The sequence below is a fragment of the Ruegeria sp. H8 genome (assembly GCF_056532905.1).
In genome coordinates this window covers 57,084-287,769 of sequence record NZ_JBQFNY010000004.1, presented here as the reverse complement: position 1 = coordinate 287,769, position 230,686 = coordinate 57,084, and the positions used below count along the sequence as shown (strand labels likewise).

Genomic DNA, 230,686 nt, shown 5'->3' with positions numbered 1-230,686 from the left:
CGCTTTCCCGTCAAGATTGAGCTGCATTGCAGCGATTCGAAGGGCCGAGGAATCGGCCCTTTATTGTTTCGAATTCGTGGACCAACACGCTTGATTTCGGGTTTAAGCTTTCAATCAGCCCATATTCATTGTCTATATATTGCCTTATAGGCACCGCTAGGCACAACATAAGCCATCATGCGAAAAACGATCCATAGTGAAGCCATCAGGCGGCCCCAATAAAGTCAAATTTGAAACGTCTAACCGTTCTCAAGTGTCCTGCGGTTGTTTTTGGTTGTGAGTTCGTGGGCTGTCGGCCCGGTTTTTCTAAGCCGCAAAATGAATAGAACGGGCGGATTGAAATGAGCCACAACCAGGCTGTCGGCGCGACGCACGACGAACCGAAAATTGAAGGATTGCAGCCAGGCGCAAAGCTGTTGCGCGGGCAGTATGAAATCCTCCGCTATCTCAGCAACGGCGGATTTGGGATCACTTACCTGGCGCGCGACAGCCTGGAGCGCGACGTCGTGATCAAAGAGTGCTTCCCCGGAGCGCTGTGCCGCCGCAACGGTGATCTGGTCGAACCAAACGACCCGTCCTTCAAGGACGACCTGCGCTCGATCATTGACCTCTTTATTCAGGAGGCACGCAATCATGCGCGTCTGGTACATCCCAATATCGTAGATGTGCATCAGGTGTTCGAAGACAATGACACCGCATATATCGCAATGGACCTGATCCGTGGGTGCGACCTGCTGGATTACGTGGAAAACCCGGAGAATGACGGTGGCCCTGATTTCATCGTTCAGGTCACCGAAAAAATGCTGTCCGCGGTGTCTTTCATTCACCAGAGCGGCATGTTGCATCGGGACATTTCGCCGGACAACATTCTGATTGATGAGAACGGAGACCCCGTCCTGATCGATTTTGGCGCCGCACGCGAGCAAGCGGCGAACAAATCGGCAGCATTGCTAACCCTGCGCGTCATCAAGGATGGATACTCTCCGCACGAATTCTATGTGCGGGGCGCGGATCAAGGGCCCAGCAGCGACCTATATGTTCTGGCCGCCACGCTTTATCACGCAATCAGCGGTGAACGCCCCATCGACGGCCAGAGCCGCCTGAACGCGTTCAACAACGGGCAGGATGACCCCTACACGCCATTGACCGGTCGTTTCGAAGGATACCCAGACGGGTTCCTCGAGGCGATTGACAAGGCGATGGAAGTTCACGCCACGGATCGTCTTCAATCTGCATTGGATTGGTTGCGCATGTTCCGCGGCCCCGGCGTCATGTTCGACACATTCGCCTATCGGCCCGTGTCCGTGATTGTCGGAATGGATCGCAAAGATAAAGAGGAAGAAAAGGCCCGGATCAAGGCCGAAAGCGAGAACGCCGAAGCCGTAGTTACGGCCCTGCTGGCCGGAAACTCGGACATCGTTCTTGGCAACGAAGACAAAAAAGATGTCGATCTTACCAAAATCTCTAAGAAAGAGGAAACCCCGGTCGCTGTCGATACAGTGGTTCAGAGCGGGTCCGGCGGCAGCGGCAAGCTGATTGCGGGCGCGGCTGTTGTTGCAGTTGCGTTGGCCGCGGGTGGTTTCTTTGCGATGTCCGGCGACAAGACGGAAGACCAGGCAGAAACACCGGTCGCGCAGCCCGCGGCAGACATACAATCCGCCGAGACAGAGGCGCCCGTTACAGATCCTTCTGTCACAGAGGCCACCGATCCCGAACCCGAAGTGGCCATCGCACCCGAACCCAAGCCGGAAGAGCCTGTCGAGCAGGCACAACCAGTACCTGCGGAGCCAGCTGCCACAGAAACAGCCTCCGCAGACACTGAACGTTCCGAAGTTCCGGCACAGTCGGAAGAAGCGTCTGATGTTGCAGCAGTGTCTGAGATCGAGACACCTGCGACTGATGCAATTGCCAACGCCGGTGTTCCGGCGGAACAGCAGGTGGCTTTTGCGCATTGGGATGTCGATATCCCCTTCCAGACATCCCGCCGCCGTGGCTCGACCGGAGCCACGATCGCAGTTACGGGGGTGGACGCCAATCAGGACATGAGCGTGATCGGCGATTGGGTACAGCGTGGCGCTGTCATCTATACCCTGAATGGCAGCCCGGTTCGTCAGGATGTTCCTTTTGCGGCTCAGGTTCTGGATAACCTGAAGGTTGACGCCGATGGGTACACAAGGGTTGCTGCCCGCTATCGCCCGCTGGGTCAGACCCGGGCGCAAAATGGTCTGTTGGCCCTTCCCGCCATACGATCCGTTGGTTTGGAAAATGGTTACACCTTTACCGTTAGCGCCGAAGGTAATAGCGGATGGCAAACCACGGTGAACGCAGTTCCGGCCGACGCGGCAGGAAGCCTGCAAAAAGACGATGTCCTGCTGAATGAAAGCCATTCCGGCGTCACATTTGACGGCTCGGAAAGCCTTGATGAGATGCTGGCCGCACTCGTTTCAAGCGAGCAGCCCGAGGCAAATCTGACAGTGTTGCGCAATGGGGCCGAGACGGTCGCAATCATGCAGCTTGCACAGGAGTAATCTGACCGGTTCAAAAGTGATCTGCCAGTGTGTGTTTGCTGAGGGTGGTATCAAGGTTTGCCACCCTGGCGGGAACCGGCCCGCCGCAGAATGTACCAGTTCCCTTGGGTATCCATTGAGTGGCTCTGCGCTGACGTGCAGGGAACAGTAGCAGCTTACGACGCGGCTTATCTGCGTCACTAACTTGAAGGTGTCGACACCATGTTCAAATACAAAAGCCCTCTGAGCCGGCTTCTCGAAGGTGCCGGCAAATCCAAAGAAGAAGACGTTGCCGAGAAACCGGCCGCAGTAGACGGCGCCGTAAGCGAAGAAGAAAAGCAGGAACCCATTGCGGATTTCAACGCTTTGCGCGCCGCCCTGGCCGGTGGAAACATGACATCCGAATCCTATGAGGAAACGGATGAACTGATCCCCGAAGAAAAGATGCCCGAGTTCGACGAAGCCGAGCCGGAGGCAGTGACCGACCCCGAGGAGTCGATCTTCGCCGAAGACAGTTCGGAAGAAGAAGACAATTTGGAAGAGGACGACGCTCCGAAAAACGTTCTGGTGGAAGAGCATGTCGAAGAACTGGTTGAGGTCGAGCAGGTTGTCACCCTGCATGTGACGGAAACACCCGCCGAGACTTCGCCAGAGGAAGCAACGGCCGAGGTCGTGTCCGAACCTGCCGAACCGGAAGTCGGCGAGGTTGAGGTTGCCGAAGCTCCGGCCCCAGAAGCAAAGCGGGTCGAAGAGACCGCTGAGCCGGTGATTGAGCAGGTTGCACCAGCCCCCGCCCCGGTCGAGGATCGCCGTTCACGGGTCAAGACGACATTTCTGGGATTTGAGCGCGCCGATACGCATGTTCAGGACCTGATCGAATCCTCCGAACCCGTAGCGAAAGCAGAAGCGGCGCAAGAGACGTTCCCGGTGGGCTGGCTGGTCGTAACAGCCGGTCCGGGACGGGGGTCAAGCATTACGCTGACCGAAGGCCTGATGCAAATCGGGCGCAACGATGACCAGGCCATCCAATTGGATTTCGGCGATACCGGCATTTCGCGCTCGAACCATGCAGTCATCGCCTATGACCCCGAAGACCGGAAGTGTTACTTGGGCCATGGCGGCAAGGCCAATCTTGTACGTCTGAACGGCAAACCCGTTCTCAGCACCGTGGCCCTGTCCAGCGGAGACCTGATCCGCATCAGCGAAACCTCGATCCGGTTCATGGCCTTCTGTGACGACGGTTTTGATTGGCGGGATTCCTGATTAATGCTGGCAACTCCGGCATATGATGTTGCGCTGATCCTGAACCAGGGTCAGCGGGAAACGCAGGAAGACGCGATTGCGGCCCGCATGTTTGACGCGTCGGACGCGGGCTATGTTGTGATTGCGGACGGTATGGGTGGCCATGAGGCGGGTGAAATAGCTTCGGAAATGGTAGTGGCCGCTTGGCGCGACGCGCTGGACGCAGAACTTGAGGCAGAAACCCTGAACGAAGGATCCGCGATAGATGCGCTTCCTTTGGCCGCCATGCAAGCTAATGCCGCGATCGCCAACTACACCGAGGCCCGGGGCCAGGGGTTCAACATGGGATCGACCATGTTGGGTGTCCTTCTTCTGGGGCGGCGTGTGTTCTGGATTTCGATCGGCGACAGCCCTCTTTACCTGTTTCGAGATGGAGCGTTGACGCAGGTCAACGAAGACCACTCGATGGCACCCGTGATTGCGTCGAAAGTGGCTTCGGGAGAGATCACCGAAGCAGAGGCCCGGGAAATGGACCGCAATCAATTGACGTCCGTGGTTACGGGCGGGGCCATTCCCAAAGTGGATTGCCCGGAAGATCCGTTGATCGTGTCGCCCGCCGATGTCCTGATCCTTGGAAGTGATGGGTTGCAGTATATCAGCGACGCCGAAATTCAGGACATTCTGCGGGATCACCAACAGGGTCTGGCACAAGACATAGCCGAAGCATTGCTGACGGCCGTGCAGGCCAAGGGTGACCCGGATCAGGACAATATTTCTATCGCAGTGGCGAAACTTACAAGAACCTAAACAGGCAAAGCAACAGGACCCATGAAAAAGCACTTACTCATATCAAGCCTTGCCCTTGCTGCCGCCACGGGCGCGGCATCTGCGCAAGAGGCGTGTTCAAGTTATGAAATTCAACGCGGCGATAGCTTACGGGAATTGGCAATCGAAGTGTATGCGACCGAAGACTTTCGCATCATTTTCGACGCGAACCGGGATGTTATCGGTTCCAACCCCAATATTATCCGCGTCGGCGACGTTCTGGAACTGCCCTGTCTGGAAGATGTCGGGCGCGCTCCGGTGCTGGCTGATACCGAGGCAGAGCGGCTGGCTGCGGAAATGGCGGCTGAACTGGTAAAAGCCGCAGAAGAACGCGCTGAAAAAGCTGTGGCCGAAGCAGAAGCACGTGTTGCCGCAGCGGAAGCCGAGGCAAAGAAAGCGAGTGAAGACGCGGTCGTTGCAGCACGGGCTGCTGCCAAGGAAGAGATCGAAGCCGCCCGCGCCGAAGCTGCCGCTTTGATCCGGAATGCCGGAACGGGTGAACGGCCCGAGATTCGGGATCGTCAATTGCTGTTGATCACCGGTGGGAACTACGCTCCGTTTACCGATGAATCTCTGCCCAATCGGGGGCTTTATACCCATCTGGTTGAGACAGCGATGTTTCGTGCGGCTCCCGAACAGGCCTACAAGATTCAGTTCGTGAATGACTGGTCATCCCATCTGGACCTGTTGATGCCGACACTCGCATTTGATGCCACCTTCCCCTGGTCGCGCCCCAATTGCGAAGAGGCCGTCGCACTGTCGGAAGATGATCGCAACCGGTGCGAGACCTACAATTTCTCAAACCCGTTCTACGAGGTTGTGGATACGTTCTTCGCCCGGGAAGGTTCCGGCTATGAAGAGACATTGACCTATGCCGACTTTGCCGGTGCAACGATCTGCCGGCCGGAAGGTTGGTCCCTGTCTCACATGGACGCGGTAAGCCTGTACGAACCGGTCATCAAACTTCTGCGCCCAACGTCACCGGATGATTGCTTTCACGCTCTGATGGAAGGCACCGCAGATATCGTTGCCATCGAAGCACATCTGGCAGCCGAGGCAATAGATCGGCTTGGGTACAAGCACCGGATTATCGAAAACCCCAACCTTGCGGCCATCAAGTCGCTTAACGTCATGACCCACAAAGATAATCCTGATGGGGAAGCGATCCTTGAGACGCTGAATCAGGGTCTGGCAATCATGCAGCAATCGGGCGAATGGCGCGACATCGTGTCAACCGCCCTGCGTCATCAAATGGAAAATGGATAAGGCCCCGATCTGGCCTGACAAACTAAAGTCTGGAGGAAGTGGACATGTTTAACGAGAAGATAAAGAAGGTAGCGCTTTCAGCAACCGCAATCACCGCGCTGAGTGCGGGCGCCGCTGCGGCGCAGGAAGCTTGTACCAACTATACCGTCCAAGACGGCGACACCATGGCGACCATTGCAATCGCAGCCTACGGCACGTCGAACTATCAGCCGATCTTCAACGCGAACCGGAACGAAATCACCAACCCCAACGCTCTGGAGCCAGGTCTGGTTCTGGCCCTTCCCTGTGAAGACGGCAGCCTGCCCAATGGTCAGAGCGCGCAGGAAATCATCGCAGCTGAAGAACAACGTGCGGCCAGCGTCAAACGTTCGAGCGTCTACCAGCCGCCGATCAAGCTGGTGACCGGCAATGGCTGGGCACCTTTCGCAGATGAATCGCTGAACGGTGGCGGAGCAATCACCCGTCTGGGCACCACGGCTTTGCAGCGTGGCGGCAACGCGCGCGACTATTCCGTAAGCTTCGTGGATGACTGGAACTCGCACCTGGAAACTCTTCTGCCTCTTGGCGCCTTTGACGTGTCCATGGCGTGGAACATGCCGGATTGCACCAACCGCACTTACGAATGGTCCTGGGAAACCGAGGTGCGCTGCACACAGTTCGATTCATCTGTTCCGGTCTACGACATTGTCGTCGGGTTCTACACCATTCCGGAAAGCCAGTATGCGAATGCGACAACCTTTGAAGAACTGAAGGGCGCCACCATCTGCCGTATGGATGGCTGGTTCATCCATGATCTGGAACAGGAAGGTCTGCACAATGGTGAAACCATTACGCTGATGCAGCCGATCACCGCACGTGAATGCCTGGACGCGGTCCTTACCGGCACCGCAGATGTTGCAACTTTTGAAGTTCAGCTGTTCTCGGACACAATGGTTGAAATGGGACTGAACCAGAACGACCTGGTTGAGAACCCGTACGTGACCTCGCTTTCCTCGCTGCGCTTTATCAGCCACCGCAGCAATCCGTTCGGCAAGCAATACCTGGCGATGTTGAACAAAGGCCTGAACGAGATGCGCGAAACCGGGGAATGGTATGCGATCGTCTCCGACACGCTGCGCGAGCACAACGAAAAACTGATGGCAGCTTCGAACTGATCCCTCGGTTCAGCTGAAACTTTGGGGCCGGTTCTTCAATCGGCCCCTTTTTTGTCAGCGTCAAACACGAGGTTTTTCAGAATGACAAATTTTGGCCTCTTATCTGCTTCATAACAGCCTCAAATACGCAGCACCTTCTAACCCAAAGCACGATCATCATTCAATTGATGCCAATGAAAGAGCGTGATTTGCATATGATACAGGGCGCCTTCGATATTCAGAATAGCTCACCGTCGTCCACGACCAGATCGGATTTGGACGTTGCAGTGATCTTGCCCTGCTACAACGAGGCCGTCGCCATAGGTGAAACCGTTCGGCAATTCCGCGCGGCCCTGCCCGACGCGACGATATACGTATATGACAACAATTCCACCGACGACTCGGTCAGGGTCGCGCTTGAGGCAGGCGCGCGGGTGTATTCTGAAACATACCAGGGCAAAGGCAACGTGGTCCGTCGAATGTTTGCCGACGTTGATGCGGATGTCTACGTTATGGCGGACGGGGATGCGACCTATGACAGCGCGGCGGCGCCGGAATTGATCGACCTGCTCGTTTCGCAGAATCTGGATATGGTCAACGGCGCCCGGGTGAATGAAGAAACCGAAGCCTATCGGCGCGGCCACAAATTTGGCAACGCGTTGTTCAGTTGGCTTGTGAAATTCTTCTTCAACAGCAAAATCAACGACCTGCTTTCGGGTTACCGCGTTTTCAGCAGACGCTTTGTCAAAAGCTTCCCCGCGGTATCAAACGGGTTCGAGATTGAAACAGAGCTGACAGTTCATGCGATGCAGATGCGCATGCCAATCGGTGAGGTGCAAACAAGATATTCGTCACGCCTGCCGGATTCGAACTCCAAGCTGGCAACGTTTTCTGACGGGTGGCGGATTCTCAAAATGATCGGCTTGTTGATCAAGGATGAAAAGCCCGTTGCGTTTTTCCTGTCATTGGCCGTGTTGATGTTTTTGCCTTCGCTCTTTGTGTTTGTATCCGTATTCCGGGAATTTTTGGAAACAGGGCTTGTCGATAGAATTCCGTCTGTCGTCGTCGCCGTATCCGGTTTTGTTGCGACAATGCTGTCCATCGTCTGTGCTTTGATTTTGGAATCTCTGGCTCTTGCCCGGAGGGAAGCACGTCGTCTTTCATATTTGCAGCACAAAGGTGTCGCAGCGTCAGGCGTTGACCAAATCAAGCCATCGCTTGTCGAGCCTCAAACCCGTCGATTTGGCTGATTAAAATCAACCTCCAGTTCAATGCTAGGAAAATGAACGGCCTGTTCGCGCGTAAGCGTCTGAACACGCTGGTTTGTTCAAGGATTTGGTGAACCAGATACGCAAATGGCCAGCACCCCAAATGCTGGCCATTTTTCTGAGTGAGTGATATAGCCCTGAGGCCTCACCAGTGAAATTCTTTGTCCCCGAATACCTAACGCGGACTGAAATCCGGCGCTATTGGGGGAATCCCGTAAATCTTGGATTTTTTCCAAAAATCAGGATCTTTCGATCCTTGCTGACCGCGCTGTTCGCAGTTTCAGGAAAGCGATCGATATTTGCGGCTGGCGAACGGACGGCCAAGCGATGGAATCCGACGTGATGCGCAGATGTTTACCGGGCACACATTGCGCAAATCGTTCATAGAACCTGACAAGATTGGTTTTAACGGCGCAGCCACAGCAAGCTACAGATCGTCAGGCACAAGCTTCGGCGCGGGTCTTTTGGCAATCCCGCGTTCCATGAAAAGGACCGCGCAAAGGCGGTCCCTTCGTGTTTTGTTGTCGGACGAAACTCGCCCGCCTGTTCGACGGCGATCAGCCGATGATTGCGTTCAGCGTAGCGCTGGGGCGCATCACAGCGGCGGTTTTGACCGGGTCAGTGTGATAGTATCCGCCCAAATCCACCGACGGTCCTTGGACTGCGGCCAGCTCCGACAGGATCTGCTCTTCTTTGTCTGCCAGCTCTTTTGCAAGTGGTGCCATTTCAGCTGCCAGATCGGCATCGTCAGATTGAGCTGCCAAGGCTTCGGCCCAGTAGCGCGCGAACCAGTAGTGGCTGTCGCGGTTGTCCGGTTCGCCGACTTTTCGACTTGGCGACCGGTTGTTGTCCAAAATGCCCTGAGTTGCGGCCTCTGCCGCAGCGCCAAGAACACCTGCCTTCGCGTTTCCTTTGGCGTCGGCCAGGAAGTTCAGGGATTCCCCAAGCGCGCAGAATTCACCCATCGAATCCCAGCGCAGGTGATTTTCCTCGACCAGTTGCTGCACGTGTTTCGGTGCCGAGCCCCCTGCCCCGGTTTCGAACAGGCCGCCGCCATTCATAAGCTTCACGATCGACAGCATCTTGGCCGAGGTGCCCAGTTCGAGGATCGGGAACAGGTCGGTCAGATAGTCACGCAGTACGTTACCGGTGATGGCGATGCTGTCCTTTCCGGCGGTGATGGTTTCCAGCGTCTGGCGGGTTGCCTCGCGCGGAGCCATGATCTGGAACTTGTCAGCTACGCCCGCAGCCTCGAGCGCCGGTTCAACATATTTGATCAGCTCGGCGTCATGGGCGCGGTTCGCATCCAGCCAGAAGATCGACTCGGATCCGGTCAGGCGCTGACGGTCCATCGCCAGTTGGATCCAGTTCTCGATCGGCGCCTTCTTGACGGTGCAGGCCCGCCAGATGTCACCCTTTTCGACGTCGTGCGAATGCAGGGTCTCGCCATTGGCAAGAACGATGCGCATTGTGCCGTCGGCGGGTGCCTCGAAGGTGGTCGGGTGGCTGCCGTATTCCTCGGCTTTCTGCGCCATAAGACCAACGTTTGCGACCGCACCGGCACTGGCCGGATTCAATGCACCATTGGCTTTGAAGAATTTGATGCTTTCATCATAAACAGTTGCATAGCACCGGTCGGGGATGACGCAATTAGTATCACCCTTGGCGCCGGTCTCATCCCAACCCTTGCCGCCCGCGCGGATCACCGCTGGCATCGAAGCATCAATGATCACGTCGGAAGGAACATGCAGGTTGGTGATGCCCTTGTCGCTATCCACCATATACATGGATGGACGATCAGCCTTGATCGCGTTTATTGCGGCGACGATCTCGGCATTGTTTTGTACCCGCTCTAGCAAGTCGCCAAGACCCGAGTTCGGATTCACACCCAGCGCATCCAGTTCCGCACCGAATTTTTCGAAAACCGGCGCCAACCAGGCCTTGACCGCATAGCCAAAGATGATCGGGTCTGAGACCTTCATCATCGTGGCTTTCAGGTGCAACGAGAACATTGTGCCGTCTTTCTTGGTGTCCTCGATGGCCTCTGCAAGGAAGGATGACAGTGCTTTGACCGACATGAAGGTCGCATCAGCCACGGTGCCTTCTTCCAGCGGCCACGCGTCCTTCAGGACAGTCACACTGCCGTCTTTGCCGACAAACTCGATCCTTGCATCGCCCGCTTGGGCAGCGGTGATGGTGGCCGATTTCTCATTGGCGTAAAAATCGTTGCCCGACATGGACGAGACTTTGGTTTTGCTGTCCGAGGTCCATTCGCCCATGGAATGCGGGTTGTTGCGGGCATAGTTTTTGACAGCCCGCGCCGCGCGGCGGTCACTGTTACCTTCACGCAGAACCGGGTTCACGGCCGAGCCTTTGATGGCATCATAACGCGCACGGATCGCCTTTTCTTCGTCGGTCGAAGGTTCTTCGGGATAGGCCGGGATATCATAGCCTTGCGACTGCAACTCTTCGATGGCGGCAACCAGTTGCGGAACCGATGCCGAGATGTTCGGCAGCTTGATCACATTGGCGTCTGGGGTCTTTACCAGCTCACCCAATGCCGCCAGATCGTCCGAGACACGCTGCTCATCCGTCAGGTTCTCGGGGAAGGCTGCCAGAATGCGCCCGGCCAGTGAAATGTCCTTGGTGCCCACGCTGACGCCAGCAGCCGAAGCGAACTTGCGAATGATGGGCAGGAACGAGGCGCTGGCCAGTTCGGGCGCTTCGTCTACAATGGTATACAATATGTCGAAGTTCGATTTATCTGCCATATTCTTTTACCTTTTTAAGCCTTTCGGGGCGTGCGATCCAAGAGTTGAAGCCACTTCAGCGTGGCGCGGGAGGGGCGCGATCACGATACCGCCCCTGGGTGACTCTGTTTTGACAGGGCCTCCCTTAAATCACGTTGCGCTGGGAATCAATCATCTGTGCCCGCGCGTTTTGCCACGGGCGGGGCGTGGATGGCTTTTGATGTCATCAGCTCAACGTTTCACCCGCCTGTCTTTGACGTTTCCCTTCAGGTCACGCCAAGTGTTTTCCATGAAGCTGTACAGCTTGTCCCACGAAGTTTTTCGGGTTGCGGCCAAGGATTACCGAAATCTCTGTCCTGTCTCGGGATCAAATACCATGGCACGGTCAGGTTGAATGGATATGCCAATCCGGTCCCCGGTTTTGCTGCGCTGGTCATCCCTCTCTTCGACAATCAGTTTGTCACCATTTGGCGTCAGCAAATACGAGTAGGATACACCCCCGAGCGCTTCTGTCAGGTCCACGGTGCAGGTGTCCGCAGACCGGTCGATATGAATATGTTCAGGGCGCATCCCCAATGTCACCTTGTCCGTTCCGGCAGGAACAGCTGCCGAGACCGGCAATGGCTGGCCCAAAGCGGGATGGGTGACATGGCCGTCGGCATAATCGCAATCAAGAAAGTTCATCGCGGGCGAACCGATGAAACCTGCAACAAACCGGTTGTCAGGATCACGGTACAGATCCATCGGGGCGCCGACCTGTTCGATCCGGCCATCGCGCAGCACCACAATCTTGTCGGCCATCGTCATGGCTTCGACCTGATCATGGGTCACATAGATCATGGTTGCACCGATTTCCTGATGCAGACGCGCGATTTCGACGCGCATCTCGACACGCAATTCAGCGTCCAGGTTGGACAGGGGTTCGTCAAACAGAAAAACCTCGGGCCCGCGTACAATCGCCCGCCCGATCGCAACCCTTTGCCGTTGCCCCCCGGACAGGGCCTTGGGTTTGCGCTTGAGATAGGGATCAAGCTTCAGAATGCTCGATGCCTCCTGCACCTTCTGGTCGATCTCGGCTTTTGGGACACCGTTCATGCGCAGGCCAAATCCCATGTTTTCCGCCACTGACATGTGCGGGTAGAGCGCATAAGTCTGAAACACCATCGCCACGCCGCGCTTGGCCGGGTCCATATGTGTCACCTCGCGCGATCCGATGTGAATCTCACCTTCCGAGGTTTCTTCCAGCCCTGCAATCATCCGCAATAACGTGGATTTTCCGCACCCCGAAGGCCCTACAAAAACGCAGAACTCACCATCTTCGATTTGCAGGTCGATCCCATGAATGACCTGAGTCTGACCGTACCGCTTGATTGCCCGATTCAGAGTTACACCTGTCATGTCATCAACATCCTGTCGTTTTTGGAACTTTGGCCTGTTTCGGGAAACCGCCAGGCTTGTGCCTCGGCTCCAATTTGTTCGGCCACACGCCGCAGGCGCGGCACCCAGGCTTCGAGTTGAACGAAATCCATTCGTTCGGTGGACCCGGTTATCGAAATCGCGCCAAGCATCCGACCGTTTGACGTCAGAACTGGGCAGGCGATGCATATGATGCCAGGCTCGTGCTCTTCATCATCGATGGCAAATCCCCGGCTGCGAATTCTGTCAAGATCAGCCCGCAACATCTTTTCGGATGTCAGCGTTTTGTCGGTGAAGCGGTGATAGCTTTGCTGCGACACCGCCTTGTTCAACGCATCTTCGTCCAAGAATGCCAGCATCGCCTTGCCGACCCCCGTGCAGTAGGCCGGTCCAACTTTTCCAGCCTGAGAGTACATCTCGATTGGTTGTGCGGCGTTGCGTTTGTCGACGTAAAGAACCTGACTGGAATCAAGTTGCGCCAGATGCACCGTTTCACCGGTTTCTCGGCTGAGGGCATCCAGAAAAGGCCGCGCTATCGGAGCCAGTGAGCTTTGCGTCCATGCCGCATGGGCCAACCGAACCAACCGCATACCGGGCGCATAGGTCTGCCTGTCGCGGTCATAAGACAGCATTCCTTGGTTGGTCAGGGATTGCAGAAATCGATACAGGGTAGCCTTTGGAAAATCGCTGTTTTCCAAAAGTTCAGCAAATCGCACGGGGCGCTCGAACGATGCCACGTGATCCAGCACATCACATGCTTTGCCTATAGTTCCGTCACCTGACACGGGCCATCATTCTCCTCCGATTATCCCTCGCCATCCTCACGAGGGTCTTGACAACAGTAACCGAGTCGATGTGTAGTTTTCAATATATAAAACAAGGTTTCATTATTTGGAACTTTGTAGGAGAGCAACAGGGAGGAAACCATGTATTCAACTTTCAAGCGCACGACGGCTGCGCTGGCGCTTGGTGTCGCGATGGCGGCGCCAGTTGCTGCGGAACTCACCGGAGATCTGCGGATTTTTCTGGACACATCGAACCCGGCGCCACGCGCGACGATGGAGGCGATGATCGAACGGTTTGGGGCACTGCATCCGGGGTTGGAAATCGAAACAACCGTTATCGACCGCGAAGCCTATAAAACACAGATCCGGAACTTCCTGACGGCCGACACCCCGGATGTGGCTACGTGGTACGCGGCCAACCGTATGAAACCATATGTCGAGGCGGGTCTGTTCGAGGATGTTTCAGATTTATGGGCCGAGCCCGAGATCGCCGACAACCTCGCTTCGACCAAAGGCGCGTTGACAATCGACGGCAAGCAATGGGGCGTGCCCTATACCTACTATCAGTGGGGTGTCTACTATCGCAAAGACATCTTTGACGAGCTAGGCCTGAGCGAGCCGACCACTTGGGAAGAAGAACTGTCCAACTGCCAGAAAATCGTCGATTCCGGACGGGCCTGCTATACTATTGGCACCAAGTTCCTTTGGACCGCCGGTGGCTGGTTTGATTACCTGAACATGCGGACCAATGGTTTCGACTTCCACCAGCAACTCGCCAACGGCGAAGTAAGCTGGGAAGATGACCGGGTAAAACAGACTTTCGCCAACTGGAAACAGTTGATCGACATGGGCGCCTTCATCGACAATCACCAGACGTATAGCTGGCAGGAAGCCCTGCCCTTCATGGTCAATGGTGAGGCAGCAGCCTATCTGATGGGCAACTTCGCAGTGGCGCCGTTGCGCGATGCGGGCCTGACGGATGACCAGCTGGATTTCTACCAGTTCGTCGCGATCAATCCCGATGTTGAGCTGGCCGAAGACGCCCCGACCGACACGTTCCACATCCCGGCCAATGCTTCGAACAAGGAAGCTGCGCGCGAATTCCTGCGTTTCGTGGTCTCTGCTGATGAACAGACCGAAATCAACAACGGCGCGAATCTCGGCCAATTGCCGGTCAACGCGCAATCCGCTGTGGATGACGACAAGTTCCTGCAACAGGGCTTTGAAATGCTTTCGTCCAACAGCCCCGGTGGGGTAGCCCAGTTCTGGGACCGCGACGCGCCTGCGGAAATGGCCAAAGTGTCCATGGAAGGTTTCCAGGAATTCATGGTCAAACCCGACAACTTGGACCGGATACTGGCCAAACTCGAACGCGCGCGCGAGCGTATTTACGATAACTGACCAGTCCAGGGTCGGGCCAAAGCCCGGCCCACGCTCCTTAGAATCGTAGGGCGGGTTCCGACCCGCCTTGCTCCAACAGACCCGAGTTTCCCATGACAGTTGCAGCCGACGCCTCAGAACAGGAAAGCTGGTTCCATCGCAACCAACAACGCATCGCACCCTGGCTGTTTCTGGCCCCCGGGATGCTGTTCTTTTTGGTCTATGTGATTATCCCGGTATTCCAGTCCTTCAACCTGTCACTTTACGAGTGGGACGGCCTGGGCGCTGCGGAATACGTCGGCTTTCGTAACTACGAAGACCTCTATTGGGAATGGGTAGACCGGGATGCTTTCTACATCTCGATGAAAAACAACTTGATCTGGCTGATCCTTTACCTAGCTGCGATTCCGGCAGGTTTGTTCATCGCCCTGTTCCTGAATCAGACCGTTTGGGGCATCCGCCTGTATAAGTCCCTGTTTTTCTTTCCTTTCGTGATTTCTCAGGTCGTGGTGGGGCTGGTGTTCACCTGGTTCTACGATCCGACCTTCGGGTTGCTGAACGAATTCCTCGGCCTCTTCGGCCTTGGCCCGCTGAACGTGCTTGGCGATGAGCGTTTTGTGACCTACGGAATCATCTTCGCCGGCCTCTGGCCACAGACCGCCTATTGCATGATCCTGTACCTGACCGGCCTGAACGCTGTGGATCCGGAACAGATCGAAGCAGGACGCCTGGACGGGGCCAAGGGTTGGAAGATGCTTTGGCACATCATCATTCCACAATTGCGGCCCGCAACCTTTATCGCGTTTGTCGTGACCATCATCGGCGCATTACGGTCATTCGACCTGATCTCAATCATGACACAAGGCGGACCTTTCGGATCCTCCCGCGTGCTGGCCTATTACATGTTCGAGGTCGCGCTGTCCGAATATGGCTTCCGCATGGGTTATGGCGCGGCCATCGCCGTGATCCTTTTCCTGATCATGTTGTGCTTCATCGCCTACTTCCTGTGGTCGATGTACCGTGAAGAGAAGGGGCGCTGAGATGTTTCCCAAACCCATCGAAAAACAACCCCGCGCGGCGCAGATCACGTATCAAGCCATGCTTCCATTGGCCCTTCTGTTGTGGCTGGGTCCCCTGCTGGCGGTTGCTCTTTTCTCGGTAAAACCCGCTGCTGACTTCACCAACGCGAATTACTGGGGGATGCCGTCCAGCTTTGAGGGCGCGTTCAACTATGGGCAGGTGTTCTTCAATTCGGACATGCCCCGATACCTGCTGAATTCATTCATGATCACCGTCCCTACCGTGATCGGAGCGGTGGCGCTCAGTTGCATGACCGGCTTCGCGCTTGGCATCTACAAGTTCAAGTCGAACCTCTGGATCTTTTTCATGTTCGTGGCCGGGAATTTCGTGCCCTTCCAGATCCTGATGGTGCCGGTGCGCGACCTGACCCTGCAACTTGGGCTCTACAACACCAAGACCGGGCTGGTCCTGTTCCACATCGCGTTTCAGACCGGGTTCTGCACCCTGTTCATGCGCAACTTCATCCGCGCCCTGCCCTTTGAACTGATCGAGGCCGCACGGGTCGAAGGCATCAGCGAATGGCGTATCTTCTGGTACGTGGTCCTGCCGCTGATGAAGCCCGCGATCGCCGCACTCAGCGTGCTGATTTTCACCTTCATCTGGAACGACTATTTCTGGGCCGTCGTCCTGACGCAAGGCGCAGAAAGCCAGCCTGTAACTGCCGGAATCACCAGTTTCAACGCACAATTCCGCGCCGCTTATCAATTGATGAGCGCGGGCTCCATCGTGGCGGCTCTGCCACCGGTAGCCATGTTCTTCCTGATGCAGAAACACTTCATTGCGGGTTTGACCCTCGGAGCTGTGAAATGACCAAAATTACCTTTATCGGTGCCGGGTCCACAATTTTCATGCAGAACATCGTTGGAGATGCTCTGTTGACCCCTGCGCTGGCAGACAGTCACTTTGCGCTTATGGATATCGATCCCGAGCGCCTTGCGGAAAGCGAAGCAGTTGCGCGCTCCATGATCCGCTCGGTCGGGGCCGGGGCGACAGTCTCGACCCATACCGACCGCCGCGCGGCGCTGGACGGGGCCGATTTCGTCATCACCGCGTTTCAGGTGGGGGGATACAATCCCTGCACGATCACCGATTTCGAGATCCCCAAGCAGTATGGCTTGCGTCAAACCATCGCTGATACGCTGGGCGTCGGAGGGATCATGCGAGGCCTGCGCACGGTTCCGGTGCTTTGGGATGTCGCAGGGGACATGATGCAACTCTGTCCGAACGCGACATTGCTGCAATACGTAAATCCGATGGCCATCAACACCTGGGCACTGGCCGAACGCTTCCCGACCCTGAAACATGTGGGTCTTTGTCACTCGGTTCAAAATACTGTCGAGGAACTGGCCCACGATCTGGATCTGCCAAAGGATGAGTTCCGCTACAAAGTCGCTGGCGTCAATCACGTCGCATTCTTTCTGAAACTGGAACATCAAGGCCGCGACCTGTATCCGGCACTGCGCCAGGGCTATCACTCGGGGAAATTCCCGAAGGCGCCGCTGCTGATGCCGCGCTGCCCCAACAAGGTGCGCTACGAGGTGATGGATCACCTGGGCTATTTCTGCACAGAAAGCTCGGAACACCTGGCCGAATACGTGCCGTGGTTCATCAAGGACGGGCGACAGGACCTGATCGAGGAATTTTCCATCCCGCTGGACGAATACCCCACCCGCTGCGTCGAGCAGGTCGAGATGTGGAAGGAACAGGCCAAGACCCTGACCGACGGGCGCAATATCGATGTCACGCGCAGCCACGAATTCGCCGCCGACCTGATGAACGCGATCGTTACGAACACGCCTTACATGGCCTATGGCAACCTGCCCAATACCGGCCAGATCCCGCAACTTCCCATGGGCGCGGCGGTCGAAACCCCCTGCCTGGTCGACAGCAACGGCGTACAGCCTTCTGTCGTGACCGACATCCCGCCGCAGTTGATTGCCCTGATGCGCACCCAGATCAATGTACAGGAACTGACTGTTCGGGCCCTGACAGAACAGAACCCCGAATATATCTATCACGCCGCGATGATGGATCCGCACACCGCCGCCGAACTGGACCTGCGCCAGATCCGCAACCTTGTCAAGGATCTGCTGACGGCCCACAACGATTGGCTGCCCGACTGGTGCCGGCCGGCCCGCGCCGCCTGATCTTCATCTTTTCACAAATACTCAGATCCAACTTCCGCCAAGAAAAACAAAGCCAGAAATGACAAAACGCCGCTCACAGCATTGGTATGGAAAACTCGACAAGGATGGCTTCATCCACCGGTCGTGGATGAAAAACCAGGGCTTTCCCGACCACGCTTTTGACGGGCGACCCATAATTGGCATCTGCAACACCTGGTCGGAACTGACCCCCTGCAACTCGGGCCTGCGCGATCTGGCCGAGGGCGTAAAACGCGGCGTGTGGGAGGCGGGCGGCTTTCCAGTAGAATTCCCCGTCATGTCGCTGGGTGAAACCCAGATGAAACCCACCGCGATGCTGTTCCGCAACCTGCTGGCCATGGATGTCGAAGAATCGATCCGCGCCTATGGTATTGACGGGGTCGTTCTGTTGGGCGGCTGCGACAAGACCACGCCAGGTCAGTTGATGGGGGCCGCGTCTGTCGATCTGCCTTCGATCGTCGTCAGTTCAGGCCCGATGCTGAACGGTAAATACCGCGGACAGGATATCGGGTCCGGCACCGATGTCTGGAAATTTTCCGAAGCGGTTCGGGCTGGCGAAATGACCTTGCAGGATTTCATGAACGCCGAATCCGGCATGTCGCGCAGCGCTGGCGTCTGCATGACCATGGGCACCGCGTCCACCATGGCGTCGCTGGTCGAGGCGATGGGCATGAGCCTGCCCACCAATGCCGCGCTTCCGGCGGTCGACGCCCGCCGCATGGCGCTGGCGCACATGACCGGCAAGCGCATCGTCGAGATGGTCGACGAAGACCTCAAGCCCTCGGACATCCTGACCAAAGAGGCGTTTGAGAACGCCATCCTCGCCAACGCGGCCGTAGGAGGCTCGACCAATGCGGTGGTTCACCTGCTGGCGCTGGCGGGACGTGTCGGGGTTGACCTGACCCTGAAAGACTTTGAAATCGGATCCGAAATCCCGCTGCTGGTCAACTGCATGCCGTCGGGCAAATACCTGATGGAAGACTTCTGCTACGCAGGCGGCATGCCGGTTGTACTGAATGAACTCAAATCGTTCCTGCGCCCGGCAAAGACGGTTCTGAACAAAGATATCTCAGCACATTACGAAGGGGCCGAGTGTTTCAATACCGACGTCATCCGTCCCTTCGATGATCCTGTAAAGCCCGCTGCGGGCCTGCGAGTCCTACGCGGCAACCTTGCGCCGAATGGGGCAATCGTCAAGCCTTCGGCGGCCACTGACGCGCTTCTTGAAACCGAGGGCGAGGCTTTCGTGTTCGACAACATCGAAGACCTGAAGGCCAATATCGACCGAGAAGACCTGCCAGTCACGGCCAAGAGCATCCTAGTGCTCAAAGGGTGTGGCCCCAAGGGGTATCCGGGCATGCCCGAGGTTGGCAACATGCCAATTCCGGCGAAACTGGTGAAAGAGGGTGTACGAGACATGATCCGGATCTCGGATGCCCGCATGTCGGGAACAGCCTATGGCACCGTCATTTTGCATGTCAGCCCCGAAGCACAGGCGGGTGGCACGCTGGCGCTGGTCAAAACCGGAGACCGCATCCGTGTTTCAGCCAGCAGCGGCGAACTGGAACTGCTTGTAGACGAAAACGAACTGGACGCCCGCCGCGCCGCGTGGCAACCGGATGATCCGCACTACACTCGCGGTTATGCAAAACTTTACATCGACCACGTGCTGCAAGCGGATCAGGGGGCGGATCTGGATTTTCTTGTTGGCAAAGACACCCGCCTCGTGACCAGAGAGAGCCACTGATGACCCAACCAGCTACATTCCACGATCTCGACGGGGCCTCCGTCTATATCACCGGCGGCGGCTCGGGCGTTGGTGCGGCGCTGACAGATGGATTCATGGCACAGGGGGCCAATGTGGCCTTCATTGGTCGGTCGGATGCCAGCGGGTTTGTCGAAGAGATGCGCGACAAGCACGGCCGCGCGCCGCTGTTCCTGCAAGGCGACATGACGGATACCGAACTGCTGCACGCGACGATGGTCAAAGCTGCCCAGGCTCATGGCCCTTTGAACGTCTTGGTGAACAATGCAGCCAACGACCAACGTCATACGCTTGAGGAAACCACGACGGAATTCTGGGACTGGATGATCGAGGTGAACCTGAAAGCCTATTATTTCGCGTGTCAGGAAGCCGCCCGGCAAATGAAAGATGGCGGGGCAATCATCAATTTCAGCTCGATCAGTTACATGATGGGCAATGCTGGCTATCCGATCTATACGACCTCGAATGCCGGGATCACGGGGATGACACGGTCATTGGCACGAGAACTGGGGCCCAGGAAAATCCGCGTAAACGCTCTGGCCCCCGGCTGGGTTCTGACGCAAAAACAGTTGGATAAATGGGCCACACCCGAGGATCTGGCGGCCCATTTGGACCGGCAATGTCTGAAAGAGCACCTGAAGCCCGAGGATATGATAGCACCAACACTTTTTCTGGCGTCCAGGGCCAGCCATGCGATGACCGGGCAATGTATGGCTGTTGATGGCGGCGTCGTGGTTTCGGGATGATGTTATGAATACTGAATGGATCGCCGTCGACTGGGGAACATCTCATTTACGGGCCTGGGCCATGCAGGGTTCGACCGCGCTGGACCATGCGCAATCCGACAAGGGCATGGCGCATGTCGGACCTGACGGGTTTCAAGCCGCCCTGCTGGATTTGATCGAAAACTGGCTGCCCGGCGCGCCGGTGGATGTGGTCGCTTGCGGAATGGTCGGCGCACGACAGGGCTGGGTGGAAGCCCCTTATTCGACCGTGCCGTCGGACCCCTTGCCGGATGTCCCGATCCGCGTACCTGGATCAGACCCGCGCATTCGGGCCTTTGTCATACCCGGTCTGAAACAGACAACCCCACCGGATGTGATGCGGGGTGAGGAAACCCAGATTGCCGGATTTCTGGGCGCGCGCCAGAATTGGGACGGCGTCATCTGCCTGCCCGGAACCCACACCAAATGGGTTCAGGTAAGCGCTGGCGAGGTTGTAAGCTTTCGTACCTTCATGACGGGTGAGTTGTTCGACCTGCTGTGTGGTCAGTCCGTGCTGCGGCACTCTGTAGGCCCGGGCTGGGACGAAGACGCCTTCGCCGAGGCGGTTGCGGACACGTTGTCAAAGCCCGAACAATTGGCTGCGCGTCTTTTCAACCTGCGAGCGGCGGACTTGCTGGAAGGTCAGGCCAAAGTCACCGCACGCGCGCGCCTTTCCGGTATGTTGATCGGGGCCGAACTGGCCGCGACACGGCCCTATTGGCTGGGGCAGCAACTGGCCGTTATCGGAGCAGAGGGCGTGTCGCAGACATATGCAACAGCCTTGCAACGGCAGGGCGCATTCGTGGAAACCGCGAACGCCACCGAGGCAACTCTGGCCGGGCTTGCGCTGGCCCGAAACATGACAAGGCAAACCGCATGAGCCGTCCCATCATCGCCATATTGCGTGGCTTGCAACCGCACGAAGCCAAAGCCGTTGGCCGCGCCATAATCGATGCCGGCATCGACCGGATCGAAGTGCCGCTCAATTCTCCGGACCCGCTCGACAGTATCAGCACTTTGGTTGATGCGTTTGGAAATCAGGCCCTGATCGGCGCGGGCACGGTTTTGACAGTCGATCAGGTGGACGCTGTGTCGACCGCCGGAGGCAAGTTGATCGTATCACCCAACTATGACGCCGAGGTCATCAAGCGTTCCGTCGCGTTGGGCCTGCAAAGCTGGCCGGGGGTTTACACCCCAACCGAAGCTTTTGCGGCCCTCAAGGCCGGGGCCACCGGGTTGAAGCTGTTCCCGGGGGTGATGGCTGGTCCGGCGGGTTTGGCCGCCTTACGTCCGGTTTTGCCCATAGGCGCGCTTGTTTTTGCCGTTGGCGGTGCCGGACCCGACAATTTCGGGCAATGGATCAAAGCGGGCGCAGATGGCTTTGGGATAGGCTCTGCACTTTACAAACCCGGAATGGATGTCGCCGAAATCGCCGAGCGCGCCCGGCATATCGTAACGGCCTATGACGAGGCCGCCGGATGAGCGCCATCTTTGACGACCGCCCCTGCGAGTTGGGCGAAGGCCCGTTGTGGCATCCTGAAAGGCGTCAGCTTTTCTGGTTCGATATCATCGGCAAGCGCATGATGACCCGCGAGCAGGGCGCGCCCAAAAGCTGGAGCTTCGATGAACATGTCTCGGCCGCGGGCTGGGTGGATCGCGATACGCTTCTGATGGCGTCGGAAACGGGGCTGTGGCGTTTCGATTTGCAATCCGGAAAGCGGAACTTGATCACACCTCTGGAAGCCGACAACCCCGTGACCCGTTCAAACGATGGCCGCGCCGATCCGTGGGGTGGGTTTTGGATCGGCACAATGGGCAAGCAGGCGGAACCCGGCGTCGGATCAATCTATCGCTTCTGGAAAGGCGAGTTGAGACGATTGGTTCCGGATGTGACAATCTCAAACGCGATCTGTTTTGCCCCCGATCGTTCGGTGGCCTATTTCTGCGACACCGCAACGAAACAAGTCAGGCACTGGCGTCTGAACGCCGAAACCGGGTGGCCGGAAGGCGACAGCGCAGTTTTTCTGGATTTGCGCAAAGAAGGTCTGAACCCGGATGGTGCGGTCATCGATGCCCAGGGGAATATCTGGATTGCACAATGGGGTGCCAGCCGGGTTGCGGCATACACGGCCGACCGCATGTTTCTGAAGGCCGTTGCATTTGACGCATCCCATACGTCCTGTCCCGCTTTCGGGGGCGATGAACTGAATACGCTTTTCTGCACAACGGCCCGTCAGGGATTGAGCGCAGAAACAATAGACAGCCAACCGACCAACGGCATGACCTTTGCCGCGCGAAATGCCGGTCAGGGTCAGGCAGAACACAAGGTCATCTTATGAAGCCGGAACTTGGCGTTTGTTATTATCCTGAACATTGGCCAGAGGCGATGTGGGCCGACGATGCCGCGCAAATGGTCGAAACAGGCCTGACATGGGTGCGCATTGGCGAGTTCGCGTGGAGCCGGATCGAGCCGCAATCCGGCGTTTTTCAGTTCGAATGGCTGGATCGCGCGATTGAGACACTCGGAGCAGCCGGATTGAAGGTCGTGCTGGGCACGCCAACCGCAACGCCGCCGCGCTGGATGTTGGACAAACACCCGGACATGCTGGCCGCTGATGAAAACGGCGACCCGCGCAAGTTCGGATCCCGGCGGCATTACTGCTTTAGCCATCAAGGCTATGTTGACGAATCTACCCGCATCGCCCGGATATTGGGTGAACGGTACGGTAAGAACCCGCATGTGGTCGCGTGGCAGATTGACAATGAATATGGGTGTCACGACACCACTCTCAGTTACAGCGCTGCTGCCCAACAGGCGTTTCGCCATTGGCTGGCCGAACGGTACGGAACGATTGAAACGCTGAACCAGGCGTGGGGCAATGTGTTCTGGTCGATGGAATATCGCAACTTCAGCGAAATCGACCTGCCCAATCAAACCGTGACCGAGCCGAACCCGGCTCATGTACTGGCATTCCGGCGCTTCAGTTCGGATCAGGTCGCGGCCTTCAACAAAGCACAGGTGGATGCGCTGCGCCCGTTGACCGATGCGCCGCTTTTGCACAATTACATGGGCCGTATTCTGGACTTCGATCATTTCAAGGTTGGCGCGGATCTGGATATCGCCACCTGGGACAGTTATCCGATCGGTTTTCTGTCGGACCGGCTGGACGCCGACGACGCGCACAAGACCGCCTTTTTGCAACAGGGCGATCCGGACATGCAGGCGTTTCATCATGATCTCTACAGGGCGGTCGGGCGCGGCCGTTGGTGGGTGATGGAACAACAACCCGGCCCGGTGAATTGGGCACCGTATAATCCGGCGCCCCTGCCCGGAATGGTGCGTCTTTGGTCATTGGAGGCCGTTGCTCATGGCGCCGAGGTGGTGAGTTATTTCCGATGGCGGCAAGCCCCGTTTGCGCAAGAGCAAATGCATGCCGGCTTGCTGACGTCGAACAATCACCCTGCTGCTGCACTGGCAGAGGCCCGCCAGACCGCGGATGACCTGAACTCGTTGGGCGCGGTGCAACAGATACAGGCCAAAGTGGCCATTCTGTTTGATTACGCCTCGGACTGGGCGTGGTCCACACAACCACAAGGCGCGGGATTTGACTATTTCCGATTGGTTTTTTCGGCTTACCGCGCGCTGCGACGGGCCGGTCTGTCGGTAGACTTTGTTTCGGTGAAGGACATTGCTGCCGATTACTCGGTGATCTTTGCCCCCGGTTTGGCCACCATGGATCCTGATCTGGAACAACGTCTGGCAGAAAGATGCGATCTTGCCATTCTGGGACCGCGCAGCGGCGCGATCACCCGCGATTTTCAAATTCCTGAAAAGGGCAGACCCGGTCTGAGCAGGATCGATTGCGATGTTGATCTGGTCGAAACTCTGCCGCCCACGGTTGAACGCGCGATCAAGGGTGGCGGAACGGCGCGGCATTGGATCGACCGATTGTCAGGAACGGCCAAAGACCTGCTGAGTTTCGAAGACGGAACAGCTGCTCTCAAGGCAGGGGACGGAATCTGGTACTTGGCCGGCTTTCCCGATGCAGACCTTTGGGACCGCGTGATAGCCATGGCGGCGGAAGAAGCCGAATTGACATTGCGCCGGATGCCGCAAGGCCTGCGACTGCGCGAGATCGCCAATCATGACTTCCTGATCAACTACAACGCGGGGCCGGTGGATTGGAACGGGCTCACCGTAGAAGGTTGTGACGTCAAAATCCTGAAACGCAATCCGCCCGAACCGACCTGAGGTCAGTCCGGGCGGGTGCCGAGGTTACGAAGCTGCGCCGCTATTCGTCGCTTTGCAGGCTATTGGGGTTAAACACCCCGCCGAAACCACTGTTGTTGGACGGAGCGCTTTCGGAGTCAGACCCACCATCTGCGCCTTCGTTTTCGTCACCCCCTAAAGAGTTCGGTGCAAAAACATTGCCAAAGCCGCTGTTGTTCGACGGTTTCGGGGTGGTTTGAACACCGCCCTGTTCCGCTTCTTCAGCTTCGCGTTGCTTGCGGCGTTCTTCACGCTGTTTGCGCAACTCCTGAATACGCTGTTCCGCTTCCAGCTTCTTCTGCTCGCGGACATCGGCGATACACTGCGCCGGATTGTAGGTGGCCGCAGTGCCAACAACTGTGATCGTTGCGACGGCAAATACAACCAACAGAACCGCTGCCATGTTGCCGGAAAAGAAGCTGGGCAGTTTAATCTTGCCGGCCAGCTCTTCAACCGTCGCGTTCTTGCGCGCCGCTGCCACCAGTTCCTGACGTTTCAGCTTGGCTTCGTTCAGCAGAGCGAAGAACACTGTCAGCGCCACGATGATGAAGGCCAGCGCCGAGATCGCGGGTGTGATGCCATAACGGACCTTTTGGGCCAGTTCGATCGTCAACGTCGGGTATTCACCGAAGGTAAAGGTGGTGGTGTTGTAGTTTTCGAACGATGCGAGGAACGCCAACACCGCTGCCGATGCAATCGCCGGGCGCATGAACGGCAACAGGATCTTGCGGAAGGCCTGGGCGTGGCTGGCGCCAAGGTCCAGCGCAGCCTCGGTCAAGGCCACGTCGTATCGCTGCAAGCGTGCCACCAACACCAGCATGCAGTAGCTGGCGATAAAGGTTGATTGGCCGATCACCGTCAGAAAAATGCCATTTGACAGGAAGCTGTCCGCCCCCAGTCCCAGCATCCGGTTGATACGATCCCAGAACACCAGCGTCGAGATACCCAGAACAACACCCGGGATCAGGATCGGAGCGATAATGATCGTATAGTAAGTCGCCCGAAGTTTTGGCCAGATCTGGGTCAGCATCAGTGCACCCGCCAGACCCATGGCCACTGACAGGATGACCGTGCCGATCCCGATGATCAGTGAGTTCTTGATACCGTTCAGGATGCGCTGATCCTGAAACAGCTCGCCAAACCACTGGAAGGTCAGACATTCCCACGGGCTCATCCGTGGGAAGCCGGACGAGTTGAACGCGGTGATCGACATGATCACAAGCGGTCCCAGCAGATAAAGGAAGAAGATCGACAGATAGACCCAGATGCTTATGCGGAGAAAGGAATTGTTCATTTCCCGATATCCCCCATGTTCACTTTGAACAGGCGCATCATGGCCAGCACGAACAGGATACAGGTCACCAGCAGGACGATCGCGTAAGCAGCCCCTTGCGGCCAGTCGTTGTTATCGTTGAACTGCTGATAGATCAGCTGTGTGAACCACAGCGACGAAGGCCCGCCCAGGATCTGCGGTGCCGCCAGCGCGCCCGCAGACAGCATGAACACCATCGTACAGCCCGAACTGATCCCTGGCTTGGCATAGGGAATGACCACACGCCAATGTATCCGCCACCACGGCGCACCAAGGTCGCGCGCGGCTTCGATCTGATTTTTATCCAAACTTTCTATGACGTTATACATTGGGAAGATCATCAGCAGAATATAGGCATAGCCCAGCCCGGCATAGAGCGCGATATCGTTCCGAATGAAGTCGAACGGCGTATCCCAGACCCCCAACCCCACGAACAACGTGTTCAGAACACCTGTTTCACCGAAGATAATGCGCAACGCAAAGGCGCGCAGGATTTCGTTGATCCAGTAAGGGATGATCAGCATGATCGCGAAGATGCGGATGTGGCTGCCTTCGGACTGCCCCAGATAGTAGGCGATCGGATAGCAGATGATCAGGTTGAAAATCGTGACGCAAACGGCCGCCACGAGGGTGCGGAAGAACACCCGCAGGTCAACCGTGTTGTAATCCTGACTGCCGCCTTCAGGGCCGTATATCAGGTACTTGTAGTTCTCCAGCGTATAGACGTCCTTCGGCCCGCCAATCTCTGGAGGCGGGAGGTTTGGACGGAACGAGAAATCCAGCATCGACAGCTGCGGCAGGATGATAAGGCCGATGGTCCAGAACAGAACCAGACCCAGGATCGCCAAGCCCATACCGGTGCCGTTGCGATTGAAAAATTCTTTCAGAAATCGGGGCATGAGATCGTCCCCCTATTCCGCTGCCAGTTCACCGGCAGGAACGATGACCGCGTTATGCGTCTCGTATTCCAGCGTGATGTTCTGTCCGGTGTGGTCCTCGAAAGATTGCCCATGGTTGGGGATCGAGACCTTGATTTCTTTTCCGCCTTCACCTTCTGTGAAGATGTTAAAGACGTTGCCCTCGAACTCTTCATGATTGACCCGGGCGGTGACGAAGTGATCGCCCGTTGCGCCATCGGGGGCAATCGCAAAGGCCTCGGGACGGATGAACATCATCGCGTCATCACCTTCTTTCATCTTGCCCTGATTGGCCGTCGAAATCCTTGCCACCAGATCACCCGAACGGTTGGTCGCTATCAAAGCTTCCTTGCCCATCACTTGCTTGATTTTACCGCGGAACACATTGTTTTCGCCGACGAATGAAGCCGCGAAAGCCGTGTTGGGATCGTTGTAAATCGTCTTCCCGTCGGCGATTTGATCAATCACACCGGCACGCATGACGGCGATATTGTCCGACATGGTCAGCGCTTCGCCCTGGTCGTGTGTGATGTAGATGAAGGTAATGCCCACGCGCTGCTGAATTTCACGCAACTCGGTCCGCATGTGCTGGCGCAGCTTCAGGTCAAGTGCCGAAAGGGGCTCGTCCAGCAACAACACGTCTGGCTCAGCGCAGAGTGCCCGGGCAATAGCAACACGCTGACGTTGACCGCCTGACAATTCGCTTGGCAGCTTGTCCCCTTGCCCCGGTAACGCAATCATGTCCAGAAGCTCATCGGCGCGCCTGCGGCGTTCGGCAGCACTGGCCCCTTTGATTTCCATGGAAAACGTGATGTTTTCCCAGACCTTCATCAGCGGGAACAATGCGAGGTTCTGAAAGATCAGCGCCGTCGGGCGCTTGTTGGGCCCGATACCGCGCATATTGTTGCCACCAATCAGGACGTTGCCTTCGCTTGGTTCAAGAAAGCCGGACACTGCCCTCAGAATGGTTGTTTTTCCGCAGCCCGATGGCCCGAGGAACGAAAAGAAATCGCCCCCGTTGATGTTGACGTTTGCATCGCGCACGGCGACGAAGTCGCCGAAACGGATCCACAGGTTTTCCAGATCGACTCCGACCCCTGCACTCATTTTTGGTTTCTCCCTGAGGTGCGTGTTGTCACCACACAGTATTAGTGTCCGCCACGCCGGGACGGCGCGCAGATGGGTGCCCCCCGCAGGATGCGGAGGGCGAAGGTTCGGAACGCTTAAGCGCTCTTGAACTTGTTGACGAACTCGGTCCGGGTTTCAGCATACCACGGCGCTTCTGCCGGCCACGGATTGAGATTGGCCAGCGAGTCGCCCGGATAGGCCTCGGCAAAGTTCTTCTTGTAGGTGTCGCCGGAATACTGGTCGGCGCCCAATACCGGCGAGTTGTAGCCGTGACTGTCAATGGCAACACCGGCCGGCTTGGCCTGATAGGCAAAGTCGATGAAAGCGTAAACCTGATCGATATTCGCGGCACCAGTCGGCATGGACATACCATCCACCCAAGCCATCGCACCTTCGACAGGCGCCTGATAGTGCACCGGCTCGCCTGCGGATTTCAGTGCAAGGGGTGGGCCGTCCCAGGTTTGGCCAACAATAACGCCTTCGTTCAGAAGACCGTTCTTCTGTGTGTCGGCGTCGTTCCAGATCAGTTTGATGCGGTCCTTGCGTGCAACGCACCAATCGGTGATCTGGCCCCAAACCTTACGCATGGTGTCTTCATCACCATATGCCGCCCAGACCGAACCCGGCTCCATCTCGCCAGCGCGTTCCATATAAAGGCCGGCGCCTAGCATCATGGAATGCGCGCGGCCCATGGTTTTCCCAGCGTTCGCTTCCGACCACACGTCGCCATAGGACGGCGCATCACCATCCGGCAGCCACAGGTCAGTACGGTAAGCGATACCTTCTGTACCCCAGATATGCGGCAGCCAGTGCGCACCTGAATCGCCAAAGTTCCACGCATCAGTACCAATCTTGGCCATGGCAGGGTTCACCAGATCGATCGGAACCTTGTTCATGTCGAAAGGCTGGAGCAGCTCCAGCGGTTCCCACTGCAACGACCGGTTGTTGGTCGGTGAAACGATATCAAAACCCTGGCCCTTGGTGGCCTTCATCTTGTTGATGATCTCTTCGTTCGAGCCGATACCGGTATAGTTCACCTTGATTCCAGTAAGCGTCTCAAACTCTTCGATGAAGCTGGGCGGCAGGTAGTCCGACCACATCAGAATGTTGATTTCGCCCGACGAAGCCAGAGCGCTCTTGCTGTAAAGGGGTGCCGCAAGTGCCGCGGCACCTGCGCCTTTCAACACAGAGCGTCTCGAAAATAAAGAATGTTTAGCCATAGGTGATCTCCCATTGTTGGATGAGTTTGTTTTTGTATTTTTATTCATAGGACTTTCTGTGCCCGTTCGTCAGTCCAAAAGTGACAGTTTACGGAATTCTTATGTCCAGTTTTTGTTCTTGACACGTTTCGGTTGAATTTCAGAGCGTTAGTTTACCTGCCATACGGTAAAATCGCGCGCGCCAACCGGATCCGAGCCGATCAAAATTCGTCGTGATCCACCACTAGGCAGGGGTTTGGACATGTCACCAAAATTGAAAGCAAAATGCAACGTACCGAGTCGGGTTACGCGTAGGTCTGGATCGCAGTCCAGAGGCTTCAGCCCTGCCCATTCCAAGACATCGCGCATAATCTCGTGCACGAGCGCACCGCCGGGTACCATGGCCAGATATGTCGCACGATCCGACCGGACGACCGCTGGGCTGGCGTCGCAATAGGCACTTTTGAAGCGCGCCAGGACATTTGCCTCGGTCTCGACGATTTCGCGCCAACCAGCAAAGTCAAAAAGCTGACCGCTCTGCAACTGCACGGATTCCCTTGCAATATCCGGCAGCGATTCGACACGGGCGATACGGACGCCGGTCAGATCCGCCAACGCACCCGGCGCCAGATTCGAAGGGGTCTGCATTTGAGCTGTCGTGCTGCCGGATCGGGCACCAATCAAAAGCTTTGCCCCCGAAACCTCAAGTCTTGCGGCCAGATCCGGGGTCACGATCATGCTTTGCGGCAGCACGATCAGTGCGTAACCTTCCAAACCATCCTCGGGACCCACAAAATCAATGTCCACCCCCAGACAGCGCAAGGCGGTGTACCATTCGCGGAAGATATGGGAATTGGGGAAGTCATCATCATGCGGCAGAATATCGGCCGCCCAGATCGAAGCGTAATCCAGCATCATCGCCACCGAGGCTTTAACTCGCGTCGTTGACGGCAGGTTTTCGCGATCCTTCACAATCTGAGCCAGTTCGAGCGCGGCTTGATCCAGACTGTCATCCGAGCGCAGCAAGGCTGTATGGTATTGTTCCTGCGCGAACTTTGCCTGGCGCCATCGAAAAAACATCACAGCTTGCGCGCCGTGTGCATATGCGGCCCAGGTCCAAAGCCGAACCATCCCTTCGGCTGGGGAAGGGTTTTGTGCCGCCCAGTCCACCGGCCCCGGTTGCTGTTCCAACACCCATACCCGCCCCCGCCCCTGACTGCGATACAAGTCGCAATGAAACCCCTGATAATCAGGCGCGCCGGTTCGCAGATAACGGCGCTTTTCCTTCTCTGACAGGGTTGAGCCCATCAGATTACCCAGCGGGTAGCTGTCAAAGCCGACGATATCCAGATCGGAGGCCACTGCGTGGTGATCAAATTCGAAACTACCGGCCATGAAGTTGTGCGTGATATCTCGACCCGGCGCATGTTCGCGCAGCACGTCCACCTGTGTCTTGTTGAACAACCGCACCCGGTCCGAAGAATAGCGCCTGAAATCAAGGGCATGGGTGGGGTTGGGTGCAGCGACCAAACCGTTGGGCAGTTCAATCTGGTCAAAGCCGGAATAGCGGCTCCCCCAAAACACGGTCCCCCAGACCTCGTTCAGTGCGTCGATTGTGCCGTATCGTTGTGCCAGCCAGCGCCGAAAGCCAGACCGCGCGGCATCGGAATAGCTGAGAACGGTGTCGTGGTCGTTGTACTCATTGTCGATTTGCCAGGCATGGACATGCGGGTTCTGGCCATATCGGCTGGCATATTCCGTCGCGATCCTTTGCGCCTCGGCCAGGTACACGTCACTGGAGAAGCAATAATGTCTGCGGGACCCATAGCCCCGGACCCGGCCGTCCGGGCCAACCGGCAGAATTTCGGGGTGCTCATCAATCAGCCACTTGGGTGGCGCAGCCGTTGGAGTCGACATCATGATCCGCAGACCGGCCCGCCCCAGAATCTCGATGACATCATCCAACCAGTCCCAGTGAAACCGCCCGCGTTCCGGTTCAATCAGACCCCAGGTGAACTCGGCGATCCGAACCCAATCCAAACCCATCCCGGCCATCCGCGCGGCGTCACTGCGCCACTGGGACGGATCCCATTGTTCGGGGTAGTAGCAAACCCCAAGCTCCAGTTTGCTCATCGGTTGTCCTTTGCCGTGCGCCGTTCGATCCATTTCAGGAAGCTTGCGCAACAGAGAGTGAGTACCACGTACAGAATTGCTGCCGTATTGAACGGCGCAAAGGGCAGAAAGCTTGCTGCCTGAAACTCTCGCATCCTTTGGGTCATGTCGCGGACGGACAGAATGGACAGCAACGAGGTATCCTTGATCATCGCGATAAATTCGTTGCCCAATGGCGGGGTGACGATCCGCAGGGCTTGCGGCAGAACGATCAGCCGCGCCGTCTGCCAGCGCGACAAGCCCAGCGAACTGCCTGCTTCCAGCTGCCCTTTCGGGATGGCCTCGATCCCAGATCGGAATATTTCGGCCATATAGGCCGAATACCCGACCGAAATCGCGATGATCCCGCGTGTCATGTTGGTCATATCAATGCCGCCGCCCGTAGCATCCTTGACCGCGCCCGCCAAGGGCAGGCCGATGTAAAGAATGATAACCAACATCGGAATGCCGCGTATCGTGTCCACGAAAAATTCGGCCCCGACCGCCAAAGGATGCAGCTTGTGCTGTGCGCCGCCAATGGTCAGCGTCAGCAGCAGAAAGCCGAAAACAGCAAAAGCCAGAGCGGGATTCCGGTATTTGTCAGGCAGGAAACTGGTCTGCCACAGAACCGGATAGCCTTGTGAATGAGCATCCACGGGAACAAACGCTCCGGAAACGCTGTCGACGGTTTCAATCTGCTCGAGGGCGGCCGCCGCATCAGTGGCGCTGCGTATGCGGTATTGTTGGTCGCCGGCACCGTCGAACTCTCCAAACCGGATGATGTCAGCCTGCGCCTGTGGTGTGCCGCGCACAATGGCGATGCGCCCTTCGGTGCTTCCGACCAGAACGTAACTGACCTGCGGCTGCATGAAGAAAAAGGCTGATATCGCAAGCAATGCCAGGCTGATGGAACCATACAGAATCGTGGTGCGCGCCCGTGGTTTGAACGATTGCAGCCCCACCCAGATCAGGCCCAGAATGGCCGAGAAGACATAGGCGAAGATGGCTGCGCGAAACGTAATGGCAACGCCCGTCGCGAACTGCCAGTGGGCCATGAACATCAGATAGAACAAAACCGCACCTGTAAGGCATTCCAGCCCCAAAAGAACGCGCCTGCGCCAAAGGCGTTGCAACCCCGCGGACAGCAGGCTCAAGGCGACAACGGCCGTGTATGCGGCCAGAAGAACTTGCAGTCCTGTTTGAACATGGGTCACGACTTCGGGATACAACACCCACGTCTGACTGGACCGGTCTATCAGGCTTGATGTGTTCTCGCTGAGCGCATGAAAGAAAACGGATTCCGCGAAGGGCATCAAAAGCTGTGGAGATACAAAGCTTATGACCAAAAGCGCAATTGACGCGGGCAGCGCCGCAAGGGCCGAAACCCGCAACCAGCCGGGGGCATGATTGGTAAAACGTGCATGCCGGGCGCAGAGATATCCAAGGATTGCAACCGAGACGATCAGCAGAAAGCCGACGAAAATCGGCCCTGCATTGTTGCCGATCCCCAGAATTGCAATCAGAGATCGCAGATATTTCGAGGATGTGGCGAACAGATAGATGATGAAAGGGGCGGCTGCGAGCAATACAAGATTGCTCGGGCGGATCGTACTGAGACGCGACATGAAACTTCTCCGCTGAAACATGGCCCGGCAACGACTGCCGCCGGGCCCAGAAGGGCTTGAAGGATCAGTTTGTGCCCCAGTATTTGGCCTTCAGCGCGTCCAGCGTGCCGTCTTCCTGAATGGCGGCGAGACCGGCATTGATTGCATCCACCGTCGGGTCACCTTCCTGAAACACAATACCCAATGGATCCGATTGCAGGCCAGTGATGCCCACGGTCAGTTCTCCGGCAAACTCCTGCTCGTAGGCCGCGGCAGAGGTGCCATCAATGATCACCCCTTGCACGTCTGCGTTCTGAAGCGCCAGAATAGCCGCCGAGAAGTTGTCGTAGAGGCTGACATTCTCGCGCCCTACAAGCTCTTCCGCCAGTTGGGCGTTGGTCGTCGCGGTTTGTGCCGCCAGTTTCTGGCCACCCGCTTTGAAATCCTCAAGCGTCATATCCGCGTTGTCGACTTGCAGCAAAATGGCCTGACTGACAACGATGTACGGTTCGGAAAAGTCCATAGTTTCTTCACGTTCGGGCGTGATCGATACGCCCGAGATGACCAGGTCGAACTCACCCTGTTGAAGCGCCGCAAAGATGCCGTCCCAAGCGGTGTTTACGAAATTCGGAACGCAATTGATCTTTTCACAGATTGCATTCATCACATCGACATCAAAACCTACGATTTCACCGGTTGTTTCGTCGACGGTTTCCATCGGGGGATAGGTTGCATCCGTTCCGATCTTGAGAACGCGACCTTCCAGATCGGCGGCAAAAGCCGCCGGCGCTGTCAGCATTGCAAGCGTTGCAACGGCAAATAGGTTTTTGAACATATTCGGTTTCTCCTCTGTTGGCTCAGTTGGTCTGCGCCATGCCCGGCGCCGGGGTGTCAGGTTGCCGCTCGATCAATGTGGCCCTGATCTTTTTTTGCGTTTCCGACGGATCAACGCCGTCCAGTGCTTTAAGCATGAATTCCCCCAGCATGCGGCTGGTCTCGCCTATCGGCAAATAGTAGGTGCTGGGCGGGGGTATGAAATACTGGCTAAGCTTCAGATCGTCGTTTGAAATAACAACGACATCCCTGCCGACCTGAACGCCCATGTCGGCCGCAGCGGACAAGGCGCCAAGGGTCATCGCCTCGTTCGCGCAAATGATGGCGCTTGGCCGGTTGTGCATTCGCATGAGCGCCGCAAAGGCCCTTTGCCCGGTCTTCGCCGTGGTCGGGCCGGGATAAACAAGGACCGGGTCAAACTCCATGCTACCTGCTGTCAGAGCATCTGAATATCCCTGGCGACGTTGACGAGCATAGATCAGGTCATCCGGCGGGTTGATAAGCGCAATCCGCTTATGCCCCAATGCCAGCAGCCGAGCCGTTGCATCAAAAGCAGCAGCCTGACTGTCGAGATCCACGTAAGGATGTGGTTGGGCACTGTCACTCATCCCGTATGTGACAAACGGAAAACTCTCATCTTGCAGATAGGCGATACGCGGGTCATTCACCCGAGTTCCCGAAAAGATCACGCCGTCTGCCAACCCTTCCTGCACAATGGAATGTAGGGTCTGCAATGCGGCTTCAACATCTCGTACACTGAAGACACTCAACTCATAGCGTGACCCTTGAACCGCGTCGGATATTCCGGCCAGAATCCGGGTAAACTCCACACCCTCCCACTCTTCAGCGGCACTGCCCGAAACGCCGACCAATACCGCAATCCTGTAGGATTTATTGGTGCGCAGTTTCAGGCCGTCCAGATTGACCCGATACCCAAGCTCGGACGCCGCCTTTTGGATCTCCTCCCGCGTTTCCCGTTTTACCGAAGAAGCGCCGCGCAGTGCGTTTGAAACCGTGCCGACTGAATAGCCGGTCATACGGGCGATCGATTTGATCGTTGCCCGCGCCATCAGCCGATGCCCCCAAGCCGTTCAGTCAAAAACGACCGCCCCGTTTGCAAGGTATGCCTGTGATCGGCGGTTTCATCATGTTCGACGAAAAGGTCGGTGCACTTGGTGGTTGAAAGGGCTCGTATCGTGGCGTCCCAATCGACAACACCCTCACCCGGATTGCGCCAGCGCCTGTCGCCGGATCCGCCCTGCGGATCCACGTCCTTTGCATGAACAGACAGGATGCGATCCGCATGGCGCGCCAGCAGGTCAGCCGCGTCCTGACCGGCCGCGACGATCCAACCGATATCAGGCTGCCAATAGATGTTTTCTTGCGCCAGAATCTGTTCAAGAGGCGTTTTTCCCGGCGCCCCGAACAGATCAAAATCGTGGTTGTGATAGGCCAGGCTGATGCCGTGATCCCTCAGTCGGTCTGCCCAATCGGACAGCTGGCCCGACACTGCCTTCCATCCCTCGACAGTGCCGGGCCGCGCCTGTGGCGCCAGCCAAGGCATGACCGCCACCTGGCATTCCAAAAGGTGCAGTACTTCAACGATGTCGTCGAAACGCTCGTGGAACTCTTCCCAATCGAAATGTGCAGAACGAAGGTTAAGACCTGATTGATGGACGATGCGCGCCATCTCTTGCGGTGTCATGTCATGCAGGCCGGTGGTTTCGATATCCGAAAACCCACAAGCGGAAATCAACTTCAGTTGGTCCGAGAGGTCACCGCATTGCCGAACCGTGTAAAGCTGCGCCGATACCCGCATTTTTCACCATTGAAACGTTTCAATTATGGTGAAACACAAAACGCAATTCTGTCAAGAACTGCGTTTCGCTGCTATTTGCGCATGGACAATCCATTGTGGAACAGATGCACTTTGTCCGGTACGGCCGTGACCGAGACCGTCTGGCCACGCAGGTTTCGCTGAACGCCCGGCAGCTTTGCAATGACTGCATCCGCACCATCGGTTTTCTCAAAATACAGCAGCGTGACTTCGCCCAGGGCTTCGGTGAAATCCACCTTGCCGGACAGAATCGCGGAGTCTTCCGTCATGGCCAAGTCTTCGGGGCGCACCCCGATATTGACCTTTTTACCCAGCTCACTGTCTTCGGTTGGAACCGCGGATCTTGCAATCCCGCCTGATGACAGTTCAACGGTGGTCATTTCGCCGGTTCCGGTGATTGTACCGGACAGCAGGTTCATGGACGGCGAACCGATGAACTGCGCAACAAACTCGTTGTCAGGCGCCTCATACAGTTCAAGCGGTGTCCCGACCTGCGCGATGCCCTTGTTGGCCAATACCACGATCCGACTGGCCAGGGTCATCGCCTCGACCTGATCGTGGGTCACGTAGATCATGGTGCTGTCAGGCATGGCCTCTTTCAGACGCGCGATCTCGATCCGCGTGGCCACCCGAAGTGCCGCGTCGAGGTTCGAGAGGGGTTCGTCGAACAGATACACCTTTGGGTCACGTACGATCGCGCGCCCGATGGCAACCCGTTGACGCTGCCCCCCAGAAAGAGCTTTTGGCAGGCGGTCCAGGAATGGTTCCAGCTGAAGGATTCGAGCGGCACGGTCTACGGCAGCATCAATCTCGGCTGTGGGCATCTTCGCGATTTTCAGGGCAAAGGCCATGTTCTCGCGAACGGTCATGTGGGGATACAAAGCATAGCTTTGAAACACCATCGCGATGCCCCTCTGTGCAGGAGGAACATCGTTCATGACCTGCCCTTCGATTTCCAGCGTGCCACCTGTAATCTTCTCCAACCCGGCGATCATCCGCAGCAGGGTGGACTTGCCGCATCCGGAAGGACCGACAAAAACGATCAATTCGCCTTGTTCGATGTCGAGGTTGATGTTCTTCAAAACATCGACAGGGCCATAGGACTTGGCGACATCCGTTAGGTTGAGCTCAGACATGCTTTATCCCTTTTTCCTGTACATCAGGATGAACTGCGCCGCGTTCAGGACAACGTTGCCGCTTCCTTCGACACCGCCCAGGTCCTGACCCATGACCTGCCAACTGCCTTCGGGCAGATTGAACGCGGCAGAATCCGTGCCCAGATTGAACGCGCAGAATATCTGCTCATGAGAATCCTCACGCACAAAAGACAGAATCGAACCCGTTTCCGTCATGCCGGTCTGCGCCCCCGTTGCCAAAGCAGGATGCGCATGCCGCAAGGCAATGGCGCGACGGTAGTGGTTCAACATCGAGCTTGGATCCGCCTCCAATCGGTCCACCGCCTGCCCGGCCTGCTGTGCGCTTACCGGCAGCCAGGGCTCTGCGGTGCTGAAACCCGATTGTTCATCTTGTGCTGCCCAAACCATCGGTGTGCGGCAGCCGTCGCGGCCTTTGTATTCGGGCCAGAACTCGATGCCATAGGGGTCTTGCAGTTTCTCGAACGGCACATCCGCTTCGTGCAGGCCCAGCTCCTCGCCCTGATAGAGGCAGGCAGAGCCGCGCAGGCACATCATGAGAACCGCGTGCTGGCGGGTTGCGGCGTCATCCAAATTCCAGCGCGAGACGTGACGCTGCACGTCGTGGTTGGAAAATGCCCAACATGGCCACGCGTCACCTGCCTTCGCTTCCAGCTGGTCAAAAACGTGCTTGGTGTAAGTGGCGGTCAATGAACGTTTTTCCAGGAACTCGAAGGCATAGCACATGTGCATCCGCTTGTCCCCGGATGTGTATTCGCCCATAATCTCGAGCCCACGCTGCGCATCTCCGACCTCGCCCAGACAAGCCCGGCCTTCATATTCGTCCGTCAAGGCCCGCAGTCTTTCGAGGAAGGCGATGTTCTCGGGCTGGCTTTTTGAAAACAGGTGGTCCTGATGGTTGTAGGGGTTCACGGCCGGTGCGATCGTGGCGTTGCGTTGATCCATCGGCAGCGCGGGATTGTCGCGCAGCGCCTTGTCGTGGAAATAGAAATTGATGGTATCCAGCCGAAAGCCATCCACCCCCAAATCAAGCCAGAACCGCGCCACGTCCAGCAACGCATCCTGAACATCCGGAGAGTGGAAATTCAGATCCGGCTGCGATGTCAGGAAGTTGTGCAAATAATATTGCAGGCGTCGGGCATCCCATTGCCAGGCCGAGCCGCCGAAGATCGAAAGCCAGTTGTTCGGTGGCGTGCCATCCGGTTTGGGATCCGCCCAAACATACCAGTCGGATTTCGGGTTTTCACGACTGCTGCGGCTTTCGATGAACCAAGGGTGCTGATCGGATGTATGCGACAGAACCAGATCAATCATGATCCTCAGACCCTTGGCATGGGCCTGATCCAAAAGCTCTTTGAAATCCGCCAGCGACCCGAACATGGGGTCGACATCGCGGTAATCGCTGACGTCGTAACCAAAATCCTTCATCGGCGATTTGAAAAACGGCGAGATCCAGATTGCATCAACGCCCAGCGAGGCGATGTAGTCCAGTCGCGCAGTGATGCCCTTCAGATCACCGATTCCATCCCCGTTGCTGTCCTGAAAACTGCGTGGATAGATCTGATAGATCACACCACCGCGCCACCAATCCGAAGACAGTTTCGTTGCATTGCTGCGTACAAAGTTGTTCTGCACGTTCATCAGACGCCTCTATTTGACAGATCCGGCCAGCAGGCCCCGGACCAGGTATTTTTGCATTGCGAAGAAGACGACCAGCGGCACGAAGATCGAGACAAAGGCAGCGGTCGCAAGGATTTCCCAATTGCCGCCACGTGTACCCAGCAGCTCGACGATGCGGTTCGTCATCACGGTTGTCTGGCCGGTCGCGTCGATCAGGAAAACCTTGGCAACAAGAAGGTCATTCCATGTCCACAGGAACTGGAAGATCGCGAAAGACGCCAGCGCCGGGAAGCTGAGTGGCAGGATCAGTTTGGTAAAGATCTGAAACTCGGTGGCGCCATCGACGCGGGCGTTTTCGATCAGATCACGCGGCAATCCGGCCATGTAGTTGCGCAGCAGGTAAATCGCCAGTGGCATCCCAAACCCTGTATGCGCAAGCCAGACTCCCAGATAGCCTTTGCCGATCCCGATATTGAGGTGAAATTTCAGCAACGGGATCAAGGCCAATTGAAGCGGAACGACCAAAAGGCCAACAACGGCCGCGATCAGCAGGGCGCGCCCGGGAAACTCCATCCATGCCAGCGCATAAGCCGCGAAGGCAGCAACCAGGATCGGGATGATTGTTGCAGGGATGGTCACCGTCAGCGTGTTGAAGAACGCCTTGGCCATGCTGTCCGTACTGCTTTGATCCAGAAGAACCTTTCGGTAGTTTTCCAAAGTGAACTCGGGTGGAAGTTCCGCTGTTACGAAGATGCGCGCGCCACGTTTCCCTGTGAATTCCTCGGTGTTTTCCATCCGATAGTTGCCCGTCGCATCCACCGTGATCGTACCACCTCGGCGCAGTTCGGCTGTTTGGCCCGGTTCAAATGCATCAACCTCGCGCGAACTGATACCCCATCTGGAAATCGTTGCTTGCTCATCCTCGCCGAACAACGCCCCCTGAATGACATACACTCCGTTTTCCAGCACCTGCGTCTCGGGCGCGGCACTGCGAAGCGTCAGGTTTTGTTCAGAGGGAAACAGCGACCGCCACCAGCCGCTGGACGAAATCTGATCTGCCGTCCGAAAGGACGAAATCAGCAAGCCAAGTGTAGGAATGACCCAAAGAGCCACCAGGAAGATGACTGACAGATGCACCACCCATCTGAGCGCGGGTTTGGTTCCGGCGATATCGCTCATGGCTTACTCCATCTCCTTGCGCGCGTTACGCACGTTCCAGACGAGGATCGGTGTAACAAGCAACATGATCACCATGGCCGAGGCGGATCCGACGCCCCAGTCATTGGCGCGGAAAAGCTTGTCGTACATGTAGTTTGCCAGCACCTGTGTCTCCCACTGGCCGTTGGTCATGGCAAAGACGATGTCAAACACTTTGAGAACGGTGATCGTGATCGTCGTCCAAACAACAAGGATCGTGGTTTTGATCTGCGGTACCTTGATCTTGAAGAAGATCTGAAAGGGATTGGCCCCATCCAAAATAGCCGCCTCGATGGTTTCTTCGGGAATACCGCGCAAGGCCGCCGACAGGATGACCATCGCGAAACCCGTCTGTATCCAGATCAGGACAACCATCAGAAAGAAACTGTTCCAGAAAGGGATTGTTAACCACGTGTTGGGTTCGGTTCCGCCGAAGAAGATGTACAGCGCGTTCAGGATGCCTATCTGGTCCTGTTCCGCTGGTCGCGCATCATAAACCAATTTCCAGATCACCGATGCACCAACAAATGAAATGGCCATCGGCATGAAAATCAAGGATTTGGCAAAGTTGCCCCAGCGGATGCGATCAGTCAGTTGCGCCACGAGAAGACCAAAAGCCGTTGACATGGCTGGCACGACGATCAGCCAGAACATGTTGTTGCGCATGGCTTCCCAAAACTTCGGCTCGGCCGCCATTTGGGCATAATTGTCCAGGCCAACCCATCGGTATCCGCCACCGGGCACGCGCTCCGTCAGTGAAAGGCGCAAGGTTTCGACCACCGGATACGCCAGATAAAGCCCCAGCGCGGCAAGCGCCGGGAACAGGAACAACCATGGACGGATCAAGTTCGCGCGGTTGATGTTTCGGCCCGCATTCGGACCGCGCGGCGGAAACAGGATTTTGTCCAGAAACTGGTTGGAAAGATAGAAGTAGCCCACGCAACCCGACACGCCGATGGCGATCGTCAGCAGGCCTTGAAGTGCGGGTGTCATGGTGCGCCCATCCGTTTGGCAAGTGGGGCGGCCCCAGGACCGCCCCATAAGTTGTTCACTTGGCTGCGTCCCAGGATGCCTGGATTTCACTGGCCACGGTGGCTGCATCTTTTGCACCCGAAGAGTAGTCGACCATCCCGGTCCAGAAAGTACCTGCCCCAACCGCACCCGGCATCAGGTCGGACCCGTCAAAGCGGAAGGTCGTAGCGTTGGTCAGAATTTCGCCCTGTCCGCGCTGTGAATCATTCGAGTAGCTATCCGGGTTTGCACCAAGGTGGGGCGTCAGGAAACCATCCTGCGACATCATGATCTCATGAGCGAAAGGTGTCTTGAGGAACTCCAGAAAGGCTTCGGCCGCGGGATTTGGGTTGGTGATCGTGAACAATGTCCCGGCCCCAAGCACCGGTGTACCCAGGTCTTTTTCGGCGTAAGCCGGGAAATAGAAGAAGTCAGCATCCACCCCCAATTCCGTGCCCTCCGGAAAATAGGCGGGAATAAACGAAGCCTGACGATGCATCATGCAGGCCGGCGGGCTATCGAAAAGACCTTTGGGGCTGTCACGGAAATCAATTGCCGCCGTGTCGTCTGCATCACCCACCACATAGTCGTCATTGCGGGTAAAGCTGCCATATTCCTCAATCGCGGCTATGACGCGGGGATCATCGAACTTGATCTCGTTGGAAACCCATTGGTCATAGACTTCTGGCGGTTGCGTGCGCAGCATAAGATCCTCGACCCAATCCGTTGCGGGCCAACCCGTTGCGCCACCCGAGGCCAGACCAACGCACAAGGGCGTCTCACCGTCTTCGACCATCTGATCCATCAGAGCTTTGAACTCTTCCATGGTTTCGGGCACTTCATACCCAAAGTCTTCGAAGTTTTCGGGCACGTACCAAACCAGGGATTTGACGTTCACATTGAAGAAGAACCCGTAAAAATCGTCAGACCCTTCCGCGTTCTCAAACGTTCCCAGATCCACCCAGGACTGACCGGCAGCGAAGTTCTCCCTGATCCAGTCCGCAGTACCTTCGGCCAAAGGTGTCAGATACCCCTGCTTGGCGAGGTTTGCCGCCAGACCGGGCTGCGGGAAAACAGTCAGGTTCGGAGCGGAACCTGCGGCTGCATCAATAAGGATTTGCTGTTCCAGAGAGTCCGAGCCCACATAGCTGGAATTCGCACCTGTTGCTTCGTCGAAATAGGCCACGAGGTTCTCGAAAGACTTGCCCTCGCCGGCCAGCCAGGGGCCGAAAATGGTCAGGCTTTCGCCGGACAGATCATTTGCTTCGGCAAAGGCCTGAAACCCATCCCAGTCAAAACTGCCCTCGCCGACGGCATGGATCATCTCACCCTCTGCCTGAACTGATCCGGCCATCAGGGCGAGTGCCGCCGCACCTGCGTAAAGCCCGTGTTTCATCAAATCCTCCTCCCAAGCTTTCATGTATTCAAAGACTCGCTTTCAAAGCGCTTTGGATAGCCCGTGTTATCCGCTAACATTGACACCCTGTCAATGTTTTGCTTTCCAGAGCCAGAATTATTTATATTTTCTGCTTTCCACGCAAAACAAGTTGACGGATGCTGCATTTGCTCACAAAACAAGAAAGAGCCACTCAATTGAAGGCGCTTTGAATCGTAAAATGAACCTGAAGCAGCTCTCGGAAGTTCTGGGCCTTTCGCAAACTACGGTCAGCCGGGCGCTGAACGGGTACCCCGAAGTGAGCGAGGACACACGTGCGCGCGTTCAAGCCGCAGCGCGCAAACACGGGTACCGGCCGAACAGTCGCGCCAAAGGGCTTGCGACCGGACGATCGATGGTGATCGGCCACGTCATTCCCAGCTCTTCCCGGCATGAAATGGTCAACCCGATCTTCGGGGATTTCGTCGCCGGTGCCGCAAAGAAATACGCTGAACATGGCTATGACATGATGTTCACCAATGCCGACGACACTTCGATTGAAGAAGCGTATCGGAGTCTTTTTCAGCGCGGCGCGGTGGACGGAGTCGTGCTGCAAGGCCCCAAAGTGAATGAACCACGGATCGAAGTCCTGACCCGCATGGGCGTCCCATTCATCGTGCACGGACGCTCGACTGGCGTCGACGCTCACTATGACTGGATCGACGTGAACAACAAAAGTTCGTTCATGCGCGCCACCCGCTTTCTGATTGACCTTGGCCATCGCCGTATCGCTCTGATCAACGGTCTGGAAGATATGGATTTTGCCCAACGCCGCCGCGACGGATATCTTGAGGCGCTTGGTCAGGCCGGGCTTGCGCCCGATGCCGATCTGATGCGCAGCGCTGAAATGACAGAGGTTTACGGCCATCACGAAACGCAGAACATGTTGCGCCTGGAGTCCCCTCCGACCGCTATTTTGTGTTCATCGATGATCTCTGCCATCGGCGTACGGCGTGCGCTGTCCGAAAACGGGCTTGAGATGGGTGCGGATGTATCAGTGATCGCCCATGACGACGACCTGTCCTATTTGAAGAACGGGCAGGATGTTCCGATTTTCACGGCAACACGCTCATCCGTCCGTCAGGCGGGTGAAATGGCGGCTGACATGTTGATCCAGCGCATCAAATCCCCGAATGATCCCGTCAAAACCAGGCTGCTGGAGGCCGAGCTGGTCGTTGGCAGGTCAACCGGCCCTGCGACCAACAGGGTGCAACCATGAAACACGCACGCGCTGATTTTCCCAAAGATTTTCTCTTTGGTGTTGCCACTTCTGCGTACCAGATTGAAGGCCACGCACAGGGCGGGGCGGGGCGAACTCATTGGGATACCTTTGCAGCGTCGCCAGGCAACGTGGTGCGCGGGGAAAACGGAGACGTCGCCTGCGATCACCTGAACCGGTTCGAGCAGGATTTCGATCTGGTGCGCGAGGCCGGGTTTGACTGTTATCGTTTTTCGACCAGCTGGGCACGCGTACTGCCGGACGGGCGTGGTCAGATCAATCAGGCCGGGCTGGATTATTATGACCGATTGGCGGACGCCCTGCTGGAACGCGGTATCCGCCCCTGTGTGACGCTTTATCATTGGGAACTGCCGTCAGCGCTTGCGGATCAGGGGGGATGGTGCAATCGCGATATCGCCGATTGGTTCGCGGATTATACGCAGGTCATCATGGGTCGGATCGGCGACCGGATGTTCAGTGCCGCGCCGATCAACGAACCCTGGTGTGTCAGTTGGCTGAGCCATTTTGAAGGCCACCATGCGCCCGGTCTGCGCGATATCCGCGCCGCCGCCCGGGCGATGCATCACGTTTTGTTGGCCCACGGGCGGGCCATTCAGACCATGCGCAGTCTTGGGATGAGCAATCTGGGTGCCGTGTTCAACCTCGAATGGTCCGAGCCCGCGGATGACAGCGCGGAAGCGCGGCTTGCGGCAGATCGCTACGATGCGATCTACAACCGGTTCTTCCTTGGCGGTGTTTTCAACAAGGAATATCCCCAAACAGCCCTGGAGGGGTTGGAGCCGCACTTGCCCAAGGGCTGGCAGAACGACTTTGAAAACATCGGCACACAGGTCGATTGGTGCGGGTTGAACTACTATACCCGAAAATTGATTGCCCCGGCGGACGCCGCCTGGCCCAGCCTGCAAGAGGTTCCCGGACCGTTACCCAAAACGCAGATGGGATGGGAAATCGATCCCTCTGCCCTTACCCGCTTTCTTGTCAGAACAAGGAAAGACTATACGGGCGCGTTGCCAATCTATATCACCGAAAACGGTATGGCGAGTGAGGAGCGCGTGCAGGACGATGATCGTATCGATTATCTCGACAAGCACCTTGCGGCCGTGCTGGACGCTTTGGCACAAGGTGTTCCGGTGAATGGCTATTTTGTCTGGTCGCTGCTGGACAATTATGAATGGGCCTTCGGGTACGAGAAGAGGTTTGGACTGGTGGACGTGGATTTCGAAACACTTGCGAGAACGCCCAAAGCGTCTTTCATGGCGCTGAAATCCGCCCTGTCCGGTACTCAGAGCGTCTCTCAGCCGTTAGCGCAACCATTCGGTGCCGTGCATGAGCATTGGAACCTGGTTGCGGATATCGGCGGTACGAACACTCGTCTGGGCGTCGTCACGAACGGAGAATTGGCAGATCTTCGGAAACACCCGACGGGGACATTGGAAGACCTGCTCGAGGCGTTCCATGACCTCAGGGACGAGATCGGAACCAACCCACAGGCCGTCGTAGCAGCCGGAGCCGGGCCGGTCAGGGACGGAACAATTCAGTTGACCAACGCGAACCTGGATCTTTCGGAAACCGAGCTGACGAAAGCAACAGGAGCAGAGCGCACTTTTGTCATAAATGATTTCACCGCTGCGGCGTGGTCGGTGGCCGAGGTGACCAGGTCGGATGTTGCGGTCTTGCAGGGTCAGGAGGCGCCGCCCACAGGCACACGGCTGGTTGTAGGGCCCGGAACCGGGCTTGGCGTTGGTGCTTTGCTTTTTTCCGAAGGCAGGTATCACACGGTCTCCGGCGAAGGCGGGCACGTGGGCCTGTACCCGCGCCATCGCGACGAAGTTGATATCTTTGAGGCGGCACGTCGCATCGCACCGGGCTGTTTCTTTGGGGACAGCCTGGCGCTGGAAGCAGAAATGTTCCTGAGCGGAACCGGCCTGCCGATCCTTTATCAGGCGGTTGAATTGGCATCCGGTCAAGCGCGAACTCAGGCGCGCTCTGCAAAGGACATTCTGAACGATGCCCGCAACGGCACAGATCTGGTCGCCGAAAAGGCGGCGCAGATTTTTACCACCCACTTAGGTGCTTTGATGGGTGATCTGGCGGTCACCTTGATGCCGGAGGGGGGCGTTTTCCTTGTCGGCGGCGTTGCCGAGAAAAACCGCTGGCTATTCAGTGACAACTTCAAGGATGCGTTCAACGGCGGCGGCCGCTTCAGCGACTTGCGCCGCTCCCTGAACCTTTACGTGTCTGAACAGGCAGAGTTCGGGATCATCGGCGCAAACAACTTCTGCAAGAACGCGCTGAGACAGCAACCAGACTAACCGAAGTTTCTTACCTAGAAGGACCAAGACATGATCCTGTGCTGTGGTGAAGCGCTGATAGATATGATTTCAGAACCGACCGCATCGGGCGCAATTGGTTTTGTGCCACATACTGGTGGTGCAGTTCTGAACACAGCCGTCGCGATGGGACGTCTGGGTGTTCCGGTAGGGATGCTGACAGGTTTGTCATCGGACATGTTCGGCCAGCAATTGATTGATGCGCTGAAAGCGAGCCATGTGGACACGACACATGTGATCATCTCGGACCGTCCCACCACGCTTGCCTTTGTGCAGCTCTCGGATGGACACGCGACTTACAGCTTTGTCGATGAAAACACCGCGGGCCGGATGTTGCTGCCCGAAGACATGCCCGATCAGCTTCCTGCTGTCTCTGCCCTGTATCTCGGTGGAATCAGCCTTGCGTGTGAACCTTGCGCAGATGCCTATGCCGCCCTTCTGGACAGCCACGGTTCCGACCGGTCAGTGATGCTGGACCCGAATATCCGCCCGGATTTCATCAAGGATCAAACCCGGTTTCGGACGCGTTTGAACCGCATGATCTCGCGTGCGGATATCGTCAAGGTTTCAGACGAGGACCTGGACTGGATCATTCCGGGCGCTGAAGCCGAATCCGCAAAAGCGTCTGTGCTGTTGCAAGCGGGTCCTTCCGTTGTCATCGTCACGCGTGGCAGTGACGGGGCGCACGGTTACCTGGCGGATGGTTCCGAAGTCTCGGTTCCTGTGAAACCCGTTGAAGTGGTCGATACGATCGGCGCAGGTGACACGTTCAACGCCGGCGTTCTGACCGAGCTCAGCCGCGCAGGGCATCTGACCAAGTCAGGTCTGCGCGGATTGACGGTTGAAAGCCTGCAAGCAGCCATGGAACTGGGCGCTGACGTTGCGGCCGTGACCGTTTCCCGAGCCGGGGCGGAACCCCCTTGGGCGCACGAACTTTGATCTGCGGGATGGCATGATGAAACGATCCGAAATCAACCACATCAAGCCCTAGGCCCAGGCGTTCATTCAATCTTTCGGCGCCGCGTAGCCGCTCTTTGCGGATTGATCGCCCGAGAAAATGCGCATCTCTTTGGTCGAAACTGTCCGCAGCCGCAGGCTGGGATGGAACATTACCAATTACGCACAAGGCCATTTCGACGAACATTGCCTATTCCCGTTCACTCTACGCACTGGTTTAGACGAAGGATCTGAAATCCGGGCGTGGGATGCTCTGTGCAGAAAACTGTTGATCTTGAAAGACAATCAGCTTTCTCCGATGCACCGGCATATTATCAAGGCAGAAGACATCATCAACCGGGGCGGCGGCGATCTCGTTCTGGAAATTCATGCGTCGGATCCAAACGGTGGCGTCGACCGCGACAACCCGGTGACGGTCCCCAGCGATGCCTGCCCTGTAACCTTGCAACCCCAAGAGTACGTGCGGCTGAAGCCGAGGCAAAGCGTAACTCTGATGCCCGGCATCTGGCACGCTTTTTGGGCCGAGCGCGGCGATTGCCTTATTGGCGAGGTATCGACCGTGAATAACGACCGCACCGACATTGGGTTTGAAAAGCCAATTCCACGGTTTTCAAAGGTCGAGAAAGATTCCGAACCGGATTTCCTTCTTGTATCAGACTATTGACACCGTTCGGTCCGGGCTGGCGCAGCAGGACAGCTGGGTCAGCTGTCGCAATTCCATCTACCAACGCCTTCGTCTGCCGCTTGACAAGTCTGGCATTGCCAGACTAGCTGAGCGGGATGGTTCCATAAGGGATGAAAATGGGAACACGGTGCGGCACTGGAATGTGCCAAGTCCGTGACTGCCCCCGCAACTGTAAGCGGTGAGCGACGCCACTTCACCACTGACCCGCATGGGTTGGGAAGGTCGGCCAAGCAACGACCCGCAAGTCAGGAGACCTGCCATCGCACTATGAACCAACCCGAGGCGGGGCGTCTCGGAAGGAGGCTTGATGGCGCGTTTGCGTAATATCTGGGTATGTGCCCTCTGTCTGCGTCTGGCAAACGACGGAGATGGCTATGACCTGCTATTCTGATCACTACGTTCTGATCTGTTCAACATGTCAGGGGGCGATGTCTGCCGAGGCCGCGCAAGACGTGCTGAATGCCCGGTTGCCTGACGGTTTTGAAACCCGAATGGTGACGTGCATGGCAGGTTGTGAACGGGCCATGACCGTCGGATTTCAGGCCCCGGGAAAAGCGCAGTACCTGTTTGGCGATATCACGACATCACACGACCTGTCCGCCCTGGTCGAATTCGCGACCCAGTTCGGCGACAGTGACGATGGCTGGACCAGCGCCTCGGACCGCCCCCCTGCCCTTTTCGCAAAGACCTTGTCGCGAATACCCGCATTGCCGTCTGGTGGCGCTTCATGAGTTTTCTGGTTGCCGAGAATTTGAAGTACTATGCGCTCAATGGTGATATCCTGTTGCAGGATGTGTCCTTTCGTCTGGAAGAAGGATCAATTCTGGCAATCGCAGGGCCGAACGGCGCCGGCAAGACCACTCTGCTGAAACTGCTGTGCGGGATCGAACGGATTGCCTTGGGTGATGTTTGGATCGAAGGTCAAAGCCTTCGGACCCTGTCCGCCCGCCAACGTGCCCGCTCCATTGCTGTGGTCGGGCAGCAGGAAATGCCTGACGGGCGGATGCGCCTGCAAGACTATGTTGCGCTGGGGCAAATCCCGATTCAAGACGAACGTTCGATGGCTCAGCACAAGGCTGATCTGGAACGGGTTCTGACGACGACCGAGCTGTCGCATTTTGCCAACAAAACGATGGGTCAGCTGTCCGGCGGAGAACGTCAGCGCGCACATATCGCGCGCGCGTTGGCCCAGAACCCGTCCTTGCTGTTTCTGGACGAGCCAACCAACCATCTGGACCCCGATGCCAAGGGGCACATGCTGTCTCTGGTCGCTGATCTGGGGGTAACGGTCGTCATGATCGTCCATGATCTGGTCATGATCCCGGAATTCGCCACCCATGTGGCGTTGATGAAGGCTACGCGTCTGACAGGGTTCGGGCCTGTTGGCGAAGTTCTGACCCCAGACCGGGTACGCGAGACATTCGGCGTGGATTACCTGTGCTTTCAGCACGAAGGCCGCATGATCCCCGCACTGGATATCCGAAAACGGAAACTGTCATAATAACAGGAACTTAAATATGATGCAGAAACTTTGGCCGGTGGTTGTTTTCGCTGGCTTGGCAGGTGGCGCGGCAGCGGAAGCCATCACCGTGGACAATTGCGGTGAACCGCTGGTTTTTGACTCGGCGCCGGAACGTCTGGTCGTGCATGACATGAACATGGCGGATATGGCCTTTGCGCTCGGCCTTCAGGACAAGATCGTGGGTCTTACCGGAATTACGGGTTGGTATAAAACCAGCCCTGATTTTGATGCTCAGCGCGGCGACATCCCAGAGCTTGCCCCCAAATACCCGACGATTGAAAACCTTGTGGCCGTCGAACCCGATCTGTTTTTTGCCGGTTGGTACTATGGCATGAAACCCGGCGGAGATGTCACGCCCGACACGCTGGAACCCTTTGGTATCAAGACCATGATCCTGACCGAAAGCTGCGTGCATCTGGACAAGGATCGCCCCGAGGCCAGCATGAACCTGTTGTTTGATGACGTTCTGCGTCTGGGCAAGGTCATGCAGGTCGAAGACAAGGCCGAGGCGCTGGTTGCCAGCTGGAAAGACGAATTGTCCGCCATCGAAGCAAAAACAGCCGATCTGGCAAAGCCCCGCGTATTCCTGTTGGACGGACCGGCCGATGCTCCATTCACCGCCGGCAAGTTCGCCATTCCCGATGCGATGATCACAGCGGCGGGTGGCGCTAACGTGACGCATGATCTGGATACCAGCTGGGGCCGCACGTCGTGGGAGGCCGTGGCAGCGGCCAACCCGGAGTTTCTGGTGCTGCTCGATTATCAATCCGGCAACGGCGCAGAGGACACCTTTCAGTTCCTCAAGGATCACCCGGTGATGTCACAAATGGACGCGGTAAAGAACGAGCGCTGGATTGGCCTGCGTTACGAGGAACTGACGCCCGGCCCGGCAAATATCGAGGCGATCGAGAAGATGGCGAAGGCGATGCATCCGGAGACCAACTGATATGGTCCGATTGGGCCGTTTGATAGTGCTGGGGGCGGTTGTTCTGACCGCCCTTTTGCTGTTGTCGATCGTCTACGGGACCACCCCAATCCCCATACGCGAAGTTTTTTCGGCCATCGGTCTCGGAACCGGTCTGGTGGAAGGAGACATGTCGCCCTTGCACCGGATCGTCTTCGACCTTCGCCTGCCCCGTGCCTTGTTTGCCGCCGTGATTGGTGCGGGACTGGGCGTCGTTGGTGTCGTTTTGCAAACAACGACGCGAAACGACCTGGCAGATCCGTTTCTGTTCGGTCTGTCCTCGGGTGCTGCTGCCGGCGCCGTTCTGGTGATCACCGTCACGGGTGATGTCCTGGGAATCTGGACGTTGCCGCTGGCGGCATTTTGCGGTGGTCTGATCGCCTCCGGCATTGTTCTGGCGCTGGTTCAGGGCTTGCGTACGAGCGCACCCGAAAAACTGATCCTGGCTGGCCTGGCGGTGTCCTTTCTGTTTTCCGCAATCACCAACTACCTGATTTTCTCTGGCGATAATCGCGCGGCTCATTCGGTGATATTCTGGATGCTTGGCGGTCTGGGACTGGCAAGATGGGAAACGTTCCCGCTTGTCCTAATCGGACTGGGCCTGATCCTGAGCTATTCACTTTACCGCAGCCGGTGGCTTGACGCGCTGCTGACCGGGGATTTCACAGCTTCTTCACTGGGTATTCCCGTTCAAGGTCTGCGGTTCAGCATGTTTTTCGTTGCCGCGTTGGCGACGGCCAGTTTCGTTTCCGTTGCCGGTGTCATCGGCTTTGTCGGCCTGATGGTGCCTCATATTGCACGCGGCGTCGCCGGAACTCTGCACCGAAACCTGCTGATCGTCTCGGCGATCGTGGGCGCGATTCTGCTGACATTGTCCGATATCTTGTCACGCCTTCTTCTGGCTCCGCAGGAGTTGCCCGTCGGAATCGTCACGACGTCGATAGGATCACTTTTTGTTTTTTTGTATTTATTCAAATCTGATCGCGGGAGCTAGTTTTCCAAGGTTGCGCAACATTGTCATTTCTCGACATTGATGAGGTCAAGCAGTTCAGCATGCAATTCAGGGGTTGCGGCGGAAACGACCGCGCCATCTGAATCGAGGGTCAACGCAAGCCCCTGCCAATCGGTCATCACTCCGCCAGCAGCCGTGATCAGAGGTGAGAGCGCCAGATAGTCATAAGGTTGCAGATCGTAATCCACCACAGCATCGACCTGGCCCGAAGCAAGCAAGGCATGGGGATAACAATCATAGGCAAATCGGCGCGTCTGCCCTGCATTCATCAGCCGGCTGAACAGGTCAGGATGATCGCGAAAAATCTTGTCGCCTTCATTCACATACAAAACCGATTGATCCAGACGCGTGGTATGCGACACCTTTATCGGCCGCCCGTTCAGGCTGGCCCCGCGACCAACCACACCCAAATAGGTCTCATGCAAGGCCGGCACTCCGACCAGACCCAACCGGGGGCACCCATCCACAAGGTGCGCCAAAAGGAACCCGAACAAAGGATGGCCGGACAGAAACGAACGCGTTCCGTCAATGGGGTCAATCACCCACATATGACGCCCGTCGCCTGCTTCTTGCCCGTGTTCTTCGCCAAAGATGCCGTGCGTGGGGAAATGCTGTTTCAGGTAGGTGCGTACTTCCGCCTCAACTGCCTTGTCGGCCTGCGTCACCGGGCTTTCATCCTGTTTGAATTCAATGCCCAAAGACCCCCGAAAAAACCGCATCGCGGACTCCGAGGCAATATCAGCAATCTTCATCGCATGTTCAGTCAACGCATCTGGGGTTACCATTTCCGGTCCTTTCGGCTGAAGTCATCCAATCTCCGACGGATGAAAGGTTGTTCGCCCTGAAAGCTGAATGAGAAGTCTTGCAGTTCAGTTTTCAGATGGGCATGAGGTGTGACAATACTGAAACTTTATCAATGGCTTATGGATCGAAATCCGTCAGATTCGACGAACTTTCGCACATTCGGGACGGACTTGCCCTGTTTGCATGCTTTCCCCATGTGTTCCGATCGCCGTGTGTGTGTCGGTAGATCTGCTCTTGCACCCTCGGGTCAGATCTTCACCCGGCTCATCTGCGGGTCGTAAAGCGGTTGCAGCGTCACTTCGCAAGGAACCCTCTGAGTGGCGACATCCAATTCATATGTCCCCGATGTGACGTATTGTGCGTCGACACCGTTGGCGTTTCGGATGTAACCGTAGCCGATCGACTTTCCGACGGTGTAACCATAACCGCCCGAAGTCAGCCATCCGACCCTTTCGCCATTCCGATAGATCGTTTCACGCCCCAGAAGAACAACCTCGGGGTCAACGGTGAAACATGCCAGCATCTTCTTTACGCCGCCGATTTTTTGCGCCTCAGATGCGGCACGCCCTTTGAAATCAATATTCTTCCGAAGTTTCACGGCCCAGCCCAAGCCGCTTTCGAACGGCGTATGATCCGGCCCGATATCCGAGCCCCAGGCGCGATAGCCTTTTTCAAGGCGCAGCGATTCAATCGCCCTGTATCCCGCATTTATCAATCCATGCGGACGCCCTGCCTCCGTCAAGGCGTCGTACACCGTTTGGGCATATTCCACCGGCAAGTGCAATTCCCACCCCAATTCACCCACATAAGTCACGCGCAGCGCCTTGACCGGGCACCCGGCGATGCCGATGGTGCGGATCGTGCTAAACTTGAACCCGCTGTTCGAGACGTCATCGCGCGTCACCGCCGCCAGAATCTCACGCGATTTTGGCCCCATCAATGACAGAACCGCATTCGATGAGGTGATATCGAACAGCTGGCAATTCATGCCCTCGGGAATGCTGCGGTTGATCCAGTCGAAGTCATGGGTGGCATAGCCGGTGCCGGTGACGATGTAGAACTCATCATGGGCTACGCGCCCAACAGTCAGGTCACACTCGATCCCGCCCTTGTCGTTCAGCATTTGGGTATAGACAAGCGCACCAACCGGCTTGTCCACATCATTGGCACAGATCCAGTTCATCGCCGCCAAAGCATCCGGGCCCTTGAGGGCGAATTTGGCGAAAGAGGTCTGATCGAACAACACAGCCGCTTCGCGTGCCGCTTTATGTTCGCGCCCGACGGCATCGAACCAGTTCTGGCGGCCAAAGCTGTATTCATCCTTGGGCACCTCGCCCTTAGACACGTCCGCGTACCAGTTGGGGCGTTCCCAGCCCAGTTTCTCGCCAAAACATGCGCCCTGCTTTTTCAACGTGTCATAAAGCGGCGATTTTCGGCAGGGGCGGCCCGAGTCATGTTCCTCATGGGGCCAACCCATCGTGTAGTGTTTGCCATATGCCTCGACGGTACGGGTGCGAACCCAGTCGGTGTCGAAATGCGGGCGGCCAAAGCGGCGGATATCGGCAGACCACAAATCGAAGGGCGGCTCACCCTTGTGCACCCATTCCGCCAGCGCCATGCCAGCACCACCGCCAGCCGCGATGCCAAAGGCATTGAAGCCGGCACCGACGAAGAAATTCCTCAACTCGGGCGCTTCACCGATGATGAAATTGCCGTCGGGCGTGAAGCTTTCCGGCCCGTTGGTCAGCGTCTTGACGCCAGCGTTTTCCAGCGCGGGCACGCGACCCAGCGCAAGTTCCATAAGCTGTTCGAAATGATCGAAGTTGCTGTCAAGAAGGGTATAGTGGAAACCTTGCGGAATACCCTTGGTGGCCCAGGGGATCGGGTTCGGCTCATAGCCGCCCATGACCAGACCTCCGACTTCTTCCTTGTAGTAAGTCAGCCGGTCGGGATCGCGCAAAGTGGGCAGATTGCCGGGCACGTCGAAAGGTTCAGTCACCATGTACTGGTGCTCCATCGGAACCAGAGGAACGTTGACGCCAAAACGGCTGGCAAAGGTGCGGGACCATTGCCCGGCGCAGCAGATCACTTTTTCACACTCGATCCGACCTTGCTCGGTGATTACCGCACGAATTTTGCCATCTTCGATCTCGATATCGGTGACTTTAGTATCTTCGAATATCTTCGCTCCGGCCATGCGGGCGCCCTTGGCCAATGCCTGCGTGATATCTGACGGGTTCGCCTGACCGTCTGTCGGCAGGTAAGCCGCGCCGATCACGTCAGAGACATCCATCAAGGGCCACAGCTCCTGCGCCTCGGATGGGGTCAGAAGCTGCATGTCCAGACCAAAGGAATGCGCCGTAGTGGCCTGGCGTTTCACCTCGGTCCAGCGCTCTTCGTTGCAGGCCAGACGCAAGCCGCCGTTCATCTTCCAGCCAGTGCCAAGCCCTGTTTCCTCTTCGATCTTGTTGTACAGATCAACGGAATAACCCAGCAATTGCGTGATGTTGGCGTTCGAACGCAACTGTCCCACCAGACCCGCTGCGTGGAAGGTGGTGCCCGAGGTCAACTTCTTGCGCTCCAGCAGCACCGTATCCGTCCAGCCCAGCTTGGCCAGGTGATAGGCGGTCGAGCAGCCGATGATCCCGCCACCGATAATGACGGCTTTGGCTGTATTCGGAAGGTCGGTCATGTCTGTCCTCAGGTATTTTTGAAATCGGTAAGGGCTGCGCGGAACCGCGCCAGGTTTTCAGCTGTGTAGGCTGCGTAATCAAAGTCGATATCCGAGGTGATCTCGGACACCATGCTCCACATGGTTTCCCGCAGCAGCGAGGCACATTTCATCGCCGCATAGCGGTGGCGCAGATCGTCGGTGACCGTGGCTTCAAAATAGCTCTCCAACACCCAGTCTTCCTGTTCAGGCGACAGGCCGTTGTTCGACGCCAGCCCGCCCAGATCGAACAGCGGAGAATTGAATCCGGCATAGTCGAAATCGATCAGCCAAAGGCGGTTGCCGTCGTCCAGAAAATTGCCGCAGAGCAGATCGTTATGGCCGAACACGATGTCATACGGCCCTGCCTCATGTTCCAGCAGCGTGCCTGCGTCGATCAGATCGGGGATCAGCTTTGCATGGGCGCTGTCATTCTCGGTCAGCGTTGCGGCATAGTCCCGGATGACATGGAACACCCAGAACACCAGCGACGGCCCGCGCAGGTGTTTGGGCACCTCGATATGGCATCGCTTTACCAGATCCAGCACTCGGGGCAGCATGTCGGGGTGGCGCACGTCCTCTTCCGTCAGGGTGCGGCTTTCGATGAAATCCAGCACTGTCAGATCGCCCGAGGCATGGACCACCGCAGGGGAAAGACCTGCAGCATGGGCGGCTTTCGTCCCGGCCAATTCGTTAAAGCGCATCACCTGATGCAGGGGGATGTCGTCGCCCACACGAACCACATAAGACCCGCTGCCGTCCGTGACCTTGTAGTTCACATTGGTGATGCCACCGGTCAGCGGAGTGGCCTCGATCTCTCCCTGCCAGATCGGCAGAGCGCGGATGCGGGTCATCAGGTCGGGATGGCTCATATCAACTCTCCAGTCCAAAGCGGATGCGGGCCTGGCGGGCACTGGCATTGATCAACCGATCAGCGATGATGGCGATGAAGGCAATCGACAGGCCGGCCACCAGACCGCGGCCGGTATCGGCCTTGGTCAGGGCGATATAGACCTCCTGCCCCAGATCGCGAGTGCCGACGAGGGCGGTGATCACCAGCATCGACAGCGCCAGCATGATCGTCTGATTGACGCCCAGCAGGATTTCAGGCAACGCCATCGGCAGGCGGATATGGCGCAGCAGTTGTTTGCGGGTGCAGCCCGAAACCAGACCCGCCTCGATCAGTTCCTCACTGACCGAGCGCACGCCATGGGCGGCATAACGGACCGCCGGGGCCAGCGCATAGAGAACGATGGCAATCAGGGCGGTGAAATCGCCGACCCGGAACAGCATGACGACAGGGATCAGATAAACAAAGCTGGGCAGGGTTTGCAGTGTGTCGATCAGCAGGTTGATGGCCGTTCCAGCGCGTTTGTTCAGCGCCGCCAGAACACCCAGAGGCACCCCGATCAGCGTCGCCAGAATGACAGATGCGCCGCACAGATACACTGTCACCATCGCCTTTGACCACAGGCCCGAGACAAGTATCAGCGAGGCCATTCCGCCGCACAGCAACGCCAGCCGCCAACCGCCTGCGTGCCAGCCCAGCAGGGCCAGCATCGCGATGGCCCATGGCCACGGGATGCCCAGCAGAACCGTTTTGATCGGGATCATGAACCAGGTCAGGAAGAAAACCTTGATGGCCTCGAACGTGTCAAAATAATTGACGTTCAGGTATTCGACCGTGTTGTCCCAGAACGCGCCGGTGGTGATGGTCTGGCTTTCAGGATATTCCAGCAGCAGAGGCGAGAACTGTCCCAGTACCCAGGTCAGCAGCATCAGGACCACAACCAGAACCGTTCGGCGATGACGCGCGATCCACGAGCCGGGGACCTCATGATGCACCTGCCCCATCCGTTCGGCAAAGGCCTGGCTCAGACGGTCGACGGCGATGGCCAGTACCACGATGGCAATGCCGGCTTCGAACCCTGCCCCAATGTCCAGGCGGCGCAGCGCGGCGAGGACGTCAAAGCCTAGCCCCCCAGCCCCGATCATCGAGGCGATGATGACCATGTTCAGGGTCAGCATGATCACCTGATTGACGCCCACCATCAAGCTGTGGCTGGCCGAGGGCACCAGCACGCGCCACATCAACTGCCGCCGGGTCGTGCCCGCCATGCGTCCGAAATCCAGGATCTCAGGATCCACGCCTTTCAGCGCCAGCGTGGTGATCCGCACCATCGGCGGGGTCGCATAGATGATCGTTGCAACCAAGGCAGAGATCGGGCCAAAGCCAAACATGAACAGGATCGGCACCAGATAGGCAAAGATCGGGATCGTCTGCATCAGGTCCAGGATTGGTGAGATGATCTTTTCAAAAAGCGGATGGCGATAGGCGAGAATGCCCAACAGCAACCCTCCGCCCGCTCCAATCGGCACCGCGATCAGGACCGAGGCCAGCGTCACCATGGCACTGTCCCATTGTCCGAAAACTGCAAGATAGACGAAGCAAGCCCCGACCAGAGCGGCCAATCCCCAGTCACGGCAATATTGACCCAAGGCGACAACGGCGGTGATGACCACGATCCAGCTGATCGCAGGCAGGATGACCTGCGCGTCATTTCCCTGACCGCTGACAAAGCCGTCGGCCAGCAGAGCCAATACCAGATTGTAGGGCTGCTCGATCAACCACGCGATGGCGCGGGTGACATCGGTGAAAGACACCGGCCCGATGGCGGCATCCTCGATCAGCCATGTCATCGCCGAGGAAATGTAGGTTTTGAACGGGATCACCCAGGCCGAAGGGAACTTGGTCAACCAGCGCGCATCCAGCGCCTTGCTCAAATCACGACCGAAATAGCCAAGCACGATGGTGATCAGAACAAGCAGCAGAATTGCCATCTGGCTGCGGGTCAGGCGGATCATGCCGTGTCTCCGCCGCCGAACAGCACATGCGCAACGGCCTTGCGGTCAATCGCTCCGACGGGTTGGCCCTCTGCATCCACGACAGGGATCGGCGCATCTGCCGCGATAATCCGTTCCGCCACGTCCGAGATGCGGGTGGATTGAGAGATCGGATCGCCCTCGCCCACAGCGCCGTAGGTCATGACACCGCCGACGGTCAGGACCTTTGAACGGGGAATATGTTTCGTGAATTCAGCCACATAGTCTGTGGCCGGGTGCATCACCAGCTCTTCCGGCGTGGCGATCTGGTTCACCTCTCCGTCCTTCATGATGGCGATGCGGTCGGCCAGGCGAACGGCCTCTTCGAAATCATGGGTGATGAAAACGATGGTCTTGTGCAACCGCTCCTGCAACCTAAGGAATTCATCCTGCATCTCGCGCCGGATCAGCGGATCGAGGGCCGAGAACGGCTCGTCCAGAAACCATAGATCAGGCTCGGTCACCAAGGAACGGGCGATGCCGACGCGCTGTTGTTGGCCCCCGGACAGCTCACGCGGGTAATAATCCTCGCGCCCTTTCAAACCGACCAGTTCCACCACCTCGCGGGCCTTGGCGCCGGCTTCGGGTTTGGGTGTGGCCTGAATCGTCAACGGAAACATCACATTCTGCAAAACGGTCAAATGCGGCAGCAACGCGAAATGCTGGAACACCATGCCCATCTTGTGACGCCGGATTTCGATCAGCTCATTCTCGCTGGCACGCAAGAGGTCAGCATCGTCGAACAGAACTTCTCCGGCGGTTGGTTCGATCAACCGAGACAAACACCGAACCAGAGTGGATTTGCCGGACCCCGACAGGCCCATGATGACGAAAATCTCACCTTCCGAGATCTCGATATTGGCGTTGCGCACTGCGCCGATCACGCCTGCCTTGCGAATTTCTTCTGCCGTAGGTTCGGGGGTTGTCCGCAGCAACCGATCTGCGTTGGGGCCATAAAGCTTCCAGACGTTTCGGCACGACAGTTTGGTCTTGGGGGGCATCAGGGTGGTCCGGTTCATTCGCGAAAAAGGCCAGAGCGGTCCGAGAGAGCGACAGGCCCGCTCTGGCCAGTGGATTACTTCGAGATCCAGCCAGACCAGCGGTCTTTGTTGGTCTCCATCCACTCTGCAACAACGCTGTCGATTTCCACACCGTCCAGATCGGCCCTGCCAACCATGGCGCTCATTTCATCATTGTTGATATTGTAGGCTTCGATGATGTCATAAGCGCCCGGCCATTTTTCTTGCAGGCCAGACCAGGCTGCTTTCCAGATCGGGCCACGCGGTTTGCCGCAATCATAGGCCATGTTCGGGTTCACACCGACAGAAGGGTCGCTGTAACACTCTGGTGTAAATGGCGGGAACTCGACGAACTCGCCTTCGTATTTCGCCGGCGCCCAATGTGGGACGTAGACCCACAGAACAATTGGATCCTGCCTTTGATAAGCGGATTCCAATTCTGCAAACAGGGCCGCGTCGGTGCCCGCATGGACGACTTCGAAATCCAGTTCAAGCGCTTCGACACGCTCGTCATCGAAGCCACCCCAGGTCACCGGGCCGCCGACATAACGCCCGTTCGGAGCAGTTTCCGCCGTCGCGAATTCCTCGGCGCAGTCTTTCAGCGCCTCCCAATTCGGCAATCCCGGGCACCGTTCCTTCATGTAGCTGGGATACCACCATTCTTCGATCGCCATCAGGCCGGTTTCGCCGACATTGACGACCTTGCCGGTGCCGGTTGCCTCGTCCAGCGCTTCGCGTCCGGTGGTTTCCCAGATTTCCATTGCCAGATGCAGGTCACCCGTTTTCAGACCGGCGAACTGAGCAATGTAATCCGCCTGAACATATTCAACGTTGTACCCGGCTTCTTTCAGGATCGAACCCATGATCTTGGTATTGATCAACTGCCCCGACCAGTCGTGCAGCGTCAGTTTGATTGGGTCCGTGGACTCAACAGCCCATGCAGTTGTTGCGGCTCCGGCGGCCATGAGGGCCAGCGCGGAAATTCCCATTTTACAATTCATAACACCTTCTCCCTGTCGTGTTTTTTTCGATGAATCGGTGGTATTGAGTACAGACGACCACATCGTGGGGTTTTGTGTCAATAAAAACCACGTAAAGCCACACTTTTTCCTGATCAAGGCAAGTTTTTTAAGCCTTTCTCTCGTGCAGCGTTGCTTTATGTGGGTATTGTGGTATGGCTGAACGTCCCATATGACGATGCCATCAGAGCGCGAAACATGAACCTGCCGACCACAAACCAACGAGAAGAAGAAATCCTGCGCGCTCTTTTTCGCGCGGGCGGGTCGTGCCGGGTAAGCGTTCTTGCGAATGAACTTGGGGTCAGCCTGGAAACCATTCGGCGAAACGTCCGCAATCTGGAAGAACGCGGCATCGTGCGCAAGGTCCATGGCGGGGTTCATCTTCTCGAAGACATTCTGGAACCGTCGTTGCAAAGCCGCCTGGACAAGAAGGTTGACGCGAAAGAGAAGCTGGCGAAGGCGGTTGCCGAGGTCATCAGTGACGGCGACTCCGTTTTCCTCGATATCGGCTCTACTACCGCTTATGTGGCGCAGGCGCTTGGCAACCACAGCGATCTCTTTGTCGTGACGAACTCGGTTTTTGTGGCGCAGGCATTGGCTTCACGAAACAACAACCGGATCTTCATGGCTGGTGGCGAGCTGCGGTCGCACGATGGGGGCGCATTCGGCGTTGAAGCTCAGGACCTGATCAAACGTTTGAACGTCCGTTTCGCCATCCTTTCAGTCGGGGCGGTCAACGCGGACCCGGGCTTTATGCTGCACGACCTGCAAGAAGCAAACTTGGCCCGCGTCGCCATTCAAAACGCACAGGTCCGCATTGTCGTGGCCGATGGCGAAAAGCTGGGAAAGCGCGCGCCGGTCACATTGGAACCTGCCGACAAGATCAATCTGTTCTTTACCGATGTGAACCCGCCCGAGGACATCTGCCAGATGCTGTCGGCGAATGAAATCGACCTTGTCGTCGCCGAATAAGCGCCTAACGCTTTTCGGCAATGACCCACACCGGGTGGTAAGTCAGAGGAACCCTGCCGTCAGTTCCGAACTTCTGAACGTAGTCAGCTTCGAACCGGGCCAAGGTGGACCGGGTCCATGCACCCTGAGCCCGGCCATTTACCCCTGTACTCCGCAAATGTTTCAGCACATCTCTGGGCGTGCCAAAATAGGATGGCCGAACACTTTGGCCAACCGTCAGAATCTTGAACGGCCCATCTATGGCGGTTGCAAGGGTGTCAGGCAGGCACAGGCCCGGTGCACGGGCTGTCGATCCGATTTGCGCAAGCTCTTGATATTGCAATGGACCAAACCCGGAAATCGCCAGCCACCCTCCGGGTTCAAGCGCCTCGGCAACCTGTTGCAGCAAACCGGCGGGATCCTCCATCCATTGGATCATCGAGGCCGATGCGACCAATTCCAGCTTTGCGGGCCATTCGACCAGGCGGACGTCTCCGGCAATGAAGGCCGCTTTTTCCGCATCCGCCGTCGCCCGAGCCTGCGGCGCGATATCGTTCAAGTGAAGATCGGGTAGGTCAAAGCTCTGCCGCAGCAACCGGGTCAGATGGCCAGTGCCGCATCCCAGCTCGAACGCCACATCAAACCGGTTCGGCGCGCCAACCCGGCGCATCTCGGAAACCAGCTTGCGGGCAACCCAGGCCTGCTGGCTGGCTGTATCGTTGTAAGTCTGGAAGCTTCGGCTGAAGCTTCGCTGAACCTTGTCCGCCAATTGCGCCGTCATGACATCCACTCCGCCCAGCTTTGGCCCGGTTCAAATGGCAAGTGCGGAGCGGCAACGCCCTTGACCACATCAGGGGTTGCGGCCCAGGCCGTCCTCTGAGCATTGGTCGGAATGATCCGGTCCCGCTCTGATATCCAAACCCGATCAAAGCCGGGATCAGGCGCCGAGCCACGCTCGATGACCGCATGAAGTTCCTTTCTTGCCTGCTCGATGTCCAGTTCAGGTATGTCAGCAGACAGTCCGGCGCGTCGGCAAAATTTGACGAAACTTGCCGATGACAGCTGATCCGCCGTGGCCCGGACAATATCGGGCGCGATGCCCCGGTCTGCGCAGGCAGGATGCAACGTACCACTGACGGCAACCAGCCGGTCAGGGCGAAACCCTGTGCTGGCCAGCCAATGGGCCGCGGATGCGACACCGAAGGAAAACGCAAGCATTTCGACGCAGTCAAACCCGGCCAGATCGGGCAAGGGATCATCAAGCTGGTTATAGTCATCAACCAGCAGAACAGATCCGCCTCCGGTCAGCCCGCGGAACGGGGCAGCACCCAGCGCCCACCCCCCGAAGACCAGTGTCAGCTTGCTGTCATACGATTGCGCCAGCCACTGGTGTTTCATTGCTGCCCCCCGGCCAAAGCGACCATCGCGCTGGTGATCCGGCCGAGCTCTTCAGGAGAAACAATGTAAGGCGGCATGCAATAGATGTTGCGCGCAAAGGGGCGCAGCCACACTCCGGTTTCAGGGGCCAGCCGATGAGCAACCGAAGGATCAACCGTTTCCTTCATTTCGATAACGCCAATAGCGCCAAGAACCCTGACATCTGCAACGCCCGGCAAACTGCGCGCTGGCTCCAGCTCGGTCCGCATCTGGCCTTCGATATCAGCCACCTGGCGTTGCCAGTTCCCCTCGGCCAGCAGTCTGAGGCTGGCCGAACCAGCGGCACAGGCCAGAGGGTTGGCCATATAGGTCGGGCCGTGCATGAACACTCCGGCCTCACTGTTGCCAATGCCATACGCCACCTGCTTGCTGGTCACGGTAGCAGCAAACGAGATATGCCCCCCGGTCAATGCCTTGCCCAGACACATTATATCCGGGGTGATGCCCGCATGATCGGTGGCGAACAGCTTGCCGGTTCGGCCAAATCCGGTTGCGATCTCGTCGAAAATGATCAGCACGTCATAAGCATGGCACATGGCGCGTGCCGCGCGCAGCCATTGGGGATGATAGAAATACATGCCCCCGGCGCCTTGAACCACGGGTTCAAGGATCAGGGCCGCGAGGTGATCGCCCTTGTCGGCCAACAGTCGTTCCAGCGCCTCCAATCCGTTCAGCGCCGGGTCTTCGGGCCAGTCATCCCCCAACCGAACCTGGGGACGCGGCAGGAAGTGCTGGATCGACAAAGCCCCTCGGAACAGCCCGTGCATACCCGTCACAGGGTCACAGACGCTCATCGCTTTCCACGTGTCACCGTGATAGCCGCCCCGAATTGTGGCAAATTCGAATTTGCGGGTGCGGCCATGGGCCATTTGATACTGCACCGCCATCTTCATCGACACTTCGACCGAAACAGACCCACTGTCGCAATAGAAAATGCGATCCAGCCCCTCGGGCAACATGTCGACCATCCTGCGCCCCAGATCAATGGCCGGATGGTGTGTCAGCCCCCCGAACATCACATGAGGCATCTTTTCCAGCTGGGACTGCATGGCGGACGTAATTTCGGGATGCTTGTGGCCGTGGATGGCGCACCACCATGACGACATGGCGTCTATCATCTTTGCGCCGTCCTCCCGGTAAAGATACACGCCCTCGGCCCGGTCGATGAGATGCATCGCACCGGGATCGGCCACGTTGGTATAGGGATGCCAAAGGTGGTGGGCGTCAAACTCCAGCGGGGTCACAGAAACCTCCGTATGGTCGCCACGTCTATGGACGAGAAGGCATCTGACAAGCCCTGCTGCGTCAGGACGCCAAGATAAGGCAGACGTCCGAGGTGTCGCACCTTGCTCATTTCGACGATGGTTTGTTCCACGTCGGGCTCCGGATCTCCGACAAAGGCAACGCCGACCACCTCGGACCCAGCGCTTCGAAGCGCCATCAGGGACAACGTGGTGTGGTTGATCGTTCCCAACGCCGTGCGTGCGACCAGAACGACCGGGGCCTGCCATTGGGCAATCAGATCCAGATAGTAGGATTTGCGGTTCAGAGGCACCATCAGCCCCCCCGCCCCTTCCACAACCAGCGGCCCGTCAACTTGCGGCAGCGCGAGCCGGGACAGATCGATCTCTATGCCCATATCCTCGGCAGAAAGATGGGGTGAGGCAGGCATGTTCAGGCGATACGCCTCGGGCAACACGTCCACACCGGACAAGGTGCAGACGGTTTCCGTGTCCGTCGCATCCTCGAGCCCCGATTGAACCGGCTTCCAGTAAGTGGCGTTCAGGGCCGCTGTCAGGCCAGCCGAAAATACTGTTTTTCCGACGCCAGTGTCGGTTCCGACAATGACCAGAGCGCTCATGCGGCCTCCGACTGATGGCTGGAGATGGTTGCAAACAGGGCGGAAATATCCTCGGGACCGACATTCCCGGTGATCGAGACGCGCAGACGGGATGTGCCTTTTGGAACGGTTGGCGGGCGAATGCCGCGAATGTCGAACCCCTGATGTTGCAAAGCCTGTGCCATCGCCATCGTGCGGGCCTCGTCCCCAAGAACGACGGGAATGATCTGGCTGTTCAAGGCCGCGTCAGGCAACCCTGTTTCACGGGCCGCCTCATGTGCATGGCGCAGACGTTTGCGTGCAGCAGCGACCAAATCGTCATTCTCGGCCAGTTCACACAGGACAGCCCGTACCAGCGCAGCATTCAGAGGGGACGGCGCCGTTGCAAAGATAAAGGGCCGTGCGCGGTTGATTAGGGTATCGATCATTGCCCGCGGGCCACAGATCAGCCCGCCGGAAACTCCAAGCCCCTTGCCGCAGGTGTGCAGGGTCAGAAGGTCAGCGTTCAGATCATGCGCCAGACCTTTGCCATTTGCCCCGAAAACGCCGGTTGCGTGCGCCTCATCCACGATCAGAACTGCTTGGGCTTCACGCGCCAGACATGACAAATCTTCCAGCGGAGCCAGATCGCCCTCCATGGAATAGACGCTTTCAACAGCAACCCATACCTGACCCTGCCCACCAGCGGATCGCCATTCGGTCAAGACGTTGCGCGCATCCGCGACGTCGTTGTGACGAAAAGCGCGCAGATCCGCTCGGCTGGCGCGCATCCCCTCATGGGCGCTGGCGTGAACCAGTTCGTCATACAAAACCAGATCCCCGGCAGCCGGTAGGGTGGAAAAGATTGCCTGATTGGCCTGAAACCCTCCACCCATGAACAATGCGGCCTCGGCCCCAAAGAACGCAGCTGCTTCGTGTTCCAGCGCCTCATGCTCTGGGTGATTTCCCCGCAGCAGCCGCGAGCCGCCCGAGCCTACGGGCACGCCGCGGGCCAGCGCCGCCTGTGCGGCCTCTTGCAACAGGCTTGACCCGGCCAACCCCAAATAGTCGTTGGACGCAAAATCCAGCCCGCGCGCCGGGATCAAAACCCGGCGGCGGTGCCGGGCTTCCAGCGCACCCAGCATGGATTCCAGTCGTTCGACTGCTTTCATTCGGCGGCTTCCGTCCGCTTATGGTCTTCAGCCGTTTCGGCCTGAAGGCCAAGTTTTGCAAACAGGATCGAGTCGGTGTCTTCTTCGGGGTTTTCCGCCGTCAAAAGAGTTTCACCGACAAAGATGGAATTAGCTCCGGCGAAGAAGCACATCGCCTGCATCTCGTCGCTCATGTCGCTGCGCCCGGCGGACAACCGAACATAGGCTTTGGGCATCAGGATGCGAGCGGTTGCGATGATCCGCACAAAGTCGATTGGATCAACCGGTTCCGCATCAGCCAGCGGAGTATCCGCCTGTGGCATCAGCATGTTGATCGGCACCGAATCCGGCGGCGGGGTCATGTTTGCCAAAGTCAGCAACATATCGATACGGTCGCCAGTGTGTTCACCCATACCCAGAATACCACCCGAGCAGACCTTGATTCCGGCTTCCTGCACCCGGTTCATCGTGTCGATCCGGTCCGCGAAAGTACGGGTGGTGATCACTTCGGAATAATAGCGTTCGGACGTGTCGATATTGTGGTTGTAATAGTCCAACCCGGCATCGCGCAGTTGAACCACCTGGGTGTCATCCAGCATGCCCAGCGTCATGCAGGTTTCCATGCCCATCGCCTTGACGCCTTCCACCATGGCAACCAGGGCAGGCATATCGCGCGGCTTGGGCTCGCGCCAGGCGGCCCCCATGCAGAACCGGGTCGCGCCACCGTCGCGGGCCTTTTTGGCCTCGGCCAGTACACGCTGAACCTCGATCAGTTTCGATGCAGGCAGGGTGGATCCGTTGCGGGCCGATTGCGAGCAATAGGCGCAATCCTCGGCGCACCCGCCGGTTTTGATCGACAGCAGCTTAGAGGTCTGGATCTTGTTCGGATCAAAGTTCTCGCGGTGCACGGTCTGTGCCCGGAACAGAAGGTCCATTAACGGGAGGTCATGAACAGCTTGCGCAGACTTTCGGGTCCAGCCGGAATGAGGGATGATCATTTTATCTATAAAACTTCCTGCAGCTTGCGTTGCCGTGGATTTATTATCGATAAAATCTGAAGGCGCAACCGTGTTGGCGCAAACGATCCCAAATCAAGCGGAAATGCCGCGCTTTTCAGAAATTTTTCAGAAATCAAGACCCAGATCAACGGTTCGGGCGGAATGCGTCAGCGCCCCGGACGAGATGTAATCGACCCCGGTCGCCGCAATTGATGCAACCCGATCCAACGTCACATTACCGCTGGCTTCGGTCTTCATCCGCCCGTCCACCATGGCAACCGCTTCGCGCAGCATCTCGTCATCCATGTTGTCCAGCAAAACGACGGACGCGCCGCCAATTCTGAGGACTTCGGCCAGCTGGTCCAGTCGATCGACTTCGATCTCGACGGCCATCATGTGACTGGCTTGCGCTTTGGCGGCCTCAAGAACCTGACGCACACCCCCGGCGGCGGCAATGTGGTTGTCCTTGATCAGGATCGCGTCGGACAAAGAGTAGCGATGATTGAAACCGCCGCCATGCAGCACGGCCTGTTTTTCGACGATGCGAAGTCCGGGCGTGGTTTTGCGGGTACAGGTCATGCGGGCATTCGTGCCCTTTGTCTGCTGGACAAAGGCGGCAGTTTTTGTGGCAATACCGGTCAGACGACCGGCAAAATTCAGCGCGACCCGCTCACCCGACAAGATCGAGGCCGCGGAACCTTTGATGGTCATCAACGTGTCGCCGCGCCGACAAGGCTGGCCATCCTTGACAAGCACCTCAACCTCAAGCGTCGGGTCGACCAGCCGGAACGCAATCGTCGCCACCTGCATACCAGAAACGACGGCATCCTCACGCGCATTCAGCCGGGCCGTATAGGTCGCGTTCGGCGGGATTACGGCGCGGGTGGTCACGTCACCGTATGCTCCCAGATCCTCCATCAGCGCCGCGCGGATGACGGGTTCGAGGATCAGATCGGGCAGGGTCGCAAAACTCATAATATTTCCTTGCAGGCTTCGGCGCGAATGTGCAGCGCGTCGCTAAGATACATCCGGGATCGTTTGCCGGGGCCATCGGCAGTTTCCGGAAAGTCGGATCGCTCATGCGCGCCGCGGCTTTCTTCGCGCTGCAATGCCGCTGCGGCGATCAAGGTTGCTGTGGCACACATGTTTCTGAAGGACGGGCATGTGCCATACTGCTCTTCGAGCGTGGCAATCCTGCGCAATGCCCGGCATAACCCGGCGCGGTCCCGGACAACGCCAACATCGCGCGACATGGTCGTGCGCAACATACAGACCGCATCGGACGTATCAGGGATATCAGCTTGATCAAATCGAAGGGCCACAGGTTCCGACGCGGAAGTGTCCGGTATCGAACGCGCAATGTCCTGGGCACAGATGCGTGCAAACACCAACGCTTCGAGCAAACCGTTCGAGGCCAGTCGGTTGGCGCCGTGAAGGCCGGTCGAAGACGCCTCGCCGCACACCCACAACCGATCCAGCGTCGCACGGCCATCAGTGCCTGTGGCAATCCCGCCCATGTGGTAATGCGCTGCCGGAGCAACCGGGATCGCATCCCGGACCGGATCGATTCCGTTGCGCGCGCAATATGCGGCAACCGCCGGGAAAAGTTCATTGATTTGCGCCCCCAAAGCCTTGCGGGTGTCCAGCATCGGGCGGTTGCCGGCCTGTACCTCGGCAAAAATCGCGCGGGCCACGACATCGCGCGGGGCAAGCTCGGCATCAGGGTGAACGGCCTGCATGAAGCGCTCGCCGTGCTTGTTTATCAGTATTGCCCCTTCTCCGCGCAGGGCCTCGGTCGCCAGCGGGGCCGGGTCTTCACCCACGTCCATGGCCGTGGGGTGGAACTGCACGAATTCGGCATCGGCGATCAGCGCCCCCGCCCGTGCGGCCATTCCGATGACCTGCCCCCGGATGCGGGCCGGATTGGTCGTCAGGGCATAAAGCCCGCCAGAACCGCCACCCGCCAACAATACGGCGGGCGCACGAAGCGTCACAGGCGCAGATCCGCTTTCCGAGGCATCCTGCAAAACCACGCCCACCACGCGCCCATCCGTCACTTCCAGCGCAACGGCAAGGACCCCTTCCAACACCTGCACCGACGGAGTTTCGCGCACTCGTTCGATCAGGGCGGCCATGATTTCACTGCCGGCCTGATCGCCCTTTACCCGCACGACGCGGGCAAAACTGTGCGCGGCTTCTCGGGACAGGACATACCCGCCACCCTCGGTGCGATCAAATGATGTGCCCAAAGCGGTCAGGTCCAGAATATAATCCCGCGCCTCTCGCGTCACCAAATCCGCAACATCAGGCTCGACGGTGCCTGCCCCGGCATTGACGGTGTCAACGGCGTGGCTTTCCGGGCTGTCAGCCAGGTCCATCGCCGCCGCCACGCCACCCTGCGCCCATGCCGAACTTGCACCTTCGCCCAAAGGATCAGGCGAGATGATCACCACAGGGCGCGGCGCCAGTTTCAGCGCAGCATAAAGCGCGCCAATCCCGGCCCCGATAATAACGACGCGATCCGTGGTGATGTCGGTCATTGCCGATCAGATGCCGAGCTTGCGGGACAGATCAATCATCGCCTGAACAGATTTGCGGGCCTTCTCTGCCACGTCTTCGGCGACCTCGACCTGGCCGTCCATCGTGTGCAGCGCATAGAGGATCTTTTCCAGCGTGATCTTTTTCATGTACGGGCACATATTGCACGGCCCTACGAAATCGACCTCGGGCAGTTCATCCGCGATGTTCGACGCCATCGAACATTCGGTGATCAGCATCGCCTTTTCAGGTTTCTCATCATGCACATATTTGATGATCCCGCTGGTCGAACCGGAATAATCCGCCTCGGCCACCACATCCGGCGGGCATTCCGGGTGCGCAATCAGGCGCGTTCCGGGGTTCCATTCGCGGAAGTCGCGCAGGTCCTGTGCGGTGTATTGTTCATGCACGATGCAGGAACCGGGCCAGTACACCACGTTCTTGTGGCTTTCATTGGCCACGTTTTGAGCCAGATATTGATCCGGCGTCATGATGACCGTGTCGCTCTCTATGGCATTCACGATCTGCAAGGCGTTCGACGAGGTGCAACAGATATCCGAGGCCGCTTTGACCTCGGCAGTGGTGTTCACGTACGACACAACCGGCGCACCGGGGTATTTGGCCCGCATTTCGTCGATTCCTTCGGCAGTAATCGATTCTGCCAAAGAACAGCCCGCATCCATGTCGGGCATCAGAACAGTTTTCCCGGGGCTCAGAATTTTCGATGTCTCGGCCATGAAATGAACCCCGGCCTGAACAATCACATCCTCTTCCACCTCGCTGGCCTTAATCGCCAGTTGCAGGCTGTCACCCACGAAATCGGACACACCATGATAGATTTCCGGTGTCATGTAATTGTGCCCAAGGATCACGGCGTTACGCTCTTTCTTGAGCGCGTTGATCGCCCGCACATAGGGCGCATAGATCGCCCAATCCGGCGGGCTGATCACACGATCCATACGGGCAAACGTGTCTTTCATCTCATTGGCCAACGTGGCCGATGGGGCGAGGTCATAGACGTCCGAAAGAACAGTGCGGACTTGTGCAATATCGAGCAACGGGCGAGCCACCTTTGTCAGTTGTCGTTAGCCTAGCGGGCTGCTTAACGGCTTAGCCCTAGCGGAAACATCCCCGGTTCGAAACCGGAAAATGAGACGTTAGCGCTAAGCCATGCGGACAAATTCAAAGATGAATGGCAAATCAGCCCAGAATCCCCGGCAGACGCAGCCCGTGTTCACGTGCGCAGGCCTGGGCATCCTCATACCCCGCATCTGCGTGACGCCAGACGCCAGAAGCCGGATCGTTCCACAGAACCCGTTCGAGACGTCTGGCCGCTGCATCGGTTCCGTCGGCACAAATCACGACACCCGCATGTTGACTGAAACCCATGCCAACGCCGCCTCCGTGGTGCAGCGAGACCCATGTCGCGCCCGAGGCGGTATTGACCAGCGCGTTCAGCAGCGGCCAGTCCGACACCGCGTCCGAGCCGTCCTTCATCGCCTCGGTTTCGCGGTTAGGCGACGCGACCGAGCCGCTGTCGAGGTGGTCACGACCGATGACGACCGGCGCCTTCAGTTCTCCGGTTTTGACCATCTCGTTGAATGCCAGCCCAGCCTTGTGGCGGTCGCCCAGTCCGATCCAGCAGATGCGCGCGGGAAGGCCCTGAAAGGCGATGCGCTCCTGCGCCATGTCGAGCCAGTTGTGCAGATGGGTGTTTTCGGGGAACAGTTCCTTCATCTTTGCGTCGGTTTTGTAGATATCCTCGGGATCACCCGACAGCGCGCACCAGCGGAACGGGCCGATGCCGCGGCAGAACAACGGGCGGATATAGGCGGGCACGAAACCCGGGAAAGCAAAGGCGTTTTCCAAGCCTTCGTCCTGCGCCACCTGCCGGATGTTGTTGCCATAATCCAGGGTTGGCACGCCCGCGTTCCAGAAATCGACCATGGCGGCCACGTGCTGCTTCATCGACGCGCGCGCTGCCTTTTCCACGGCCTTGGGGTCGCTTTCCCTCTTGTCTTTCCACTGCGCCATGCTCCAGCCCAATGGTAGATAACCGTTGACCGGATCATGGGCGCTGGTCTGGTCGGTCACGATGTCAGGGCGCATCCCGCCCGCCTGCATCCGCCGGTAGATCTCGGGGAAAATCTCGGCCGCATTGCCCAGCAAACCGACCGATTTCGCCTCGCCCGCCCTGGTCCAGCGGTCGATCATTTCCAGCGCTTCGTCCAGCGTCTCGGCCTTTTCGTCGAGATACTTGGTGCGCAGGCGGAAATCGATGCTGTCTGGATTGCACTCGACGGCCAGGCAACACGCCCCCGCAAAGACAGCCGCCAGAGGTTGCGCGCCACCCATGCCGCCCAGACCGCCAGTCAGAATCCACTTGCCGGTCAGGTCCCCGTCATAGTGTTGGCGTCCCGCCTCGGCGAAGGTTTCGTAGGTGCCCTGAACGATGCCTTGCGTCCCGATATAGATCCACGAACCGGCCGTCATCTGGCCGTACATCATCAGGCCCTTCTTATCGAGCTCGTTGAAGTGGTCCCAGTTGGCCCAATGCGGTACGAGGTTCGAGTTCGCGATCAGCACCCGAGGTGCATCGGCATGCGTCCGAACGATGGCGACCGGCTTGCCGGATTGCACCACCAGCGTTTCATCTTCTTCCAGATCCTTGAGGCTGGCAACGATGGTATCAAAATCTTTCCATGTCCGCGCGGCACGGCCGATGCCGCCATAGACAACCAGCTCATGCGGGTTCTCGGCCACATCCGGGTGCAGATTGTTCATCAGCATCCGCATCGGGGCTTCGGTCATCCAGCTTTTGGCGTTCAGTTCGGGCCCTGTCGGGGGATAGATGTCACGGGTATTTTTGCGGGGATCGGTCATCGGGCAAGCTCCAATGCAGTGTCGTGGATAGCGTCAAGAATGTCTTTGAGCCACCGGCGCAGGCGGTTGGCTTTGTGGGTGTCAAAAGCCCAGGGCGGCGCTTCAGTATTCAGGTAGGTCGACTGAGCCAGCTCCATCTGGATCGCGTGAACCCCTTCCGAGGGGCGCCCATAATGGCGCGTTGTCCATCCGCCCTTGAACCGCCCATTCAGAACAGCCGTATGGGGCGAGGACGCCGCGAATTCATGCGTTATGGCTTCGATTTCCGGCGCGCAGGTCGCCCCATTGTTCGTGCCGATGCTCATATCGGGCAGAGTACCTTCGAACAGAAAAGGAATATGGCTGCGGATCGAGTGGCAATCATACAGCACCGCAACCCCATGGGCGGCCTTCACGCGCTCCAGCTCGGCCTTCAGGGCGGCATGGTACGGTGCATGAAAAGCTTCCCGTCGTTCGAGGATATCCTTTTCCGAAGGCGGGATGTCCCAGATGCCCTGGCCGTCAAAATCCGTCAGCGGCACAAGAGAGGTCGTGTTCTGGCCGGGATAAAGCGATACGCCCGTCGGGTCCCGGTTGGCGTCGATCACATATCGGTGGAAGGTCGCCCGAACCGTGGTCGCACCGGGCAGAAGCCCTTCATACAAGGTGTGAACATGCCAATCCGTATCCGCCAGAGCCTTGCCCCGCGCATTCAACTTGGCCTCGATCGTGGCCGGAACATGGGTGCCGGTATGCGGCAGACCCAGCACGATCGGACCGTCACCGCGCGAAACCTCGACCGGGCCGCTCATGCGCCAAGTTCCGGCATGGCGATGCCCGTGCCACGGGCAATCTCACCACTGGCAATCAGGGCCGAGGCTGCTTCGATCTCGGGTGCCATATAGCGATCGTCACCCAAGGCCGGCACCACGGCGCGCAGCCGTGCCATCACGGCCTGCAACGTTTCGCTCGTAGGCAGCGGCGCGCGGACCTCGACCCCTTGTGAGGCACACAGCAGTTCGACACCCAGAATGCGTTCCAGATTGGCAACCATCTGCCCCAATCGCCGCGCGCCATGGGCCGCCATCGAAACGTGATCTTCCTGATTGGCCGATGTGGGCGTCGAGTCCGTCACGCATGGATTGGCCAGATGCTTGTTTTCGCTCATCAGTGCGGCGGTCGTCACCTCAGCGATCATATAGCCCGAATTCAGACCCGGATTGGGCGTCAGAAAAGGCGGCAGATCAAAGCTGAGCGCCGGATCGACGATCAACGCAATGCGGCGTTGCGCAATTGCCCCGATCTCGGCCACGGCAAGGGCGATCATGTCTGCGGCAAACCCAACGGGTTCGGCGTGAAAATTCCCGCCCGAAACGATCAAGCCGGTTTCCGAAAGAACCAGAGGATTGTCCGTCGCCGCGTTGGCCTCGATTTCCAGCGTTGTTGCAGCCTGCCTCAGCACATCCATCGCGGCGCCAACCACCTGAGGCTGGCAGCGGATACAATACGGGTCCTGAACCCGGGTATCGCCATCCCGATGGCTTTCACGAATGACAGACCCGGCCAGCAGCGCCCGCATGGTCACGCCGGCCTCGATCTGCCCGCGATGCCCGCGCAACGTGTGGATTTCCGGTTGCAACGGGGCGGTCGAACCCATGATCGCATCCGTCGTCAGCGCCGAGGTAACCAGCGCGCTTTGCGCCGCCTGCCACGCGCCAAACAGGCCGGACAGCGCAAAGGCCGTCGAAAACTGGGTGCCATTGATCAGCGCCAGCCCTTCTTTGGGGCCCAGTTCGATCGGGTGCAGACCCGCTTTGGACAGCGCAGCGTCACCGGGCATCACATCGCCGCCAAACTCGGCCTCACCAGCGCCCATCATGACGGCAGCCATGTGGGACAAGGGCGCAAGATCACCCGAAGCCCCGACCGAACCCTGCGCCGGGATCACCGGGGTCACACCTTGTGACAACATCCCTTCCAGCAGGATGATCACTTCTGGCCGAACCCCCGAGGCCCCGCGCCCCAGGCTCAGCAATTTCAGAACCATCATCAATCTGGCAAGGGCGCGCGGGATCGCAGGGCCCACACCACAGCAATGGCTGAGGATCAGGTTGCGCTGCAAGGTCGCTGTGTCCTCGGCCGCGATTTTGACGCTTGCCAGTTTCCCGAACCCTGTGTTCACGCCATATACGGCGGCCTCTCCCGCCGCCGCATCGGCGATGCGCTTGTGCGCTTCTTCGACGGCCGGGCGGCAGGCGGGGTCCAACCGAACTGCGCACTCTTCGCGAAAGACCTGTTCCAATTGCGACAGGGTAACGGTGCCCGGGGTAAGGGTGAGGGTCGTCAAAATATACCTCCGAATATGCGGGTATGAAGAGGGTTGAAGCCGATGCGATAGGCCAATTCCGCAGGGTGTTCGACATTCCAAACCGCCAGATCAGCGCGCCGCCCGACTGAGATCTGACCGCAGTCAGCCAACCCGAGAGCACGGGCCGCGTGAACCGTCACGCCTTGCAGGGCCTCTTCTGGCGTCAGGCGAAACAGGGTGCACCCCATGTTCATCGCCAGCAACAGCGAGGTCATCGGCGCCGAACCGGGGTTGCAATCCGTGGCAAGCGCCATGGGCACAGCATGCCGGCGCAACAGGTCAATCGGTGGCGCCTGTGTTTCGCGCAAGGTGTAGAACGCCCCCGGCAGAATAACGCCGACGGTACCGGCCTGCGCCATGCCCAAAACACCTGCTTCATCAAGATATTCTATATGATCTGCCGAAAGCGCGCCGTATCCGGCAGCCAGTTTTGCGCCACCCAAATTCGACAATTGTTCGGCGTGGATCTTGATCGGCAAGCCAAGATCTGTCGCGACATCAAAAAGCGGGATCAACTCTTCCGGTTGAAAGGCGATGCCTTCGCAGAAGGCATCAACCGCATCGACCAATCCCTCGGCATGTGCGGCGCGAAGCGTGGGAATGCAGACCTGATGAATGTAGTCCGACGCCCTGCCCTCATAGTCCCGAGGCACCGCATGAGCCCCCAAAAAGCTGGTCAGAACGCGGACGGGACGATGATCCGGCACCGCCCGAGCCGCGCGCAACATGTTCAATTCGGTATCGTCATCCAATCCGTAACCGGACTTCACTTCGATGACCGACACCCCTTCGGCCAGCATCGCATCAACTCGCGGCAATGCCTGTGCGACCAACTCCTCCACTCCGGCTGCACGCGTGGCCTTTACCGTCGAGATGATCCCACCCCCGGCGCGGGCGACCTCTTCATAGCTCGCGCCGTTCAGGCGCATTTCGAACTCTGCGGCGCGATGGCCACCGTGAACCACATGAGTGTGGCAATCGATCAACGCAGGCGTAACCAGGCGTCCACCGAGTCGAGTCCGCGGCTGGTCGGCGAATCTTGAAGGAAGGTCAGCGACAGCTCCGATCCATGCGATTTGTCCGTCCTGCAACGCGATCGCGGCATCCGGGACCAAACCGTATGGCGCGCCGCCTTCGGTCATCGTTGCGGCATCAAGATCCGTCAAAACCTGCGTTTGCGTCTGCATGTGACTCGCACCCTCCATGCATTTCCTGCTTTTCTAGTACATTTCTATCATTTATATGTCTATGCATAAAATGAGGTAAAAAATGGCTATCTTCGCTAATCGCGCATTACTGAGCACCGGTTGGGCTACGAACCTGCGGGTAGAAATCAGGCAAGGGCTGATAGTGTCGCTGCAACAGGGCGCGACGGCGCAAGAGGGTGACACTTGCGTCGACACTTTGCTGCCCGCATTGGCCAATCTGCACAGCCACGCATTTCAGCGCGCGATGGCAGGCATGACCGAATACCGAAAGGCCGGTCGCGACAGTTTCTGGACGTGGCGGGAACTGATGTATCGTTTCACCCAGCACCTGACGCCTGATCAGGTGCAGGCGATTGCCGCTCTGGTCTATATGGAGATGCAGGAAGCCGGTTACGCCTCGGTTGGTGAATTCCATTATTTGCATCACCAACCAGACGGCACACCTTATGGCAATCTTGCAGAGCTGTCCCAGCGGATCATGGCTGCTGCGGCCGAGACGGGAATCGGGCTGACGCATCTGCCCGTACTTTATTCTTACGCAGGGGTCGGCGAGCAACCGTTGGAAGCGGGACAGCAACGATTTGGCAATGATGTGGACCGCTATCTGGCGTTGGTCGAACAGGCGCAGGCGGCACTGGGCGATCTGCCGGATGACTGTCAGATAGGCATAGCCCCACATTCCTTGCGCGCGACATCACCGCAAGATCTTGCCCGGGTTCTGAACGCAAAAAAGACGGGACCTGTCCATATTCACATTGCGGAACAACCCATGGAAGTTGAGCAGGTTCACGAGGGTTTGGGCGCCCGCCCGGTGGAATGGCTGCTGAACAATGCAACGGTAAACCATCGCTGGTGTCTCATCCACGCCACTCATATGACGGAAAAGGAAACTTGCGATATGGCCGCAACGGGCGCGGTCGCGGGGCTTTGCCCAATCACCGAGGCCAATTTGGGGGATGGCCCTTTCAATGGGGCCGTCTTTCTTGAAGCCGGTGGTCGTTTCGGGGTTGGGTCGGATTCAAACGTGTTGGTTTCGATGACAGAGGAACTGCGTACGCTGGAGTATTCCCAACGCCTGCGAGACCTGTCGCGCAATGTCCTCGTGGAAGGGGACGGTTCGGTAGGACAGACACTGTATTGCAATGCGGCTTTGGGCGGTGCGCAGGCCCTTGCGCGCGCGTCGGGCCAGATCGCAGAAGGGATGCTGGCGGACCTTGTTGCCATCGACAGCCAGGATCCGGCACTTTGTGCCCTGCGTCCTGAACAGTTGCTCGACGGGTTGGTCTTTGCCGCGAAGGACCACGTAGTGACCGATCTGTGGTCGGCTGGCCGCCATCAGGTACGCCGGAGCCGCCATATTGCTCGGTATCGGATCGTATCCGGCTATCGACAGGCCTTGGCTGATCTCATGCCGAGGCTTTGAGATTGCTGCGCCTTTACGGGCTGACAAAAATGGCCTCATAATAGCAATATGCTTGTACGTAATTGGATGAACACTACGTGATCGATCAAAAACCCCTCGGCTTTCAGGACATTCGGGACGAAGTCGTGAACCGCATTCAAACCCGTGTCTGGCCACAGGGCAGCCTGTTGCCCACCGAGATGGAACTGGCAGCCGAATTCGGCGTTGCACGGGCGACGGTCAATCGGGCGCTGCGGGAACTTGCCGAACAGGGAATTGTCACCCGCAAACGTAAGGGTGGCACGCGTGTCGTGACCACACCGGTAAAGCAGGCGAAATTGCCGATCACTGTCGTTCGGCAGACCATCGAAGAAATGAACGCCGAATACCGCTATGCTTTGGTCAGCCGAACACTGATCGATTGCCCCGCGTGGTTGCAGGCAAAGCTGAACATCCCGGAAGGCGCGCAGGTCGTCCATCTGCAATGTATGCACCACGCCGACAACCGTCCATTCCAGTTCGAGGAACGCTGGATCAACGTCAGCACCGTGCCTCAGGTTCTCGACGAAGATTTCCTGACCACCGGGCCGAATGAGTGGCTGCTATCCGAGGTGCCGTTTTCAAACGCTGAAATTGCCTTCTCTGCCGTCCCGGCAACAGGGCATTTGCAGGAGTTTCTGGCGGTACCGCCCGGAACACCGTTGTTTCAGCTGGAACGCACGACATGGTTTCGCAGCGATCCGGTAACTTTCGTGCGCATGACTTTCCATCAGGGATACCAGATGCGCACCACGTATTGAGGCCAGAGCACCGAACAGGTTTTGACATAGATGCAAAACCTTATCGCTTCGATCCCACCTTCCTGACTGTCGTGGCAGTCACCTTTGCCCGTTCAGCGTCCGAAGCAGCCGAGATTTGGTTCTCGTTGTTCAGCGGCCAAAGCAGAGACAATTGTACAATCGTCGGAATGGCAAATATGGCGGCAGGTCGTCTCGAACCTCAGCGCGGTCAGGTCGAAACGTCTGCTGATCCGGCTTGATCCATCTTGTTTGGGAAGCCTCCCCTCAAGTTCGTATCCGAAACAGTGTGGAAACCGGATGAAATCATATGGCGGAGCATCCTCTGGGATGATGGATGACAAGGTGCAAAGCGGGTGCCCTTTTCGAAGGGCCAGAAACAATGGTTCCGACCAGATTGAAGTGAAACTCAAGCTAGCGCTGCTGTTGATCTTCGCCGCAAGCGCCATGTACAGCAAGTGATCATCGACCATACGCAACATTTTTTCAGGCAGATCCTAGATCAGCGTGACCCCCATCCTTGGAAACAGCGAGCTGAAGGGTTCAGAGAAATACCCGGTCAGATAAGGGGCCTAAGTCGGAGTCCTTCCGACGGTTAAAGGAACTGCTTCGGGGTCGCGGAACTCGGTTGCGGTGTCACGGATTTTCTGCGCATCGTTCAGAAGGCGCCCAGCCCGTTCAACGACACGGGCACCGTACAGTGCCGGGCGCACCTCGTTGTTGAGGCGCAGGAACAGATCGGCGCGAATATCCCGGGCGGTGCCTGGTTTGTTGAAGAAGCTGTACAGGGCAATCTGTACTACAACATCCACACGGCTGAGTTCCCCGCCGGTGAAATCCGCGGGCCGCTGCTGATCGACACCGATATGACTGAAGGTGACATTCGCACCGTCACCCTGTGCGGCAGCCTGAACGCGGAGCAAGAGCCCGGACCGACCTCGGACAGCAAGGCCACCGGCGACACGACCGTAGTCATCACCCAGAATCTGGCGACCGAAGAAGTCTCGTATTCCAGCGAACTGAGCGTTGTCGGTCGGGCGGCTTTGAACTTGGTCCCCGGCCAGCCCGCAGACCTGTTCGTCAACACAAGCGAACGCGCGATGATTGCGTATCTGGCGCAGCCTGTCAGCGAGGGTCTGGCCAGAACTTTCATCGAGTAAAGGGTTTTACAAGACTTACAGCTTTAAACTGTTGTGTATCGAGTGTTTTGGTGAGTGAGCGATGGTCTGCGCCCCTGTTCCGGCCGCGGGCCAACACTTTTATCGATCAGACCCCGTAACGGGCAAGAAACATGTCAACAGCCTGAGCAGCGACCTGATCTATTTCTTCCTGAGTGAACGTGTTCTGAATACCAAAAGCCGCCCGGGTCCAGATCCGCACTTTGCACAGTTCGGAAAACTGCTCGGCAGCGATATGTACATCATCAATGGCCAATTCGCCCTTGGCCACGGCTTTTTCCAGATACTCGGCCATCTGTCGCTGGCCGTTTTGCGGCCCTGCCTCGTAAAACGCACGACCAAGCTCGGGAAACCGGTCGCGTTCGGCAACGCAGATCCTGAAAACCTGCTGCGCGAAATCTGAAACAAGGAATGCCGTCAATTGCGTCGCCGTGATCTGAAGCACTTCGCGGGCAGGCTTGGTTTCGTCGATCATCGAGATGACCCGCTCGGCCATCAGGCAGCATTCTGTCTGGGCCACTTCCATGAACAAAAGGCGCTTGTCCGGGAAATAGCTGTAAAGCGTTGCTTTTGACACGCCAGCCGCGCGGGCAATGTCATCCACACTTGCCCCTTCAAACCCATCCGCCATGAAAACCTCTCGAGCCCCGCGCAGAACCTGGTCGAATTTCCGGCCGGTGCGCAGAATGGTGGCGGTCTGGGTCATGTCTTCTCCTCGATCGATAGCCGCGCCAGTTTATAAACCGTTCGGTTTAGATACAACGATTCTCGAATATTTCAGCGAAGCGGAGGTTGCATTTGCTTTGATGCCGGGGACTTGCAGCGCGTTCAAACCGTGCTAGGACTGGGCCCATGGTCGAAATCTTTCTGCGCACCCTTCCGTTTTTCGCGATTATCGGCTTGGGCTTTTGGGCGGGGCGCACACGGTTCTTCTCGGCTGAAGCCACGGCATATCTGACCAAGTTCGTCTTTTTCTTTGCGCTGTCGGCGATGCTGTTTCGCTTTGCCGCCACCCTTCCCTTTGCCGAGATTTTCAATTCCCGGCTCATCCTTGGATATTTGCTGGGCACCATGACCGTTTACGTTCTGGCGTCGGCCATCGCCTGGCTGCGCGGGCTCGACATTCCGACCGCTGCGGTCGAGGCTCAGTGCGCGGCCATCGGCAATGTCGGGTTCCTCGGGCTGCCTATGCTTTCCCTTTTGTTTTCCGAGGCTGCGATCGGGCCCGTGATGCTGGTCCTGACCGTCGATCTGGTCGTGTTCTCTTCCCTGATCGTGATCCTGATCAACGGCGGCCGTGACGGCAGATTGACCCCGACCACCTTCAAGCTGATCGGACTGGGTTTGGTCCGCAATCCCATGATCGTATCCATCTCGGCCGGTCTCATCTGGTCCTCGCTGCAATTGCCTGTTCCTGAACCTCTTGGCGATTTTCTGATCATTCTCGGTGGGGCAGCAACTCCGGGTGCATTGTTCGCCATTGGCGCATCATTGGCGGACAAGTCGGCTGAACGTGTCCAGATCGCGGCCTGGTTGAGCTTCTGCAAACTGGTGATCCATCCGGCCTGCGTTGCGGTCGCTCTGTTATGGCTGATACCGATTGATACTTTTCCCGCAACTGTTGCTATCTCTGCCGCTGCTTTGCCTGTTGCGGGCAATGTTTACATGCTGGCCGCGCATTACGGCATTGCCCCGCATCGCGCGTCGGCGGCAATCCTTCTATCCACAATCGTCAGTATTCTCACCGTGCCGATGGTGATCGCCTGGGCCGGCACATTCTGACCTTCACCTTTTCGAAAAATACTCTCAACGAAGGCGCACAGACTTTACGCCGGGTCCGCGGATCGTTAGCCATGTTGCGACTCGAAAACAAGGACGGTGCCTGATGGAAACCCTTTCGGAAAATGCCTGTTTTGGCGGTGTGCAGGGCGTGTACCGCCACGCTTCCTCGTCGTGCAAGTGTGACATGACTTTTGGCCTGTTTCTTCCAGCCGAGGCCAAGGACGGCCCGGTCCCGGTTCTTTGGTATTTGTCGGGATTGACCTGCACCCATGAAAACGCGATGACCAAAGCCGGGGCTCAGGCGTGGGCCGCGGAACAAGGGATCGCCGTGGTGTTTCCAGATACGTCACCGCGTGGTGACGGCGTCGCAGATCACGAAGATTACGACCTGGGTCAGGGCGCGGGGTTCTATGTGAACGCAACACAGGAACCCTGGGCGCCGCATTTCCGGATGTGGGACTATGTCGCCGAAGAGCTGCCCGCCCTGCTATTCGAAAATTTCGCCATCGACAGCGAACGCCAGGCCATAACGGGCCATTCCATGGGGGGGCACGGCGCCCTGACGCTTGCCATGAACCTGCCCGGACGCTTCCGTTCGGTGTCAGCCTTTGCGCCGATCTCGAACCCGACCGGAGCGGATTGGGGACGCAAACAGCTGAGCGCCTATCTCGGTGACGACGAAACGCTTTGGGCAAAACACGATGCGTCCTTGTTGATGAAGAAAACCGGCTTTGACGGCCCGATCCTGATCGACACAGGTGCAAACGATCAGTTCATGGATCTTTTGCGCCCCGAAGCGTTGGCGCAAGCCATCGCCGAACGCCGCCAGCCAGCGACGTATCGCTTCCAGCCGGGTTACGATCATTCGTACTTCTTTGTGTCCACGTTTATGGAAGATCACGTCATCTTCCATGCCGAGGCCCTGTACGGAGACTGAGGGATGAGCAGCTACGATTATGACCTGATCATCATAGGGTCGGGGCCTTCTGGGCGTTCTGCGGCGATTCAGGCAGGCAAACTGAAACGGCGTGTGCTGGTCATCGACCGCAAAGACCGTTTTGGTGGCGTCTCTGTCCACACCGGTACGATTCCGTCCAAGACCCTGCGCGAAACCGTTCTGAACCTGTCGGGCTGGCGCGAGCGCAGCTTTTACGGGCGTTCATACCGGGTAAAAGATCAGATCCGGGCGGAAGACTTGAAAGCCCGCCTGCATATGACCCTCGACCATGAAGTCGACGTGTTGGAGCATCAGTTCAACAGGAACCACGTCGAAACCCTGGACGGTCTGGCCAGATTTGTCGGGCCGCACGAAGTAGAGGTCGCAACCGATGCCGGGGAAACAACGCGCGTGACGGCCGCGAAGTTCCTGATTGCGACAGGTACGAAAACCTATCGACCGGATTATGTCCCGTTCAACGGCAAAACGGTGGTGGACGGTGACGAATTTCTGGAAATGGCTGAGATTCCGCGCTCGTTGGTCGTTATCGGTGCCGGGGTTATCGGCGTGGAATATGCCACGATGTTTTCAGCCCTGGACGTGCGTGTGACGCTGATTGAACCCCGCGACACGTTTCTGGATTTCATCGACAGCCGGTTGATCCACGACTTTACCCATCAGATCCGGGAAAACGGTGTCGACCTGCGTTTGGGCTCGGCTGTCGAGAAGATTGAAGACGCCGGTGAACATGTGGAAGTGACCCTTGAAAACGGTCGCCACGTTCGCGCTGAAATGCTTCTGTTTGCGGCCGGACGCATGGGGGCGACGTCCAAACTCAATCTGGATGCCGTCGGGCTGGAGACGGACCACCGCAACCGGATCAAGGTAGACCGCAAGACATATCAAACGGCGGTACCGCATATCTATGCCACGGGCGATGTCATCGGACATCCGTCGCTGGCATCGACCTCTTTGCAGCAGGGGCGCGTGGCTGCCTGTCACGCGCTTGAAACGCCCACGCTGCCGGAAAGCCCGTGGTACCCCTATGGCATCTATTCAGTGCCCGAAATATCAACCTGCGGAATGTCGGAAGAAGAATTGCAGGAGCGCAACATCCCCTACGAGGTCGGCGTCGCGCGATTCCGCGAGACCTCTCGCGGGCATATCATGGGGCTGGAACACGGCATGTTGAAGATGCTGTTCTCGCTCAAGACCCGCAGGGTGCTGGGTGTCCAGATCGTTGGCGAAGGCGCGACGGAGTTGATCCATATCGCGCAGGCCGTGCTGAACCTGAAAGGTACGGTGGACTACTTCGTTCAGAACACGTTCAACTACCCGACCCTTGCCGAAGCGTATAAAATCGCGGGCCTAGATGCGTTCAACCGCATGCCTATACCCGAGGAATTCAAGGTCAAAAAGAAACCGGTGGAACCAGCAAAGAAAGAGGCAAAAAAGGCGTGACGACGCTGTATGTCGATGGCGATGCCTGTCCCGTAAAAACCGAGGCCGAACGGGTCGCTACGCGGCACAAAGTGCCGATGGCGTTGGTGTCCAATGGCGGGCTTCGTCCATCGGCCAACCCGCTGGTACAGGTCATTGTCGTTTCCGAAGGCGCGGATGAGGCCGACAAATGGATTGCCGAACGCTGTGGAGAAGGGGATGTCGTCATAACGTCTGACATCCCTTTGGCCGCAAAATGCGTCGAAGCGGGCGCACGCGTGCTGCGCCCGAATGGTGAAACCTTCACTGCGGCAAATATTGGCCAACAACTGGCAATGCGTGACTTGATGGCCGATCTGCGCGCGGCCAATCCGTTGGGAACCGGCGGCGGTGGGCGACCCTTCGGCAAAGCCGACCGCTCGCGGTTTCTGGACGCCTTGGAACGGGAAATACGTGCCGCCAGAAAGGGATGATCATTCCTTTTGCCAGATCAAATACTGACCCGAATTCAGAAACGCCCGTTTACAAGTACCTCATTAGAACGCACCCTGTGCTTGAACTCCGATCAGGCTTTTCGAACACGGAGACTGCGTTATGAAAGTACAAGGCACCCATTATCGGTCTATTTGGTGGGACAAACCGGCAGGCGTGGTTCGGATCATCGACCAAAGGTGGTTGCCGCATGATTTTCGGGTCGTAACCCTGAAAACGCTTGATGAATTTGCAGCTGCGATACGGGATATGTGGGTCAGGGGCGCACCCTTGATAGGCGCGACCGCTGCGTTTGGGATTGCCGAGCAGATGTCTCGGGACAGCTCCGAAGCCTCCTTTGATGCCGCGTATGACGTTTTGCATGCAACCCGACCCACGGCAATCAACCTGCGCTGGGCATTGGACAGATGCCGAGAAGCGCTGATGCCGCTTGCTCCGGGTGACCGTGTCGAGCGCGCCTGGTCGCTGGCGCAGGAGATTGCAGACGAAGATGTCGAGATCAACGCCGCAATCGGCCGGCACGGGTTGGAACTGATCAAGGATATCGCGGCCCGAAAACCCGCCGGTGAGCCGGTTCGGTTGCTGACGCATTGCAATGCGGGATGGCTGGCGACTGTGGATTGGGGCACGGCCACAAGCCCGATGTATCACGCACATGACGTTGGCATCCCCTTGTACGTCTGGGTGGATGAAACCAGACCGCGCAACCAGGGCGCGCTGACATCCTGGGAATTGGGCGAACATGGCATTCCACATCGTTACATCGTGGACAATGCCGGCGGTCATTTGATGCAGCACGGCCTGGTTGATTTGGTGATTACGGGCACGGACCGAACCACGGCCCAAGGTGATGTTTGCAACAAGATCGGGACCTATCTGAAAGCTTTGGCTGCGCGGGACAACGGTGTGCCATTTTACGTCGCCCTGCCCTCCCCTACGATTGACTGGACCGTTCGCGACGGTGTGGCCGAAATCCCGATCGAAGAACGTGATTCCAGGGAAGTCTCCCATGTCATGGGGGTTGATGGGCAGGGGAACATCTCGGATGTACGCGTGACGCCAGATGGCACGGAAGGTGGCAATCCTGCCTTTGATGTCACCCCAAACCGGCTGGTGACGGGGCTTATCACCGAGCGCGGCGTCAGCGAGGCGTCTGCTGACGGGCTTGCCCGGTTGTTTCCCGAACGGGCTGGTTAACACTTTGTTTATCACAGTCCTGAATTGTGCAATCGCCCCCGCGGATCATGCACCCGCTTAACTTGCTGAGAATGAATGATGATTGAAAACTGGTACAGGGCCGACGAGGCACGTAAATGGCGTGATCGGGCCGGAACAGACCCCGCAGATCAGGAACTGGGCGAACGTGTCTATACCTCGCGGCTGATCGGTCAGAACCCGGACCTCCTGATGCACGGAGGAGGCAACACGTCGGTCAAACTGGAACGCCCTGATCTGTTCGGTGATCTGCAGCGCGTTCTGCATGTCAAGGGATCTGGGTGGGATCTGGACAGCATCGAGGCACCGGGCCTGCCGGGCGTGTGGCTTGATCCTTTGATGAAACTGCGCGCATTGGACCATCTGTCAGATGCGCAGATGGTCAATGTTCAGCGCGCCAATCTGTTGGATTCGGGTTCTCCGAACCCCTCTGTGGAAACTCTGTTGCATGCATTTCTGCCGCACAAATATGTGGATCATACGCATGCGACACCCTTTCTGGTGCTCGCCAATCTGCCAAATGCCAAGGACGTCTGCCGCGAGATTTTTGGCGACCGACTGGGCATTGTGCCCTATATCATGCCTGGCTTCGGGTTGGCCAAAAAGGCGGCCGAGGTATTTGACGATAACCCGAATGTCGAAGGGCTTCTGCTGCTTCAGCACGGGCATTTCACGTTCGGCGCGACGGCGCAGGAAAGTTATGACCGGATCGTGGCGCATACCAACGAGGTTGCTGCCTATTTCGGAATGAAGGACCTGACGACAATTGGCCGTCGCGATCCGGCTGAGAATCTTGAGGTGTTGCCGATCCTGCGCGGGGTCATCGCCGAAGTGGCGGCCCAACGGGATGACCCGATGCCGGTTTTTGACCTCCGCAACGGGCCGGATGTCATGCAGTTTTTCGATCGTCCGGATATTGACTCATTGGCCCAGCGGGGCATGGCGTCGCCGGATCACGTGTTGCGGACAAAAGGCTGCCCGCTTGTATTGCGCGCGTCGGATTTGTCTGGGGGGCGGTCGCGGATCAAGGCAAAGGTCGAAGAGTTTGCCAAAGACTATCGGGCGTATTTTGAACGGCAGGCGCCGCAGGCCGACGAACCCAAGAAACTGCTGCCCCAAGACCCCAAACATGCCTGGATCGAGGGCGTGGGGGTCCTGGGAATGGGCCCGAACGCAAGGGCTGCCTCGGCAGCGGCGGATCTTGCGGAACAAAACCTGCGGGTTCGAACAGTGGGCGAAGACGCGGGCGGTTTTTTCCCCATCAATGAAAAAGACCGCTTTGATTGCGAATACTGGTCCTTGGAACAGGCGAAGCTGGGCAAAAGCTCACCACCTCCGCTTCAGGGCAGGATTGTGATGGTGACCGGTGGCGCAGGAGCGATAGGTCTGGCCACCGCCAAGGCCTTTGCTGATGCCGGTGCGAATGTCGTTCTGGTGGATCGGGATGAACGGGCGTTGGCAGATGCCAAATCGAACCTTGGCACGTGGCATTCGTCATATGCCTGCGACGTCACCGAGAAAGGCGCCGCAGATGCCGCGATTGCGGCGGCGATACACCGGTTTGGTGGGCTCGATGTAATGGTATCGAATGCCGGGGCCGCGACTTCGGGCGCGTTGCTGGATCTTGGTGACGACGAATTCCGTGCGGCTTTTGAACTGAATTTCTTCGCGCACAAGGCGTTTGCGACACAGGCTGCCCGAGTGATGCAAGCTCAGGGCCGCGGCGGTCAGATCCTGTTCAATATCTCCAAACAGGCGATCAACCCGGGCCGGAACATGGGGGCTTATGGCACGCCAAAAGCCGCCACCCTGTTCCTGTTGCGCCAGTTGACGCTTGAATTGGCCGAATATGGAATCCGTGTGAACGGGGTGAATGCAGACCGAATTCGCTCTGGCCTGCTGACGGATGGGTTCATTCAGGAACGCGCTGCTGCACGTGGCGTTTCCGAGGAGACCTATATGTCAGGCAACCTGCTGGGCCGCGAAGTCGAGGCGAAGCATGTCGCGAACGCTTTCGTTGCGCTGGCGCTGATGGAACGCACCACCGGTCATGTCGTGACGGTGGATGGCGGCAACACCGAGGCCGAACTTCGGTAACGCCTTTGCCCGATTGGTTCCCTGCCTGTGGCGTATCGATGTGCCTCAGGCAGGAACTGCTGTTCGGTTCTCGCGGATCGGCAGGTGGACTATGGCGCTGAAGGCACCGATCGCGACCCCGATCCACCAAACCATGTTATAGTCGCCATACTGGTCATACATGCGTCCGCCAAGCCAGACGCCCAGGAAGCTGCCGATCTGGTGGCTCAAGAAGATAAAGCCATAGAGCGTTCCCATATAACGCAGACCGTATAGATGCGCGACGAGCCCCGAAGTCAGAGGCACGGTGGCCAGCCAAAGCGATCCCATCACCAGCGAGAACACGATGACCGTAAGGGGTGTGATCGGGAGCACGATGAACAAAGCCGCGGCAATCGTCCGGCCCGTATAAACCGCGGCCAGAAGATATTTTTTCGGAAAGTGGTTGCCGGCCCAACCCGCCAGCAGCGTGCCGCCGATATTGGCCAGACCGATCAAGGAAATCGACACCGCACCAAGTGCGGATGTGGAGGTGATCCCGATGGAATGCAGTACGCTTCCGGGCTGGATTGGTCCACACATCTCGGTCACGAAAGCCGGGAAATGCGCGGTGATGAAACCCAGCTGGTATCCGCAGCTGAAAAAACCCAGAAATATCAGCGCATAGGAAGGGTCGCGGAACGCTTTGCCCAGTATCTCGCTCATGCTTTCTTGCATCTCTGCCTTCGAAACGGGCTGTGGTGCACGCATGAAGGGCAAGGTCAGCACAAGGGCAAGAATTGCCGCGGCGAACAGGACAAAAACCTGCTGCCAAGGCAGGAAAGTCAGCAGCCATTCGGCGGTCGGCGCCCCCAGAACCTGCCCAAAGCTGCCCGCAGCGGTAACGATGGCCAGCGACATGGACCGGTTTTCATCGGTGGACGCGCGTCCGACAACCGCCAGAACCACACCAAACCCGGTCCCGGCGATGCCGAAACCCACCAGCCACGCGTATATCTGATGCTCGAACGGCGTAACGGACCACGCCGTCAGCACCATGCCAGCCGCGTAAGTGAGAGCGCCGAGGATGATGGCTCGGCGGTCGCCCACCTTTTCGGCAATCGCAGCAAAGATCGGCTGCCCGATGCCCCAGGCCAGATTCTGAATTGCAATCGCCATCGAGAAATCGGTCCGCAGCCAGCCGAACTCATCGGCTATCGGAATCTGGAATACGCCGAACGACGCACGAACAGCGAAGCTGACCGTGATGATGATACATCCGACAATCAGAATCGGATTCAACAAGCGGGCGGATCGGGGCATGGGACCTCAGGCGTTACGTCCGAAGGACCGTATTACTTTTGGTGTCACCGTCAATTCAGCAGATTTGCGGTCACGGATAAACAAAATTGATGTGTCGCCAAAAATGGCTTCTTTTCAACGGCCGAGACGACGGGTAAGGCTCGGATTCATGACGGATCTTATTTCGCTTTACGAGGCCCGCATTGCGGACGGAACGCTGACACGCGACGACGCGCAAGAGGCCGTTCTGCCCCAATTCGAACGCATCCGGGCGGCACTGTCCAAGCCGGTAAAACGAGGGCTCTTTCGCAAGGCGCCTCCGCCACCTAAAGGACTGTACCTGTGGGGCGGTGTCGGGCGTGGGAAATCCATGCTGATGGACATGTTCGTCGATACGCTGGGCAATATCCCGGCACGGCGCGTGCATTTTCACGCTTTCATGCAGGAGATTCACGCTGGAATGCACAAGGCCCGGCAACAGAATGTCGAGGATGCCCTGGCACCGGTGGCGCAGGAGGTGGTCAATTCAGTTCGCTTGCTCGCGTTTGACGAAATGCAGATCACCGACATTACGGACGCAATGATTGTCGGGCGGCTGTTTGACTTGTTGCACGAGGGCGGCGTGGTCGTGGTTACTACGTCGAACAGGCATCCCGACGATCTGTACAAGGATGGGCTGAACCGGCAGCTGTTCCTGCCCTTCATTGCCCATATCAAAGAGCAGTTGCAGGTGTGGGAATTGGTGTCGCCCACGGACTATCGGCAGAACCGGTTGGAGGGTGCCCCGGTCTATTTCACTCCGATTGGTCCAGAAGCCCGGCAGAAGATCAGAGAAGTCTGGACAGATCTTGCCGGTGGACCCGCTGATCCGCTTGTGTTGCACGTCAAAGGCCGGGCCGTTGAATTGCCCGCCTTTCGCAACGGGGTGGCGCGGGCTTCATTCTATGATCTGTGTGGCCGCATGCTTGGGCCGGGTGACTATCTGGCGATCGCCGAAGAGGTGAAGGTGCTGGTGCTTGAAGACATCCCACGCCTGTCGCGCAACAATTTCAACGAGGCCAAGCGTTTTGTCACCCTGATTGATGCGCTTTACGAAGCCAGGGTGCGTTTGATCTGCTCGGCTGCGGCGGAACCCGAGATGCTGTATGTCGAAGGCGAAGGAACCTTCGAATTTGAACGCACGGCATCACGCCTGCGGGAAATGCAGGATCAGGATTGGGGGCGACAGGGGCACTGATCCGCCCGTATCGCCCGCGCCAAGACAGTGTGTCAGCCAGATCATGAGGCCGGAACGCACCTACGCGTTTTCTTGCAGAATTTTTCCAGCCAGATAGAGCGAGCCGCAGATCAGAACACGCGCCTGCGGGTCAGTGTCCGTGATCACTTTCAATGCGTCCGCCACGCTGTCAGCGGTGGATGCGGGAAGGTTCACCTTGGCCGCAGCCGCAGCGGTTTCTTCCGCGCTGAGCGTTGCGGTCTCACCCGGAATGGATACGGCTGTCAGACTTGTCGCTTTCTCGGCCAGAGGTGCCAGATACCCTGTCACATCCTTGGTGTTGAGCATGCCGCAGATCATGTGCGTGGGTTTTTGCGGCAGGTTCGTCAGCACGTCCGTCAACGCGATTCCGGCGGCGGCGTTGTGACCACCATCCAGCCAAATCTCGGCCTGCGGCGCCTGATCGACGAGCGGGCCGGATTTCAGACGCTGCATTCGCGCCGGCCATTCGGCCTTGGTCACGGCAGCTTCGTATGCGTCGTCGCCCATGTTCAGATGGCGCAGAACCGCCAACGCCGCGCCCGCATTCTGAATCTGATGTGCGCCCAGAAGGTTGGGCAGAGGCACATCCCGCAAGCCGGTTTCGTCCTGATAGATCAGACGCCCGTTTTCTTCCTGCACGTGCCAGTGCTGACCATGAACCAACAAAGGCGCACCCAATCGGGCGGCCGTGTATTCGATGACCTCAAGCGCTTCGTCCTGTTGCGGGCCGACAATGCACGGAACGCCGGGCTTGATGATGCCCGCTTTTTCCGCCGCGATCTTGCCCAAAGTATCACCCAGGAACTGTTCATGGTCGATGGATACGGGGGTAATAACAGTGACGGCCGGGTTTTCAATCACGTTTGTGGCGTCCAGACGCCCGCCCAGCCCAACCTCGAGCAATGTGAAATCTGCCTTGGCGCGGGCAAAGGCCAACAGGGCGGCGCATGTGGTGATCTCGAAATAAGTGATGTTTTCGCCGCCATTCGCAGCGTAGCATTCATCCAGAACCGCCGTCAGCTCTGGCTCCGAGATCAGCTCTCCGGCCAATCGAATACGTTCATGAAAACGGGCCAGATGCGGCGAGGTATAGGCATGTACCGAGCGCCCCACCCCTTCCAGCCCCGCTCTGATCATCGCCTGAGTCGAGCCCTTGCCGTTGGTTCCGGCAATATGGATGACCGGCGGCAATTTCAGCTGCGGATTGTCCAGTGCCGCCAGCAGACGCCAGACACGGTCCAAGGTCAGATCAATGATCTTGGGGTGCAGCGCCATCATCCGGTCGAGGATGGCGTCGGACGTCTTGGCCGTCATTTCTGATCTGTCTCTTCGGCGGGGGCCTCGATTGCGTCGGTTGGTTCCGGTGCCGGCAGATCGCCCTTGATCGCCGGCGGCAGATTCATCAGCATCCGCGTGATGGTAATCAGTTCATCGCGCATTTCGGTACGTCTGGTGACACGGTCCAGCATCCCGTGATCCAGCAGGTATTCGGCGCGTTGAAAGCCTTCGGGCAGTTTTTCGCGGATCGTCTGCTCGATCACGCGAGGCCCGGCAAAGCAGATCAGCGCATTGGGTTCCGAGATATGGACATCGCCCAGCATCGCATAAGACGCAGTAACGCCACCGGTTGTCGGATGAGTCAGCACCACGATATATGGCAGGTTGGCTTCTTTCAGCATCTCGACTGCCACAGTGGTGCGCGGCATCTGCATCAGGCTGAGGATACCTTCCTGCATACGGGCGCCACCGGCTGCCGAGAAAAGGATAAGCGGCCGTTTGAGTTTCACCGCCTCCTGCGCGGCGGCGATGATCGCGTTGCCGACATACATGCCCATCGATCCGCCCATGAACGAAAAATCCTGCGCGGCGGCCACAATGGGGGTGCGGCCAATTTCACCCAAGGCGACCAGCATGGCTTCCTTTTCGCCGGTCTTCTTCTGCGCTGCCTTCATGCGATCGGGGTATTTCTTCTGATCGCGGAATTGCAACGGATCGTCTTTTGGCGCGGGTACTTCAAGTTCGGTAAAGATGCCGCCGTCAAACAAGTGCTTGAACCGCTCTCGCGGTTTGATCGCCATGTGGTGGTCGCACTGTGTGCAGACATTCTGGTTTTCCGCCAACTCGCGATGGAACAGCATCGTTCCGCATTCGTCGCATTTGTGCCAGAGGTTTTCAGGCACTTCGCGGCGTGAGAAGATCGAGTTGATCCGGGGGCGGACGTAGTTTGTGATCCAGTTCATGTCGGAACCTTGGCTTGTGCGGTGTTGACGTCAAATAGGACGCCACGGAAGGAATTGCAATCAACGCCTGAGCGCAAGTCGCGCGGCCAGCCAGCAAACGAACATCACGGCAAGGTCCACCAGAAGCCAGGGGCGAAGCTGTTCGGCGTCGGATGCATCGAACGGAAGGGTGAACAGCGCCAGCCCGTTCAGATTGTCGGGCAACGAGATGAACAGCAACGCAATGATGTTGTTGAAAAAATGCAAGGCGATAGCTGGCCCCAATGTTCCCGCCCGTGCCGTTAGGTCCGATGTCAGCAGACCGAAAACGCAAGCCCACAGCGCAATCAGCAACGCGTTGTCGCCAGCCATGTCCGGTGTGTAATGTCCAACTGCAAACAGGATGGATGGTACCCCCATCCAGATGACAGGCGATTGGAATCTGGCTGCCAGGGTTTGCTGAATATAGCCTCTGAACAACAGCTCTTCGGCGCTGGTCTGCACCAGAACAACCAAGGCCGAAACCGGCAAAAGAAGAAGCCAGGTTGACAATGGCAGGTTCTGCGACAGAGATCCGCCAAAGCCATAAGGCGGCAGCAGGAACCCGACAGCGCCCAAAATAAGCAGTGCTTTCAACACTTTGAGGAATTGGCCCGCAGCCAATCGGTACCCGCCCACGATGGACACCAAAGACCTGTGCTGAACCTGCCGCGCGGCGACGGCCACGCCCAGAATGATGAATCCGAAACTGGCCAACAGCAACAGCAACGCGAGGGGTGAACCGCCCAACAGAAGCGTCTGCGCCCAGCTTTCCGGACCCATCCCGGCAACCACGGTAAAAAACACCATGTTCAGAACGCTGACCAGCACGGCAACCAGCAAGAGCCCCAGCAACAGGCGCCAGATTTCCGGTTTGCCGCGCGCGGTTTCGACCAGATGGTCATGAGCGGAATATGCTTTAGGCATTATAATCCGTGCTTTCCTGAATCGCCTGATCCGTAATCGTCGGGAGCAGCTCTTCGGGGTTCTGCGCCGCATTGATTCTTGTGGACAACGTAGTCAGATATCCCGCAACAGTCTGTAGCAATTGCGTAGCAACCGAAGCGTCGCTTTCGACCACGGCACGCAGTTCCTCGGCGCCGATACGCAGGAACCTGCAATCTTCGGTGGCGACCAGATCCAGTTGTCTGGGCTCTCCTGTTATGATCGAGAGATCACCGATCAGTCGCCCGGGCTCGATTATCGAGATCGGGCGTTTTTGTCCATCATCCGTGGGCCAGTCCAGCCTGGCCTGCCCTGAGACGCACAGATACGCCGCGTCGGGCGCCTGACCACGCGAGAAGATGACTTGCCCCGCTGCTGCTTCGTACCATTGCGCTGAGAAAGCCAGCAGCCGCTGGTTGCGGCCATCCACGCCGGAAAACAACTCGGTCGCCGAAATGATTTCGAGCTTGCGGCTCAGATCGTCCGACGTGCTGTCTTCTTGCGGGGATTTGGATCGTGACACACCATCGATACGGCCATCCTTGATTTCCACAAACAGATCATACGCTTCGGGATGTGCAAAGTGGTCTTCCATAAAGATCATAATGGAATCCGGCAACAATTCCCGCAGTTTCAGGCGGGTGCGCAACCGGCTTTCGGAATCGTGACTTGCCAGGGCCCTGTCCAGAATCAGGACGTCAGGCCGTTTGATACCTGCGCGAGAGAATGCGGCACGCTCCTGAAAGACGGTCGGCAGATTGTTCCCGCCCAGGCCTGCTGGCAGATCGTAGATGATGGCAGCTGCACGGCGTCGCAGGCCGGCTTCGTTCATGGCTTCGGCCACAACGTCTTCTATTTCGTCCGCATGTGCACCGGCCATCAACGACACCCGGCCGTAGATCGCATTTTCCATAACCGTCAGACGTGGCACATAGATGTCCGGCGCAACTGACATGAACATGCCACCCATCGCATCCCGCAGCCGCTTGGCCTGGCTTTTTCGGATGGCAAGTATCTTTTCCTTGTATTCTTCCGGGAAGTTTGGGCCGATCTGCTCGGCCGTCAACAGGAACGGCACCGTCAACAGCAATGCGCGCTCCTGGTCGCTCACGGCCATATCACCCTTGGCTTTGCGCCGTTCTTCGATATCCAGCAATTTGTGATACATGTCCTTGGACATGCCAAGCCTCAGGAAAAGCGGGTGATCCGCCCCGTCCCGCCCGAAGGTCTTGCTGAGCGTGTCCATGACGGCCTGAGAGATGCTGATCACGTCGTCCACCAGATCATGGGCGCTGAGCATCTGAACGAACCGTTCGTCACCCGCCAAAATATCCGGAGAAATGTCCCTGGATGGTGCCGCAAACAACAGGTTTCCACCCAGCGGAACTGCCGGGTTAAAGCGATCAGGGTCGAACCGGTACACATATCGATCAAGCCCCTTTTCTGCCAGGCGCTCGGCGATGGTCCCTCGTAAATTGACAACTTCCTGTGCCAGAACCGGGTGAATTTCCGGGTCGAACTGCGTACGCAAAGTGCGGCGGAACATGAACTCGTCGATACCCATCGCTTCCACCAGCTGGAACCACCAGTCACGTATGTCGTCGATATCATCAAGACCGGCGAGGCCCGGGTCAATCCATTCATCGTCCAGAGAATCCGGTGAATTGCCTGCACGAACAGCTTCGATTTGCCACCGCGTCGGGGCCTTGAGCGTATCTGCTTGATGTCGTGGATGCGTGCGCAAAGGCATCATGAGGTTGTCGCCCAATGTCCCGTCAAACAGGTAAGGGCGCGAATAGGCATAGCCGATCCGGGCCGCGATGACGGCCTGATGCAGACCCCGCAGATTATGCCCGGCTATGATCACCTCACCCTGAGCCGGCAACACCTCACGAGTCAGAAGCTGTCCCAACGCACTGCGTTCCGACGCCTGTCCAGACTGAATTGCGACGCGCGCGCCGCGCGGAATGGTCAGATCGAGATCTTCGAGAACGGTTTTACCATCGCTGTCGCGAACCGTCACATTTCGCAGCTCTATGTCGCCAGTCAGGCGCGGAATGGTTTCAGGCTCACCCTCGAAAAGCTCTTCCGGCATCATGTTGTCCGGCGCAAATCTCTCGGTGACGATTTCCCACCGCAAAGACATGTCCTGTACCTGATTGTAATAGGTCAGCAGATCCTTCCATGGGCCGCTCAGATCCTTGTAGGCGCCCAACGCGGCAACCAGCGCACCTACGGTCACCTCACCGGTAATCGCCAGATATCCACCCACTGAATAAAACAGGAAGGGTGTCATCTGAGTTATCAGGTTGTTGAGGAACTTCATGAAGAATTTTTTGTTGTAGATCTTGAAGCGGATCTCGAACAGCTTCCCCAGCCGATGGCTGAATTGCGCAAGGCGATAGCGCCACCCTCCGTTGGTCCGCAGATCGCTGATACCCGCCGCAGTTTCGCCGATCTCCGAGCTCAGACGTCGAACTTCCTGAATGCGGTCCTTGTTCAGAAGGTTGATTTGCCGCTGAAGCTTGGGGATCAGCCAGGCCTGAAGCGGGATCAGCGCGATACTGGCAAGTCCGAACCAAACGCTTTGCATGAACAGGAAGGTGACGATCGTCATCATCTGGCCGAACTGGAAAACCGGCTGCGCGATGGCATCCCCCATCAGGCCACCCATCGGTTCGGCCTCGGACGTGATCATCGATACCAGCTCACCCTGGCTGGTGGTCGCAAAATAGGATTTCGGAAACCGCATCGACCGTTGGATCAACGTATAGCGCAGGCGCCGCAGCATGCGCTCGGCAAGGACGCCCTTCATCGTGTTGATGCGCATCTTCATGACACCGCTCACGATCACCGTCGCCAGGAACGCAACACACAGTATCATCAGATACTGAACCTGCGTCACGGTGAAGTTCCATATGGTTACCGTGTCACCCGGCGCGCCAATTGCGTCGTTGATGATTTGTTTGGGCAGTTCCAGCGAGGCGTAAAGAAACGGGAACGACAGGACCGTCAGCAGAAGAAGAACAAGTTGCTGTTTCTTCGAATACTTCCAAATGAAGGCAAATAAAGTGGACTCCATAACCTGGCCTTGTCATGCGCTAAACTGTTGTGTGGCTGTTCTTGGGATGACCCACTTTGCAGGAGCCAAACGGTAAGCACTGACCCGGTACATTGCAAGAATAGACCAGTTCAGTTTCAGCATGTTGCGCCTAACCAAATTATGGAGGGACCCCAACAGGAAAACACAAGTCTTCAATAGCAAATCCGTTATTGCGGTTTTGTTCATGCTGTTGTCCTTGACTAAGGCCGGGCATTATTGGACGACGTGGCCATGGGCAGGATTCTGGATCGCTATTTTCATCGCAAGATTCTGGGGCGCTGGCGTCGGGCCGCGCATCAGGCGCCGTATGCCACCCAGGCAGATTTGCGCTTGCAACGGGATCAGGCCCGCGGTTTGCGCAGGCATCTTGATCATTTGATACAGCAGGCAGACAGTCGCCTGATCCGGCCAACGATTGGGTCAACGCAATTTGCCAAACCCGTCGGAACAGATTGGAGCTGCCGCCCCGACCTATGGCGTGCGCCCCTGACGCAACCCGGTGTGGCTTCGGCCCCGCGAAAGACCGTTCTGGACAGTCAAGTCAGCGTGTTCCACGATTGCCCGTTTTCTGAAATTGCCGTTCGGCAAGTCCGGAACAGAGGGGACAGAGACCTGGCTCCGTTCAGTCTCGTGATCGAGGTTTTCAGCTTTGGGGGGTCCTTCCTATCCGTTTCGGTTGAATTGCCTGAGGATGCTGCAATTCATCTAACGCGCGAGCATCTTGTGAGGCTGGAAACCCTGATCGAGTGTGAAAAGCCATCGGGCGTGTTCGCGCGCCTCAACATTCAGCACGGTCCCAACATGGAACAGGTATTGCGAAGCCTTGATCCCGGCGAGGTATCAAAAGCCGTGGATTTTGATCTGGCGCATCTCCCGCTGAATGAGCGCAGGATCGAAAAAATCTGGCTTGATCTGATTTTTGAGACGCCCGAGATGAATCGCATGGTGGTGCGGGATCTTACGTTTTGCCGTTTTCATCGTGCCGATTTGTGAGAAGATCAGTCATGACGCAGACCAAGCTAACCTTCATACGGTTCGAAAACGGAATCTGGCAAGGCCACATTCAAGCCAGCAGTACGCCTAACCCCGAGGTAAGCTATCAGGGCGAAACCCTGAGCGATGTTGACCTGTCGCCCGCAGAAGACGGATGGGACTTGCGCATACAGGTGCCTGTTGCCGCCCTGTCCGAAGGTGTGCACACGTTCGTCGTTGCAGATGCAGCCACGACCGAGAAACTGGGAAGCTTCACGGTGATTGCCGGTGAGCCCGCCGCAGATGATCTCAGGGCCGAAATTGATTTGCTACGGGCTGAACTGGATATGCTGAAACGCGCTTTCCGCCGGATCTGCCGAGACGACACCTGATCCGTTCCTGCTGGTTTTCCTGTCAATCTTGCCAGATTCGTGCATCATTGGCGTTTTCAGAACGGATCGCGCCTTGTCATGGATCGCAGCAGCATAGTCAAAGTCATCGCTTTGATGGTTACCGGATTTGGCATCGGTATTGATTTTACCGGCGCCCTGATGCTGGTGCCTGCGATCGAAAGCAGCTTTGACGCCGATATCACCAGCACCCAATGGGTTCTGAACATTTATGCCTTGTTTTTCGCCATGACCATGGTCGCAGGCGGGCGGCTTGGCGACATGTACGGCCACCGCAGAATGATGCTTTTTGGCCTGTCGATCTTTCTGTTTTCCTCGGTCATGTGCTTCGTTTCGCCCAGTCTTGATTTTCTTGTCATTGCGCGTGCGCTGCAAGGCATCGGCGCGGGTTGCGTGTGGCCCTGCACGCTGGCCTTCGGGGCAACCAAAGTATCAAAGCCAGAACATCGAGCCTTGGTGATGGGGCTGATTCTGGCGGGTGTGACCACCGGAAACGTGTTTGGTCCGATGATCAGCGGATTGGCCGTGAACTTGGGAGAGTGGCGCTACTTTTTCCTCGCCAATGTGGTCTTTTCCTGCATTTCGATGGCCACCGCGCTGATCCTGATGGAGCGCGAAACACAGCACAAACCGGATGAACACCTCGACCTCGCCGGAATGGGTGTGTTGTCCTTTGCCGTTTTGCTGCTGCTTTACGGTTTGGATGTGGGCGCGGACTGGGGGTGGACGTCCGTTCCGTTGTTGATGCTGTTTTTCACCAGCGCTGCGCTTTTCATTCTGTTCCCCAAAGTCGAGAAACGCGTGACAGAGCCGCTGCTTTTGCCGCAGATGATGCAAAACCGCGAGTTTCGCATCACCCTTGGCCTGAACATGTTCAACGTGTCCGCGGCATTTGTGGGGCTGCTGTATTTTCCCCAATACATGCAAAAGGTGCTGGGCTGGTCGACGTTTGAATCGGCACTGGGCTTGGCGCCGCTGACCGTGTTGCTTGCCGTGGGATCAATTGTTTCGGGCACGCTTTACAATGATTTCGGCCCCAAGCGGCTGCTGTTTTGGGGATATCTGATCGCAACGATCGGCGCTGCGACCATTGTCGTGCTGCCCGGTGATCTGGGGTACTTTCGCATCCTGCCCGGCATGGCGATGATCGGGCTGGGCGCAACATTGACGGTTGGGCCGTCCGGCACTGCTGCAATGTGTGCCGTAAAGCCGGAACGGGCTGGGCTGGTTGGCGGCCTGAGCTTCATGACCCACCTGGTTTACGGCGCAATCTCTGTCGCCTGTGCCACGGCCATTATGTACGTCGTCAGCCTGACTGAGCTTCGCCAGTATGTGGCCGCTTCGGGCATCAAGTTGACCGAAGCAGAGCTTCGCACGATCAACGGCGGAACACTTGAAACGCCGTCCGCCCATGCGGTAATCAGCCGGTTGTCATCCAGCGAGGCAGAGACGGTTCAACGGGCATTGTCGGCGGCCTTTGACAGCGGGATGAGTATGGCTTTCGTCTTTTCGGCCTTGTCCGTCTCGGTCGGTCTCGTTCTGGCGCTGCTTCTAGACGAAAAAAAACTGCACCGGATCGAAAGCTGAAGCCGGGAGCCAAGGGCTGCGACATCCGCAGCCCTTACCGTTTTACTGTGACGGCCCGTTGGGGTTGAAGGCCGACAGCCCCTTCAGGATATCGATGGCATAGGCCAGCTGGTAATCCTCTTCCCTCAGCTCTGCGGTTGCCTCGGCCTTGGCGCGATCTTCTTCGATCTGGCGGATCTCATCTTCGCTGAGGCTGTCATTGTTGAGGCTGCCGCGCAGATCGGCCTCGGACCGCGAACGGGCGTTGGCTTCTTCCTCTTCCGGTTCTGGCGCCGGACGGGGTTGTTCCACGATGATATCAGGGCTGACACCCAGAGCCTGAATCGACCGCCCTGATGGGGTGTAATACCGGGACGTGGTCAGGCGCATCGCACCATCACCCCGAAGCGGCATCACCGTCTGAACCGACCCTTTGCCGAAGCTTTTGGTGCCGACGACGATGGCCCGGCGATGATCCTGAAGCGCGCCCGCGACGATTTCAGATGCCGAGGCCGAACCACCATTGATCAACACGACAATGGGTTTGCCTTCCGCCAGATCGCCGGGGGTGGCGTTGAAACGCTCACCCTCTTCCGGGTCCCGTCCACGGGTCGAGACGATTTCCCCTTCGTTCAGGAACGCGTCCGAAACTTTGATGGCCTGTGTCAACAGACCGCCCGGGTTGTTGCGCAGGTCCAGTACGACACCATTGACCTTGTCGATGCCACCGGCTTCTTCGATCTGTTCCTTCAACCCTTCCTGTAGGTTGGGGAAAGTCTGATCATTAAAGGTCGTTACCCGCAGGACGACACTTGTGCCTTCGGTGCGGGCGCGAACGGCGGTCAGCTTGATCGTGTCACGGATAATGGTGACATCGAAGGGATCAGGTTCGCCTTCGCGCACGACGGTAATAACAATCTCGGAGCCGACCGGACCCCGCATCAGATCCACCGCCTTGTCCAGCGTCAGGCCCAGAATGCTTTCGCCATCCACATGTGTGATGAAATCTCCGGCTTCGATCCCGGCCTCGTCAGCGGGTGTGTCGTCGATGGGAGACACGACTTTGACAAAACCGTCTTCCTGCGTGACCTCAATACCCAGTCCACCGAACTCGCCCCGAGTCTGCACGCGCATCTGTTCGGCATCATCGGGCGAAAGATAACTGGAATGCGGATCAAGAGAGGTCAGCATACCATCGATTGCCGCCTCGATAAGTTCTTCGGGCTCGACCTCTTCGACATATTGCGCACGGATGCGTTCGAAAATGTCACCGAACAGGTCAAGCTGTTCATAGACGCTGGCCTTGTTCACGGCCTCCTGCGCCAGCAGGGGACCTGCGATCTGCGTTGTCGCAAGAATGCCTGCCACAGTTCCGGCCAAACCGGCCATCACAAATTTCTTCATACTCGTTTATCCATCCTTGTCGGTCCGAAACCATGTTTCCGGGTCCACCGGGGTGTTGTCTTCTCTTACCTCTATATAGAGCGTTTCTGGACGATCAGTTCCAGTGCCATCACCGCTTGTTGACAATATTGCGCCGATTTCCGGCGTTTCACCCGGCATCAGGCCAACCGGAGTGCCTTTGGGGATCACCTGCCCGGGTTGACCATAGACCTCTTGCAAGCCCGAAAACACGAACAACAGGCCCGGTTGCGGCTCCAGAATGACAAGGTTTCCCAAATCCAGCAATGGCCCGCGATAGCGGATCGTGGCCGCAGTGGGGGATGTTACAAGCGCACGGGAACGGGTGCCGATGACCAGACCAGCGCGGGCGACCCCTGCAGCGTCCGGTTCACCGGCCTTGTGCAGCAGGATGCCCTGCACCGGCAAGGGAATCTGTCCTTTCTGATCCAGGATGCTTGCGTCAGTTTCAATGATCTCGCCTTCTGAAATCTCTGACAGACCGCTTGCAAAACCATCCAGAGTCTCGGTCGAAGAAATCAGAATGGCCGTGCGCACCGGGTCTTCGACAAACCGGCGCGGCAAATCAGTGCGGTCGGCAATCGCTTCGCTCAACCGCGTGCGGGCGTCCTGCACACCGCGCAGCCCTTCGGTCAAAGTTTCCGAGGCGCTTTGTTGCAGCAGACGCAGGGTCTGAACCTCTTGCAGGTCCTGTGCCAGCGCTTGCGCTTTTGCGTTTAGACCAGGCGTCACCTCGGACAGCATCATTCCGGCCCGCGCCGCGCCCAATGGGCCTGACGGGTGCAGCATCAGCACTGGCGGCGCGGTCGTTTCGATGGTCTGCAAAATACCAAGCAACTGCCTGACGTCCTTTTCACGCGCGCTCAATTGCGCGCTCAGTTGCGCTTCGCGTATTGCAGCCTTGCGCAGACCGGTCCGCATCGCGCTCAGCCCGGCCTCATAGGCTTGTATCGTTTCGGTCAGCGCCCGCACCCGATCCCTTGCGCCGTCTGCTTCGCTCAGCGAGATCGACGCCTGTTCCAGCATCCTTGCCGCATCCAGCGCCGCCCGAGAAGCGTCGGTCTGGGCAAAGGCCTGACAAGCTGAAAGCAGCACAATCGCTAGGGCGGTCAGCCTCATGACAGCAGGCTTTCTCCAGTCATTTCCGGCGGTTTGGGCAGGTTCATCAAATCAAGCAGGGTCGGCGCCAGATCAGATAACCGCCCCTGACGCACCTGCGCGCCCTCTGGCCCTCCGACCAAAGCTATGGGCACCGGGTTCAGCGTGTGCGCCGTATGCGGACCGCCGGTTTCCGGATCAACCATCACTTCACAGTTACCGTGATCGGCGGTGACGATCATTGCGCCGCCTGCTTTTTCCAAGGCAGCAACGACCTGAGCCAATCCTGCATCAACGGCTTCGCATGCCTTAATCGCAGCTTGAAGGTCGCCGGTATGCCCGACCATATCAGGGTTGGCGTAATTGGTTACGATCAGGTCGTAACCTTGTTCGATCGCCTCGACAAACTTGGCTGTGACCTCGGCCGAGGACATCTCGGGTTGCAAATCATAGGTCGCAACCTTGGGTGATTTGGGCATATAGCGATCTTCACCTTTTTCAGGGGTCTCCTTGCCCCCGTTCAGGAAAAAAGTGACATGGGGGTATTTTTCGGTTTCAGCCAGCCGGAACTGACGCAACCCCTGCTTGGCGACCCATTCCCCGAGCGTGTTCACAATCGCCCGTTTCGGAAAAACCGCGGTCATATATTCGTTGTGACCGTCGGAATACTCTACCATACCCAGCAGCGCCGACAATTTCGGCCGCGGCCCGGTTTCGAACTCGGCAAAGCCCGCTTCACCAATCGCGCGCAGGATTTCGCGAGCACGATCTGCACGGAAATTTAGACAGAAAAAGCCATCGCCGTCGGATACGCCCTTGTAACCTTGCAACACGGTCGGCGTAATGAATTCGTCAGACTCAGACTGGTTGTACGCATAGTCCACGGCATCAAGTGCGGTGCTGGCCGCCCTGCCCTTGCCGTTGATCATCGCGTCATAAGCTTCTGCGATCCGTTCCCAGCGATTGTCGCGATCCATGGCGAAATAGCGACCGCTTACCGTGACGACACGTGCCCCCTCGGGCAGCCGTTCTTCCAACTGGGAAAAATAGGTCAGCGCAGATTTTGGGACCACGTCGCGCCCATCCGTGACCGCATGAAGGGCGACCGGAACACCGGCATCCGCAATGGCCTTGGTTGCAGCGATGATGTGGTTCAGGTGACCGTGAACACCACCATCCGAGACCAACCCCATGAGATGAGCCGTCCCCCCTGAGGATTTGACCTTGGAGATGAATGCCTGCAATGCCCCATTGCCAAAGAACGAACCGTCTTCGATGGCCAGGTCGATCTGCCCCAGATCCATGGCCACAACGCGGCCCGCACCTATGTTTGTATGACCGACTTCGGAATTACCCATTTGCCCACTGGGCAGACCTACGTCCGGGCCATGCGTTGTCAGCGTGGCGTGCGGGCATTTGGCCATGATCGCGTCAATGGTCGGCGTGTTCGCCAGATAGGGCGCATTCGCCTGTGTGTCGTCTGACACGCCCCACCCATCAAGAATGCACAGAACAACGGGTTTGGGGGTTGGCATTGAAAATCTCCGATTACTGCTCTTGGGTCTTCTTCTAGCGTCTGGCCGGCAAGGGGTGAACCATCTTTGCGGCAATTTACGCAGAATTAATCAAACGGCCTGGCGGCTTCGGCCCATCGCTGGAGGACAATGAGCCGCTGCATTTTTCGACGCAAAGCCATCATGGTTTTGTCGGTGAAAACCCGGACGAGACTAGTCTTTGAGGTAACTCGTGTATGGCTTCGCCTTGCGGTTGCGATATTTGACCGTCAGTTCCAGCGGCGTGTCGTTTTCGTCGTAGATGCCGATCATGATGCCCGTGCCCCCGCTTCGGGTCCGCATATCGATCAACTGCTGTTCGGACCGGGTGGTGCGCTGTGACGGGCGCCGCGCCCAGGCAAACAGGTGATCGTACATTTGCGCGATGACTTCCGAATGATCCGCGCTGTCACCCAGATCCACCAGTTCATCGGGGTCGTTTTCCAGATCGAACAGGATCGGCCTGTACCCGCCCTCGCAATGGATGAGCTTCCACTTTTCATTCGCGACCATGAACATCACCGCATCTCGAACCGATGCATTCAGTCGCTGCGCGATGGGGGACGCGGAATAGTCATACTCGCAAATCGCGACCTGTCGGGGCGTTTTGTCGGACTGACCATGCAGGATCGGCAGCAGAGAATGCCCCTCGAGAATATGCCCGGCTTTTTCGCCGCCTGCCAGTTCCAGAAACGTTGGCGCCAGATCGATCGACTCGACCAGCGCGTCGCAGGTGGTACCGCGCGTGACGTCCGCTTCGGGTGACGGGTCATAAATGATCAGCGGCATTTTGGTGGAGGCATCGTGGAAGAAAGTCTTCTCACCCATCCAGTGGTCGCCCAGAAAATCACCGTGATCCGAGGTCAGCACGATCATCGTGTCGTCCATCCGCCCGGTTTTCTCCATCCAGTCGAACAGACGACCCATCTGGTCATCCGCTTGTTTGATCAGCCCCATGTAAGCCGGGATCACCGCCTCGCGGACATCCTCGCGCGAAAATGCCTGCCCGACCTTGGTGTCCATGAAGGCCTTCAGGACGGGGTGGGCATTCTTTCGCTCAGCTTCCGAGCGGACCACGGGCACGACATGTTCGGGCCCGTACATCGAAGCGTAAGGTTCCGGCACGATGTAAGGCCAGTGAGGCTTGATGTAGCTGAGGTGACAGCACCATGGTCCGTCATGGCTGTCAATGAACTCGATTCCACGGGTGGTCAGATATGGTGTTTCACTGTCCTCTTCCGCGATATTTGCAGGTTCGGATGAATTCTTCAGGAACCACCCTGACAGCACGTTGCCATCGGCATCCAGACCGGAATTGGCAAAATCATGCCACGGATTGTCGCTCTCGTATCCCTTGTCTGCTAGGTAATGGTTGTATTTCTTTGCCCCGTCCGGGTCATAGAAACCGTCCGGACCCTCTGCGCGCAACCCGTCATCGCGTTCGAACACGTCAAACCCGCATTCCGCGACGCGGGCCCCGATGATGCTGTCGGGCTCCAGCCCAAGACGGGCCATCCCCTCGGCATCGGCGGCCATATGTGTCTTGCCGACCAGCCAGCAATCCATTCCCGCCTTGCGCAGGTGGTCGCCCAAGGTGATCTCACCCACTTTGAGGGGAATGTTGTTCCATGAGGCTCCATGGGAATGCACATAGCGCCCGGTATAGGTCGACATGCGGGAACTGCCGCATATCGGCGACTGGATATAGGCCCGGTCAAAGCGGACACCGCGGGCGGCCAGACGATCGATATTCGGAGTATGCAGATGTGGGTGCCCGTAACAGCTCAGATAATCCCAGCGCAGCTGGTCGAACATGATAAACAGGATGTTCTTTGCCTTGGCCAACGCGGTGCCTCCCCGAAAGTCATAGGGACCTAGTTAGCCACTTCCGTCCGCAGAGCGAAGCAAAACTTGCTTCAGGCCTGATGTTCCATCCGTTCCAGCATCTTCCTGGCACGTTTGCACTGCAACTGATCGCGTAGCGGGCTGTCCGGATCGACATCCTTTTGACACACAACGCATTTATCGGCGCCCGAGATCGCATTCAGGCCACCGCAGCTGCCTTTGATGGTCTTGCCCATCAGCATGACACCCAATGACATACCGACCATGACAAGCGCCAAAAGAATAAAGGCCAGAATAAAAGTGCTCATCTCGGTTCCTGCCTGTCAGTTGGTTCCCAAAGCGTCTTTGAACGCGGTGCTGTGCGACGTAATATAGGCATCTTCGCCGCCTGTCACATCCCGCGAAATGAAGTACACGGCAAGTTTATGATTTTCCGCGATGTCCATTCCCTTTTCCTGACCCAAAGCCAGCATGGCCGTTGCCCAGGCATCCGCCAACATTGCGTTTTCCGCCAGGACCGTGACAGAGGTCGTGCGATGTGTGATCGGGCGTCCCGTTGTCGGATCGATGATATGCGAATACCGCACACCGTCCTGTTCGAAGAAATTCTTGTAATCGCCCGAGCTGGCCATGCCGCGATCATCCAGGGAAACGATCAATTGAATGCTCTGAGCACCCGTTTCAGGCTTTTCGATGCCAATGCGCCAGGCTTCGCCCTGCTCGTTTTTGCCTTTGGCAACAAGATCACCTCCAATCTCGACAAGGTAATCGTCGATACCGGCATCCTGCAAAGCGCCGGCAACCGCATCGATGCCATAGCCCTTTGCAATCGCCGACAGGTTGATGCCCACCTGCGGATCAGCCTTCGACAGCGTGCCGGCTTCGGTGTCGAGCGTCAGCAAACGGGCTTGCCCCACACCGCTCAACGCGGCCTCGATTTCGGCATCCGATGGCACCGGATCCTCGGGCTTGCGTGGGCCAAAGCCCCAAAGTTCGATCAGCGGGCCCAGAGTTACATCAAAAGTCCCACCGGTTTTTTCGTGCACGTCATTGGCGGCCGAAAGGACAAATGCGAGCTCGTCCGAGACCGGAACGGGGGCTGTGCTGGTTGACGCTGAAAAAACGGACACCTCGGATTCTGGATCCCAGTTGGACATTTTGCCGTTCACCTCGGCCAGCGTCTCTTCGACGGCCGCGGCCAATGCGACCTCATCAAGATCTTCACCGATCGCCGTTATCTTGAAGGTCGTGCCCATCGTTTCGCCCGACAGACGAACCACCTCGGGTTCTTTGTCGAACAAACAGCCGGAAAGAAGGGTGGCAACGGCCAGTAAAGGCATAAGACGCATCGGGCGATCTCCGGGAAATTCTGTGCCCGGCATATGCCAGTGCCCCCCGCCGGAGTCAAACTGCGATCACATCTTCAGCGGCAGGAAACCCAGCACCAAAAGGCCGACCCCCGCCGGCACGCCGAACAACCACGCACGTTTTTGCCAACCCGGCGGCTGTTGCTTCCAGGCCATGCGGAAATTGTGGCCACAAACAACAACGGCAAAGAAGATCAATGCCGCTAGGGGTGGCGTAAGATAGAGTTCACTCAATGGCTTGAACGTCCTTTCCGGGCCCGCGTTTTTGCCGATCGGCGCAATTGCACCCTATACAGGTCGTTTAGCTGCGCTAAGGTGAAAGGGAAAGACTTTGCAAGAACCACAAGGAGATTGCCCATGGCTCCAACCTCTTACCAGTCGCCTTCGCGTGGCGACAAGTCTGACAAGACGACGTACAGCCAGTCTGCGGAATCGAACCTGTCGCATTCGCAGACAACCGTGGCCAAGCTGCTTGAAGGTAAAGGGGACGCGGTGTTTTCGGTGCGGCCAAATGACACCATCCATTCTGTGGTCAACACGCTGAAGGAAAAGCGGATCGGTGCTGTTCTCGTGACGGATCCGAACGGGGCTTTGCAGGGGATTTTGTCAGAGCGCGACATCGTTCGGCGCATGGCAGATACACCCGGCCAGACCCTTCCGCAATCGGTCGAAGACCTCATGACCAGGGATGTTAAGACCTGCACACCGGATGATCTGCTGAATGAAGTTCTGAAAACAATGACCGAGGGTCGTTTTCGCCATATGCCGGTGCTGCGCGACGGTAACTTGTGCGGCGTCATCACAATCGGAGACGTTGTCCACTTCCGTCTCAAAGAGTTGGAATATGAAGCGCTTCGCATGAAGCAAATGATCGTCGGTTAAAGGCCCACTGTTCATCCGGTCGAGGTGAACCGAACACAACCGGCGTTGATCTCGGCGGCTGTCAATCGACCCGAAGCGAAAGCGCCCGTGTCAATCGATACCACCCGGTTCCTGATCCGGGGCAGGTCCACGATGGTGTGGCCGTGTACCACCCATTGGCCATCGCTGCGGGCCAGCCTGGGAAACATGGGATGTCCCCAAAGACAAATCTGGCGATCCTGGGCCTCAATCGGCAGTCGGGGGTCCAGCGCCGCATGAACGAAAGTGACGTTGCCGGTGGTCCAGGTCAATGGCCGGTCGGCTAGCCAGTTGATCAGGCTTTCGCCCATCTTCAGGCGAAGATCATCCGCCAGTTTTCGAACCTGCTGGTTGTTGTCGATATCCCCGGGCGGCTTCAACCCGAAAGACGCCAGCGTTTGCACGCCCCCATTTTGAAACCAGAGCCGGGCGTTGCGTTCCGGCGCCTCCAGGAATTGCAACAGAAACTCTTCGTGGTTTCCAAGAAGACATTGAACGCGTCCTCCTGACGTCTCGCTCAGGTGAAACAGGTGGCGCAGCACCTGCGCGCTGTATGGCCCTCGGTCGATGTAATCTCCGACAAACACCAGCAAGCTCTGATCGTCCAGTCTGGGCAACAACGCCTGCAACAAGTCCAGACGACCGTGGATATCGCCCACGGCCGTCACTTTCTCGGCCGGAGCGATGTCGCAACACACCGCGTTCGTTGTCCGCCCCGCCCTGCGGTCGAACCACCGTCTGATCCAGTTCGTAATCATACACGTTGATCCCTATCCTTCTCGCCCATTGGCGGCAATGAGCATCTGATTGAATCAGCAAAGAGTTGACCAATGACGTCTGGATGTTCGATATGACCTTCGGCGCAGTTCAAAATGTTTGACCCGGCATCAGGGGCAGAACCTTTTGTTCGGCGATGATCATGCAGGGCGTTTTGAGGGTTCTATGAAACGGGTTTTGATTACGGGCTCTGCGGGGTTCATCGGGTTCCATCTGGCAAAGCTGCTGTTAGAGGAAGGGTTCCGCGTGCATGGATACGACGGGATGACGGATTACTATGATGTGGTCCTGAAACAGCGTCGGCATCAAATTCTGCTTCAGACACCCGGGTTCACGGCAACCGAGGATCGGTTGGAAAATTTTGATCGGTTGATGCAGGTCGCCGAGGAATTTCAGCCGGAAGTCATCGTTCATCTGGCGGCTCAGGCCGGTGTGAGACACAGTTTGGAACATCCCCGCAGCTATGTTGAATCGAATGTCGTTGGAACTTTCAACGTGATGGAAGTTGCACGTCAGCATAAGGTGGATCATCTTTTGATGGCATCGACCTCTTCCATTTACGGTGCCAACGAGGACATGCCCTTCACCGAGACGGAAAAAGCCGACACTCAACTGACAATCTATTCCGCAACCAAAAAGGCGAATGAGGCGATGGGGCATTCCTATGCGCATCTTTGGGGTTTGCCGACGACCATGTTCCGCTTCTTTACCGTCTACGGCACCTGGGGACGACCGGATCTGGCGTATTTCAAGTTTGTCGCCGCCATTCTGGATGGCCGCCCGATCGACATTTACAATCACGGCGACATGTACCGGGATTTCACCCATGTCCAAGACCTTGTACGCGGCATCAGATTGCTGATCGATGTGCCTCCGGTACGGCCAGCCAGCCGTGAGGATATCGAGGACAGAGACAGCCTGTCCCCCGTCGCGCCCTACCGCATCGTGAATATCGGCAACGGAGAAAAAGTGCGCCTGATGGATTTCATCGAAGCCATCGAACAGGCAGTGGGGCAGAAGGCGATCAAGAACTTCATGCCGATGCAGATGGGTGATGTTCATGCCACCTGGGCGGACAATCGGCTGCTACAAAGACTGACGAACTATCGTCCCCGGACAGACCTGAAAGACGGCATCACCCAGTTCGTTGCGTGGTACCGAGATTATTACGGAAAATAACGCAGGCCTATCGCCAAATAAAAGAACCGGCGTCTTCAACGCCGGTTCTTTTTTGTTCCTTACCCGCCGAAATCGTCGAGCATGATGTCTTCGCGGTCCACGCCCAGATCCAGAAGCATGTTGATGACCGACTGGTTCATGATTGGCGGACCACACATGTAGTATTCGCAATCCTCAGGCGCTGGGTGGTTCTTGAGGTACTCTTCGAACAAAACGTTGTGGATGAAGCCGGTATAGCCTTTCCAATTGTCCTCGGGCTGCGCGTCCGACAAGGCCACGTGCCATTCGAAATTGTCGAATTCTTCCGCCAGACTGTCGAAGTCTTCGACAAAGAACATCTCTTTCTTCGACCGCGCACCGTACCAGAAGCTGATCTTGCGGTTGCGGTTCTGAAGACGCTTGAGCTGATCAAAGATATGGCTGCGCATCGGTGCCATACCGGCGCCGCCGCCAATGAAGACCATCTCTTTGTCAGTTTCACGGGCAAAGAACTCGCCGAATGGGCCTGAAATGGTGACCTTGTCACCCGGCTTCAGGTTGAAGATGTAGGACGACATCTGACCCGGCGGAATGCCTTCGGACCCCGGCGGCGGCGAGGCCACGCGGACGTTCAGCATGATCATGCCTTTTTCGTCCGGGTAGTTGGCCATCGAATAGGCGCGCTCGATGGGTTCGGTCACCACCGATTCATATTGCCACAGATTGAAGCGATCCCAATCCTCGCGATATTCCTCTTCAATGTCGAAATCCGTGTATTTCAACTGGTGTGCAGGTGCTTCGATCTGGATGTAGCCGCCGGCGCGGAAGTTCACATCCTCGCCCTCGGGCAGGTCCAGGATCAAGGCCTTGATGAAGGTCGCTACGTTTTCGTTCGACCGAACGGTACATTCCCATTTCTTGACGCCGAAGACTTCTTCCGGAACTTCGATATCCATGTCCTGCTTGACCGCCACTTGGCAAGACAGGCGATCACCACATGACGCTTCACGTTTCGTGATATGGCTTTCTTCGGTCGGCAGGATCGACCCGCCCCCCGAATGCACCCGCACCCGGCACTGCGCACAGGTGCCGCCGCCACCGCAGGCCGAAGGGACAAACAGCTTCTCGGCAGCCAGTGTCTGTAGCAGCTTGCCACCTGCCGGAACGGAAATGGTCTTTTCGCCGTTGATCGTAATGTTGACGTTTCCAGTCGATACCAGCTTGGATCGGGCGGCCATGATGATGGCCACCAATGCCAGAACGATTACGGTGAAAAGAGCTACGCCTAAGGTAAAGGTTTCCATTAACGCCCCCTTACAGTTTCACGCCCGAGAAGGACATGAAGGCCATAGCCATCAGACCTGCGGTAATGAAAGTAATGCCCAGACCTTGCAGACCATCGGGAATGTCCGAATATTTCAGCTTTTCCCGTACTCCGGCCATTGCGGTGATTGCCAGTGCCCAGCCAAAACCGGAAGACAAGCCATAAGTCGCTGCTTCGGCAAAGTTATAGTCACGCTCCACCATGAACAGCGACCCGCCAAGGATGGCGCAGTTCACCGTGATCAGTGGCAGAAAGATCCCCAGCGCGTTGTAAAGCGGTGGGAAATACTTGTCCAAAACCATCTCGAGTATCTGCACCATCGCCGCGATCACGCCGATATAGGAAATCAGGCCAAGGAAGGTCAGGTCCACATCCGGGAACCCGGCCCAGGCCAGCGCGCCCGGTTTCAGCAGATAGTTCAGCAGCAGGTTGTTGGCAGGCACGGTGATGGCCTGCACGACCATGACCGAAATCCCCAGCCCCAGCGCGGTCGAAATCTTCTTGGACACGGCGATGAACGTGCACATGCCAAGAAAAAAGCTGAGCGCAAGGTTTTCGACAAAGATGGCCTTTACGGCCAGTGAGATCAGACCTTCCATCAGTGGGCCTCTACCTGCTGAATTTTGTATTCACGCTCTTCCACCTGGTTCGGCTTCCAGGTGCGGAAGGCCCAGATGATCAGACCGATGATGAAGAACGCCGAGGGCGGCAACAGCAGCATGCCGTTGGGCACGTACCAGCCGCCGTTGTTGACGGTTTCCAGAATCGTGACGCCGAACAGCGACCCCGCGCCAAACAGCTCGCGAATGAAGCCGACAAGCAGCAGGATAAGACCATAGCCCATGCCGTTGCCCATTCCGTCGATGAAGGACGCAACCGGAGGGTTCTTCATCGCAAACGCCTCGGCGCGGCCCATCACGATGCAGTTGGTGATGATCAGGCCGACGAAAACCGACAGGGTTTTCGAAATCTCGAAAGCATAGGCTTTCAGGATCTGGTCCACCAGGATCACCAACGACGCGATGATCACCATCTGAACGATGATCCGGATCGAACCGGGGATCTGGTTGCGCAGGCATGAAATGAAGAAGGACGAAAACGAGGTCACGAAGATCACCGCCAGCGCCATTACCATCGACACTTGCAGCGATGATGTCACCGCAAGCGCCGAACAGATGCCCAGCACCTGCAATGTGATCGGATTGTTGTCGACAAGCGGGTCGACCAGCATCTCTTTCTTGGTCTGGGACATCAAATCTCTCCTGCTTGAAGTTTGGCCAGGAAGGGACCATAGCCCGCATCGCCCATCCAGAATTTCACAAGGTTATCGACGCCGACCGAGGTCAGCGTGGCCCCCGCCAACGCATCCACATAGAAATCTGGCCCGGCTGCGGGCTGCGATTTGGCAACGGTGATTTGCAGATCACCTGCTTCGTCGCGCAGCTTTTTCCCGTTCCACAAGGCTTTCCAGCGCGGGTTGTCCACCTCGGCCCCGAGACCCGGTGTTTCACCATGCTGATAGAATTGCAGGCCGTAGATATCGTTGCCGTTGTTTTCAAGCGCGATAAATCCATAGAGCGTCGACCACAGGCCGTATCCGTGCAGAGGCAGGATCACCTTGTCCAGATCCCCCGCATCATCGCGCAGCAGATAGATAACACGGTACTTGGATTTGCGTCCGATACCGGCTGGGTCATTGTCCAGCGCGACGCTCAGCTCTGGATCGCTGGCGGCGGCGATGTCGTCAAACGTGGTCGGATCAAACTGATCATCGACGAAGGTGCCTGTGGACAGCTCCAGCACATGTGGTTCGAAGGCGGCAAAAGCCTCTGTCACGTCGATGCCCGGCTCGAACACGCCCGCAACTTGCAGAACGTTTACCTGTTTGTCCTTCAAGCGGTTGGCCTCTTGCACCGGGCGCAGGCTGACTGCGGCCGCGGACACAACCATCGAGGCGACCAGACAGACGGCAACGGCGATGAAGATCGTCTTGCCAACAGAATCCGGCGAGGCCGCCAGGAACTTGGCCAATGCGCCCTTGGGTGCCTCGTTTTGATCTGGGGATTGCGTATCAGACATGGCGACGCGCCCTCCGTTTTATGTTGGCTTGCACGACGAAATAATCGATCAGCGGTGCAAAGACGTTGCCGAACAGGATGGCCAGCATCATGCCTTCGGGGAAAGCCGGGTTGATCACGCGGATCATCACGACCATGACACCGATCAGAGCGCCGTAGATATAACGCCCTACATTGGTGTGGCTGGCCGAAACCGGTTCCGTCACCATAAAGGCCAGCCCGAAGGCGTAACCGCCCAACACGATGTGCCAGTACCATGGCATCGCGAACATCGGGTTGGTATCCGATCCGATCAGGTTCAACAGCAGGGTAAAGCCGATGGTGCCCGCCAGACAGCCCACAATCAGGCGGTAGTTGGCGATCTTGGTCATCAACAGGAAAGCCAGACCGATCATGCAGGCCAATGTCGATGTTTCGCCAAAGCTGCCCTGAATGGTGCCGAAAAACGCGCTCGACCAGGTGATGCCTTCGGCGGCCAGTGCCTGCACACCTTCGGCCGCAGACACGCCCAATGCAGTTGCGCCCGAGAACCCGTCAACGGGTGTCCAGACCGCATCCCCCGACATCTGCGCCGGATAGGCGAAATACAAAAACGCCCGCCCCACAAGCGCGGGGTTGAGAAAGTTCTTGCCGGTGCCCCCGAACACTTCCTTACCGATCACGACGCCGAAGATGATGCCCAATGCCACCTGCCACAGGGGCGTCGTAGCAGGCATGATCAGCGTATAAAGCATTGATGTAACAAGGAAGCCTTCGTTCACCTCATGGCCGCGCACGGTGGCAAAGATGACCTCGAAGATACCGCCCGCGACAAGCGTGACGATGTAGATCGGAAGGAAATACATCAGACCATGCATGACGTTGGCAAAGATGCTGGACGGGTCCAGCGAAATCCCGAACATCTGCAACAAAGCAATCCGCCAGCCGGTGGCCGATTCCGGCCCCAGCAAAGCAATCGCCGAGTTCGCCTGATAGCCGGTGTTCCACATCCCCCACAGGATGCAGGGGATCGTCGCGATCACGACATAGGTCATGATCCGCTTCATATCCACATAGGACCGCGCGTGCGGCGCCACCGTGGTCACGGTTTTCGGAGTGTAGATGAAGCTTTCCACCATCTCGTAGATGGGGAAGTACTTTTCGTATTTGCCGCCCTTGGTAAAGTTCGGCTCGATCCTGTCAAAGAAGCTGCGCAAACCCATTCGGCTCAGCCCTCCTTTTCAATTTTGCTCAGGCAGTCGCGCAGCGCCAACCCGTATTCATATTTCGCCGGACAGGCAAAGCCCACAAGGCCCAGATCCTCTTCGTCCAGCTCCAGCGCACCCAGGGCCTGGGCAGTGTCCGTATCCATTACCAGCAGCGCCCGCAGCAACTGAGTGGGCAGATAGTCCTGCGGCATCAGCTCTTCGAAAACACCTGTGGGCACCATGGCCCGACGCCCGCCGTTCAGGTTGGACGTGAAGGCATACAGCTTCTTGGCGAATGCCGAACCCAATACAGGCTGGACCGCGTATTTCGACGGCATCGGACGAATCCAGCCTAACGGGATTTGATCGGGATCTTCACGGATGATGCTGATCTGGCGCGCGAACCGGCCCAGATAGGCGGTCGGACCCTCAGCGTGCCGGCCCGACAGGATCGAACCCGAAATGACACGGGGCGTGCCGTCCACATCGACTTCGTCGCGGGTCAGATCGTCAGTTGATGCGCCCATCACGGTACGGATCAAACGTGGTTGACGCGCACCCGGCCCCGTCAGGGCAATCACGACATTCGGATCCAGATGGCCGGTCAGCATCAGGCGGCCAATGGCGATGACATCCTGATACCCGATGGTCCAGACCTGCTTGTCGCCTGCAAGGGGTTCGAGGAAGTGAATATGCGTTCCGGCCAGCCCCGATGGGTGCGGGCCTGCGAAAGATGCAGTTTCGACACCGGCGACATCTGCGCCGGGTATCGTGTCACCCTCTTTTTGGCAAAGATAGGTTTTGCCCTCGGTCAATTTGCTGACTGCCGCCAAACCGGCGGTAAATTCTTCGGGCGCCTCGGCAATGATCGTGGCAGCGTCAGCGGCCAGCGGGTCACTGTCCATGGCCGTGACAAAGATCGCATCCGGTTTGACGCCGGGATTCGGCATTTTCGAATAGGGACGCGTGCGGAACGACGTCCACAGGCCGGCGGCGCACAGCTTGGCCGTCACGCCTTCGGCGCTGTCGGCATCCCCTATGCCCGAGAAATCAACACCGGCGTCATTGGCATCTGTCACTTCGATCACGACGCTTTGCAGCACCCGACGGGCACCACGGTTGATCGCGACGACCCTGCCACTTACCGGTGCGACCATCATCGCGTCAGGCGCGTCCTTGTGACAGAACAGCGGCGCGCCACGTACGACGCTGTCGCCTTCCTGCACCAGCATCTTGGGTTTCAGGCCGATGTAGTCACCGCCCAGGACGCCAACGGTCGAGTATTCCGGGCCCGGGTGAATGGTCTGGTCAGGAGCGCCTTCCACCGGCAGATCCAGCCCCTTTTTCAGTTTGAAAGTTTGCATGTTGCTACGTTCTTCCAAGCCTCTTTTCTGCGCCAGCTCTGCCAACGCCCTTTCGGGGTCATGCAATAGCGCGGTTTTTTCGAACCTCCGTCGCAAAAGCGTCGAAAACGGTCCAAAATCCGCAGGCGTATTTCCGATCAAGGACCCTTTACGCGGGGAAGGTCACAAACGCAAACCTGTTACCGCCAAAACTTGAGGATCAACCACACAAACCTGCGATTGATCGGTCATTTCTTCTGAATCCATGGCGTATAATTGCATATCGCGCCCACCAAGGTTCCAGTGTAAGCAACCGGAATGGAAAAAGACACAGATTTGGAAATCTTTCTGGTTGCCACGCCGGGCCTCGAGGCGCCTCTTGCTGACGAGGCGCGATTCAACGGATTCGCACAGGTCAGAACTGTACCGGGCGGCGTGACATGCCAGGGTTCATGGCCCGAGGTCTGGCGCGCCAACCTGACACTGCGCGGCGCCAACAAGGTTCTGGTGCGGCTGGGCAGTTTCCCCGCCGTGCACCTTGCCCAATTGGACAAACGTGCCCGGAAATTTCCTTGGGGCACCGTTTTGCGTCCTGACGTGCCGGTCAAGGTCGAAGCCATCAGCCGCAAATCCAGAATTTACCATGCGGGTGCAGCGCGTCAGAGGATCGAGCGGGCAATATCCGAGACTTTGGGCGCCTCGATTTCATCCGTGGCAAACCTTCGGGTCTTGCTTCGAATCGAGAAAGACATCTGCACGATCTCGGTCGACAGTTCCGGCGAGCCGTTGCACAAACGCGGTCACAAGGAAGCCATCGCCAAGGCCCCAATGCGCGAAACAATGGCCGCCATGTTCCTCAGAGAGTGTGGCTACTCGGGTGATGAACCCGTGTTGGACCCGATGTGCGGATCGGGTACCTTCGTGATCGAGGCCGCCGAAATCGCTCTGGGTCTGCGCCCTGGCCGCTCCCGCAGTTTTGCATTCGAGGACCTGGCGGGCTTTGACCCTGATCAGTGGCAGGAAATGCGACGGGAAACCAAGACGGCGGAATGCGCGCTTACTTTCTACGGCTCGGATCGCAATTTGGGTGCGGTTGACGCGGCGGCTGCCAATGCCGAAAGGGCCCAAGTCGGTGCTGTGACACGGTTTCAACAGCGTTCCGTCAGTGACATAAACCCCCCCGACGGTCCTGCGGGGCTGGTCATTGTGAACCCGCCCTACGGGGCACGGATTGGTGACGAAAGACGCTTGCGTTCGGTCTATGGTGCGATGGGCAAGACCTTGATGAACCGGTTTCGGGGATGGCGGGTCGGCGTGATCACCAGCTCTCCGGGGCTTGCCCGGGCCACACGCCTGCCTTTGCTGGCGCCAGGACCGGTCGTCGACCATGGTGGAACCAAAATTCGTCTGTACAAAACAGATCCCTTGCCGTGATTGCCTGGGACGCTGCACAACCAATTCATGACGATGGCTGCGCGGGCAAGAGCGGGCAAGAAAACCACAGGGTTTCCGCTTCAAAGGGGGGCGATTCCCTTGTCTCTCAACGTGCCTGTGAACCTCTCGACCTCTTGGCACCGGTGCAATTGTGACCTGACCGGCAGGGGTGAACAAATTGGCGGACACTCTTGCGTGCCGATCAACCAGAAGAACGCAGACATGCAACCGCTCGTTTTTTCGATTCGTGAAGACCTGCTCAAATTACCGGGTTCCGACCTTGTCGGTGCGCGGCCTTTTATTGGTTGTTGCGTTCGAAAGATTCGGGTGATCGAAATACAGAATCCTCTTGCGCATCAGACGCGCCGCGTATAGATCACCCGCCACGGTCGGAGTGTAGCTCAGCCTGGTAGAGCACTGTCTTCGGGAGGCAGGGGTCGGAGGTTCGAATCCTCTCACTCCGACCAATAAAACAAGGCGTCCAAGGACGCCGTTTTGCTTTCAGTGTATTTCCCGCAACGATTTCCGCAACGCTTCGCGGGTTGTTTTTACTCAGTTCATTCGTAACCGGCAGAAACCTTCCACAGCAGGGGACCCTGATATCTTCTAGTCCCTAGTACCCGCAGCTTTCTTGGGCGCATCCAGGCTTTAGGAACGGTAGAAATTCTACAGTGTCTCGCGCAATATCGCAGAAAAGGCAGTGGCGTTTTCCAGGGTCATGCCGCGCATGCCCAAGCTGAAAACAATATGCCGGAGGCGGCGGACAGAAGAATTGGCACGTCGGGATCGAGGAAGAGACCCAGACAATCAAAAGCACCAACTTTGTCGTACATTCGGTGTTCCAAACCTTTGCCGCCCGCGAAGGCAACCTCATCACGAGGCTACAACAGGGCCTTGGCGCGGCCACGGCGGAACGGATTGTCGACACACTGCGCAGCCAGGACTCCGAAATTCGGCCGGTGATGCCTCCTCAATGCGCTGTCACGAATGTACAGCGTTCAAGTGTTCGATTCTAGTCGAATGCTTTTGAGGGATTTTTGCATGGCAACAATAAGCGCATCTCGCTCGGCCGCGAGTGTCTGCGGGGATCGACCGTTTGCTTCTTCGTTTATGCCCTGAACCAACGTTTCGATAACGTCGTCGTTCAAGTGTGGCTGACCCAACCCGTCCCACCATCCGTTAAACGTATCCCGGAAGTGATCGCAAAAGGCGCGCAGACCGCCCTCTCCCGCTCCCAGATTGAACAACATCGTCGGCCCCATGGCCGCCCATCGCAGACCGGGGCCCGCCCACATGGCCTTGTCAATGTCTTCGACCGAAGCAACGCCCTCGGCAGCCATATGGACCGCTTCGCGCCAGACGGCTGCCTGAAGGCGGTTCGCCACATGGCCAGGCAAGCCTTTCCTGATGCGGATCGTGACCTTGCCTATGTCGTGATAAAACGCTTCGGCTCGTTCGAGAACGCCATCACCTGTTTGCGCGTTTGCAGTGAGCTCTACCAACGGGATAAGATGTGGCGGGTTGAACGGGTGTCCGAGGATGAAAGGCGCAGGATCTTGCCAACCAGCTTGTAAAGCCTCCAGCGTCATGCCTGATGTGGAACTAGAAACGATCGCATCCTCGCTCAGGGCTGGTTCGACTTCAGAATAGAGTGCGTGTTTGATCGCTTCTCTTTCTGGAACATTCTCCTGCACGAAGTCTGCACCATCGACCGCAGATGCTGCTGTTTCTGCAAACGCCAATGCGTTCGGAGTGGCTCTGTCGGTCAGGCCGAGTTCTTCAAGCGTGGGCCAAGCTGTTTCAATGAAAGCGCGGGTTTGCTCTTCAGAGTTTGGTGCCGGGTCGTAAACAGTAACTGATCGACCAGCCGCGAGAAACAGCGCAGCCCAGCTTGCACCAATAACGCCGGCACCAAGAATTGCAGTATGTGAGATATCCGACATCAGAACACTCCGGGGTTGAGTGGCGACGCGGCCGTCATGCCGCCGTCGACGGTAAAGAACTGACCCGTTGCGAAGCTTGCCTCGTCAGAGGCGAGCCAGACAGCCATGGATGCAATGTCATCCGGCTCGCCAAACCGACGAACGGGATGACGGGCCAGTGCGTCTTGCCTTGCCGCGACAGGATCCTTTGCAAGTTCGAACGCGGCCTCAAGCATGCCGGTATTGATCCATCCCGGACAAATCGCATTGCACCGCAGGCTTGGCCCATGATCCACGGCGATAGATCGCGTGAGCCCATGCACGAAAGCTTTGGACGCATTGTAGAGAGCCATCGAAGGGTCCGCGACCTTGCCAGAGATTGAGCCGATATTAATGATGCTCCCGCCGGATTTCATGGTCGGAATAAAGGCACGGCAGCAGTTGAACACCCCTCGACAGTTGGCGCCGATCACTAGATCCCAATCCGCGTCGGTGCTTTCCGTCACTGACTTTTCCACCTGGACCCCGGCATTGTTGACGAGAATGTCCAACGCACCCACAGCCTCGGCTACCATTTGGACGTTCACCGGATCACTGACGTCCAGATCGTGCCATTCACAGGGCAGGCCGTCAGGGGCTCCACCCCGCCCGCAGGTCACTACCTCGGCGCCCTCCTTTAGGAAAGCACCGACGATGGCGCGTCCAATTCCCTGGCGCCCGCCAGTAACAAACGCTTTTTTTCCCGCAAGCCGCATCAGTGCGCCACCATCACATGACGGATCGACGTATAGGCGTCGAGCGCATAGACGCTCATATCACAGCCCGTGCCGGAGCCTTTCATCGCGGCCCAAGGCATTTCAGGTGTGCCTACACCATGCGTATTGACCCATGTGAAACCGTAGCGCAGGCGAGATGTAATCGACATCGCCCGTCCCACGTCGGTCGTCCAGACCGAGGATGCCAGTCCGTATCGACCTGCATTCGCCACCTTTACGGCATGATCCGTGTCCGAGAAACGGGAAAGCGTCACAACGGGCCCAAAGACCTCATCCGTTGCGATCTCTGCTGAATTATCGACGTTTGCTAACACCGTCGGTTGATAGAAGAACCCGTTTCCACCTTCGCTTGCGCCACCTGTGACGATCTCGCATCCAGGGCGTGCGCGGTCGACAAAGGCGGAAACGCGGTCGCGCTGAGCTGCGGAAACCATCGGACCCATTTCGGTGCCTTCAGCCTTGGGTGCGCCAACTTTTATTTCTTTTACTTGCGCTTCGACCATGGCCGCGAATTTTTCATACACACTGTCCTGGACCAGGATCCGGCACGGTTGCGCACAATCCTGCCCGGCATTGAAAAAGCTCCCATAGCGGATCGTTTCAGCCACAGCGTCCAGGTCGGCATCATCAAAAACAATGACGGGGGCCTTGCCACCCAGTTCCAGATGCACATGGCGGATTTGCTCGCTGGCGGCGCGCATGGCGGCCATGCCAGTGGCCGGGGACCCCGTGACAGTGATTGCTTCCATTTGAGGGCTGTTGATCAATTGATCCCCAATCGTGGGACCACGCCCGTGAATCACATTCAGCACCCCTTTGGGCAAGACATCCTGCAAAAGTTCAGCAAGGCGCAACGTGGACAAAGGTGTGATCTCGGAAGGCTTCAGAACAACTGTACAGCCGGCTGCAAGAGGGGCTGCAAGTTTCCAGGCGGCCATCATCAACGGATAATTCCAAGGGGCAATCGCCGCCACAGGGCCAACCGGGTCGCGGCGGATCATGCTTGTGTGGCCTGCGACATACTCGCCCGCGGCCGATCCCGTCATGGTCCGGGCCGCCCCTGCAAAGAAGCGGAATGTGTCGATGGTAAGAGGGAACTCATCATCGCGTGCCGATGGCCAGGGTTTGCCGACATCAAGGCTTTCAAGCTCCGCCAACTCATCCTGATTGGCTTCGATAATATCGGCGATTTGCATCAGCAGCGCGGCCCGTTCGGCCGGCGGGACATGTCGGAAGGTTTCGAACGCCTCTTCAGATGACCTTACTGCGGCCTCTACCTGGTCCGAACTTGCCTCTGCGACCTGACCAATCTTCTCTCCAGTCGCGGGATTCAAAATGGCCAGGGCCTCACCCTCCCCTTCCACCATCTCCCCATTGATAAGCAATTTGCCTTGCATGCCCGTTCCCTTCTATCAGAAATTCACCCGGTCCGCGCCCTTGAGCGCGAGCCGCTCTCTGGCTTCGGCAGGTGTTGCAACCTCAAGCCCGAGGTTTTCCACGATGTCTCGAATTTTCCGGACCTGCTGGGCATTGGATGTCGCCAGTTCGCCCTTGCCGATGAACAGGCTGTCTTCGAGCCCCACACGAAGGTTGCCCCCCAACAGGGCCGCCTGAGTCGCAAATGGCATCTGATGGCGCCCCGCAGCCAGCACCGACCATTCGTAGTTCTCCGGCCCGAACAGCCGGTCGGCTATGGTGTGCATATGCATCAGGTTGTCGAGATCAGCGCCCACACCGCCGAGGATTCCGAACACCATCTGAATAAAAAACGGTGGCTTGATCAGACCCTGATCAACGAACCATTTTACATTGTAGAGATGGCCAAGATCGTAGCACTCGAATTCGAACCGTGTGCCATGTTCACCCCCAAGCTTTTCGATGGCATAGCGAATTGTCCTGAACGTGTTGGGAAAGATGAAATCCTCGGTCATTTCGAGGAAAGGGCGTTCCCAATCATGCTGAAACTCGGTGTATTTCTGAAGCATCGGGAAGATTCCGAAGTTCAGGGACCCCACATTGAGGGATGCCATTTCGGGGCTTGTTGTCGTGGCCGCCAACATGCGTTCGTCCATGGACATGCCAAGACCACCGCCGGTTGAAACGTTGATCACGGCATCTGTGGATTGTTTGATGACAGGCATGAATTGCTGGAACAATTCTGGCCTGGGATCGGGTTTGCCGGTCTCGGGATGGCGGGCATGCAAATGGATAATGGAGGCACCGGCCTCGGCGGCTTCTATGCTGGCCGTTGCGATCTCGGTTGGTGTAATGGGCAGATGAGGGCTCATTGTCGGGGTGTGGATGCCCCCGGTCGGTGCGCATGTGATGATTACGGATTTTGGCATTCCGGGGCCTCCTGCGAAACAACACGGCGCAAATGGTAACGCACCTCTTTGGGTCGGTAGATCAGATGAATCTCGGGGGTTTCACCAAGCGCATAGCGTGGCCGTAAAGCACCCTTGTCGGCGACCTTCCTGGGGTTGACGGCGCATTTCATAGCCGCATCTGCTGGACTTGAGCGCTAAGGCCTCCATCCAGCACCCAAAGCTGTCCGCTTGCATATCGGGCCTCATCGCTGGCGAGCCAGTTCACGAGGTTTGCGATATCGTCTGGCGTTCCATAAGTGCGCATCGGGTGCACATCGCGCACAGCTTGCTGAAGCTGGTCAATCGTCTTGCCGCCGCCGCCCGAGCCGTCGCCGGTGAAAAAGCTTTGCAGCATCGGTGTGTCGATGTAGCCAGGGCAAATCGCGTTGACCCGGATGCCTTCGGGCCCGTGATCGCAGGCCATCGCGCGGGTCAGGGCATGAACCGCACCTTTCGTTGCACAATACGCCGCCAGTCCCGGATCAGCGATGAAACCGTCATATGATCCGAAGTTAATGACAGAGGCAGAACTGCCGCTCTTTGCCGCCTTGCGCATCAAAGGTAGCGCATATTTGGACGTCAGGAATGTGCCTGTCACGTTCACCGCAAACGAGCGGTTCCATTCTTCAAGGCTTGTATCCTCAATCGTTTTTTCGATCTCGATGCCCGCAGCGTTCACGAGAATATCGAGTTTGCCGTGCTCAGTCTTTATCCTCTCCATAGCTGCAATGGCCTCGGGTTCTGAGGTGACATCAAGTCGGAGAAAATGGCTATCGGCCCCTGCTGGGTTGGACACGGATCCGCTTTCACTGAGATCGGCTGCGTAGACAACGGCACCTTCTCGGGTCAGCCGATCCACGATCGCACGGCCGATGCCGCCCCGTCCGCCCGTCACAAGGGCCACCTTGCCGTCTTGAATATCCATCAATTTGTTTCCCCCATCGGTGGAAAGCGGTAGCGCGCGGCTGCCGCAGTCCAATCCATGTGATTGCGAACATACTCCTGACTGGCGTCGCGCGGCGGGTTGTAATCCCATGGCTCGCTTGCCCCGGACTCCATCGCGGCATGAAGCGCGCGCCTCGATTTCTGGGTGCGCATAACATCAGCCCGGAGCCTTTCGCTGTCCCATCTCTCAGCGACTTCGCATGCAAAGGCAGCGGCTGCATCACTGTAGGCCGGGTCATCCGCCAAGTTGACACGCTCATCCGGGTCCTGAGACAGGTCATAAAGCTGCGGTGGATCCACATCGCAGTGAATATACTTCAATGTCCCGCGCCGGATCATGAACACAGGCCAAGGTGTCATCTCTGCGCAGTATTCGCCGATGGCAATGTCCTCTGGTGCATCCTCCCCACGCGCCAAAGGCATCAGGGACCGACCGTCAACAGGCTCGCCCAGCATGTCGGGTGTCCCTCCGGCAACCTCCAGGAAGGTCGGAAGCAGGTCTACGAGAGAGCACGCGTGAGGCGCCGTGCTTTCGGCCACATCCGGGCCTGCGAAGATTAGGGGCACACGGGCAGAGTGTTCGAAGAACGTCATCTTGTACCAAAGACCCCGTTCACCCAGCATGTCTCCATGATCCGCGGTCACAATGATCAATGTGTTGTCAATCTGACCCGTATTTTCCAGCGCCTTGACGATTGCGCCGACTTTACTGTCGAAATAGCTCACATTTGCCAGATAGGCGCGCCGTGCGCGGCGGATTTCTTCATCCGAAAGCGGCACAGTGGAGGCTTCGATCCCATCCATCACACGGCGTGAGAACGGGTCGTGCTCTTCCAGAGAGAGGTCTTGCGGCAAGTCGATTTCATAATCGGCGTAGAGATCCCAGAATTCTGGCTTCGCCACATATGGATCGTGAGGATGGATGAAACTCGCCACCAAGCAGAACGGAGAGACGTCGCCGGCTGCGTGATCCCGTCCGCGCTCGATCAGCCAACGGCGCGCTGCGAACTCGACCTCGTCATCGTAATCCGTTTGGAATGTCGCGATTGCCACACCGCTTTCCTTGACGGTCTGCATGTTGTGGTACCACTTGTCGATCCGCTCATCATGGGCTTCCCAGTCCGGCGTCCAAGCGAAATCGGCGGGATAGATATCGGTCGTAATCCGATCTTGAAACCCATGCATCTGGTCAGGTCCGACGAAGTGCATCTTGCCTGACAGGCACGTGCGATATCCCAGAGCATTGAGATAGTGTGCAAAGGTAGGCACGCTGGCACGGAATTCCGACGCGTTGTCATAAGCCGCAATTCGGCTGACATATTGCCCGGACATGAAAGCAAATCGCGACGGCGCACAGAGCGGCGAGTTGCAATAAGCGGCGTCAAATCGCATCCCGCGTGCCGCGAGTTTGTCCATGTGCGGGGTTTTGGCGCCCTTGTGCCCATAAGCACCAATGAAATGTGGTGCCAACTGATCGGCCATCACCACAACAATATTCGGCTGCGTCATGGAGCGGCCTTTGCGTAAGCATCAAGTACCAGCCCGTGGAAGTGATGAACGGCATGTTCGGATTTGCCGGATCCTGAAGGGTCCGACACGATTCGACCTTGCGTAAAGGCCGGCGTTTTCATTCCTCGCTGTACACTTTCGACCAGATCGATGTCTTCAACCTGAAGCACTTCATCCAGATAGCGCATCGCGTCGATTTCCATCGGATCAGCCTCAGGCGTCTCAAGAAAAAAGTCATAGGTCTCCAACGTGCGATCTGGTCCGACCGGAATGACATTCAGCACGATCATGCTGGACCGGCCCGGGTATCGCATCAGACAAGTTGTGGGCCACAGCCACCAGACCGCATGGGTCTTTACAGTCGCGTTGGAGACGTCGTAGGCGGAGTTGGCGTTCTGCCCCGCTTCTGCCATGTGGCTGGAATAAATACCGTAGGTCGTGACCTTGTACGTATCCATGTCCACAAGATCACAAAAGTCCTTGTGGGCGGTCGGGCAGTGGTAGCATTCAAGGAAATTGTCGACGACATTCTTCCAGTTCGACTTGATGTCGTATGTCAGTCGTTTCCCAAAGGTGAGTTGTTCGATATCAGGGGCCCAGTGGCGGATTTCGGTCTCCAGATTGCCGGATTGATCCGACAGCGAGGCAGCTTGCGTGTCGAGGTTGACGAAAACGAAACCGGCAAACTCTTCCACCTGAACAGCATCTAGGCAGATATCGCGTGGCGTGAAGTCCTCAAGGTGATCTGTTTCAGGTGCGCGGACAAGTTGACCGTCAAGCTTGTAGACCCAAGCATGGTAGGGACACATGATACGGGTCGTCTCGCCTTCGCCACTCAACAGCTCATGGGCGCGGTGTTTGCAGACGTTGTAGAAGGCGCGCAAGACCCCTTCCCTATCCCTGACGACAGCGATTGGGTGCCCCGCGATATGTGTGGCGACGTATGACCCCGGCGTACGCAGCTTTTCGACGTGACAAACCCATTGCCAAGACTTGGCAAGGATCTCCGTACGGTCGACCTCAAACCAGTTTGCGTCAATGTAAGCCTCTTTGCGCAACGAAAGCGCACGATTTGGATCTGGGTCAAAGCCATACTTGATTGCTTCGAACGCATTTTGATCTGGAAACTGCGTCATGGCTGTCCTCACGACTGGAATCAGGAACTCACTGCACCAGCATTTCGCGGATCAAACCACAAGACTTACCATGAATCGCCGACTACTTAACCTTTTTCGCCTTAGGCTTTGGTGCGCGGTGCATTGGCCACGCTCGGAACTCGAATGGAATGCGTCCCTGCACACGATCCTTGCTCGGCGGGAGACCGAAGCGGTCCTTGTAGGCCCGACTAAAGTGGACCTGGCTTGAAAATCCGCTCGCAAAGGCAATCTCCGACATGGTCAGGTCAGTTTGGGTTACAAGGCCGCGGGCCCGGTCGAGGCGGATATCGCGGTAGTAAAGTGCTGGCGTTTTTCGCACGCATTGCGCAAAGAGCCGATCAAGTTGCCTATGTGATAACCCGACATGCCTGCAAACCTCCGCAATGGAGAGTGGCGTTTCAAGGTTTGCCTCCATGACACGAATTGCGGCACGCACATTTGTTGGAACAGAGTTGCCCAAAGGCTCGGTATTCTCGGGGTACTGCAATGCCCCGTGGGCGCGTATCGGGGGGGCAAACACATAGCGTGCAGCGGCATTTGCAAGAGCGCTACCATGAGACTGCTGGATCAGATGCAGGGCAAGATCGAGCGAAGCCGCACCCCCACTGCAAGTCACACGACGGCGATCAATGACCCACAGTGCTTCACTGATACCCGTCTTGGGGAACAATTCTTGAAACGCATCAATATGTTCATAATGGACTGTTGCCGTATAGTTTTCCAGCAACCCGGCATAGGCCAGAACAAAGGCACCTGTATCTAGCCCGCCCAAGATTGCCTGACGTTTCGCGGCATTTCTGAGGTTCGCGCGCAACGCAGCAGAAACATGGCGCTCCGGCTCCCAACTTGACGAGACGAAAAGCATGTCCGCTTTGTTCATTCCAGCCTCTGAGAACCTGGCAGTGTTGACTTCAACGCCATTGCTGGCCGTCACCATTCCGCCCGCCTCGGACACAAGTTGCCATCGGAACAGTGTTGTTCCCTCGAGATAGTTGGCGGCACGAAAGGGATCGATAAATGACATCGTGGCCGCCAAGTTGAAAAATGGTGTTACAGCGATTCTCAGTTCGGTTGTTCTGTCCGGCCCGCCGCCCTCGACCATGTCGCCAACTCCCTTCTGTTCATTCTCAACGGTAGACAGTGCGGCCAGACAAGTAAAATCGACGACCAACTCAAGGCTGAATCAGGCGCGAAGCGCAACGTGCATTGCAGCGACTCAAGCTTATCTTTCGCCTCGAACTGCGACGAAGGATCTTCCATTTTCCGCTGTCTGACTTAAGCACCCACCGGGTAGATTTAGGGATCTGTGTAGCGGAGGGGTTCGAGTTCATTGAACCTATTAGCAAGCTAAGATGAACAAGAAATCCGGAACTTAGAAAGACGCAGATTAAAAGCTGGTCAGGAACATCAAACGCAAGACCCGCAAGCATTACTGGGCCGAATAGAATGTCGGTAATGTCCCGGCCGGTCTGCGCGATGAGGATAGCATTGCGGCGCTGTGTCTCCGCGAGGGCATTACCGAAAGCTTTTATTACTTCTGGTCGAAGGAGTTCCCGGAAGCTTGGAGAGCCCGTCTTGCGGGCGACACGGCTCGGTAGGTGACCGCCCCTGAGACCTCGGACTGAGATCACGTCATGGTCGCACACGAGCCAAGGCTGCTCAGCGGAAACGGCTCGACATACGCCGCGGGTGATTTGGCGGACTGTCTCGGATCACGTGCACGGTGCGCCGCACCACACACAAACCCCACTCCAGTTCGAGCGTTGGTACCAAACTAAGAAGCACTGGGTTCTCTTGGAAATTTACTTCCTACCCGGAGGTTTTGAGCGACAGATCGGCACCTTTGTCGATCACAACAACTACTGTTACCCGAGAGCCTGGCCAACTTGACGCCCGCCGACGTCTACCATGGCCGAGGCGCCGAAATCCTGAACATAAGAGTGGAGATCAAGAAGCAAACAATCAGAAACCGAAGGTTTCAGAACCAAGCCGCTGCCACTTTAACTCAAACGTAAACCGAACCAGAGCCTCCGTTACAAAGAGACCAACGCCAAAAAACTCTGAAAACGGGTGGTCGAGATCCATCTCGCATTACTTGTGCCAAAGAACAGCGCACAGCTCACTTTCAATCGGTGACCTGCCCCGCGCCGATTATTGTTCCGAGAACAAATTGTGTCGCGGGATCAATTTCACCCCTCACGATAAGCGCTTGAAATTGGTGATTCAGGGCGGTCTCGCCCCAGTTCCGCATGGCAACTGCGATCCGCGGCGCTAGATTAACGTCCTTTTCGAGTTCACTCGCGAAAATGCCAATAATCTGAGCGCGAAGTTCAGGCAAAACCGTGCCGCCTTCGGTCAAAGCCCGGATCAGGGATTGCTTTTCGGGCAGTAGCCAGCCGGGGCGCTGCAGCGCTCGCTCAATTGCAGTGACTGCAAGGGCGCCGTCGATTTCAATACCTGCGAGAGCCCATTCATAAAGGTTTTGACCATTGCTTTTCAAAACCTGTTCAAATCGCGAACGCACAACAGAGGCTGCCTGTTCGTCAGATTGCAAGCCAAGCAGACGCACCGCGACGGATATGTAACTGATCCTGTTCAGGCTACGAAATTCTTGCAGGAGCTGCTCAGTGGGCACCGTGTTCCGAAGTGGATGAACAAATTCATATGGGGCACGGTAGATTTCAACCATAGCGATGTTTCTCAGCACATGATCTTCGTGGCTTAGATAGCCCGCAAAGAACATAACACGCTCCGAGCCGTCATTGTCGCCGTACGCCCACGATCCTCCAACAGCTATTAAATCCTCAACAAAGCGAGATCTGTCTGGCGTCATCATGAATAAGCGCTTCCAGCTTCGTGAAATGCTACGCCCTGCACCATCCTTGTCGGTTGCGCCATAGGTGAAGAGAACCGTCTTTTCTGGATTGGACCGGAAAGCTGCGCGGGTCTTGCTGTCGATCAGAAACGGTATTTCCGGCAGCGTTGAGATTTTCTGTTCTGTCCCTCTCAGAATGTGAACCGGAGAAAACCGGAACGGGTTGTCCGGTGTGGGACCGGCCAGAACGATAATATCCGCGGAAATAATGTGATCAGCCGACGAAGCCTCAGGCAAGGTCACGCAGACTGAGCAAGCTTGCAAAGGTCTTGAGGTCACCGAAAAGATGGCCAGAATACAAAGCAGTGAGAGAGAATTCGTTATTACGCGCATAAGATACTGATATTATTTAGTTTATGTGTTCCTTTTTACCTGTCGGCACTTGAGTTGGCACAATAATCTGTAACTCAACTTAGTTTAGAATGCGAATCTTCGACAGTGACTAAGCTCAGAACCCCGTGACGCGCTTGACCAGACAGAAAAGCAAAGACCAGACATTCCAGAACCGCCGCGTTCTGCATGAGCACAGCGCAGTGCAGATTGAAGTTTCAGCGAGCTTGACCCTCTTAAACCAATCAAGCGATCGTGGTCCTAGTCATAGGATGACAGACATTGCCGACAACAGTCTAAGGGGTCTTTTAGTGATCGCATAACGCACCCGGGACTCCGGCCCCGATCAGTCGGCCAAGTAAACCGTTTCACCGGTTGCAATTGCCTGTTGTGCCGCTTGCCCCATCCTGACAGCCCAGAGGCCGTCCTTCAAACTCACATCCGGTTTTGCTGTTTCGCCACGAAGCACGGACAGGAACCCTTTGTGCTGATAGTAGGTCGACCCATTGTGATCCCCAGCCGCCAAAAGGGTGGAGTCCACCGGAACGTCCATTGATACCGGACCTTTGGGATTGCGCGGGCTCAGGATCACCTGCGGCAGCGGCGGGGTTCCCAAATGGTCGGGCCAGAATCGTCCGGGTCCGGGGACAAACGCCTCGATCTTGGCGTCCGGTCCGACGGCCGATATTTCTTCTTGATAGCGTGAGCCTTCGGCAAACATGCAAAGTTCCAACATCGCGCGCGCACCCGAAGCAAAGTCGACCAGAACATAGCCGTGATCCAGAATATCCGGGGATTGACCGTCGTAACTTTCGTCCAAGTGGTTCACCGCCTGCCCGCCGCTTGCCGTGATACGCACCGGATCGGATTGCAATATCAGACGCATCAGGTCGAAGAAGTGGCAGCATTTCTCGACGAATGTACCGCCGGTATTTCGGTTGAACCGGTTCCAGTTGCCAACCTTGTCGAGGAAGGGAAAACGATGCTCGCGGATCGACAGCATTTTGACCCCACCTGTCGCCTCGGCCTTGTCGATCAAAGCAGCGATAGGTGGCATGTACCGGTACTCCATCGCAACCCAAATCGGGCAGGGGTAGTCGCGCTGCAACTGCTCGAGCCGGGGCGCGTCCTGCGGGTCGGTGAACAATGGCTTTTCTACCAGAAGCGGCAGAGGACGTGTTTCAGCGATTTCGCAGATCTGGTCCACATGAAGATGGTTCGGGCTGACAATGACGACGCAGTCCAGTTCCTCTACCGCCAGAAGCTCTTGCACGGAACCTACCATGGTTGCAGTTGGCGCAATTGCCTTGGCGGCTTTTGCCATCTCCTGATCTGGTTCAAAGATCGCAGACACACTGGTACCTTCCAGCAATCCGATATTGTGCAGGTGCTCTTGCCCCATCATTCCGCATCCAATCAGCCCGTATTTGATGGTCCGGGTCATGTGCGATTCCTTTTACTTCAGACGTTGTACGTAGTTGGCCCGATCCGGGTCGAACCAAGTTTTTGAGAATTCGACGGGTTCGGCGCTTTCCGACCAGCTGAACCGCTCGATGTAACCGACTGCTTGGCCGGCTGGCTTGGTGAAGTCAGAAGGCGTCCAGTCCGGTAGAGGCCGGACTGAAACCCTGTCTTCGGCTCTTGCAATCCAAAAGCCCAACTGGCGCTGATAATAGCGATAGAGCGAGTCGGACAGCAGGCTCTGGTCGATCAGGCCCGCTGATTCGTCCAGCCAGATTTCTTCGACAGCGATGATTGTATCATTCAGGTAGCGCATCCGCCGGACACGCGAACCGGCGTCAGAAGCGCCGAATTTCGGCAGATCGACCGGCTTCTTCAGATGGTCAACCGACAGGATATCCGCACGAGGCAGGCCACCCCCTTCCGGCAGTTCCAGCCTGAACATTGCATAGACGCTGTTTTGCGTACCGGTCTCGCGTATGTAGTTGCCCGAGCCCTGGATACGCTCCAACATCCCCTTTTTTTCCAGCTCTGAGAGCGACTTTCGCAGCGTTCCAACCGAGACATTCAGCTCTGCGGCCATCTCGCGCTCGGGCGGCAATCGTTCACCGTCAATAAGGCGACCAGCCGCGATGTCACGGATCAGAAGTTCCGCGATCTGAATATATACCGGCAGGGCATTGGGGTTTCGGTTGGATGCAGGCACAGCAGACGCTTCACTCGGTCGCAGGAAAAATTGATACACTATTGATCTACATCAAAGCGATTGCTACGCAAGAGGAAAGTCAAAGATGTACGGAGCGTGAATCAAATGAGCATCGTCCCCATCACATCCCCCGATCTGGATGCGGCCGAAGTTTCGTGGTTCGCTGCGCTGTGTTCCGATGATTACCAGTTCCTTGGCGTTCCCGATGGTGCCCTGCGGTCGAGTTGGGAGCATTGCTCGAACATTGTGAAAGAGGCCGAGGCGCAGGGTTTTCGCAACATCCTCTGCCCGTCCTCCTATCAGGTCGGTCAAGACACGCTGAGCTTTGTCGCCGGCTGCGCTCCGATCACCGAGCGGATCAACCTGCTGGCCGCCGTGCGCTGTGGCGAGATGCAACCGATCATGCTGGCCCGCACCATCGCAACGCTGGACCACATGCTGAAGGGGCGTTTGACGGTCAACATCATCTCATCCGACTTTCCCGGTGAGAAGGCCGACAGCGCGTTCCGCTATCAGCGCTCGCGCGAAGTGGTGGAGATTCTGAAACAGGCCTGGACGCGGGATGAGATCAATCATGCAGGCGAGGTCTATAACTTCTCGGGCCTGACCACCGACCCGGCCAAGCCATATCAGACCGGCGGACCGCTGCTTTATTTCGGCGGCTATTCTCCCTCTGCTTTGGATCTGTGCGGCGAGCATTGTGACGTCTACCTGATGTGGCCTGAAACCAAGGATCAACTGGCCGAACGGATGAAGGCCGTTCACGCCGTCGCTGAAAACTACGACCGCACGCTGGATTACGGGTTGCGTGTCCATATGATCGTTCGCGATACCGAGGTTGAGGCACAGGAATATGCGGATTACATCGTCTCGAAGCTGGACGACGAATACGGTCGCGCCATCCGCGAACGGGCGCTGGATTCGACCTCGCTGGGGGTGGCGCATCAGGCCAGGAACCGCGATCTGGCGGATGAGTACGGCTATGTCGAACCCGGTCTCTGGACCGGTGTTGGCCGCGCGCGTTCGGGCTGTGGGGCGGCGCTGGTCGGATCGACCGATCAGGTTATGTCGAAGATCGAGGAATACCAGAAGATGGGTATCCGCGCTTTCATCTTCTCGGGCTACCCGCATCTGGACGAAGCCCGCCATTTCGGCGCCCGCGTGTTGCCGAATTTGAAAACCTGTTCCCTTCCCGAAGCTTACGGAAGGGTTCCCAAATCGACCCCGGCCACACCGCTGGGCAACGGAGAACGCCGCTGATGCAACGTGTGAAACTATCTGACTCGCTGGAGATGAGCCGCCTTGTCTATGGCATGTGGCGGTTGGGCGATGACAGTGACACGTCCGCGGGCCATGTCGAGGCCAAGATTCAGACCTGTCTGGATCAGGGTATCACCACCTTCGATCAGGCCGACATCTATGGCGGCTACCAGGCCGAGGCCGTGCTGGGTGCCACCCTGCGCGCCAATCCAAACCTGCGTCAGAAGATGGAGATCGTCACCAAATGCGACATCGTCGCGCCGGTTGGCCGTTACGCGGATGCGAAGGTAAAATACTACGACACCTCGCGCGCCCACATTCTGAAATCGGTCGACACGTCGTTGTCGGAAATGGCGATTGACCACATCGATCTGCTGTTGATCCACCGCCCGGACCCCATGATGGACCACTATGAAACCGGAGCCGCCCTGGATGAGGTTGTCGCCAGCGGCAAGGTCGGCGCGGTGGGTGTGTCCAACTTCCGCCCGTGGGATTGGTCGTTGCTGCAATCGGCGATGAATACGCCGTTGGTCACCAACCAGATCGAAATTTCGCTGGGTCAGATCAGCCCTTTCACCAACGGTGATCTGGCCTTTCACCAACAGCATGGCCATCCGTTGATGGCATGGTCGCCGCTGGGTGGAGGCCTGTTGATGGCCGGAAACCCGCCGGTTGGGGTCGTCGCCGATGAAATCGCAGCCGGGTTCGGCGTGGATCGCGCCGCCGTCGCAGTGGCGTTCCTGTTGGCCCACCCAGCCAACATCCTGCCGGTTCTGGGCACCAACAATCTTGACCGGATCAAACGCGCCTCGGACGCATTGAAAGTCAAACTGGATCGCGAAAGCTGGTTCCGCCTGTACGAGGCGGCACTGGGGCACGAGGTACCATGATGAACGCAATCTCAAAGGACATGACCCGCACCTTCATTCCACATAAGGACGACACACGTACCCTGCGCGACGCCTTCGGCCGCTTTGCAACCGGTGTCACCATCGTGACCTGCGACAGCGCGGACGGTCCGGTCTGCATCACCGCCAACAGCTTTTCGTCCCTGTCGCTCGACCCACCACTGATCATGTGGGCCGGAGACCGCAACTCGCGTCGCTTCCCCTATTTCCACAAGGCCCGTCATTTCAGCGTGCATGTGCTGTCGTCGGACCAGGCCGAGCTGTGTTTCGGCTGCTCGAAAGACGCCTTTGCACTGCGGGACATCAGCCACGAGCGCTGTGAGAATGGGACACCGGTGTTGGCGGACTGCCTTGCGCGGTTCGAATGCGAACAGCACGCGTATCACGATGCAGGCGATCACGTTATTGTGGTTGGAAAAGTTCTACGGGCCAGCATGTCGGATGGAGACGCGCTAACCTTTTATGCCGGGAAACTCGGCCAATTCGCGAAAGTCTAAGCGCGATTTGATGACCGTGGGGGACACCTACGGCTGACCAAGGGAGGATCCGCATGGGCGGACTGGCATCGGTGCTTGCACCGATTGCATTCGTGAACGAAACCGTGCTGCGTCTGGGGCGCGCGGTTGGTGTTGTTGCGATTGCGCTCATGGTGATCGCAATTCTGATCCAGGTGTTTTTCCGATACGTTCTGGGCAATGCGCTGCCGTGGCCGGATGAGGCCGCGCGGTTCTGCATGTTGTGGATGACCGGTCTTATGGCGCCCACCGCGTTTCGGCGCGGCGGTTTTGTGGCCATCGACATGCTGGAACGCCTCCTTCCCCGCATCATCGGCCAAACGCTGAATCTGTTCCTGCTTTTGATCGCGCTCGCCGTCCTGCTGGTCGCGGTCAATATCGGCTGGTCCGAGGTCACCGGCTTTGGCGGCAAGTTCGCCACTGCCGCGCTGTATCTGCCCACCTCTTTCGGGTTCGACGAATGGTATCGCATTCCTCGCAGTTGGATGATGGCATCGCTGCTGGCGGGGATCATCCTGCTGATCTCGGTGAATATCGAGCTGATCCTGCGATCCTTCATCACTCTGCTGGGCGGCGGCCACCTGTTGCCTGAAATTCCTGATGCGGCAGTGGGGGCCGAATAAATGCTGATCTGGTTCCTGCCCACCTTCCTGATTTTCCTGCTGATCGGCCTGCCGGTCTTTTTCGCTTTGCTGGCGGCGCCCGGAATCCTGCTGTGGCTGAACGGCCAGACGAACGACATCACGCTGCTGTATCGCAATGTCTATAACGGTATGGACAGCTTCCCTCTGATGGCGATCCCCTTCTTCATGCTGGCCGGAGAGCTCATGAACCGAGGCGGCATCACCATCCGCCTTGTCGAGTTTTCGCAGGCCCTGATGGGGCACCTGCGCGGTGGTCTGGCGCATGTGAATGTCCTCAGTTCGATTCTGTTCGCGGGCCTGTCCGGGTCCGCCGTGGCGGACACTTCGGCGCTTGGGTCGATGCTGATCCCGGCGATGGAGAAACAGGGCTATACCCGCAAATTCGCAGCCGCGATCACGGCGGCGAGTTCGGTGATCGGGCCGATCATTCCGCCCTCGGGCATCATGATCATCTACGCCTATGTGATGGGCGAAAGCGTGGCCGCGTTGTTTCTGGCGGGGATCGTTCCGGGCGTGATGGTCGGTGTCGGTCTGATGCTGATGATCAAACTGATGGCCGACCGCTATGACTTCCCCATCGCCAGCCGCAAATACACATGGCCCGAGCGGCGTCAGGCCAGTTTGAAGGCCTTTTTCCCATTGATGACACCGGTCATCATTCTGGGCGGTATTCTGGGTGGTATCTTCACACCGACCGAGGCTGCGGCAGTCGCCGTGGGCTATGCCTTCATCATCGGGTTCTTCATCCTGCGGACATTGACATGGAAAGAGGTCCCCGAGGTGCTCAGCAATGCAGGCATGACTTCAGCCGTTGTTCTGCTGCTGGTTGGTGCTGCGATGGCGTTCAAGACGGTCGTCAGCCTCAGCCATGCGCCGGAACAACTGGCCTCGCTGATCCTCAGCCTGTCGGAAAACCCGCTGATCCTTTTGTTCCTGATCAACCTGCTGTTGTTCATCGTCGGCATGTTCCTGGACGCAGGCCCCGCGATCATCATCCTTGGACCAATCCTTGGCCCGATCTTCACCAGCCTCGGCGTCGACCCGATCCATTTTGCCATCATCATGAGCGTCAACCTGACCGTCGGCCTCGCCACACCGCCAATGGGCCTGGTCCTGTTCGTGGCTGCCGCCGTATCGCGCGAACGGGTTGAAACCATCGCCAAGGCGATCCTGCCGTTCCTGGCGGTCGAAATCATCGTGATTTTCCTGATCACCTACATACCCGCACTATCCATGACGATCCCGAGGATAACGGGATTTGCCAACTAACTGAGTTCCACAGGGAGGAAACGCATGCTCAGAGAATTCATCAAAACCGCAGCGGTGGCCACATCGCTGGTGGCGGCGTCCGCCATGGCCGCGACAGCCGCCGATTATACACTGCGCGCAACCGCAAATTCGAACGAAAACGATGAGGATTATGACGGGCTGATCGTCTTCAAGAACTATGTCGAATCTGCCTCGAACGGCGCGATCGAGGTCGAACTGTTCATCGGCACACAGCTTTGCTCGAACGGGGCCGAATGCTTGCAGGGCGTGGCAGACGGCACCATCGACATCTACATCTCGACCTCGGGCGGTGCCTCAGGCATCTTTCCTTACGTGCAGGTTCTGGACCTGCCTTATCTGATGGCCGATGACCGCATTGCCGAGCATGTCCTGTCGGGCGATTTCACCCGCACAATGCGCGACATGGCGCTTGAGGACTCGGGCGGCGCGATCCGTCTGATGACCATCGGCAACACCGGCGGCTGGCGCAACTTTGCCAACACACAGCGCCGCATTGCCGAGCCTGCGGATATGGAAGGTCTGAAAATCCGCACCGTCGTCGCCGACCTGCCGCAGGAACTGGTCAAGGCGCTGGGTGCGTCGCCCACCCCAATCCCGTGGCCGGAACTGTTCACCAGCTTCCAGACCGGTGTCGTTGAAGGATCCAAGAACGGCATCACCGACATCATGGGCATGAAATTCCCGGATGCGGGCTTGCAATACGTAACGCTGGACGGCCACGCCTATATGGGCGCATTGTGGTGGATGAACAACGCCAAGTTCCAGGAGATGCCCGAGGATCTGCGCCGCGTCGTGGTCGACGGGTTCTATGCCCTGCAACAGGCCACTTTCGCCTCCCCCAAGCGCAAGTCGATCCAAGCCTATGAGGATTTCGTCGCCGGTGGCGGAGACCTCTATGTGCTGACACCCGATCAGAAGGCTGCGTTCAAAGAGGCCGCAACGCCAGTCTATGATTGGTTCCAGTCCAACGTTGCGCGTGGCGACGAGATCTTTGCTGCACTGACCGAGGCAGTCGCGGCGGCTGAGGCGGACGTCAACGCCGCTCGCGATGCGGATCTGAAGTGAACGGTTGGGCCGGGCTTTGCGGCCTGGCCCTCACCGAAACGGGTACATCCACCCTTTGTAGTCGTTGACCATAACATGCGCCTTTTCGATCTGCTCCGGCGACATTTTCTTGACCACTTCCTCAAGGCTGATCGCCGCGTCGGGGTCGCCGCCAATGGCGCTGAGCGTGTACCACATATACGCACGCACCAGATCGGGCGCAGGCATGCCCAGACCCAATTCGTAGTACCAGCCAACGCCCGATTGCGCCCCCGGATGCCCCTTCATCGAGGCGCGCAGATACCATTCAAAGGCCCGTTCGTAATCCTGCTCGACCCCCAAACCCAGCCCGTACATCACGCCGATCAGCTCTTCAGCCTCGGCGTTGCCCGAGCGCGCGGCTGGAAGAAGTTCCTCGCGCGCGGCAGCAAACTGTCCGGCTTCCATCATATCGCGGGCTTGTTCCAGTTCAGCCAGAGCCGGAGACGCAAATACGCAAAGGGCAAGAGCAAGCTGGCGCATGGGATGGTTGCCTTCTTCTGGGTCGGGGCCGCTGTGGCACAGGATTTGCCGCGCCCGCTGACCGATGATGACTTTATCCCCTTTGATATGGAACAGGCCGCCATCGGTCATCAACTGTTTTACGACCCGATCCTGTCAGGCAACCGCAACATCGCCTGCGCCCATTGTCACCACCCGGATTTCGGCACTTCGGACGGGTTGTCTCTGGGCATAGGAGAAGGGGGGAAGGGGTTGGGGCCGGACCGCACACCCGGCACCGGGGCCGACAGAATACGCAAACGCATCCCTCGCAACTCTCCGGGCCTGTGGAATCTTGGGGCCAAGGACATACACACCGTCTTTCACGACGGCAGGCTGAGCATTTCCGACGTCTACGGCAACGGCTTCAATTCCCCGGCGCAGGAGTGGCTGCCCGAAGGCCTGAACTCCCTGCTGGCGGCACAGGCTCTGTTCCCCCTGACCTCACAATTCGAGATGGCGGGCAATGTGGCTGAAAATGAAGTCACAGGCGCGGTGCATGATCGTATCGACAAGGGCTGGCCCATTCTGGCGAAACGCGTCCGCACCGATCTGCGCTATGGTCCGGCCATGGTCGCCGCCTTTGATGAGATCGAGACGACCGAGGACATCACGATCACGCAAGTCGCCAACGCTCTGGCCGCTTTCATGGCGATCGAGTGGCGCAGCACCGACAGCCCGTTTGACCACTATCTTGCGGGCGACATGAATGCCCTTTCACCGGCGCAAATCGAGGGGATGAGGCTGTTCTACGGCAAAGCTCGCTGCTCCGTCTGCCACACCGGTCCGCTCATGTCAGATCAGACGTTCCATGCATTGGGTTTGCCACCCTTTGGGCCGGGTCGCACCCGGCAGTGGGATCCCTTCGTCCGGGATGTCGGCCGCATGGGTGAAAGCAACCGCCTTGAGGATGCCTACAGGTTCCGCACCCCGATGCTCCGTAACGTTGCCCTGACCGCACCATACGGTCACAATGGCGCCTTCCCCGATCTTGAAAGCGTCATTCGCCATCATTTGGATCCGCAGGCCAGCCTGGACAAATGGACCCCCCAAATGGCTGCCTTACCCGAGGTGCCATGGTTGCAAAAAACGGATTTCCTAGTTTGGCAGGACCGATATGAAATGGCACGTCAACGCAAGAAAATTGATATCGATCCGATCCAACTCACGGAATTAGAAATAGAAAACCTGATTGCTTTTCTGAATTCGTTGACAGGTCGCAGCGTGGACTCGCCGATATTCGGTGTGCCGAAAGGATTTACTCCTTAGCCATCTCTCACATCATTTAGCTCATGTTGACTAATGGCTGAGCCAGAGACGGGTTGATGCGAAATCGACGAATCCGAAGAGCTTTCGGTGGGCACGTCGCAGCGTGTTGCAACTCGGCTGGCATTCTTCAACTTGTTGAAGCATTTCTCGACTGGATAGCCTCATCTGGCCCCGCCCATCTCTGAAACTTATCAATCACTTTCAAACAAATACTCTCTGCAGTCTTCGCTTGCATTCTAAATTTGGCACCTGCTTTTTTTCACTGCATGGCCAGAAGACCACAATCAGGCTAACGAAGCTTTGATTGGTCCAAGCGGACCAATGCGGTTTGGCACCCGCCAACTTTATCGGGAGCGTGCTAAAGCGCTGACAACTCTCTCGACACAATCCAAATCAAAAAAAGCCAGCACCTCGAAACGCGATGGCAAAGTTCTGGTGGTCAACGATGCAGTTTGAGCTGGTTTAATTGCAGGCTGTTGCTGGTTTTCACAGCGAAACCCCACCCCCCGTCTCAGCCACATTTCGAATGCCCGCAGCTGCGGCAGGTCATGCAGCCCTCGATCATCACCATGTCATACTGGCCGCAGGACGGGCAGGCCTTCCCGCGGGGGGCGTCCATGTTGACCACTTGCGCTTGCGGGTCGGATTTCAGCCCCATCCCTTCGCCCTCAAGAAACCCAATCGCGATCATGTGCTGCTCGATCACACCACCGATCGCCGCCAGGATCGAGGGGATATACTTGCCCTGCACCCAAGCCCCGCCGCGCGGGTCGAACACGGCCTTGAGCTCCTCGACCACGAAAGACACGTCACCACCGCGCCGGAACACGGCCGAGATCATCCGGGTCAAGGCCAGCGTCCAGGCGTAATGCTCCATGTTCTTCGAGTTGATGAACACCTCGAACGGACGACGCCGGCCGCCGATGACGATATCGTTGATGGTCAGATAGATCGCGTGTTCGCTGTCGGGCCATTTCAGCTTGTAGGTCGAACCCTCAAGCGATTGCGGCCGGTCCAGCGGTTCGGACATGTAGATGACATCGCCGCCATCCACCTCGTGCGGCGCATCCGCACTTTCACCCGGCACCTTGTCGTCGCTTTCCGAGACGGTCAGCACCGAGCCGGTCACGTCGTTCGGGCGATAGGTGGTGCAGCCTTTGCAGCCCTGATCCCAGGCCTGCATATACACGTCCTTGAAGGCGTCGAACGAGATGTCCTCGGGGCAGTTGATGGTTTTCGAGATCGAGCTGTCGATCCATTTCTGCGCAGCCGCCTGCATCTTGACATGCTCGGCCGGCGTCAGGGTCTGGGCGTTCACGAAATAGTCGGGCAGCTCGACATCGCCGAACTTGTCGCGCCACATCTGAACGGCATAGTCCACCACCTCTTCCTCGGTGCGCGAGCCGTCCTTCTGCAAGACCTTGCGGGTGTAAGCATAGGCAAAAACCGGCTCGATCCCCGACGACACGTTGCCCGCGTACAGCGAGATCGTCCCCGTGGGTGCAATCGAGGTCAGCAGAGCATTGCGGATGCCATGCTCGCGAATGGCCTCGCGAACATCGTCATCCATCTGCTGCATGGTGCCGCTGGCCAGGTATTTCTCGGCATCGAACAGGGGAAACGCCCCTTTTTCCTTGGCCAAGTCGACCGACGCCAGATACGCGGCGCGGGCGATCGCGTGCAACCAGCGATCGGTCTGACGCGCCGCCTCGTCGGACCCGTAACGCAGACCCAGCATCAACAGCGCATCCGCCAGTCCGGTCACGCCCAGCCCGATGCGGCGCTTGTCCTGCGCTTCAGCCTCTTGTTCGGCCAGTGGGAATTTTGACACATCAACGACATTGTCCATCATCCGGACAGCCGTGGCGACAAGTTCTTGCAGGGCCTCTTCATTCAAACGGGCTTTTGCCTCAAACGGTTCAACCACCAAACGCGCCAGATTGATCGAACCCAACAGGCAGGCGCCATAGGGCGGCAATGGCTGTTCGCCGCACGGGTTCGTGGCCGCGATTGTTTCAACATAGCTCAGGTTGTTGGCCTGGTTGATACGGTCGATGAAGATCACGCCCGGTTCGGCATAGTCATAGGTGGCCTGCATGATCTTGTTCCACAGATCACGCGCCTGAACCGTGTGATAGACCTTGCCGTCAAAGATCAGATCCCACGAGGCATCGGCCTTGACCGCTTCCATGAACGGATCGGTCACCAGAACCGACATGTTGAACATGCGCAGGCGGGCCGGGTCAGATTTGGCGGTGATGAACTGTTCTATATCCGGGTGGTCACAGCGCATGGTCGCCATCATAGCGCCCCGGCGCGAGCCCGCCGACATGATCGTGCGGCACATGGCGTCCCAGACATCCATAAAGCTCAGCGGCCCCGACGCATCCGCCGCGACGCCTTTCACGTCAGCGCCACGCGGGCGGATGGTCGAGAAATCATAGCCGATCCCCCCGCCCTGCTGCATGGTCAGCGCGGCCTCTTTCAGCATGTCGAAAATGCCGCCCATGCTGTCGGGTACCGTGCCCATGACAAAACAGTTGAACAGGGTCACCTGACGCGCGGTGCCGGCACCTGCTGTGATCCGCCCGGCAGGCAGGTATTTGAAGTCTTCCAGCGCCTCATAGAATTTCTCTTCCCAGTGCCCCGGGTCGTTTTCCGCCCGCGCCAGATCACGGGCGATGCGCCGCCAACTGTCTTCAACCGTTTGATCGATGGGGGTGCCATCCGCCTGTTTAAAGCGGTACTTCATATCCCAGATCTGCTCGGCGATGGGGGCGGCAAAGCGGCTCATTGGTGATTCCCTGTGCTGAAAGAGGTATCCAGACTACCTCAAATCACATGGGCACCACAACACCTTGATGACAACTGGAACCAAGCTACAATATAAAGATGATCCTCGGGACGACTCTGTGGGAAAGCTGTGGATAATTACGTAAACCTCATAAAACTGTCCGTTGGTTCGGAAAGCGTCGACACGCTGATCGTCTGGCAGGACAGCTATCGCCAGCGGTTCGAAGATGGCCTTCCACGCCACGTCACCCGCATGTGGCCCAAGCGCGAAGCCGAAATTCTGAACGGCGGATCGATCTATTGGGTCATCAAGGGCGTAATCCAGTGTCGCCAACGGATCCTGCGGCTGGATGAAGTGATCGGAGACGATGGTATCCGCCGCTGTGCCATTGTGCTGGACCCCAAGCTGCACCGCACCCAGAACGCCCTGAAACGCCCGTTTCAGGGATGGCGTTATCTCAAGCCTGAAGATACCCCTGCCGATTTGCCGAAAAACCGCGAGCAGGACGATGCCCTGCCCGATGATCTGAACTGCGCCCTGGCAGAAATAGGTGTGCTGTAGTTACCGCAACCGATCCAGTAGTTCGGACAAAACCGCTTTTTCTGTCGGATCATATTTTGCAACGCGACTGCGCCACAGCGTGGCCTGCGATTGCAGGATCAGACCGTCCGAGAGGATCTTGAGGTGGTTCGCGCGCAGGGTCTCTCCGGTCGAGGTGATGTCGGCAATTGCTTCAGCGGTTTCATTCATCACCGTGCCTTCAGTCGCACCCTGACTGTCGACCAGCGTGTAATCAGCCACGCCCGCATCTATCAGGAATTCCCGAACCAGACGGTGGTATTTGGTGGCGATCCGCAGCCGGTGGCCATGGGTTTTGCGAAACGCAGCTGCTGCCGCGTCCAGATCATCAAGCGTATCGACATCGACCCAACATGCCGGGATTGCGATGATCAGATCAGCCTTGCCGAATCCAAGCTGCGAAACCTCTTCAACCTGCTGTTCCCAGCGCGGCAGTTTCTCGTGCACCAGATCGATCCCGGTGACGCCCAGATGAATCCGCCCCGCCGCCAGTTCACGCGGGATTTCCCCCGCCGACAGCAGGATCAGAGAGACACCGTCGATCCCTTCGACCTTGCCCGCATATTCCCGGTCCGACCCGCTGCGTGACAAGGTGATGCCGCGTTTTTCGAACCACGAGAAGGTCTTTTCCATCAACCGGCCCTTTGAGGGCACACCCAGTTTCAGGCTCATACAGCACCCTCCTCGATCTCCAGCATCAGGTCGGGGCGCAACACGCCGCCGACAGCCGGGATTTCGTCTCCACGGCCCAATTGCCGTGTCAGCGCGTCATAGCGCCCGCCCGTGGCGATCGGAGGCAGGTCAGGCCGACCTTCCGCGTAAAACCCAAAAACGAATCCATCGTAATATTCCATTGATGTCCGACCATAGGCGGCCTCGAAATCCAACCGCTCGACATCTACGCCACGTGCTTGCAGCGCAGCCACACGCGCCTCCAGCCGGTCCAAGGCGGGCGTGATCTGCGGCAGATCCACCGCCACGTCGCGCAGCTGTTCCAGCGCAAATGGCATGGTCTCGCGCACATTCAGCAATGTTTCCAGCCCGGCCAGTTCATTGTCGGAAATCGGCGGCGTATCGCGGTCTTCGCGCAGGGCTTCGATGCGCGCTGCGATTTCGGCCTTGCGGCGCTTGCCGATCATAGGGGCATCAAACGCCATCGGATCGGCAGCGTCCAGCAGCGCGGCGCGCCCTTCCGAGGGCGCCTTGCGACCTGCAAACCGATCCAGCAAGATACGGAACCGGCGCGGTCTCCACAGGTGCCGCATCAGGGCGGCCTTGCGGCGCTCGGTCGTGCGCAGCCCTTCGACCGCAGCGGTGAGGATGCCGATATCCCCGGTTGCCGCACGCAGGGGCAACCCACGCAACTGAAGCGCCATCAGCGAAAACACCTCGGCATCGGCCCCGGCCGGATCGTCACGGTCAAAAACCTCGTATCCCACCTGGATATATTCATTGGCGCGGTCGGGGTCATGCTCCTGACGGCGGAACACCTCACCCGAATAGGTATAGCGCGCCGGTTCGGCCCCGTCGCGCATGTGCATCTGCACCACCGGTAGGGTGAAATCCGGGCGCAGCATCTGTTCGCCGCGCAGCGCGTCCGAGGTGACATAGGCGCGCGCGCGGATATCCTCGCCGTAGAGGTCCAGCAGCGTCTCGGCCGATTGCAGCAGCGGCGGGTCGACGACCTGCGCCCCGGCGGCCTCGAAGCGCACGCGCATCATCGCGGCCCGGGCCTGGATCTGGGATCGGTTGGGCATGGCTTAGTCCTGACTGTCCAGAATCTCGCGCACCTTGGCGACCAGATCGCTGCGCGGCACCTCGAACTGGCTGGGGCGTTCCTTCCATTCCTCGAGCGTGGCGCTTTCGGCGATCTTGGCACCCAGGATCAGGTCCTTGATCTGAACCACGCCGCGGTCCTTCTCGTCCCCGCCCTCGATCACCGCGACGGGCGAGTTCCGCTTGTCCGCGTATTTCAGCTGATTGCCGAAATTCTTGGGGTTGCCCAGATAGACCTCGGCGCGAATGCCGGCATTGCGCAGCTCGGCCACCATCGCCTGATAATCAGCCATGCGGTCGCGGTCCATGACAGTGACGACGACCGGGCCAGTTGCCTGCGCACTGATCCGGCCCTTTTCGCGCAAAGCGGCCAGCAGACGGTCAACGCCGATAGAAATGCCTGTCGCGGGCACTTCCTGCCCGGTAAAGCGCTTGACCAGATCGTCATAGCGGCCGCCGCCCGAGACGGACCCGAACTGCCGCTTGCGGCCTTTCTCGTCAAAGATCTCGAAGGTCAGTTCGGCCTCATAGACCGGCCCGGTATAATACCCCAGACCGCGCACGACGGAAGGGTCGATCTGGATGCGATCAGCACCATAGCCGCCCGCGGCCAGCAACTCGCCGATCTGTTCCAGCTCGGAGATGCCTTCGGCGCCGATCTTGCTGTCACCTACGGCCGCGCGCAGATTGGCCAGCGTTCCGGCGGCGTCATCAGCCTTGGAGGTCAGGAAGGCGATCACCGGCTCGGCCTGATCGTCGGACAGGCCCACACCGTCGATGAACGCGCCCGAGGCATCCAGCCGGCCCTTGGTCAGCAACTCGCGCACGCCCTGCTCACCCACCTTGTCGAACTTGTCGATGGTGCGCAGAACGTCGTCGCGCGCTGCCGCGTCCGCTCCCAGGCCCATCGACTCAAGCACGCCATTCAGAACCTTGCGATTGTTGACCCGCACCAGATAATCGCCGCGCGGGATGCCCACGGTCTCCAGCGTATCCGACAGCATGGCGCAGATCTCGGCATCGGCGGCCATGCTGGCCGTACCGACCGTATCCGCATCACACTGATAGAACTGACGGTACCGCCCCGGCCCCGGCTTTTCGTTGCGCCAGACCGGACCCATCGCATAGCGGCGATAGGGCGTGGGCAGATCGTTGCGGTGCTGGGCATAGACCCGGGCCAAAGGTGCTGTCAGATCATAGCGCAGCGCCATCCAATCGCCGTTGCCGCCCTCGTCAAACTCCTGCCAGGCGAACACGCCTTCGTTCGGGCGATCCACGTCGGGCAGAAACTTGCCCAGCGCCTCGACGGTCTCGACCGCACTGCTTTCCAGCGCGTCGAACCCGTAACGATGATACACGCCCGCAATCGTCCGCAGCATCTCGGTGCGCTGCGTGACTTCCTCGCCGAAATAGTCACGAAACCCTTTCGGCGTGACGGCCTTGGGGCGGGGCTGTTTCTTGGGCTTGGCCATGTGGGGCGTCCTTGGGAGTGTCCTTGTTCCGCGCGCGGTCTATCCCATGGTCCGCATCGGGGCAAGGCGCGCTTTCTCTGGCCTTGGGCCGACTGTGTCGCTATGACCAGCGCAAGACAGGAGTCCCCCATGCAGCATCTGGAAGAAGAGATCGCCCATCTGACCCGCACCGTGGACGAGCTGAACACGGTCGTCACCAGACAACAGTCGGAAATCGACCGGCTGACCCAACGGGTTGAAATGCTGTTGCAGCGCGAAGCAGAACGGGCGCAGGAAGGTTCAGGCGGCGTTGTCTTTGGTGACGAACGACCGCCTCACTATTGATGAATTAAAGCCCAAGCGTCGATTTTACCGCGTTGTCCACAACACCTCCCAACAGGGCGTTTTCGTCCCCGGTGCAGCCCTCTTTCAAGGCGGCCACAAATGTTTCTCTCAGAGCCGCCTTTTCCTCATCCGAAGTCGCGTGGGCTTCGATGTCAACCTGACGGTTGTAAAGCGAAAGGGCCGTCATCTTCCCAACGACGTCCAGAATGTACTCTTCGTTACCATCAGCCTCTTCGATAACAGAGGTGCAGGTGTGATACATCAGCGGCAGCGCGTCCTGCATCATCTGCTCGGCTTCCTCGTCGGCAAGGGCCAATCCGGGCGCTGCAAGCATTAAGGCGGTGGCGGCTGGCATAAGCAAATTCGTCCTCATCCGGGTGCTCCTCCGCTTACTTGGAATTCGCGCCGATCAGCGCACCGGCCACCGCTCCGGCGGCGGCACCTTTGCCGTCGCCGATCAGCGCGCCGACACCCGCGCCAATCACGGCGCCTTTGATCGTGTTTTCTTTTTTCTTGTCATCCGCCAGACCAGCTGAGGCCGAAACCAAAGCCAGCGTCGCTGCTGCGCCGAATAATATCTTTCTGGACTTGAGACCTGCTATTGTCATAACAACGCCCTCCCGTGGCATGACCTAAAGACATCTCTGTCAAGTCAGCCTAGCGGGCCACCAACAGTCTGGCAACAAAGCGGCATCATATCTCTTCGACGGTCATGACGCCTTCCAGGGATTTGATCGCGCCCTTGATCTGCGGGTTGATTGGGAATTCACGTCCCAGCTCCATCTCAACATCGCCGGGCAGGCTGGGGTCCAGCAACATGAACTGGACTGGTCCCCGTGCAGCCCCTTTCGCGGCAGAGGCGGCGTCCTCGAGCACCTTGGCGACCGTTGGTACGACCTGCGCTTCGTCCACAAAGATGCGCAACCCGGTCGCACCGGCCTCGGCCACGAGGGAATCCGCAGGGCCAACCGAGCGGCCCAGCAGCTTGAGCTGATCGGCTTCCATCGTTGCCTCGGCGTTCAGAACCACCTGCGCGCCGGTTTCCAGAAACTCGCGACACTTCTCCAGCGTGTCTGAAAAAAGCGTGACCTCATAGGCGCCGGTGGGATCAGACATTTGAACGAAAGCAAAGCGGTTGCCCTTGGCCGATTTCCGCTCCTGCCGCCCGGCGACCACACCGGCCATCTTGGCGATGAACGGGCCAGACCGGGCCCTTTCCGTCACCTCGTCCAGCGTCATCACCTGTTTGCGTTTCAGCGCAGGCATGTAATCGTCCAGCGGGTGGCCGGACAGGTAGAAGCCGATGGCCTTGAATTCTTCGCTGAGGCGCTCCGCCGGCAGCCAGTCGGGTGTCGGCGACAGGCGCGGTTCGGGCAGGTCGTCGCCTGCCTCGCCGAACAGAGACACCTGATTGGAGTTCTTCTGTTCATGGATCGCCGCCGAATACTGTACCAGACGGTCAAGGCTTTCGAACACGCGGCGACGGTTCTTGTCGAGCTCATCAAAAGCGCCCGCACGCGCCAGCATTTCCAGCGGACGTTTGCCGACCTTTTTCAGATCGACCCGGCGGGCGAAGTCAAAGAGGTTGACGAAAGGCTTGTCTCCCCTGCCCTGCACGACCAGATTCATCGCCTCGACGCCGACATTCTTGAGCGCGCCCAGCGCATAGACCAGTTGGCCGTCCACCACGTCGAAGGTCGCCAGCGAGCGGTTCACGCAGGGCGGCACGTAAGGCAGGCCCAGACCCTTTCGTACCTCTTCGAAATACACCGCCAGCTTGTCGGTCAGGTGGATATCGCAGTTCATGACGCCCGCCATGAATTCGACCGGGTGGTTCGCCTTGAGCCAGCCGGTCTGGTAGCTGACCACCGCGTAGGCCGCCGCGTGGGACTTGTTGAAGCCGTAGTTGGCGAATTTTTCCAAGAGGTCGAACACTTCGGAGGCCTTCTTGGCGTCCACCCCGTTCTTGGCCGCGCCGGCCTCGAATTTCGGGCGTTCGGCGTCCATCGCCTCTTTGATCTTCTTGCCCATCGCACGGCGCAGCAGGTCGGCGCCGCCAAGGCTGTAGCCCGCCATGACCTGCGCGATCTGCATCACCTGCTCCTGGTAGACGATGATGCCCTGGGTTTCCTCGAGGATATGGTCGATCAGCGGGTGGACCGAGGTGATCTCGCGCTGGCCGTTCTTGACCTCGCAATAGGTGGGGATGTTCTCCATCGGGCCGGGGCGGTAGAGCGCCACGAGAGCCACGATATCCTCGATGCAGGTGGGTTTCATGCGCTTGAGCGCGTCCATCATGCCCGAGCTTTCAACCTGGAACACCGCCACGGTCTTGGCCGCGGAATAAAGCTTGTACGTCGCCTCATCATCCAGCGGGATGGCGTTGATCTGGTTCTCAGCCCCCTCGGCGGGCTCATAAAGTTCGGTGCCATCGGCGGCGATGTGCAACGGGCGCCCGGATTTGAAAATCAGGTCCATCGCGTTCTGGATCACGGTCAGGGTCTTCAGGCCCAGAAAGTCGAACTTTACCAACCCGGCCTGTTCCACCCATTTCATGTTGAACTGGGTCGCGGGCATGTCCGAACGCGGGTCCTGATAGATCGGCACCAGCGCGTCCAGAGGCCGGTCGCCGATCACCACCCCCGCCGCGTGGGTCGAAGCATTCCGCAACAGCCCCTCGACCTGCTGGCCATAGGTCAGCAGGCGGTTGACCACCTCTTCCTCGCGCGCGGCCTCGCGCAGGCGGGGTTCGTCTTTCAGCGCCTTTTCGATGGAAACAGGTTTCACCCCCTCAACCGGGATCATCTTGGACAGGCGGTCCACCTGCCCATAGGGCATTTGCAGCACCCGCCCGATGTCGCGCACGGCGGCCTTGGACAGCAAGGCACCGAAGGTGATGATCTGACCCACCTTGTCGCGGCCGTATTTCTGCTGAACATAGCGGATCACCTCTTCGCGGCGGTCCATGCAAAAGTCGATGTCGAAGTCGGGCATCGAGACCCGTTCGGGGTTCAGGAACCGTTCGAACAGCAGGCTGTAGCGCAGCGGGTCAAGGTCGGTGATCGTCAGCGCATAGGCCACCAGCGAGCCCGCGCCCGAGCCCCGCCCCGGCCCGACCGGAATGTCGTGATCCTTGGCCCATTGGATGAAATCCGCGACGATCAGAAAGTAGCCGGGGAAACCCATGCTTTCGATGATGCCCAGTTCGAAATCCAGACGTTCCTGGTATTCCTCGGGCGTCACGGCATGCGGGATCACGGCCAGACGTTTCTGCAAGCCTTCATTGGCGATGCGCCGCAGCTCGGCCACCTCGTCATCCGCAAATTTTGGCAGGATCGGGTCGCGTCGATAGGCCATGAACGCGCAGCGTCTGGCGATCTCGACGGTGTTTTCGATGGCCTCGGGCAAGTCGGCGAACAGGGTCGCCATCTCTTGTTGTGACTTGAAGTAGTGCTGAGCCGTCAGCCGACGGCGGCCTTCCTGCTGGTCGACATAGGCCCCTTCCGATATGCAGATCAGCGCGTCATGCGCTTCGTACATGTCCGGCGTCGGGAAATAGACGTCATTCGTTGCGACCAGCGGCAGGTTTTTGGCATAGGCCATCTCGACATGGCCGCGTTCTGTCAGGCGCTCGGCCTCGGGTTGGCCATCTTCACCCGGATGGCGCTGAAGCTCGATATAAAACCGGTTGGGGAACATTGCCGCCAGCCGATCGACCAACGCTTCGGCCGCCGGGCGCTGACCCTGTTGCAACAGCATTCCGACCGGGCCGTCAGGTCCACCGGACAGGCAGATCAACCCTTCAGATCGGTCGGCCAGTTCTTCCAAAGTGACCTGAGGCAGTTGCCCGCCCTTGTCCACGTAGAGACACGTACTGAGTTTCATCAGGTTTTCGTACCCGGTCTCGGACTGCGCCAGCAGCACCAGAGGCGCGGGCATCTTCGGCTTCTCGCCCGGCTGGGCCTGGACATAGGTCAGATCGACCTGGCACCCCATGATCGGCTGTACCCCGGCGCCGCTTGCGGTGACCGAGAATTCCAGCGCCGAAAACATCGAATTGGTATCCGTCACGGCGACCGCCGGCATTTCCATCTTCTCGCACAGGCCCGGCAGCTTTTTCAGCCGCACGGCGCCTTCCAGAAGGGAATATTCAGTGTGAACGCGGAGGTGGATGAATCGTGGAGAACTGCTCATGACGCCCAAGCTACCCCAGCCGGCTGCGCGGCAAAAGGCTGAACCGCGTCGCGTTTGCCGCAAAAAAATCGCCATTGATTATTCGGCTTTTTCAGAAGGTGCTTCGGGATTGACTGGGCGTCGCAATCAAAAACCGCTTTATTTACAAGTGGCTGCTCATTAATCAGAAAAGACGGTCACAGGCCGTATACGTCTAATGGTGTATAACAGAGGCGGTTTTTCTTGCCAGACAAGCCGCGCTGTTTCTAACATCTCATGGCAAGCAATTCGCCCGCCACTCTTTCTACGTCGCATCGAAGGAGGGCCACAAGGGCGCAACCGGGTAAGGCGACGGGTTTCTCTAATGAACATCACGTTTCTTCTGAACGGAGAGACAGTGGAGTTGGCTGATATCGATCCGACAGCCACCCTGCTGGATTGGCTGCGCGAAGATCGCGGCCTGACCGGCACCAAGGAAGGCTGCAACGAAGGCGATTGCGGGGCTTGCACCGTGATGGTGACGGATGACGAAGGCGCCAAGGCACTGAACTCGTGCATTCTGTTTCTGCCGCAACTGCATGGCAAAGCGGTGCGCACGGTCGAAGGTGCCAGCGGCCCGAATGGCGAAGCGCACCCGGTTCAGCAGGCAATGGTTGATCTGCACGGCTCGCAATGCGGCTTCTGCACACCCGGTTTCGTCATGTCGATGGTGGCCGGGCACACGAACGGTGCAACGGACCATGACACTTTGCTTGCAGGCAACCTGTGCCGCTGCACCGGCTATGCGCCGATCATTCGCGCGGCGAAAGCGGCCGAGGAACAGCCCGTTCCGGTTTGGGTCAAAGATAAACCACCTGCAACGATTGCCGCTTCGCGCATGCTGCCAACTTCATCCGACGAATTGGCCGCCGTGTATGCCGAGAACCCGAATGCGACTCTGGTCGCTGGTGCGACCGATGTGGGCCTTTGGGTCACCAAGCAACTGCGCGAACTGGACCCGGTGATCTTCCTCAACCGCTGTGATGATTTGAAGAAGATCACGCTCGGCAGTGAAGAAGTCCGCTTTGGCGCAATGGTCGACATGAATCGCATGGCAGAAGCATTGGCCGATCTGCATCCGTCCTATGCCGAGATGATCCGCCGCTATGCCAGCGTTCAGGTCCGCCATGCGGCCACCGTGGGCGGCAATATCGCAAACGGCTCGCCCATCGGGGACAACCCGCCCGCGCTGATCGCATTGAACGCGACACTGCATCTGCGCAAGGGCAACGAGCGGCGTTCGATCCCGCTGGAAGAGTTCTTCATCGACTACGGCAAACAGGATCGGGTTCCGGGCGAGTTTGTGGAAGCCGTCAGCTTCCCTCGCCAACCAGATCGCCTGAAGGCTTACAAGCTCAGCAAACGGTTCGATCAGGATATCTCGGCCGTCTGCGGCTGTTTCAACATATCCGTTTCGGAGGGCAGCGTCACACAGGCGCGCATCGCCTATGGCGGCATGGCTGCTGTTCCGAAACGGGCAACCCATGTCGAGGCCGCTTTGATCGGCAAACCGTGGACGCGCAAGACCGTTGACGCCGCGCTGCCATCCTTTGCCGACGACTTTTCGCCACTCACGGATATGCGCGCCTCGGCCCTGTATCGGCTGGAAACCGCCAAGGCGATGCTGCAACGGTATTTCCTGGAAGATCAGGGCGAGATCACCAATGTGCAGGAGGTGTTAGCATGAGTGTGACGCAAGCCCTGCCCCATGACGCCGCCCCTCTGCACGTTTCGGGCGCGGCACGGTACGTGGATGACATCCCGACACCCAAGGGTACGCTGCACCTGGCCTTTGGCCTGAGCCCGATCGCCAGGGGCAAGATCACCGCAATGGATCTGTCGGCGGTCAAAGACGCCGAGGGAGTCGTGATGGTCATGACGGCAGAGGATCTGCCGTTTGCCAACGATGTCTCGCCCTCGATCCACGATGAGCCGCTGCTATCGGACGGCACCGTGCATTATGTCGGTCAGCCCGTGTTCCTGGTCGTTGCCACCAGCCATCTGGTCGCCCGCAAAGCGGCGCGATTGGGCACGGTCGACTATGCCGAGGAAACGCCGATCCTGACGATCGAAGAAGCGCTGGCTGCCAACAGCCGGTTTGAAGATGGTCCACGCATCTATGCCAAGGGCGATGCGGATGCGGCCATTGCCAGTGCGCCGCATGTGATCGAAGGTTCGTTTGAATTGGGCGGGCAGGAGCATTTCTATCTGGAAGGTCAGGCCGCGCTGGCCGTGCCGAATGAAGGTGCGGATATGCTGGTGCACAGCTCGACCCAGCACCCGACCGAGATTCAGCACAAAGTGGCCGACGCTCTGGGTGTTCCGATGCACGCCGTCCGGGTCGAGACCCGCCGCATGGGCGGAGGGTTTGGCGGCAAGGAAAGTCAGGGCAACGCTTTGGCAGTGGCCTGCGCCGTGGCCGCCCGCGCAACCGGCAAGGCCTGCAAGATGCGCTATGACCGTGACGATGACATGATCATCACGGGCAAACGCCACGCTTTCCGCATTTCGTACAAGGCCGGGTTCGATGAGCATGGCCATATACAGGGCGTCTCATTCCTCCACTATGCGATCTGCGGCTGGGCGCAGGACCTGTCCTTGCCCGTGGCCGACCGGGCGATGCTGCACTCGGACAACGCCTACCTTTTGCCGAACGCCCGGATCGAAAGCCACCGGTTGAAGACCAACACCCAATCTGCCACCGCCTATCGCGGGTTCGGCGGCCCGCAGGGCATGGTCGGCATCGAACGGGTCATGGACCATGCCGCGCATGCGCTGGGTTTGGATCCCGTCGAGCTGCGCCGCCGGAATTACTATGCACCCGCGCACGCTGTGGCCGAGAGCACACCGACGGAAAAACCACTGGGGCATCCCAATCCGCACGAAGACCTGACCAGCCGCGGCGCCGTTGAAATGGGCGACGCACCGGTGCGTCCTCTGCCCGCCGGCGGCAACACCACACCCTATGGGATGGAGGTCAGCGATTTCGAACTGCACGGCATGACCGAGGCGCTTCTGAAATCCAGCGACTATGCCGCGCGCAAGACGGCTGTCGCGAAATGGAATGCCGAGAACAGTGTAATCAAAAAGGGCATCGCCTTTTCCCCGGTCAAGTTTGGTATCTCGTTCACGCTGACCCACCTCAATCAGGCGGGTGCGCTGGTGCATGTCTATCAGGACGGATCAGTCCACCTGAATCACGGTGGCACCGAGATGGGTCAGGGCCTGTTCCAGAAGGTCGCGCAGGTCGCCGCGTCGCGCTTTGGCATACCGCTGGAAATGGTGAAAATCACCGCAACCGACACGGCGAAAGTACCAAACACGTCTGCGACGGCGGCCTCATCGGGAAGTGACCTGAACGGTATGGCGGTGAAGGCCGCTTGCGACACGATCCGCGACCGGATGGCCGCCTATCTTGCGGAACGTCATCAGGCCGATCCATCGACGGTCACGTTCTCGGATGGGCAGGTCTCGGTCTCAGAAGAACGCTATACCTTCGCCGAAGCCGCCGCACTGGCCTATCAGGGGCGCGTCAGCCTGTCGGCGACCGGGTTCTACAAGACGCCCAAGATCGAGTGGGACCGGATCGCCGGGCGCGGTCGCCCTTTCTTCTACTTTGCCTACGGCGCTTCCGTTACCGAGGTGGCGGTGGACACTCTGACCGGTGAATACCGCATTCTGCGAACGGATATCCTGCATGACGCGGGCGCGTCGCTGAATCCGGCTTTGGACATAGGTCAGGTTGAGGGCGGCTATGTACAGGGTGCAGGGTGGCTGACGACCGAAGAGTTGGTCTGGGATGACACGGGCAACCTGCGCACGCACGCGCCCTCGACCTACAAGATTCCGGCCTGCTCGGACCGGCCGGACATCTTCAACGTCACGCTTTGGGATGGCGAAAATCGCGAGGACACCATCTATCGTTCGAAAGCTGTGGGCGAGCCGCCTTTCATGCTGGGGATCTCGGCCTGGCTGGCGCTGTCGAACGCAGTTGCCGCCTGCGGAGACAGATACCCGGCCCTGAACGCTCCGGCCACGGCCGAAGAGGTTTGGCGCGGTGTCCAGAGGATGAAGGGAGGCATCTGATGGGAGTTGACCTTGAGGCTTTGAGGGAGACGGTCAAAACCCACGGGAAAGTGGTTCGGGTGGTCATCGCCGGGATCAAAGGATCGTCCCCTCGCGAGGTGGGTGCTGCGATGCTGGTCTGGAAGGACGGGCAAAGCGGAACCATCGGCGGTGGTACGCTGGAATACCAGGCCGCAGAGGCCGCACGATCGCAAACAGTGGCCACGCGCCTGACGCATCACACGCTGGGACCGGACATGGGCCAATGTTGCGGTGGAGCGGTCTCGTTGTTCAGCGAAGTCTATGATCTCATGAAGGTTGAAACGCTGGATGATACGATCATTGCACGATCAGCATCCGGTGGCACCATGCCTCTTTCGGTCAAGCGAGTGCTGACGGCAGTACGCAATCAAGGCATCGCGCCCGAACCACGCCTGATCGACGGCTGGATGATCGAACCGGTGCATAAACCGGCACGAAACCTGTGGATCTGGGGCGCAGGTCACGTCGGACGGGCGCTGGTGGATGTTCTGTCCCCCCTGCCCGATCTTGCGATCACTTGGGTCGATACCGACCCCGAGCGCTTTCCGGACGTGATTCCCGCAGGCGTGACCGATCTGCCCGCGACGAAACCGGCCGAACTTGTGCGACATGCACCGCCCAATGCCGAGCACCTTGTGCTGACTTATTCACACAATCTGGATTTAGAACTGTGCAACAGGCTGCTTTTGCACGATTTCCGCTTTGCGGGACTGATCGGCTCGGCTACCAAATGGGCGCGGTTCCGATCGCGGCTGGCGGCCCTTGGGCATCCGCCCGACCGGATAAGCCGGATTACCTGCCCGATTGGTGACCCGTCGCTGGGCAAACACCCGCAGATGATCGCCGTGGGCGTCGCAGCGCACCTGCTGCGTCCGGCCCGGCAGAATGAGTTGAAGAAGGACCTGAGCGCGTGACCACTCCATTGCTGAGCCTGCAAGGGTTGACCAAAGCCTATCCCGGTGTCGTGGCCAATGATCAGGTGTCCTTTGACATCGGAGAGGGCGAAGTTCACGCCCTGTTGGGGGAAAACGGGGCCGGGAAATCCACACTGGTCAAGATGATCTATGGGCTGGTGAAACCTGACAGTGGCACCATGCTGTTGCGCGGTCAGCCTTTTGCGCCGCCCGAGCCCCGCGCCGCGCGGGCCGACGGGATTGCGATGGTGTTCCAGCATTTTTCGCTGTTTGACGCGCTGAACGTGGCCGAGAACATCGCCTTGGGGATGGAAAACCCGCCCGCCATGGGTGATCTGGCCTCGCGCATCCGCGAAGTGTCGGAAACCTACGGCCTGCCGCTGGATCCGTTCCGCACTGTCGGCGATCTGTCCGCCGGGGAACGCCAGCGTGTTGAAATCATCCGTTGCCTGCTGCAAGACCCGAAACTGCTGATCATGGACGAACCGACCTCGGTACTGACCCCGCAGGAGGTCGAGATCCTGTTCGAGACGCTGAACAAGTTGCGGTCCGAGGGCACATCGATCCTGTATATCTCGCACAAGCTGGAAGAGATACGGACCCTGTGTGATCACGCCACGATCCTGCGTCTGGGCAAGAATGTGGGCGAGTGTGTCCCCTCTGAGACCTCGGCCCGCGACATGGCCGAACTGATGGTGGGAACGACCCTGCAAACCCCGGAACGTTCGGGGCGTGATTTTGGCGCAGTGACGCTGGATGTCAGCGGGCTGTCGGTGCCTTCTCCGTCAGAATTCGGTACTGCATTGCGCAACGTGCATTTGACTGTCCGCAAGGGCGAGGTTCTGGGCATTGGCGGCGTTGCGGGCAACGGGCAGGATGAGTTGCTGGGCGTTCTGTCCGGTGAAATCCTGACATCTGCCGACGCGATCAAGTTCAACGGTCAGGCGATCGGCAAGCTGGGTCCGACCGCGCGACGCAAACTTGGCGTGTTGACCGCGCCCGAAGAGCGGCTGGGCCATGCCGCTGCCCCGAACATGAGCCTGACCGAAAACGCCCTGTTGACCGGGTCGGTTCGAGAGGGTCTGGAAAGCAACGGCTTTCTCAAATGGACCGAGACCAAGAGCTTTGCGGAGAAGATCATCGAGATTTTTGACGTCCGGACACCCGGCCCGGACAACGCGGCGCGGTCCTTGTCCGGGGGGAACCTGCAAAAATTCGTGATCGGACGCGAAGTGCTGCAAAACCCGGATGTGCTGGTGGTGAACCAGCCAACCTGGGGCGTGGATGCCGCGGCGGCGGCGGCCATCCGGCAGGCAATCCTCGACCTGGCTGCAAAGGGAACGGCGGTTGTCTGCATCTCTCAGGATCTGGATGAGTTGATGGAAATCTCGGACAGCTTTGCTGCGCTGAACGAGGGCCGCCTGAGCGCACCACGTCCGACAACCGGACTGACGGTGGACGAAATCGGGCTGATGATGGGCGGTGCCCACGGAATGGAGGTGGCGCATGTGTGATCTGTTGGGCCGCCTTCGGCGAGAGTATTTGAAAAAAGATGAAGAAGTCAGGGGAATGAGCTGATGATTGTGCTGGAGAAACGTCCTCAGCCTTCCAGGGTCTGGTCTTATGCGACGCCGTTGGTTGCAGTTTTGGCGACGATGTTTTTTGGCGGCGTATTGTTCGCCATACTGGGCAAGAATCCGGTTGAGGCCATCGGCACCATCTTCTGGGAACCTCTTTTTGGTGAATTCGCCTTTTATTACCGCCCACAGCTGCTGGTGAAAGGCGCTCCGCTGGTGCTTATCGCCATCGGTCTGTCGCTGGGCTTTCGTGCAGGCATCTGGAACATCGGGGCCGAGGGACAGTATATCATGGGCGCCATCTTCGGGGCGGGTGCCGGGCTGGCCTTTTACCCTTTGGATGCCTTCTATATCTTTCCGATCATGGTGATTGCCGGCGCCTTCGGCGGCTGGTTGTGGGCCATGATCCCCGCCTTCCTGAAGGTGCGTTTCGGCACCAATGAAATTCTCGTCTCGTTGATGCTGGTCTATGTGGCCGAGCAGATGCTGGCCTCGGTTTCTCTGGGTTTGCTGAAGAACCCCGAGGGGTTTGGCTTCCCGGGGTCCCGCAATCTGCAATCCTATGACAGTGCGCACAATGCCGAACTGATCGCCGGATCCGGCATGCACTGGGGTGTTGTGACCGCGTTGATCGCAGTGATCTTTGCCTATGTCCTGCTGAACCGGCACATGCTGGGCTTTCACATCCGCCTGACCGGCGAAGCACCGCGCGCCGCGAAATTTGCGGGTGTGAACCCGGCCCGGTTGATCCTGTTCTGTCTGGGTCTGTCCGGCGCGCTTGCAGGACTTGCGGGCATGTTCGAGGTTTCCGGCCCTTCAGGCGTTGTCAGCATCGATTTCAACGTGGGCTACGGTTTCACTGCCATCATCGTGGCCTTTTTGGGCCGTCTGCACCCTGTGGGCATTCTGCTGGCCGGTGGCCTGATGGCGCTGACCTATATCGGCGGTGAAATCGCGCAGTCGCAGCTGGGCCTGCCTGCCGCTGCCATTCAGGTGTTCCAGGGCATGCTGCTGTTCTTCCTGCTGGCCTTCGACCTATTGACCAACTACCGCATCCGTGCGGCCCGTAACGAGGTGGCGTGACCCATGGACCTTGGTGAAATCAATCCCGTACTTCTGGTCGCTTCACTGATGGTGGCCGCGACCCCCTTGCTGCTGGCCGCGATCGGAGAGCTGGTCGTTGAGAAAGCAGGCGTTCTGAACCTCGGCGTCGAAGGCATGATGATTGTCGGTGCGATCAGCGGCTTCGCGATTTCGGTCGAGACCGGCTCGCCCTGGCTGGGCTTTGTTGCTGCCGCGATCGGCGGCGCTGTTCTATCGCTGCTGTTCGTCTTGCTGACGCAGTTTGCGCTGGCCAATCAGGTAGCCAGTGGTCTGGCGCTGACCCTGTTTGGCCTGGGGTTCAGCGCGTTGATGGGGCAAAGCTATGTGGGGATCAAACCCCCCAGTATGGGCGACATCCATATTCCGCTGATCAGCGATATTCCGGTTGTCGGTCCGATCCTGTTTCAACATGACCCAATCCTGTATGTCGGCATCGCGATCACGGCGGCCGTCTGGGCGGTGCTGAAATACACCCGTCTTGGTCTGATCCTGCGGGCAGTCGGTGAAAACCACGATGCCGCGCATGCGCTGGGCTACAAGGTGATCAAGATCCGCATTCTGGCCATCATGTTCGGCGGCGCCTGCGCTGGTCTGGGCGGGGCCTATATCAGCCTGATCCGCGTGCCGCAGTGGACCGAGGGCATGACCGCCGGCGTCGGCTGGATCGCATTGGCCCTTGTTGTCTTTGCAAGCTGGAAGCCTTGGCGGGTTCTGCTGGGTGCCTATTTGTTCGGCGGCATTACCGTGTTGCAGCTTAATTTGCAGGCCGCAGGCGTTGCCATTCCCGTCGAGTATCTGGCAATGTCGCCTTATATCATCACGATCCTTGTGCTTGTGATCCTTTCGGCCGACAAGAGCAGCGCGCCTGCTTCGCTGGGCCGGATATTCCATGCCTCACACTAGGGGCCAACAGTACCAATTTGGGGAGTAACACATGAAATTCACCGCACTTCTGACGAGCGCCGCCATGGCGCTGGGTCTGGCCTCGGGGGCCATGGCCGAGGACAAGACCAAAGTCGGTTTCGTCTATGTCGGCCCGGTCGGCGATGGCGGCTGGACCTATGAACATGACAAGGGCCGGCAGGCCGTTGAAAAAGAGTTCGGCGACAAGGTTGAAACCGTATTCGTTGAATCGGTTCCCGAAGGCCCGGACGCCGAGCGTGTGATGACGCAGATGGCGCTGGAAGGCGCGGATCTGATCTTTACCACTTCGTTCGGTTACATGGACCCGACCATCAACGTGGCCAAGAAATTCCCGAACGTGAAATTCGAGCATGCAACCGGCTATAAAACCGCCGACAACGTCTCGGTCTACTCGGCCCGCTTCTACGAAGGCCGCGCGGTTCAGGGCCACATCGCCGGTAAAATGACCAAGTCGAACATCATCGGCTATATCGGGTCCTACCCGATCCCCGAGGTGATCCGCGGCATCAACTCGGCCTATATCCACGCCAAGAAGGTGAACCCGGATGTCGAGTTCAAGATCGTCTGGGCCTACACGTGGTTCGACCCGGCGAAAGAAGCTGACGCCGCCACCGTTTTGATCGAACAGGGCGCGGACGTAATCCTGCAACACACCGACTCGACAGCACCGCAAGCAGCGGCGCAAGAGGCCGGCAACGTGATCACCTTCGGTCAGGCATCGGACATGAGCGAATACGCACCGCTCCCGCGTGTGTCATCGATCATCGACAACTGGGCCCCCTATTACATCGCGCGAACTAAAGCGGTAATGGACGGGACATGGACATCCTCCAACACCTGGGACGGTATCGGAGCAGGAATGGTTGAAATCGGCGAGATTTCGGACGCGGTTCCCGCAGATGTCAAAGAAGAGGCGCTGGCCCTGAAGGCGGCGCTTGCAGATGGCAGCTATCACGCGTTCACCGGTCCGCTGAAGAAGCAGGACGGAAGCGACTGGCTGGCTGAAGGCGAAACCGCTGACGATGGCACGCTGGCTGGCATGAACTTCTATGTTGAAGGGCTGGAAGGCGAGATTCCGCAGTAAGCTGTATCGTCAAGGAACGGAAAGGGCCCGCAATCCGTGTGCGGGCCCTTTTTTGTGCTGTGCTCACCTGAGGTGCCGAACAACGAATGAGATTACCTGGTCAGCGCAATCGAGCTCAGATCCATCACGCCCTGCCCTGTCTTCGCCACCCCAACACGCTGAGACAGGCAAACAAGACTGCGGCGACGCAGACAATTGATGGCCCCGCCGGAGTATCGAACACATAAGCTGCCCGTAACCCCGCAACCGAGGATATCGCGCCTATTGCGGCGGCTATCAACGCCATTGATTCGGGCGATCGGGCCAGATTTCGTGCCGCCGCTGCGGGAATGATCAGCATCGCCGCGATCAGCAATACCCCCACGACCTTGATCGCAACAGCCACGGTCACCGCCAGAGACAGTGTCAGAATCAACTGTTCCCGCCTCGGGTCGAACCCACTGGCATAGGCCAGTTCCTCGTTCAATGTAGCCGTCAAAAGCTGAGCCCATCGCCAGGCGATCAGCGCCACGACAAGCGCCGCGCCGCCCCAGATCACAAGCAGATCCGAACGGGATACCGCAAGAATATCGCCGAACAGATATGCCATCAAATCAATGCGGACGCCGGACAAAAACGAAACGGCAACCAGACCGAAAGCCAAGGCGGAATGCGCCATGACCCCCAGCAGCGTGTCCATCGCATAACCACGACCCGCCAACAAAGTGACCGTCAGTGCCATAATCAGCGCAACAGCCAACGCACCGGTGAAGATCGACATCTGAAAGGTCAGCGACAGGGCCACGCCCAGAATCGCGGCATGTGCGGTAGCGTCACCGAAATACGCCATGCGGCGCCACACCACGAAACATCCAAGAGGTGCCGCCGCAAACGCAACGCCAATACCTGCAAGCGTTGCACGCATCATGAAATCGTCAAGCATCATTCCGCCGCTTCCTGAGGATTTGCATCATGGTCGTGATGGTGATCATGCTCGTGCCGGTACAGGGCAAGCGCACCGCCTGTTCCCGTTCCGAACAAGGCCCGGTATTCCGGTGCCGAAGCGACCACCGCCGGCGATCCTTCACAGCACACATGGCCGTTCAGACATATCACCCGGTCCGAGGCGCTCATGACCACGTGCAATTCGTGACTGATCATCAGAATTGCACATCCGGTTTCGCGGCGCACGGCCTCAATCTGCTGATAGAAACTCGCCGATCCGCGCTGGTCCAGCCCCTGGGTTGCCTCATCCAGCAGCAGAAGGTCAGGCTGGTTGATCAGCGCCCGCGCCAGCAACACACGCTGAAACTGCCCGCCGGACAGTTGCGACATCTGACGTTTCAACAGATCCGGGACGCCCGCTTTTTCCAATGCCTCGACGCACTGACGGCCGGAGACACGGTCGGTCAGTCGCATGAATCGCTCGACCGAGATTGGCAACGTGGGATCCACGTGCAGTTTCTGCGGCACGTACCCGATCTTCAATCCGGGTTTCAGCGATACATGCCCGGCACTTGGCCTGGTCGCACCGATAATGGCGCGCAACAGGCTGGTTTTGCCCGACCCGTTCGGCCCGACGATGGTGACGATCTCGCCGGGTTCGACAGCCATGTCCACATGGCTGAGAACAGTGTTTGAATCATAGCGAACACTGAGATTCTCGACAGAGACGAGCGTCATTTTCAGGCCTTTTCGGTGCAGTCGGGGCAAAGTCCCTCGGCTTCTACAACCGTTCGCTCGATCTCGAAACCCGCTGCGCGCGCAGCGGCACCCAGAACACCTCTGGCCGGCATGGACTGCGCCTCGGCAACGGCATCGCACTTTCTGCAAATCATGAATGCCGGCGAATGCGACGCGCCGGGATGAGAGCAGGCAACAAATGCATTCAACCGCTCGATCTTGTGAACGAAGCCGTTTTGAACAAGGAAATCAAGCGCCCGATAGGCGACCGGAGGTTGAGACCCGAACCCTTCCTCTCGCAGGCGGTCAAGAATTGCATAAGCACCAAGGGCCCGATGCTCTTGCAGCAGCATTTCCAAGACCTTGCGGCGAACCGGCGTCAGGCGCAGCCCCTCGCCCTCGCAGCGCGCCTCGGCGGATACCAACGCAGTTTTGACGCAACTCTGATGGTCATGTTCCTGAAACCCGACCGGGGCCGCCTCATCGACAGAGACAGGGTTCGTATCGCTTGTCATGTTATTTCATATCATGTATTGCCACTCGTAACGTTATAAAATCACACAGAGGGTCTGATGTCCAGAAAGCTTCTTCCAGTTTCGATCACGGTTGCATTGATGGGAGGAACGGCCATTGCGGACGTTCCGAACGTCGCGGTCGATATCGCACCGATCCACTCGCTCGTTTCCCGGGTTATGGACGGCGTCGGAACACCGGCCCTGATCGTCGCACCCGGTGCCTCGCCCCATGAATACAACCTGCGCCCGTCCGAGGCGGCCGCATTGCAGGATGCCGATCTGGTGTTCTGGGTAGGAGAAGACCTGACACCTTGGATGGAAAACGCCATCGAAACCCTTGCCGACAGTGCGACAGTCACGTCCCTTCTTGACGCGGATGGTACGGTTCTTCTGGAGTTCCGCGAAAGCGCTGTTTTCGAGGCACACGATCATGGCGGCGAAGACGAACATGATCATGATGATGAGCACATAGAAGACGACGGGCACGATCATGATGATCATGAACATGGTCACGACGACCATGCAAAGGATGATGACCACGAGCATGATCACGACGACCACGCCAAGGATGATGATCACGATCACGAAGACCATGCCGATCAAGACAAACATGATGAGCATCATGATCACGCGCATGGCGCGCACGACCCACATGCGTGGCTTTCACCGGCAAATGCAGAAACCTGGCTGAATCTGATTGCCGCACAGCTGTCGTCTGCCGACCCGGACAATGCAGGTGCATATTTTGCCAATGCCGCAGCCGCGCGCGCTGAAATGGCCGCGCTGTCTGCACAAGTGGCCGAGACGCTTGGACCGGTTCGCGGAGGAAGCTTCGTCGTGTTCCACGACGCCTACCAGTATTTCGAGGATGCATTTGACTTTCCGGCCGCAGGTGCGATTTCCATCGCCGACGCCTCGGACCCGAGCCCGGCTCGTATCGCCGAGATTCAAACCCGTATCCGCGAAGAAGGTATCAACTGCGTTCTCGCCGAGCCGCAATTCGATCCGGGCATCGTCAAAACCGTGCTGGACGGCACCGAGGCCAAGACGGGCGTAATCGATCCGCTGGGCTCTGATCTGGAACCCGGAGCCGATCTCTACCCGCAAGTCATTCTCAACATGGCAAAAACTCTGGCCGAGTGTCTCTGACCCTGTTGCAAGCCCGGTTCAGTTTGAGAAACTGGCCGGGTTCAACCTTCCAGAAGACAGGGCGGATCAACTCGCAGACCGAAAAAATCGGCAGCTACTTCACATATAATGCCATGATGCATCCGTATTCACTGCGCGGCACGGTTCACGGCTTGAAAACCGAAGCGGTGACACACGTCATTTTTTCTGGTTGACCGGCGCGCAGATGGCTAGGCACGCCCCCTTCTTCGTGAAGTCGCACGGCAGGCCTCGGGTTGATGACAAACCGGTGTTACGCGGGATTATCTTCATCAACTGCAATCGTTCGCGGTGGCGCGACACTCCCGAGGAATACAGAACTCACAAGACGCTTAACAGCCGGTGGAAGCGTTGGTGCAGGAAGGGTATCTTCGCCCGGATGCTGGCCGAGCTGGTTGCCGGGCACGGCGAAAGGAAGAACACGATCCCCTGCCGAGCAATGGACGCGACCTATCTCATCGCACACGGCACCAAGACCGGTATGGCCGAAAAAAGGGGGGCGTGGCCGCCTGATCGGGCGCACCAAGGGCGGCATGAATACCAAGCTGATGCCCGCCTGCGATGGCCAGGGTCGCCCGCTCAACCTGTTCGTGACCGCCGGGAGCGACAGTGATTGCATCGACGCCCGGACTCTGCTCAGTAGCATCCCAAATGTGGATTGGCTGCTTGGGGAACCTGGCCGTGATGCCAGTCAAGGAAGACAAGCGCCGCAACTGCATCGAGACTATGCTTGGCGGGCTTAAGAATTGGAGGCGTGCGGCAACCCGCCATCACCGTTGATCCGGGGTCTTCCAATCAGCGACCGCACTCAAAGAAACCGTCATCCACTGACTGGGAATCCTCGCCCAAGTACATTAGCTCTTTTTCGAAACCTTTCCGCCGGAATAGAGATGCGAAGCGCTGTGCTCTTAAATCCTCGCGCTACGTCAGTCACGTAGTTTTTTTTGTTTTCAATATAGTTAGTCACTGTATCTTGATCGGAACGACCCTGAAGAGAGACGCAGGAGATTTCAAAATGGAATTGATTTCTGAGCAGCTTCGTACCTTCCCGATTATGGCGCTGTTTCTTTGTCTGGGCTTAGGTTACGGCGTTGGAAAGTTCAGGGTCGGCAAGTTCGAACTTGGTGGCATCGCCGGAACCCTTTTGGTGGCCGTTCTTGTAGGTCAAATCGGGGGCATTAACCTGAGCACCGATGTCCAGAATATTTTCTTCTCTCTCTTCATTTTTATGGTCGGCTATAATGGTGGCCCTCAATTTTTTGCAGCTCTGAACCGAACCGCACTTACCAAGTTACTGGCTGCATTTATGATGACTGTCTGGGGACTTTTCTTTGTGGTGGTCGTCGCCCGTTTGGCTGGGTTGGACAAAGGGTTGGCCGCCGGGCTGGCTGCAGGAGGGCTTACGCAATCCGCAATCATTGGTACCGCTGGAAATGCCATCGACCTGCTTGGGCTGGCCGCTGACGAAGCGGAAAAGCTCAAAACCAACATCGCCGTGGGATATTCAGTCACTTACATCTTCGGCTCGATCGGGCCAATTTTGGCGGTGAGTGTCATTCCAATCATAATGCGCGTGGATCTGCGCAAAGAGGCGATTAAGCTGGCCCAAAAACTCAGCGGAGGTGGCCGCAAACTGGAAGAAGGTGAGTTCCTCCCAATGAACCGCTTTAACGCCCGCGCCTATCAGGTAGGTTCCGACGCCTCGATTGCAGGAAAGTCAGTTAAATCCATCGAAAACACTTACGACGGCGACCTGATCGTCGAGAAAATTCTGCATGAAGGTGCGCCGTTAGATCCCAAACCGGACATGATTATCAGCCCAGGAGACGTCATCGTTGTATCGGGGCTTGTTACAACCCTGACCCGGTTCGAAGGTAGTGCAAGCGGAGAAATTGGTGAGTACCCACCTGAATTGACGGTGGTGGAAGAACGTCGAAATGTTGTTGTCACTAATCGGAAACTGACAGGTAAAACTCTTGCCGAATTGCGCGAAGCCGTAACAGCCGATCAACGACGCGGCGTTCACATCTCAAAAATTACCCGAATGGGTCACGAAGTGCCGGTGTTGCAAAATACCGAAATTCATGCAGGCGATGAGATCTGCATCGTCGGCCACAAAGACGACTTGAACCGAGCGGCAAAAGAGGCGGGATACGTACCGCCATTGGCTTCGGCCACAAATTTCATCGCGCTGGGGATTGGTGTGGCAATTGGCTATTTGATTGGCGAAATCAGCTTCGTGATCGCTGGAACCAAAGTGTCGCTCGGCTCGGGCCTTGGGTGCCTCGTGACAGGGTTGATAATCGGGTATTTGCGTATTCGCCGACCAAAGATCGGCGGGATCAACCATGGGGCCGCAAATTTTCTGCAGAGTTTCGGATTGGCGGTATTCGTCGGGGTTGTTGGTTTGAATGCCGGTAAACCTGCTCTGGAAGCAATTCAACAGTACGGCGTTACCCTGCTTCTGTTGGGAGTCCTGGTCACAATGATGCCAATGATTGTTCAATTCCCTATTAACTACTATGTCTTGCGCATCAAAAACCCGGTCGAAGCCTGCGCGGTTGTTACCGGGTCCCGGTCCGGGAACCCGGGGTTTGCCACGTTGCTTGAAAAGGCAGGGAACTCCACCCCCACGCCAGCGTTCACCATGACCTATGCGGTTGCAAATATCTTTTTGACGCTCTGGGGCCCGCTCGTTGTGGCGTTCGTACCGTAAGTCGCTTCAGAATGACCTCAACTGTCGATCGCGACTATGTGGCATGCGGCTAGGACATGACCCGCTGAGAAGACAGGCTGATAGTTTGGGTCGCCTGCGTCCTCAGCGGCCATGTTTTTAACCGTGCAACGGCAATCCTTTTGACGCGCGATAAGCCTGCACATATCCAACGGCCACAGCCCGTACAGCGCGACCGATCTGGCGATAGGCACTGTCGTCCAAATTGGCGAAAGACACGCGTGCAGACCAGTTGGGCGCATCAAAACCGGACCCGTTCAACAGCACGATTCCGTGGTCCTGCGCCAGTTTGAACGAGATATCCAACGGGTGAACGTTTTCCTTGATCCATTCGACCACATCTTCGCCGACGTATTTCCGCAGCCAGAACTCGAAATCTATGATGCCATAATACTTGTCGAACAACGGGTTGTCGGCGACTTCAACGCCCAATCCGTCGACCAGTTCATCAAAACGGTGCTTCAAGATACCCCAACAGAACTTCTGATAAACTTTTTCTTGGTCCATCAACTCGACAAGCGAGAACAATGTCATCATCACTTGTTGTGGCACCGACAGACCCGCAGTGTGATTTAGTGCGACATCCCGGCTGTCGGCGACGATCCGGTCAATGAACTTGAACGAGGACGGGTCGGGGGTCAGCGATTCATACCGGGCGTTCACCACAGCTTTGGTCTCGTCCGGTGCCTCAGCAATCATCTTGTCGAAGATGTTGTTCTCGGCCACCAGAATTGCGCCCAGACGCCAGCCCGTGCAACCAAAATACTTCGAGTAGGAGTAAACCCCGATCGTATTTTCAGGAAGATGCCCCATCACCGATTGAAAGTCAGGTACGAAGGTGCCGTAGACATCATCTGTCAATATGATCAGGTCAGGACGGCGGGTCTTTACGAAGTCCACAAGTCGGGTCATGACTTCGGGGCTGATCGCGACAGAGGATGGATTCCCTGGGTTGACCAAGAACAGCGCTTTGACTTTGGGATCGGCCAGCAGTTCAAAATCGTTGTCGTTAAGTTGAAAATGATCTTCTTCAGCAGAAGACACATCCACAGTATTCAACCCGTAATCTTCAAGCACCGGCATTTCCAGATAAGGCGTGAAGATCGGCGTGCCCAATGCAATTGTGTCGCCTGCATTAAGCAACCGCTGGTTCTTAAGTGCCTTGAAAATATAGCACATTGCAGCAGTTCCGCCCTCTACTGCGTAGATATCGAACTTTGCGTCGGGCCGATGGCCTGCGCACATTGCCCACATCACGTATTCGTGGACGATCGCTTCATTGTGTTCCAAGCACCTGTCCGGCATCGGGTAGTGGTCGCCAATGATACCGTCGGTCAATTCGAGTACGAAATCGTCTGCTGTGAAACCAAATTTTTCAATCGCAAAGTCCACCACGGCCACCAAAGTATCTGCGCCTGGAGGACCGTTTTTTTCAGACGTGTCGGTGCAGTATGCCTTGAGCCGTTCGTAACATCCCGGCCCTTGTGGCATACCGGCTAGTCCAACTTGTGGTTCATTGCGATGTCGCTGTGCCTCGGTCATCGCGAACTGACCCAAAAGGAAGAACGCCTCTCGTGCCTTGGTAGCGATCCAATTCGGGTTGCCGCGCCCTGCGTTCAAATATGGCAGCGCCATTTGGCGCGACTCTCTCTGCGCCAGCTTTATGAGTTCGTCTTTGATCTGGAAAGGACTTAGGTTCTCGAACTTATGCAGGTCCAGCGTTTCTGCCATGGCATCAAACCTTTGCGTTAGAACAATCGAAAGAATTCAACCGGATCGTATGCAAGGTGATGAGCAAATGTAAACAGAACTATCAGAATGGAGCGACCGACGAAAAGAAAACCATGAACTTCAAAACAGGCTCTGGGGTCGCGATTCCTAACCAGTAAACGACTGTTGCTGCGGGTGCGATCGCTGATTGGAAGATCCTGGAACAGGTCGCGCTTATTGCCCAACAGGGCGGCACGCCAATGATGCCACGATAGAGATCATCACAGTCTTCTTCTCGCCCTGCCCGGCAACAAGGCCGGCCAGCATTCCGGCGAAGACACCTTTCTCGCACCAACGCTTTCTCCGGCTGTAAAGCGAGTTGTGCGCTCTGTATTTCTCGGGAACGTTGCGCCACCGCGAACCATTGCGATTGATGAAGATAGTCCCGCTTAATACTCCTTTGTCATCAGCCAGAGGCTTGCCAAGCGACCCTGCTAAGAAGGGGGCGAGCCTGGCCTCCTGCTCGTCAGTCAACCAGAAAGGATCACGCGTGTCACCGCTCTGTTTTCTAGGACGTGTACCCTGAAGTACCTTGAAATTGGATGCATCGTGGCACTATGAGGGTGATTTCAAACCCAACTGTTTCAGAGCTTCGTCCGCTGACCGAGCCCAACGTTCCCGAAGGGCAGCGTTGGTGCTATGGCGCAAACCAAGTGATCTCAGATGCTCAAATCGGTTCGGGTCATCCCTCCCGAAAGACACTGCTACGCGTGGCCACCAATAGTCCACAGCGTCTTGCATGTCTTGCGACGCTCCGTTTTCAACCAGCTTCACAGCGCCTTCCAACGCCAGTTCGCCGTGATGCGCCTCGATCGGTGCGATCTGCCGGAAAGCCTCGGCCAGTGGCTGGTAAGAGACGGTCGAGAACTCCGCCAGTTGCTCTGCCACGGCACGGCTCATCAGCAGGTTCATGACGACGGCATCAGTCCAACCGGAAATCGGATAATTGAACACCGCAAGCCGCATGTCATGTTCGCTGCGGGTCGCGCCGATATCCGCTTTTCGATCCAACCGGGCAGTCCAAGGGTGATGCGTGGCATAACGATCCGTGTCGGCGCCGAACTCACCCATGATTTTCAGAACCCGGTCCGCATGGTCCGTCTTTTCCAGCACGATCTTCGCCGCGGCGATGCGTTCCTTTATGCCGGGGCTCTGGTTGATGACATCAGCAAAGCCTGCGGCACCTGCGAGTTCGCTGTCCACAAACGTAGCCATCAGTTTCATCAGCTCGGCGCGGTAACGCGGCGGTACGTTGGTCGGGTTGGTCAGCACTCCGCCTGCGGCCAGATAGCTGTCAAGTGTCATGGCGTCGGTCATTGATCCTCTCCTTTTACTGGTCGTAGTCCACGACCACGCGGTCGGTCACCGGGTAAGCCTGACAACTCAGCACGTAGCCTTTTTCGACCTCGTAATCTTCCAGCGCGTGATTGGCGAGCATCTCGACTTCGCCCTCAAGAACACGGCAGCGGCAGGTCGAACAAACCCCGGCTTTGCAGGCGTAAGGCGCGTCCATGGCATTTTCCAAGGCTGCATCCAGAATGGACTGATCTTTCGGCAAGGTCACGGTCTGCGTCGCGCCGTCCAGTGTGATCGAAGCACTGGTCTGGTTTGCCTGCGTGCCTGCGTCGGCCGCGTCTGTCTTGCGCCTGGCCCGACCCGGCTGGGCGCTGGCGAAGAGTTCGAACTTGATCTGGCTGTCCTCAAGTCCGTGTTCCCGCAGAGCGGCGGCAATACCAAGCATCATCGGCTCTGGTCCGCAGATGAATGCGGTGTCTGCATTCTTGACATCGATCCAGTGCTTGAACAGCTCGCGGCATTTTTCCTGCGTTACCAGACCGGTAAACAGGTCAATCTCCTGCGCGTCGGTTTCCAGAATGTGGATGACGTTCAGCCGACCCATATAGAGGTTCTTCAGATCCTCCAGTTCCTCGCGGAACATGATCGTGTTGATGCCCTTGTTGGCATAGATCAGCGTAAAACGGGATTTGAGTTCGCGGGCCAATGTGGTTTTGAGGATCGACAGAACAGGCGTGATCCCCGATCCGCCGGCAAAGCCAAGGTATTGTTTTTCCGCATCCGCATCGATGGGTACGTGAAAATTGCCCATTGGTGGCATCGCCTGCACGACGTCACCTATGTTGAGCTCTTCATTTGCCCAGCTTGAGAACGCGCCACCCTCGACGCGTTTTATGCCGACCTGAAGAACACCGTCATCCTTGCCGGCACAGATGGAGTAGGAGCGGCGCAGTTCTTCGCCGTCGAATTCGCGCCGGAAAGTCAGGTACTGGCCGGCGGCGAAGTCGAACTGATCCGCTGCGCCGTTAACGGGTTCAAGCGTAACGACCACCGCATCGCGGATGGTTTTGTGGATGTCGGTGACTTTCAGGTCGTGAAAACGTGCCATCCGGTGCTCCTCCTCAGATGCACTTGAAATAGTCAAAGGGTTCCAGACAGTCCGCGCAGCGCCAATGGGCCTTGCACGGGGTCGAGCCGAATTGGCTGACCTTTTCGACTGATTTACTGCCGCAATGGGGACAGCGATCCGGGCCGCCCGCGGGTTGCGGCGGCGCAATTCCATAGTCTTCCAGCTTGGCGCGGCCTTTTTCGCTGAGCCAATCGGTGGTCCAGGCGGGTGAAATGCTGGTTTCTATGCGCAGGTCCCCGATGCCGTGATCGCGCAGGGCGGTTTCGATATCCATACTGATGATGGATGTCGCCGGGCAACCGGAATACGTTGGCGTGACGGTTACGACCAGCGTGTCAGCGTCCCAGCGCACATCGCGCACAATGCCCAAATCCACGACGGAAATCACCGGGATTTCGGGATCGGGCACGGCATCCAGCCAGCTCCATATCTGGTCAGTCGAGACCCGCATCCGCTTTTACCACTTTGCTCCGGGATAGGCGCGTTGCAGCCATTGCATCTGCGTCAGCAGATGGCCCAGATGTTCGGTATGCATGCGCCCGTCGCGGCCGCCTTTATGGGCAAAACGGCTTTCCGGAATGGTCAGCGTCGCCTGATTGAGGACCCGCTCGACCAGAGCGTCGTATTCCTCTCGCAAATCCGCCGGGTTCGGCGCGACCCCTGCGGCGACCATCTGGGCGTCCACCTCGTCGCTGGCAAACATCTCGCCCACATAGGGCCACAGATAATCCAACGCGTCCTGCATCCGGGCATGACTTTCCTCGGTTCCATCACCAAGCCCGACAACCGTGTCGCCCGAACGTTCCAGATGGTAGGTCACTTCCTTGCTGGCCTTGGCGGCGATTGCCGCGACCCGCTCGTCCGAGGAAGCCATCAGCCGCCCCAGCATGATCGAGTGCCACGCATCGAACAGGAATTGACGCATCAGCGTACGGCCGAAATCGCCGTTCGGCACCTCGACCAGCAACACGTTGCGAAAATCCCAGGCGTCGCGCAGGAAGGCCAGATCGTCGGCGCTTTTGCCACCATCCGCCTCTCCGGCAAGGCCCAGCCACATCTGGGTCTGACCAATCAGGTCCAGCGCGGTGTTGGCCAGCGCTATGTCTTCTTCCAGAACCGGCGCATGGCCGCACCACTCACTGACACGATGGCCGAGGATCAGGGTGTTGTCCCCCATCCGCAGCAGGAATTGCAGAAATGCCTCGTCCCGGGTCATCACATTGCCCCCACTTCATCGGGAATGTCGAAGAAAGTCGGGTGGCGGTAAACTTTGCTTTGGCTCGGTTCGTACAGCGGCCCTTTGTCGCTGGGCGACGACGCCGAGATGTTGTTGGCTTCGACCACCCAGATCGAGACGCCTTCGTTGCGGCGGGTGTAGACATCGCGCGCGTTCTTGATTGCCATTTCCGCGTCAGGGGCATGTAGCGAACCGACATGTCGGTGGCTCATCCCATGCTGACCGCGGATGAAGATTTCCCACAGGGGCCATTCGGTATTCATCGGGTATCCTCCTCAGGGTAAGCTTATTCAGCAGCCAGATTGCCGGCCTGTTTCTTGCGGGCGTGGGCCAACAGCCCGTCACGGACCCACTTGCCGTCGTCCCATGCCTTGTTGCGCGCGGCCAGCCGATCCACGTTGCAGGGGCCGTTGCCTTTGATCACGTCAAAGAATTCCGACCAGTCGGGTTCCGTAAAGTCGTAATGCCCCCGCTCTTCATTCCACTTCAGATCCGGATCAGGGATTGTCAGACCCAGATATTCAGCCTGCGGCACGGTCTGGTCGACGAATTTCTGGCGCAGCTCGTCATTGGTGTTGATCTTGATCTTCCACGCCATCGACTGGGCCGAATGCACCGAGTCCTTGTCGGAGGGGCCGAACATCATCAGTGACGGGTACCAGAAGCGGTTCATCGCATCCTGCGCCATCTTGCGTTGCTCGGGCGTGCCTTCGGCCATTTTGCGAATGGCATCGTAACCCTGACGCTGGTGAAAGCTTTCTTCCTTGCAGATGCGGATCATCGCGCGCGAATACGGCCCGTAGGACGTTCTTTGCAGCGGCACCTGGTTCATGATCGCCGCCCCGTCAACCAGCCACCCGACCGCACCGATATCGGCCCAGTTCAAGGTCGGGTAATTGAAGATCGACGAATATTTCATTCGGCCATCCAGCAGCATCTCGGTCAGTTCATCGCGGCTGACACCCAACGTTTCGGCGGCACAATACAGGTAAAGACCGTGTCCGGCCTCGTCCTGCACCTTGGCGAGAAGGATCGCCTTCCGCTCCAGCGTCGGCGCGCGCGTGATCCAGTTGCCTTCGGGCAATTGGCCCACAATCTCGGAATGAGCGTGCTGTCCAATCTGACGGATCAGCGTCTTGCGATACCCATGAGGCATCCAGTCCTTTGGCTCGATCTTGATATCCGCGTCGATTCGCGCCTGGAATTCAGCAAGCTTGTCCGGATCTTCATTCGACGCTTCGGATTCTACCATCTGAGCATACATGTCCCGTCTCCTCCGTTACACGCGTTCAAGTATAAGGGCCGCACCCTGCCCGACACCCACACACATGGTGCACAGGGCATAGCGCCCGCCGGTACGTTTCAATTGATAGGCCGCAGTCAGCACAAGACGCGCACCGCTCATGCCAAGGGGATGGCCCAGCGCTATTGCGCCACCGTTGGGGTTCACGTGAGGCGCGTCGTCGGGAAGACCCAGCTCGCGCAAGGTGGCAAGGCCCTGAGACGCAAACGCCTCGTTCAGTTCGATCACGTCCATCTGATCCACGCTCAGCCCTGCCCGGGCCAACACCTTGCGGCTGGCCGGCACCGGGCCGATGCCCATCACACGTGGCGCAACACCCGCAACCGACATGCCAACCACACGGGCCATCGGGGTCAGACCGTTCTGGGCTGTCGTGGCCTCATTCGCCATCAGGATCGCCGCCGCGCCATCATTCACACCGGACGCATTTCCCGCCGTCACGGTTTTGTCGGGCCCGTTCACACCTTTCAGACCCGCGAGTTTTTCTGCCGTAGTTCCCGGGCGCGGGTGCTCGTCCGTATCAACGACAATCGGATCGCCCTTGCGCTGGGGAACCGAAACCGGGGTGATTTCATCCTTGAACACTCCAGCCGCATGCGCGGCGGCCCAGCGGGACTGGCTGCGCGCGGCAAAGGCATCCTGGTCTTCCCGGCTGATACCATAATCTTCGGCGACATTGTCGGCCGTTTGCGGCATGGAGTCGACGCCGTATGCCTGCTTCATCTTCGGGTTCACGAAACGCCATCCGATCGTCGTGTCGTACACCGCGTTGCTGCGGGTGAACGCCGAACTCGCCTTGGGCATGACGAACGGCGCGCGTGACATGCTTTCCACGCCACCCGCAATGGCCAAATCATAGTCGCCCGCCTTGATGCCGCGCGCCGCCATTCCCACGGCATCCAGGCCGCTGGCACACAGACGGTTCACCGTCGTTCCCGGAACGTCAATCGGCAAACCCGCCAACAGCGCCGCCATACGCGCAACATTTCGGTTGCTCTCGCCCGCCTGATTGGCATCGCCATAGATCACGTCGTCAACACTGGCCCAGTCGACCTGAGGGTTGCGCGCCTTCAATGCCGCCAACGGCAGAGCAGCCAGATCATCTGTGCGGACCGACGAAAGCGCCCCTCCGTAGCGTCCGATCGGAGTGCGCGTCGCGTCACAAATGAAAGCGTCCATCTTAGAGTACTCCTGTTCCCACGGAACAATATCAACCGTCTGGTCGGTTAATAAATCTTCCCCTGATTCGATGCAAGTCTTATGTTACTCAATCTTCTCATGTATCGCACATCTTGTAACATTAAAGGTGACTGCTGACCAAAGAGGTTTTCTTGACTGCAAAAAAGACGACGCAGCCCTTCTTAACAACGGCAGAACATCCAGCAGCTCGCCCGAACTTTGCCCCGCTGTGGGTCAGTCCATCAGTTCGGCTTCCAAGCTCGATAGCGAGGGGCGCGGTAGCCTGTCCAACAAGTGCGAGACAGCTTCTCTGCATGCGGCGCCTTTCCAGTCGTCCGGCAGGAAAACCGGCGGCAGGCTTGGATGGCGCAGAACGATACGACGCCAGGCATGCACCACCAGTACGCGCAGAACCGCCGAACGCATCGGATCGCCCGCCCCCTCTGCGGGCAAAAGCCGCTCGACAACCTGAATGGCATCCCAGAACTGATCATAGGCGGTTTTCAACGGCTCCGGCCCGCACAGGTCGCGAAGCCAGTTCGGGACGGACATCGTGTCGCTCTCGAAACCCAGAAGCTCCTCAAGATCATTCGGCATCGGCCCGGGCGCCATGGCCGTGGACGCATTCAGCGAGAAGTAATCCCCTGTCAGCATCAGGTCCGACAATTCCTTTCGGGAACTTTCCGAGTTGCTGGCGATGAGGACATGCCAGATATCAGGCATGTTCGGGTCGCGGGAATAGATACGCGGCGCGGCTGCAACGCTTTGACGGCGGCCAAAGCTGGTCAGCCTGTGTACACTGTTCCGACCAACCCGCGTGCTTTCAATCCAGCCTTCCTTGCGCAACCGATGCAACGCAACCCGCGTGGCCTCGGCCCTGATCCCCGCCAGACGCGTAAGCGCGGTGATGAGTGATCCGCTGATCTGATCTGATCCATCCTGCGCCAGATCGCCGAAAATCGTGACCAGAACAGACCACACCCGCTGGGTGCTTGTCGTGGTCAGCCGGCTGACACAGGTTTCAAACCAGTCTGGAGCGGTATCTTTCATTTGCCCAGTATAATCGGGCCCGAAGGAAATGCCATCCGGCCCCGCGCGCCCGGTTTCGTACAGGGTCAGGATTGCGCCAACGGGGTCGGTTCAGTCAAGCGTTGTCGGGCAAGACAAATGATCGGCCGAGGCAGCGCCACCTGCGCGCGCCGCGTTGCCTGCCGCTCTATTTGGCGTGCATGTCACGTTTGCGGTTGCGAGTTCGTTTCGTGGCCTCTTCCGAGCCATCGTGATAGGTTCCGAACCACTTGTCCCAGGGCATTTCCGCGTTGCCGTAATTGCATTCGTAATACCGGTGATGCAACTGGTGGAAAAACGCCCCGATCAACAACGCCTGACGGTCGCGCGCCCAGATGGCCTCGTACCCGGAATGAGACGAGGCGGCACCCAACATCAGCCAATACCCCAGAAAGATCATGTGCACCGGGTTGCTGGGCAGCACCAGCACGATCAGGATGGCACTGAGATACCCCAAAGCCTCGACCGGATGCATCGACATGCCCGACCATGGGCCGGTGTTGACGTTGCGGTGATGCACGGCGTGAACATGTCTGTAGATGAATGGCTGATGCAGAAATAGATGCACCACGTAGAAATGAAAGCTCTGCCAGATCGCCAGGATCGGAAACAGCAGCACGAACCAGACCGGATGCGCCGTGAAGCTGAGCGTGGCGATATAGTCGTTGGCATACATCCAGCGCAGAAAGCACTCCAGCATCGACAGGAATGTCGCGCCAAAGACCATCGAATGGTAGATGTTGTCCCAGGTCTGATAGCCGAACTTGTACAAAGCGTTCTGGCGCTTCATGTAAGGCCGTGGGTCGTATTTCAGCAGCTTTCCCTGCCCGTCAACGCCGTAGAACCACATGTGCAGACCACCGGCGACGATCAACAGCAGCACCCAGTTCCGAATGAATACCCATGACATCCAGCCCGAGGCAAACGAGGCCTGCCCGGCATCGACGGGTTGTACCCAGAAGGCCACTAGGAAGGCCAAGGCCAGAAAGATCGAGCGGTCCGAGAACTGAAGCCAGTTCTGCCAAACCCATTTCGCCAGGACGCCGATTTTCGGCGGCCAGTTCCAGTACGGGGCGTATTTCACCGGCAAGTCCGGGTGCCAATGCCATTCGCGGCTCATGGGGCCGGGCGCGGGGCGTGCCTTGGTGGTGTCCTGAAGGTTCGCATCTTGGGTCGTCACGTGATTGTCCTTTCCTGAATAAAGTCGCCTTTTTCAGGACCAGGCCGGAGGCGGCTCGTAAGGATATTTGCGTGATGGCCGGCGATACATGATGTGACCTATTCGTGGAACGGGCGGCGGTTATCGAGCACCTTGCGCAACCTGCCCCGCCCATCCGGTTTCTTGCGGACACCGGCAGCGGAAAGCGAACCGTTCCGCTCAGAAACGGCGGCACGAAAGACGGCCAGAAGTTTCAGCCGATTTGCTTCAGGCGTGATGCAGGATCCCCCCATGTCGGCGAATGCAACGGCGCAAGAATGATGATCCGCCATGCTGTAGATCCGTTACCTGCCCGCCGCGCACCGCCCTATTCGGCGGCCTTCAGGTCAGATCCTTGCGGGATCACTTCGTAACCGGGCTCTTCGGGTTCATCGTCCAGCATTTCCGATGGGAACCCCGGCGCGCGGATATCCAGCCCGGTTTTGTCTTCGAGCCGGCGGATGATGTTGGGGGAAAACTCACGAGGGCCGTATTTCTCGATCCCGTCCTTGAAAATCTCGATCATCAGCGGATTGACCTCCAGCGGCACCCCGGCGCGATCCGCCACCTCCTGAAACAGGCCGATATCCTTCAACACCAGGTCCATCGTGAACGAGATATCGCGAGACCCGTTTAGGATGACCTGACTTTCGGTTTCATGCACGAAGGATGTTCCCGAACTGATCTTCATTGCCTCATACGCCGTATTCAAATCCATTCCGGCGGCCTTGGCGACCACAAGCGCCTCTGAACAGGTGATCAGGTTTGCAGTGGCCAGATAGTTGGTCAGCACTTTCAGTACCGAAGCAGATCCCAGTTCACCGGTATGAAGGATGCGACGCCCCATCGTGGTCAGAAAGGGCAGAATACGTTCGAACGCGGCGCGATCACATCCGGCAAAAATCGAAATGTTGCCGGTATCCGCCCGATGACACCCCCCCGAGACCGGACAATCGACGGCAGCGCCACCGCGTTCCTTCACCATCGCACCCAGACGCTTGACCTCTGCTTCATCCGTGGTGGACATCTCCATCCAGATTTTGCCCGCGGTCACTTCGGGCAGCATGTCCTGCATCACAGCGTCCGAAGCCGCCGGAGAAGGCAGGCAGGTGATCACCGCATCACAATCCCGCATCAGTTGTGCCGGATTCTCGGCAGCCTTTGCCCCGCGGTCGACGAAACCTGACACTAGGTCAGAGTTCAGATCATGTACGGTCAAATCAACGCCATTGCGCAGCAAACTGCCACTGAGTTTCCCGCCGACATTTCCAAGGCCGATAAATCCAACTTTCATACCTGCGTTCCCTTTCCGGTGGCCAATCAGAGGACCAGCGCTGTTTTTCCCTGATGAAATCTACGGGCGTTGAATGCAGCATGTAAAACGAATAAATATCGCCGGTATCCATAAAATTTTTTGGTGCTGGAAATGTCAAAATCGCCCAATCTGGTCTGGCTGCGGTCTTTTGACTGCGCTGCACGGCATATGAGCTTTACTGCTGCGGCAGAAGAACTTGGCATCACACAGACAGCCTTGAGCCTGCACGTCCGCTCATTGGAAGCACAGCTGGGCTGCCCTTTGTTCTTTCGTGCCGCGCGCAACCTCAGCCTGACAGAGGTCGGGCAGGCGTATGCGTTTTCAGTTCGGCGTGCCTTGGGCGACATCGACTTGTCGACCGCAAGCCTGTTTGGCTCCGCTCACAAGCACGAGCTGGTCGTGCGTGTGCCGATTTCCACGGCCAGCTTGTTCCTTGCCGGCAGATTGCCCGAGTTTTCACGCGCACACCCGGGTGTATCGATCAGGTTGGTTTCAAATATCTGGGCAGAATCCGCGGGCAGGGAAAACGTCGATGTCGAGCTGCGTTTGGGAAACGGGGAATGGAACGACGGGCCGTTCAGCAAGATCTCGGATGAGCGTATCGTTCCGGTTGCAGCCGGATCACGAGATCGGAAATGGCCTTCGACGGAAGAACTGCTGGTCAAACCCCAGATACAGATTTTGGGATTTCAGGACATGTGGCACCGGTATTTTTCCGCTTTCGGCACAAAATATTCTCCTGCGGCGTCTTGCTTCACCGTGGACACCACAATTGCCGCCGTGGACATCGTGGCGGAAGGTGGAGGATACGCGGTAATCCTTGAGCGCTTTGCCAGAACCGCAATCAAGGCCGGAAGGTCCATCGCGATAGTCGGGGACGCCATTCCAATCGAACAGAGCCATTTCCTTGTCGATGGTCAGAGATCAAACGCGAACTCTGCTGCCAAACAGATGTTTGAAACCTGGCTCAAACAGATTTTCGCCTGAGATGTGCCTGCGGGCAGTGAGTTCGATCTTCTGTATTTGACCAGTTACCCGCGTGCCCGCGTCTGCTTGCTGATCCAGTTTGCAAAAAATTGAACGGCTTCGTTCTTCTGACCTGTTGGCGTCGCGATGTAATAGGCGCTGTTCGACGTGTTGGCGATCTGGCCGATTTCGGTCAGAACACCGGACGCAAGCTCTTCTTCAATCAAATACGAGGGCAGAATGGCGGCACCCAAACCGACGACGGCGGCCTCGATCAGCATCGAGAACTGATCGAACCGCATCCCCGGAAAAACCGCTCCCGGATCCAGCCCGAGCTGAGAGTGATAGGTGGACCACAGCTCGGGGCGCGAGGTCAGATGCAAAAGCGGCAGCTCAAAGGTCTGTGCGCGGGTGTCCAGCCTGTGACGTCTCAGCAGCGCGGGTGCTGCCGTGACCACCAGATGCTCGGGGAACAACCTGCGCAATTGCGCGCCCGGCCAATCCTCCTGCCCGAAATGGATGGCCAGATCCATACGTCGTTCTTCAAGGCTGAAAGGCGTCGTGTAAGAGTGCAGATCCAGTTCGATCCCGGGATGGCGCGTTTTGAAATCCGGCAGGCGCGGCACCAGCCACCGTGTCGCAAAGGTGGGCAGGACGGCCAGGGTCAAAAGCGACGCACCGTCTCCGGCTGCAATCGCGCGGTTGATCGTACCACTGAGACGTTCAAGATCACCTGCCAGCTCGTCCCGCAAGGCCCGCCCCGCTTTGGAAAGGCGCACTGCGCGTCCAACCCGCCGAAACAGCGTAACGCCAATCGCGGCCTCAAGCTCTCGGACCTGACGGCTGATCGCGCTTTGCGTCACGCCAAGCTCTTCGGCCGCCATGGTATAGCTTTCATGGCGCGCGGCGGCTTCGAAACTGCGCATAAGGGCCAGTGATGGCAGTGAGTTGATCCGGGGCATGGTATTCATGAGTTTTAGTCACTGAAAAGATACTCATTGGCGTATTTTTCTCAAGTGACTTTGTGGCTAAAACCGAACCTGCTTGCAGAGGAAGGTTCATGGTGTTCCAGCGCGCTGACCGGTTGAACGGTATCGAATTGTCGGAAATCGTCCAGATCTCAGAGGCCGCCGCCCGCCTGCGCGCCCAGGGGCGTGATATTCTGACGCTGTCTACCGGCGAACCGGACCTGCCGACGCCACCCCATGTGGTCGAAGCTGCGCATTCCGCGGCACTGAAGGGCAAAACCAAGTATCCGCCCACTGCGGGTGTGCCTGAACTGCGCACGGAAATTGCCCGACAGGCAGGCGCCGAGATGGCTCAGGTCATCGTTTCAACAGGCGCGAAACAGGTGATCGCAAATGCGATGCTGGCCAGCCTTGACCCCGGCGACGAGGTCATCATGCCCGCCCCCTATTGGACCAGCTATTCCGATATTGTCCGGATGGCAGGTGGGGTGCCGGTTGTTCTGCCCTGCCCGATGGAACAGGGCTTCAAACTGCTGCCTGAACAATTGCAGGCCGCCATCACGCCGCGCACGCGCTGGCTGATGCTGAATTCACCCTCGAACCCGTCGGGCGCGATTTACTCGAAGGAAGAACTTGCGGGGCTGGCAGAAGTGCTGGAGCGCCACGCGCAGGTCTGGGTTCTGGCCGATGAGATTTATCGCCATCTCAGCTTTTCACCTTTTACCTCCGCGGCCGAGGCCGCCCCGGCGCTGACCCATCGCATGCTGATCGTCAACGGTGTGGCCAAGGCGTGGTCGATGACCGGATGGCGCATCGGCTGGGGGATCGGACCGTCCGATCTGATAAGCGCCATGGTCGCTGTTCAAGGGCAAGTCACATCGGGGGCATGCTCGATCTCGCAATGGGCGTCGCTGGCCGCGACCACTTGCGACCCCGAGTTGCTGGAGGAGCGTCGCGCCCTCTTCGCTGCGCGCCGCGATCTGGTCGTTGACGGGTTGAACGCAGTACCCGGGCTTCGCTGTTCCACCCCGGACGGGGCGTTTTACGCCTTTCCGTCCTGCACTGGCCTGTTGAAGGAACAAGGCGGGCCATTTGACAGCGACGCGGAATTCTGCACGTGGTTGCTGGAAGATGCCGGCGTTGCCCTGGTGCCCGGCCGCGCCTTTGGGATGCCGGGCCATCTTCGCCTGTCGTTCGCATATGCTGAAGATACAATTGCAGCGGGCCTTGCGCGTCTGAAAACCGCTGTGGAAAGGAGACTTACATGAAACCTCAATCCGCCCCACACCTTGGCCCCTTCACCTGGGACGATCCGTTCCTGCTGGAAGACCAGCTGGCCGAAGACGAACGCATGGTTCGTGATGCCGCGCATGCCTACGCGCAGGACAAGCTGCTGTCTCGGGTAACTGCCGCGTTTGCCAATGAAGAAACCGACCCGGCCATTTTTCGCGAGATGGGTGAGATGGGTTTGCTGGGAACAACCATCCCCGAGGAATATGGCGGCATTGGGTCCAGCTATGTGACCTATGGTCTGGTCGCGCGCGAGGTCGAGCGTGTGGACAGCGGCTATCGTTCGATGATGTCGGTGCAGTCCAGCCTGGTGATGTATCCGATCTACGCTTACGGCACCGAAGAGCAGCGTCAGAAGTACCTGCCCAAACTGGCAACCGGCGAATTTATCGGCTGCTTCGGGCTGACGGAACCCGATGCCGGTTCGGACCCCGGCTCGATGAAGACTGTCGCGAAGAAAACCGAGGGCGGCTATGTGCTGAACGGGTCGAAAATGTGGATCTCGAACGCCCCGATCGCAGATGTGTTCGTCGTTTGGGCCAAATCCGAGGCGCATGGCGGCAAGATCAAGGGCTTTGTTCTGGACAAGGGAACGGCTGGACTGTCGGCGCCCAAGATCGAAGGCAAGCTGTCCTTGCGCGCCTCGATCACCGGTGAGATCGTGATGAACAATGTCGAGGTCGGCGAGGATGCCCTGCTGCCCAATGTCGAAGGTTTGAAAGGCCCGTTCGGCTGTCTGAACCGTGCGCGTTACGGCATCGCCTGGGGGTCGATGGGCGCCGCCGAGGCGTGCTGGCACGCGGCCCGGCAATATGGGCTGGACCGCAAACAGTTCGGCCGTCCGCTGGCGCAGACACAACTGTTCCAGCTGAAGCTTGCCAACATGCAGACCGAAATCACGCTGGGCCTGCAAGCCGCGTTGCGCGTGGGGCGCCTGATGGACGAAGCCCGCGCCGCGCCCGAGATGGTCAGCCTGATCAAACGGAACAATTGCGGCAAGGCGCTTGAGATCGCCCGCCATGCCCGCGACATGCATGGTGGCAACGGGATCAGTCAGGACTTCCACGTGATCCGCCACATGGTGAACCTTGAAACCGTCAACACCTATGAAGGCACCCATGATGTGCATGCCCTGATCCTGGGCCGTGCGCAGACAGGTCTGCAAGCCTTCGCCTAAGGACATCTGACATGGATCGCGCCGCAATCGTGCATGACAATTTCCTGCGCCGTGTTGCGGCGCGGGACTTTCCCGAAGGGTCCGCACCGGCCGGGCCGCTGAGCGGTCATGAAGCCGTCGCGCTTTACAGGGCGCAATGCCTGAGCCGCGCGCTGGACCGGCAAAGCCGCGCGATGCAGAAGGCGGGCCAGGGGTTCTATACGATCGGGTCGTCCGGGCATGAGGGCATGGCGGCCGTTGCCGCGGCCCTGCGCCCGACCGATCCGGCCTTTCTGCACTACCGCGATGCGGCCTTTCAGATTGCCCGCGCGGATCAGGTGCCGGGCCAAAGCCCGACATGGGATATTCTGCTGTCCTTTGCCTCGTCTTCCGAGGATCCGATCAGTGGCGGGCGTCACAAGGTTCTGGGATCGAAAGCGCTGTGCATACCGCCGCAGACCTCGACCATCGCCAGCCATCTGCCGAAGGCGGTCGGCGCGGCATATGCCGTCGCTGCTGCACGGCGTCATCGCCCTGAACATGCAGACATGCCCGAGGATGCCATCGTCTGTTGCTCGTTTGGGGATGCCTCGGCCAACCACTCCACTGCACAGGGCGCGTTCAACACGGCGCAGTGGACGTCCTTTCAATCTGTGCCTCTGCCCCTTCTGTTCTGCTGCGAAGACAACGGGATCGGTATCTCGACCAAAACGCCGAAAGGCTGGATCGCGGCCACTTTCGCCAACCGTCCGGGCCTGAAGTATTTCTCGTGCGACGGGTTGGATCTGTTCGACACCTATCGCGTCGCGCAACAGGCGGCGGACTATGTGCGCAGCCGCAGGAAACCTGCTTTCCTGCATGTTCGGACTGTTCGCCTGTACGGTCACGCCGGGGCCGATATGCCAACCACCTATATGCCAAAAGCCGAGGTTGAGGCCGAAGAAGCCAACGACCCGCTGCTGCATTCCGTGCGTCTGTTGGATCAGTTCGGCGCGATGGGCCCGGAACAGGCGCTGAGCGTCTACAATGATACCTGCGCCCGGGTCGCCCGCGTGGCCGATCAGGCCGTCGCACGCCCGCGCCTGCAAAACGCAAAAGAGGTGATGGCCAGCCTGATCCCGCCGGCACGCCCCTGCGCGCCGACCAACGGCCCAACACCCGAGCGTCGGGCCGAGATTTTCGGCGGCGATCTCAAGGCCCATTCCGAACCGCAGATCATGTCGCGGTTGATCAACTGGGCACTGACCGATCTGATGCTGGAACATGGCGAGATCGTCATGATGGGCGAAGATGTCGGCCGCAAGGGCGGCGTTTACGGCGTGACCCAAAAGCTGCAAACACGGTTTGGCCCTGACCGGATGATCGACACGTTGCTGGACGAACAGTCGATCCTGGGCCTGGCGATCGGCATGGCCCAGAACGGGTTCACGCCAATGCCGGAAATCCAGTTTCTGGCCTATCTTCACAATGCCGAGGATCAGCTGCGAGGTGAGGCCGCCACCCTGCCCTTTTTCTCGAACGGTCAATACACCAACCCGATGGTCGTGCGCATTGCCGGACTGGGGTATCAAAAAGGGTTTGGCGGACATTTCCACAATGACAACTCGGTCGCTGTATTGCGCGACATCCCGGGCCTGATCCTGGCCTGCCCGTCGAACGGTGCCGACGCCGCGCGGATGCTGCGTGAATGCGTGCGCCTCGCGCGTGAAGAACAGCGGCTGGTCGTTTTCCTCGAACCCATCGCCCTCTACCCGATGCGGGACCTGCACGAGGCCGGAGACGGCGGCTGGATGCAAACCTATCCCGATCCTTCTGAAAAGATCGGCTTCGGCGAGGTGGGCGTGGATGGTGACGGCGACGATCTGGCCATCGTCACCTTTGGAAATGGCGTCTATCTCAGCCATCAGGCGCGCACGGCCTTGCAGGCCGACGGGATCAAGACACGGATCATCGATATGCGCTGGTTGTCCCCTTTGCCCAAAGCGGCACTGACACAGGCCGTGATCGGGGCCAAACGCATCCTGATCGTCGACGAAACCCGCCACCATGGCGGCGTGGCCGAAGCTCTGATGGCGCATTTTCATGAAACAAGCGATGTGCCGCTGGCCCGCATCACCGCAGAAGACAGCTTTATCGCAACAGGCCCGGCCTATGCTGCGACCATGCCATCGAAGGACAGTATCGAAACCGCCGCGCGATCCTTGATGGAGGCCGGCACATGAGTTCCGCCAAACAGACTGCCGTCGTCATCTGCCCTGGCCGCGGTACTTACAACAAACCCGAACTGGGCGTCCTGGGCCGGCAATTCAGTGACAAAGCGCTTCTGAGGCGCTTTGATGATATGCGGCGCGCGCAGGGGCAAGACACGCTCAGCGAACTGGACGGTGCCGCCCGATATTCCATTGCCAAGCACACGCGCGGCGACAATGCATCTGCTTTGATCTATGCCGCGACTTTGGGTGATTTCCGCGCCATCAATCCTGACAAAATCGAAGTGGTTGCGGTGACGGGAAATTCGATGGGCTGGTATTCGGCACTGGCCTGCGGCGGTGCGCTGTCCGCCGAAGGAGGGTTCGAGGTGGTCAACACCATGGGCACTCTGATGCAGGAAAACATGATCGGTGGTCAATTGATCTATCCTTTCATGGAGTCCGACTGGCATCCTGACCAGGCCCGCAAGGCAGAGCTGCTTGCCTTGGTGGATGACATCGACCGAACCGATGCGACGCTGACCCTGTCGATTGATCTGGGCGGCATGTTGGTGCTTGCAGGCGACGACGCCGGTCTGGCCGCGTTCGAAAAGGCCGTACCGGTGGTTCAGGAACGTTTTCCCATGCGATTGGTCAACCATGCCGGGTTCCATTCGCATCTTCAGGCTCCGGTTTCGGCGCAGGGCCGCACACAACTGAGCGCTAGCCTGTTCCGGCAACCGGACCTGCCCCTGATCGACGGGCGTGGCCGGATATGGTGGCCCGGAGCATGCGACCCGAATGCGCTTTGGGATTACACCCTGGGCCACCAAGTGACGGAAACTTATGATTTCACCCATGCCATCGCACAGGCCGCGCATGAGTTCGCACCGGATCTTTTCATTGTTACGGGTCCCGGCACCACGCTGGGCGGTGCCGTCGCGCAAAGCCTGATCCTGAACAATTGGTCCGGACTGTCGGACAAGTCGACATTTCAGTCTCGCCAAAGAAACAGCCCGATTCTGTGTTCGATGGGAATGGATGATCAAAGGAAACAGGTGACATGAACCTGCGGGCCGCCGGTCAGCCTCAGAGCCGGCGCGCCGAGGTTGCCAAGCCGTTTCAGAAAACCGGTGCAGCGAACCCGGTTTGTCAATTCCGTCGCTATTCAATGCGATAGAAACATTCTGACGTGCCGCGAAAGACGTCGTCCAGCATCGACCCCGGGATGAGCGTCTCATGCCGGGAAACGGTTTCCTTGTAGGTCGAGGTAAGGCTGTCGACCGGGAAATTCGACCCGAACATGCAGCGATCGGCGCCAAATTGGGACAGGCAGGTTGAAACGATCGGCGAGACGCTCTCAGAATTCCAATCATGGTCGAACATTCCCAGGCCGGAGAGTTTGCAAAAGACTTGTGGCAGGTTTGACAAGGCCGTCAATTCATCTGCCCACCGTCGCAACCCTTGCGGAGTCCGGTCGTAAGGCGAGCCTGCGTGGCAAAGAGCGATCCGGGTCTCCGGGGCCTGTGCAAGGATATTCGCGGTTTGACCCATCAGCTCTGGCAGCAGCTGAAGATCAAAGGAAAGACCGCGCGCGCCCAGTTGCTTCAGGCCAGTCAAGAACTTTGGGTCTTCAAGCAACGCGTTCGTGCCAGTTGAGGCGTCTTCACCCGGAGCGCGGCCAATAATCTGACGAGCGCCGCGCACCGAAGGCAGGGTTTGAAGACGGTCGAGCTGTGCATCCAGATCATCCGAGGTCAGATCGCAGAATGCCACCTGCACCAACGGCCAGTCAGGGAACTGGTCGGCAACGGATTGTACCCACTGCGCCTCGGCCCAGGGGTCAGCGGCGCCGACCTGAATGTGAACCGAAGCGCCGAACCCCATGGCTTCGGCGTCTGCGCGAAACTCCGGGAGCAAATAGTCCCGCTGGATGGAAGACGGATCGCCGAAAAACCGAACGATACCTTTCTCTGAAAGCCAGGGGTAGTGCACGGCCGAAAGGTCCCACAGGTGGTGATGCGCATCTATCCTCATGGTGCTTCAATCCCGGTGGTGCGCGCCAGAATATCCACACCCTGCCCTTTCCAGAAATGCAGCAAGTCGATGAAGATCCAGTTTTCGGCCAGCTTGTCTTCGACGCGGCGATAGATATCGATCACCCTGAATTCACCGGGTTTTCCGGTGGCTGGCATCCCCATGAAACCCCCTGTGGGCGTGGCAGTGAAGTTGGGCCATCCAAAGAAGCCGCCGTAATGCCCTTCGGCCAGACGGCAGACGTGATTGGTCTTTGACCGGCCCGTGAAGGCAGCGCGAAACGGGCCAGAGTGTTGCCTGGCATAGCGTTCGATCGTGTAGGTCGCGCCAATTCCTTCGGGGCCCCACCAGATCATGTCCTGGTGCCAAGTGCGCGCCAATTCTTCTTCCAGCGACAGTCCGCTGTCCCAACGGCCCAGATCCGCGATCATCGCGTTGATGACTGCCAGCGTTTTTTCGCCTTCGTCAGCGGGTTGCTCATCATGCAGCAAACCATCATGGGTCCTTGGTCCGGGCTGAACCACATGTGCCGCGGTCTGCGGGGGGAACGGATTCTGGCCAGCCTGGACCATCAAGTGCGGGATGTCGAAATACATCGCCGTTTCGACAATTCTTCCGCCGGCCACCTTGTAGAACGCGCAATACCGCAGGAACGCCATCTTGCCGGTTGGGCGAATACCCAACCACGGTCGGTCGAACAGCCCCACCAGATGGCCCATGGCGACAACCCAAACGTCGGTTTCTTTCCGCAACGAGTTTTGCCCCGCAAACAGAATATCCACTCGGTTCTGCAAATGAGCAAGGCTGCCCTTCAGCGGCTGCCAGAATTTCCGGGCAACCTGTTCGGCGCCGTTGATTTCGTTGAACGGATGAAAGCCGCGCCACCTCAAATCCGAGGCGCTGAATTGGCTCATCACCTTCGGAGTTTCCGTCACTGCGGCCGATTCCAATGCGGCGTGAAACGCAGAGACCAGTTTTTTTTCTGTCTGAAAGTTCAAGGTTTTTACCATTGTAGTCAAAGTTTTGCGAGCGGCGCGAAGCCAGGTTGAGTCGGATTTCTCCGTTATTTTTGCATACGTATGCAAAAAAGTCTTGCCTGATTTGATACATGCGAATTACAGTTTTGCAAACGTATGCAAAATGATTCCTTGCAGGGGGCACCATGGCGGAAATTCAATTGCGGAACGTCGGCAAGCGATGGGGCTCATTCGTTGGGGTTCACAATTTCGACCTCACGATTGCAGATCGTGAGTTTCTGGTGCTGCTCGGCCCATCAGGCTGCGGCAAGACAACCACAATGCGCATGATCGCCGGCCTTGAAGACGTGACGGAAGGCGAAATCCTTGTCGACGGTAACGTAGTCAATGATCTGGAACCCAAGGACCGTGACGTGGCGATGGTGTTCCAAAGCTACGCTCTGTATCCCAACATGAACGTCTACGAGAACATCCGCTTTCCGCTGAAAGTGCGTGGTATCGACCCGGCAACCCACGACGAGAAAGTGCGCCGCGCCAGTGCCATGGTTGAACTGGACGATTTCCTGCATCGCAAGCCAGCCGAGTTGTCGGGTGGTCAGAGACAGCGTGTGGCACTTGCACGTGCCATCGTGCGCGAACCCAACGTGTTCCTGATGGACGAGCCGTTGTCCAATCTGGACGCCAAGCTGCGGGTTTCCACACGGGCCCAGATCAAGAACCTGAGCCATGAGCTGGCTGTAACCACCATTTACGTCACCCACGACCAGATTGAGGCCATGACCCTTGCGGACCGCGTCGTCGTGATGAAACAGGGCGTGGTTCAGCAGGTCGGAAGCCCGACCGAAATTTATGACCGTCCCGCGAATACGTTCGTCGCCAGCTTCATCGGTTCACCCGCCATGAATTTGATGGATGGCGAAGTGGCGGGCGGAATATTCCGCGCCGAACATGTCGAAATTGCGGTGGATGCACCGGATGGCCCAATGACACTGGGTTTCAGGGCCGAAGATGCCAGCCTTGCCGATGGCAAAGGTCAGATCACCGCTCCGATCTATACGCTGGAACTGCTGGGCGACGCGACCATGATCTCGGTTCGGGTCGGCGGAGCTCTGGTTTCAGTGAAAGCAGACAAAGCATTCCGCGCCGAGATTGGCGAAACGGTCTCGTTCTCGGTGCCAACGGATATCTGTCACCTCTTCGAAGCTGGAAGCGGTGCGCGGATCGGGGGCTAACCCCACAAACGGCCCGCAAGGGCATAACACCGGTCCGGACGTCGACGACGGACCGATCCTGACAGGGAGAAACCTATGAAACTCAAGACGATCCTCATGGCCGGTGCCATGTCCATCGCCGCCACCGGCGCGTGGGCAGATTGCGCCTTTGAAAACGAAGTGCCGCTAAAATCACTGTCCGCCGGATTTGAAGCGTGGAAAGCCGTCACCGATGCGATGGCAGAATGCGGCAATTTCAGCGCATCGCTGGATCAGGAATTCCGTGAAAAGCAGCCCGAAGCATTTGCTGCGGATCCCGCGCTTTATCAGATCGGCGGTGTTTCAAACGCGACCCTGGTGCCGTTGCTGAACGCAGGCACGATCCGTCCGTTGGATGATCTGGTCGAAAAATACGGCCAGGACCTGCTTCCCAACCAGTTGATCAAGGTCGATGGCAAGACCATGGCCATTGCGATGATGGTGAATGCGCAGCACCTGATGTATCGCGATGATGTTCTGGCTGAACTGGGCATCGAAGAACCAAAAACCTATGATGACGTCCTGGCAGCGGCCGCCAAGATCAAAGAAGCCGGCGTAATGGACTATCCGATCGGGGGAACGTTCAAGACCGGTTGGAACCTCGGCCAGGAGTTCGTCAACATGTACCTTGGCGAAGGCGGCTCGTTCTTTGGCGACGGCAACGTTCCAACGATCAACAACGAGCAGGGCGTCGCTGCGCTGGAAACACTGAAAGCCATGACCGAGTACATGGATCCGGAATATCTGGTTTCCGACTCGACTTACGTTCAGCAACAGTTCCAGCAGGGCAAGATCGCCATGGCGAACCTTTGGGCCAGCCGTGCCGCCGCCATGAATGATGAGGCCGAAAGCCAGGTCGTCGGCAAAGTCACCATGGCAGCCGCTCCTATGGGTTCGGCAGCGCCGGCAACCACCATCTGGTGGGATGGCATCGTTCTCGCTTCGAACATGAGCGACGAAGAGGCCGACGCCGCATTCCGCGTCGCGCTTGAGGGCATGGACGGCGAAATGGTCAGCGCAAACAACGACGTCGCTGTTTGGCTGAGCCCTGCCTATTCAGCGGGTGCTTTGGCGGCAGGAGCAGCCGCTTCGGCTGAAGCGGGCGCAAAGGCTTACCCGGCATCTGGCCCGATGGGCATCATGCACACCGCCTTGGGCAACGGTCTTGCCGACTACCTGACCGGCGCCAAGGATGCTCAGACAACGCTGGCGGATATCGAGGCAGATTACATCACTGCCGCGAAAGAAGCAGGTCTGATCAGCAACTGATCCTCCCGTGGGAGGGCTACGGCCCTCCCGCCCCTTCCCCTCGAGAGTCATGAGAAAGGCAGAGCCATGAATTTCCGGACATTTGCCGCATTTGTCGGCCCCTCTGTCTTTATGATGCTTCTCTTTATCGCGTTTCCTCTGGTCAGCGTGTTCAAGCAGAGTTTTTACGTGACACAGCCGATCTATGAGACGGTCGAAAAGGAAACCTGCACGCCAGGTTTCCTGACGCAGACCTGCGTGACCGAGATGGTTTCGCAGCCAAAGCTCGACGAACATGGCGAGGTCATTACCCAAACCCAATATGTCGGCTTGCAAAGCTATCGCAACGTATTGGAGCCTGAACGCGCATGGCGCGCCATAAGCGACGGCAGTTGGCATGTGCTGTCTACGATCAACTTCTGGAAGGCGCTTCGGTTCACCCTGACCTTCACCTTGATCACTCTGCCACTGGTGGTCGGGTGCGGGCTTGGGATCGCAATACTGATCAACAACGCGGCGCGGTCCATCCGCGGGCCGGTGATCTTTGTGTCCTTGCTGCCCTTCATCATCACACCCGTGATCGGCGTGCTGTCGATCAACTGGCTTTTCCGGGGCGACGGCATCCTGACCGCAATGATGGAATGGTGGCTGAACCGGGACATCGCCCTTTTCGCCCAAGCCTGGACCATCGAAGTACTGATGATGCTCTACCGCGTCTGGCACGTGGCACCCTTTGCAGCGATCGTCTTCTACGCCGGGCTGCAAACGGTCAATCAGGACAGTCTTGAAAGTGCCGTGATTGACGGTGCGACCCGTTGGCAGCGCCTGAAATACATCGTCATTCCACACCTGATGCCACTGATCATTTTCGTGTCGATGATCCACCTGATGGACAGCTACCGCGTGTTCGAAGAGATCGTCGGTTTTTCGAGCCAGGGCTACGTCATCTCGCTACAGTGGCTGACCTTCGACTACCTGACGCCGGATCAGGCCGGCAACCGGTCGATCAGCCGGGCGTCCGCCAACTCGATGCTGACCATGATCGGTGTCGTCATCCTGCTTATCCTTCCGCTGCGCCGTACATGGCGCGACCATAAAGGAGGTCACTGACATGTCCTCGCGTGCGCTTCGCCAGCCCTTAAGCCTGCGGTTGACCTCGAACATCTTCCTTGCGCTCTGGTGCCTGATCGCGGCCTTTCCGATCTTCTGGATCGTGGTCATGAGCTTCAAGTCACCCGTCGATGCGTTCGACAGCAACGCGCTGAACGTGATCTTCGGGCCGGCCACGCTGAGCGTCGGAAAGGGCTTGTCGCTGCTGGATATCATTCTGGGTATCGCGGTTATCTGGGGCACGGTCTTCGCTGCCACCAAAACACTGCCTTCGATGATAAAGTCCTACACCAAGCCCGGTCAGGAATGGTTTGGATGGCTAATCGGTGTTCTGGTATTGCTGGTGGGTTTCCTGCTGGTGTTCTTCGTGGTCCTGCCTGCAATCCTGAACGTGTTGAACCCGCTGTTTGGCCCACTGGGACGGGATGTGCTTGGTCTGACGACCGAGCATTACAAAACCGTCTGGATCGACCGGGGCTTTTCAAACAACTTCAAGAACTCGCTGATCGTAACGACGGGCGTGGTGACAGTGTCGCTGACCGTGGGCACATTGGCGGGCTACGGTCTAGCGCGGTCAGGATCAACGTTGGCCTTCTGGATCCTGATCGTCGCACTGGTGTTCCGGGCATTGCCGCATTCGGTTCTGGTAGCAGGCTATCTGCCGGTGTTCATCAACTCGGCCGAATGGCTCAGCCCGATCTTGGGTGAAAACGCACCAACCTTGTACGGCAAGCCTTTTGCGGTAATTGCTGTTCTGGTTGCGATCAACCAGCCCTTCACAATCTGGATGCTGCGTTCGTTCTTCCAGAACATCCCGGCCGAGCTGGATGAGGCCGCCCGCGTGGATGGGTGCAGCCACTTTCAGGCCTTCCGCCGTGTCATCATGCCGGTGATGTGGCCAGGCGTGATCACCACAGGACTGTTCAGCTTCTTGCTGGCGTACAACGATTTTCTGGTCACCGCGCTGCTGCTTGATGCGCAGAACCAGACCATGGTTCCCGCCATCGTCGGCATGTTCAATCGCGAGACGACGACAACCGATCAGGTCGTTGCGGTTGCCGCTGCCGTATCGATCACCGCGCCTCTGATCTTCCTTGTGCTGATTTTCCAGCGCCAGATTGTCAGCGGTCTGACAGCCGGGGCAGTGAAAGGCTGATGAGCAAGAACGCCCGACATAACGCCATGTCGCGCCACCCGGCGCTGAACAGGATGCCGAGGGACTTTCTGAGCATTGGGGCCGCACGTCCCAATCCCTCCCTTCGGCAACCTCAAAGGATAGAAAAATGAAAGGTTCCCGTCCCGAACAAGCGGTTCTGACCCGCGACACGGACATGAGCAAGACGGAAGACACGCGCCGCGTGATCGAAACGATGGTTGATGGTCTGAATGATCACCGCATTGATGACATCGGTGAATTCTTCGCCCAAGGTTTTCGCTGGATGGGCAATCAGGGCTGCGGCACCAAGACCGGCCTGCAGGAATTTCAGGATAACTGGCAGCGCCCGTTTCAAGCCGCGTTTTCGGATAAGGTCTGCGTTGACGAAGCGCGCCTTTACATGGGTGAATGGGCCGCCGCCTTCGGCCGCCAGGAAGCCACGCATTCCGGCGAATTTCTGGGCATTGCCCCCACAGGCAAGCGTGTCGAAATCAGGTACATGGACTTCTGGAAAGTGGTCGACGGCAAAATTGTCGACAACTGGGTGAATGTCGACTTTGCCCACGTTGCGGCTCAGCTGGGCGTGGACCTGTTCAACGGCGAAGGCTGGGAAGCATTTGACCGCGGCGAGAAGACTCCGCCACGGCCGGAAAACTGAGGATTGGAAAGATGGCAATCGAGTATCTTAAACGCGGCAAATCCGATGCGGATCGGGCGGAAGATGATGCCAAGACCCGCGCCGTGGTTGAAGCGACGCTGAAAGACATCGAAACCCGTGGGGATTCCGCGGTGCGCGAGCTGAGTGAGAAGTTCGACAACTACTCACCTGCCTCGTTCCGCCTGAGCCAGCAGGAAATTGATGACCTGATCGGGCAATTGTCCGATCGTGAGCTGGCCGATATCAAATTCGCGCAGGAACAGGTGCGCAACTTTGCGCAGGCGCAGCGGGATTCAATGCTGGACATCGAGGTCGAAACCCTGCCCGGTGTCATTCTGGGGCACAAAAACATCCCGGTGCAATCCGTGGGTTGCTACGTTCCGGGCGGCAAATTCCCCATGGTCGCCTCGGCGCATATGTCGGTGGCGACCGCTTCCGTCGCCGGTGTTCCGCGCATCATAGCATGCACACCCCCGTTTCAGGGCAAACCCAATGCAGCGGTAATTGCCGCCATGCACTTGGGTGGCGCGCATGAGATCTATGTCATGGGCGGCATTCAGGCCATCGGGGCCATGGCATTGGGCACCGAAACAATCGATCCGGTTCACATGCTTGTTGGCCCCGGCAACGCCTTTGTCGCGGAAGCCAAACGTCAGTTGTTCGGTCGTGTCGGGATCGATCTTTTTGCAGGGCCGACCGAAACGATGGTCATTGCCGACGAGACCGCCGCAGATGCGGAGCTGTGCGCAACCGATCTGCTGGGGCAGGCCGAGCATGGATACAACAGCCCCTGCGTTCTGCTGACCAACTCACGCAATCTGGCCAATGACACCCTGGCCGAGGTCGACCGGCTGCTGGGCATCCTTCCAACCGCGGATACCGCGAAGGTGTCGTGGGACGAATATGGTGAGGTGATCGTTTGCGACACTTATGATGAGATGTTGCAGGTTGCCGATGACATCGCCTCGGAACATGTACAGGTGATGACCGACCGAGACGACTGGTTCCTTGAAAACATGACCTGCTATGGGGCGTTGTTCCTTGGGCCGCGCACGAATGTTTCGAACGGGGACAAGGTGATTGGCACAAACCACACGCTGCCCACCAAAAAAGCCGGACGTTACACGGGTGGTCTTTGGGTTGGTAAATACCTGAAGACGCACAGCTATCAAAAAGTTCTGACGGATGAGGCCGCGACGCTGATCGGCGAGTATGGCTCGCGCCTGTGCATGCTTGAAGGGTTCGTTGGCCACGCGGAACAATGCAACGTTCGTGTGCGCCGATATGGCGGAATCAATGTTCCCTACGGTGCGCCCGCCCCTTACCGGGACGCTGCTGAATGAGTGACAAACACACACATATCAAGGCCCTGGTCGAACCGCTCAGGGCTGCGATGTACGATTTCGATGAGGCCGGCGTACGCCGGGCTTTGGCGGAGGTCACGTCACCGGATGCCGTGTTCCGTCTGTGTCATCCCTTTGGGGACAGCGTCGGCAGTGATGCGTTCTATGACACTGGCTACAAAGACTTACTGGCGGCCTGGCCCGATCTTGAACGACGGGATTACATCGTCATGGCCGGCCCGGATGAGTTCGGCGCAGATTGGGTCGGGTGTGGTGGGTATTACACCGGTGTTTTTACCGGCCCCTGGCTGGACATCCCGCCGACGGGTCATCAAGTCACGATGCGGTTTCATGAATTTTACCGCTTCGAAAACGGCAAGATCGTCGAGATGCAGGCCCTTTGGGACATCCCCGAAGTCATGATGCAGGCGAGTGCCTGGCCGATGGCGCCAAGTCTGGGCCGTGAATGGCATGTCCCCGGCCCTGCCACCCAGGACGGGTTTGTCCCCGGCCCTTATGATGAAGCCAAGGGCAAACAGACCTGCCAGCATATCATCGACATGCTGGAGCATCTCAAGAAACACCCGTCCCAAGGCGGCCCCGAAGTGATGGAGATGGAACGGTTCTGGCACCCGCGCATGAACTGGTACGGCCCTTCGGGCATCGGCACCGGGCGCGGGTACGCGGGGTTCCGAAATTGGCATCAGATCCCGTTCCTGAACGGTATGCCGGATCGCGGGCAGTTCGTGGACGACATAACCTATCACTTCTTCGGTGACGGGGAATATGCGGCCGTGACGGGCTGGCCCAACATGATCCAGACCGTCACAGACGATGGTTGGATGGGCATCGCTCCGTCAGGCAAGAAGATCACCATGCGCAGCCTCGATTTCTGGCGTTTGGAAAACGGCAGGATCCGGGAAAACTGGGTGCTGGTTGATTTGCTGGATGCCTACCGGCAGCTTGGCGTTGACGTCTTTGCCCGCCTGCGGGAGTTCAACAAGGCCCGCAATTTGGGCCGCATTGAAATACCGGATGGAATGAGCTGATGACGGAATTGCCACGCACCCCTTCGTTTTCCCTGAACGGAAAATCCGCCCTCGTTACCGGGGCCTCCTCGGGTATCGGGCAGGGGTGCGCGGTAGCGCTGGCCGAGGCGGGTGCACATGTAGTTTGTGCGGCCAGAGGGGCGGATCGGTTGAACGACACCGTCTCCGCCTTGCGAAATCACGGCTGGTCGGCCGAAGCGCTTGTGATGGATCAGGGTGATCTGGATGCCCTGAAACAGCTTTTCGATCACCGCACTTTCGATATCGTGGTGAATTCAGCGGGCGTGGCGCGCCATAGCGCGGCCATCGAAACCACGCCCGATGACTTTGATGTTGTCACCAACGTCAATTTGCGTTCGGCCTACTTCTTGTCGGCCTACGCCGCCCGCGCTTTGATCAAGGCAGGAAAGCCGGGATCAATTATCCACATCTCCAGCCAGATGGGGCATGTCGGCGGTGTCGACCGGGCGCTTTATTGTGCGACCAAACATGGGCTTGAGGGCATGGTCAAATCCATGGCCATCGAATGGGGCAAACAGGGCATTCGGATCAACACTGTCTGCCCGACTTTCATCAAAACGCCCCTGACCCAATCCACTTTCGACAATCCTGAACGCGCCGCGTGGATCATGGAAAAGATCAAGTTGGACCGGGTCGGAGAGGTCGAAGACATCATGGGGGCGGTGCGTTATCTCGCGTCAGACGCCTCTGCACTGGTCACCGGCACGTCAATGCTTATCGACGGGGGTTGGACAGCAGATTGATGGCCGAAAAAGTAACATCCCTTCAGGTCGCCCAACTGGCTGGTGTCAGCCAGTCCGCCGTCAGCCGCGTATTCACGCCCGGCGCGTCCGTCAGCAAAAAGACCGAAGAGAAGGTGCGCAAAGCCGCTGCTGAACTGGGCTATCGTCCAAACGTTCTGGCCCGCGCCATGGTGTCCGGGAAAAGCCGGATTATCGGTTTGGTGGTAGGCTACCTGGATAACTATTTTTATCCGGAAGCGCTCGAGAAGCTGTCAAACGCCCTTCAGGAGCAAGGCTATCACGTGCTGATCTTCATGGCCTCACGATCGGCCGGGAACATCGATGATGTGATGGAAGAGATTCTTGATTATCAGGTGGATGGCGTCATCCTGGCCTCGGTGCCCATGTCGTCGGATATCGCCATGCGCTGCCAACAGGCCGGGGTGCCAGTGGTGCTGTTCAACCGCAGCCAGGACATCGAGGGCATCACCACGGTCACGTCCGACAACTATGCCGGGGGCCGCAAAGTCGCGGAATTTCTGCTAGCCGGTGGGCACCAACGGATTGCCTATATCGCAGGTTGGCAAGGGGCCTCGACGCAGCGGGACCGCGAAGCCGGGTATCGCGCCGCACTGGCCGAGGCCGGGCAGGAACTGTTTGCCCATGAAGTAGGGGAGTTTCACACGGAAAACGCCCGTACAGCAGCCCGTCGGATGTTCGATGTCGCCCCTGAACGACGGCCGGATGCCGTATTTGTGGCCAATGATCACATGGCATTGGCGGCGATGGATGTGATCCGTTTTGAACTTGGCCTGCGCGTCCCCGAGGATGTCTCGGTCGTGGGTTATGATGACGTGCCGCCGGCCGGTTGGCCGGCTTACAATTTGACAACGATCCGGCAGCGGGCCAACCTTATGGTGGCCGAAACCGTTGCCGCCCTTTTCGAACATATCGACACCCCGGCGAAAGCCGAACCGCGCAAAGTGGCCATTGATGGACCACTGGTTGTGCGGACCTCGGCCCGATTGCCAAAGGGGTGGGCCCCACAAAGGACAGAGACATGAAAGGCTTCGATCCGAAATTCCGGGATTTTCCGGACTACATCATCGGCATCACCAAAGAGATCTGGGAAGATCGGGGGATCGCCACGCTGCATAAGTATTACAGCGATGACATCGTCGTCCGTTCGCCTGGTTCGGTTGTTTTGGGCAATCAAAATGTCATCGGAGCCACAATGGCAACGCTGGCCGAGTTTCCGGATCGGCAGCTGCTGGGCGAAGACGTGATTTGGTCCGGCACACCGGAAGAGGGCATGTTGAGCTCTCATCGGATCATTTCAACGGCCACGCATTTGGCCGAGGGTGTCTATGGCAAGCCCACCGGCACCAAGCTGCGTTACCGGATTCTTGCGGATTGTCACGCCATCGACAATCAGATCAACGATGAATGGCTGATCCGCGATCAGGGCGCGATTGTGCGCCAGATGGGCTGGGATCCCAAAGAATACGCCGCTGATCTGATTGCCCGGGAAGGCGGCAAAGAGAACTGCGTCAAACCTCTGACGCCCGAAATCGATCAGCCTGGACCATACAAAGGCCATGGGAATGACAATGAATGGGGGCAGCGCTACGCCGACATTCTTACACGGATCATGAACGCAGATATGGGCGTGATCGGTTCAGAATATGACCGCGCTGTTCAGTCAGAATATGTGGGTGGCGTAACCGGGCATGGCTGGCAGGCCATCGACCGCTTCTGGATGGGTCTGCGGGCGAGTTTTCCGAATGCGGAATTCAAGATCGAGCATCAGATCGGGCGAGATGACCCCGATATGCCTCCGCGTGCGGCAATTCGCTGGAGCCTTTGGGGCAAGCATGACGGCTGGGGCGTATTTGGCGCACCGACCGGTGCGCATGTTTATGTCCTCGGGATCAGCCACGCTGAATTCGGCGCACTTGTTGCGGGGCAGCCGCAGTTGCGCCGTGAATACACCCTGTTCGATGAAACCTCGGTCTGGAAGCAGATCCTGTTGCAGAACGGCGAGGTCTGAGTGGGCCGCCCGGTCTCATATCGCATCCTGTCGGGCGGTCTGTCCGAGCCCCGGACCGTTCGGCTTTTCCATATGTACCGTCAAAGCCTGAGGGCGCGGCGACTGAACCTGCGCCCGCCCGGAAAGTAAGGGCCTGTCCTATTTGGGCACACGAGCTTTCTTTCCAAAAACGCTAAATCGGATCGTACGTCATGACAAAATCATCCATCCCTTCCCGCATAGTCCGCTATGGCGAGCTTCAACCCTGTAAAACCGCTTTTATCGATGCCCATACTCCCGGCAGCGACCAGAAAGAGAACTTCACGATAATCGGCGGCGGCGTCTCGGAATCTCCGGACCAGCATGTCCACATCACGGACAAGATCGGTTTCAACATCGGAGCGGCCGGGCAGCCGCCGAAATGCCGTAACTCACTGCACAGCCACACCACGGCCGAGGTCTTTTTCGTTGCCAAGGGTCGTTGGCGGTTTTTCTGGGGCCGCTATGGTACGGCCGGGGAATTCATCGCCGAGGAAGGAGACATCTTCAACATTCCAACGGGTATTTTCCGGGGCTTTGAGAATGTCGGCCAGGATTACGGAATGATCATGTCGATCCTGGGCGGAGACGATGCGGGTGGCGGCGTCACCTGGGCGCCTCAGGTGATCGAAGATGCACAGGCACATGGTCTGATGCTGGGCGACAATGGCGTTCTGTACGACTCCAAACTGGGCCAGGAACTGCCGCACAATGTCCGCCCGATGCCTTTGCTGACCGAAGAACAGCTGAAAAGCTATCCCGAAGTTCCTGTCGAAGATGTGGTCGGCAAATACGTTGCGCGGTATTGGGATCTAATGGCGTTGTCGGCCAAAAAGCCCGCAAAGGTGATTGGCGAAAACGCGTTGATCAAGGACAAACCCGGATTCGAGGTCGATTTTCTGGGGCGCGGGTCCGCAGTGACCCAACCGATCGCTGCCGAGAAACCAGCGGTTCTGATGCCGGCCAGCGGTCACTGGCGTGTTTCAATTGACGGGTACGAGACTACGATCTCGGTGGGCGACACGACCTTGGTTCTTCCCGGCGAAACCTATGGCGTTCAGCCATCTATGACCGGACAGGCGGGCCTGTACCGCATCACCGCAACCGATGACCCGGCAGGAGCGACCTGGACAGGATGAACGCGGACCCGAATGACACCCACGCCGTTTATGAACGGCAGGCGACCGAATATGACAGGCGCCGTTCCAAGGCCCTGTTCGAAGCGCGCTGGTTGGCGCGCTTCACGGCCAGCCTGAAGCCGGGTGACCGCGTATTGGACCTGGGCTGTGGTTCGGGCGACCCGATTGCCCGTTGGTTCATGGCCGAAGGGTTTGACGTCACGGGTATCGATTTTTCCGACGCCATGCTTGCCATTGCCCGCGACCGTTGGCCCGATGGCGACTGGCGCAACGCGGATATGCGGAGTTTTGAACTGGATCAACAGTTCGACGGCATCATTGCCTGGAACAGCTTTTTCCACCTTACGGCGGACGAGCAGAAAGACTGTATCGCCCGGATGGCGCGCCATTTGCGACCCAAGGGAATGCTCATGCTGACCGTCGGACCTCGTGCCGGAGAGGTCAGCGGCACGGTGGGATCAGAGCTTGTCTACCACGCGTCGCTGTCCCCGGCCGGTTATGCCGGGTGTCTTGAGAAAAACGGGCTGCAAATGACCGGATACCTGGCCGAAGATCCAGAGGCCCAAAGCCACACGATCCTGATGGCACGAAAAATTTAAGGAGGTCCCCATGACCGTAAAAACAACACATGTTGGCTCTCTGCCCCGAACGCAGGACGTCGTGGATTTTATTTTTGCCCGCGAAAACGGCGAACCTTATGACACAGGCGCCTTTGATACCTGCATGGCCAACGCCGTGGCCGAAACGGTGCGCAAACAGGTCGAAGCCGGTGTTGATATCGTCAGCGACGGCGAAACTTCGAAAATCTCCTATGCGACCTATGTCAAAGATCGCTACACCGGGTTTTCGGGCGACAGCCCTCGCAATGCACCGGCAGACTTGAAGATGTTCCCCGGCTTTCTGCAAAGACTGGCCGATGACGGCGGTACGCCACAATACGCAAGGCCGATGTGCACGGGTGAGGTGCGATCAAAAGGGCAAGGCGAGTTACAAAAGGACATCGCCAATCTAAAGGCGGCCATGGCTCGACACGGGGCCGAGCACGGCTTCATGAATGCCGCGTCTCCCGGAGTGATCTCGTTGTTTTTGCAGAATGATTTCTACCCTACGCGAGAGGCCTATCTGGCAGCGTTGGCCGACGCGATGAAGGACGAATACGAAACCATCGTCGCCGCCGGGTTGGACCTGCAACTGGATTGCCCCGATCTTGCCCTGTCGCGCCACATGCTGTTCACCGACCTGTCGGATGAGGCGTTCATCAAGATTGCCGACATGCATGTCGAGGCCCTGAACCACGCGCTTCAGAACGTTCCGCAGGATCGGGTACGGGTACATATTTGCTGGGGCAACTACGAAGGCCCGCATTGCTGCGACATCGCCATGGACAAGGTCTTCAGCACCCTGATGGCAACCAAGTCGCGCTATGTCCTGTTCGAAACGTCCAATCCGCGGCATGCCCATGAATGGACTGTCTTCCGGGACCGCAAGGCCGAGATTCCCGATGACAAGGTTCTGGTGCCCGGCGTGGTCGACACCACGACCAATTTCGTCGAACATCCCGAACTTGTGGCCCAACGGATTGACCGGTTCACGGAAATCGTGGGACCGGACCGGGTGATCGCGGGCAGCGATTGCGGCTTTGGCACTTTTGCAGGATTCGGTGCCGTCGATCCCCAGATCGCCTATGCCAAGCTGGCGGCGTTGTCCGAAGGGGCAAAGCTGGCTTCGGCATGAAACCTCTGATCTTGTTGCCGGGCATGATGTGTGATGCCCGGCTTTTTGGCCCTCAGATCAATGCTCTGTCGGGCAGAATGCCCGTGATGACCTTTCCGTTGTCTCATCACGACAGCATAGAGGCCATGGCCCAGGATATCCTCGGGAATGCGCCGCCGGTCTTCGCGCTGGCCGGGCTGTCCATGGGGGGTATCGTGGCCATGGAGGTCACGCGCCAAGCCCCCGAACGTGTTTCGCGTCTGGCCTTGCTTGACACCAATCCACTGGCGGAAAAGCCAGAGGCAAAAGCGCGTCGTACGCCGCAGATGTCCGCCGTTCGCAACGGTCAGCTGAGGACCGTGATGCGTGACGAGATGAAGCCCGGTTATCTGGCTGACGGACCGAACCGGGGGGCGATCCTGGATCTGTGCATGGCAATGGCCACCGACCTGGGCCCGGACGTTTTCATACGTCAGTCCAAGGCACTTATGAACCGACCGGACCAAAGCGAGACACTGACGGCTTATACCGGAAGGGCTCTGGTTCTGTGCGGGCATGAAGACCGGCTTTGCCCAGTTGAACGCCACCGATTTATGCATGACCTGCTGCCACGAAGCGCGCTTGAGATCATCGGCGACGCGGGCCATCTCCCGACATTGGAACAACCTGAAAAAACAACAGCGGCGCTGTCCCGCTGGCTGGAGGACACATGACACCGTCCCTTTTGTCTTTGCTTCGCAAAGTCGATACGCCAACTGTCTGCAATGCCATCGAGGTGGCACAGGGCAGGCGCGGGTTCGACAGGTTCACGCGTGGCACCATGCTAAGCTCGGCCCCCGAAGGGCCTGCCATCGTCGGCTATGCGCGCACCGCCAAAATCGCAGCGGTCAATCCCCCGACCGAGCCGCCCGACGTCATCAAAGCCCGACGCATGGCCTATTACAAGTACATGGCCGAGGCACCCGGCCCTTCAATCGCCGTGATCGAGGATCTGGATTATCCCGATTGCATCGGCGCTTATTGGGGTGAAATCAATACGACGGTTCACAAGGGTTTCGGCATGTCTGGCGCTCTGACCAACGGTGTCATGCGGGATCTCGGGGATTTGCCCCAAGGGTTCCCGGTTGTGGCTGGTTCCATCGGACCGAGCCATGGTTTCGTCCACGTCCGCGAGATTGACACTCAAGTTTCGATTTTTGGTCTGACAGTTGACCCCGGTGATCTGGTTCACGCCGACCGTCATGGCGCATTGGTCGTACCGAATGATGTCGTTGATCAATTGGAAGGTGCAATCCAAAAGCTTTTGGTGACAGAACGTATTGTTCTGGACGCAGCCCGCGAGCCCGCGTTTGATTTCGAAGCATTTGAAACCGCCTGGGCCGCCTTTGAAAAAGCAAGGGTCTGATCGCAAGGGTCGGAGACAATGAAAGCCGGCTGGGTGAAAAGCACTTACAAGTCCCTTGCTCGTCAACCCAGAGCAAGACGGCCTCTGCCAACGCAATGCCCGTGACGAAAGGTTGCCCACATCTGTCTGTCCGGTGGCTGCGTCGCGCCGCTGCCGGTGACGCCCGAACGAAAACCGGACCGTTTCAGACAGCAGTCCATTACACCGGAGCGTAAGGGGGTTCAGATCCGTTCAGCCCCGCGTACAATCCGCGTTTCCAGACAGTTTCCCGAAAGAACAATCAAACCTTGTGAGAAGCGGCGCCCTGCGCATCCCTTCGCTGTTCTTCGATCACGTTCAGCATGGCATCTACATCTGCACGTACGGTTTGTGTTGCCGCTTCGCGCACCGGGCCAAAACCGCGGATATCCAGCGGGGCTGACAGGATTTTCAGGCAGGTTTCCGCCTCCAGCTCGGGGCTGACTTCTTCGATGCGATCCAAGACAGCCAAAAACCAGGCCAGGGTTTCGTTTTCAAGCTTGCGGTCCCTTGAAAACCGGAATGGATCAAGCCAGCCGCCGCGAAGCCTGCGTGCACGCGAAAGGAGCCGCAGAACGGGGGTCATCCAACCACCGTAGCTTCGCTTGCGCGGTCGCCCGCGTGCATCCTTGCGACCGCTCAGAACCGGTGGCGCGAGGTGGTATTTGATCCGAAAATCCCCTTCGAACTCGGACCGCAATTGTTTCTCGAATTGTTGCGATGTCAGCAACCGAGCAACCTCGTATTCGTCCTTGATTGCCATGAGGCGAAACAGGGATTTTGCCGCAAGCGAAAGCGCTTCCTCGCGTATCTGGTCAGGCAGTGCTGCTGACAGACAGGCCAGGCGATCCCGGTACTGTTGCGCATAAGCGTCATCGTGATAGGTCGCCAATTCATCGGACCGGTAATCGATTATCTGCTGCGATGTTTCTTGCGAAAAGCTCTTCTCCTTCGCATTCAGCATCTGTGGGTTTGCAGCGATCACCCGCCCCAGATCAAAGGCCATTATGTTGGCCTCAATCGCGGTTCCATTGAGCTTGATCGCCTGTTTGATTGCAACCTCACTGATCGGAATGTTCCCCAGCTGCCACGCGACACCAAACAGCAAGGTATTGGCAAAGACCGAATCCCCCAGCAAATCCACGGCCAACTGGTTTGCATCCAACGCGAAGACATTTTCTTCGCCGACGGTCCGGCGTATCAGCGCTTCTCTTTCGTCGACCTTGAGCTGGGCATCGCGGTGCAAAACAAGGTCGCCTGTTGGCATTTCCGCACGGTTCAGTACGACTTTTGTGCCCTTGCGATAGTGAACCGAGGCTTTGGGCGCCGAAAACACGACCACGTCACACCCGATGACGGCGTCGGCGCTTTTGGCCTCAATTCGGACCTGATTGATTTCTTCGGGCGTGCGGGCAATGCGAACATAGCCGACAACCGTACCGAATTTCTGGGCGAACCCGGTGAAATCCAGCACGCTGGCGCCTTTGCCTTCCAAATGCGCCGCCATCGTCAGAACGGCGCCCACCGTTACGACACCGGTGCCGCCGACCCCACCGACCAAAAGATCGTACGGCGCGTGCAGGTCAGGAAGCTGCGGGTCGGGAACCTTGGCAAGAAGCGACGGGATATCCAGTTTCTGCCTGGGTTCCTTTCGCCGCACCGCCCCTTCCACAGTAATGAAACTGGGGCAAAACCCGTTCAGGCAGGAAAAGTCCTTGTTGCAAGAGTTCAGGTTCACCTTTCGCTTGCGGCCCAATGGGGTTTCAAAGGGTTCGATACTCAGACAGTTGCTTTCGACCGAGCAATCGCCGCAGCCTTCGCACACTGCTGGGTTGATGAAAGCAAACCGCTTGGGGTCTTCTGTTTTTCCACGCTTGCGGCGACGGCGTTTCTCGGTGGCGCAGGTCTGCTCGTAAATCAAAACCGTAACACCTTGGATGTCACGCAGCTCACGCTGCACGGCATCCATCTCTTCCCGGGGGTGAAAGCTCGTTCGTGCCGGAAAATCGCTGGAATCGAACTTCGTTATGTCGTCTGAAACCAAGGCGATCCGGTCGACACCTTCTGCGCGACAGGTCTGGGCGATCCCGGTAACGCTGATAGGGCCATCAACAGGCTGCCCCCCCGTCATTGCCACTGCGTCATTGTACAGAATCTTGTAGGTGATGTTCGTACCCGCCGCCACGGCCTGGCGAATGGCAAGCGACCCGGAATGATACCAAGTGCCCTCGCCAAGGTTTTGAAAGATATGTTTGTTGCCATTGTATTTCGAGGCAACAACATGCGGCACACCTTCGCCCCCCATCTGCGCATAACCGACCGTGTTGCGGTTCATCCAACTTGCCATCACGTGACAGCCGATGCCTGACGCAGCCATGCTTCCATCGGGGACTTTGGTGGATGTGTTGTGGGGACAACCCGAGCAAAAATACGGAGCCCTGACCGCACCCGGAACATTCAGAACGGATGGCGGTTCGTCCGTCAGCGCCTTCGCCTTTTCCAGAAATCGCTCTTCCGGGAAAAAACGGTCGAGTCGCTCTGCAACGACCGGAATCAGGTTCAACGGGCTCAACTCTCCGGTCCAGGGAATCAACGGATCACCCGCTGCGCGGTGTTTTCCGACCATCTTTTCGGGTTTGTCCCCCGGCCAGTCATAGAAATATTCCTTGAACTGGCTTTCGATGATCCCGCGTTTTTCCTCGACGACCAGCACTTCTTTTTTGCCACGGACAAAAGACAGCGCATCGCGCCGCGCCAAAGGCCAAACCATCCCCACCTTGTAGATGTCGATGCCCAAACGGCGGCATCCGCTTTCGTCGAGCCCCAGAAGACGCAGCACTTCCATCAGGTCCAGATGGCTTTTGCCCGTTGTGACAATCCCGAATGGGGCATCCTTGATGTCATAGATGCGCCGGTCGATCGGGTTCGCCTCGACAAAAGCCTCGACTGCCCGCAACTTGTGTTCGATCCGCGTCTCGATGGCCGGGCTTGGCAAATCGGCGCTGCGCACGTGCAAGCCGCCCGGCGGCAGATCTATTTCCGGCAAGGTAAATTTACGGTCCGGCTTCAACCGCACGGATTGCCCGCTTTCCACGGTTTCCGAAATCGCCTTGAACCCGACCCAGGTGCCCGAGTATCGGCTCAGCGCGATCCCGTATTCGCCGAACTCCAGGTATTCAGCCACGTTGGCCGGGTTCAGCGTTGGCATGAACCAGGTCATGAAGGCGACGTCGGACTGATGCGGCATTGAAGAAGACACGCAGCCATGATCGTCACCCGCGACAACCAGAACCCCGCCCTTCGGCGACGAGCCATAGGCATTGCCATGGCGCAACGCGTCCCCTGAACGGTCAACTCCGGGGCCCTTCCCGTACCACATCGAAAACACGCCCTCGACCTCACAATCGGGATCAAGCGAGGCCTGCTGGGCACCAAGAACCGCTGTGGCGCCGAGGTCTTCGTTTACGGCCGGCATGAATGTGATCCTGGCCGCCTCGGTTTCCTCTTTCGCTCGCCACAGCTCCAGATCCAAACCACCAAGAGGAGACCCCCGATATCCGGAGATGAACCCGGCCGTGTTGTTTCCCGCTGCTGCGCCCCTGCGGGCCTGGTCCAACATGATGCGCACCAGAGCTTGCGTTCCCGTCAGGAAAACACGACCCTCTGAGGCTTTGTATCGGTCCGACAGGGCGTAAGTATCGAATTTCAGGGACTGGTCAGTCATGGATGCCTCGCCTTTTCTGGGTATTTTACCGGAATCCTTTGAGGAATCTGTTCTAGCTTCCCGCTATTTCCGAATATTTTTGAAAAATCCTCTCTTATTTTGTCACCTTATGGGGTATTTTTCTCGAATGCTTCTCGACTCACGTGACTGCCAACTTCTCGCGCTGCTTCAAAAGGATTGCCGCATCTCAAATGCTGACCTTGCAGAACGGGTGGGCATGTCATCCTCTGCTTGCTGGCGTCGAATCCGCGTGTTTGAAGAGGCCGGCCTGATTTCGCAGTACCGTGCTGAATTGTCGCCTGAACACGCCGGGCTTTCGTTTCAGGCCCTGGTGCATGTTCATCTGACCCGGCACAATCCGGAACATCTTGAACGGTTCATTGCAGCGATCGAGAAGCGCCCGGAAGTCATGGAATGCTACGCAACGACCGGGCAGGCAGATTACCACATGCGGGTGATCTGCAAGGATATCGGGGCTTACAACGTTTTTCTTGAAGAATTCCTGTTTCGCCTGCCGGCGGTGGAAAGCGCGCAAACAAATGTCGTTCTGCGCGAAATCAAACGCAGCAACGCCCTGCCCATTCCTTCCTGTTGAGATCAGTTCCCCGGGTGGGACTTGCCGTCTTGTGTGGGCTTTGTTGCAAAGCTTTGAACGCACCAAGCGAAAGATTCACTCGAACATGTTCCGAAGCTACGATTTGGCCCGCCAAACTCCACGGAATTGATTTTCATAGAATTTTTCACGGATCAGGTCTGGGAACGCCCCCAAAAACCGTCGCGCAATTCAGCTTCAAGGCAGGTAAAACGTGGTTGCCTTTTCGACCGCAACCTTTTGGATTCCACCTTCTGCGCCGCGCTCTGGGCGGAAGCTTCCATCGACGCCGAAAAGCCGCAAAACCGAATTTCGAAACTGAAGCCATTTTGTTGCTTCGCGTTTCGATCTTCCTGTTTTCTTTACCCGTGCTTGCATCGAGTCCGGCTCCTGTTCGCTGCCGTCATCAGAAGTGTAGCATCATTCCTTTGCTTTTTCAGATTTTTATCACAGAACCTTCCGGCTATTTCGCAATTTCGTCGATCAGCCGCGTCTCGAGAAGCTGGCCATTCTGGTACAGCACCGGGTAAGCAATAGATGCGATATGGCTGTTGAACTCCCGGAACGCCCGCAACGTCTCAAGATGAATATCACTGGTTTCGAAGCTTTCCCGTGACCCGTGCTGCAATCGGCGCAGATGTCGTTTTCGGCTTTCACGTTCCACCCGTTTGATTTCGGTCTTCTCAAGGCTCAGCAGGCGCGCGCTTTCCAGATCGTCTGAAATAAGCACGTTTGATGCCAGCTTCATGTTGGCCAGAATACCCTCGTGCATTTGAACAAGTTCCGACCAGCCTTCCTGCGAGAAGCTCGAGCCTTTGGCTCGCATTTCACCCGCCAACACGGTCAAGCGCTTGGCTACGACATCACCGGCCGTCTCCAGCCGGATTGCGAATTCCATCAAGTCGCGTGCGGATTTTTCGTCCTTTTTATCATATACATCCGGCGGAATCGCCGAAACGAATGCCCTGATCCCGGACAGGCAATTGTTCACGTCCTCGTCGATGGCTTGTACCGCTCGAATCTGTTGTTTGTCGCCACTGCGATACAATTCCAGGCAAGGCCGGAACATGGTTTCGACAAGGTCGCTCATCCGCAGCAGCTCACGTTTGAGGCTTGGCAGGGCCTGGCTGGGATTTGCCACATTGCCTATGTCCAATGCGCTGGCGGGTCGTGCCGGTTGCGGAACCAGTTCTTTCTTCTGATCCAGCAAAAACCTTTCGAACAGAACTTTCAATCTCCCGCAAAATGGCAAGGCCAGAAGCAGCAGTGACAGGTTGAACAAAACATGCACATTGACCAGCATCTGCCCGCCTTGCGGGTCTCCCAACAACCCGGTCCGCAAAGCCATGTTGGCGGCAAACAAACTCACCAAAGCCCAACTGCCACGCAATGCCAGGTTGGCATATGGAATGCGCCGGGCCTGGACTGGCATGGCGCGGGTGAGCCAGACCGGAATGAAGGCAGAGCCGAAATTCGCGCCAAACACCAAAGACATCCCGGCGGCGAACGGGATCGCTCCGATCTGCACAAGGGTGACACACATGAGGATGGCCGCCACCGAGGAATGCATGATGAAAGCCAAGGCGCCCCCGACCAGAAATGCGGTGATATAATCGCGCGCCAGATAATCCGCCACTGCGGGCAGAAACGCGCTGTCCCGGATGGGGTCCATCGCCTCGCGAAGGAACCGAAGCGAGATCAGGATAAAGGCCACGCCCATCAGGATGCGCCCCATTTGCCGGGTTTTTTTGGCGTCGGTCTTTACGAACAGATACCCTCCAACCGCCAACAGCATAGGAACAAGCCAGTCCAGCCGGAACGAAAGAATCTGGATGATCAGCGCCGACCCCAGATCGCCGCCAAGTACAATCGCAAGGCCGGCAGGAAAACTGAGCATTCCACTGGCAGCAAACCCCGAGGTCAACAGAGCAACGGCCGCCGAGCTTTGCAGCACGACCGCCATCGTCAACCCAACCACCGAGGCCTGAAGGTAGCTGCGTTGTTGGGTCATTACCCGCTGAAACGACGCCCCATAGCTGCGCTCGATCCCGGTTCGCACCATACGAACCGCGTAAAGCAGCAGCATCGTCGCCCCAGCAAGGCTGATAAGGAAGCTGACAATTGCCATACTCTACCCCGTTATTCTTTTTGGCCCAGCTTGTCGCGGCGCATTGTATTATTCATGTTACCGGCCGCGATCGGGAACGGATACATCCCATTTTGGCCTACAAGGCGTAAACTCCTGCGTGCTTCACCGCAAGCACTTGACCGCGCTCTGACGGAACATCCGTCACCTATGTACTTGGCCAAGGGCGCCCGGAAGGGCGCGGCCCCTGATCCTCCATTGTGACACGAGATCGGTAAGGGGCGTCAACTCTCTGCCTTGATTGCAGCAATTACGATGTCGATTGCGCGGTCCAATTCCAAACGCGAGATCGTCAGCGGCGGTGACAACGTCAGAACGCACCCCTGGCTGATCTTATAACTCAGACCGGCCTCGAGGCAGGCATAGTAGATCCGTTCGGCGCACGCGTTCCCCGGTGTTTTGTCGGCGCGATCATCCACGATTTCGACCCCGAACATCAGGCCCCGTCCCCGGATGTCACCGACAATCGGAACGTTCTGAAGTTCATCCATCAAGCGACCAATGGCATGTTCACCCAATTCAGCTGACCGGCGTACCAGGCCTTCGTCTTCGATGATCTGGATCGTCGTCAAAGCGGCCCGGGCGGTGACCGGGTTCTTTTCGTGCGTGTAGTGCCCGATGGCAAAATCTCCGCAGACATCCAGCTGTTTCCGGGCGACACAGGCGGCAATTGGCAGGATGCCGCCGCCAAGCGCCTTCCCAAGTGTCACGATGTCCGGGATGATCTCGTCATGTTCAAAGGCGAACATCCTGCCCGTCTTGCCAAGACCCGTCGGGATTTCATCCATGATCAACAGCGCCCCGTGACGGTTGCATGCCTCGCGCACCGTCTTCCAGAACCCCGGCGGCGGGACATAGGGCACGGCGCGCATCGGTTCGGCAATGACCGCCGCCACATCGCCTTCGCGCTCGAGCACATATTCCACCATTTTCGCACAGGCCAGCCCGCAGGTTTCGGGGCCCGCATGATTGTACGGGCATCGATAGCAGGCAAAAGGGGCGACATGTTCGGTGCCGGGCAAAAGGGGCCCCGCAATGTGACTGCGAAAGGTCGCCTCTCCGCCGACACTTGCAGCGCCGAACCCCGCGCCATGGAAAGCATCCCAGAAGCTGATCGTTTTGAACCGACCCGTAGCGGCGCGCGCGATCCTGAGGGCAACCTCGTTGGCGTCAGAGCCGCCGGTGGTAAAGAGCATTTTGCCCAGATCACCAGGCACGATCTCTGCCAGTTTTTCAGCCAGTTCCACCGCCGGATCATTGGTAAATCGGCGGGGCGCAAAGGGCAGATCGTCAAGCTGTGCCTTTATGGCGGCTACCAAGCGGGGATGGCCATACCCGATGTGGTGCACCGAGTTGCCGTGGAAATCCATGTACCGGCGGCCCTCGATATCTTCGATCCAGAGCCCTTCGGCCTTTGCAATGGTGCTGACGCAGGGTGAGGACAGAGATTGATGCAGGAACACGTTCGCATCGCGTTTGAGCAATGGCGATGATTTCGGCCCCATCGACTTTTGCAGCCACGCCTTGCGCGCCTCGGACGTGTTTGATTCCCCTTCAGTGTGGACAATTTGTGGCATCGCCGCTCCTCTTTGCCATCATCAAAAGATGCGGACCCCGCAAGGCCCGCCAGTACCAGGGAGGAACTGTGTTGCCCTTTCCGCATAAGGGGTAAGGGCAACAGACTCAGTTAGGCCACGGCAGCGAATAGGTTTTGACGTTGGTGAAAAACTTCATCGCTTCGATGACGCCTTCCTTCACCCCGTTTCCACTGTCCTTGATGCCGCCAAAGGGCGACATTTCAATGCGGTAACCCGGCTGTTCCCAGATGTTGCAGGTGCCGACGTTCAACCCGTTGATGAAGGCAATCGCCCGGTTCAGATCGTTTGTGCAGACACCTGAAGACAGGCCGAACTCGGTTCCGTTGGAAATTGCCATCACCTCTTCGTCGTTGTCCGGCACGCGAACGATCGGCACGATGGGTCCAAAGGTTTCCTCCATCACCAATTCACTGTCATGGGGCACCTTGTCCACCACGATAGGCGGCAGCAGCGCCCCCTGACGACCGGGGTGGTACAGAATTTCAGCACCTTCTTTTTCCGCCTGAAAAACGCGGTTTTCAAAAACTTCGGCGGCCTTGTCATGGATCACGCATCCCAGTTCGGTTTCCGGGTCTTGCGGATCGCCGAACTTGATCTTCCTGGCCTTTTCAAGAACCAGCGGCACGAACTTGTCGGCCACACTTTCCTGCACGAGAATGCGCTTGACCGCCGTGCAACGCTGGCCGGAATTTCCGGTAGCCCCCGCCACCGCAATGGCTGCCGCCTTGTCCAGATCGGCCTCACTGAGGTCATTCAGAACGATCAGAGGGTCGTTGCCGCCAAGTTCCAGCGCCTGACGCTTGTAGACGCCCTTTTCGGCAATCATCTTGCCTACGGGCACACCGCCGGTGAAGGTGATGATATCGATGTGTTCATTGGTGATCATCTCGTCGCCAATGTCGGCGGGCCAACCTGTCACGACCTGGAACATCTCGGGCGGCAAGCCGGCCTCATAGAGAATGTCAGCCAGTGTCAATGCGGTCAGCGGCGTCAGCTCGGTCGGTTTGCAAACCATGCAATTGTTGGTGGCAATCGACGGCGCGATCTTGTGGCTGACCATGTTCAGCGGGTGATTGAACGGCGTGATCGCGCTGATTGCTTTCACTGGCTCTCGGGTGGTGAAAATCTTGCGGGCCTTGCCGTTGTGGGTCAGGTCGCAGGAGAAGATCTCACCATCATCCTTCAATGCCTCGGCCGCCGCGAATTGATACACGTCCTGCGCGCGCTTGGTTTCGTAGATCGCATGCTGGTGACAGATCCCCAACTCCAGCGTCAGCCATTTCGCAAGATAATCGCGCTTTTCGCCGATCAACTCGCCCGCCCGTTGCAGGATCTGGCTGCGCTCGTATCGGGTCAGCTTGGGTTTGTAATTCGCCGCAATCTCGAACGCCCGGCGCGCATGTTCGGCCGTACCGGCTGGTACGTGACCCACAACCTCGTTTGTGTACGGGTAGAGAACGGGAACGGTGTCGTCGGTAAAGACAATCTCGCCACCGATCCGCATTCCCTCGTTGCGTACTTCGATTTTCGACATGGTCTGATCTTTCATAGCTTACTGTGCCGCCGCTGTTGTTGCGTAGAAGAAGGCATCGAAATTGCGCAGCACGGGTTGGTTTGGCAGGTCGATGACACGGTTCACGATGAAGGGAACTTCCTGCTCGGTCAAACCACCATGGCTGCGTAAAGGTTCTTTGAGTGCTGCCAGATCGTGGCGATGCTCGGACGTGCCGATGCAGATGTTTTCACCGGAAACCATCACGATGTCGCCAATGCGGTCGCCTGGCAATTCGAATTGCTCGATCGCCTCGGCCTTGGTCAGCACATGAGTGATGCCGCTGGTCGCCTTGAGCTTTCTGATGATGTCGTCCTGGTCTGCTCCGTCAGGCAAATAGGCGGTTGCAAAAGACCCCAACGCGCCATGATGCACGACGTATGGATCGGTAATCGGAAGAATGACCCGCGCCGCATCCTTGCCCAGCCATTCGTCCATCAGGTCCTGCACGTACACCACCGAGGGGGATCCATCCGCCAGATGCTTGGGCTTCATGCCGTGATCCGCGGTCACCACGATGGCCGCACCCAGTTCATCCAGTTCGCCCAGATACCGGTCAAACATGGCATAGAAATCCAGCGCGCCTTTTTGATCGGGTGCAAACTTGTGTTGAATATAATCGGTGGTCGACAAATACATCACGTCGGGCTTGAACTCTTTCAGCAGCTTGACGCCAGCGGCAAAGACAAATTCGGAAAGTTCTGCCGAGTAGACCTCGGGGACGTCCATGCCCAGCCATTCGCTGGCGTTGTCGATGCCATGTTCCGCCAGCGTCGTTTCACCCGACCGCTCGGAAGAAAACGCAACCGCCCTGCCCTCGTCAAATTTCAGCCCGGCCCCCAACAGCGCGCGCAGCTTGTCCTTGGCGGTTACCATCGCCACGCGGAAACCCGCGTCGTAGAATTGGGAAAAAATGGTCGGCGCACGCAGGAAGCGGACATCATTCATCATCACTTCCTCACCGCTGTCTGGGTCGATGAGGTAGTTGCCGCAGATGCCATGCACGATCGGAGGGCGCCCGGTGGCAATCGAAAGATTGTTGGGGTTGGTGAAGGACGGGATAACGGAATGGGCCAGTCGGTCCGTGCCCTCTTCGCGTATCCGCTTGAGATTGGGCATCAGCCCTTTCGCAATCGCGACATCAAGGTATTCGGGCTCGCATCCATCAAGGCAGATGGCAATGGCAGGCACCTTCGGCGTCGGATAGACGCGCTCATTTGCTTCGACAGGGGTTTGAATGGTCATCTGTATTTTCCTTGATGTTTAAGCGGCCAGCTTGGCGCGTTCTTCCAGTGCCCGAAGAGGAGGAGCGGCGTTTGTCACGCCCATTTCTTCCAGGGATTCCTTTGCTGCGCGCACGACATTGCGCATGACGTCTTCGTCCATCTGACCGATGCATCCGACGCGGAAACTGTCGACGACGGTCAGCTTGCCCGGGTAGATAATGAACCCTTTGTCCTTCATCAGGTTGTAGAACCGATCGAATACGAATTTCTCATCGGCGGGGCAGAAGAACGTGACGATGATCGGGCTGAGCCAACGATTGTCCAGCAGCGTTTCGAAACCCAGTTCACGCATGCCTGCAACCATGACGTCCCGGTTGCGGGTGTAGCGCGCGCCGCGGCCGGCAACACCGCCTTCAGCGGCATGCGCCCGAAGCGCTTCGATGAAGGCGGCGACCACGTGCGTCGGCGGGGTAAAGCGCCACTGACCGGTCTTGTTCATGTGTGCCCATTGGGCGTGCACATCCAGTGACAGGGAATGACTGTTGCCCTTTGCGGCTTCCAGCTCGCTCTTGCGCGCCACAATGAAGCCAAAGCCGGGAACGCCCTCGATGCACTTGTTGGCCGAAGACACCATGGCTTCGTATCGAATATCCGAGGGCCTGAGCTCAATCGCGCCGAAGGCAGACATCGAGTCGATCAACAGCTTGCGGCCGGCTGCATAGGTGGCCTCGGAAATTTCCTCAACGGGGTTCAAGATACCCGAGCTGGTTTCGCAGTGAATGGCAACAACATGCGTGATGGCCGGGTCATCCGCGAGAATGCGCGCAACCTCGTCGCCCCGTGGCGGCAGGTAATCGCCCTTGTCCAGCACGATATGGTCCCGCCCCAGATACTGTAGCGTCTGCGCAGAACGTTGCCCATAGGCGCCATTGGCCAATACCAGCGCCTTTCCTTCCTGCGGAATAAAAGACGCCAGCATTGCTTCGACCGAGAAAGAGCCGCTGCCTTGCATTGGCACGCAATCGAAGGCGTCGGCGCCGTCACCAAGCAGGTCCAGCAGGCTTGACCGCAGCTCTTTTGTCATGGCGCGAAAGTCGTCGTCCCAGCTGCCCCAGTCCTTCAGCATGGCCTCTTTCACGGCATAGGACGTTGTCAAAGGACCGGGTGTCAAAAGGTATGGTTCGCCGAGGCGCGGTTGCTCGATTTTTGGATGGGATGGCGTCATTACCGGGCTCCAGAACAGCGTTTTCACAAACACCATTGCAGCAACGGTTGCTATATGTGAAATTGCAAATATCAATCTAATTATAAGTGCAGCCTATGCACAAATCATTGGGGACCGGTGATGCGGCACAGCCAGCTCAAAGCCTTTCATTACGTGGCCAAACATGGCGGGTTTTCCCGCGCGGCCGAGGCGCTTTTTCTGACGCAGCCGGCGATTTCCGAACAGGTTCGAAAGCTGGAACAGGATCACGATCTGTTGTTGTTTCAGCGCGAACGAAAACGCGTGAACCTCACCCCCGAAGGCGAACAGCTTTACCGGTTCACAAAGCAGTATTTTGAGATCGAAGATCAGATCGAGGACTACCTTTCGGAAACCAAGGCCGCAATCGACGGGGAATTGCGGATCATCGCCGATTCAGCGCATCACATGACGTCTTTCCTGGGGTCGTTTCAAAAGAAGTACCCCAAAATCACCATCACCGTGCGGTCCGGAAACACCGAAGAAATTCTGGAGGAACTTCGGTCGTACAATGCCGAGATCGGTGTTGTCGGCAGCCTGTCCCCCGGCAAGGACATGGATGTGTTGAACCTGGGGTCCACTGAAATCGTGGCCTTTGCCGCCCAAGGCGTGCTTTTGGCATCCAAACCTTCGCTTTCTTTGGAAGAACTGGCCGATCTGCCGCTGGTTTTCAGAGAGCACGGGTCAAAAACACGTCAGAAACTGGAAGAAGAAGCCGAAAAGCGCGGTATCACGTTGAATCCTGCAATCGTTGCGGAAGGGCGCGAGGCCGTTCGCGAACTTGTGGCCTCGGGCGCAGGCATCGGATTTGTCTCTCAGGCAGAGTATGGGCATGATGATCGGTTGCGACAAATCAAGCTGAAAGGCGTGAAGTTGCAAATGGGTGAAAGCATGATTTCGCTGTCGCAACGGCGCAACGTAAAGATCATCCGAGCCTTCATGGACTTCGCCCAGCGCGCGCTGGAAGAAAGAAGCCCCCCCGCAGATACCTGACCGGCGGAGGCAGGGTTCCTTGGCTACCGGCTTCGCCAAGCCTGAGTGCGCTTGAGAATGCCTTTTGAAGCAATCAGGTGAACGATCCGGGCAGCCGCGTTGGTGTAAAAGATCATCATGCCCATCGCCGCCGCAGGCGCGATATCCCCGGCATCATCCATGTTCAGCACCGCGATGGACGCAAGCGTCGTTTTGGGAGAGTAAAGAAATACCACTGCCGACACGGTCGTCATCGCGTTAACGAACAGATAGATCGAGATGTCCAACACCGCCGGCAGACAAACCGGAACCGTTACCCGTGCGAACAGCTTCATTGTCGGCTGTTTGAGCGAGGCAGACACCGACTCAAATTCTCTGTCCATTTGCTTGAGCGCGGTGACGGCCGTCAGGTGCGATACGGTGTAGAAATGCGTCACAGTGCAAATCACCAAAATCGCCATCGTGCCGTAAATCCCGTTCAGCGGATTGGACGGGTTGTTGAAGAAGAAGATGTAAGACAGCCCCAATACCATGCCCGGGATCGCCATGGGCAGCATCGCGAACATCTGGAAAATCGACCGGCCGGTTCTGAACCCGTTTGATTTTTCCACCAGATAGGCCCCGAAGAACACAACCGTCGTGCCGATGACTGCCGTCAGCAACGCCAGTTTGATCGAGTTGAAATACGACCCCCAGCCGCCGCCGTCCATTCTGTTGAACTGATAGTTCTTGAGGCTCAGACTCAGGTCGTACGGCCAGAACTTGATCAGCGCCGCAAACTGACACACAGCCAGAAGACCAACGATGAACAGGCCGATCAGGCTGCAATAGATCAGGAATATGCGGTCAGCTTTCGGGTTTGGCGTCGCCTGATATGGCACGGAACGCGCCGAAAGCAGCGCAACCTGCTTGGACTGAACCATTCGGTCGATGGCAAAAGCCAGAATGGCCGGGATGACCAGAACCACAGAGACCACGGCGCCCATTTCAAAATTCTGCTGGCCGATCACTTGTTTGTAGATATCCACCGCAAGCACGTTGAATTGACCACCGATGACCTTCGGCAATCCGAAATCGGTGATCACCAGGTTGAACACGACAAAGGCCGCCGAGATCAGGCCATAGCGGGCCCCGGGGATGGTTACGGTCCAGAAGGTCCGCCATGGCGTCGACCGCAAGCTGGCCGCAGCTTCATACAGGCGCGCGTCAGATATCGCGAGCGCGGTCGATATGATCAGGAACGCGTGCGGAAAGGTAAAGAAAACCGATCCGATCACGATGCCTATGGGGCCGTAGATGCTGGCACCGAACAGCAACTCCTTGATCATGCCCTGATTGCCGAACAGGTAGACCAACGCGATGCCCGGCAAAAGCGACGGAACCAGGATCGGTGCCATCGCAATGAGGCGAAAAACACCCTTGAACCGCATGCAGCTTCGGTTCAGCGCATAGGCGAACCAAAACGCCAATGTCACCGTCACAATGGTGCTGACAACCGAGATCCAAAGCGAGTTCTTGATCGAATTGAACAGTGCTGGTGTCGAGAAGTAGTTGATGAAATTGTCCAGCCCTCGCGACTGGACCGGCCGCATTTGCACCCGGCGGAACGTGTTGGAATCAAGCTCGACCCAATCGGTGCCTTCATTCAATGTCGATCCGACCAGAAAGCGCCCGGTATCCGTCGTGTTGCGGACCTTGTACATCACCGGGCTGCGAAAGCTGAAATCAGGAAAGAATCCGGTCACAGGCAAGCGCCCGTCGGAACCCGTCACCAGATCGGAGTCGGAATAGACCCCCAATTGCCTGTTCAACTCGTCCGCCGACAGGATCGTTCCATCGAAGACGCCTGCGTCGTCACTTACCTGAAACTCGTACTGGGACAGCTCGACCCGATAGGTCGAAAACGACTTGGACAGCATCGTGTAAAGCGGCAACGCCAATGTCACGACCAGATACAGCGCGATCACCATCATGCTGCCGCGCATCAGGATATCATCACGGCTGAGCTTGGGCTTGATGTCCGGCCCGACAGGCAGGCTGTCCTGATTGGTAGAAACCGAGCTCATGCCTTGGCCTCCGGCACTTCAAACGCCATAAGGCGGTTCTCGGGAAGCTCAATCACCACTCTGCGCCCCTCTTCCAGTTCCAGACGACGCACAGCGTTGATCGAGAAATCCGCGATCAGTTCCGATGATCCGAACTTCTCGTTGTTCAAGCGGCAGCGCCAGAACGAACCCAGGAACTCCATCTCATCCAGCGTCACCTCTATGCAGTTCCGATTGCCGCCCGTGTCGAGATAACCAGCTTCATGAGGGATGATGTCTTCGGGTCGAATGGCCGCGATGATCGGGGTTCCATCGTTGAACTTGTGGCTGAGGCAGGCAAAGGTCTTTTCCCCGACGCTCAAACGTCCGCCTTTGGTGACCTGTGACCGGATCTGGTTCATTTCACCGATAAAGTCGGCAACGAACAGATTGGCCGGTTCCCGGTAGATTTCGGTAGGAGGCCCCACCTGTTCGATCACACCATGGTTCATGACCACGATCCGGTCTGCCATGGCCAGCGCTTCTTCCTGATCGTGGGTCACCATCACGGTTGTCACACCCAGCTTGCGCTGCAACTCCTTGATCTCGTGCCGCAGATGAACACGCACTTTGGCGTCCAGCGCCGACAAGGGTTCGTCCAGCAGCAAAAGTCCGGGGTTGGTCGCGATGGCACGCGCCAGCGCAATCCGTTGCTGCTGACCACCTGACAATTGCGCCGGATATTTCTTGCCCTGATCCGGCAGACCAACCAGGGTCAAGAGTTCGTTTACGCGAACAGCGATATCCGATTTGCTGCGTCCGGTGTTTTCAAGGCCAAAAGCGATGTTCTTTTCAATCGTCAGATTTGGGAACAACGCGTAGGACTGAAACACGATCCCGAAATCACGCTCGGACGGGGGCAGATTGGACACGTCCTTGCCATCCTGCATGACCGTACCCTTGGTCTGCAAATCCAATCCGGCGATTGCCCGCAAAAGAGTGGTCTTGCCGCACCCGGACGGGCCGAGGAAACAGACAAACTCGCCCTCGTTGATTTCCAAAGAGATGTCCTTGAGCGCCAGAAAGTTTCCGAACGCTTTCCACAAATTTTGGATGCTGAGATACAGTTCACCGGGTGGTGTTTTCTGAAGCACGGGAGAAGTCCTCACATCTGCACCTCGGGCGCGGCCGGTCCTGGCCGGTTGAAACCGGGTGAGTAAGTTGTTTTTCGGGGAACAAGAGACTGGTGCACAGGAGAGGCACGAAAGCCTCTCCTGCCAATGGGGTTACTTCGCTTCCGACTTTCCGTCATAGCGAGACTGCCATTCCTTCAGGATTGCCGCGCGATTGTTGGCGGCAAACTCAAAATCATTTTCGATCATTGCATCCAGAAGACCCTCTGGGAAGTGCTCAACCGGTTTTGCAACGCCCGGATAGGCGACAACTGCATAGCCGGTGTTGTACATCTCGTTGGCTTCCTTGGTGACGGTAAAGTCCACCAGCTTCTGCGCGGCCTCCAAATTGGCGGTGCCAGCAACAATTGCGGTGGCTTCCATGTCCCATCCCACGCCCTCAGAAGGCACGATGATCTCAAGCGGCGCGCCGTCAGCTTTGGATTTTGCCCCGCGGAACGCAAAAGAAATGCCAATCGGGATTTCGCCTGCTGCGGCCAGTTTGCAGGGTTTTGAACCTGAATGGGTGTAACGCGCGATGTTCTCGTGCAGCGCATCCATGTATTCCCAACCACCTTCTTCACCGAACATCTGCAACCAGCTGGACACATCAAGGAAACCGGTGCCCGATGAGTTCGGATTGGGCATGATCACTTGATCTTTGTACATCGGATCGGTGAGATCCTTCCAGGATGTCGGCGGGGTCAACCCGGCCTTTTCGGCCTCGACGGTATTGTAGCAGACGGATGCAACCCAGGCGTCCATGCCGACCCAAGCAGGGGGGTTGTCGCCATCAACAAATTTTTTGTCCAGCTTTTCCACACCGGCCGGCGCATAAGGCTCCAACATACCTTCTGATTTCAGCAGCAGCAGCGACGTGGCGGCCAGGCCCCAAACAACGTCGGCCTGCGGATTATCACGTTCTGCCAGCAATTTCGCCGTAATGATCCCGGTCGAGTCGCGAACCCAATTGATCTTGATATCAGGATGGCTTTGATTGAACGTCTCGGCATACCGGGCCAAATCTTCCGCCTCGACTGCGGTATAAACTGTCAATTCCGTTTCCGATGCCGCAGCCGTCGCCGTCAGCGCACCGATAGTCAGAGCTGCGAGAAGTGATGCTTTGTGTTTCATTGTGATCCTCTGTTGGTAGTAATGTTATTTCCGCCATTCTTGCGCGGCGTTCGAACTCGATTATTGTGCACCGATTGTTTGACAGCAGTTTGACAGATAAAAACGCCAATAAAAATCGATTATATCTTCGATGTCATAAGCATTTCCTATAGATGAAAACCGCCCGCCCTGGATGATCAGCGCGGAACTGGACCATGACGATCAACAGATCATCAGGGCATGTCAAAGGCGCTGAATTCTTCCGACTTTCCTGCGGTGGCGCAAAAACGCTCAACGTGTCATCGCAAGGAGTCCGATCCCGATCGCGACAATGGTCGCTGCAAGAAGCCTGTTGGATTTCGGCCCTTCGCCGAACCACATCACACCAATAAGCGATGCAAAGATAACCGAACTTTCCCTAAGGGCGGATACAACGCCCAAAGGCGCGACCGTCTTGGCATACAGCACCAGCCCATACGCCAGGCCAGAGATGACGCCGCCTGTCAGACCCGCCCAGACATAGCGCCTGGGCAGCGCGACGAAACGCTGCCATCTGGTCGCGAAGATAAACCCGGCAACAAAAATCTCGGCAACGAACAATGCCGCAATGTACCCCAGTATATTCCCGGACAGCCGGATACCAATGCCGTCCACAATCGAATAGGACGCTATCATCAGGCCCGTGCCAAACGCCGCCGCCACGGCGACCCAGCTTGTGTTTCGGCCCAGCCCGACCAGGGACAGGCACCCAATCCCAGCCGAGATACAGACAATGCCGACCCACGCGATCGGCGGCAGAAACTCACCCGCGAAAAGAATGGCACCCACCGTGACCAGGATTGGCGTCATCCCGCGTGAGATCGGGTACACCACCGACAGATCCCCATGTTTGTACGCGGTGTTGAGAAACCAATAATACCCCCAGTGGATCAGGGTCGAGCCGATGATGAAGGGGACCGCCGCCCAAACCGGCAAGCCGATAAAAGGCAACGCAATCAGCGCAGGCACGGCGTGGCCAAGCGCCACCAACCCCAAAACAACCGCTTTGTCGGGCGCGCCTTTGACAACCGCATTCCAGAGCGCGTGCAACACGGCTGCGGTCAATACGATGAGAACGGCCTGTAATGTCATTGTGGCCCGACGATGTAAGCTGAATACCTGTCTTGCGTCACAATTCGGCTTTCAGAGCGCTTGTTTGCGCGCGCGCATGCAGTGGCTCGACCAAAGCTTGACCTGCATCGCGGCGGCAACGGTTTAGGGGGCTCAAACCCGCTGGGCAATGCAATCCGGGCGAGGGGCGGATCCGGTTGGTCATCGCGGGTTGGGTGCACAACTGATGATCCCGACCAGCCGCATGCCATGTGGTGCCACGGCTTGGTTGCCCCAGCGCAGTAAGCACCACGTCACGATGCCCCTTTCCGGTCAGATGAAACGCAACCGTGCAGCCAATGATGCCGCCTTTGACAATGACATGCCGCGCCGTGCGGAAGTTTGGTGTCAGCCATCGGGTCGCTCCGTACTCAGGGATTCGGTTTTCCCTTCACCCTATTTGTACTTTGCAAAATTTGGCAATTGTTTTCCAGTTATTGCGTCACGCTTTCACGATATCCACGGGCTGGCTTTGCAGCGCACCAGCTATGCTGTTGGGCAACGCATCATCCACCACCAGAGTCGCTTTCACCGGCAGAGGTTTCATCACGATCGGACCAACCATGTTGAACTTGCTGCTATCAGCCAGGATCAGCGGCCGCCGCGCCCGCTGCATCATCATATGACGCAAGTTGGCGCCTTCCAGCGAGAAATCGGTAAACAATGCCCGAGAGCTCACACCGCCGACCCCGATCAACGCATATTCTGCATTGTACCGCGACAGGTAGTCGAGCGTGTCCAAACCCAATGTGGCATTCTCTGAAAAATCCAGCCGCCCGCCCAGCAGCGTGACTTCGGCGGCCGCCGGCGCCAACACAGATGCAATCGCCAAATCATTGGTATATATGGTAAGATTTTGCCGCACAGCGGCCAGAGCCTGCGCCGCCGCCACTGTCGTTGACCCGCTGTCGATTATCACGCTGGCCCCGTCCGGGATCACGCTTGCCACATAGGCTCCAATCCGTTCCTTGCCTTGCGGGTTGGTTTGAGCCCGGTCGGCCATCGGAGGTTCCCGCCTGCGGATACTGGTCGCGCCGCCCCGCACCTGATGAAGCTTGTTCTCCAGTGCCAACTGTTCAATATCCTTGCGCACGGTTTCCCGTGACACACCAAGCCGTTCCGTCAGCGAACGGATCGAGACCGCTGGCTGGCGCGAGACTTCTTCCAGTATGATGGCGTGGCGTTCAGGTGCGAGCATTGACCGGCCCTTTGGTTTTGGACTGCATGAATATGCCAAAACTTGCAAACATGGTACAGCCCAAACACCCAATCAGACACGCGTTGCCATAGCGCCGCGGTAACGCCCTCACACCAATGGTCCAGAGCGGTCAATGGACCCTGCCACCGGGCACGCAGTGACTACGCCGGGTAGATGGGGAACGATTTGCACAACGCAGCGACCGAGGTTTTGCAGCGCAGAATTGTCGCGCCGGTATCACCCGCGGCCTCAGCTTCGATCAAATCCGCAATCACGTTTGCCAATTGGTCGAACGCGGCCTCTTTCATTCCGCGGGTCGTTGCCGCGCTCACGCCCAGGCGCAATCCAACCCATTCTGGCGGTCGCGTGCTGTCATTGGGGATCGCGTTTTTGTTGGTCGTGATGTTGGCCTTCTCCAGAACGACCTCGGCACGTTTGCCTGTGATACCCTTGGAGCTGAGATCCACGAGCACCAGATGCGTGTCAGTACCACCGGACACGATACGCAACCCCCGGGACTGCAAGGTTTCCGCGAGTTTGGCGGCGTTGGCTTTGACCTGCGCTCCGTAGTCCTTGAATTCATCCGTAAGCGCTTCGGCAAGGCAAACTGCTTTGGCCGCCAGAACCTGGCTGTGGATCGAACCCTGAACGCCGGGGAAAACCGCAGATTGCAGCCTCTTGAACCAGTCCTCGTTGTTGGTGAGGATCACCCCGCCACGAGGACCACGCAGTGTTTTTGTCGTGGTGCACGTCACAATGTCCGCATGCGGAAAAGGCGAAGGATGCACGCCCGCAGCGACCAGCCCGGCAATATGGGCCATGTCCACATGAAAATGCGCACCGACCTTCCTGGCGATTTGCCCCATGCGCTCGAAGTCGATTTCCCGTGGATAGGCAGACCCACCCGCGATCAGCAGCTTTGGCCGGATTTCCTCAGCCAGTTTTTCCAGCGCATCGCAGTCAATGACCTCGGATTCGGCGTCGACACCATAATGATGCGGTTCGAACCAGCGACCCGACAGGTTGGCCTTCAGGCCGTGACTCAGATGACCGCCGGCAGCCAGATCCAGCGACAAGACCCTGTCGCCAGGCTTGAGCAGCAGAAAGAAAACAGCAAGGTTTGCCTGACTGCCGGAATGGGGCTGAACATTGGCATAGTCACACCCGAACAGTTCCCTGGCGCGGTCGATTGCCGCCTGCTCGACGACGTCGACAAACTGACCACCCCCATGGAACCGGTTTCCCGGATACCCTTCAAGCGTCTTGTTGGTCATCTCATGCCCAAGAGCATCCAGTACCGCGCGGCTGACGATATTTTCGGACGCGATCAGCTCAATTTGGTCCTGCTGGCGCTTTTTCTCGTTTGCAAGAGCTTCTGCGACGACGGGGTCGGTCATCCCGACTGGATTTTCAAAGTGCCGCGACATCCGGGCTCCTCCGATGCGATTACGTTTTCTCCAAAATTCCAGAGTTCCACTGGCTGAAGCAAATCAGTATTGCTATTTATTTGCCGCAGAAAAACTAAGGCTAAGTTGGATGTCACTTTCCCCTCGTCGCCCGAAAGGCCCACACCTCAACGCTTTACGAGCATTTGAAGCGGCGGCTCGGCTTGGAAGTTTTACCGCTGCGGCAGACGAGCTATCCGTTACACCGGGCGCGATAACTCAGCACGTCAAGGCCCTTGAAGCCTGGGCCGGCACCCAACTTTTTGTCCGAAATGCCCGCGGGGTCGAGATGACGGCGCTTGCCGAAGAGCTTTTGCCCGGGTTCACCCAGGCGTTTGATCAATTGGGAATGGCCGTGCAGGAACTTCGAACCAAGGCCCTGCCGCGCAAGGTCAAGGTCGCCGCGCTGCCGTCGATCGCGCAATTGTGGCTGGCGCCCAGACTTGGAACGCTCAGGCAAATTGCCCCGGATTTGTCCGTGTCTGTCGTGGCCCTTGAAACGCCGCCAAACCTTGCGCGTGAACCATTTGACATGACTTTGTTCTTTTCCGGTGAAACGATCGGAATCAACGAAATCAAAATAGCCGAAGATGTGATTTTCCCGGTTTGCGCGCCCTCGGTCGCGGACAGATTGAAATCTGTTTCAGATCTTTCGCGGGAAACCCTTCTCCATGACGGGGCATGGGCAAATGATTGGGACAATTGGCTGAACAGCCAACCAGATGGCGCAGGTGTACCGAAGACGGGAACCGTGCACTCGTTGTATTCCGTCGCGCTGGAAGAGGCGCGTCATGGCGGTGGCGTGTTGATGGCGCACGAAGTTCTGGTTCAGAACTTGCTGGACAATGGCGATCTGGTTCGCCCGTTTTCGGCCTCGTTGAAGCTTCCCCGCGCAATGGTGGCCAAATTCACACCCTCTTTCAGCAGATCCCCCGCCTTCAAAGAGTTCAGATCGTTTTTGCTGAACGCAAACTGAAAAGCGGTGCCCGCAAAACGGGTTGTTCGCAACGATCAGGCCCGCCTTCCTCTGACAGTCTCGGCTGGCCAAACTTCGCGACGGATCCTTCGGGCAATACCATCAAATCCGTGAAGCTTCACATACTTAAGTCGTGGTCCGGCCTCGGACTGGAAGGTTGAGAAACGCGCCCCGACGATGCAAGCTGCTGTCAAGAACCATGGTTCGGGACGGAGGAAGAATGTCAGACGCGCGCCCCCCGGCGGAAACCGATCCTGGTCTCGCCGTACGCGACCTTAGCTTTCATTATGGCGCCAAGACGGCTTTGGATGCTGTCTCTTTTGACGTGTCGGCGGGGATGTTCTGCGGTCTGCTCGGTCCGAATGGGGCCGGTAAATCGACACTGGTGTCGCTGCTCACGCGATTGCTTGTGGCGCCGGACGGTGAAATCACGGTCGCGGGCCATGATCTGCGCCAATCTCCACGCAAGGCGCTGGCAAAGCTTGGCGTGGTCTTTCAGCAGCCGACACTGGATCTGGGTTTGACGGTGCGCCAGAACATGGCCTATTTCGCAGCTCTGCATGGGTTGTCGCGATCCGAAGTCCCCGGCCGTATCGACGCGGCGCTGGATCGGCTGAACATGCGCGACCGCGCCGGGGAACGAGTGCGCGATCTCAATGGCGGTCATCGCCGCCGGATGGAACTGGCGCGTGCCCTGCTGCACGAACCTTCGGTGTTGCTGTTGGACGAACCGACCGTTGGGCTTGATGCCGCGGCTCGGCACGCGATAACCGACCATGTGCACGACCTGGCGGAACAGGGGCTGTGCGTGTTGTGGGCCACGCATCTGACAGATGAAATGCGCGATGACGACCAGCTTCTGGTTCTTCATCGCGGTCAGATTCTTGCCAGTGGGCAGGTGGGCCGCCTTCGGGGGGATCAAACACTGTCCGATTGGTTCCTGTCCCGAACCGAGGTGCCGGCATGAACGGGTTCCTGGGAGTCGCCCGCGCCATCATCGGACGCGAGTTTCTGCGTTTCATCCATCAACGCGAACGATTTCTGGCAGCCCTGGTCCGGCCAATGGTTTGGCTTTTGATCTTCGCAGCAGGGTTTCGCGCGGCCCTCGGCCTGTCGATCATTCCCCCCTACCAGACCTATATCACTTACGAGACCTATATCGTCCCCGGCCTGTGTGCGATGGTTCTGTTGTTCAATGGGATGCAAAGCTCGCTCAGCCTTGTCTACGACCGCGAGATGGGCTCGATGCGCCTACTGCTGACCAGCTCGTTCCCGCGCTGGTGGCTTTTGTTCTGCCGTCTGCTGGGATCAACCGCGATATCCATCCTGCAAGTCTATACGTTTCTCGCATTGGCCGCTGTGTTCGGCATTGTCCTGCCCCTACCCGGATATGTCGCGGTTCTGCCGGGGCTGGTTCTGGGCGGTCTGATGCTGGGCGCGCTGGGGCTGGTGCTCTCCAGTTTCATCAAGCAGCTGGAGAATTTTGCTGGCGTAATGAATTTCGTCATCTTCCCGATGTTCTTCCTGTCCTCGGCCCTTTATCCGCTGTGGAAAATGGCTGAGAGCTCGCCATTGCTGCGTGATATCTGTGCGCTGAATCCTTTCACGCATGTGGTCGAGTTGATCCGGTTTTTGCTTTACTTGCAGATCAACTGGGGTGCCCTGCTGTGGGTTCTGGCGTCAACCGCGATACTGAGCGCGATCGCCGTTTGGGGGTATGATCCGGCCCGGGGCCTGATGAGGCGGAAATCATGACGGCCGCGCCACAAACCGCAAAGCGGAGTCTGCTTCTGAAAACACGCTTGGGCCTTGGGGCCGTCGTGCTGGGATCAGGCACCCTGCTGGCGGCCGCAATCCTTTACTTCGGGATGCAGACCGTCGCCAGCCGCCTGGAAACGGCTCTGGCATCGGAAACCCGCATGGCACGCTATGCTGCTCTGTCGACCCAGGCGGCCACATTTCTTGTGATCGCAACCGAGTCGATACAGACCGGCCAAACGGTCGAGTCTCGACTCGATCGCCTTTCGCCGATCCGAGACCAGATTGGGGCAACGTTTCTACAGCTTCGTTCCGATGTGGAAGATGCCGTTGCCGCGGTTCAATCCCTGGGGCTGGACGAACAATCGCGATACGGAACCCAATCCCTGGGTCTGGCCAGAATGGAGGCGCTGCTGGCCAGCACGCTGGAAGGGCTAGCCGACGCAGAAGCCGATCAGGCCCAGCTACGCGCCTATGTCGACTCGTTTGCGTCGGCGTTTGATCCTCTGCTCAGCCAGGCGGTGAATACCGAGGTTCTGTTTCGAAACTCCGTCATGGCGGGGATCGAACGGACCCGTTGGGTTCTGACCTGGGCGGCACTGGCACTAGCACTTTTCGCCTTGCTCAGCACGGCGTGGTTCTATTTTGGCCTGGTGCGACCGCAGTTCTCTCGTCTGGATCGGCTGCGCAACGCGGCGGTTCAGGTCGGCCGATCCGAATTCGCAATTTCGCTGCCTCAAACCCGCAATGATGAGATCGGCCAGTTATATGGCGAGACCAACCGCATGGCCGCTGCATTGAGAAAACGCCAGGCCGAGGTTGACGCTGAATGGGCCCGGTTGAACGAGACCATTGCCCAGCGAACCCGCGAACTGAGCGCTGCAAATGAGTCCCTGTCCAAGATCGACGAAAACCGGCGCCGCTTTTTTGCTGATGTCAGTCACGAACTGCGCACACCGCTGACGGTCATCATGATGGAAGCTCAGATTGGCCAGAGGGATAACCAGACCGCGCCAGAGGCGTTGGCGACAATCGAAAGCAGCGCGGCAAAACTGAACCAGAGAATCGATGATTTGCTGCGCGTCGCCCGTTCCGAAACCGGTGAGCTGGCTCTGGAACCAACCAACGTTGCACTATGCGATCTGATGCAAACAGTCGTGAGCGACATTCAACCTGAAATCGATGGCGCCGACATGCAGCTTGAAACGGGCGACTTCCCGGATTGTTCGTTGCACTGTGACCTGAACTGGATTCGTCAGGTCCTGCTCAGTCTGATACGCAACGCGATCCGGCATGCGCGGGACGGAAGGGCATTGTTGCTGTCCGGCCAATCGGTTGATGGTGGCGTTCAAATACAGCTGACCGATAACGGCCCCGGAATTCCCGTCGGCGCCCAAACCCGGATCTTCGAGCGGTTTGTTCAGGGAGGGGCAGCAAACAGCCAGGGCTTCGGTGTCGGGCTGGCACTGGCCAGGTGGGTCATCGAGGCCCATGAAGGAACCATATCGGTGGCAAGCCCGGTACCGCGTGAAAACGCACTGGGATCAAATGCCGGTACAAAAGTCTGCATTCGACTACCGCTGGCGGAGGCATAGAAAATGGTCTCCAGACTGCTGATCATAGATGACGACCCCAGAATCACGTCGGCCCTTGTCCGGGGCCTGTCGCTGCACGGCTACGCAGCCGAGGCTGAGAACCGCGCCGACCAAGGGTTGGAGCGGTTGAAAAGCGGTGTATTCTCGGGCGCGATTGTCGATGTCATGCTGGGAACCGACAGCGGCATCGAACTGGTCCGGGCCGCGCGTCTTGCCGGGGTCGGAATCCCAATATTGATGTTGTCTGCCCTTTCCGATGTCGATCATCGTGCCGCCGGGCTTGAAGCCGGGGCCGATGATTACGTCGTCAAGCCGTTCAGCTTTGAAGAGCTTGTCGCCCGGTTGCAGGTACAGGAACAACGCGTGCTCTCTCAGCGCCCGGACCCCGCGCGCCTGTCGTCGCGGGACAGAACGCTTTCGATCCGCGAGACACGCATTGCGCTCACCGAACGTGAATTCGAACTGCTCACGCTGCTCAACAGCAAGGCCGGATCGCCAATATCCCGAGGAGAACTGTTTGACACGCTCTGGTCACAGGACGGGTCCAGTAACGAAAACGTGGTGGACGTCTACATCGGATATCTGAGGAAGAAATTGGGGTCGGATGATTTTGGGTTTGAAATCAAAACCATACGCAACCAGGGGTTTTGCATTCAGGGGGTCGCCCCGTTGTCGGATGACACCTGAGTACCGACCAAAGTCTAAATCCTTCTTATGAATTAAGAGTCGCACGGGCGCATGAGACCTGCCACATTGCTCGCAAGCACTTTCTAGGAGGAGGACCCTGATATGGCTTGGAACAGACCTGTTATTCGCGAAATCGAATGCGGCATGGAAATCAACATGTACGGCCCAGATCACGATGATGAGCGCGGTGGCGGCCTGATCTGATCAGCCGCAGGCGCCAACAATAGATGACGTTGCGCGCAATAATACTTGGGGCCGCTGCTGGCGGCGGCCTTCCGCAATGGAATTGCGGATGTGAAAACTGCAATCTGGCCCGAAGCGGACATATTCCGGCGCAGACGCAATCATCACTCGCAGTCTCACCCGATGGCCAGAACTGGGCCATCCTGAACGCGTCTCCGGATATTCGAACGCAGATCGGCAATACGCCTGTCCTGTATCCGACCGGCTTGCGAGCGGTGCCGGTTCAATCGGTGCTGGTGACGAATGGTGACATCGACCATGTGGCTGGCTTGCTGACGCTGCGCGAGATGCAGCCATTCACGCTGTTTGCAACCCAAAGCATTCAGGACGTCATCGCGCAGAACCCGATTTTCGACGCCTTGAACGCCTCGGTCGTCACACGCGCGCCGATCTCGTTGAATCAGACGTTCGATCTGGTTCCCGGCTTGCAGGCGACATTGTTTCCGGTGCCCGGCAAAGTGCCTCTGTATCTTGAAGGGGAACATGTCGAAACCGAATTGGTTGGCGAACAAACCGTCGGGGTGGCACTGAGCGCGCAGGGGAAGACGGCATATTACATACCGGGCTGTGCCGCGTTGACGCCCGAGCTGCGCGCCCGACTTGACGAGGCCGATCTTTTGTTTTTCGACGGCACACTTTGGCACGACACGGAAATGGTGGAGGCCGGGTTGGGTCAGAAAACGGGCAAGCGGATGGGCCATATGTCGATGGACGGCCCCGATGGATCGATCGCTGGTTTCGCCGATATGAAAATCGGCCGGAAAGTGTTCATCCACATGAACAACACCAATCCGGTTCTGCGCCCCGACAGCGCCGAGAACGCCCGGGCAAGGGCCACAGGCTGGACAATAGGCCAGGATGGCATGGAGATAACGCTATGACCCAAAGCCGCACAGAGTTCGAGGCCCGGCTTCGTCAGATCGGAGCCGAGCGTTACCACGACCTTCATCCGTTTCATCATCGCCTGCACGGTGGTCAATGCACGCCTGACGAAGTGCGGGCCTGGGTGATCAACCGCTACTATTATCAGCATTCCATCCCGATGAAGGACGCCGCCTTCATGTCGCGTGTAGAAGATCCTGCGCTGCGCCGAGCCTGGCGGTCGCGGATCGAGGATCATGACGGTACGGAAGACAACGAAGGTGGTATCCGGCGATGGTTGCGACTGGCCGAAGCCGTCGGTCTGGATCCGGACTATGTCGCCTCATGCGACGGCGTATTGCCAGCCACCAGATTTGCGGTGGATGCTTACGTGCGATACGTCCGCGAAAAGTCGTTGCTGGAAGCGGTTGCGGCCTCACTCACAGAACTGTTTGCTCCCAAGATTCATGCCAACAGGATCGAAGGCCTGCTTCGGCATTACGATTTTGCGGATGACAGCTCACTTGCCTATTTCCGCAACCGCCTGAAAGAAGCCCCCAAGGATGTGGCCTTTGGTCTGGCATGGGTTCTGGATCATGCCGACACCGCAGAAAAACAAGACGCGGCAGCCAAGGCACTGATTTTCAAGACCGATGTTCTCTGGTCGCAGCTGGATGCCCTGTGGGGCGCCTATGTCGAACCTGCCCGAATTCCTCCGGGGGCATGGAAGCCGGACACCGGTTTACGGATGCGGCAGGCGTCGTGATGTTGGCGCAGGAGGTCCCCTTGCTACCGCGTGGTGTCCGCATCCATTTCGATTCCGTGCGAGAACAATGGGTTCTGCTGGCACCTGAACGGGCCGTGACGTTGGATCAGATCGGACATGCGATTCTGAGCGAAGTAGACGGCCAACGCAGCTTTGGTCAGATCACCGCAAGACTGTCCAGGAAATACAACGCCCCGGAAGAACAGATTGTCGAAGACAGCTCGGGGTTTCTGGATGCCCTTCGGGTGCGTCGCTTTCTGGATGTCATCTGATGCAGGTAAAACCCCCTCCCCCCATTGCCATGCTGGCCGAGCTGACGCACCGATGTCCGTTGTCCTGCCCCTATTGCTCAAACCCGGTCGAAATGGCCAAACTCGACAATGAAATGGATACCGAAACCTGGGCACGTATTTTCAAAGAAGCGACGGCGCTTGGTGTCTTGCAATTGCATCTGTCCGGTGGCGAACCCGCATCCCGCCGCGATCTGGTTGCGCTGGTCAATGCCGCGCGTGAGTCCGGGTTGTATACCAACCTGATCACGTCGGCGATCGGCCTGTCCGAGCGACGCCTGCGTGAGCTGGACGACGTCGGCCTGGACCATATCCAGCTTTCTCTTCAAGGCACCGACGCCGCGATGGCGGATAAGGTAGGCGGCTATCGCGGCGGGTTTGACCGCAAGATGAAAACGGTCGAATGGATCAAGAAGATCGGGTTTCCGCTGACCCTTAACTTCGTGCTGCACCGTCGCAATGCCCACCAACTGCCGCGGGCGCTGGAACTGGCACAGGAGATGGGTGCTCGGCGGATCGAGGTTGCAACGGTGCAATTCCACGGCTGGGCCTTGCGAAACAGGGATGCCTTGATGCCGACGCGGGAACAGGCGCAACAGGTGACGCGACAGGTGGCCGAGGCCAGGAAAAACCTCAAGGGGCAACTGGTCATCGATTATGTTCCGGCGGACTATCACGACGACTACCCCAAGCGATGCATGGGCGGCTGGGGGACAACCGGGCTGAACGTGGCGCCAGACGGTCAGGTTCTGCCTTGCCATGCGGCACAGTCCATCCCGCATCTGACATTTGACCGGGTACAGGACAAACCGCTTGCGGATATCTGGTTCCATGGCAGCGCGTTCAATGCCTATCGCGGCACGGATTGGATGTCGGACCCGTGCAAAACCTGCGAACGCAAAACCATTGATTTTGGTGGCTGCCGCTGTCAGGCCATGGCCGTTATCGGAGACGCAGCCGCCACCGATCCGGTTTGCATCAAATCACCCCACCATCAGATCCTGCAAAACCAGGCAAACGAACATGCCGCCAAATCGGATGCACCCTTTATATATCGTACCGCTCCCGGTGCCGCGAGAGAGCCCGCAGAATGACCCTAACCAAGAACCGCCCCACCAGGCCCGGGTACCAGATTCAGGATCCGGTCGGAAAGCCGCTGTGCTTCGGGTTTGGAATGCGTCACGAACAGGGTCGCCGGGCGATGCCTCGTGATGAGGTCCTCGGTCAGAGTCAGCATCGTCTCGGCCGTTTCGGAATCCAGTGATACAAAAGGCTCGTCCATAATCAGAAATTCAGGCTGCCCGGCAAAGGCGCGCGCCAGAGAAAGCCGGCGCTGCTGACCCAATGACAATTGACCGGGAAACAAATCCCCCTTTCCGTCCAGGCCAACGTCTGACAGCGCAGCGTCAATGTCAGCCTGCGACAGGTTACCATGGATCAGGGCGAGATTATCGAAAGCCGAGCGCCATGGCAGCAAAGTGGGTTCCTGAAACACAATCGCAAGCCGATCCGGCCGCACAATCTGGCCTTCGAAATCCGGGTCAATGCCTGCCACCAATCGCAGCAACGTCGTCTTTCCGATGCCCGATGGTCCGGTCAGCGCGACCGTTGCCCCGGCGGCGATGTCAAATGCAATGCGGCCCAGAACGGCGTGGTGTTCAAAGCGCTTCCTTCGGATGTCAATTCTGATCATGCAGTTCTCCACCGTCGAGCGCTACGCTCCAAAGGTTGAAGAACCAGCCATTCGACAACCAGCATGACGGCAATGAACGAAAACGCATAGACCAGCACCATTGCCACATCAAACAGCTGAAAATACAAGTGGATTTGAAACCCGACCCCGGATGAGCGCCCAAGAAACTCGACCACGAGCACGATCTTCCAGATCAGAGAAAGCCCGGACCGTGCGGCAGCTGCGATAAACGGGGCAAGCTGCGGCAAAATCACATGGCGCAGTCGCCTTTGCCACGGTATCCGGTAGACCCGTGCCAACGCATCCAGATCCGGGCTCAGCGCCCGGCCGCCCTCTCGGAGGATCGTCGCGACATTGGGAATTTTGTTCAGCGTAACCGCCGTGATCGCCGCAGCCTCGGTCAATCCGATCCAGAGATAACACAGCACGATCAGAACCAGCGCGGGCAGGTTCAGGAAGACAACCAGCCATGGATCGAGCCAGCGGTTCAGCGCATCCGACCGCCCCATGGCCAGGCCAATGATCGTTCCCAATGTCATTGCCAGCACGAACGCCCAGATCACGCGTGACAGGGTCGCGCCAAGGCTGCGCAGCAACTCTCCTGACGCAAGCTCTTGATGAAACCGGGGGATCAGGTCCCAGGGTTGCGGCAGTATCTGAGGGTCTGCGGTCAGAGACGCCGCAACAATCCACAGCGCCACAAGGCCTGTGATAGACAAAAGCGGCGTGAGGCGCGCGTTTTGCATCTGATCCTATTCCACGTCGGCAAAAAGACCCTGCGGCACAGTCGTCGCGGCGCCCACCAGTTCAGCCCCGCCCAATTCGGCCATAAGTTCCAGCATCCTGTTGGCCGCGACCGCATCTACCGGGCGGCGATCGGGAATACCGGCGATCCAATCGAGCTTGAGTTGTTCAAACTGTGCATCGGACGAGACGTTCATGCGCGGTCTGATCGCCTCCCATGCCTCGGGCGAATTGGCCAGCAGGTCCTTGGCGTCGCGGCTGGCGGCAAACAGGTTTTGGGCAAGGTCGGGGTGTTCGTTCAGAAAACTCTCTTTCAGGTAATAGCCCAGCAAGGGCGTATTGGTGTCGAGACCCAAGGCCTGCCCGGCTTCCTCAACCGAGATCAGCTC

General features: G+C 57.9%; 205 protein-coding genes, 1 tRNA gene, 5 pseudogenes and 1 riboswitch (1 of these 212 running past the window's edge). Of the genes and pseudogenes, 98 read left to right on the top strand and 113 right to left on the bottom strand.

The window, feature by feature from the left end:
* The first annotated feature begins 341 nt into the window (after positions 1-341).
* The 6 genes from ACR0A2_RS12800 (at position 342) to ACR0A2_RS12775 (ending at position 8,223) form a co-directional block, all read left to right on the top strand.
* The gene (locus tag ACR0A2_RS12800) at positions 342-2,528 is read left to right on the top strand and encodes a serine/threonine protein kinase (RefSeq protein WP_480835364.1); all 2,187 of its coding nucleotides are present in this window, start codon (positions 342-344) and stop codon (positions 2,526-2,528) included.
* Positions 2,529-2,729: 201 nt separating this feature from the next.
* A complete protein-coding gene (locus tag ACR0A2_RS12795; protein WP_480835362.1) occupies positions 2,730-3,770 on the top strand; it encodes an FHA domain-containing protein in 1,041 nt (346 codons plus the stop codon).
* A gap of 3 nt (positions 3,771-3,773) precedes the next feature.
* Positions 3,774-4,556: a PP2C family protein-serine/threonine phosphatase gene (locus ACR0A2_RS12790; RefSeq protein WP_480835360.1), complete on the top strand. Its 783-nt coding sequence runs from the start codon at positions 3,774-3,776 to the stop codon at positions 4,554-4,556.
* 21 nt (positions 4,557-4,577) lie between these two features.
* Positions 4,578-5,840 (top strand): transporter substrate-binding domain-containing protein, encoded by a 1,263-nt coding sequence (locus ACR0A2_RS12785; RefSeq protein ID WP_152460271.1) that lies wholly within the window; start codon positions 4,578-4,580, stop codon positions 5,838-5,840.
* Positions 5,841-5,884: 44 nt separating this feature from the next.
* Positions 5,885-6,994, top strand: coding sequence for a LysM peptidoglycan-binding domain-containing protein (locus ACR0A2_RS12780; protein ID WP_152460270.1), 1,110 nt, complete (start codon positions 5,885-5,887; stop codon positions 6,992-6,994).
* Positions 6,995-7,167: 173 nt separating this feature from the next.
* Positions 7,168-8,223 carry a glycosyltransferase family 2 protein gene (locus tag ACR0A2_RS12775; RefSeq protein WP_480835357.1) on the top strand — a complete coding sequence of 352 codons (1,056 nt, stop codon included), beginning with the start codon at positions 7,168-7,170 and terminating at the stop codon, positions 8,221-8,223.
* 575 nt (positions 8,224-8,798) lie between these two features.
* On the opposite strand, the gene ACR0A2_RS12770 is transcribed toward ACR0A2_RS12775, so the two are convergent.
* From ACR0A2_RS12770 to ACR0A2_RS12760, 3 genes are all read right to left on the bottom strand, one after another.
* Positions 8,799-11,012 (bottom strand): NADP-dependent isocitrate dehydrogenase, encoded by a 2,214-nt coding sequence (locus ACR0A2_RS12770; protein ID WP_480835355.1) that lies wholly within the window; start codon positions 11,010-11,012, stop codon positions 8,799-8,801.
* A 318-nt stretch (positions 11,013-11,330) separates the two neighbouring features.
* Entirely contained in the window at positions 11,331-12,389 is a 1,059-nt protein-coding gene (locus ACR0A2_RS12765; RefSeq protein WP_480835353.1) for an ABC transporter ATP-binding protein, read from the bottom strand.
* Positions 12,386-13,192 (bottom strand): IclR family transcriptional regulator, encoded by an 807-nt coding sequence (locus ACR0A2_RS12760; protein ID WP_480835351.1) that lies wholly within the window; start codon positions 13,190-13,192, stop codon positions 12,386-12,388. Before ACR0A2_RS12760 ends, ACR0A2_RS12765 begins: the two co-directional genes overlap by 4 nt.
* Positions 13,193-13,333: 141 nt before the next feature.
* On the opposite strand from ACR0A2_RS12760, the gene ACR0A2_RS12755 reads away from it, so the two are divergent.
* The 10 genes from ACR0A2_RS12755 to ACR0A2_RS12710 all read left to right on the top strand — a co-directional run bounded on the left by ACR0A2_RS12755 (position 13,334) and on the right by ACR0A2_RS12710 (position 24,598).
* Positions 13,334-14,593: an ABC transporter substrate-binding protein gene (locus ACR0A2_RS12755; RefSeq protein ID WP_480835349.1), complete on the top strand. Its 1,260-nt coding sequence runs from the start codon at positions 13,334-13,336 to the stop codon at positions 14,591-14,593.
* Positions 14,594-14,685: 92 nt separating this feature from the next.
* Entirely contained in the window at positions 14,686-15,612 is a 927-nt protein-coding gene (locus tag ACR0A2_RS12750; protein WP_480835347.1) for a carbohydrate ABC transporter permease, read from the top strand.
* Position 15,613: 1 nt separating this feature from the next.
* A complete protein-coding gene (locus ACR0A2_RS12745) occupies positions 15,614-16,462 on the top strand; it encodes a carbohydrate ABC transporter permease (protein WP_170345350.1) in 849 nt (282 codons plus the stop codon).
* On the top strand, positions 16,459-17,799 hold the full coding sequence (gene melA / locus ACR0A2_RS12740) for an alpha-galactosidase (protein ID WP_480835344.1): 1,341 nt from the start codon (positions 16,459-16,461) through the stop codon (positions 17,797-17,799). Before ACR0A2_RS12745 ends, melA begins: the two co-directional genes overlap by 4 nt.
* Before the next feature lie 58 nt (positions 17,800-17,857).
* Positions 17,858-19,564, top strand: coding sequence for an IlvD/Edd family dehydratase (locus ACR0A2_RS12735; RefSeq protein WP_480618896.1), 1,707 nt, complete (start codon positions 17,858-17,860; stop codon positions 19,562-19,564).
* On the top strand, positions 19,564-20,328 hold the full coding sequence (locus ACR0A2_RS12730; protein ID WP_480835342.1) for an SDR family NAD(P)-dependent oxidoreductase: 765 nt from the start codon (positions 19,564-19,566) through the stop codon (positions 20,326-20,328). The genes ACR0A2_RS12735 and ACR0A2_RS12730 overlap by 1 nt, the downstream gene beginning before the upstream one ends.
* Before the next feature lie 4 nt (positions 20,329-20,332).
* Positions 20,333-21,226, top strand: a complete 894-nt coding sequence (locus ACR0A2_RS12725; protein WP_480835340.1) for a 2-dehydro-3-deoxygalactonokinase — start codon at positions 20,333-20,335, stop codon at positions 21,224-21,226.
* Complete coding sequence (locus tag ACR0A2_RS12720; RefSeq protein ID WP_480835338.1) at positions 21,223-21,828, top strand: 2-dehydro-3-deoxy-6-phosphogalactonate aldolase; 606 nt, start codon at positions 21,223-21,225, stop codon at positions 21,826-21,828. The genes ACR0A2_RS12725 and ACR0A2_RS12720 overlap by 4 nt, the downstream gene beginning before the upstream one ends.
* Positions 21,825-22,685 carry an SMP-30/gluconolactonase/LRE family protein gene (locus tag ACR0A2_RS12715; protein ID WP_480835336.1) on the top strand — a complete coding sequence of 287 codons (861 nt, stop codon included), beginning with the start codon at positions 21,825-21,827 and terminating at the stop codon, positions 22,683-22,685. The genes ACR0A2_RS12720 and ACR0A2_RS12715 overlap by 4 nt, the downstream gene beginning before the upstream one ends.
* Positions 22,682-24,598, top strand: coding sequence for a beta-galactosidase (locus ACR0A2_RS12710; RefSeq protein ID WP_480835334.1), 1,917 nt, complete (start codon positions 22,682-22,684; stop codon positions 24,596-24,598). Before ACR0A2_RS12715 ends, ACR0A2_RS12710 begins: the two co-directional genes overlap by 4 nt.
* Before the next feature lie 40 nt (positions 24,599-24,638).
* On the opposite strand, the gene ACR0A2_RS12705 is transcribed toward ACR0A2_RS12710, so the two are convergent.
* The 14 genes from ACR0A2_RS12705 to ACR0A2_RS12640 all read right to left on the bottom strand — a co-directional run bounded on the left by ACR0A2_RS12705 (position 24,639) and on the right by ACR0A2_RS12640 (position 41,976).
* Positions 24,639-25,910, bottom strand: coding sequence for an ABC transporter permease (locus tag ACR0A2_RS12705; RefSeq protein ID WP_480835332.1), 1,272 nt, complete (start codon positions 25,908-25,910; stop codon positions 24,639-24,641).
* Positions 25,907-26,827 carry an ABC transporter permease gene (locus tag ACR0A2_RS12700; protein WP_171119259.1) on the bottom strand — a complete coding sequence of 307 codons (921 nt, stop codon included), beginning with the start codon at positions 26,825-26,827 and terminating at the stop codon, positions 25,907-25,909. The genes ACR0A2_RS12705 and ACR0A2_RS12700 overlap by 4 nt, the downstream gene beginning before the upstream one ends.
* A 12-nt stretch (positions 26,828-26,839) precedes the next feature.
* Entirely contained in the window at positions 26,840-27,952 is a 1,113-nt protein-coding gene (locus tag ACR0A2_RS12695) for an ABC transporter ATP-binding protein (RefSeq protein WP_152460254.1), read from the bottom strand.
* A 116-nt stretch (positions 27,953-28,068) separates the two neighbouring features.
* Positions 28,069-29,193 (bottom strand): extracellular solute-binding protein, encoded by a 1,125-nt coding sequence (locus tag ACR0A2_RS12690; protein ID WP_480835330.1) that lies wholly within the window; start codon positions 29,191-29,193, stop codon positions 28,069-28,071.
* A 147-nt stretch (positions 29,194-29,340) separates the two neighbouring features.
* The gene (locus ACR0A2_RS12685) at positions 29,341-31,305 is read right to left on the bottom strand and encodes a beta-galactosidase (protein ID WP_480835328.1); all 1,965 of its coding nucleotides are present in this window, start codon (positions 31,303-31,305) and stop codon (positions 29,341-29,343) included.
* Positions 31,302-32,948 (bottom strand): amino acid ABC transporter permease, encoded by a 1,647-nt coding sequence (locus ACR0A2_RS12680; RefSeq protein ID WP_480835326.1) that lies wholly within the window; start codon positions 32,946-32,948, stop codon positions 31,302-31,304. Before ACR0A2_RS12680 ends, ACR0A2_RS12685 begins: the two co-directional genes overlap by 4 nt.
* 64 nt (positions 32,949-33,012) lie before the next feature.
* Positions 33,013-33,762 (bottom strand): basic amino acid ABC transporter substrate-binding protein, encoded by a 750-nt coding sequence (locus ACR0A2_RS12675; protein WP_171119251.1) that lies wholly within the window; start codon positions 33,760-33,762, stop codon positions 33,013-33,015.
* A gap of 22 nt (positions 33,763-33,784) precedes the next feature.
* Positions 33,785-34,831, bottom strand: coding sequence for a LacI family DNA-binding transcriptional regulator (locus ACR0A2_RS12670; RefSeq protein ID WP_480835324.1), 1,047 nt, complete (start codon positions 34,829-34,831; stop codon positions 33,785-33,787).
* Positions 34,831-35,580 carry a sugar phosphate isomerase/epimerase family protein gene (locus ACR0A2_RS12665; RefSeq protein ID WP_480835322.1) on the bottom strand — a complete coding sequence of 250 codons (750 nt, stop codon included), beginning with the start codon at positions 35,578-35,580 and terminating at the stop codon, positions 34,831-34,833. The genes ACR0A2_RS12670 and ACR0A2_RS12665 overlap by 1 nt, the downstream gene beginning before the upstream one ends.
* Positions 35,581-35,651: 71 nt before the next feature.
* Positions 35,652-36,734, bottom strand: coding sequence for an ABC transporter ATP-binding protein (locus tag ACR0A2_RS12660; RefSeq protein WP_480835319.1), 1,083 nt, complete (start codon positions 36,732-36,734; stop codon positions 35,652-35,654).
* 3 nt (positions 36,735-36,737) lie between these two features.
* On the bottom strand, positions 36,738-38,393 hold the full coding sequence (locus ACR0A2_RS12655) for an alpha-glucosidase (RefSeq protein ID WP_480835317.1): 1,656 nt from the start codon (positions 38,391-38,393) through the stop codon (positions 36,738-36,740).
* A 9-nt stretch (positions 38,394-38,402) separates the two neighbouring features.
* Entirely contained in the window at positions 38,403-39,551 is a 1,149-nt protein-coding gene (locus ACR0A2_RS12650) for a carbohydrate ABC transporter permease (protein WP_171638771.1), read from the bottom strand.
* A gap of 3 nt (positions 39,552-39,554) precedes the next feature.
* Positions 39,555-40,562, bottom strand: coding sequence for a carbohydrate ABC transporter permease (locus ACR0A2_RS12645; protein ID WP_480835315.1), 1,008 nt, complete (start codon positions 40,560-40,562; stop codon positions 39,555-39,557).
* Positions 40,563-40,617: 55 nt separating this feature from the next.
* A complete protein-coding gene (locus ACR0A2_RS12640) occupies positions 40,618-41,976 on the bottom strand; it encodes an ABC transporter substrate-binding protein (protein WP_480835313.1) in 1,359 nt (452 codons plus the stop codon).
* Positions 41,977-42,196: 220 nt separating this feature from the next.
* Between ACR0A2_RS12640 and ACR0A2_RS12635 the strand changes: the two genes are divergently transcribed.
* The 9 genes and pseudogenes from ACR0A2_RS12635 (at position 42,197) to ACR0A2_RS12595 (ending at position 50,707) form a co-directional block, all read left to right on the top strand.
* Positions 42,197-43,234: a LacI family DNA-binding transcriptional regulator gene (locus ACR0A2_RS12635; protein WP_480835311.1), complete on the top strand. Its 1,038-nt coding sequence runs from the start codon at positions 42,197-42,199 to the stop codon at positions 43,232-43,234.
* Positions 43,231-44,535: pseudogene (locus ACR0A2_RS12630) on the top strand (GH1 family beta-glucosidase); the annotation flags it as partial. The gene ACR0A2_RS12635 and the pseudogene ACR0A2_RS12630, both read left to right, overlap by 4 nt.
* The gene (locus tag ACR0A2_RS12625; RefSeq protein WP_480619241.1) at positions 44,509-45,567 is read left to right on the top strand and encodes a glucokinase; all 1,059 of its coding nucleotides are present in this window, start codon (positions 44,509-44,511) and stop codon (positions 45,565-45,567) included. The pseudogene ACR0A2_RS12630 and the gene ACR0A2_RS12625, both read left to right, overlap by 27 nt.
* A 30-nt stretch (positions 45,568-45,597) precedes the next feature.
* A complete protein-coding gene (locus ACR0A2_RS12620; protein ID WP_480835309.1) occupies positions 45,598-46,524 on the top strand; it encodes a carbohydrate kinase family protein in 927 nt (308 codons plus the stop codon).
* Positions 46,525-46,642: 118 nt separating this feature from the next.
* Positions 46,643-47,206: a D-lyxose/D-mannose family sugar isomerase gene (locus tag ACR0A2_RS12615; RefSeq protein WP_480835307.1), complete on the top strand. Its 564-nt coding sequence runs from the start codon at positions 46,643-46,645 to the stop codon at positions 47,204-47,206.
* Between the two features lie 100 nt (positions 47,207-47,306).
* Positions 47,307-47,503: riboswitch (cobalamin riboswitch) on the top strand.
* A gap of 98 nt (positions 47,504-47,601) precedes the next feature.
* Positions 47,602-47,958 (top strand): DUF1636 family protein, encoded by a 357-nt coding sequence (locus ACR0A2_RS12610; protein ID WP_480835305.1) that lies wholly within the window; start codon positions 47,602-47,604, stop codon positions 47,956-47,958.
* Positions 47,955-48,728 carry an ABC transporter ATP-binding protein gene (locus ACR0A2_RS12605; protein ID WP_480835303.1) on the top strand — a complete coding sequence of 258 codons (774 nt, stop codon included), beginning with the start codon at positions 47,955-47,957 and terminating at the stop codon, positions 48,726-48,728. Before ACR0A2_RS12610 ends, ACR0A2_RS12605 begins: the two co-directional genes overlap by 4 nt.
* Before the next feature lie 16 nt (positions 48,729-48,744).
* A complete protein-coding gene (locus ACR0A2_RS12600) occupies positions 48,745-49,695 on the top strand; it encodes an ABC transporter substrate-binding protein (RefSeq protein WP_480835301.1) in 951 nt (316 codons plus the stop codon).
* 1 nt (position 49,696) lies between these two features.
* Positions 49,697-50,707, top strand: coding sequence for a FecCD family ABC transporter permease (locus ACR0A2_RS12595; protein ID WP_480835299.1), 1,011 nt, complete (start codon positions 49,697-49,699; stop codon positions 50,705-50,707).
* Between the two features lie 23 nt (positions 50,708-50,730).
* Here ACR0A2_RS12595 and ACR0A2_RS12590 read toward each other — a convergent pair whose 3' ends face one another.
* The 6 genes from ACR0A2_RS12590 to ACR0A2_RS12565 form a co-directional block, all read right to left on the bottom strand.
* A complete protein-coding gene (locus tag ACR0A2_RS12590; RefSeq protein WP_480835297.1) occupies positions 50,731-51,510 on the bottom strand; it encodes an inositol monophosphatase family protein in 780 nt (259 codons plus the stop codon).
* 266 nt (positions 51,511-51,776) lie between these two features.
* On the bottom strand, positions 51,777-54,221 hold the full coding sequence (locus tag ACR0A2_RS12585) for a GcvT family protein (protein ID WP_480835295.1): 2,445 nt from the start codon (positions 54,219-54,221) through the stop codon (positions 51,777-51,779).
* Positions 54,222-54,229: 8 nt separating this feature from the next.
* Positions 54,230-55,111: a phosphotransferase gene (locus ACR0A2_RS12580; protein WP_480835293.1), complete on the bottom strand. Its 882-nt coding sequence runs from the start codon at positions 55,109-55,111 to the stop codon at positions 54,230-54,232.
* 1 nt (position 55,112) lies between these two features.
* On the bottom strand, positions 55,113-57,104 hold the full coding sequence (locus tag ACR0A2_RS12575) for an ABC transporter permease (protein ID WP_171205098.1): 1,992 nt from the start codon (positions 57,102-57,104) through the stop codon (positions 55,113-55,115).
* On the bottom strand, positions 57,101-58,123 hold the full coding sequence (locus tag ACR0A2_RS12570; protein ID WP_480835465.1) for a quaternary amine ABC transporter ATP-binding protein: 1,023 nt from the start codon (positions 58,121-58,123) through the stop codon (positions 57,101-57,103). Before ACR0A2_RS12570 ends, ACR0A2_RS12575 begins: the two co-directional genes overlap by 4 nt.
* A gap of 74 nt (positions 58,124-58,197) precedes the next feature.
* Positions 58,198-59,142, bottom strand: coding sequence for an ABC transporter substrate-binding protein (locus ACR0A2_RS12565; RefSeq protein ID WP_480835291.1), 945 nt, complete (start codon positions 59,140-59,142; stop codon positions 58,198-58,200).
* 216 nt (positions 59,143-59,358) lie between these two features.
* Here ACR0A2_RS12565 and ACR0A2_RS12560 point away from each other — a divergent pair, with 216 nt between their 5' ends.
* Positions 59,359-60,132, top strand: a complete 774-nt coding sequence (locus ACR0A2_RS12560) for a DeoR/GlpR family DNA-binding transcription regulator (protein WP_480835289.1) — start codon at positions 59,359-59,361, stop codon at positions 60,130-60,132.
* A gap of 4 nt (positions 60,133-60,136) precedes the next feature.
* Here the strand turns inward: ACR0A2_RS12560 and ACR0A2_RS12555 are convergent, their stop codons facing one another.
* The 13 genes from ACR0A2_RS12555 to hutI all read right to left on the bottom strand — a co-directional run bounded on the left by ACR0A2_RS12555 (position 60,137) and on the right by hutI (position 74,471).
* Positions 60,137-60,892, bottom strand: a complete 756-nt coding sequence (locus ACR0A2_RS12555) for a methyltransferase (RefSeq protein WP_480835287.1) — start codon at positions 60,890-60,892, stop codon at positions 60,137-60,139.
* Positions 60,889-61,509: a pimeloyl-ACP methyl esterase BioG family protein gene (locus ACR0A2_RS12550; RefSeq protein ID WP_480835285.1), complete on the bottom strand. Its 621-nt coding sequence runs from the start codon at positions 61,507-61,509 to the stop codon at positions 60,889-60,891. The genes ACR0A2_RS12555 and ACR0A2_RS12550 overlap by 4 nt, the downstream gene beginning before the upstream one ends.
* A complete protein-coding gene (bioA, locus tag ACR0A2_RS12545) occupies positions 61,506-62,792 on the bottom strand; it encodes an adenosylmethionine--8-amino-7-oxononanoate transaminase (protein ID WP_480835283.1) in 1,287 nt (428 codons plus the stop codon). Before bioA ends, ACR0A2_RS12550 begins: the two co-directional genes overlap by 4 nt.
* Positions 62,789-63,409: a dethiobiotin synthase gene (bioD, locus tag ACR0A2_RS12540; protein ID WP_171364307.1), complete on the bottom strand. Its 621-nt coding sequence runs from the start codon at positions 63,407-63,409 to the stop codon at positions 62,789-62,791. The genes bioA and bioD overlap by 4 nt, the downstream gene beginning before the upstream one ends.
* Positions 63,406-64,539 (bottom strand): 8-amino-7-oxononanoate synthase, encoded by a 1,134-nt coding sequence (locus tag ACR0A2_RS12535; RefSeq protein ID WP_480835281.1) that lies wholly within the window; start codon positions 64,537-64,539, stop codon positions 63,406-63,408. The genes bioD and ACR0A2_RS12535 overlap by 4 nt, the downstream gene beginning before the upstream one ends.
* Positions 64,536-65,516 carry a biotin synthase BioB gene (gene bioB / locus ACR0A2_RS12530; protein WP_171232257.1) on the bottom strand — a complete coding sequence of 327 codons (981 nt, stop codon included), beginning with the start codon at positions 65,514-65,516 and terminating at the stop codon, positions 64,536-64,538. The genes ACR0A2_RS12535 and bioB overlap by 4 nt, the downstream gene beginning before the upstream one ends.
* A 126-nt stretch (positions 65,517-65,642) precedes the next feature.
* Positions 65,643-66,491, bottom strand: a complete 849-nt coding sequence (nadC, locus tag ACR0A2_RS12525) for a carboxylating nicotinate-nucleotide diphosphorylase (protein WP_480835279.1) — start codon at positions 66,489-66,491, stop codon at positions 65,643-65,645.
* The gene (locus tag ACR0A2_RS12520; protein WP_480835277.1) at positions 66,488-68,056 is read right to left on the bottom strand and encodes an L-aspartate oxidase; all 1,569 of its coding nucleotides are present in this window, start codon (positions 68,054-68,056) and stop codon (positions 66,488-66,490) included. The genes nadC and ACR0A2_RS12520 overlap by 4 nt, the downstream gene beginning before the upstream one ends.
* Positions 68,057-68,062: 6 nt before the next feature.
* Positions 68,063-69,112, bottom strand: coding sequence for a quinolinate synthase NadA (gene nadA, locus ACR0A2_RS12515; protein ID WP_480835275.1), 1,050 nt, complete (start codon positions 69,110-69,112; stop codon positions 68,063-68,065).
* Between the two features lie 142 nt (positions 69,113-69,254).
* Complete coding sequence (hutU, locus tag ACR0A2_RS12510; protein WP_480835273.1) at positions 69,255-70,937, bottom strand: urocanate hydratase; 1,683 nt, start codon at positions 70,935-70,937, stop codon at positions 69,255-69,257.
* Complete coding sequence (gene hutG / locus ACR0A2_RS12505) at positions 70,934-71,728, bottom strand: N-formylglutamate deformylase (protein WP_480835271.1); 795 nt, start codon at positions 71,726-71,728, stop codon at positions 70,934-70,936. The genes hutU and hutG overlap by 4 nt, the downstream gene beginning before the upstream one ends.
* Positions 71,725-73,263 carry a histidine ammonia-lyase gene (gene hutH, locus ACR0A2_RS12500; RefSeq protein ID WP_480835269.1) on the bottom strand — a complete coding sequence of 513 codons (1,539 nt, stop codon included), beginning with the start codon at positions 73,261-73,263 and terminating at the stop codon, positions 71,725-71,727. The genes hutG and hutH overlap by 4 nt, the downstream gene beginning before the upstream one ends.
* Positions 73,260-74,471, bottom strand: coding sequence for an imidazolonepropionase (gene hutI, locus ACR0A2_RS12495; RefSeq protein WP_480446324.1), 1,212 nt, complete (start codon positions 74,469-74,471; stop codon positions 73,260-73,262). The genes hutH and hutI overlap by 4 nt, the downstream gene beginning before the upstream one ends.
* Before the next feature lie 82 nt (positions 74,472-74,553).
* On the opposite strand from hutI, the gene ACR0A2_RS12490 reads away from it, so the two are divergent.
* Both ACR0A2_RS12490 and ACR0A2_RS12485 read left to right on the top strand, forming a co-directional pair.
* A complete protein-coding gene (locus ACR0A2_RS12490; RefSeq protein WP_480835267.1) occupies positions 74,554-75,915 on the top strand; it encodes a formimidoylglutamate deiminase in 1,362 nt (453 codons plus the stop codon).
* A gap of 77 nt (positions 75,916-75,992) precedes the next feature.
* Entirely contained in the window at positions 75,993-76,694 is a 702-nt protein-coding gene (locus ACR0A2_RS12485) for a GntR family transcriptional regulator (RefSeq protein ID WP_171232264.1), read from the top strand.
* Positions 76,695-76,786: 92 nt separating this feature from the next.
* Here the strand turns inward: ACR0A2_RS12485 and ACR0A2_RS12480 are convergent, their stop codons facing one another.
* The gene (locus tag ACR0A2_RS12480) at positions 76,787-77,173 is read right to left on the bottom strand and encodes a hypothetical protein (protein WP_480835265.1); all 387 of its coding nucleotides are present in this window, start codon (positions 77,171-77,173) and stop codon (positions 76,787-76,789) included.
* 90 nt (positions 77,174-77,263) lie between these two features.
* Positions 77,264-77,503: a hypothetical protein gene (locus tag ACR0A2_RS12475; RefSeq protein ID WP_480835263.1), complete on the bottom strand. Its 240-nt coding sequence runs from the start codon at positions 77,501-77,503 to the stop codon at positions 77,264-77,266.
* Here ACR0A2_RS12475 and ACR0A2_RS12470 point away from each other — a divergent pair.
* The gene (locus ACR0A2_RS12470) at positions 77,429-77,851 is read left to right on the top strand and encodes a CHRD domain-containing protein (protein ID WP_480835463.1); all 423 of its coding nucleotides are present in this window, start codon (positions 77,429-77,431) and stop codon (positions 77,849-77,851) included. The genes ACR0A2_RS12475 and ACR0A2_RS12470 overlap by 75 nt on opposite strands.
* A gap of 106 nt (positions 77,852-77,957) precedes the next feature.
* Here ACR0A2_RS12470 and ACR0A2_RS12465 read toward each other — a convergent pair whose 3' ends face one another.
* On the bottom strand, positions 77,958-78,575 hold the full coding sequence (locus tag ACR0A2_RS12465) for a TetR/AcrR family transcriptional regulator (protein WP_171169500.1): 618 nt from the start codon (positions 78,573-78,575) through the stop codon (positions 77,958-77,960).
* Between the two features lie 146 nt (positions 78,576-78,721).
* Here ACR0A2_RS12465 and ACR0A2_RS12460 point away from each other — a divergent pair, with 146 nt between their 5' ends.
* The 6 genes from ACR0A2_RS12460 to ACR0A2_RS12435 all read left to right on the top strand — a co-directional run bounded on the left by ACR0A2_RS12460 (position 78,722) and on the right by ACR0A2_RS12435 (position 85,832).
* Complete coding sequence (locus tag ACR0A2_RS12460) at positions 78,722-79,651, top strand: AEC family transporter (RefSeq protein ID WP_480835261.1); 930 nt, start codon at positions 78,722-78,724, stop codon at positions 79,649-79,651.
* A gap of 103 nt (positions 79,652-79,754) precedes the next feature.
* Complete coding sequence (fghA, locus tag ACR0A2_RS12455; RefSeq protein WP_480835259.1) at positions 79,755-80,588, top strand: S-formylglutathione hydrolase; 834 nt, start codon at positions 79,755-79,757, stop codon at positions 80,586-80,588.
* Positions 80,589-80,591: 3 nt separating this feature from the next.
* Positions 80,592-82,049, top strand: a complete 1,458-nt coding sequence (gene sthA, locus ACR0A2_RS12450; RefSeq protein ID WP_152460208.1) for a Si-specific NAD(P)(+) transhydrogenase — start codon at positions 80,592-80,594, stop codon at positions 82,047-82,049.
* Positions 82,046-82,501 carry a YaiI/YqxD family protein gene (locus ACR0A2_RS12445; protein WP_171232267.1) on the top strand — a complete coding sequence of 152 codons (456 nt, stop codon included), beginning with the start codon at positions 82,046-82,048 and terminating at the stop codon, positions 82,499-82,501. The genes sthA and ACR0A2_RS12445 overlap by 4 nt, the downstream gene beginning before the upstream one ends.
* A gap of 121 nt (positions 82,502-82,622) precedes the next feature.
* Complete coding sequence (gene mtnA, locus ACR0A2_RS12440; protein WP_480835257.1) at positions 82,623-83,717, top strand: S-methyl-5-thioribose-1-phosphate isomerase; 1,095 nt, start codon at positions 82,623-82,625, stop codon at positions 83,715-83,717.
* Positions 83,718-83,792: 75 nt separating this feature from the next.
* Entirely contained in the window at positions 83,793-85,832 is a 2,040-nt protein-coding gene (locus tag ACR0A2_RS12435) for a bifunctional aldolase/short-chain dehydrogenase (protein ID WP_480835255.1), read from the top strand.
* Between the two features lie 45 nt (positions 85,833-85,877).
* Here the strand turns inward: ACR0A2_RS12435 and ACR0A2_RS12430 are convergent, their stop codons facing one another.
* Positions 85,878-87,113 carry an MFS transporter gene (locus ACR0A2_RS12430; RefSeq protein WP_480835253.1) on the bottom strand — a complete coding sequence of 412 codons (1,236 nt, stop codon included), beginning with the start codon at positions 87,111-87,113 and terminating at the stop codon, positions 85,878-85,880.
* Between the two features lie 148 nt (positions 87,114-87,261).
* Between ACR0A2_RS12430 and zapE the strand changes: the two genes are divergently transcribed.
* Positions 87,262-88,329 (top strand): cell division protein ZapE, encoded by a 1,068-nt coding sequence (gene zapE, locus ACR0A2_RS12425; RefSeq protein ID WP_480835251.1) that lies wholly within the window; start codon positions 87,262-87,264, stop codon positions 88,327-88,329.
* A 60-nt stretch (positions 88,330-88,389) separates the two neighbouring features.
* Here zapE and ACR0A2_RS12420 read toward each other — a convergent pair whose 3' ends face one another.
* The 4 genes from ACR0A2_RS12420 to ACR0A2_RS12405 are packed head-to-tail and all read right to left on the bottom strand — an operon-like array spanning position 88,390 to position 94,635.
* On the bottom strand, positions 88,390-89,664 hold the full coding sequence (locus ACR0A2_RS12420) for a bifunctional folylpolyglutamate synthase/dihydrofolate synthase (RefSeq protein ID WP_480835249.1): 1,275 nt from the start codon (positions 89,662-89,664) through the stop codon (positions 88,390-88,392).
* Positions 89,661-90,590 carry an acetyl-CoA carboxylase, carboxyltransferase subunit beta gene (accD, locus tag ACR0A2_RS12415; protein ID WP_152460202.1) on the bottom strand — a complete coding sequence of 310 codons (930 nt, stop codon included), beginning with the start codon at positions 90,588-90,590 and terminating at the stop codon, positions 89,661-89,663. Before accD ends, ACR0A2_RS12420 begins: the two co-directional genes overlap by 4 nt.
* 60 nt (positions 90,591-90,650) lie before the next feature.
* Positions 90,651-91,535 (bottom strand): CPBP family intramembrane glutamic endopeptidase, encoded by an 885-nt coding sequence (locus tag ACR0A2_RS12410; protein WP_480446311.1) that lies wholly within the window; start codon positions 91,533-91,535, stop codon positions 90,651-90,653.
* Positions 91,528-94,635, bottom strand: coding sequence for an ABC transporter transmembrane domain-containing protein (locus ACR0A2_RS12405; RefSeq protein WP_480835246.1), 3,108 nt, complete (start codon positions 94,633-94,635; stop codon positions 91,528-91,530). The genes ACR0A2_RS12410 and ACR0A2_RS12405 overlap by 8 nt, the downstream gene beginning before the upstream one ends.
* A gap of 252 nt (positions 94,636-94,887) precedes the next feature.
* Here ACR0A2_RS12405 and ACR0A2_RS12400 point away from each other — a divergent pair, with 252 nt between their 5' ends.
* From ACR0A2_RS12400 to ACR0A2_RS12390, 3 genes are all read left to right on the top strand, one after another.
* Entirely contained in the window at positions 94,888-95,649 is a 762-nt protein-coding gene (locus ACR0A2_RS12400) for a DUF6478 family protein (RefSeq protein WP_480835244.1), read from the top strand.
* Between the two features lie 11 nt (positions 95,650-95,660).
* The gene (locus ACR0A2_RS12395; protein WP_171364289.1) at positions 95,661-96,020 is read left to right on the top strand and encodes a hypothetical protein; all 360 of its coding nucleotides are present in this window, start codon (positions 95,661-95,663) and stop codon (positions 96,018-96,020) included.
* 78 nt (positions 96,021-96,098) lie between these two features.
* On the top strand, positions 96,099-97,625 hold the full coding sequence (locus ACR0A2_RS12390) for an MFS transporter (protein ID WP_480835242.1): 1,527 nt from the start codon (positions 96,099-96,101) through the stop codon (positions 97,623-97,625).
* 42 nt (positions 97,626-97,667) lie between these two features.
* Here ACR0A2_RS12390 and ACR0A2_RS12385 read toward each other — a convergent pair whose 3' ends face one another.
* From ACR0A2_RS12385 to ACR0A2_RS12355, 7 genes are all read right to left on the bottom strand, one after another.
* A complete protein-coding gene (locus ACR0A2_RS12385; RefSeq protein ID WP_171169475.1) occupies positions 97,668-99,008 on the bottom strand; it encodes a S41 family peptidase in 1,341 nt (446 codons plus the stop codon).
* 6 nt (positions 99,009-99,014) lie between these two features.
* Positions 99,015-100,145, bottom strand: coding sequence for a murein hydrolase activator EnvC family protein (locus ACR0A2_RS12380; protein WP_480835239.1), 1,131 nt, complete (start codon positions 100,143-100,145; stop codon positions 99,015-99,017).
* The gene (gene gpmI, locus ACR0A2_RS12375) at positions 100,142-101,659 is read right to left on the bottom strand and encodes a 2,3-bisphosphoglycerate-independent phosphoglycerate mutase (RefSeq protein ID WP_480835237.1); all 1,518 of its coding nucleotides are present in this window, start codon (positions 101,657-101,659) and stop codon (positions 100,142-100,144) included. The genes ACR0A2_RS12380 and gpmI overlap by 4 nt, the downstream gene beginning before the upstream one ends.
* A 192-nt stretch (positions 101,660-101,851) precedes the next feature.
* Positions 101,852-103,522: a sulfatase-like hydrolase/transferase gene (locus tag ACR0A2_RS12370; RefSeq protein ID WP_480835235.1), complete on the bottom strand. Its 1,671-nt coding sequence runs from the start codon at positions 103,520-103,522 to the stop codon at positions 101,852-101,854.
* Positions 103,523-103,593: 71 nt separating this feature from the next.
* A complete protein-coding gene (nqrM, locus tag ACR0A2_RS12365; protein ID WP_480446303.1) occupies positions 103,594-103,830 on the bottom strand; it encodes a (Na+)-NQR maturation NqrM in 237 nt (78 codons plus the stop codon).
* Between the two features lie 15 nt (positions 103,831-103,845).
* Positions 103,846-104,871: an FAD:protein FMN transferase gene (locus ACR0A2_RS12360; protein WP_480835233.1), complete on the bottom strand. Its 1,026-nt coding sequence runs from the start codon at positions 104,869-104,871 to the stop codon at positions 103,846-103,848.
* A 66-nt stretch (positions 104,872-104,937) separates the two neighbouring features.
* Positions 104,938-105,087, bottom strand: a complete 150-nt coding sequence (locus tag ACR0A2_RS12355) for a hypothetical protein (RefSeq protein WP_480488269.1) — start codon at positions 105,085-105,087, stop codon at positions 104,938-104,940.
* Positions 105,088-105,246: 159 nt separating this feature from the next.
* Here ACR0A2_RS12355 and ACR0A2_RS12350 point away from each other — a divergent pair, with 159 nt between their 5' ends.
* Positions 105,247-105,771 carry a CBS domain-containing protein gene (locus ACR0A2_RS12350; RefSeq protein WP_480835231.1) on the top strand — a complete coding sequence of 175 codons (525 nt, stop codon included), beginning with the start codon at positions 105,247-105,249 and terminating at the stop codon, positions 105,769-105,771.
* A gap of 11 nt (positions 105,772-105,782) precedes the next feature.
* Here ACR0A2_RS12350 and ACR0A2_RS12345 read toward each other — a convergent pair whose 3' ends face one another.
* Positions 105,783-106,547 carry a metallophosphoesterase family protein gene (locus ACR0A2_RS12345; RefSeq protein ID WP_480835229.1) on the bottom strand — a complete coding sequence of 255 codons (765 nt, stop codon included), beginning with the start codon at positions 106,545-106,547 and terminating at the stop codon, positions 105,783-105,785.
* A gap of 184 nt (positions 106,548-106,731) precedes the next feature.
* Between ACR0A2_RS12345 and ACR0A2_RS12340 the strand changes: the two genes are divergently transcribed.
* The gene (locus tag ACR0A2_RS12340) at positions 106,732-107,745 is read left to right on the top strand and encodes an NAD-dependent epimerase/dehydratase family protein (RefSeq protein WP_480835227.1); all 1,014 of its coding nucleotides are present in this window, start codon (positions 106,732-106,734) and stop codon (positions 107,743-107,745) included.
* Positions 107,746-107,804: 59 nt separating this feature from the next.
* On the opposite strand, the gene nqrF is transcribed toward ACR0A2_RS12340, so the two are convergent.
* From nqrF to ACR0A2_RS12310, 6 genes are read right to left on the bottom strand one after another with little or no spacing between them, the layout of a single operon-like run.
* Positions 107,805-109,028, bottom strand: a complete 1,224-nt coding sequence (nqrF, locus tag ACR0A2_RS12335; RefSeq protein ID WP_171169459.1) for an NADH:ubiquinone reductase (Na(+)-transporting) subunit F — start codon at positions 109,026-109,028, stop codon at positions 107,805-107,807.
* A 10-nt stretch (positions 109,029-109,038) separates the two neighbouring features.
* Positions 109,039-109,647: an NADH:ubiquinone reductase (Na(+)-transporting) subunit E gene (gene nqrE, locus ACR0A2_RS12330; RefSeq protein ID WP_050603817.1), complete on the bottom strand. Its 609-nt coding sequence runs from the start codon at positions 109,645-109,647 to the stop codon at positions 109,039-109,041.
* Positions 109,647-110,300, bottom strand: a complete 654-nt coding sequence (locus tag ACR0A2_RS12325) for an NADH:ubiquinone reductase (Na(+)-transporting) subunit D (RefSeq protein WP_152460184.1) — start codon at positions 110,298-110,300, stop codon at positions 109,647-109,649. Before ACR0A2_RS12325 ends, nqrE begins: the two co-directional genes overlap by 1 nt.
* Complete coding sequence (locus ACR0A2_RS12320) at positions 110,300-111,127, bottom strand: Na(+)-translocating NADH-quinone reductase subunit C (protein ID WP_171636238.1); 828 nt, start codon at positions 111,125-111,127, stop codon at positions 110,300-110,302. Before ACR0A2_RS12320 ends, ACR0A2_RS12325 begins: the two co-directional genes overlap by 1 nt.
* Complete coding sequence (locus tag ACR0A2_RS12315) at positions 111,120-112,328, bottom strand: NADH:ubiquinone reductase (Na(+)-transporting) subunit B (protein WP_480835224.1); 1,209 nt, start codon at positions 112,326-112,328, stop codon at positions 111,120-111,122. The genes ACR0A2_RS12320 and ACR0A2_RS12315 overlap by 8 nt, the downstream gene beginning before the upstream one ends.
* A 5-nt stretch (positions 112,329-112,333) precedes the next feature.
* The gene (locus tag ACR0A2_RS12310; RefSeq protein WP_480835222.1) at positions 112,334-113,677 is read right to left on the bottom strand and encodes a Na(+)-translocating NADH-quinone reductase subunit A; all 1,344 of its coding nucleotides are present in this window, start codon (positions 113,675-113,677) and stop codon (positions 112,334-112,336) included.
* Between the two features lie 297 nt (positions 113,678-113,974).
* Here ACR0A2_RS12310 and ACR0A2_RS12305 point away from each other — a divergent pair, with 297 nt between their 5' ends.
* The 3 genes from ACR0A2_RS12305 to ACR0A2_RS12295 all read left to right on the top strand — a co-directional run bounded on the left by ACR0A2_RS12305 (position 113,975) and on the right by ACR0A2_RS12295 (position 115,557).
* Positions 113,975-115,090: a THUMP domain-containing class I SAM-dependent RNA methyltransferase gene (locus ACR0A2_RS12305; protein ID WP_480835220.1), complete on the top strand. Its 1,116-nt coding sequence runs from the start codon at positions 113,975-113,977 to the stop codon at positions 115,088-115,090.
* A gap of 27 nt (positions 115,091-115,117) precedes the next feature.
* Complete coding sequence (locus tag ACR0A2_RS12300) at positions 115,118-115,465, top strand: hypothetical protein (protein WP_480835218.1); 348 nt, start codon at positions 115,118-115,120, stop codon at positions 115,463-115,465.
* A 15-nt stretch (positions 115,466-115,480) separates the two neighbouring features.
* Positions 115,481-115,557: transfer RNA gene (locus tag ACR0A2_RS12295), tRNA-Pro, on the top strand.
* Between the two features lie 531 nt (positions 115,558-116,088).
* Here ACR0A2_RS12295 and ACR0A2_RS12290 read toward each other — a convergent pair.
* The 8 genes from ACR0A2_RS12290 to ACR0A2_RS12255 all read right to left on the bottom strand — a co-directional run bounded on the left by ACR0A2_RS12290 (position 116,089) and on the right by ACR0A2_RS12255 (position 124,936).
* Positions 116,089-117,033, bottom strand: a complete 945-nt coding sequence (locus tag ACR0A2_RS12290; protein ID WP_480835216.1) for a 3-hydroxyacyl-CoA dehydrogenase NAD-binding domain-containing protein — start codon at positions 117,031-117,033, stop codon at positions 116,089-116,091.
* On the bottom strand, positions 117,033-117,767 hold the full coding sequence (locus ACR0A2_RS12285) for an SDR family NAD(P)-dependent oxidoreductase (protein ID WP_152460178.1): 735 nt from the start codon (positions 117,765-117,767) through the stop codon (positions 117,033-117,035). Before ACR0A2_RS12285 ends, ACR0A2_RS12290 begins: the two co-directional genes overlap by 1 nt.
* Positions 117,767-119,185 carry an aminobutyraldehyde dehydrogenase gene (locus ACR0A2_RS12280; protein ID WP_480835214.1) on the bottom strand — a complete coding sequence of 473 codons (1,419 nt, stop codon included), beginning with the start codon at positions 119,183-119,185 and terminating at the stop codon, positions 117,767-117,769. The genes ACR0A2_RS12285 and ACR0A2_RS12280 overlap by 1 nt, the downstream gene beginning before the upstream one ends.
* Before the next feature lie 15 nt (positions 119,186-119,200).
* A complete protein-coding gene (gene kce / locus ACR0A2_RS12275; protein ID WP_171331073.1) occupies positions 119,201-120,133 on the bottom strand; it encodes a 3,5-dioxohexanoate:acetyl-CoA acetone transferase in 933 nt (310 codons plus the stop codon).
* A 148-nt stretch (positions 120,134-120,281) separates the two neighbouring features.
* A complete protein-coding gene (locus tag ACR0A2_RS12270) occupies positions 120,282-121,079 on the bottom strand; it encodes an SDR family NAD(P)-dependent oxidoreductase (RefSeq protein WP_152460175.1) in 798 nt (265 codons plus the stop codon).
* Complete coding sequence (betC, locus tag ACR0A2_RS12265; protein WP_480835211.1) at positions 121,079-122,608, bottom strand: choline-sulfatase; 1,530 nt, start codon at positions 122,606-122,608, stop codon at positions 121,079-121,081. The genes ACR0A2_RS12270 and betC overlap by 1 nt, the downstream gene beginning before the upstream one ends.
* Positions 122,605-123,744 carry an aromatic ring-hydroxylating oxygenase subunit alpha gene (locus ACR0A2_RS12260; RefSeq protein WP_480835209.1) on the bottom strand — a complete coding sequence of 380 codons (1,140 nt, stop codon included), beginning with the start codon at positions 123,742-123,744 and terminating at the stop codon, positions 122,605-122,607. Before ACR0A2_RS12260 ends, betC begins: the two co-directional genes overlap by 4 nt.
* An 82-nt stretch (positions 123,745-123,826) precedes the next feature.
* The gene (locus ACR0A2_RS12255; RefSeq protein ID WP_480835207.1) at positions 123,827-124,936 is read right to left on the bottom strand and encodes a GlxA family transcriptional regulator; all 1,110 of its coding nucleotides are present in this window, start codon (positions 124,934-124,936) and stop codon (positions 123,827-123,829) included.
* Positions 124,937-125,159: 223 nt separating this feature from the next.
* Between ACR0A2_RS12255 and ACR0A2_RS12250 the strand changes: the two are divergent.
* Positions 125,160-125,780 (top strand): annotated as a pseudogene (locus ACR0A2_RS12250) (hypothetical protein).
* Positions 125,781-125,890: 110 nt separating this feature from the next.
* On the opposite strand, the gene ACR0A2_RS12245 reads toward ACR0A2_RS12250, so the two are convergent.
* From ACR0A2_RS12245 to ACR0A2_RS12235, 3 genes are all read right to left on the bottom strand, one after another.
* Entirely contained in the window at positions 125,891-126,883 is a 993-nt protein-coding gene (locus tag ACR0A2_RS12245; RefSeq protein ID WP_480835205.1) for a hypothetical protein, read from the bottom strand.
* 433 nt (positions 126,884-127,316) lie between these two features.
* Positions 127,317-128,414, bottom strand: a complete 1,098-nt coding sequence (locus tag ACR0A2_RS12240; RefSeq protein WP_480835203.1) for a Gfo/Idh/MocA family protein — start codon at positions 128,412-128,414, stop codon at positions 127,317-127,319.
* Between the two features lie 12 nt (positions 128,415-128,426).
* Positions 128,427-129,137 (bottom strand): GntR family transcriptional regulator, encoded by a 711-nt coding sequence (locus ACR0A2_RS12235; RefSeq protein WP_480718360.1) that lies wholly within the window; start codon positions 129,135-129,137, stop codon positions 128,427-128,429.
* Positions 129,138-129,242: 105 nt separating this feature from the next.
* On the opposite strand from ACR0A2_RS12235, the gene ACR0A2_RS12230 reads away from it, so the two are divergent.
* The 6 genes from ACR0A2_RS12230 to ACR0A2_RS12205 are packed head-to-tail and all read left to right on the top strand — an operon-like array spanning position 129,243 to position 134,819.
* Positions 129,243-130,397 (top strand): LLM class flavin-dependent oxidoreductase, encoded by a 1,155-nt coding sequence (locus tag ACR0A2_RS12230; RefSeq protein WP_480835201.1) that lies wholly within the window; start codon positions 129,243-129,245, stop codon positions 130,395-130,397.
* On the top strand, positions 130,397-131,287 hold the full coding sequence (locus tag ACR0A2_RS12225; RefSeq protein ID WP_480835199.1) for an aldo/keto reductase: 891 nt from the start codon (positions 130,397-130,399) through the stop codon (positions 131,285-131,287). Before ACR0A2_RS12230 ends, ACR0A2_RS12225 begins: the two co-directional genes overlap by 1 nt.
* Positions 131,287-131,802, top strand: coding sequence for a flavin reductase family protein (locus ACR0A2_RS12220; protein ID WP_371808053.1), 516 nt, complete (start codon positions 131,287-131,289; stop codon positions 131,800-131,802). The genes ACR0A2_RS12225 and ACR0A2_RS12220 overlap by 1 nt, the downstream gene beginning before the upstream one ends.
* A gap of 53 nt (positions 131,803-131,855) precedes the next feature.
* The gene (locus ACR0A2_RS12215; protein ID WP_480835197.1) at positions 131,856-132,443 is read left to right on the top strand and encodes a TRAP transporter small permease subunit; all 588 of its coding nucleotides are present in this window, start codon (positions 131,856-131,858) and stop codon (positions 132,441-132,443) included.
* A complete protein-coding gene (locus ACR0A2_RS12210) occupies positions 132,444-133,733 on the top strand; it encodes a TRAP transporter large permease (RefSeq protein ID WP_171364655.1) in 1,290 nt (429 codons plus the stop codon).
* Between the two features lie 24 nt (positions 133,734-133,757).
* Positions 133,758-134,819: a TRAP transporter substrate-binding protein gene (locus ACR0A2_RS12205; protein WP_152460164.1), complete on the top strand. Its 1,062-nt coding sequence runs from the start codon at positions 133,758-133,760 to the stop codon at positions 134,817-134,819.
* Between the two features lie 30 nt (positions 134,820-134,849).
* On the opposite strand, the gene ACR0A2_RS12200 is transcribed toward ACR0A2_RS12205, so the two are convergent.
* Positions 134,850-135,320 (bottom strand): tetratricopeptide repeat protein, encoded by a 471-nt coding sequence (locus ACR0A2_RS12200; RefSeq protein ID WP_480835195.1) that lies wholly within the window; start codon positions 135,318-135,320, stop codon positions 134,850-134,852.
* A gap of 3 nt (positions 135,321-135,323) precedes the next feature.
* Here ACR0A2_RS12200 and ACR0A2_RS12195 point away from each other — a divergent pair, with 3 nt between their 5' ends.
* The gene (locus ACR0A2_RS12195; RefSeq protein ID WP_480835193.1) at positions 135,324-136,607 is read left to right on the top strand and encodes a cytochrome-c peroxidase; all 1,284 of its coding nucleotides are present in this window, start codon (positions 135,324-135,326) and stop codon (positions 136,605-136,607) included.
* Between the two features lie 30 nt (positions 136,608-136,637).
* Here ACR0A2_RS12195 and ACR0A2_RS12190 read toward each other — a convergent pair.
* Both ACR0A2_RS12190 and ACR0A2_RS12185 read right to left on the bottom strand, forming a co-directional pair.
* Positions 136,638-136,759, bottom strand: a pseudogene (locus tag ACR0A2_RS12190) (IS5/IS1182 family transposase); the annotation flags it as partial.
* Between the two features lie 359 nt (positions 136,760-137,118).
* On the bottom strand, positions 137,119-139,401 hold the full coding sequence (locus ACR0A2_RS12185; RefSeq protein WP_480835191.1) for an adenosylcobalamin-dependent ribonucleoside-diphosphate reductase: 2,283 nt from the start codon (positions 139,399-139,401) through the stop codon (positions 137,119-137,121).
* A 129-nt stretch (positions 139,402-139,530) separates the two neighbouring features.
* Between ACR0A2_RS12185 and ACR0A2_RS12180 the strand changes: the two genes are divergently transcribed.
* Positions 139,531-139,962: a DUF1489 family protein gene (locus ACR0A2_RS12180; RefSeq protein WP_480835189.1), complete on the top strand. Its 432-nt coding sequence runs from the start codon at positions 139,531-139,533 to the stop codon at positions 139,960-139,962.
* On the opposite strand, the gene hisG is transcribed toward ACR0A2_RS12180, so the two are convergent.
* The 3 genes from hisG to hisS are packed head-to-tail and all read right to left on the bottom strand — an operon-like array spanning position 139,963 to position 143,228.
* Positions 139,963-140,652, bottom strand: a complete 690-nt coding sequence (gene hisG, locus ACR0A2_RS12175) for an ATP phosphoribosyltransferase (RefSeq protein WP_480835187.1) — start codon at positions 140,650-140,652, stop codon at positions 139,963-139,965.
* Entirely contained in the window at positions 140,649-141,737 is a 1,089-nt protein-coding gene (locus tag ACR0A2_RS12170) for an ATP phosphoribosyltransferase regulatory subunit (protein WP_171119086.1), read from the bottom strand. Before ACR0A2_RS12170 ends, hisG begins: the two co-directional genes overlap by 4 nt.
* 3 nt (positions 141,738-141,740) lie before the next feature.
* Complete coding sequence (hisS, locus tag ACR0A2_RS12165) at positions 141,741-143,228, bottom strand: histidine--tRNA ligase (protein ID WP_480835184.1); 1,488 nt, start codon at positions 143,226-143,228, stop codon at positions 141,741-141,743.
* A gap of 129 nt (positions 143,229-143,357) precedes the next feature.
* Between hisS and ACR0A2_RS12160 the strand changes: the two genes are divergently transcribed.
* Entirely contained in the window at positions 143,358-143,552 is a 195-nt protein-coding gene (locus ACR0A2_RS12160; RefSeq protein ID WP_152460143.1) for a SlyX family protein, read from the top strand.
* Between the two features lie 4 nt (positions 143,553-143,556).
* On the opposite strand, the gene ACR0A2_RS12155 is transcribed toward ACR0A2_RS12160, so the two are convergent.
* The 3 genes from ACR0A2_RS12155 to dnaE all read right to left on the bottom strand — a co-directional run bounded on the left by ACR0A2_RS12155 (position 143,557) and on the right by dnaE (position 147,746).
* On the bottom strand, positions 143,557-143,925 hold the full coding sequence (locus ACR0A2_RS12155; RefSeq protein ID WP_480835182.1) for a hypothetical protein: 369 nt from the start codon (positions 143,923-143,925) through the stop codon (positions 143,557-143,559).
* Between the two features lie 16 nt (positions 143,926-143,941).
* Positions 143,942-144,160, bottom strand: coding sequence for a YMGG-like glycine zipper-containing protein (locus ACR0A2_RS12150; protein ID WP_480446279.1), 219 nt, complete (start codon positions 144,158-144,160; stop codon positions 143,942-143,944).
* Positions 144,161-144,245: 85 nt separating this feature from the next.
* Positions 144,246-147,746 (bottom strand): DNA polymerase III subunit alpha, encoded by a 3,501-nt coding sequence (gene dnaE, locus ACR0A2_RS12145; RefSeq protein ID WP_480835180.1) that lies wholly within the window; start codon positions 147,744-147,746, stop codon positions 144,246-144,248.
* On the opposite strand from dnaE, the gene ACR0A2_RS12140 reads away from it, so the two are divergent.
* The 8 genes from ACR0A2_RS12140 (at position 147,745) to ACR0A2_RS12105 (ending at position 157,474) form a co-directional block, all read left to right on the top strand.
* Complete coding sequence (locus tag ACR0A2_RS12140) at positions 147,745-147,909, top strand: hypothetical protein (RefSeq protein ID WP_480446277.1); 165 nt, start codon at positions 147,745-147,747, stop codon at positions 147,907-147,909. The genes dnaE and ACR0A2_RS12140 overlap by 2 nt on opposite strands.
* A 180-nt stretch (positions 147,910-148,089) precedes the next feature.
* Positions 148,090-149,451: a xanthine dehydrogenase small subunit gene (gene xdhA / locus ACR0A2_RS12135; protein WP_480835178.1), complete on the top strand. Its 1,362-nt coding sequence runs from the start codon at positions 148,090-148,092 to the stop codon at positions 149,449-149,451.
* On the top strand, positions 149,448-151,850 hold the full coding sequence (gene xdhB, locus ACR0A2_RS12130; protein ID WP_480835176.1) for a xanthine dehydrogenase molybdopterin binding subunit: 2,403 nt from the start codon (positions 149,448-149,450) through the stop codon (positions 151,848-151,850). The genes xdhA and xdhB overlap by 4 nt, the downstream gene beginning before the upstream one ends.
* Entirely contained in the window at positions 151,850-152,785 is a 936-nt protein-coding gene (gene xdhC / locus ACR0A2_RS12125) for a xanthine dehydrogenase accessory protein XdhC (RefSeq protein WP_480835174.1), read from the top strand. Before xdhB ends, xdhC begins: the two co-directional genes overlap by 1 nt.
* Positions 152,782-154,299, top strand: coding sequence for an ABC transporter ATP-binding protein (locus tag ACR0A2_RS12120; RefSeq protein WP_480446273.1), 1,518 nt, complete (start codon positions 152,782-152,784; stop codon positions 154,297-154,299). Before xdhC ends, ACR0A2_RS12120 begins: the two co-directional genes overlap by 4 nt.
* A 63-nt stretch (positions 154,300-154,362) precedes the next feature.
* A complete protein-coding gene (locus ACR0A2_RS12115; RefSeq protein ID WP_152460136.1) occupies positions 154,363-155,445 on the top strand; it encodes an ABC transporter permease in 1,083 nt (360 codons plus the stop codon).
* A gap of 3 nt (positions 155,446-155,448) precedes the next feature.
* Positions 155,449-156,369, top strand: coding sequence for an ABC transporter permease (locus tag ACR0A2_RS12110; protein WP_480835171.1), 921 nt, complete (start codon positions 155,449-155,451; stop codon positions 156,367-156,369).
* Positions 156,370-156,400: 31 nt separating this feature from the next.
* Positions 156,401-157,474 carry a BMP family ABC transporter substrate-binding protein gene (locus tag ACR0A2_RS12105; protein ID WP_170346885.1) on the top strand — a complete coding sequence of 358 codons (1,074 nt, stop codon included), beginning with the start codon at positions 156,401-156,403 and terminating at the stop codon, positions 157,472-157,474.
* 124 nt (positions 157,475-157,598) lie between these two features.
* Here ACR0A2_RS12105 and ACR0A2_RS12100 read toward each other — a convergent pair whose 3' ends face one another.
* From ACR0A2_RS12100 to ACR0A2_RS12090, 3 genes are read right to left on the bottom strand one after another with little or no spacing between them, the layout of a single operon-like run.
* Positions 157,599-158,396, bottom strand: a complete 798-nt coding sequence (locus tag ACR0A2_RS12100; RefSeq protein ID WP_480835461.1) for a metal ABC transporter permease — start codon at positions 158,394-158,396, stop codon at positions 157,599-157,601.
* On the bottom strand, positions 158,396-159,136 hold the full coding sequence (locus tag ACR0A2_RS12095) for a metal ABC transporter ATP-binding protein (protein WP_480835169.1): 741 nt from the start codon (positions 159,134-159,136) through the stop codon (positions 158,396-158,398). Before ACR0A2_RS12095 ends, ACR0A2_RS12100 begins: the two co-directional genes overlap by 1 nt.
* Positions 159,137-159,138: 2 nt before the next feature.
* Positions 159,139-159,651: a transcriptional repressor gene (locus ACR0A2_RS12090; protein ID WP_480835167.1), complete on the bottom strand. Its 513-nt coding sequence runs from the start codon at positions 159,649-159,651 to the stop codon at positions 159,139-159,141.
* A 57-nt stretch (positions 159,652-159,708) separates the two neighbouring features.
* On the opposite strand from ACR0A2_RS12090, the gene ACR0A2_RS12085 reads away from it, so the two are divergent.
* The 4 genes and pseudogenes from ACR0A2_RS12085 (at position 159,709) to aspT (ending at position 163,534) form a co-directional block, all read left to right on the top strand.
* A complete protein-coding gene (locus ACR0A2_RS12085; RefSeq protein ID WP_480835165.1) occupies positions 159,709-160,800 on the top strand; it encodes a zinc ABC transporter substrate-binding protein in 1,092 nt (363 codons plus the stop codon).
* Positions 160,791-160,994, top strand: a complete 204-nt coding sequence (locus ACR0A2_RS12080) for a hypothetical protein (protein ID WP_480835163.1) — start codon at positions 160,791-160,793, stop codon at positions 160,992-160,994. Before ACR0A2_RS12085 ends, ACR0A2_RS12080 begins: the two co-directional genes overlap by 10 nt.
* A gap of 11 nt (positions 160,995-161,005) precedes the next feature.
* Positions 161,006-161,598 (top strand): annotated as a pseudogene (locus ACR0A2_RS12075) (IS5 family transposase).
* 235 nt (positions 161,599-161,833) lie between these two features.
* Positions 161,834-163,534, top strand: coding sequence for an aspartate-alanine antiporter (gene aspT, locus ACR0A2_RS12070; protein ID WP_480835161.1), 1,701 nt, complete (start codon positions 161,834-161,836; stop codon positions 163,532-163,534).
* 117 nt (positions 163,535-163,651) lie between these two features.
* Here aspT and ACR0A2_RS12065 read toward each other — a convergent pair whose 3' ends face one another.
* From ACR0A2_RS12065 to ACR0A2_RS12005, 13 genes and pseudogenes are all read right to left on the bottom strand, one after another.
* Positions 163,652-165,283 carry a bifunctional aspartate transaminase/aspartate 4-decarboxylase gene (locus tag ACR0A2_RS12065; protein WP_480835159.1) on the bottom strand — a complete coding sequence of 544 codons (1,632 nt, stop codon included), beginning with the start codon at positions 165,281-165,283 and terminating at the stop codon, positions 163,652-163,654.
* A gap of 255 nt (positions 165,284-165,538) precedes the next feature.
* Positions 165,539-165,796 (bottom strand): annotated as a pseudogene (locus ACR0A2_RS12060) (transposase); the annotation flags it as partial.
* Between the two features lie 81 nt (positions 165,797-165,877).
* On the bottom strand, positions 165,878-166,639 hold the full coding sequence (locus ACR0A2_RS12055; protein ID WP_480835157.1) for a Phenylacetic acid catabolic protein: 762 nt from the start codon (positions 166,637-166,639) through the stop codon (positions 165,878-165,880).
* Between the two features lie 13 nt (positions 166,640-166,652).
* Positions 166,653-167,726 (bottom strand): 2Fe-2S iron-sulfur cluster-binding protein, encoded by a 1,074-nt coding sequence (locus ACR0A2_RS12050; protein ID WP_480835155.1) that lies wholly within the window; start codon positions 167,724-167,726, stop codon positions 166,653-166,655.
* Between the two features lie 13 nt (positions 167,727-167,739).
* Positions 167,740-168,198 (bottom strand): 1,2-phenylacetyl-CoA epoxidase subunit PaaD, encoded by a 459-nt coding sequence (gene paaD, locus ACR0A2_RS12045; RefSeq protein ID WP_171170265.1) that lies wholly within the window; start codon positions 168,196-168,198, stop codon positions 167,740-167,742.
* A gap of 6 nt (positions 168,199-168,204) precedes the next feature.
* A complete protein-coding gene (gene paaC, locus ACR0A2_RS12040) occupies positions 168,205-168,963 on the bottom strand; it encodes a 1,2-phenylacetyl-CoA epoxidase subunit PaaC (RefSeq protein ID WP_480835153.1) in 759 nt (252 codons plus the stop codon).
* Positions 168,963-169,247, bottom strand: coding sequence for a 1,2-phenylacetyl-CoA epoxidase subunit PaaB (paaB, locus tag ACR0A2_RS12035; protein ID WP_171118424.1), 285 nt, complete (start codon positions 169,245-169,247; stop codon positions 168,963-168,965). The genes paaC and paaB overlap by 1 nt, the downstream gene beginning before the upstream one ends.
* 23 nt (positions 169,248-169,270) lie before the next feature.
* On the bottom strand, positions 169,271-170,248 hold the full coding sequence (paaA, locus tag ACR0A2_RS12030) for a 1,2-phenylacetyl-CoA epoxidase subunit PaaA (protein WP_171118422.1): 978 nt from the start codon (positions 170,246-170,248) through the stop codon (positions 169,271-169,273).
* A gap of 15 nt (positions 170,249-170,263) precedes the next feature.
* Entirely contained in the window at positions 170,264-171,466 is a 1,203-nt protein-coding gene (gene pcaF, locus ACR0A2_RS12025; RefSeq protein ID WP_480835150.1) for a 3-oxoadipyl-CoA thiolase, read from the bottom strand.
* Positions 171,467-171,700: 234 nt separating this feature from the next.
* Positions 171,701-172,516, bottom strand: a complete 816-nt coding sequence (locus ACR0A2_RS12020) for a PaaX family transcriptional regulator C-terminal domain-containing protein (protein ID WP_480618954.1) — start codon at positions 172,514-172,516, stop codon at positions 171,701-171,703.
* Positions 172,517-172,682: 166 nt separating this feature from the next.
* On the bottom strand, positions 172,683-173,714 hold the full coding sequence (locus ACR0A2_RS12015) for a sterol desaturase family protein (protein ID WP_480835148.1): 1,032 nt from the start codon (positions 173,712-173,714) through the stop codon (positions 172,683-172,685).
* 98 nt (positions 173,715-173,812) lie between these two features.
* Positions 173,813-174,025 (bottom strand): hypothetical protein, encoded by a 213-nt coding sequence (locus ACR0A2_RS12010; protein ID WP_480446263.1) that lies wholly within the window; start codon positions 174,023-174,025, stop codon positions 173,813-173,815.
* A gap of 35 nt (positions 174,026-174,060) precedes the next feature.
* A complete protein-coding gene (locus ACR0A2_RS12005) occupies positions 174,061-175,026 on the bottom strand; it encodes an NAD(P)-dependent oxidoreductase (RefSeq protein ID WP_480618958.1) in 966 nt (321 codons plus the stop codon).
* 132 nt (positions 175,027-175,158) lie between these two features.
* Here ACR0A2_RS12005 and ACR0A2_RS12000 point away from each other — a divergent pair, with 132 nt between their 5' ends.
* Complete coding sequence (locus ACR0A2_RS12000) at positions 175,159-176,034, top strand: LysR family transcriptional regulator (protein WP_480835145.1); 876 nt, start codon at positions 175,159-175,161, stop codon at positions 176,032-176,034.
* A gap of 44 nt (positions 176,035-176,078) precedes the next feature.
* On the opposite strand, the gene ACR0A2_RS11995 is transcribed toward ACR0A2_RS12000, so the two are convergent.
* Positions 176,079-176,984 carry a LysR family transcriptional regulator gene (locus ACR0A2_RS11995; protein WP_480835143.1) on the bottom strand — a complete coding sequence of 302 codons (906 nt, stop codon included), beginning with the start codon at positions 176,982-176,984 and terminating at the stop codon, positions 176,079-176,081.
* Positions 176,985-177,073: 89 nt separating this feature from the next.
* On the opposite strand from ACR0A2_RS11995, the gene ACR0A2_RS11990 reads away from it, so the two are divergent.
* The 4 genes from ACR0A2_RS11990 to ACR0A2_RS11975 are packed head-to-tail and all read left to right on the top strand — an operon-like array spanning position 177,074 to position 182,683.
* Positions 177,074-178,249, top strand: coding sequence for a pyridoxal phosphate-dependent aminotransferase (locus ACR0A2_RS11990; RefSeq protein WP_480835142.1), 1,176 nt, complete (start codon positions 177,074-177,076; stop codon positions 178,247-178,249).
* Positions 178,246-179,448, top strand: a complete 1,203-nt coding sequence (locus tag ACR0A2_RS11985; RefSeq protein ID WP_171170247.1) for an acyl-CoA dehydrogenase — start codon at positions 178,246-178,248, stop codon at positions 179,446-179,448. Before ACR0A2_RS11990 ends, ACR0A2_RS11985 begins: the two co-directional genes overlap by 4 nt.
* A gap of 11 nt (positions 179,449-179,459) precedes the next feature.
* Positions 179,460-181,649, top strand: a complete 2,190-nt coding sequence (locus tag ACR0A2_RS11980) for a thiamine pyrophosphate-dependent enzyme (RefSeq protein WP_480835141.1) — start codon at positions 179,460-179,462, stop codon at positions 181,647-181,649.
* On the top strand, positions 181,646-182,683 hold the full coding sequence (locus ACR0A2_RS11975) for an ACP S-malonyltransferase (protein ID WP_480835140.1): 1,038 nt from the start codon (positions 181,646-181,648) through the stop codon (positions 182,681-182,683). Before ACR0A2_RS11980 ends, ACR0A2_RS11975 begins: the two co-directional genes overlap by 4 nt.
* 97 nt (positions 182,684-182,780) lie before the next feature.
* Here the strand turns inward: ACR0A2_RS11975 and ACR0A2_RS11970 are convergent, their stop codons facing one another.
* Positions 182,781-183,653, bottom strand: coding sequence for an amidohydrolase family protein (locus tag ACR0A2_RS11970; RefSeq protein ID WP_480446257.1), 873 nt, complete (start codon positions 183,651-183,653; stop codon positions 182,781-182,783).
* Entirely contained in the window at positions 183,650-184,663 is a 1,014-nt protein-coding gene (locus ACR0A2_RS11965; RefSeq protein ID WP_480446256.1) for a nuclear transport factor 2 family protein, read from the bottom strand. The genes ACR0A2_RS11970 and ACR0A2_RS11965 overlap by 4 nt, the downstream gene beginning before the upstream one ends.
* Before the next feature lie 152 nt (positions 184,664-184,815).
* Between ACR0A2_RS11965 and ACR0A2_RS11960 the strand changes: the two genes are divergently transcribed.
* The 15 genes from ACR0A2_RS11960 to ACR0A2_RS11890 all read left to right on the top strand — a co-directional run bounded on the left by ACR0A2_RS11960 (position 184,816) and on the right by ACR0A2_RS11890 (position 199,512).
* Entirely contained in the window at positions 184,816-185,862 is a 1,047-nt protein-coding gene (locus ACR0A2_RS11960; protein WP_152460110.1) for an ABC transporter ATP-binding protein, read from the top strand.
* A gap of 75 nt (positions 185,863-185,937) precedes the next feature.
* Positions 185,938-187,149 carry an ABC transporter substrate-binding protein gene (locus ACR0A2_RS11955; RefSeq protein ID WP_152460109.1) on the top strand — a complete coding sequence of 404 codons (1,212 nt, stop codon included), beginning with the start codon at positions 185,938-185,940 and terminating at the stop codon, positions 187,147-187,149.
* A 66-nt stretch (positions 187,150-187,215) separates the two neighbouring features.
* Positions 187,216-188,238: a carbohydrate ABC transporter permease gene (locus ACR0A2_RS11950; RefSeq protein WP_171205944.1), complete on the top strand. Its 1,023-nt coding sequence runs from the start codon at positions 187,216-187,218 to the stop codon at positions 188,236-188,238.
* A 1-nt stretch (position 188,239) separates the two neighbouring features.
* The gene (locus ACR0A2_RS11945) at positions 188,240-189,394 is read left to right on the top strand and encodes a carbohydrate ABC transporter permease (RefSeq protein ID WP_480835139.1); all 1,155 of its coding nucleotides are present in this window, start codon (positions 188,240-188,242) and stop codon (positions 189,392-189,394) included.
* A 127-nt stretch (positions 189,395-189,521) separates the two neighbouring features.
* Complete coding sequence (locus ACR0A2_RS11940; protein WP_171118397.1) at positions 189,522-190,052, top strand: ester cyclase; 531 nt, start codon at positions 189,522-189,524, stop codon at positions 190,050-190,052.
* Positions 190,053-190,063: 11 nt separating this feature from the next.
* Positions 190,064-191,395: a histidinol dehydrogenase gene (gene hisD / locus ACR0A2_RS11935; RefSeq protein WP_480835138.1), complete on the top strand. Its 1,332-nt coding sequence runs from the start codon at positions 190,064-190,066 to the stop codon at positions 191,393-191,395.
* A complete protein-coding gene (locus tag ACR0A2_RS11930) occupies positions 191,392-192,444 on the top strand; it encodes an ester cyclase (RefSeq protein WP_480835137.1) in 1,053 nt (350 codons plus the stop codon). Before hisD ends, ACR0A2_RS11930 begins: the two co-directional genes overlap by 4 nt.
* Positions 192,444-193,208, top strand: a complete 765-nt coding sequence (locus tag ACR0A2_RS11925; protein ID WP_480835136.1) for an SDR family NAD(P)-dependent oxidoreductase — start codon at positions 192,444-192,446, stop codon at positions 193,206-193,208. The genes ACR0A2_RS11930 and ACR0A2_RS11925 overlap by 1 nt, the downstream gene beginning before the upstream one ends.
* Entirely contained in the window at positions 193,208-194,251 is a 1,044-nt protein-coding gene (locus ACR0A2_RS11920) for a LacI family DNA-binding transcriptional regulator (RefSeq protein WP_216597841.1), read from the top strand. Before ACR0A2_RS11925 ends, ACR0A2_RS11920 begins: the two co-directional genes overlap by 1 nt.
* Positions 194,248-195,237: a nuclear transport factor 2 family protein gene (locus ACR0A2_RS11915; protein WP_480835135.1), complete on the top strand. Its 990-nt coding sequence runs from the start codon at positions 194,248-194,250 to the stop codon at positions 195,235-195,237. Before ACR0A2_RS11920 ends, ACR0A2_RS11915 begins: the two co-directional genes overlap by 4 nt.
* A gap of 191 nt (positions 195,238-195,428) precedes the next feature.
* Positions 195,429-196,394: a cupin domain-containing protein gene (locus ACR0A2_RS11910; RefSeq protein WP_480835134.1), complete on the top strand. Its 966-nt coding sequence runs from the start codon at positions 195,429-195,431 to the stop codon at positions 196,392-196,394.
* A complete protein-coding gene (locus ACR0A2_RS11905) occupies positions 196,391-196,993 on the top strand; it encodes a class I SAM-dependent methyltransferase (RefSeq protein ID WP_171118386.1) in 603 nt (200 codons plus the stop codon). The genes ACR0A2_RS11910 and ACR0A2_RS11905 overlap by 4 nt, the downstream gene beginning before the upstream one ends.
* A 10-nt stretch (positions 196,994-197,003) precedes the next feature.
* Entirely contained in the window at positions 197,004-198,128 is a 1,125-nt protein-coding gene (locus tag ACR0A2_RS11900; RefSeq protein ID WP_480835133.1) for a cobalamin-independent methionine synthase II family protein, read from the top strand.
* On the top strand, positions 198,125-198,820 hold the full coding sequence (locus tag ACR0A2_RS11895) for an alpha/beta fold hydrolase (protein ID WP_480835132.1): 696 nt from the start codon (positions 198,125-198,127) through the stop codon (positions 198,818-198,820). The genes ACR0A2_RS11900 and ACR0A2_RS11895 overlap by 4 nt, the downstream gene beginning before the upstream one ends.
* Positions 198,817-199,512 (top strand): RraA family protein, encoded by a 696-nt coding sequence (locus ACR0A2_RS11890; protein WP_480835131.1) that lies wholly within the window; start codon positions 198,817-198,819, stop codon positions 199,510-199,512. The genes ACR0A2_RS11895 and ACR0A2_RS11890 overlap by 4 nt, the downstream gene beginning before the upstream one ends.
* 280 nt (positions 199,513-199,792) lie before the next feature.
* On the opposite strand, the gene ACR0A2_RS11885 is transcribed toward ACR0A2_RS11890, so the two are convergent.
* Positions 199,793-203,254: an indolepyruvate ferredoxin oxidoreductase family protein gene (locus ACR0A2_RS11885; protein WP_480835130.1), complete on the bottom strand. Its 3,462-nt coding sequence runs from the start codon at positions 203,252-203,254 to the stop codon at positions 199,793-199,795.
* Positions 203,255-203,381: 127 nt separating this feature from the next.
* Between ACR0A2_RS11885 and ACR0A2_RS11880 the strand changes: the two genes are divergently transcribed.
* Positions 203,382-203,849: an Lrp/AsnC family transcriptional regulator gene (locus ACR0A2_RS11880; RefSeq protein ID WP_152460623.1), complete on the top strand. Its 468-nt coding sequence runs from the start codon at positions 203,382-203,384 to the stop codon at positions 203,847-203,849.
* Between the two features lie 460 nt (positions 203,850-204,309).
* Here ACR0A2_RS11880 and ACR0A2_RS11875 read toward each other — a convergent pair whose 3' ends face one another.
* The 5 genes from ACR0A2_RS11875 to ACR0A2_RS11855 form a co-directional block, all read right to left on the bottom strand.
* Positions 204,310-205,974 carry a Na/Pi cotransporter family protein gene (locus ACR0A2_RS11875; RefSeq protein ID WP_480835129.1) on the bottom strand — a complete coding sequence of 555 codons (1,665 nt, stop codon included), beginning with the start codon at positions 205,972-205,974 and terminating at the stop codon, positions 204,310-204,312.
* 242 nt (positions 205,975-206,216) lie between these two features.
* Positions 206,217-207,569, bottom strand: coding sequence for a (R)-1-hydroxy-2-aminoethylphosphonate ammonia-lyase (gene pbfA / locus ACR0A2_RS11870; RefSeq protein ID WP_480835128.1), 1,353 nt, complete (start codon positions 207,567-207,569; stop codon positions 206,217-206,219).
* A 106-nt stretch (positions 207,570-207,675) separates the two neighbouring features.
* A complete protein-coding gene (gene phnY, locus ACR0A2_RS11865; RefSeq protein WP_480835127.1) occupies positions 207,676-209,139 on the bottom strand; it encodes a phosphonoacetaldehyde dehydrogenase in 1,464 nt (487 codons plus the stop codon).
* 3 nt (positions 209,140-209,142) lie between these two features.
* Entirely contained in the window at positions 209,143-210,387 is a 1,245-nt protein-coding gene (phnA, locus tag ACR0A2_RS11860) for a phosphonoacetate hydrolase (RefSeq protein ID WP_480835126.1), read from the bottom strand.
* An 18-nt stretch (positions 210,388-210,405) separates the two neighbouring features.
* Positions 210,406-211,629: a 2-aminoethylphosphonate--pyruvate transaminase gene (locus tag ACR0A2_RS11855; RefSeq protein WP_480835125.1), complete on the bottom strand. Its 1,224-nt coding sequence runs from the start codon at positions 211,627-211,629 to the stop codon at positions 210,406-210,408.
* 84 nt (positions 211,630-211,713) lie between these two features.
* Between ACR0A2_RS11855 and ACR0A2_RS11850 the strand changes: the two genes are divergently transcribed.
* Positions 211,714-212,604: a LysR substrate-binding domain-containing protein gene (locus ACR0A2_RS11850; RefSeq protein WP_480835124.1), complete on the top strand. Its 891-nt coding sequence runs from the start codon at positions 211,714-211,716 to the stop codon at positions 212,602-212,604.
* Positions 212,605-212,627: 23 nt separating this feature from the next.
* On the opposite strand, the gene ACR0A2_RS11845 is transcribed toward ACR0A2_RS11850, so the two are convergent.
* The 7 genes from ACR0A2_RS11845 to ACR0A2_RS11815 form a co-directional block, all read right to left on the bottom strand.
* Entirely contained in the window at positions 212,628-214,649 is a 2,022-nt protein-coding gene (locus ACR0A2_RS11845) for a putative 2-aminoethylphosphonate ABC transporter permease subunit (protein WP_480835123.1), read from the bottom strand.
* A complete protein-coding gene (locus ACR0A2_RS11840; RefSeq protein WP_371814376.1) occupies positions 214,646-215,761 on the bottom strand; it encodes a putative 2-aminoethylphosphonate ABC transporter ATP-binding protein in 1,116 nt (371 codons plus the stop codon). The genes ACR0A2_RS11845 and ACR0A2_RS11840 overlap by 4 nt, the downstream gene beginning before the upstream one ends.
* A 132-nt stretch (positions 215,762-215,893) precedes the next feature.
* Complete coding sequence (locus ACR0A2_RS11835) at positions 215,894-216,913, bottom strand: putative 2-aminoethylphosphonate ABC transporter substrate-binding protein (protein ID WP_171118362.1); 1,020 nt, start codon at positions 216,911-216,913, stop codon at positions 215,894-215,896.
* Between the two features lie 270 nt (positions 216,914-217,183).
* Positions 217,184-218,023 (bottom strand): EamA family transporter, encoded by an 840-nt coding sequence (locus tag ACR0A2_RS11830; RefSeq protein WP_480835122.1) that lies wholly within the window; start codon positions 218,021-218,023, stop codon positions 217,184-217,186.
* A 37-nt stretch (positions 218,024-218,060) separates the two neighbouring features.
* Positions 218,061-218,360 (bottom strand): FAD-dependent oxidoreductase, encoded by a 300-nt coding sequence (locus tag ACR0A2_RS11825; protein ID WP_480835459.1) that lies wholly within the window; start codon positions 218,358-218,360, stop codon positions 218,061-218,063.
* A 123-nt stretch (positions 218,361-218,483) separates the two neighbouring features.
* Positions 218,484-219,239, bottom strand: coding sequence for a DeoR/GlpR family DNA-binding transcription regulator (locus ACR0A2_RS11820; protein ID WP_480835121.1), 756 nt, complete (start codon positions 219,237-219,239; stop codon positions 218,484-218,486).
* 161 nt (positions 219,240-219,400) lie between these two features.
* Positions 219,401-220,636, bottom strand: a complete 1,236-nt coding sequence (locus ACR0A2_RS11815) for a serine hydroxymethyltransferase (protein ID WP_480835120.1) — start codon at positions 220,634-220,636, stop codon at positions 219,401-219,403.
* Between the two features lie 139 nt (positions 220,637-220,775).
* On the opposite strand from ACR0A2_RS11815, the gene ACR0A2_RS11810 reads away from it, so the two are divergent.
* The 10 genes from ACR0A2_RS11810 to pqqE all read left to right on the top strand — a co-directional run bounded on the left by ACR0A2_RS11810 (position 220,776) and on the right by pqqE (position 228,954).
* Positions 220,776-221,660: a LysR family transcriptional regulator gene (locus ACR0A2_RS11810; protein ID WP_480835119.1), complete on the top strand. Its 885-nt coding sequence runs from the start codon at positions 220,776-220,778 to the stop codon at positions 221,658-221,660.
* A 220-nt stretch (positions 221,661-221,880) separates the two neighbouring features.
* Positions 221,881-222,627, top strand: a complete 747-nt coding sequence (locus tag ACR0A2_RS11805; RefSeq protein ID WP_480835118.1) for an ABC transporter ATP-binding protein — start codon at positions 221,881-221,883, stop codon at positions 222,625-222,627.
* Positions 222,624-223,415 (top strand): ABC transporter permease, encoded by a 792-nt coding sequence (locus ACR0A2_RS11800; RefSeq protein WP_171363233.1) that lies wholly within the window; start codon positions 222,624-222,626, stop codon positions 223,413-223,415. Before ACR0A2_RS11805 ends, ACR0A2_RS11800 begins: the two co-directional genes overlap by 4 nt.
* Entirely contained in the window at positions 223,412-225,013 is a 1,602-nt protein-coding gene (locus ACR0A2_RS11795) for a sensor histidine kinase (protein ID WP_480835117.1), read from the top strand. Before ACR0A2_RS11800 ends, ACR0A2_RS11795 begins: the two co-directional genes overlap by 4 nt.
* 3 nt (positions 225,014-225,016) lie before the next feature.
* Positions 225,017-225,700, top strand: coding sequence for a response regulator transcription factor (locus tag ACR0A2_RS11790; RefSeq protein WP_480619005.1), 684 nt, complete (start codon positions 225,017-225,019; stop codon positions 225,698-225,700).
* 102 nt (positions 225,701-225,802) lie between these two features.
* Complete coding sequence (gene pqqA, locus ACR0A2_RS11785) at positions 225,803-225,904, top strand: pyrroloquinoline quinone precursor peptide PqqA (RefSeq protein ID WP_117873022.1); 102 nt, start codon at positions 225,803-225,805, stop codon at positions 225,902-225,904.
* Between the two features lie 23 nt (positions 225,905-225,927).
* Positions 225,928-226,824 (top strand): pyrroloquinoline quinone biosynthesis protein PqqB, encoded by an 897-nt coding sequence (gene pqqB, locus ACR0A2_RS11780; protein ID WP_480835116.1) that lies wholly within the window; start codon positions 225,928-225,930, stop codon positions 226,822-226,824.
* Positions 226,821-227,570 (top strand): pyrroloquinoline-quinone synthase PqqC, encoded by a 750-nt coding sequence (pqqC, locus tag ACR0A2_RS11775; protein ID WP_171232375.1) that lies wholly within the window; start codon positions 226,821-226,823, stop codon positions 227,568-227,570. Before pqqB ends, pqqC begins: the two co-directional genes overlap by 4 nt.
* The gene (pqqD, locus tag ACR0A2_RS11770; RefSeq protein WP_253283556.1) at positions 227,528-227,842 is read left to right on the top strand and encodes a pyrroloquinoline quinone biosynthesis peptide chaperone PqqD; all 315 of its coding nucleotides are present in this window, start codon (positions 227,528-227,530) and stop codon (positions 227,840-227,842) included. The genes pqqC and pqqD overlap by 43 nt, the downstream gene beginning before the upstream one ends.
* A complete protein-coding gene (gene pqqE, locus ACR0A2_RS11765) occupies positions 227,842-228,954 on the top strand; it encodes a pyrroloquinoline quinone biosynthesis protein PqqE (protein WP_480835115.1) in 1,113 nt (370 codons plus the stop codon). Before pqqD ends, pqqE begins: the two co-directional genes overlap by 1 nt.
* A 2-nt stretch (positions 228,955-228,956) precedes the next feature.
* On the opposite strand, the gene ACR0A2_RS11760 is transcribed toward pqqE, so the two are convergent.
* The 3 genes in view from ACR0A2_RS11760 to ACR0A2_RS11750 are tightly spaced (at most 6 nt apart) and all read right to left on the bottom strand, a layout consistent with a single transcriptional unit that may run on beyond the window.
* Positions 228,957-229,553: an ABC transporter ATP-binding protein gene (locus ACR0A2_RS11760; RefSeq protein WP_480835114.1), complete on the bottom strand. Its 597-nt coding sequence runs from the start codon at positions 229,551-229,553 to the stop codon at positions 228,957-228,959.
* Positions 229,550-230,299, bottom strand: a complete 750-nt coding sequence (locus tag ACR0A2_RS11755) for an ABC transporter permease (RefSeq protein WP_480835113.1) — start codon at positions 230,297-230,299, stop codon at positions 229,550-229,552. The genes ACR0A2_RS11760 and ACR0A2_RS11755 overlap by 4 nt, the downstream gene beginning before the upstream one ends.
* 6 nt (positions 230,300-230,305) lie before the next feature.
* Positions 230,306-230,686, bottom strand: partial view of an ABC transporter substrate-binding protein gene (locus ACR0A2_RS11750; protein ID WP_480835112.1) — the end only. It continues 585 nt past the right edge of the window; only the last 381 of its 966 coding nucleotides appear in the window; its start codon lies beyond the right edge, outside the window; its stop codon occupies positions 230,306-230,308.

Excerpts from the sequence above, each read along its gene's own strand:
- ACR0A2_RS12800 (WP_480835364.1), top strand. The coding sequence starts at position 342 with ATGAGCCACAACCAGGCTGTCGGCGCGACGCACGACGAACCGAAAATT.
- ACR0A2_RS12795 (WP_480835362.1), top strand. The coding sequence starts at position 2,730 with ATGTTCAAATACAAAAGCCCTCTGAGCCGGCTTCTCGAAGGTGCCGGC.
- ACR0A2_RS12790 (WP_480835360.1), top strand. The coding sequence starts at position 3,774 with ATGCTGGCAACTCCGGCATATGATGTTGCGCTGATCCTGAACCAGGGT.
- ACR0A2_RS12785 (WP_152460271.1), top strand. The coding sequence starts at position 4,578 with ATGAAAAAGCACTTACTCATATCAAGCCTTGCCCTTGCTGCCGCCACG.
- ACR0A2_RS12780 (WP_152460270.1), top strand. The coding sequence starts at position 5,885 with ATGTTTAACGAGAAGATAAAGAAGGTAGCGCTTTCAGCAACCGCAATC.
- ACR0A2_RS12775 (WP_480835357.1), top strand. The coding sequence starts at position 7,168 with ATGAAAGAGCGTGATTTGCATATGATACAGGGCGCCTTCGATATTCAG.
- ACR0A2_RS12770 (WP_480835355.1), bottom strand. The coding sequence starts at position 11,012 with ATGGCAGATAAATCGAACTTCGACATATTGTATACCATTGTAGACGAA.
- ACR0A2_RS12765 (WP_480835353.1), bottom strand. The coding sequence starts at position 12,389 with ATGACAGGTGTAACTCTGAATCGGGCAATCAAGCGGTACGGTCAGACT.
- ACR0A2_RS12755 (WP_480835349.1), top strand. The coding sequence starts at position 13,334 with ATGTATTCAACTTTCAAGCGCACGACGGCTGCGCTGGCGCTTGGTGTC.
- ACR0A2_RS12750 (WP_480835347.1), top strand. The coding sequence starts at position 14,686 with ATGACAGTTGCAGCCGACGCCTCAGAACAGGAAAGCTGGTTCCATCGC.
- ACR0A2_RS12745 (WP_170345350.1), top strand. The coding sequence starts at position 15,614 with ATGTTTCCCAAACCCATCGAAAAACAACCCCGCGCGGCGCAGATCACG.
- melA (WP_480835344.1), top strand. The coding sequence starts at position 16,459 with ATGACCAAAATTACCTTTATCGGTGCCGGGTCCACAATTTTCATGCAG.
- ACR0A2_RS12735 (WP_480618896.1), top strand. The coding sequence starts at position 17,858 with ATGACAAAACGCCGCTCACAGCATTGGTATGGAAAACTCGACAAGGAT.
- ACR0A2_RS12730 (WP_480835342.1), top strand. The coding sequence starts at position 19,564 with ATGACCCAACCAGCTACATTCCACGATCTCGACGGGGCCTCCGTCTAT.
- ACR0A2_RS12725 (WP_480835340.1), top strand. The coding sequence starts at position 20,333 with ATGAATACTGAATGGATCGCCGTCGACTGGGGAACATCTCATTTACGG.
- ACR0A2_RS12720 (WP_480835338.1), top strand. The coding sequence starts at position 21,223 with ATGAGCCGTCCCATCATCGCCATATTGCGTGGCTTGCAACCGCACGAA.
- ACR0A2_RS12715 (WP_480835336.1), top strand. The coding sequence starts at position 21,825 with ATGAGCGCCATCTTTGACGACCGCCCCTGCGAGTTGGGCGAAGGCCCG.
- ACR0A2_RS12710 (WP_480835334.1), top strand. The coding sequence starts at position 22,682 with ATGAAGCCGGAACTTGGCGTTTGTTATTATCCTGAACATTGGCCAGAG.
- ACR0A2_RS12705 (WP_480835332.1), bottom strand. The coding sequence starts at position 25,910 with ATGAACAATTCCTTTCTCCGCATAAGCATCTGGGTCTATCTGTCGATC.
- ACR0A2_RS12700 (WP_171119259.1), bottom strand. The coding sequence starts at position 26,827 with ATGCCCCGATTTCTGAAAGAATTTTTCAATCGCAACGGCACCGGTATG.
- ACR0A2_RS12695 (WP_152460254.1), bottom strand. The coding sequence starts at position 27,952 with ATGAGTGCAGGGGTCGGAGTCGATCTGGAAAACCTGTGGATCCGTTTC.
- ACR0A2_RS12690 (WP_480835330.1), bottom strand. The coding sequence starts at position 29,193 with ATGGCTAAACATTCTTTATTTTCGAGACGCTCTGTGTTGAAAGGCGCA.
- ACR0A2_RS12685 (WP_480835328.1), bottom strand. The coding sequence starts at position 31,305 with ATGAGCAAACTGGAGCTTGGGGTTTGCTACTACCCCGAACAATGGGAT.
- ACR0A2_RS12680 (WP_480835326.1), bottom strand. The coding sequence starts at position 32,948 with ATGTCGCGTCTCAGTACGATCCGCCCGAGCAATCTTGTATTGCTCGCA.
- ACR0A2_RS12675 (WP_171119251.1), bottom strand. The coding sequence starts at position 33,762 with ATGTTCAAAAACCTATTTGCCGTTGCAACGCTTGCAATGCTGACAGCG.
- ACR0A2_RS12670 (WP_480835324.1), bottom strand. The coding sequence starts at position 34,831 with ATGGCGCGGGCAACGATCAAATCGATCGCCCGTATGACCGGCTATTCA.
- ACR0A2_RS12665 (WP_480835322.1), bottom strand. The coding sequence starts at position 35,580 with ATGCGGGTATCGGCGCAGCTTTACACGGTTCGGCAATGCGGTGACCTC.
- ACR0A2_RS12660 (WP_480835319.1), bottom strand. The coding sequence starts at position 36,734 with ATGTCTGAGCTCAACCTAACGGATGTCGCCAAGTCCTATGGCCCTGTC.
- ACR0A2_RS12655 (WP_480835317.1), bottom strand. The coding sequence starts at position 38,393 with ATGAACGTGCAGAACAACTTTGTACGCAGCAATGCAACGAAACTGTCT.
- ACR0A2_RS12650 (WP_171638771.1), bottom strand. The coding sequence starts at position 39,551 with ATGAGCGATATCGCCGGAACCAAACCCGCGCTCAGATGGGTGGTGCAT.
- ACR0A2_RS12645 (WP_480835315.1), bottom strand. The coding sequence starts at position 40,562 with ATGACACCCGCACTTCAAGGCCTGCTGACGATCGCCATCGGCGTGTCG.
- ACR0A2_RS12640 (WP_480835313.1), bottom strand. The coding sequence starts at position 41,976 with ATGAAACACGGGCTTTACGCAGGTGCGGCGGCACTCGCCCTGATGGCC.
- ACR0A2_RS12635 (WP_480835311.1), top strand. The coding sequence starts at position 42,197 with ATGAACCTGAAGCAGCTCTCGGAAGTTCTGGGCCTTTCGCAAACTACG.
- ACR0A2_RS12625 (WP_480619241.1), top strand. The coding sequence starts at position 44,509 with ATGGCGCTGAAATCCGCCCTGTCCGGTACTCAGAGCGTCTCTCAGCCG.
- ACR0A2_RS12620 (WP_480835309.1), top strand. The coding sequence starts at position 45,598 with ATGATCCTGTGCTGTGGTGAAGCGCTGATAGATATGATTTCAGAACCG.
- ACR0A2_RS12615 (WP_480835307.1), top strand. The coding sequence starts at position 46,643 with ATGCGCATCTCTTTGGTCGAAACTGTCCGCAGCCGCAGGCTGGGATGG.
- ACR0A2_RS12610 (WP_480835305.1), top strand. The coding sequence starts at position 47,602 with ATGACCTGCTATTCTGATCACTACGTTCTGATCTGTTCAACATGTCAG.
- ACR0A2_RS12605 (WP_480835303.1), top strand. The coding sequence starts at position 47,955 with ATGAGTTTTCTGGTTGCCGAGAATTTGAAGTACTATGCGCTCAATGGT.
- ACR0A2_RS12600 (WP_480835301.1), top strand. The coding sequence starts at position 48,745 with ATGATGCAGAAACTTTGGCCGGTGGTTGTTTTCGCTGGCTTGGCAGGT.
- ACR0A2_RS12595 (WP_480835299.1), top strand. The coding sequence starts at position 49,697 with ATGGTCCGATTGGGCCGTTTGATAGTGCTGGGGGCGGTTGTTCTGACC.
- ACR0A2_RS12590 (WP_480835297.1), bottom strand. The coding sequence starts at position 51,510 with ATGGTAACCCCAGATGCGTTGACTGAACATGCGATGAAGATTGCTGAT.
- ACR0A2_RS12585 (WP_480835295.1), bottom strand. The coding sequence starts at position 54,221 with ATGACCGACCTTCCGAATACAGCCAAAGCCGTCATTATCGGTGGCGGG.
- ACR0A2_RS12580 (WP_480835293.1), bottom strand. The coding sequence starts at position 55,111 with ATGAGCCATCCCGACCTGATGACCCGCATCCGCGCTCTGCCGATCTGG.
- ACR0A2_RS12575 (WP_171205098.1), bottom strand. The coding sequence starts at position 57,104 with ATGATCCGCCTGACCCGCAGCCAGATGGCAATTCTGCTGCTTGTTCTG.
- ACR0A2_RS12570 (WP_480835465.1), bottom strand. The coding sequence starts at position 58,123 with ATGCCCCCCAAGACCAAACTGTCGTGCCGAAACGTCTGGAAGCTTTAT.
- ACR0A2_RS12565 (WP_480835291.1), bottom strand. The coding sequence starts at position 59,142 with ATGAATTGTAAAATGGGAATTTCCGCGCTGGCCCTCATGGCCGCCGGA.
- ACR0A2_RS12560 (WP_480835289.1), top strand. The coding sequence starts at position 59,359 with ATGAACCTGCCGACCACAAACCAACGAGAAGAAGAAATCCTGCGCGCT.
- ACR0A2_RS12555 (WP_480835287.1), bottom strand. The coding sequence starts at position 60,892 with ATGACGGCGCAATTGGCGGACAAGGTTCAGCGAAGCTTCAGCCGAAGC.
- ACR0A2_RS12550 (WP_480835285.1), bottom strand. The coding sequence starts at position 61,509 with ATGAAACACCAGTGGCTGGCGCAATCGTATGACAGCAAGCTGACACTG.
- bioD (WP_171364307.1), bottom strand. The coding sequence starts at position 63,409 with ATGAGCGCTCTGGTCATTGTCGGAACCGACACTGGCGTCGGAAAAACA.
- ACR0A2_RS12535 (WP_480835281.1), bottom strand. The coding sequence starts at position 64,539 with ATGAAAGCAGTCGAACGACTGGAATCCATGCTGGGTGCGCTGGAAGCC.
- bioB (WP_171232257.1), bottom strand. The coding sequence starts at position 65,516 with ATGATCATCCCTCATTCCGGCTGGACCCGAAAGTCTGCGCAAGCTGTT.
- nadC (WP_480835279.1), bottom strand. The coding sequence starts at position 66,491 with ATGAGTTTTGCGACCCTGCCCGATCTGATCCTCGAACCCGTCATCCGC.
- ACR0A2_RS12520 (WP_480835277.1), bottom strand. The coding sequence starts at position 68,056 with ATGACCGACATCACCACGGATCGCGTCGTTATTATCGGGGCCGGGATT.
- hutU (WP_480835273.1), bottom strand. The coding sequence starts at position 70,937 with ATGACCGATCCCCGCAAAAATACCCGTGACATCTATCCCCCGACAGGG.
- hutG (WP_480835271.1), bottom strand. The coding sequence starts at position 71,728 with ATGAGCGGCCCGGTCGAGGTTTCGCGCGGTGACGGTCCGATCGTGCTG.
- hutI (WP_480446324.1), bottom strand. The coding sequence starts at position 74,471 with ATGCAGACGCAAACGCAGGTTTTGACGGATCTTGATGCCGCAACGATG.
- ACR0A2_RS12490 (WP_480835267.1), top strand. The coding sequence starts at position 74,554 with ATGGCTATCTTCGCTAATCGCGCATTACTGAGCACCGGTTGGGCTACG.
- ACR0A2_RS12480 (WP_480835265.1), bottom strand. The coding sequence starts at position 77,173 with ATGTTGCGTATGGTCGATGATCACTTGCTGTACATGGCGCTTGCGGCG.
- ACR0A2_RS12465 (WP_171169500.1), bottom strand. The coding sequence starts at position 78,575 with ATGACCCAGACCGCCACCATTCTGCGCACCGGCCGGAAATTCGACCAG.
- ACR0A2_RS12460 (WP_480835261.1), top strand. The coding sequence starts at position 78,722 with ATGGTCGAAATCTTTCTGCGCACCCTTCCGTTTTTCGCGATTATCGGC.
- fghA (WP_480835259.1), top strand. The coding sequence starts at position 79,755 with ATGGAAACCCTTTCGGAAAATGCCTGTTTTGGCGGTGTGCAGGGCGTG.
- sthA (WP_152460208.1), top strand. The coding sequence starts at position 80,592 with ATGAGCAGCTACGATTATGACCTGATCATCATAGGGTCGGGGCCTTCT.
- mtnA (WP_480835257.1), top strand. The coding sequence starts at position 82,623 with ATGAAAGTACAAGGCACCCATTATCGGTCTATTTGGTGGGACAAACCG.
- ACR0A2_RS12435 (WP_480835255.1), top strand. The coding sequence starts at position 83,793 with ATGATGATTGAAAACTGGTACAGGGCCGACGAGGCACGTAAATGGCGT.
- ACR0A2_RS12430 (WP_480835253.1), bottom strand. The coding sequence starts at position 87,113 with ATGCCCCGATCCGCCCGCTTGTTGAATCCGATTCTGATTGTCGGATGT.
- zapE (WP_480835251.1), top strand. The coding sequence starts at position 87,262 with ATGACGGATCTTATTTCGCTTTACGAGGCCCGCATTGCGGACGGAACG.
- ACR0A2_RS12420 (WP_480835249.1), bottom strand. The coding sequence starts at position 89,664 with ATGACGGCCAAGACGTCCGACGCCATCCTCGACCGGATGATGGCGCTG.
- accD (WP_152460202.1), bottom strand. The coding sequence starts at position 90,590 with ATGAACTGGATCACAAACTACGTCCGCCCCCGGATCAACTCGATCTTC.
- ACR0A2_RS12410 (WP_480446311.1), bottom strand. The coding sequence starts at position 91,535 with ATGCCTAAAGCATATTCCGCTCATGACCATCTGGTCGAAACCGCGCGC.
- ACR0A2_RS12405 (WP_480835246.1), bottom strand. The coding sequence starts at position 94,635 with ATGGAGTCCACTTTATTTGCCTTCATTTGGAAGTATTCGAAGAAACAG.
- ACR0A2_RS12400 (WP_480835244.1), top strand. The coding sequence starts at position 94,888 with ATGGGCAGGATTCTGGATCGCTATTTTCATCGCAAGATTCTGGGGCGC.
- ACR0A2_RS12395 (WP_171364289.1), top strand. The coding sequence starts at position 95,661 with ATGACGCAGACCAAGCTAACCTTCATACGGTTCGAAAACGGAATCTGG.
- ACR0A2_RS12390 (WP_480835242.1), top strand. The coding sequence starts at position 96,099 with ATGGATCGCAGCAGCATAGTCAAAGTCATCGCTTTGATGGTTACCGGA.
- ACR0A2_RS12385 (WP_171169475.1), bottom strand. The coding sequence starts at position 99,008 with ATGAAGAAATTTGTGATGGCCGGTTTGGCCGGAACTGTGGCAGGCATT.
- ACR0A2_RS12380 (WP_480835239.1), bottom strand. The coding sequence starts at position 100,145 with ATGAGGCTGACCGCCCTAGCGATTGTGCTGCTTTCAGCTTGTCAGGCC.
- gpmI (WP_480835237.1), bottom strand. The coding sequence starts at position 101,659 with ATGCCAACCCCCAAACCCGTTGTTCTGTGCATTCTTGATGGGTGGGGC.
- nqrM (WP_480446303.1), bottom strand. The coding sequence starts at position 103,830 with ATGAGCACTTTTATTCTGGCCTTTATTCTTTTGGCGCTTGTCATGGTC.
- ACR0A2_RS12360 (WP_480835233.1), bottom strand. The coding sequence starts at position 104,871 with ATGCGTCTTATGCCTTTACTGGCCGTTGCCACCCTTCTTTCCGGCTGT.
- ACR0A2_RS12350 (WP_480835231.1), top strand. The coding sequence starts at position 105,247 with ATGGCTCCAACCTCTTACCAGTCGCCTTCGCGTGGCGACAAGTCTGAC.
- ACR0A2_RS12345 (WP_480835229.1), bottom strand. The coding sequence starts at position 106,547 with ATGATTACGAACTGGATCAGACGGTGGTTCGACCGCAGGGCGGGGCGG.
- ACR0A2_RS12340 (WP_480835227.1), top strand. The coding sequence starts at position 106,732 with ATGAAACGGGTTTTGATTACGGGCTCTGCGGGGTTCATCGGGTTCCAT.
- nqrF (WP_171169459.1), bottom strand. The coding sequence starts at position 109,028 with ATGGAAACCTTTACCTTAGGCGTAGCTCTTTTCACCGTAATCGTTCTG.
- nqrE (WP_050603817.1), bottom strand. The coding sequence starts at position 109,647 with ATGGAAGGTCTGATCTCACTGGCCGTAAAGGCCATCTTTGTCGAAAAC.
- ACR0A2_RS12325 (WP_152460184.1), bottom strand. The coding sequence starts at position 110,300 with ATGTCCCAGACCAAGAAAGAGATGCTGGTCGACCCGCTTGTCGACAAC.
- ACR0A2_RS12320 (WP_171636238.1), bottom strand. The coding sequence starts at position 111,127 with ATGTCTGATACGCAATCCCCAGATCAAAACGAGGCACCCAAGGGCGCA.
- ACR0A2_RS12315 (WP_480835224.1), bottom strand. The coding sequence starts at position 112,328 with ATGGGTTTGCGCAGCTTCTTTGACAGGATCGAGCCGAACTTTACCAAG.
- ACR0A2_RS12310 (WP_480835222.1), bottom strand. The coding sequence starts at position 113,677 with ATGCAAACTTTCAAACTGAAAAAGGGGCTGGATCTGCCGGTGGAAGGC.
- ACR0A2_RS12305 (WP_480835220.1), top strand. The coding sequence starts at position 113,975 with ATGGAAAAAGACACAGATTTGGAAATCTTTCTGGTTGCCACGCCGGGC.
- ACR0A2_RS12300 (WP_480835218.1), top strand. The coding sequence starts at position 115,118 with ATGACGATGGCTGCGCGGGCAAGAGCGGGCAAGAAAACCACAGGGTTT.
- ACR0A2_RS12290 (WP_480835216.1), bottom strand. The coding sequence starts at position 117,033 with ATGTCGGATATCTCACATACTGCAATTCTTGGTGCCGGCGTTATTGGT.
- ACR0A2_RS12285 (WP_152460178.1), bottom strand. The coding sequence starts at position 117,767 with ATGCGGCTTGCGGGAAAAAAAGCGTTTGTTACTGGCGGGCGCCAGGGA.
- ACR0A2_RS12280 (WP_480835214.1), bottom strand. The coding sequence starts at position 119,185 with ATGCAAGGCAAATTGCTTATCAATGGGGAGATGGTGGAAGGGGAGGGT.
- kce (WP_171331073.1), bottom strand. The coding sequence starts at position 120,133 with ATGCCAAAATCCGTAATCATCACATGCGCACCGACCGGGGGCATCCAC.
- ACR0A2_RS12270 (WP_152460175.1), bottom strand. The coding sequence starts at position 121,079 with ATGGATATTCAAGACGGCAAGGTGGCCCTTGTGACGGGCGGACGGGGC.
- betC (WP_480835211.1), bottom strand. The coding sequence starts at position 122,608 with ATGACGCAGCCGAATATTGTTGTGGTGATGGCCGATCAGTTGGCACCA.
- ACR0A2_RS12260 (WP_480835209.1), bottom strand. The coding sequence starts at position 123,744 with ATGACGCAGTTTCCAGATCAAAATGCGTTCGAAGCAATCAAGTATGGC.
- ACR0A2_RS12240 (WP_480835203.1), bottom strand. The coding sequence starts at position 128,414 with ATGACCCGGACCATCAAATACGGGCTGATTGGATGCGGAATGATGGGG.
- ACR0A2_RS12230 (WP_480835201.1), top strand. The coding sequence starts at position 129,243 with ATGAGCATCGTCCCCATCACATCCCCCGATCTGGATGCGGCCGAAGTT.
- ACR0A2_RS12225 (WP_480835199.1), top strand. The coding sequence starts at position 130,397 with ATGCAACGTGTGAAACTATCTGACTCGCTGGAGATGAGCCGCCTTGTC.
- ACR0A2_RS12220 (WP_371808053.1), top strand. The coding sequence starts at position 131,287 with ATGAACGCAATCTCAAAGGACATGACCCGCACCTTCATTCCACATAAG.
- ACR0A2_RS12215 (WP_480835197.1), top strand. The coding sequence starts at position 131,856 with ATGGGCGGACTGGCATCGGTGCTTGCACCGATTGCATTCGTGAACGAA.
- ACR0A2_RS12210 (WP_171364655.1), top strand. The coding sequence starts at position 132,444 with ATGCTGATCTGGTTCCTGCCCACCTTCCTGATTTTCCTGCTGATCGGC.
- ACR0A2_RS12205 (WP_152460164.1), top strand. The coding sequence starts at position 133,758 with ATGCTCAGAGAATTCATCAAAACCGCAGCGGTGGCCACATCGCTGGTG.
- ACR0A2_RS12200 (WP_480835195.1), bottom strand. The coding sequence starts at position 135,320 with ATGCGCCAGCTTGCTCTTGCCCTTTGCGTATTTGCGTCTCCGGCTCTG.
- ACR0A2_RS12195 (WP_480835193.1), top strand. The coding sequence starts at position 135,324 with ATGGTTGCCTTCTTCTGGGTCGGGGCCGCTGTGGCACAGGATTTGCCG.
- ACR0A2_RS12185 (WP_480835191.1), bottom strand. The coding sequence starts at position 139,401 with ATGAGCCGCTTTGCCGCCCCCATCGCCGAGCAGATCTGGGATATGAAG.
- hisG (WP_480835187.1), bottom strand. The coding sequence starts at position 140,652 with ATGAGCCTGAAACTGGGTGTGCCCTCAAAGGGCCGGTTGATGGAAAAG.
- ACR0A2_RS12170 (WP_171119086.1), bottom strand. The coding sequence starts at position 141,737 with ATGCCCAACCGATCCCAGATCCAGGCCCGGGCCGCGATGATGCGCGTG.
- hisS (WP_480835184.1), bottom strand. The coding sequence starts at position 143,228 with ATGGCCAAGCCCAAGAAACAGCCCCGCCCCAAGGCCGTCACGCCGAAA.
- ACR0A2_RS12160 (WP_152460143.1), top strand. The coding sequence starts at position 143,358 with ATGCAGCATCTGGAAGAAGAGATCGCCCATCTGACCCGCACCGTGGAC.
- ACR0A2_RS12155 (WP_480835182.1), bottom strand. The coding sequence starts at position 143,925 with ATGAGGACGAATTTGCTTATGCCAGCCGCCACCGCCTTAATGCTTGCA.
- ACR0A2_RS12150 (WP_480446279.1), bottom strand. The coding sequence starts at position 144,160 with ATGACAATAGCAGGTCTCAAGTCCAGAAAGATATTATTCGGCGCAGCA.
- ACR0A2_RS12140 (WP_480446277.1), top strand. The coding sequence starts at position 147,745 with ATGACGCCCAAGCTACCCCAGCCGGCTGCGCGGCAAAAGGCTGAACCG.
- dnaE (WP_480835180.1), bottom strand. The coding sequence starts at position 147,746 with ATGAGCAGTTCTCCACGATTCATCCACCTCCGCGTTCACACTGAATAT.
- xdhA (WP_480835178.1), top strand. The coding sequence starts at position 148,090 with ATGAACATCACGTTTCTTCTGAACGGAGAGACAGTGGAGTTGGCTGAT.
- xdhB (WP_480835176.1), top strand. The coding sequence starts at position 149,448 with ATGAGTGTGACGCAAGCCCTGCCCCATGACGCCGCCCCTCTGCACGTT.
- xdhC (WP_480835174.1), top strand. The coding sequence starts at position 151,850 with ATGGGAGTTGACCTTGAGGCTTTGAGGGAGACGGTCAAAACCCACGGG.
- ACR0A2_RS12115 (WP_152460136.1), top strand. The coding sequence starts at position 154,363 with ATGATTGTGCTGGAGAAACGTCCTCAGCCTTCCAGGGTCTGGTCTTAT.
- ACR0A2_RS12110 (WP_480835171.1), top strand. The coding sequence starts at position 155,449 with ATGGACCTTGGTGAAATCAATCCCGTACTTCTGGTCGCTTCACTGATG.
- ACR0A2_RS12105 (WP_170346885.1), top strand. The coding sequence starts at position 156,401 with ATGAAATTCACCGCACTTCTGACGAGCGCCGCCATGGCGCTGGGTCTG.
- ACR0A2_RS12100 (WP_480835461.1), bottom strand. The coding sequence starts at position 158,396 with ATGCTTGACGATTTCATGATGCGTGCAACGCTTGCAGGTATTGGCGTT.
- ACR0A2_RS12095 (WP_480835169.1), bottom strand. The coding sequence starts at position 159,136 with ATGACGCTCGTCTCTGTCGAGAATCTCAGTGTTCGCTATGATTCAAAC.
- ACR0A2_RS12090 (WP_480835167.1), bottom strand. The coding sequence starts at position 159,651 with ATGACAAGCGATACGAACCCTGTCTCTGTCGATGAGGCGGCCCCGGTC.
- ACR0A2_RS12085 (WP_480835165.1), top strand. The coding sequence starts at position 159,709 with ATGTCCAGAAAGCTTCTTCCAGTTTCGATCACGGTTGCATTGATGGGA.
- aspT (WP_480835161.1), top strand. The coding sequence starts at position 161,834 with ATGGAATTGATTTCTGAGCAGCTTCGTACCTTCCCGATTATGGCGCTG.
- ACR0A2_RS12065 (WP_480835159.1), bottom strand. The coding sequence starts at position 165,283 with ATGGCAGAAACGCTGGACCTGCATAAGTTCGAGAACCTAAGTCCTTTC.
- ACR0A2_RS12055 (WP_480835157.1), bottom strand. The coding sequence starts at position 166,639 with ATGACCGACGCCATGACACTTGACAGCTATCTGGCCGCAGGCGGAGTG.
- ACR0A2_RS12050 (WP_480835155.1), bottom strand. The coding sequence starts at position 167,726 with ATGGCACGTTTTCACGACCTGAAAGTCACCGACATCCACAAAACCATC.
- paaD (WP_171170265.1), bottom strand. The coding sequence starts at position 168,198 with ATGCGGGTCTCGACTGACCAGATATGGAGCTGGCTGGATGCCGTGCCC.
- paaC (WP_480835153.1), bottom strand. The coding sequence starts at position 168,963 with ATGACCCGGGACGAGGCATTTCTGCAATTCCTGCTGCGGATGGGGGAC.
- paaB (WP_171118424.1), bottom strand. The coding sequence starts at position 169,247 with ATGAATACCGAATGGCCCCTGTGGGAAATCTTCATCCGCGGTCAGCAT.
- paaA (WP_171118422.1), bottom strand. The coding sequence starts at position 170,248 with ATGTATGCTCAGATGGTAGAATCCGAAGCGTCGAATGAAGATCCGGAC.
- pcaF (WP_480835150.1), bottom strand. The coding sequence starts at position 171,466 with ATGGACGCTTTCATTTGTGACGCGACGCGCACTCCGATCGGACGCTAC.
- ACR0A2_RS12020 (WP_480618954.1), bottom strand. The coding sequence starts at position 172,516 with ATGAAAGATACCGCTCCAGACTGGTTTGAAACCTGTGTCAGCCGGCTG.
- ACR0A2_RS12010 (WP_480446263.1), bottom strand. The coding sequence starts at position 174,025 with ATGGCGGATCATCATTCTTGCGCCGTTGCATTCGCCGACATGGGGGGA.
- ACR0A2_RS12005 (WP_480618958.1), bottom strand. The coding sequence starts at position 175,026 with ATGAAAGTTGGATTTATCGGCCTTGGAAATGTCGGCGGGAAACTCAGT.
- ACR0A2_RS12000 (WP_480835145.1), top strand. The coding sequence starts at position 175,159 with ATGTCAAAATCGCCCAATCTGGTCTGGCTGCGGTCTTTTGACTGCGCT.
- ACR0A2_RS11995 (WP_480835143.1), bottom strand. The coding sequence starts at position 176,984 with ATGAATACCATGCCCCGGATCAACTCACTGCCATCACTGGCCCTTATG.
- ACR0A2_RS11990 (WP_480835142.1), top strand. The coding sequence starts at position 177,074 with ATGGTGTTCCAGCGCGCTGACCGGTTGAACGGTATCGAATTGTCGGAA.
- ACR0A2_RS11985 (WP_171170247.1), top strand. The coding sequence starts at position 178,246 with ATGAAACCTCAATCCGCCCCACACCTTGGCCCCTTCACCTGGGACGAT.
- ACR0A2_RS11980 (WP_480835141.1), top strand. The coding sequence starts at position 179,460 with ATGGATCGCGCCGCAATCGTGCATGACAATTTCCTGCGCCGTGTTGCG.
- ACR0A2_RS11975 (WP_480835140.1), top strand. The coding sequence starts at position 181,646 with ATGAGTTCCGCCAAACAGACTGCCGTCGTCATCTGCCCTGGCCGCGGT.
- ACR0A2_RS11970 (WP_480446257.1), bottom strand. The coding sequence starts at position 183,653 with ATGAGGATAGATGCGCATCACCACCTGTGGGACCTTTCGGCCGTGCAC.
- ACR0A2_RS11965 (WP_480446256.1), bottom strand. The coding sequence starts at position 184,663 with ATGGTAAAAACCTTGAACTTTCAGACAGAAAAAAAACTGGTCTCTGCG.
- ACR0A2_RS11960 (WP_152460110.1), top strand. The coding sequence starts at position 184,816 with ATGGCGGAAATTCAATTGCGGAACGTCGGCAAGCGATGGGGCTCATTC.
- ACR0A2_RS11955 (WP_152460109.1), top strand. The coding sequence starts at position 185,938 with ATGAAACTCAAGACGATCCTCATGGCCGGTGCCATGTCCATCGCCGCC.
- ACR0A2_RS11950 (WP_171205944.1), top strand. The coding sequence starts at position 187,216 with ATGAATTTCCGGACATTTGCCGCATTTGTCGGCCCCTCTGTCTTTATG.
- ACR0A2_RS11945 (WP_480835139.1), top strand. The coding sequence starts at position 188,240 with ATGTCCTCGCGTGCGCTTCGCCAGCCCTTAAGCCTGCGGTTGACCTCG.
- ACR0A2_RS11940 (WP_171118397.1), top strand. The coding sequence starts at position 189,522 with ATGAAAGGTTCCCGTCCCGAACAAGCGGTTCTGACCCGCGACACGGAC.
- hisD (WP_480835138.1), top strand. The coding sequence starts at position 190,064 with ATGGCAATCGAGTATCTTAAACGCGGCAAATCCGATGCGGATCGGGCG.
- ACR0A2_RS11930 (WP_480835137.1), top strand. The coding sequence starts at position 191,392 with ATGAGTGACAAACACACACATATCAAGGCCCTGGTCGAACCGCTCAGG.
- ACR0A2_RS11925 (WP_480835136.1), top strand. The coding sequence starts at position 192,444 with ATGACGGAATTGCCACGCACCCCTTCGTTTTCCCTGAACGGAAAATCC.
- ACR0A2_RS11920 (WP_216597841.1), top strand. The coding sequence starts at position 193,208 with ATGGCCGAAAAAGTAACATCCCTTCAGGTCGCCCAACTGGCTGGTGTC.
- ACR0A2_RS11915 (WP_480835135.1), top strand. The coding sequence starts at position 194,248 with ATGAAAGGCTTCGATCCGAAATTCCGGGATTTTCCGGACTACATCATC.
- ACR0A2_RS11910 (WP_480835134.1), top strand. The coding sequence starts at position 195,429 with ATGACAAAATCATCCATCCCTTCCCGCATAGTCCGCTATGGCGAGCTT.
- ACR0A2_RS11905 (WP_171118386.1), top strand. The coding sequence starts at position 196,391 with ATGAACGCGGACCCGAATGACACCCACGCCGTTTATGAACGGCAGGCG.
- ACR0A2_RS11900 (WP_480835133.1), top strand. The coding sequence starts at position 197,004 with ATGACCGTAAAAACAACACATGTTGGCTCTCTGCCCCGAACGCAGGAC.
- ACR0A2_RS11895 (WP_480835132.1), top strand. The coding sequence starts at position 198,125 with ATGAAACCTCTGATCTTGTTGCCGGGCATGATGTGTGATGCCCGGCTT.
- ACR0A2_RS11890 (WP_480835131.1), top strand. The coding sequence starts at position 198,817 with ATGACACCGTCCCTTTTGTCTTTGCTTCGCAAAGTCGATACGCCAACT.
- ACR0A2_RS11885 (WP_480835130.1), bottom strand. The coding sequence starts at position 203,254 with ATGACTGACCAGTCCCTGAAATTCGATACTTACGCCCTGTCGGACCGA.
- ACR0A2_RS11880 (WP_152460623.1), top strand. The coding sequence starts at position 203,382 with ATGCTTCTCGACTCACGTGACTGCCAACTTCTCGCGCTGCTTCAAAAG.
- ACR0A2_RS11875 (WP_480835129.1), bottom strand. The coding sequence starts at position 205,974 with ATGGCAATTGTCAGCTTCCTTATCAGCCTTGCTGGGGCGACGATGCTG.
- pbfA (WP_480835128.1), bottom strand. The coding sequence starts at position 207,569 with ATGCCACAAATTGTCCACACTGAAGGGGAATCAAACACGTCCGAGGCG.
- phnY (WP_480835127.1), bottom strand. The coding sequence starts at position 209,139 with ATGAAAGATCAGACCATGTCGAAAATCGAAGTACGCAACGAGGGAATG.
- phnA (WP_480835126.1), bottom strand. The coding sequence starts at position 210,387 with ATGACCATTCAAACCCCTGTCGAAGCAAATGAGCGCGTCTATCCGACG.
- ACR0A2_RS11855 (WP_480835125.1), bottom strand. The coding sequence starts at position 211,629 with ATGGTGTTTGTGAAAACGCTGTTCTGGAGCCCGGTAATGACGCCATCC.
- ACR0A2_RS11850 (WP_480835124.1), top strand. The coding sequence starts at position 211,714 with ATGCGGCACAGCCAGCTCAAAGCCTTTCATTACGTGGCCAAACATGGC.
- ACR0A2_RS11845 (WP_480835123.1), bottom strand. The coding sequence starts at position 214,649 with ATGAGCTCGGTTTCTACCAATCAGGACAGCCTGCCTGTCGGGCCGGAC.
- ACR0A2_RS11835 (WP_171118362.1), bottom strand. The coding sequence starts at position 216,913 with ATGAAACACAAAGCATCACTTCTCGCAGCTCTGACTATCGGTGCGCTG.
- ACR0A2_RS11830 (WP_480835122.1), bottom strand. The coding sequence starts at position 218,023 with ATGACATTACAGGCCGTTCTCATCGTATTGACCGCAGCCGTGTTGCAC.
- ACR0A2_RS11820 (WP_480835121.1), bottom strand. The coding sequence starts at position 219,239 with ATGCTCGCACCTGAACGCCACGCCATCATACTGGAAGAAGTCTCGCGC.
- ACR0A2_RS11815 (WP_480835120.1), bottom strand. The coding sequence starts at position 220,636 with ATGACCGACCCCGTCGTCGCAGAAGCTCTTGCAAACGAGAAAAAGCGC.
- ACR0A2_RS11810 (WP_480835119.1), top strand. The coding sequence starts at position 220,776 with ATGTCACTTTCCCCTCGTCGCCCGAAAGGCCCACACCTCAACGCTTTA.
- ACR0A2_RS11805 (WP_480835118.1), top strand. The coding sequence starts at position 221,881 with ATGTCAGACGCGCGCCCCCCGGCGGAAACCGATCCTGGTCTCGCCGTA.
- ACR0A2_RS11800 (WP_171363233.1), top strand. The coding sequence starts at position 222,624 with ATGAACGGGTTCCTGGGAGTCGCCCGCGCCATCATCGGACGCGAGTTT.
- ACR0A2_RS11795 (WP_480835117.1), top strand. The coding sequence starts at position 223,412 with ATGACGGCCGCGCCACAAACCGCAAAGCGGAGTCTGCTTCTGAAAACA.
- ACR0A2_RS11790 (WP_480619005.1), top strand. The coding sequence starts at position 225,017 with ATGGTCTCCAGACTGCTGATCATAGATGACGACCCCAGAATCACGTCG.
- pqqA (WP_117873022.1), top strand. The coding sequence starts at position 225,803 with ATGGCTTGGAACAGACCTGTTATTCGCGAAATCGAATGCGGCATGGAA.
- pqqB (WP_480835116.1), top strand. The coding sequence starts at position 225,928 with ATGACGTTGCGCGCAATAATACTTGGGGCCGCTGCTGGCGGCGGCCTT.
- pqqC (WP_171232375.1), top strand. The coding sequence starts at position 226,821 with ATGACCCAAAGCCGCACAGAGTTCGAGGCCCGGCTTCGTCAGATCGGA.
- pqqD (WP_253283556.1), top strand. The coding sequence starts at position 227,528 with ATGGAAGCCGGACACCGGTTTACGGATGCGGCAGGCGTCGTGATGTTG.
- pqqE (WP_480835115.1), top strand. The coding sequence starts at position 227,842 with ATGCAGGTAAAACCCCCTCCCCCCATTGCCATGCTGGCCGAGCTGACG.
- ACR0A2_RS11760 (WP_480835114.1), bottom strand. The coding sequence starts at position 229,553 with ATGATCAGAATTGACATCCGAAGGAAGCGCTTTGAACACCACGCCGTT.
- ACR0A2_RS11755 (WP_480835113.1), bottom strand. The coding sequence starts at position 230,299 with ATGCAAAACGCGCGCCTCACGCCGCTTTTGTCTATCACAGGCCTTGTG.